This is a genomic window from Hymenobacter roseosalivarius DSM 11622, from assembly GCF_900176135.1.
Classification (GTDB): domain Bacteria; phylum Bacteroidota; class Bacteroidia; order Cytophagales; family Hymenobacteraceae; genus Hymenobacter; species Hymenobacter roseosalivarius.
This window is the reverse complement of sequence record NZ_FWWW01000091.1, coordinates 1-230,686: the sequence shown is the minus strand read 5'-3', so window position 1 is coordinate 230,686 and position 230,686 is coordinate 1. Positions and strand designations below refer to the sequence as shown.

General features: G+C 58.4%; 192 protein-coding genes, 1 tRNA gene and 3 pseudogenes. 106 read left to right on the top strand and 90 right to left on the bottom strand.

What is annotated here, in order from left to right; translation table 11 throughout:
- Positions 1-100 precede the first annotated feature (100 nt).
- The 3 genes from B9A24_RS17275 to B9A24_RS17260 all read left to right on the top strand — a co-directional run bounded on the left by B9A24_RS17275 (position 101) and on the right by B9A24_RS17260 (position 4,605).
- Positions 101-430, top strand: a complete 330-nt coding sequence (locus B9A24_RS17275; protein WP_084447262.1) for a hypothetical protein — start codon at positions 101-103, stop codon at positions 428-430.
- A 19-nt stretch (positions 431-449) separates the two neighbouring features.
- Positions 450-3,086 (top strand): S9 family peptidase, encoded by a 2,637-nt coding sequence (locus B9A24_RS17265; RefSeq protein WP_234997425.1) that lies wholly within the window; start codon positions 450-452, stop codon positions 3,084-3,086.
- 172 nt (positions 3,087-3,258) lie between these two features.
- The gene (locus tag B9A24_RS17260) at positions 3,259-4,605 is read left to right on the top strand and encodes a POT family MFS transporter (protein WP_084447261.1); all 1,347 of its coding nucleotides are present in this window, start codon (positions 3,259-3,261) and stop codon (positions 4,603-4,605) included.
- A gap of 200 nt (positions 4,606-4,805) precedes the next feature.
- Here B9A24_RS17260 and B9A24_RS17255 read toward each other — a convergent pair whose 3' ends face one another.
- Positions 4,806-5,729 carry a carbon-nitrogen hydrolase family protein gene (locus tag B9A24_RS17255; protein ID WP_084447260.1) on the bottom strand — a complete coding sequence of 308 codons (924 nt, stop codon included), beginning with the start codon at positions 5,727-5,729 and terminating at the stop codon, positions 4,806-4,808.
- 122 nt (positions 5,730-5,851) lie between these two features.
- On the opposite strand from B9A24_RS17255, the gene B9A24_RS17250 reads away from it, so the two are divergent.
- From B9A24_RS17250 to B9A24_RS17215, 8 genes are all read left to right on the top strand, one after another.
- Positions 5,852-8,026, top strand: coding sequence for a protein-disulfide reductase DsbD family protein (locus tag B9A24_RS17250; protein WP_084447259.1), 2,175 nt, complete (start codon positions 5,852-5,854; stop codon positions 8,024-8,026).
- 154 nt (positions 8,027-8,180) lie between these two features.
- Positions 8,181-8,603 carry an LbetaH domain-containing protein gene (locus tag B9A24_RS17245; RefSeq protein ID WP_143435004.1) on the top strand — a complete coding sequence of 141 codons (423 nt, stop codon included), beginning with the start codon at positions 8,181-8,183 and terminating at the stop codon, positions 8,601-8,603.
- Positions 8,604-8,816 carry an LbetaH domain-containing protein gene (locus B9A24_RS17240; protein WP_084447257.1) on the top strand — a complete coding sequence of 71 codons (213 nt, stop codon included), beginning with the start codon at positions 8,604-8,606 and terminating at the stop codon, positions 8,814-8,816.
- A 35-nt stretch (positions 8,817-8,851) separates the two neighbouring features.
- Positions 8,852-9,556 carry an LbetaH domain-containing protein gene (locus B9A24_RS17235; RefSeq protein ID WP_234997423.1) on the top strand — a complete coding sequence of 235 codons (705 nt, stop codon included), beginning with the start codon at positions 8,852-8,854 and terminating at the stop codon, positions 9,554-9,556.
- A gap of 125 nt (positions 9,557-9,681) precedes the next feature.
- Positions 9,682-9,882 (top strand): hypothetical protein, encoded by a 201-nt coding sequence (locus tag B9A24_RS21750; RefSeq protein WP_143435002.1) that lies wholly within the window; start codon positions 9,682-9,684, stop codon positions 9,880-9,882.
- Positions 9,876-9,998: a transposase gene (locus B9A24_RS23275; RefSeq protein WP_084447254.1), complete on the top strand. Its 123-nt coding sequence runs from the start codon at positions 9,876-9,878 to the stop codon at positions 9,996-9,998. Before B9A24_RS21750 ends, B9A24_RS23275 begins: the two co-directional genes overlap by 7 nt.
- Complete coding sequence (locus B9A24_RS17220) at positions 9,977-10,582, top strand: transposase (RefSeq protein ID WP_084447253.1); 606 nt, start codon at positions 9,977-9,979, stop codon at positions 10,580-10,582. The genes B9A24_RS23275 and B9A24_RS17220 overlap by 22 nt, the downstream gene beginning before the upstream one ends.
- Positions 10,583-10,621: 39 nt before the next feature.
- Positions 10,622-14,764, top strand: a complete 4,143-nt coding sequence (locus tag B9A24_RS17215) for a DUF559 domain-containing protein (RefSeq protein ID WP_084447252.1) — start codon at positions 10,622-10,624, stop codon at positions 14,762-14,764.
- Positions 14,765-14,794: 30 nt separating this feature from the next.
- Here B9A24_RS17215 and B9A24_RS17210 read toward each other — a convergent pair whose 3' ends face one another.
- Positions 14,795-15,034, bottom strand: coding sequence for a GDCCVxC domain-containing (seleno)protein (locus B9A24_RS17210; RefSeq protein WP_084447251.1), 240 nt, complete (start codon positions 15,032-15,034; stop codon positions 14,795-14,797).
- Between the two features lie 562 nt (positions 15,035-15,596).
- Here B9A24_RS17210 and B9A24_RS17205 point away from each other — a divergent pair.
- The 8 genes from B9A24_RS17205 to B9A24_RS17170 all read left to right on the top strand — a co-directional run bounded on the left by B9A24_RS17205 (position 15,597) and on the right by B9A24_RS17170 (position 32,019).
- Positions 15,597-16,391, top strand: a complete 795-nt coding sequence (locus tag B9A24_RS17205) for a class I SAM-dependent methyltransferase (protein WP_084447250.1) — start codon at positions 15,597-15,599, stop codon at positions 16,389-16,391.
- Between the two features lie 379 nt (positions 16,392-16,770).
- On the top strand, positions 16,771-17,121 hold the full coding sequence (locus B9A24_RS17200) for a hypothetical protein (RefSeq protein WP_084447249.1): 351 nt from the start codon (positions 16,771-16,773) through the stop codon (positions 17,119-17,121).
- A gap of 20 nt (positions 17,122-17,141) precedes the next feature.
- A complete protein-coding gene (locus B9A24_RS17195; protein ID WP_084447248.1) occupies positions 17,142-18,545 on the top strand; it encodes a Nal1-like putative serine protease in 1,404 nt (467 codons plus the stop codon).
- Positions 18,546-18,557: 12 nt separating this feature from the next.
- Positions 18,558-21,989: a DUF6603 domain-containing protein gene (locus B9A24_RS17190; protein WP_084447247.1), complete on the top strand. Its 3,432-nt coding sequence runs from the start codon at positions 18,558-18,560 to the stop codon at positions 21,987-21,989.
- Positions 21,990-21,994: 5 nt separating this feature from the next.
- Positions 21,995-23,875 carry a hypothetical protein gene (locus B9A24_RS17185; RefSeq protein ID WP_084447246.1) on the top strand — a complete coding sequence of 627 codons (1,881 nt, stop codon included), beginning with the start codon at positions 21,995-21,997 and terminating at the stop codon, positions 23,873-23,875.
- A gap of 14 nt (positions 23,876-23,889) precedes the next feature.
- On the top strand, positions 23,890-25,125 hold the full coding sequence (locus tag B9A24_RS17180; protein WP_143435001.1) for a hypothetical protein: 1,236 nt from the start codon (positions 23,890-23,892) through the stop codon (positions 25,123-25,125).
- A gap of 89 nt (positions 25,126-25,214) precedes the next feature.
- On the top strand, positions 25,215-30,152 hold the full coding sequence (locus B9A24_RS17175) for a hypothetical protein (protein WP_084447244.1): 4,938 nt from the start codon (positions 25,215-25,217) through the stop codon (positions 30,150-30,152).
- Positions 30,139-32,019, top strand: a complete 1,881-nt coding sequence (locus B9A24_RS17170) for a hypothetical protein (protein WP_084447243.1) — start codon at positions 30,139-30,141, stop codon at positions 32,017-32,019. Before B9A24_RS17175 ends, B9A24_RS17170 begins: the two co-directional genes overlap by 14 nt.
- Before the next feature lie 242 nt (positions 32,020-32,261).
- Here B9A24_RS17170 and B9A24_RS17165 read toward each other — a convergent pair whose 3' ends face one another.
- Entirely contained in the window at positions 32,262-32,783 is a 522-nt protein-coding gene (locus B9A24_RS17165; protein WP_084447242.1) for a vitamin K epoxide reductase family protein, read from the bottom strand.
- Positions 32,784-33,036: 253 nt separating this feature from the next.
- Between B9A24_RS17165 and B9A24_RS17160 the strand changes: the two genes are divergently transcribed.
- The 5 genes from B9A24_RS17160 (at position 33,037) to B9A24_RS17145 (ending at position 36,515) form a co-directional block, all read left to right on the top strand.
- The gene (locus B9A24_RS17160) at positions 33,037-33,510 is read left to right on the top strand and encodes a (2Fe-2S)-binding protein (protein ID WP_084447241.1); all 474 of its coding nucleotides are present in this window, start codon (positions 33,037-33,039) and stop codon (positions 33,508-33,510) included.
- Positions 33,511-34,170, top strand: coding sequence for a molybdopterin cofactor-binding domain-containing protein (locus B9A24_RS22410; protein ID WP_084447240.1), 660 nt, complete (start codon positions 33,511-33,513; stop codon positions 34,168-34,170).
- Complete coding sequence (locus B9A24_RS22405) at positions 34,094-35,515, top strand: molybdopterin cofactor-binding domain-containing protein (protein WP_200813952.1); 1,422 nt, start codon at positions 34,094-34,096, stop codon at positions 35,513-35,515. The genes B9A24_RS22410 and B9A24_RS22405 overlap by 77 nt, the downstream gene beginning before the upstream one ends.
- 15 nt (positions 35,516-35,530) lie before the next feature.
- The gene (locus tag B9A24_RS22400; protein ID WP_200813951.1) at positions 35,531-35,791 is read left to right on the top strand and encodes a xanthine dehydrogenase family protein molybdopterin-binding subunit; all 261 of its coding nucleotides are present in this window, start codon (positions 35,531-35,533) and stop codon (positions 35,789-35,791) included.
- Between the two features lie 421 nt (positions 35,792-36,212).
- A complete protein-coding gene (locus B9A24_RS17145) occupies positions 36,213-36,515 on the top strand; it encodes a hypothetical protein (protein WP_143435000.1) in 303 nt (100 codons plus the stop codon).
- Here B9A24_RS17145 and B9A24_RS17140 read toward each other — a convergent pair.
- Positions 36,504-37,427 (bottom strand): alpha/beta hydrolase, encoded by a 924-nt coding sequence (locus B9A24_RS17140; RefSeq protein ID WP_084447238.1) that lies wholly within the window; start codon positions 37,425-37,427, stop codon positions 36,504-36,506. The two genes, B9A24_RS17145 and B9A24_RS17140, sit on opposite strands and share 12 nt — an antisense overlap.
- A gap of 436 nt (positions 37,428-37,863) precedes the next feature.
- Here B9A24_RS17140 and B9A24_RS17135 point away from each other — a divergent pair, with 436 nt between their 5' ends.
- A complete protein-coding gene (locus B9A24_RS17135) occupies positions 37,864-38,745 on the top strand; it encodes a DNA/RNA non-specific endonuclease (RefSeq protein WP_084447237.1) in 882 nt (293 codons plus the stop codon).
- Positions 38,746-38,962: 217 nt separating this feature from the next.
- Here B9A24_RS17135 and B9A24_RS17130 read toward each other — a convergent pair whose 3' ends face one another.
- From B9A24_RS17130 to B9A24_RS17100, 7 genes and pseudogenes are all read right to left on the bottom strand, one after another.
- Positions 38,963-42,256 carry an efflux RND transporter permease subunit gene (locus B9A24_RS17130; RefSeq protein WP_084447236.1) on the bottom strand — a complete coding sequence of 1,098 codons (3,294 nt, stop codon included), beginning with the start codon at positions 42,254-42,256 and terminating at the stop codon, positions 38,963-38,965.
- A 222-nt stretch (positions 42,257-42,478) separates the two neighbouring features.
- The gene (locus B9A24_RS17125) at positions 42,479-43,618 is read right to left on the bottom strand and encodes an efflux RND transporter periplasmic adaptor subunit (protein ID WP_084447235.1); all 1,140 of its coding nucleotides are present in this window, start codon (positions 43,616-43,618) and stop codon (positions 42,479-42,481) included.
- Between the two features lie 193 nt (positions 43,619-43,811).
- Positions 43,812-44,414, bottom strand: a pseudogene (locus tag B9A24_RS22775) (TolC family protein).
- Positions 44,415-44,502: 88 nt separating this feature from the next.
- Positions 44,503-44,766 carry a TolC family protein gene (locus B9A24_RS22985; protein WP_084447233.1) on the bottom strand — a complete coding sequence of 88 codons (264 nt, stop codon included), beginning with the start codon at positions 44,764-44,766 and terminating at the stop codon, positions 44,503-44,505.
- On the bottom strand, positions 44,714-45,202 hold the full coding sequence (locus tag B9A24_RS17110; RefSeq protein ID WP_084447232.1) for a TolC family protein: 489 nt from the start codon (positions 45,200-45,202) through the stop codon (positions 44,714-44,716). Before B9A24_RS17110 ends, B9A24_RS22985 begins: the two co-directional genes overlap by 53 nt.
- Before the next feature lie 74 nt (positions 45,203-45,276).
- Entirely contained in the window at positions 45,277-45,882 is a 606-nt protein-coding gene (locus B9A24_RS17105; protein ID WP_084447231.1) for a TetR/AcrR family transcriptional regulator, read from the bottom strand.
- A gap of 313 nt (positions 45,883-46,195) precedes the next feature.
- Complete coding sequence (locus B9A24_RS17100) at positions 46,196-46,633, bottom strand: hypothetical protein (RefSeq protein ID WP_143434997.1); 438 nt, start codon at positions 46,631-46,633, stop codon at positions 46,196-46,198.
- Between the two features lie 190 nt (positions 46,634-46,823).
- Between B9A24_RS17100 and B9A24_RS17095 the strand changes: the two genes are divergently transcribed.
- The 9 genes from B9A24_RS17095 (at position 46,824) to B9A24_RS17055 (ending at position 57,276) form a co-directional block, all read left to right on the top strand.
- Positions 46,824-49,922 carry a PD-(D/E)XK nuclease family protein gene (locus tag B9A24_RS17095; protein ID WP_084447229.1) on the top strand — a complete coding sequence of 1,033 codons (3,099 nt, stop codon included), beginning with the start codon at positions 46,824-46,826 and terminating at the stop codon, positions 49,920-49,922.
- Between the two features lie 199 nt (positions 49,923-50,121).
- Positions 50,122-50,556, top strand: a complete 435-nt coding sequence (locus B9A24_RS17090; RefSeq protein WP_084447228.1) for a nucleoside deaminase — start codon at positions 50,122-50,124, stop codon at positions 50,554-50,556.
- Between the two features lie 135 nt (positions 50,557-50,691).
- The gene (locus B9A24_RS17085; RefSeq protein ID WP_084447227.1) at positions 50,692-50,997 is read left to right on the top strand and encodes a hypothetical protein; all 306 of its coding nucleotides are present in this window, start codon (positions 50,692-50,694) and stop codon (positions 50,995-50,997) included.
- 1 nt (position 50,998) lies between these two features.
- Complete coding sequence (locus tag B9A24_RS17080) at positions 50,999-51,367, top strand: hypothetical protein (protein WP_084447226.1); 369 nt, start codon at positions 50,999-51,001, stop codon at positions 51,365-51,367.
- Between the two features lie 58 nt (positions 51,368-51,425).
- Positions 51,426-52,391, top strand: coding sequence for a mechanosensitive ion channel family protein (locus B9A24_RS17075; protein ID WP_084447225.1), 966 nt, complete (start codon positions 51,426-51,428; stop codon positions 52,389-52,391).
- Positions 52,392-52,512: 121 nt separating this feature from the next.
- Positions 52,513-53,337 (top strand): mechanosensitive ion channel family protein, encoded by an 825-nt coding sequence (locus B9A24_RS17070; protein WP_084447224.1) that lies wholly within the window; start codon positions 52,513-52,515, stop codon positions 53,335-53,337.
- Between the two features lie 99 nt (positions 53,338-53,436).
- Complete coding sequence (locus B9A24_RS17065; protein WP_143434996.1) at positions 53,437-55,215, top strand: chloride channel protein; 1,779 nt, start codon at positions 53,437-53,439, stop codon at positions 55,213-55,215.
- Between the two features lie 84 nt (positions 55,216-55,299).
- Positions 55,300-56,616 (top strand): DUF2254 domain-containing protein, encoded by a 1,317-nt coding sequence (locus B9A24_RS17060; protein ID WP_084447222.1) that lies wholly within the window; start codon positions 55,300-55,302, stop codon positions 56,614-56,616.
- A gap of 123 nt (positions 56,617-56,739) precedes the next feature.
- On the top strand, positions 56,740-57,276 hold the full coding sequence (locus tag B9A24_RS17055) for a DUF421 domain-containing protein (RefSeq protein ID WP_084447221.1): 537 nt from the start codon (positions 56,740-56,742) through the stop codon (positions 57,274-57,276).
- A 118-nt stretch (positions 57,277-57,394) separates the two neighbouring features.
- On the opposite strand, the gene B9A24_RS17050 is transcribed toward B9A24_RS17055, so the two are convergent.
- Together B9A24_RS17050 and B9A24_RS17045 are read right to left on the bottom strand one after the other, a co-directional pair.
- The gene (locus B9A24_RS17050) at positions 57,395-58,336 is read right to left on the bottom strand and encodes a mechanosensitive ion channel family protein (RefSeq protein WP_084447220.1); all 942 of its coding nucleotides are present in this window, start codon (positions 58,334-58,336) and stop codon (positions 57,395-57,397) included.
- 58 nt (positions 58,337-58,394) lie between these two features.
- Complete coding sequence (locus B9A24_RS17045) at positions 58,395-59,582, bottom strand: cation:proton antiporter domain-containing protein (RefSeq protein WP_084447219.1); 1,188 nt, start codon at positions 59,580-59,582, stop codon at positions 58,395-58,397.
- Between the two features lie 213 nt (positions 59,583-59,795).
- Between B9A24_RS17045 and B9A24_RS17040 the strand changes: the two genes are divergently transcribed.
- Positions 59,796-61,028 (top strand): BaiN/RdsA family NAD(P)/FAD-dependent oxidoreductase, encoded by a 1,233-nt coding sequence (locus B9A24_RS17040; protein WP_084447218.1) that lies wholly within the window; start codon positions 59,796-59,798, stop codon positions 61,026-61,028.
- A gap of 56 nt (positions 61,029-61,084) precedes the next feature.
- On the opposite strand, the gene B9A24_RS17035 is transcribed toward B9A24_RS17040, so the two are convergent.
- From B9A24_RS17035 to B9A24_RS17020, 5 genes are all read right to left on the bottom strand, one after another.
- Complete coding sequence (locus tag B9A24_RS17035; protein ID WP_084447217.1) at positions 61,085-61,750, bottom strand: DUF2461 domain-containing protein; 666 nt, start codon at positions 61,748-61,750, stop codon at positions 61,085-61,087.
- A 249-nt stretch (positions 61,751-61,999) separates the two neighbouring features.
- Positions 62,000-62,503, bottom strand: a complete 504-nt coding sequence (locus tag B9A24_RS17030) for an SDR family NAD(P)-dependent oxidoreductase (protein WP_262490604.1) — start codon at positions 62,501-62,503, stop codon at positions 62,000-62,002.
- 7 nt (positions 62,504-62,510) lie between these two features.
- Positions 62,511-62,744: an SDR family NAD(P)-dependent oxidoreductase gene (locus tag B9A24_RS22980; RefSeq protein WP_143434994.1), complete on the bottom strand. Its 234-nt coding sequence runs from the start codon at positions 62,742-62,744 to the stop codon at positions 62,511-62,513.
- A gap of 93 nt (positions 62,745-62,837) precedes the next feature.
- Positions 62,838-63,833 (bottom strand): helix-turn-helix transcriptional regulator, encoded by a 996-nt coding sequence (locus tag B9A24_RS17025; RefSeq protein WP_084447215.1) that lies wholly within the window; start codon positions 63,831-63,833, stop codon positions 62,838-62,840.
- 32 nt (positions 63,834-63,865) lie between these two features.
- Positions 63,866-64,117: a hypothetical protein gene (locus B9A24_RS17020; RefSeq protein WP_084447214.1), complete on the bottom strand. Its 252-nt coding sequence runs from the start codon at positions 64,115-64,117 to the stop codon at positions 63,866-63,868.
- A 226-nt stretch (positions 64,118-64,343) separates the two neighbouring features.
- On the opposite strand from B9A24_RS17020, the gene B9A24_RS17015 reads away from it, so the two are divergent.
- A complete protein-coding gene (locus tag B9A24_RS17015; RefSeq protein WP_084447213.1) occupies positions 64,344-65,789 on the top strand; it encodes a diadenylate cyclase in 1,446 nt (481 codons plus the stop codon).
- An 84-nt stretch (positions 65,790-65,873) separates the two neighbouring features.
- Here B9A24_RS17015 and B9A24_RS17010 read toward each other — a convergent pair whose 3' ends face one another.
- The gene (locus B9A24_RS17010) at positions 65,874-66,863 is read right to left on the bottom strand and encodes an aldo/keto reductase (RefSeq protein ID WP_084447212.1); all 990 of its coding nucleotides are present in this window, start codon (positions 66,861-66,863) and stop codon (positions 65,874-65,876) included.
- 154 nt (positions 66,864-67,017) lie between these two features.
- Here B9A24_RS17010 and B9A24_RS17005 point away from each other — a divergent pair, with 154 nt between their 5' ends.
- Entirely contained in the window at positions 67,018-67,515 is a 498-nt protein-coding gene (locus B9A24_RS17005; RefSeq protein WP_084447320.1) for a DUF4112 domain-containing protein, read from the top strand.
- Positions 67,516-67,632: 117 nt separating this feature from the next.
- Here B9A24_RS17005 and B9A24_RS17000 read toward each other — a convergent pair whose 3' ends face one another.
- The 8 genes from B9A24_RS17000 to B9A24_RS16965 form a co-directional block, all read right to left on the bottom strand.
- Complete coding sequence (locus B9A24_RS17000; protein WP_234997421.1) at positions 67,633-69,717, bottom strand: kojibiose hydrolase; 2,085 nt, start codon at positions 69,715-69,717, stop codon at positions 67,633-67,635.
- A gap of 146 nt (positions 69,718-69,863) precedes the next feature.
- A complete protein-coding gene (locus B9A24_RS16995; protein ID WP_084447211.1) occupies positions 69,864-70,316 on the bottom strand; it encodes an alpha-amylase family glycosyl hydrolase in 453 nt (150 codons plus the stop codon).
- 130 nt (positions 70,317-70,446) lie between these two features.
- A complete protein-coding gene (locus tag B9A24_RS16990) occupies positions 70,447-72,012 on the bottom strand; it encodes a RagB/SusD family nutrient uptake outer membrane protein (protein ID WP_084447210.1) in 1,566 nt (521 codons plus the stop codon).
- Between the two features lie 18 nt (positions 72,013-72,030).
- A complete protein-coding gene (locus B9A24_RS16985) occupies positions 72,031-75,081 on the bottom strand; it encodes a SusC/RagA family TonB-linked outer membrane protein (protein ID WP_084447209.1) in 3,051 nt (1,016 codons plus the stop codon).
- Positions 75,082-75,567: 486 nt separating this feature from the next.
- Complete coding sequence (locus B9A24_RS16980) at positions 75,568-77,109, bottom strand: glycoside hydrolase family 32 protein (RefSeq protein ID WP_084447208.1); 1,542 nt, start codon at positions 77,107-77,109, stop codon at positions 75,568-75,570.
- Positions 77,110-77,154: 45 nt separating this feature from the next.
- Positions 77,155-78,042 (bottom strand): carbohydrate kinase family protein, encoded by an 888-nt coding sequence (locus B9A24_RS16975; protein WP_234997419.1) that lies wholly within the window; start codon positions 78,040-78,042, stop codon positions 77,155-77,157.
- A 181-nt stretch (positions 78,043-78,223) separates the two neighbouring features.
- A complete protein-coding gene (locus tag B9A24_RS16970) occupies positions 78,224-79,546 on the bottom strand; it encodes a sugar porter family MFS transporter (protein ID WP_084447206.1) in 1,323 nt (440 codons plus the stop codon).
- 200 nt (positions 79,547-79,746) lie between these two features.
- A complete protein-coding gene (locus B9A24_RS16965) occupies positions 79,747-82,512 on the bottom strand; it encodes a hybrid sensor histidine kinase/response regulator transcription factor (RefSeq protein WP_143434993.1) in 2,766 nt (921 codons plus the stop codon).
- 490 nt (positions 82,513-83,002) lie between these two features.
- On the opposite strand from B9A24_RS16965, the gene B9A24_RS16960 reads away from it, so the two are divergent.
- The 4 genes from B9A24_RS16960 to B9A24_RS16945 all read left to right on the top strand — a co-directional run bounded on the left by B9A24_RS16960 (position 83,003) and on the right by B9A24_RS16945 (position 85,665).
- Positions 83,003-83,440, top strand: a complete 438-nt coding sequence (locus B9A24_RS16960) for a hypothetical protein (RefSeq protein ID WP_084447204.1) — start codon at positions 83,003-83,005, stop codon at positions 83,438-83,440.
- On the top strand, positions 83,437-84,132 hold the full coding sequence (locus B9A24_RS16955) for an SCO family protein (protein WP_234997417.1): 696 nt from the start codon (positions 83,437-83,439) through the stop codon (positions 84,130-84,132). The genes B9A24_RS16960 and B9A24_RS16955 overlap by 4 nt, the downstream gene beginning before the upstream one ends.
- Positions 84,129-84,554: a c-type cytochrome gene (locus B9A24_RS16950; RefSeq protein WP_084447202.1), complete on the top strand. Its 426-nt coding sequence runs from the start codon at positions 84,129-84,131 to the stop codon at positions 84,552-84,554. The genes B9A24_RS16955 and B9A24_RS16950 overlap by 4 nt, the downstream gene beginning before the upstream one ends.
- Positions 84,555-84,732: 178 nt before the next feature.
- Positions 84,733-85,665 (top strand): enhanced serine sensitivity protein SseB C-terminal domain-containing protein, encoded by a 933-nt coding sequence (locus B9A24_RS16945; RefSeq protein WP_084447201.1) that lies wholly within the window; start codon positions 84,733-84,735, stop codon positions 85,663-85,665.
- Between the two features lie 10 nt (positions 85,666-85,675).
- Here the strand turns inward: B9A24_RS16945 and B9A24_RS16940 are convergent, their stop codons facing one another.
- A complete protein-coding gene (locus tag B9A24_RS16940; RefSeq protein WP_234997416.1) occupies positions 85,676-86,185 on the bottom strand; it encodes a DUF2062 domain-containing protein in 510 nt (169 codons plus the stop codon).
- A 105-nt stretch (positions 86,186-86,290) separates the two neighbouring features.
- Between B9A24_RS16940 and B9A24_RS16935 the strand changes: the two genes are divergently transcribed.
- On the top strand, positions 86,291-87,250 hold the full coding sequence (locus B9A24_RS16935; protein WP_084447199.1) for a YihY/virulence factor BrkB family protein: 960 nt from the start codon (positions 86,291-86,293) through the stop codon (positions 87,248-87,250).
- A gap of 359 nt (positions 87,251-87,609) precedes the next feature.
- On the opposite strand, the gene B9A24_RS16930 is transcribed toward B9A24_RS16935, so the two are convergent.
- The 3 genes from B9A24_RS16930 to B9A24_RS16920 all read right to left on the bottom strand — a co-directional run bounded on the left by B9A24_RS16930 (position 87,610) and on the right by B9A24_RS16920 (position 89,696).
- Complete coding sequence (locus B9A24_RS16930; protein ID WP_084447198.1) at positions 87,610-87,882, bottom strand: thioredoxin family protein; 273 nt, start codon at positions 87,880-87,882, stop codon at positions 87,610-87,612.
- A gap of 56 nt (positions 87,883-87,938) precedes the next feature.
- Positions 87,939-88,337: a metal-sensing transcriptional repressor gene (locus B9A24_RS16925; RefSeq protein WP_084447197.1), complete on the bottom strand. Its 399-nt coding sequence runs from the start codon at positions 88,335-88,337 to the stop codon at positions 87,939-87,941.
- Positions 88,338-88,448: 111 nt separating this feature from the next.
- A complete protein-coding gene (locus B9A24_RS16920) occupies positions 88,449-89,696 on the bottom strand; it encodes an MFS transporter (RefSeq protein WP_234997414.1) in 1,248 nt (415 codons plus the stop codon).
- Between the two features lie 189 nt (positions 89,697-89,885).
- Between B9A24_RS16920 and B9A24_RS16915 the strand changes: the two genes are divergently transcribed.
- The 9 genes and pseudogenes from B9A24_RS16915 (at position 89,886) to B9A24_RS16875 (ending at position 98,339) form a co-directional block, all read left to right on the top strand.
- Positions 89,886-91,268 (top strand): DEAD/DEAH box helicase, encoded by a 1,383-nt coding sequence (locus tag B9A24_RS16915; RefSeq protein WP_084447196.1) that lies wholly within the window; start codon positions 89,886-89,888, stop codon positions 91,266-91,268.
- Positions 91,269-91,352: 84 nt separating this feature from the next.
- Positions 91,353-91,682: a low molecular weight protein tyrosine phosphatase family protein gene (locus tag B9A24_RS16910; protein ID WP_084447195.1), complete on the top strand. Its 330-nt coding sequence runs from the start codon at positions 91,353-91,355 to the stop codon at positions 91,680-91,682.
- A 51-nt stretch (positions 91,683-91,733) separates the two neighbouring features.
- On the top strand, positions 91,734-92,369 hold the full coding sequence (locus tag B9A24_RS16905) for an NUDIX hydrolase (RefSeq protein ID WP_084447317.1): 636 nt from the start codon (positions 91,734-91,736) through the stop codon (positions 92,367-92,369).
- Positions 92,370-92,516: 147 nt separating this feature from the next.
- Positions 92,517-93,458 (top strand): M90 family metallopeptidase, encoded by a 942-nt coding sequence (locus B9A24_RS16900; protein ID WP_084447194.1) that lies wholly within the window; start codon positions 92,517-92,519, stop codon positions 93,456-93,458.
- Positions 93,459-93,554: 96 nt separating this feature from the next.
- Positions 93,555-93,791, top strand: coding sequence for a type II toxin-antitoxin system VapB family antitoxin (gene vapB / locus B9A24_RS16895; RefSeq protein ID WP_084447193.1), 237 nt, complete (start codon positions 93,555-93,557; stop codon positions 93,789-93,791).
- A complete protein-coding gene (locus tag B9A24_RS16890) occupies positions 93,791-94,186 on the top strand; it encodes a type II toxin-antitoxin system VapC family toxin (protein WP_084447192.1) in 396 nt (131 codons plus the stop codon). The genes vapB and B9A24_RS16890 overlap by 1 nt, the downstream gene beginning before the upstream one ends.
- Positions 94,187-94,196: 10 nt before the next feature.
- Complete coding sequence (locus B9A24_RS16885) at positions 94,197-96,041, top strand: M2 family metallopeptidase (RefSeq protein WP_084447191.1); 1,845 nt, start codon at positions 94,197-94,199, stop codon at positions 96,039-96,041.
- A gap of 319 nt (positions 96,042-96,360) precedes the next feature.
- Positions 96,361-97,128: pseudogene (locus B9A24_RS16880) on the top strand (bacteriorhodopsin).
- A gap of 218 nt (positions 97,129-97,346) precedes the next feature.
- Positions 97,347-98,339, top strand: coding sequence for a Brp/Blh family beta-carotene 15,15'-dioxygenase (locus B9A24_RS16875; RefSeq protein WP_159452087.1), 993 nt, complete (start codon positions 97,347-97,349; stop codon positions 98,337-98,339).
- 99 nt (positions 98,340-98,438) lie between these two features.
- On the opposite strand, the gene B9A24_RS16870 is transcribed toward B9A24_RS16875, so the two are convergent.
- Both B9A24_RS16870 and B9A24_RS16865 read right to left on the bottom strand, forming a co-directional pair.
- Positions 98,439-99,140, bottom strand: coding sequence for a GAF domain-containing protein (locus B9A24_RS16870; RefSeq protein ID WP_084447189.1), 702 nt, complete (start codon positions 99,138-99,140; stop codon positions 98,439-98,441).
- 109 nt (positions 99,141-99,249) lie between these two features.
- Positions 99,250-100,038 (bottom strand): pirin family protein, encoded by a 789-nt coding sequence (locus tag B9A24_RS16865; RefSeq protein ID WP_234997412.1) that lies wholly within the window; start codon positions 100,036-100,038, stop codon positions 99,250-99,252.
- Positions 100,039-100,139: 101 nt separating this feature from the next.
- Here B9A24_RS16865 and B9A24_RS16860 point away from each other — a divergent pair, with 101 nt between their 5' ends.
- The gene (locus B9A24_RS16860) at positions 100,140-100,643 is read left to right on the top strand and encodes a peptide deformylase (protein ID WP_084447188.1); all 504 of its coding nucleotides are present in this window, start codon (positions 100,140-100,142) and stop codon (positions 100,641-100,643) included.
- 118 nt (positions 100,644-100,761) lie between these two features.
- On the opposite strand, the gene B9A24_RS16855 is transcribed toward B9A24_RS16860, so the two are convergent.
- Complete coding sequence (locus tag B9A24_RS16855) at positions 100,762-101,565, bottom strand: LexA family transcriptional regulator (RefSeq protein WP_084447187.1); 804 nt, start codon at positions 101,563-101,565, stop codon at positions 100,762-100,764.
- Positions 101,566-101,786: 221 nt separating this feature from the next.
- Positions 101,787-104,030, bottom strand: coding sequence for a DNA helicase RecQ (recQ, locus tag B9A24_RS16850; RefSeq protein ID WP_084447186.1), 2,244 nt, complete (start codon positions 104,028-104,030; stop codon positions 101,787-101,789).
- Between the two features lie 272 nt (positions 104,031-104,302).
- On the opposite strand from recQ, the gene B9A24_RS16845 reads away from it, so the two are divergent.
- Positions 104,303-105,328, top strand: coding sequence for a hypothetical protein (locus B9A24_RS16845; RefSeq protein ID WP_084447185.1), 1,026 nt, complete (start codon positions 104,303-104,305; stop codon positions 105,326-105,328).
- Positions 105,329-105,386: 58 nt separating this feature from the next.
- On the opposite strand, the gene B9A24_RS16840 is transcribed toward B9A24_RS16845, so the two are convergent.
- Entirely contained in the window at positions 105,387-107,249 is a 1,863-nt protein-coding gene (locus B9A24_RS16840; protein ID WP_084447315.1) for an alpha-amylase family glycosyl hydrolase, read from the bottom strand.
- 321 nt (positions 107,250-107,570) lie between these two features.
- On the bottom strand, positions 107,571-108,764 hold the full coding sequence (locus B9A24_RS16835) for a THUMP domain-containing class I SAM-dependent RNA methyltransferase (RefSeq protein ID WP_234997410.1): 1,194 nt from the start codon (positions 108,762-108,764) through the stop codon (positions 107,571-107,573).
- A gap of 155 nt (positions 108,765-108,919) precedes the next feature.
- Between B9A24_RS16835 and B9A24_RS16830 the strand changes: the two genes are divergently transcribed.
- Positions 108,920-110,326, top strand: coding sequence for a sugar MFS transporter (locus tag B9A24_RS16830; protein WP_084447183.1), 1,407 nt, complete (start codon positions 108,920-108,922; stop codon positions 110,324-110,326).
- Positions 110,327-110,415: 89 nt separating this feature from the next.
- The gene (murB, locus tag B9A24_RS16825) at positions 110,416-111,450 is read left to right on the top strand and encodes a UDP-N-acetylmuramate dehydrogenase (RefSeq protein ID WP_084447182.1); all 1,035 of its coding nucleotides are present in this window, start codon (positions 110,416-110,418) and stop codon (positions 111,448-111,450) included.
- A gap of 148 nt (positions 111,451-111,598) precedes the next feature.
- On the opposite strand, the gene B9A24_RS16820 is transcribed toward murB, so the two are convergent.
- The 3 genes from B9A24_RS16820 to B9A24_RS16810 all read right to left on the bottom strand — a co-directional run bounded on the left by B9A24_RS16820 (position 111,599) and on the right by B9A24_RS16810 (position 115,975).
- Entirely contained in the window at positions 111,599-114,013 is a 2,415-nt protein-coding gene (locus tag B9A24_RS16820) for an endonuclease MutS2 (RefSeq protein ID WP_084447181.1), read from the bottom strand.
- Positions 114,014-114,238: 225 nt separating this feature from the next.
- On the bottom strand, positions 114,239-114,856 hold the full coding sequence (locus B9A24_RS16815) for a DUF4136 domain-containing protein (RefSeq protein ID WP_084447180.1): 618 nt from the start codon (positions 114,854-114,856) through the stop codon (positions 114,239-114,241).
- Positions 114,857-115,174: 318 nt separating this feature from the next.
- A complete protein-coding gene (locus tag B9A24_RS16810) occupies positions 115,175-115,975 on the bottom strand; it encodes a DUF547 domain-containing protein (RefSeq protein WP_084447179.1) in 801 nt (266 codons plus the stop codon).
- 354 nt (positions 115,976-116,329) lie between these two features.
- Here B9A24_RS16810 and B9A24_RS16805 point away from each other — a divergent pair, with 354 nt between their 5' ends.
- Positions 116,330-119,278, top strand: a complete 2,949-nt coding sequence (locus tag B9A24_RS16805; RefSeq protein ID WP_084447178.1) for a TonB-dependent receptor — start codon at positions 116,330-116,332, stop codon at positions 119,276-119,278.
- A gap of 117 nt (positions 119,279-119,395) precedes the next feature.
- On the opposite strand, the gene B9A24_RS16800 is transcribed toward B9A24_RS16805, so the two are convergent.
- Complete coding sequence (locus B9A24_RS16800; protein WP_084447177.1) at positions 119,396-120,574, bottom strand: GNAT family N-acetyltransferase; 1,179 nt, start codon at positions 120,572-120,574, stop codon at positions 119,396-119,398.
- A gap of 208 nt (positions 120,575-120,782) precedes the next feature.
- On the opposite strand from B9A24_RS16800, the gene B9A24_RS16795 reads away from it, so the two are divergent.
- Positions 120,783-121,898, top strand: coding sequence for a porin (locus B9A24_RS16795; RefSeq protein WP_084447176.1), 1,116 nt, complete (start codon positions 120,783-120,785; stop codon positions 121,896-121,898).
- Between the two features lie 211 nt (positions 121,899-122,109).
- A complete protein-coding gene (locus tag B9A24_RS16790; protein WP_084447175.1) occupies positions 122,110-122,685 on the top strand; it encodes a fasciclin domain-containing protein in 576 nt (191 codons plus the stop codon).
- A 114-nt stretch (positions 122,686-122,799) separates the two neighbouring features.
- Here the strand turns inward: B9A24_RS16790 and B9A24_RS16785 are convergent, their stop codons facing one another.
- The 7 genes from B9A24_RS16785 to B9A24_RS16755 all read right to left on the bottom strand — a co-directional run bounded on the left by B9A24_RS16785 (position 122,800) and on the right by B9A24_RS16755 (position 130,619).
- Positions 122,800-124,524, bottom strand: a complete 1,725-nt coding sequence (locus B9A24_RS16785; protein ID WP_084447174.1) for an ATP-binding protein — start codon at positions 124,522-124,524, stop codon at positions 122,800-122,802.
- Positions 124,517-124,858 carry a circadian clock KaiB family protein gene (locus tag B9A24_RS16780; protein WP_084447173.1) on the bottom strand — a complete coding sequence of 114 codons (342 nt, stop codon included), beginning with the start codon at positions 124,856-124,858 and terminating at the stop codon, positions 124,517-124,519. The genes B9A24_RS16785 and B9A24_RS16780 overlap by 8 nt, the downstream gene beginning before the upstream one ends.
- Position 124,859: 1 nt before the next feature.
- Positions 124,860-125,192 (bottom strand): circadian clock KaiB family protein, encoded by a 333-nt coding sequence (locus B9A24_RS16775; RefSeq protein WP_234997405.1) that lies wholly within the window; start codon positions 125,190-125,192, stop codon positions 124,860-124,862.
- Between the two features lie 15 nt (positions 125,193-125,207).
- Positions 125,208-126,908, bottom strand: coding sequence for a circadian clock protein KaiC (gene kaiC, locus B9A24_RS16770; RefSeq protein ID WP_234997403.1), 1,701 nt, complete (start codon positions 126,906-126,908; stop codon positions 125,208-125,210).
- A 530-nt stretch (positions 126,909-127,438) separates the two neighbouring features.
- A tRNA-Thr gene (locus B9A24_RS16765) sits at positions 127,439-127,511 on the bottom strand.
- Between the two features lie 43 nt (positions 127,512-127,554).
- Positions 127,555-130,008: a DUF349 domain-containing protein gene (locus B9A24_RS16760; RefSeq protein ID WP_084447170.1), complete on the bottom strand. Its 2,454-nt coding sequence runs from the start codon at positions 130,006-130,008 to the stop codon at positions 127,555-127,557.
- A 53-nt stretch (positions 130,009-130,061) separates the two neighbouring features.
- Positions 130,062-130,619, bottom strand: a complete 558-nt coding sequence (locus B9A24_RS16755) for a YqgE/AlgH family protein (RefSeq protein ID WP_084447169.1) — start codon at positions 130,617-130,619, stop codon at positions 130,062-130,064.
- 280 nt (positions 130,620-130,899) lie between these two features.
- Between B9A24_RS16755 and B9A24_RS16750 the strand changes: the two genes are divergently transcribed.
- The 4 genes from B9A24_RS16750 (at position 130,900) to B9A24_RS16735 (ending at position 135,456) form a co-directional block, all read left to right on the top strand.
- Positions 130,900-132,783 carry a DUF6311 domain-containing protein gene (locus B9A24_RS16750; protein ID WP_084447168.1) on the top strand — a complete coding sequence of 628 codons (1,884 nt, stop codon included), beginning with the start codon at positions 130,900-130,902 and terminating at the stop codon, positions 132,781-132,783.
- A gap of 21 nt (positions 132,784-132,804) precedes the next feature.
- A complete protein-coding gene (gene pdxH / locus B9A24_RS16745) occupies positions 132,805-133,455 on the top strand; it encodes a pyridoxamine 5'-phosphate oxidase (protein WP_084447167.1) in 651 nt (216 codons plus the stop codon).
- Between the two features lie 112 nt (positions 133,456-133,567).
- Positions 133,568-134,878, top strand: coding sequence for a DUF1015 domain-containing protein (locus B9A24_RS16740; RefSeq protein ID WP_084447314.1), 1,311 nt, complete (start codon positions 133,568-133,570; stop codon positions 134,876-134,878).
- Entirely contained in the window at positions 134,869-135,456 is a 588-nt protein-coding gene (locus B9A24_RS16735) for a Maf family nucleotide pyrophosphatase (RefSeq protein ID WP_084447166.1), read from the top strand. Before B9A24_RS16740 ends, B9A24_RS16735 begins: the two co-directional genes overlap by 10 nt.
- A gap of 19 nt (positions 135,457-135,475) precedes the next feature.
- Here the strand turns inward: B9A24_RS16735 and B9A24_RS16730 are convergent, their stop codons facing one another.
- The 7 genes from B9A24_RS16730 to sdaAB form a co-directional block, all read right to left on the bottom strand.
- On the bottom strand, positions 135,476-136,108 hold the full coding sequence (locus tag B9A24_RS16730) for a flavin reductase family protein (RefSeq protein ID WP_084447165.1): 633 nt from the start codon (positions 136,106-136,108) through the stop codon (positions 135,476-135,478).
- 395 nt (positions 136,109-136,503) lie between these two features.
- Positions 136,504-136,932: an EamA family transporter gene (locus B9A24_RS16725; protein WP_084447164.1), complete on the bottom strand. Its 429-nt coding sequence runs from the start codon at positions 136,930-136,932 to the stop codon at positions 136,504-136,506.
- Positions 136,933-136,942: 10 nt separating this feature from the next.
- Positions 136,943-137,338, bottom strand: coding sequence for a DUF4259 domain-containing protein (locus B9A24_RS16720; protein WP_084447163.1), 396 nt, complete (start codon positions 137,336-137,338; stop codon positions 136,943-136,945).
- Between the two features lie 232 nt (positions 137,339-137,570).
- On the bottom strand, positions 137,571-138,560 hold the full coding sequence (locus B9A24_RS16715; protein WP_234997400.1) for an NAD(P)H-dependent glycerol-3-phosphate dehydrogenase: 990 nt from the start codon (positions 138,558-138,560) through the stop codon (positions 137,571-137,573).
- 191 nt (positions 138,561-138,751) lie between these two features.
- On the bottom strand, positions 138,752-140,164 hold the full coding sequence (locus tag B9A24_RS16710) for an efflux RND transporter periplasmic adaptor subunit (RefSeq protein WP_084447161.1): 1,413 nt from the start codon (positions 140,162-140,164) through the stop codon (positions 138,752-138,754).
- 242 nt (positions 140,165-140,406) lie between these two features.
- Positions 140,407-141,948, bottom strand: a complete 1,542-nt coding sequence (locus B9A24_RS16705; RefSeq protein ID WP_084447160.1) for a TolC family protein — start codon at positions 141,946-141,948, stop codon at positions 140,407-140,409.
- Positions 141,949-142,154: 206 nt separating this feature from the next.
- Positions 142,155-142,835 (bottom strand): L-serine ammonia-lyase, iron-sulfur-dependent subunit beta, encoded by a 681-nt coding sequence (sdaAB, locus tag B9A24_RS16700; protein WP_084447159.1) that lies wholly within the window; start codon positions 142,833-142,835, stop codon positions 142,155-142,157.
- Positions 142,836-143,024: 189 nt separating this feature from the next.
- Here sdaAB and B9A24_RS16695 point away from each other — a divergent pair, with 189 nt between their 5' ends.
- A complete protein-coding gene (locus tag B9A24_RS16695; protein WP_084447158.1) occupies positions 143,025-144,005 on the top strand; it encodes a tryptophan 2,3-dioxygenase family protein in 981 nt (326 codons plus the stop codon).
- 30 nt (positions 144,006-144,035) lie between these two features.
- Positions 144,036-144,476 carry a hypothetical protein gene (locus tag B9A24_RS21730; protein ID WP_143434992.1) on the top strand — a complete coding sequence of 147 codons (441 nt, stop codon included), beginning with the start codon at positions 144,036-144,038 and terminating at the stop codon, positions 144,474-144,476.
- A gap of 165 nt (positions 144,477-144,641) precedes the next feature.
- Here B9A24_RS21730 and B9A24_RS16690 read toward each other — a convergent pair whose 3' ends face one another.
- A complete protein-coding gene (locus B9A24_RS16690) occupies positions 144,642-145,199 on the bottom strand; it encodes a DUF2911 domain-containing protein (protein ID WP_084447157.1) in 558 nt (185 codons plus the stop codon).
- A 290-nt stretch (positions 145,200-145,489) separates the two neighbouring features.
- Here B9A24_RS16690 and mgrA point away from each other — a divergent pair, with 290 nt between their 5' ends.
- The 8 genes from mgrA to B9A24_RS16650 all read left to right on the top strand — a co-directional run bounded on the left by mgrA (position 145,490) and on the right by B9A24_RS16650 (position 154,760).
- The gene (mgrA, locus tag B9A24_RS16685; protein WP_084447156.1) at positions 145,490-146,482 is read left to right on the top strand and encodes an L-glyceraldehyde 3-phosphate reductase; all 993 of its coding nucleotides are present in this window, start codon (positions 145,490-145,492) and stop codon (positions 146,480-146,482) included.
- A 192-nt stretch (positions 146,483-146,674) separates the two neighbouring features.
- Positions 146,675-147,745 (top strand): NADH:flavin oxidoreductase/NADH oxidase, encoded by a 1,071-nt coding sequence (locus tag B9A24_RS16680; protein WP_084447155.1) that lies wholly within the window; start codon positions 146,675-146,677, stop codon positions 147,743-147,745.
- A 116-nt stretch (positions 147,746-147,861) separates the two neighbouring features.
- Entirely contained in the window at positions 147,862-149,433 is a 1,572-nt protein-coding gene (locus B9A24_RS16675) for an NAD(P)/FAD-dependent oxidoreductase (RefSeq protein WP_084447154.1), read from the top strand.
- Between the two features lie 79 nt (positions 149,434-149,512).
- Positions 149,513-149,872, top strand: coding sequence for a CoA-binding protein (locus B9A24_RS16670; RefSeq protein ID WP_084447153.1), 360 nt, complete (start codon positions 149,513-149,515; stop codon positions 149,870-149,872).
- Positions 149,873-150,268: 396 nt separating this feature from the next.
- Complete coding sequence (locus B9A24_RS16665; RefSeq protein WP_084447152.1) at positions 150,269-150,847, top strand: RNA polymerase sigma factor; 579 nt, start codon at positions 150,269-150,271, stop codon at positions 150,845-150,847.
- Complete coding sequence (locus B9A24_RS16660; protein WP_084447151.1) at positions 150,828-151,664, top strand: hypothetical protein; 837 nt, start codon at positions 150,828-150,830, stop codon at positions 151,662-151,664. Before B9A24_RS16665 ends, B9A24_RS16660 begins: the two co-directional genes overlap by 20 nt.
- On the top strand, positions 151,648-152,811 hold the full coding sequence (locus B9A24_RS16655; RefSeq protein WP_143434991.1) for an outer membrane beta-barrel protein: 1,164 nt from the start codon (positions 151,648-151,650) through the stop codon (positions 152,809-152,811). The genes B9A24_RS16660 and B9A24_RS16655 overlap by 17 nt, the downstream gene beginning before the upstream one ends.
- A 326-nt stretch (positions 152,812-153,137) precedes the next feature.
- Positions 153,138-154,760: a DUF4394 domain-containing protein gene (locus tag B9A24_RS16650; protein WP_084447149.1), complete on the top strand. Its 1,623-nt coding sequence runs from the start codon at positions 153,138-153,140 to the stop codon at positions 154,758-154,760.
- Between the two features lie 115 nt (positions 154,761-154,875).
- Here B9A24_RS16650 and B9A24_RS16645 read toward each other — a convergent pair whose 3' ends face one another.
- The gene (locus B9A24_RS16645; RefSeq protein ID WP_084447148.1) at positions 154,876-156,303 is read right to left on the bottom strand and encodes a Gfo/Idh/MocA family protein; all 1,428 of its coding nucleotides are present in this window, start codon (positions 156,301-156,303) and stop codon (positions 154,876-154,878) included.
- Between the two features lie 779 nt (positions 156,304-157,082).
- Here B9A24_RS16645 and B9A24_RS23370 point away from each other — a divergent pair.
- From B9A24_RS23370 to B9A24_RS16630, 4 genes are all read left to right on the top strand, one after another.
- Complete coding sequence (locus B9A24_RS23370; protein ID WP_234997398.1) at positions 157,083-157,418, top strand: hypothetical protein; 336 nt, start codon at positions 157,083-157,085, stop codon at positions 157,416-157,418.
- A 2-nt stretch (positions 157,419-157,420) separates the two neighbouring features.
- Positions 157,421-157,564, top strand: a complete 144-nt coding sequence (locus tag B9A24_RS22120) for a hypothetical protein (protein ID WP_159452085.1) — start codon at positions 157,421-157,423, stop codon at positions 157,562-157,564.
- 60 nt (positions 157,565-157,624) lie between these two features.
- Positions 157,625-158,488 carry a universal stress protein gene (locus B9A24_RS16635; protein WP_159452084.1) on the top strand — a complete coding sequence of 288 codons (864 nt, stop codon included), beginning with the start codon at positions 157,625-157,627 and terminating at the stop codon, positions 158,486-158,488.
- 569 nt (positions 158,489-159,057) lie between these two features.
- Positions 159,058-160,725 (top strand): DUF4394 domain-containing protein, encoded by a 1,668-nt coding sequence (locus B9A24_RS16630; protein WP_084447145.1) that lies wholly within the window; start codon positions 159,058-159,060, stop codon positions 160,723-160,725.
- A 123-nt stretch (positions 160,726-160,848) separates the two neighbouring features.
- On the opposite strand, the gene B9A24_RS16625 is transcribed toward B9A24_RS16630, so the two are convergent.
- The 5 genes from B9A24_RS16625 to B9A24_RS16605 all read right to left on the bottom strand — a co-directional run bounded on the left by B9A24_RS16625 (position 160,849) and on the right by B9A24_RS16605 (position 165,751).
- Positions 160,849-161,592, bottom strand: a complete 744-nt coding sequence (locus B9A24_RS16625) for an RNA methyltransferase (protein ID WP_084447144.1) — start codon at positions 161,590-161,592, stop codon at positions 160,849-160,851.
- Between the two features lie 253 nt (positions 161,593-161,845).
- Complete coding sequence (locus tag B9A24_RS16620; RefSeq protein WP_084447143.1) at positions 161,846-162,985, bottom strand: alpha/beta hydrolase; 1,140 nt, start codon at positions 162,983-162,985, stop codon at positions 161,846-161,848.
- 233 nt (positions 162,986-163,218) lie between these two features.
- A complete protein-coding gene (locus tag B9A24_RS16615; RefSeq protein ID WP_143434990.1) occupies positions 163,219-164,322 on the bottom strand; it encodes an alpha/beta hydrolase in 1,104 nt (367 codons plus the stop codon).
- A 340-nt stretch (positions 164,323-164,662) separates the two neighbouring features.
- Positions 164,663-165,061 (bottom strand): BLUF domain-containing protein, encoded by a 399-nt coding sequence (locus B9A24_RS16610; protein ID WP_084447141.1) that lies wholly within the window; start codon positions 165,059-165,061, stop codon positions 164,663-164,665.
- Between the two features lie 267 nt (positions 165,062-165,328).
- Positions 165,329-165,751: a GldM family protein gene (locus B9A24_RS16605; RefSeq protein WP_084447140.1), complete on the bottom strand. Its 423-nt coding sequence runs from the start codon at positions 165,749-165,751 to the stop codon at positions 165,329-165,331.
- 324 nt (positions 165,752-166,075) lie between these two features.
- Between B9A24_RS16605 and B9A24_RS16600 the strand changes: the two genes are divergently transcribed.
- Positions 166,076-166,567, top strand: a complete 492-nt coding sequence (locus B9A24_RS16600; protein ID WP_084447139.1) for a hypothetical protein — start codon at positions 166,076-166,078, stop codon at positions 166,565-166,567.
- 71 nt (positions 166,568-166,638) lie between these two features.
- On the opposite strand, the gene B9A24_RS16595 is transcribed toward B9A24_RS16600, so the two are convergent.
- Together B9A24_RS16595 and B9A24_RS16590 are read right to left on the bottom strand one after the other, a co-directional pair.
- Positions 166,639-167,148 carry a gluconokinase gene (locus B9A24_RS16595; protein ID WP_084447138.1) on the bottom strand — a complete coding sequence of 170 codons (510 nt, stop codon included), beginning with the start codon at positions 167,146-167,148 and terminating at the stop codon, positions 166,639-166,641.
- A 51-nt stretch (positions 167,149-167,199) separates the two neighbouring features.
- Entirely contained in the window at positions 167,200-168,231 is a 1,032-nt protein-coding gene (locus B9A24_RS16590; RefSeq protein WP_159452083.1) for a creatininase family protein, read from the bottom strand.
- Positions 168,232-168,625: 394 nt separating this feature from the next.
- Here B9A24_RS16590 and tamL point away from each other — a divergent pair, with 394 nt between their 5' ends.
- Both tamL and B9A24_RS16580 read left to right on the top strand, forming a co-directional pair.
- Positions 168,626-171,112: a translocation and assembly module lipoprotein TamL gene (tamL, locus tag B9A24_RS16585; protein WP_159452082.1), complete on the top strand. Its 2,487-nt coding sequence runs from the start codon at positions 168,626-168,628 to the stop codon at positions 171,110-171,112.
- 336 nt (positions 171,113-171,448) lie between these two features.
- Positions 171,449-174,721, top strand: coding sequence for a T9SS type A sorting domain-containing protein (locus tag B9A24_RS16580; RefSeq protein WP_084447135.1), 3,273 nt, complete (start codon positions 171,449-171,451; stop codon positions 174,719-174,721).
- 53 nt (positions 174,722-174,774) lie between these two features.
- Here B9A24_RS16580 and B9A24_RS16575 read toward each other — a convergent pair whose 3' ends face one another.
- Positions 174,775-175,419 (bottom strand): MOSC domain-containing protein, encoded by a 645-nt coding sequence (locus B9A24_RS16575; protein WP_084447134.1) that lies wholly within the window; start codon positions 175,417-175,419, stop codon positions 174,775-174,777.
- 120 nt (positions 175,420-175,539) lie between these two features.
- Positions 175,540-177,687, bottom strand: a complete 2,148-nt coding sequence (locus B9A24_RS16570; RefSeq protein WP_084447133.1) for an alpha-ketoacid dehydrogenase subunit alpha/beta — start codon at positions 177,685-177,687, stop codon at positions 175,540-175,542.
- 136 nt (positions 177,688-177,823) lie between these two features.
- Between B9A24_RS16570 and hemF the strand changes: the two genes are divergently transcribed.
- On the top strand, positions 177,824-178,765 hold the full coding sequence (gene hemF / locus B9A24_RS16565; RefSeq protein ID WP_394334643.1) for an oxygen-dependent coproporphyrinogen oxidase: 942 nt from the start codon (positions 177,824-177,826) through the stop codon (positions 178,763-178,765).
- Between the two features lie 25 nt (positions 178,766-178,790).
- Positions 178,791-179,372 (top strand): phosphatase PAP2 family protein, encoded by a 582-nt coding sequence (locus tag B9A24_RS16560; RefSeq protein WP_084447131.1) that lies wholly within the window; start codon positions 178,791-178,793, stop codon positions 179,370-179,372.
- 50 nt (positions 179,373-179,422) lie between these two features.
- Here the strand turns inward: B9A24_RS16560 and B9A24_RS16555 are convergent, their stop codons facing one another.
- Complete coding sequence (locus B9A24_RS16555) at positions 179,423-179,890, bottom strand: hypothetical protein (protein ID WP_084447130.1); 468 nt, start codon at positions 179,888-179,890, stop codon at positions 179,423-179,425.
- A 527-nt stretch (positions 179,891-180,417) separates the two neighbouring features.
- The gene (locus B9A24_RS16550; protein WP_084447129.1) at positions 180,418-181,008 is read right to left on the bottom strand and encodes a riboflavin synthase; all 591 of its coding nucleotides are present in this window, start codon (positions 181,006-181,008) and stop codon (positions 180,418-180,420) included.
- A gap of 246 nt (positions 181,009-181,254) precedes the next feature.
- On the opposite strand from B9A24_RS16550, the gene B9A24_RS16545 reads away from it, so the two are divergent.
- From B9A24_RS16545 to B9A24_RS16525, 5 genes are all read left to right on the top strand, one after another.
- On the top strand, positions 181,255-181,872 hold the full coding sequence (locus B9A24_RS16545; protein ID WP_084447128.1) for a sigma-70 family RNA polymerase sigma factor: 618 nt from the start codon (positions 181,255-181,257) through the stop codon (positions 181,870-181,872).
- Between the two features lie 350 nt (positions 181,873-182,222).
- Complete coding sequence (locus B9A24_RS16540; RefSeq protein WP_084447127.1) at positions 182,223-183,413, top strand: FecR family protein; 1,191 nt, start codon at positions 182,223-182,225, stop codon at positions 183,411-183,413.
- Entirely contained in the window at positions 183,410-186,487 is a 3,078-nt protein-coding gene (locus tag B9A24_RS16535) for a TonB-dependent receptor (protein WP_084447126.1), read from the top strand. The genes B9A24_RS16540 and B9A24_RS16535 overlap by 4 nt, the downstream gene beginning before the upstream one ends.
- Before the next feature lie 152 nt (positions 186,488-186,639).
- A complete protein-coding gene (locus tag B9A24_RS16530; RefSeq protein WP_084447125.1) occupies positions 186,640-187,548 on the top strand; it encodes an AEC family transporter in 909 nt (302 codons plus the stop codon).
- A 154-nt stretch (positions 187,549-187,702) separates the two neighbouring features.
- Positions 187,703-189,004, top strand: coding sequence for a cation:dicarboxylate symporter family transporter (locus tag B9A24_RS16525; protein ID WP_084447124.1), 1,302 nt, complete (start codon positions 187,703-187,705; stop codon positions 189,002-189,004).
- A gap of 185 nt (positions 189,005-189,189) precedes the next feature.
- On the opposite strand, the gene B9A24_RS16520 is transcribed toward B9A24_RS16525, so the two are convergent.
- Positions 189,190-190,737 carry a sugar transferase gene (locus tag B9A24_RS16520; protein WP_234997394.1) on the bottom strand — a complete coding sequence of 516 codons (1,548 nt, stop codon included), beginning with the start codon at positions 190,735-190,737 and terminating at the stop codon, positions 189,190-189,192.
- Between the two features lie 61 nt (positions 190,738-190,798).
- Between B9A24_RS16520 and B9A24_RS16515 the strand changes: the two genes are divergently transcribed.
- The 4 genes from B9A24_RS16515 (at position 190,799) to B9A24_RS16500 (ending at position 194,066) form a co-directional block, all read left to right on the top strand.
- Positions 190,799-191,452 (top strand): protein-L-isoaspartate(D-aspartate) O-methyltransferase, encoded by a 654-nt coding sequence (locus B9A24_RS16515; RefSeq protein ID WP_084447123.1) that lies wholly within the window; start codon positions 190,799-190,801, stop codon positions 191,450-191,452.
- An 83-nt stretch (positions 191,453-191,535) separates the two neighbouring features.
- A complete protein-coding gene (locus B9A24_RS16510; protein WP_084447122.1) occupies positions 191,536-192,591 on the top strand; it encodes a TlpA disulfide reductase family protein in 1,056 nt (351 codons plus the stop codon).
- Positions 192,592-192,674: 83 nt separating this feature from the next.
- Positions 192,675-193,193, top strand: a complete 519-nt coding sequence (locus tag B9A24_RS16505; RefSeq protein ID WP_084447121.1) for an acyl-CoA thioesterase — start codon at positions 192,675-192,677, stop codon at positions 193,191-193,193.
- A 105-nt stretch (positions 193,194-193,298) separates the two neighbouring features.
- The gene (locus tag B9A24_RS16500; RefSeq protein WP_084447120.1) at positions 193,299-194,066 is read left to right on the top strand and encodes a hypothetical protein; all 768 of its coding nucleotides are present in this window, start codon (positions 193,299-193,301) and stop codon (positions 194,064-194,066) included.
- Positions 194,067-194,266: 200 nt separating this feature from the next.
- On the opposite strand, the gene B9A24_RS16495 is transcribed toward B9A24_RS16500, so the two are convergent.
- The 6 genes from B9A24_RS16495 to alaS form a co-directional block, all read right to left on the bottom strand.
- On the bottom strand, positions 194,267-195,424 hold the full coding sequence (locus tag B9A24_RS16495; protein WP_084447119.1) for a TlpA disulfide reductase family protein: 1,158 nt from the start codon (positions 195,422-195,424) through the stop codon (positions 194,267-194,269).
- 162 nt (positions 195,425-195,586) lie between these two features.
- Positions 195,587-197,044, bottom strand: coding sequence for an Asp-tRNA(Asn)/Glu-tRNA(Gln) amidotransferase subunit GatB (gene gatB / locus B9A24_RS16490; protein ID WP_084447118.1), 1,458 nt, complete (start codon positions 197,042-197,044; stop codon positions 195,587-195,589).
- Positions 197,045-197,120: 76 nt separating this feature from the next.
- Positions 197,121-197,384: a Txe/YoeB family addiction module toxin gene (locus tag B9A24_RS16485; protein ID WP_084447117.1), complete on the bottom strand. Its 264-nt coding sequence runs from the start codon at positions 197,382-197,384 to the stop codon at positions 197,121-197,123.
- A complete protein-coding gene (locus B9A24_RS16480; RefSeq protein ID WP_084447116.1) occupies positions 197,381-197,608 on the bottom strand; it encodes a hypothetical protein in 228 nt (75 codons plus the stop codon). Before B9A24_RS16480 ends, B9A24_RS16485 begins: the two co-directional genes overlap by 4 nt.
- A gap of 27 nt (positions 197,609-197,635) precedes the next feature.
- The gene (locus B9A24_RS21720) at positions 197,636-198,040 is read right to left on the bottom strand and encodes a hypothetical protein (RefSeq protein WP_143434989.1); all 405 of its coding nucleotides are present in this window, start codon (positions 198,038-198,040) and stop codon (positions 197,636-197,638) included.
- A gap of 6 nt (positions 198,041-198,046) precedes the next feature.
- The gene (gene alaS / locus B9A24_RS16475) at positions 198,047-200,764 is read right to left on the bottom strand and encodes an alanine--tRNA ligase (RefSeq protein ID WP_084447115.1); all 2,718 of its coding nucleotides are present in this window, start codon (positions 200,762-200,764) and stop codon (positions 198,047-198,049) included.
- Positions 200,765-201,011: 247 nt separating this feature from the next.
- Between alaS and B9A24_RS16470 the strand changes: the two genes are divergently transcribed.
- The 3 genes from B9A24_RS16470 to B9A24_RS16460 all read left to right on the top strand — a co-directional run bounded on the left by B9A24_RS16470 (position 201,012) and on the right by B9A24_RS16460 (position 203,602).
- Positions 201,012-201,368, top strand: a complete 357-nt coding sequence (locus B9A24_RS16470; RefSeq protein ID WP_084447114.1) for a MerR family transcriptional regulator — start codon at positions 201,012-201,014, stop codon at positions 201,366-201,368.
- A gap of 211 nt (positions 201,369-201,579) precedes the next feature.
- Positions 201,580-202,701, top strand: coding sequence for a DNA-processing protein DprA (gene dprA, locus B9A24_RS16465; protein WP_084447113.1), 1,122 nt, complete (start codon positions 201,580-201,582; stop codon positions 202,699-202,701).
- A gap of 28 nt (positions 202,702-202,729) precedes the next feature.
- On the top strand, positions 202,730-203,602 hold the full coding sequence (locus tag B9A24_RS16460; protein ID WP_084447112.1) for an aminotransferase class IV: 873 nt from the start codon (positions 202,730-202,732) through the stop codon (positions 203,600-203,602).
- On the opposite strand, the gene B9A24_RS16455 is transcribed toward B9A24_RS16460, so the two are convergent.
- The 7 genes from B9A24_RS16455 to B9A24_RS16425 form a co-directional block, all read right to left on the bottom strand.
- Positions 203,587-203,808 (bottom strand): hypothetical protein, encoded by a 222-nt coding sequence (locus B9A24_RS16455; protein ID WP_084447111.1) that lies wholly within the window; start codon positions 203,806-203,808, stop codon positions 203,587-203,589. The genes B9A24_RS16460 and B9A24_RS16455 overlap by 16 nt on opposite strands.
- 158 nt (positions 203,809-203,966) lie before the next feature.
- The gene (locus B9A24_RS16450; protein ID WP_084447110.1) at positions 203,967-204,551 is read right to left on the bottom strand and encodes an energy transducer TonB; all 585 of its coding nucleotides are present in this window, start codon (positions 204,549-204,551) and stop codon (positions 203,967-203,969) included.
- A gap of 245 nt (positions 204,552-204,796) precedes the next feature.
- Positions 204,797-205,591 (bottom strand): thymidylate synthase, encoded by a 795-nt coding sequence (locus B9A24_RS16445; protein ID WP_084447109.1) that lies wholly within the window; start codon positions 205,589-205,591, stop codon positions 204,797-204,799.
- A 116-nt stretch (positions 205,592-205,707) separates the two neighbouring features.
- Positions 205,708-206,199, bottom strand: a complete 492-nt coding sequence (locus B9A24_RS16440; RefSeq protein WP_084447108.1) for an SRPBCC family protein — start codon at positions 206,197-206,199, stop codon at positions 205,708-205,710.
- 57 nt (positions 206,200-206,256) lie between these two features.
- Complete coding sequence (locus B9A24_RS16435; RefSeq protein WP_084447107.1) at positions 206,257-206,553, bottom strand: TIGR03643 family protein; 297 nt, start codon at positions 206,551-206,553, stop codon at positions 206,257-206,259.
- 387 nt (positions 206,554-206,940) lie between these two features.
- On the bottom strand, positions 206,941-207,291 hold the full coding sequence (locus B9A24_RS16430) for a hypothetical protein (protein ID WP_159452080.1): 351 nt from the start codon (positions 207,289-207,291) through the stop codon (positions 206,941-206,943).
- 167 nt (positions 207,292-207,458) lie between these two features.
- A complete protein-coding gene (locus B9A24_RS16425; RefSeq protein ID WP_084447105.1) occupies positions 207,459-207,680 on the bottom strand; it encodes a hypothetical protein in 222 nt (73 codons plus the stop codon).
- 152 nt (positions 207,681-207,832) lie between these two features.
- On the opposite strand from B9A24_RS16425, the gene B9A24_RS16420 reads away from it, so the two are divergent.
- The 5 genes from B9A24_RS16420 to B9A24_RS16400 all read left to right on the top strand — a co-directional run bounded on the left by B9A24_RS16420 (position 207,833) and on the right by B9A24_RS16400 (position 214,334).
- Positions 207,833-210,136, top strand: coding sequence for an efflux RND transporter permease subunit (locus B9A24_RS16420; RefSeq protein ID WP_084447104.1), 2,304 nt, complete (start codon positions 207,833-207,835; stop codon positions 210,134-210,136).
- Between the two features lie 100 nt (positions 210,137-210,236).
- On the top strand, positions 210,237-210,818 hold the full coding sequence (locus B9A24_RS16415) for a hypothetical protein (protein ID WP_084447103.1): 582 nt from the start codon (positions 210,237-210,239) through the stop codon (positions 210,816-210,818).
- 25 nt (positions 210,819-210,843) lie between these two features.
- On the top strand, positions 210,844-211,419 hold the full coding sequence (locus tag B9A24_RS16410; RefSeq protein WP_084447102.1) for a hypothetical protein: 576 nt from the start codon (positions 210,844-210,846) through the stop codon (positions 211,417-211,419).
- Between the two features lie 85 nt (positions 211,420-211,504).
- Positions 211,505-211,855 carry a hypothetical protein gene (locus tag B9A24_RS16405; protein ID WP_084447101.1) on the top strand — a complete coding sequence of 117 codons (351 nt, stop codon included), beginning with the start codon at positions 211,505-211,507 and terminating at the stop codon, positions 211,853-211,855.
- A 70-nt stretch (positions 211,856-211,925) separates the two neighbouring features.
- On the top strand, positions 211,926-214,334 hold the full coding sequence (locus B9A24_RS16400) for a glycoside hydrolase family 2 TIM barrel-domain containing protein (protein WP_084447100.1): 2,409 nt from the start codon (positions 211,926-211,928) through the stop codon (positions 214,332-214,334).
- Positions 214,335-214,445: 111 nt separating this feature from the next.
- Here B9A24_RS16400 and B9A24_RS16395 read toward each other — a convergent pair whose 3' ends face one another.
- Positions 214,446-215,285 carry an HNH endonuclease gene (locus B9A24_RS16395; RefSeq protein ID WP_084447099.1) on the bottom strand — a complete coding sequence of 280 codons (840 nt, stop codon included), beginning with the start codon at positions 215,283-215,285 and terminating at the stop codon, positions 214,446-214,448.
- A 279-nt stretch (positions 215,286-215,564) separates the two neighbouring features.
- Here B9A24_RS16395 and B9A24_RS16390 point away from each other — a divergent pair, with 279 nt between their 5' ends.
- Together B9A24_RS16390 and B9A24_RS16385 are read left to right on the top strand one after the other, a co-directional pair.
- Complete coding sequence (locus B9A24_RS16390) at positions 215,565-217,547, top strand: AAA domain-containing protein (RefSeq protein ID WP_084447098.1); 1,983 nt, start codon at positions 215,565-215,567, stop codon at positions 217,545-217,547.
- Between the two features lie 216 nt (positions 217,548-217,763).
- Positions 217,764-218,279, top strand: coding sequence for an FKBP-type peptidyl-prolyl cis-trans isomerase (locus B9A24_RS16385; protein ID WP_084447097.1), 516 nt, complete (start codon positions 217,764-217,766; stop codon positions 218,277-218,279).
- Positions 218,280-218,384: 105 nt separating this feature from the next.
- Here B9A24_RS16385 and B9A24_RS16380 read toward each other — a convergent pair whose 3' ends face one another.
- Both B9A24_RS16380 and B9A24_RS16375 read right to left on the bottom strand, forming a co-directional pair.
- Entirely contained in the window at positions 218,385-218,849 is a 465-nt protein-coding gene (locus B9A24_RS16380; protein ID WP_084447096.1) for a DUF4348 domain-containing protein, read from the bottom strand.
- Positions 218,850-219,077: 228 nt separating this feature from the next.
- Positions 219,078-219,695 carry an acyl carrier protein phosphodiesterase gene (locus B9A24_RS16375; RefSeq protein WP_084447095.1) on the bottom strand — a complete coding sequence of 206 codons (618 nt, stop codon included), beginning with the start codon at positions 219,693-219,695 and terminating at the stop codon, positions 219,078-219,080.
- On the opposite strand from B9A24_RS16375, the gene B9A24_RS16370 reads away from it, so the two are divergent.
- From B9A24_RS16370 to B9A24_RS16355, 4 genes are all read left to right on the top strand, one after another.
- Entirely contained in the window at positions 219,678-220,316 is a 639-nt protein-coding gene (locus tag B9A24_RS16370) for a pyridoxamine 5'-phosphate oxidase family protein (RefSeq protein WP_234997391.1), read from the top strand. The two genes, B9A24_RS16375 and B9A24_RS16370, sit on opposite strands and share 18 nt — an antisense overlap.
- Positions 220,317-220,700: 384 nt before the next feature.
- Positions 220,701-221,417, top strand: a complete 717-nt coding sequence (locus B9A24_RS16365) for a spheroidene monooxygenase (RefSeq protein ID WP_234997389.1) — start codon at positions 220,701-220,703, stop codon at positions 221,415-221,417.
- A gap of 170 nt (positions 221,418-221,587) precedes the next feature.
- Positions 221,588-222,793: a porin gene (locus B9A24_RS16360; protein WP_200813950.1), complete on the top strand. Its 1,206-nt coding sequence runs from the start codon at positions 221,588-221,590 to the stop codon at positions 222,791-222,793.
- A 305-nt stretch (positions 222,794-223,098) separates the two neighbouring features.
- Positions 223,099-226,047, top strand: coding sequence for a leucine--tRNA ligase (locus B9A24_RS16355; RefSeq protein ID WP_084447093.1), 2,949 nt, complete (start codon positions 223,099-223,101; stop codon positions 226,045-226,047).
- Between the two features lie 250 nt (positions 226,048-226,297).
- On the opposite strand, the gene B9A24_RS16350 is transcribed toward B9A24_RS16355, so the two are convergent.
- Complete coding sequence (locus B9A24_RS16350; RefSeq protein ID WP_084447092.1) at positions 226,298-226,717, bottom strand: MmcQ/YjbR family DNA-binding protein; 420 nt, start codon at positions 226,715-226,717, stop codon at positions 226,298-226,300.
- 7 nt (positions 226,718-226,724) lie between these two features.
- Positions 226,725-226,898 carry a DUF6728 family protein gene (locus B9A24_RS22395; protein ID WP_200813949.1) on the bottom strand — a complete coding sequence of 58 codons (174 nt, stop codon included), beginning with the start codon at positions 226,896-226,898 and terminating at the stop codon, positions 226,725-226,727.
- A gap of 451 nt (positions 226,899-227,349) precedes the next feature.
- Here B9A24_RS22395 and B9A24_RS16345 point away from each other — a divergent pair, with 451 nt between their 5' ends.
- Positions 227,350-228,702, top strand: coding sequence for a phosphatase PAP2 family protein (locus B9A24_RS16345; protein ID WP_143434988.1), 1,353 nt, complete (start codon positions 227,350-227,352; stop codon positions 228,700-228,702).
- A 205-nt stretch (positions 228,703-228,907) separates the two neighbouring features.
- Positions 228,908-229,366, top strand: coding sequence for a nuclear transport factor 2 family protein (locus B9A24_RS16340; RefSeq protein WP_084447090.1), 459 nt, complete (start codon positions 228,908-228,910; stop codon positions 229,364-229,366).
- 6 nt (positions 229,367-229,372) lie between these two features.
- On the opposite strand, the gene B9A24_RS16335 is transcribed toward B9A24_RS16340, so the two are convergent.
- From B9A24_RS16335 to B9A24_RS22115, 3 genes and pseudogenes are all read right to left on the bottom strand, one after another.
- Positions 229,373-229,693, bottom strand: a complete 321-nt coding sequence (locus tag B9A24_RS16335) for a DUF6984 family protein (protein ID WP_084447089.1) — start codon at positions 229,691-229,693, stop codon at positions 229,373-229,375.
- A gap of 33 nt (positions 229,694-229,726) precedes the next feature.
- Positions 229,727-230,410: an HAD family hydrolase gene (locus B9A24_RS16330; protein ID WP_084447088.1), complete on the bottom strand. Its 684-nt coding sequence runs from the start codon at positions 230,408-230,410 to the stop codon at positions 229,727-229,729.
- Positions 230,411-230,473: 63 nt separating this feature from the next.
- Positions 230,474-230,686: pseudogene (locus tag B9A24_RS22115) on the bottom strand (epimerase); the annotation flags it as partial.

Below are 230,686 nucleotides of genomic sequence, written 5' to 3'. Positions count from 1 at the left end.
GGTTTTCTTTTGCCCGGTGCCTAATCGGCGAAGTCTTTATACCTATACTATCCAATAATTAGCCGTTATTGTACAAATCTTTGTTTGTAAATTATTCCTGATGAAAAAATCATTACTGCACATCTTGGCAGCTGGCATCTTGGTCGCCGCCTGTTCTCCAGCTACGGCCCTTGCCCAAAAGGCCAAAACGGTGGCCAATCCCGCCGCCGCCGTGGCCCAACCCGCGGGCGCGGTCCCGCTGGCGGCCTTGTTCATTACCTATTCGGAGGAGCAAGCCCGGCTATTTCCGCTGGAAGGCATCTACCTGGGTGACAACCGCTACAACAATCAGTTGCCCAACGACCAGACCCGCGCTTTCCGCCAGCAGCAGCGGCAGTCGTATGGGCAGTACCTGGCGACGCTGCACAAAGTTGACCGGACCAAGCTTTAGGCCGAGGACTGGGTGAGCTATGACATCTAACGAGCAGGCCGCCACCGCCGAAATTGAGCGCTACATGGCTATGCCCGGCCAAGCGCTGAGCTACAAAATCGGCCAGCTCAAGCTGCGTGAACTGCGCGCCAAATACGAAAAGCAGTTGGGCGAGAAGTTCGATTTGTGCTCCTTTCACGATGAGTTGCTGGCCGGCGGCGCCATGCCGCTGGCCGTGCTAGAGCGCAAGATGGATGTCTGGGCAGCGCAGCAGAAATCAAGCCTCGCTACCTTTAGCGTCCAAACTACGCCAACTCTTAGCCTGTTTCCTTCCTTGCTTATGCATAAGTACGTACCGGCCCTTTTCACGGCCGCAACCTTTTTTGTTACCACTGCGGCTTCGGCCCAGCAGCCCGCCCTCACCGACCAGGACTATGCCCGGGCCGAGCGGTTTATGGGCTACAACACCCAGGCGCTGGTAGACGGCATGGCCGACCGGCCGCACTGGCAAGCCAACGATCGGTTTTGGTACCGCGTGATGACGGCCCAGGGCAGCGAATTTGTGCTGGTGGACCCAGCCCGCAAGACCCGCAAACCGGCCTTCGACCACGCCATGCTAGCCGCCGCACTCTCCACGGCTAGCGGCAAAACCTACGACGCGAACCGGCTGCCGTTTCGCACCCTCACCTTTTCGCCCGATGAAAAGAGCATTTCTTTCGCGGCGGGGGGCAAAAGCTGGAAATACGACGTGGCCAGCGGGCAAGTGAGCCCCGATGCCGACCCCGCGGCGAAGCCCAACCCCAACGCCGAAAATGAAATAGAGTCGCCCAACGGCCAGCTGGCCGCCTACATCCAGGACTACAACCTGTGGGTACGCGACACGAAAACCAACCAGAAAACCCAGCTCACCACCGACGGCGTCAAGGACTATGGCTACGCCACCGACAACGCCGGCTGGACCCACAGCGACAAACCGGTGCTGCGCTGGTCGCCCGACTCGCGCAAGATTGCCACCTTCCGGCAGGACCAGCGCAACGTGAGCGACATGTACCTGGTGACCACCAACATCGGCAAGCCCACCCTGAAAGCGTGGAAGTACCCGCTGCCCGGCGATAAGGACATTGCCACCATCGAGCGGGTAATTGTGGAAGTGAACAGCCCGAAAGTGGTGCGCTTCCAGATGGCGCCCGACCCGCACCGCGGCTCGCTCTCTGACGACATTTCCAGCAGCGGCACCTTCGACGACGTGGACTGGAGCCCCGATGGCAGCCAGCTGGCCTTCGTCTCGACTTCGCGCGACCATAAGCAGGCGAAAATGCGCGTGGCCGACGCCGCGACCGGCGTCGTGCGCGACGTATTCGAGGAAACCGTGGCCACGCAGTACGAGTCGGGCCAGGGCGCTATCAACTGGCGCTACCTGCCCAAAACCAAGGAGGTAGTCTGGTACTCGGAGCGCGACAACTGGGGCCACCTTTACCTCTACGATGCCGCCACCGGCAAGGTGAAGCAGCAGATTACCAAGGGCAACTTTGTGGTGACCCAGCTCCTGAAAGTGGACGAAAAGAAGCGCCAGCTCTACTTTCTGGCCGATGGGCGTGAGCCGGGCAACCCGTATTTTACTCACCTCTACCGCATTGGGCTGGACGGCAAGCACCTGACGCTACTCACGCCCGAGGCCGGCAACCACCAGGTCACGCTCTCGCCCTCGGGGGGCTATTTTATCGACACCTACTCGCAGCCCGACCGCCCTGGCGCCACGCTGCTGCGCGCCGCCGATGGCAAGCTGGTGACGGCCTTGGAAAAGACCGACATTTCCCGCCTCACCGCCACTGGGTGGAAGGCGCCCACGCCCATCACGGTGAAAGCCCAGGATGGCCAGATTGACCTCTACGGGCTGATGTTTACGCCTACGACGCTGGACCCGGCCAAGAAGTACCCGATTATCAACTACATCTACCCCGGCCCCCAGGGCGGCGGCGTGGGCAGCTGGTCGTTCTCGGCGGCCCGGTCCGACCACCAGGCGCTGGCCGAGCTGGGCTTCGTGGTGGTGGTGATTGAGGGTAGCTGCAACCCGCTGCGCTCCAAAAGCTACCACGACGCCTGCTACGGCAACATGGCCGAAAACACGCTTTCGGACCAGGTGGCCGGCATGCGCCAGCTGGCGCAGAAGTACCCCTACATCGACCTGAACCGGGCCGGCATCTGGGGCCACTCGGGCGGCGGCTATGCTACGGCAGCGGCCATGTTCCGCTACCCTGATTTCTTTAAGGTGGGCATCTCCGAATCCGGCAACCACGAAAACCGCAACTACGAGGACGACTGGGCCGAGCGCTACATCGGCCTGCTCAAAACCAACCCCGACGGCACCACCAACTACGACAACCAGGCCAACGCCACCTTCGCCAAAAATCTGAAAGGCAAGCTGATGCTGGCCCACGGCCTGATGGACGACAACGTGCCGCCCGCCAACACCCTGCTCGTAGTAGAGGCCCTCACCAAAGCCAATAAGAGCTACGACCTGGTGGTGTTTCCGAATGCCGCCCACGGCTACGGCGCTTACTCGCCCTACATGACGCGCCGCCGCTGGGACTACTTTGTGCAGCACCTGGCCGGCGCCCAGCCCCCACACGACTATGAAATGAAGCCTAAGCCCGACCCGCGCAACGCCGTGCTATAAGGGATCGGACGGGGCTTAGTAAAGGAGAAAGAGCGTCCTGCTGCGTGCCGCCCAAGCTTCTCTACTGAGTAACTAATGAGATTTAGTATTGTGGTAGAAAAGCTTCGGTGGCACGCAGTAGGACGCAGTGGTTATTATCTGAATAACGTTTTTTTCTTCGTTCTTCGCCGCTATGCCCACACCTGCCGCCCCTGCCGAAATTGTCCGCTTCCCGAAGGCGGTGCCATTCATCATCGGCAACGAGGTGGCCGAGCGGTTCAGCTACTATGGCATGCGGGCCATTCTGCCCACGTTTCTGGTGGCGCAGTTCTTCAACCCCGGCCACGATACGGCCCTCACCGCCGTGGCCGAAGCCCGGGCCAACGACTTCGTGCATTCGTTTGCGGCGTTGGGCTACGCGCTGCCGGTGGTGGGTGCGTTGCTGGCCGACTGGGTGGTAGGCAAGTACCGCGTGATTCTTTACCTTTCCCTGCTCTATTGCGTGGGCCACGCCCTACTGGCTGCTTTCGTCGACGATTTGGACGGCTTTCGCCTGGGGCTGCTGGTGGTGGCGGTGGGCATGGGCGGCATCAAATCGAGCGTGACGGCCAACCTCGGCGACCAGTTCGACCGCCACAACGCTCACCTGCTGCCCAAGGCCTACGGCTGGTTTCAGTTGGCCATCGACGTGGGCGCGGCATTGTCCACGGCGTTCATTCCGGAACTCTACGCCCGCTACGGGCCCGCCGTAGCCTTTGGCGTGCCCGGCCTGCTAATGGGCGTGGCCACGCTCACCTTCTGGCTGGGCCGCCGGCGCTACGTGCGGGTACCGCCCACGGGGCTGTTGCAGGGCCTGCGCCAAACCTTTGGGCCGGGCGAAGGCCGGGCGGCGCTGCGGCGCGTGGGCGTGGTGTTCATCTTTATCCCCGTGGTGTGGGCCCTCTACGACCAAAGCGTGTCGGAATGGGTGCTACAGGCTGCCCACCTCGACCGGGAGCTGTGGCCGGGCTTCACGCCCCTGCCCGAACAGATTCAGATTCTGGGCATTGTGTTCGGCATTGGGCTGAACCCCTTGCTTACGTACCGGGTGTACCCCGCCCTGGAGCGAATGGGGGTGCGCGCCACGCCGCTGCGGCGCATGGGCGCGGGCATGGTCATCGTGGCGCTGGCCCTGGCCATTGTGGCTGGCATTCAGCACAGCCTCGATAGCGGCGGCCACCCCTCGGTGTGGTGGCAGGTGCTGGCCTACTTTGTGGTGGCGGGCGGCACGCTCATGGTAGCCGTCACGGGCCTGGAATACGCCTACACGCACTCGCCGCAGGTCATCAAAAGCCTCACTACGGCGCTGTGGCTGCTCACCATAGCGGGCGGCAATTTCTTCCTGAGTATAATGAATTCCAGCATTGCTGAGGGGGGCTTTTTCGCCCGGTTTCAGGGCGCAAACTACTACTGGTTTTTTGTGGGCCTGATGGCCATAAACGTCACGCTGTTTGCGCTGGTGGCCGCGCGGCTGCGGGAGAAAATCTACGTCGGTGCCTGAGTAGCGGCAGCGAGAACCGGAAGCGGATTCGCCAGCCGGTTGAATTTTTCACGCCCCTGAAAAGCAACCGACTGGTAAGCCTCGGCAAGTAACTTAGCTACGCCGCTAATTCTTGCTCTACTATCTACAAGTGCTAACAGACAATCGTACTTCAGCCTGTTGTAAAACAAGGCAACTAAGCGGCCGTACTCGTTGCAGATTTACTGCCTCCGGCCGGGGCCAAACACGTCTGGGCGGGCGTAGTGCCCCGTGACATCCAGGGTCATCTGCTCTTCGGTGATGCGGGCTAGGTCGATTTCGGCCGTCAGAATAACTTCCTCGTCGAAGATGGGGCCGGCCAGCACGGTACCATCGGGGCCGATGATGACGCTGCCCCCACGCAGCAGCATCGCATCGGGCTTGCCGGCGGCTAGCTCAGGCATGGGTTCCAGCTCCGGGGGCAGGTCGCGCACGTGCATAATGGCCCCGCAGGCCACCACGAAGCAGCGGCCCTCGAAGGCGTAGTGCCGGCTGGCCACCAGGTTCATTTCCTTGACCTGGGGCCAAGCCGCTATGTGCACATCCTCGCCCGACTCGTGCAGGCGCTGGCGGGCCGGCGGCATCCAGTGCTCCCAGCAGATCAGCCCGCCCACGCGCCCCACGGCGGTGGCTACGGCCTGTACGCTCTGCCCGTCGCCCTGGCCCCAGATCAGGCGCTCGGTGTAGGTGGGCATGAGCTTGCGGTGGACGTGGGCCAGGCGGCCGTCGGCGTCGAAGGTGAGCATGGTGTTGTAGAGCGTACCCCGGCCGGGACCAGCGGCCACGCGCTCGTGCACGCTCATATTGAGTACTACGCCGTGGGCGCGGGCGGCGGCGCTGAGGGCGTCCGTGACGGGCCCCGGCACCACCACGCTGTTTTCTACCAGGCGGCGGTACACCTGCTTGACCGCCGGCGCATCCCACAGGTTCACGTCGCGGCACACGTCGAGCCAGGCGGGGTAGCCGGGCAGCCAGGTTTCGGGAAACACCACGAGGCGGGCGCCGCGGGCGGCGGCTTCGGCAATCAGCCCTTCGGCCTTGGCCAGCGAAGCAAACACATCGAGGTAGACGGGAGCGGCCTGCACGGCCGCGACGGTAAAGCGCATATAATCAGAGAATAGCGGGCACAGGCGGAGCAAGATACAGCGAGGGTGGCTAAAACCAGGCAAACCTTGTAAGAAACCGGAGCCGGCCGCGTCTACCACCCCGAACCCAGCTTCCTACGCTCATGGCCCGTCTCTCCTCCCCTCTTCTGCTCCTGTTGCTCAGCGCCCTTAGCTTTCTGGCGGGCCCGCTCGCCGCGCAGGTGCTCACGCCCACCAAGCTCACCGCTTCGCTCAGCCAGCCCAGCGCCGCGGTCGGCACCGAGCTGGACCTGATCGTACAGGCCCGGATTCAACCCGGCTGGCACCTCTACGCCACCGATTTTAACCCGAATGTAGGGCCAGCGGTTTTCACGCTCACCTTCACCAAGAGCCCGGCCTACGTGCTGGTGGGGCCGCCCAAATCAGTTAAATCCAAGCACGCGCACGACGAAACGTTTGATGGGGAAGTGGCTTACTTTACCCAGACGGGCCAGATCCGCCAGCGCATTCGGGTATTGAAGCCGGGCCCGCTAATCATTAACGCCGAGGCCGAATATCAGAGCTGCTCCGATGCCGACGGCCGCTGCGTACCCGGCGATGCCTCCCTGAGCTTCGGCCCCTTCACGGTGACGGCCAAAGCAGCCGCGGCCCCCGCCGCTTTGCCTGCCAAACCCAAAGCGGCTCGCCCCACCTCGTCGCTGTGGCGGCCGGTGGTGCTGCCGTCGCCCGTAGCCCCTAATTTTGCCCCCGAGCAGCCACCCGTTGCCGCCCCGATTACGCTGGTGGCGGGCCCGAGGGCAGCGGCACCGGTAGCCAGTGTGGCGGCCGCAACTATTTTGCCCCCCAGCCCAGGGCTCTGGCAATTTGGGCTGCTGGCATTCTTTTCGGGCTTGGCGGCCCTGCTCACGCCCTGCGTGTTTCCGATGGTGCCCATGACGGTGTCGTTTTTTACCAGCGGACAGGACAGCCGGCGGCGTAGTATCGTCAAAGCCTTGGTGTATGGGTTGTCCATTATTCTGATTTACACCATTATTGGGGTCATCGTGGCGCGGGTGCTAGGCGAGGACGGGCCCAATTTTCTGGCCACGCACTGGGTGCCCAACCTGCTGTTCTTCGTGGTGTTCGTGGTCTTTGGACTGTCGTTTCTGGGTTTGTTTGACATCACCCTGCCCCACCAGCTCGTGAACCGCGCCGACCGGCAGGCCGACAAAGGCGGCTGGGTGGGCGTGTTCTTCATGGCTTTCACCCTGGTGCTGGTGTCGTTTTCCTGCACCGGGCCCATCGTGGCTACTATCCTGAGCTTATCGGTGCGGGGCGAAACCCTGTTACCGGTGATTGGTATGCTGGGCTTTTCGCTGGCGTTTGCCTTGCCGTTTACCCTGTTTGCCATTTTCCCTTCCTGGCTTAAAAGCCTACCCCGCTCGGGTGGGTGGCTGAATACGGTGAAGGTGACGCTGGGCTTAGTGGAGCTGATGCTGGCCCTGAAGTTCCTGAGCACCGTGGACCTGACCTACCATTGGGGCTTGCTCGACCGCGACGTATACCTGACCATCTGGATTGCGCTGTCCATCATGCTAGGGCTGTATTTGTTGGGCAAAATCAAGCTCTCTCATGATTGCGACCTCACCCACCTGAGTGTGGGGCGCGTGCTCATGGCTACGCTCACGTTTGGCTTCACGGTATACCTGGTGCCGGGCTTATTTGGGGCGCCGCTGCCCCTGCTGGCGGGCTATTTACCTCCTCAAACGGAGCAGCTCTTTTCCCTAAAGGCCCCCCAGCGTCCCGCTCCAGCCACAGCCGCCACCCAGCTGCCCACCGAAACGCCCCGTTTTGCGGATCTGCTGCACCTACCCCACGGCCTCAGCGGCTACTTCGATCTGGAGCAGGCCCGGCGCGTGGCCCGGCAGCAGCACAAACCCATCTTCATTGACTTCACCGGCCACGGCTGCGTAAACTGCCGCAAGATGGAAGCTACCGTCTGGAGCAACCCGCAGGTGCTGCAAAAGCTGCGCAATGACTACGTGGTCGTGGCGCTGTACGTGGACGACAAAACCACCCTGCCCGAAGCGGAGTGGTACACCTCTAAGCGGGACAACAAGCCCAAAACCACCTTGGGCAAGCAGAACGCCGACTTGCAGCTCACCCGCTACGGCGTGAATGCCCAACCCTACTATGTCCTCCTCGACCCCGAAGACTCGTCGTATCAGCCGCTGGTAGCCTCGGTAGCTTATGAGCCCGACGCGGCCCGCTTCGCTGAGTTCCTGACGGCGGGCGTGCAGCGCTACCAGGCGGCCGCCGCACCGCTGGCCGTGCGGTAGCAGCACTAGTTCCCCGCAGCTGTTTGCACGGTTGGCCGGGGCGCTGGAAAAATACTTGGTGTCGGCTGTAAGGGGAAGCAAGAACGAGCGTCTAGCTGACTTGGGTAATGCGCAGTGCCCTGGTTCTCATCTCTTTCCACCTTACACCAAACCCATGAGCTTCTCTACTCCACGGCCTGTGGCCGCCACTCCTACAATAAGCGGCGGTAGGCGCCGCTTTGCGACCGTATTGCTTGCTACCGTTGGCCTACTTAGTCTGAACTCCTGCGCTGAGGAAGGCGGTGGTATTGGCTTTGAGCCAAATGAGGGCGGTGCGCATCCTACCCAACGCAATCGGCCCGTGCTGCCCGCCACGGCCCCGGCCGAATCAGCCAGCTTTATTGACCCTACTGCCACCATCACCGGCGACGAAGCCATTCTCATTGGGCCCCACGTGTACATTGGCCCCTTTGCCCGCCTGCTCGCCAGCGGCGGCAAGGGCGAACGGGGAGAGGTTAGGATTGAGGAAGGAACCAACCTCCAGGACAATGTCACGGTGATGGCCGAGGCTCCGCGCGACGCGGCAAGCCAGCGTTAAGTGGAGGCGCTGGGAATTGAGGGGGTAGAAATCGGCAAGCGCGTCATCTTAGCCCACGGCTCCATGGTGAAGGGCCCCGCCCGCATCGGCCTAGAAGGCACCACCATTCCCTCCTACCCCGACTCCGACCATGAGGTATTCCTGAGCTTCGGCAGCGAAGTCGATGGGGCTATTCTGGAAAAAATACCGGCCTCTCCGCCCTCTCGCGGGTAGGGCCCGGCGTGCGTTTGCGCAGCGGCTACATGACCATGCCCGGCAAGAACATCACCACCCAAGCCGAAGCCGATGACCTAAGCCTGGGCAAAGTGCGCAGGATTACGGAGGCCGATGTCGCTTTCAATGAGGCGGTTATTGAAGTCAACGAGGCTTTTGCCCGTGAGTACACCCGCCTGTTTCGCGACAATCCTTCTAACGTGCGGGGCATCAGCCTCGACCCCGGCAACACGTCCTTCAACCCCGACCGCGACCTGCCCGAGCTAGCCGGTGTGCCCACCCGCCTGCCGGGCTTCCCCAACCGTATTATCGGAAAAGTGCGCCTGACGAATACCGCGGCTCAGCTGCGGCGGGTGCAGGGCCAGGAAATTTCCTTGCGCGCCGATGAGGGCGAGCCGTTTACCATCGGCACCATCACCAGCATGGGCAACAATGTTATTTTTCATGCGCTGGAAGAAACGCCCGTCGTAGCCGGCAACAACATCCGTTACGACGAGCGGGTGATTGTGCACGGCGGCGGCCGTCGGCCCTTGGAGGGTGGCGGCGACAACGAGCCCACCATTTTGGAAGACAACGTGTGGCTGAGAAGTCAGGCCGTGGTGTTTCGCTCCAAAATTGGGCGGGGCGCTGTCATAGGCCGCAAAAGCGCCATTATGAACACCGACGTGGCGCCGGGCACTACGATTCCGGATAAGGTAATCTATGTCAATAATGCCCTTTTCGGACCCGTGGAGTGGTAAGCAGTTACGTATTTCCCATCAAAAACACCTGGCGTCCTGATGGGCGCCAGGTGTTGGGCGTTTTGTGTTTGTTGGCGTTGGCTGGATGCCAGCAAGCGTCGTCAACACGGCTTGAGACGCCCGCCTTGCTACCCGTTTCCGGCTTAGTTACCACCCTGCACGATGAGGTAAAACCCATGCCTGGGGGGCAAATTTCCTGGTCTACCCATTGGCAGCTTTGCTGGAATACTTACCCCGGCGCCCAGGCCTACGAGCTGCAAGTAATGACGGACGAAGGCACCTCGCCCCGGCTGCGTCGCCTGCCCGGCCGCTGGTGGACATGGTGAATGCCATTTTGTACGTGCTTAAAAATGGGTGCGTGTGGCGGGATTTGCCGGGTAATTTACCGCCCTGGGGCACGGTCTACTGGTATTTTGCCAAATGGGAAGCCGATGGCACCTGACAGCGGGTCAGTACTTGTTTGAACGTGAGCAGCCGGGAACAGGCCGAAAAAAAGCCTGGCCCAGCGTCGTCATCCTCGACACGCAAAGCGTGAAGAACGCGGCCACGGCCACCGGGACGACCGTGGGCTTCGACGCGGGCAAGCTGGTCAAGGGGCGCAAACGCCGGGTCCTAACCGATACGCTGGGCCACGTGCTGGCCAGCCGCGTATTGCCGGCTGATACGGTCGACGGGCCGGCGGCCATTGCCTTCTGGGACGAAGTGGCGGCTGTGCGGGAGCTGTTGGGGCAAGTACAAGTCATTTTCGTCGACAACTCGTTTAACGACGTCTTTCGCGAGCACCTGGCCCAGCACTACGGCATCCGGGTCGAGAAACCGACCCATGTGCTGGTGGAAAAAACGAACTGTTGCATCCATGCCTGGCGCTGGATTGTCGAGCGCACCTTTGCCTGGCTCAGCGCTAACCGTAGATTATCAAAGGAATACGACCGAGGCTTGCACCACGCCAACGCGTGGATTGCCCTAGCAAACATCCGAAGAGTGCTTAAATTCTGCTACCTCAAACAGCTTCTTACTATCGCTTAAACCTTACTTTCGCAAAACTGCCCTCTGATCCTCCCCCAAATGCCCGCCACCTTCCGCATCTATTCCTCGTCTGCCGGCTCCGGCAAAACCTATCAGCTGACCAAGGAATACCTGAAGCTGGCGCTGGGGTCCGATGATCCGGCGTACTTCAAGAGCATTCTGGCTATTACGTTTACTAACGACGCGGCCGGGGAGATGAAAGAGCGCATTATTGGGGCGTTGCGGCGGTTTGCCTACCCCACAGCAGAGAATCAGGAAGATGCGCTGCTGCGCGACATTGCGGCGGAGCTGGCAGCCGAGGGGCAGTTTTCGCGCCTCGCCGGTACGCCCCAGGAGCAAGAACAGGAGCTGCGGCGGCGGGCGGCGGCCACGTTTCGACTGGTGCTGTACCACTACGCTGATTTTGCTGTCAGCACCATCGACTCGTTTGTGCAGCGCATTGTGCAGGCCTTCACGCGGGAGCTGGGCCTGCCCGCCACCTTTGAGGTGGAGCTGGACGGCGACGCGGTGCTGCAAAGCGCCGTGGCCCTGCTCCTCGACAAAGTAAACCGTGACCCCAACGCGGCCCTGCTCTCCCGCTCCCTGGCCGACTACGCACTGAGCAAGGCCGAGGAAGGCCGCAGCTGGAACACCCTGCCCGACGAGCTGGTACAGTTTGGCCGCTTCCTGCTCTCCGAGCCCGTGCACGAGGCCGTGGAGCAGCTCCAGAAGATGTCGCTCCAGGATTACCGCCGCCTCCACGAGAACCTGCGTCAGCGCAAGGAAGCCATTGAGCAGCAAGTGCAAGCCGTGGCAACCCGAGCCCTCGTCACCCTCGACGCGGCCGGCGTAACCGACGCCGACTTATACCAGGGCAAGAATGGCGTCATCGGCTACTTCACGAAATGGGACGAGCGCCTGCAGCCCGATAAGGAGGCCAACAGCTACGTGCGCGCCACCCTGGAGCAGGACAAATGGTACAGCGGCAAAGTAAAAACCGCCGCCGACAAGCAGCGCGTCGACGCCGTAAAGTCGGACCTGACGGATGCCTTCGTGGAGCTGGAAACCCTGCGCGCCACCCTCCTGCCCGACTATATTTTGGTGAGCGGCATGATGCCCTACCTGTTTCACGTGTCGCTGCTGAGCGAGCTAAGCAAGGCCGTGGATCAGCTCAGCCGCGAGCGAGGCGTGGTGCTCATAGCCGAATTCAACCGCCGCATTGCCAGCATCGTGCTGCGCGAGCCGGTGCCGTTTCTCTACGAGCGCCTGGGCGAGCGGTACCTGCATCTGCTGATTGATGAGTTTCAGGACACATCGGTGCTGCAGTGGAACAACCTACTGCCGCTGGTCGAGAATGCGGTGTCGGGGGGCAATCTGAGTCTGGCCGTGGGCGACGCCAAGCAGGCCATCTACCGCTGGCGGGGCGGCGAGATGGAGCAGATTCTGCGCCTGCACAAGAAAGAGACGGAGTATCTGTACGGCCGCGTGGCTGATGACGAGCTGCGCGGGTTATTGGAGGATCGGTATTTTACGCTGGATCAGGCGTTGGAGCCACAGAATCTGAACGTGAATTATCGGTCGGAGGCGGGGATTATTGAGTTTAATAACTCGTTTTTTGAGTTTGTGAGTAAGGGGCATGCGGGGCTGCCGCTAGTGGGGGGCATTTATGATGCGGAGTTTGGGCAGGTGGCTCCCCAACGATTGCCCCACCCCCCCTGCCCCCCTCTCCCGCGGAGAGGGGGGAGACTGACGACTGCAACGGGTTCTTCTCATGGTTCGGCTGGGGTTACTTCTGACGATGTTCAGGATCGGGATGACATTGATGCTGTAATTGATGCTGGTGCTGGTACTGGTACTGGTGCTGAAACTACTATTGGTACTACCCGCAACAGTGGTGAAGGGGCGGTTGGTGAGTATGTGCTGACTGCTGACTTCAAGAACTGGGAAAAGACGGCGGCTTTTTCTAGAGAGATGCGGTCTAATCCGACGGAGGCCGAAAACGTGCTTTGGCAGGCGTTGCGTAATCAAAAGCTAGGCGAGAAGTTTCGGCGGCAGCACGTTATCAACTCCTTCATCGTAGATTTTGTGTGTATTGCCAAAATGCTGGTAGTAGAAGTGGATGGCGACGTTCACACCGAAGTAACTCAGGCTGAGTATGATACAGGCCGCACCTACGAGTTAAATCAATTAGGCTATCGAGTCCTTCGATTCCCTAACGAGGAAGTTATAAATGACTTACCGACGGTTCTAAGCCTTATTCAGGAAGCTTTAGCCGGTCTGCTGCCGCACGTGGTTGCCAATGCAATCACAATGACAAGTAATAGTGTGTTTGAGCCAGCGCAAGCCAAGGATTCAACTCAGCAGCAGTCGTCAGGCTCCCCCCTCTCCGCAGGAGAGGGGGGCCGGGGGGGTGAGGCTTCGTTGGGCCACGTCGAGCTGCTCTTCACCGAAGACGCTGCCCCCGCCCGCCGCTACTCGCCCGCCACCGGCACCTACTCTGACGAACCCCTACCCGGCCTGCCCCTCACACACCTGCTCGATTACGAGGAAAGCACCCTCTACCTCACCCTACAGCTCGTAGAGCAAGCCCTGGCCGATGGGTTTCGCCTTCAGGATATTGCCGTGCTCTGCCGCCGCCGCGACAGCAGCCGACGGGTGGCCAAGTTTCTGAAGGAGCGCGGGTACGCCATTATCTCGGCCGATTCGCTTTCCCTGGAATTCGCGGAAGTGGTGAATCTGCTGGTGGCCGTGTTTCGGGTGCTGAACCAGCCGGCCGATACGCTGGCGCGGGCGGAAGCTTTGCTGCTGGTGGATAAAGTTGTGCGGCATTTGCCCCCCACACCGGCCCGCGCCCGCCATATCGCCGAGCTGGCCAACGATGAGAAAGCCCTCCCCTTCTTCGACGAGCTGCGCGCCCTGGGCTACGACGTGCGGGAGCGCGAAACCGGCAATCTGGGCCTGTATGAGCTCACCGAGCGCCTCATTGGTATGTTCGGGCTGCTGGGCCGCAACGCCGAAAGCGAGTACTTGTTCCGTTTTCTCGACCTGACTCTGGAATTTAGTCTGCGCTTCGGCAACAACCTGAATAACTTCCTGGCTTACTGGCAGCAGAAAAAAAGCGCGTTGAGCATCAACGCCCCCGCCGGCCGCGACGCCATCACTATCACCACCGTTCACAAAGCCAAGGGCTTAGCCTATGGCGTGGTCATCGTGCCCTTCGCCGACTGGAGCCTGACGCCCCACCGCAACACCCTACTTTGGGGCCGATTGAGCGAGGAGGAAAAGCCGGTGCCGGAAATGCCCCCCATAGCGGTTGTCAGCCAAACGCAAGCCCTGACGCGCACGCCGCTGGCTCAGCAGTACACCGAGGAGCTGGAAAAGACCTTTCTCGAAGGCCTTAATATGTTGTACGTGGCCTTTACCCGCCCGCGCCATCGCCTCTACGCAATTTCTCGCCGACCTAAAGCCACTAAAAGCAGCCCTTCCGCCCACGCCGCCGCGCCGGAAATGCCCCCCACCGACCAGGCAAAGACCGTGGCCGAACTGCTGCACCGCTACCTGCTCAGCACCACCCGCTGGAACGACGAGCAGATGGCCTACGTCCTCGCCGATGCCGAAAACACCGTCCCCGCAACCAAAACCCAAAAATTACAAACCAAAAACTATCCCCTCACCAACCTCACCAGCACGCCCTGGGAAGAACGCCTGCGCCTGCGTCGCCATGCCAACACGGTCTTTGATTTTGACGACCAGCAGGTGCAGCGCGAGTGGAGCCGCAAGCTCCATTACGCCCTGCGCCGTACCATTCTGGCTTCTGACGTGGAGCGCGTGGCTGCTCACCTCGTGGCCGAAGGCCTGGTGAGCACTAAGGAGCGCGACACCCTGCTGGAGTTGCTCCACCGTACCGTGCAGAACCCACAGCTCGCCCACTACTTCAGCCGCGAAGTATCGGCCGAGACGGAGCGCGAGATTCTGGTCGGGGGCGTGCCGCGCCAGGACTACAAGCCCGACCGCATCGTGTTTGAGCCGATAGTTGGCCCGGCACCCGGCCGTGTCACATTGCTTGATTTTCGCATTCCCCCACCCGAACCCCAACACCGCCGCCTGCTCCAGCAGTATGGGGGGCTTTTTCGGCAATTAGGCTACTCTGATATTCAGCATGTTCTTTATTACTTCGACACAGAAGAGGCGACTGTATTTTAAACAGCAGCTTCTCAAACTGCTCAATACCCTTTAGCAGCACGCCTGACCTGACTGAATAGGTGGGCACGGTATTGTGCCATAGCTGCAATACACGCAACAATCCCCGGCCTTGGGCTTGAGCACGGTGTGGCAGCCTTCACACTCGTAAAACCACTGGCAGGCATCAGTGGGCATAACCTCTACTTTCTGATGCGCGCAGGCTGGGCAGGTAATCTGGGAGTGCAATTTCACCGACTTTTCGTTGGGCAGGTTACGGGTCGTGCAGGTCATATTGTATCGTTTGTTAAGATAAAAGTTGATGCCCGTCGAGAGCAGTAAGCCACCCATACCAGTGTTGAGCCCCGTAGCCCAGCCTTCTGAATCATCGATTTAGTAAGCATAGAAAATAAATCCGGCGCTAAGCAGACTGATGAGTAACGAAAACCCATTACGGGTTCGTCGATAGGAAATAGCAGTGCCCGCCAGCGCCAGCAAGACTAAAACCTGAAACACGCTACATGGTCCAGCCGCCAAACAACTCAAAAGACCCGTATCCTAGCGCCGTCAGGCCCAGCCCGAAAAGCAGGACCCCGACGGTGCCTATGCGGTCCAGATGCTTTGGACTCATGTAATGCAGGGATTTAGGTAAAGTTACGCAAAGTTCTAATCTCCTTTCAAGCCACCTTCTCCCCAGAAGGCAGGAAGTCTGTCAGGGTCTCGCGGTACAGCGCGAGCCCGCCCGCGAAGGCGTAGCCCGGCGCTTCCAGAACGGATTTGGGGAATCGTGTTCTTTGCCTATTTCCTATCTTGCGGGCCTTTTACCGCCAGCTCAATCAGGAAACCTGCGTCACCAATGGATTTAACCGAAGCACAATTAACCGACTACCAGGTAACTGGCCGCCACCCCTGGGAGCTGGCCCGCATCGAGGTCGTTGTGCAGTTATTAAAAGAACATATTCCCACTATTACGACCCAGAAAATAACGATTCTGGACGTCGGCTGCGGCGACACTTATCTAATTGAACAGCTATCTAAAAAGCTTCCCCTCACCAGCTTTGTAGCCGTCGATACGGCCTTTACCGAGGAAATGCTGGAAGAATATAGTGCCCGTTTTACCAAAGCCAATATTCCAATTCGCGTGTTTCAGTCGCTCGATAGTGCCGCCGCGAGCCTGCCCGCCCCGGCCGATGTAGTGCTGCTGCTGGACGTAATCGAGCACATCAGCGACGATGTATCCTTTCTGCGCTACCTGCAGTCGAGCCCCTGTATTACCGCCGATACCCGGTTTTTCATCACCGTACCCGCTTTTCAGTCGCTGTTCTGCGCGCACGATGTGTTCCTGAAACACTACCGCCGCTATACCAACGACAGCCTGCAACAAGCCGTCACGAAGTCGAACCTGCGCGTGGTGGAGAAAGGCTATTTCTTTTCGTCCCTGTTGTTGCCGCGCTTTATTCAGGTGCTCCTGGAAAAGAAAACCAAGCCCGACTCGGCCAAAGGCATCGGTGCTTGGGAGGAAAACCCCGTGAAAGACAACCTGATAAAAGGCGTGTTATTACTGGATTTTAAAATCACGTATCTGATCAAGAAGCTCGGAATCACAATTCCTGGTCTCTCCAACTTTATCGTTTGTAAAAAAGCCGAGTAAAGCTGGTTATATTTCTCCCTAGAAAAGCCCCCCAATCCGTTGGGGGGCTTTTTTGATTTAGTGGTACGTATACATGTTAAGCTACCTGGATTGAATGTGACCTCCTGGGATAAAAGTGTTGCAACCCCTGACTTACCCAAAATACAGCCGCGGGGCTTAAGCCAGGTTTAAAGGATAAAACAAATAATTTTTTAAAGTTTGAATATATAATAATATATTTTGATTAATATCTGCTACCCAATTTACTAGCAAGACCCCAGCCGCCCTCTTATCCTAGCAGGGAGTAATTCTGACTATCGGCTTCCGTGCCCCGCACGGGTGTATTCTGCTTCGCTTCCTCCGGCCTGATTCTATGCGACCTGTTGTGTTCCATAGTGTTTTGCTCGCGTTTATCTGTCTCTCGTGCACCAAGTCTAAAAACGCGGGTGCCGGCGTTTGTGACACCTGGCCCACTGCCGCCAACGCCGCCCAATCAACCCGAGCCCTCGACCGGACGGTAGACTCCTTCGCCCGTTCCCTCGACCCACAGCTCCCGCTCCCCGCCAACGCCCGCGCTATTGCCGAATGGCTGGAAAAGCAGCCCTGCATCGAGCAGGTAGGTATTGCCACGGATGTCGTCACGACCGAACCGCCCGGCCTGGACCTGACCGTACGCCACCGCAATGGCTCCAAACGCACCTTTAGTATGCTGTTTGGAAAAGATTACGTGAAGCTGAGTAACAGTTGTTAAGTCGTCAAACTCCTCTCTTTATGACACGCGACGAGATGATTGCCCGGACGGAGCAGCTAAAAAAACTGCATAAGCGGGCCGAAAAAATACTACTGAAATTCCCCGGCGTGGTAGGTGTCGGGATGGGGTTGAAGGAGACGAACAATACGCTCACCGACGAGGCTTCCTTCCGCGTGTATGTGACGCGCAAGAAGTCAACCGCAGATTTGCCCCCCGACCAACAGATTCCGCCGGAAGTGCTGGGCATCAAGACCGACGTCATTGAGATGGACGAAACCACCCCCTACGTGGATGAGGCGGAATACCGCCCGCTGAAAGGCGGCGTTCAGGCGGGCAACGGGTCGGGGGCGTTGGGCACCCTAGGCTGCGTGGCCAAGCGCACCTCCGACAATGCTACTGTGGTGCTGAGCAACCACCACGTCATGTTTGCCCAGGGCAAAGGCGTGGGGGACAAGCTGGGCCAGCCCGACTTTTCCGAGTCGTGCTGCTGTACCTGCGGGGAAGTCGGCACCATTGAGGCCGGCCAGGTCGGCGGCTTAGTAGATGCCGCTATTGCCACCGTGAACAGTAGTATTGGCTCAGTTCAAGAAATCAACCAGATTGGGGTCATTGCCGGCACGGCCGCCGCCATAATTGGCGAAACCGTGCGCAAAGTGGGCCGCACCACGGGCCTGACTACGGGCACCGTTACGGATATCAACTCGCCCGCCAACTCAACGGCCGGCAGTAGCTTCACCAATCAGGTGCGGATAACACCCGTGGCCGGGGTGGATAAGTTTTCCAACAACGGCGATTCGGGCTCCGTCATCGTGAATGCCAGCAACCAGGTAGTGGCCCTGCTGTGGGGCGGCAATACCGGCAATGGCGTGGCCAACAACATCGGGGATGTACTGGCGGCGATGGGCATCACTATTCCCGCCGGGGTCGCCGACATCGATTTTGTTCGGGATACGGCCGCGCCCGCTCCTCTTCCCACCGAGCGCGAAATCCTGCTGCGGCGGGTGCAGCGCACACTCCGCCAAACCGAACGCGGGCGGGCCGTGCTGAACGTGGTGCTGGAGTTTCGGTTTGAGGTAATGCAGCTTCTGCAAAAGCAGCGGGCGGTGGGCGTAGCGTGGCAGCGACACCAGGGACCAACCTTTCTGGCGGCTCTGTTTCGAAGCCTGAAAGAGCCGGCGTACTGCATTCCGCGCCAAATCGAGGGCGTATCCGTGCAGCGCCTGCTGATGAGCATGGCCGCTACGCTGGAAGAGCACGGCAGCGCCCGCCTGCGCACGGCCATCAGTCGCCACGCCCTGGCCGTACTGGAAGCCGCCGATCAGCACGATACGGTGGACGAGATTCTGCGACACCTGACGGGTCGCAGCCGCCCACTGCCAGCCCAGGGCCAGGAAATTTGCCCCCCGGTCGCCGTTCATTCCTAACGCCTTACTGCTATGCCCGTTCCTGCCCCCGCTAATGGAACCCTGGAGCGTATTGCCATCTCGCTGGCCCGTCTGCTGGCTCCGCTGGAGGAGCGAATGGAAGCCGGCGAAGCCCGGCTGCTGTTAGCAGAGCTAGGTCTGCAGTTTCCCCCGGCCCTCGAAGCGGCTCCCGGCTTCATAAATGCGCTGCAAACCTCGGCTACCAATCTGCGCGAGCTACTGCCGCTGGTAGGCGAGCTTGTTGCCGCTATCGGGGCCGAAAACATTGGCACCACCATTAGCAAGGGCACGGAGCTGTTTGGCAAAATCAAGGGCGCAATAGGCGGGTTCGCTGATTTAGCGAATCAAGTGCGGGCCTTCGGGCCGTTTGCCGGCGTGTCGGCCGCCGACCTGAGTACCTTCGCCAATGAGCTACCGACGCGCCTGCTCGACTACATTATCATCCGCAATCTGGAAGGCATCAAGGGCGCGGCCGAAGCCCTTGACTTTATCGGGGCCCTGGAGCGCACCCCACGCAACGTCGGCTCCTTGGACCCAGCCCGGCCGCCGTTCACGGAGCGCAAGCTTCGCGTCGATCAGCTGCTCAACTTCCTGAAAGGTCCGGGGGCGCACCTGAACGCGCTTTACCAATGGGGTGACCCCGGCTTCAACGGAGTGGCGCTGCTGACCAAGACTCAGAAAATGCTGGCCTCGGCGGGCATCCCTGCCGTCTTCGATCAGGGGGTCAATCCGCCCGTGCTGGATTTGGCTGTTTTTGAGGTTTCGCCCAAGCTTGATGAGAACCCCAAAGGCATTCTCATCAAGCTAAGTGATGAGATAAAAGTAGATAAAGCGCGCCCCTTCGTCCAGGACGACTTTAAGGTAGAAGTCTCGTTTAATGGGGAGCTGAAAGCCGCTACCACGTTAGTTGTTCAGCCAAACGGCAATCTGAAATTTAAGCCCCCCGGCGCCGCGCTGGCCGGTCGGACGGAAGTAAAGCTCACGGCGGGGCTGGATGATACACCCTATGTCATTCTGGGTGCGCCCGGCGGTTCGCGCCTCACGGTACAGCAATTGGTGGCCAAAACCGGGGTCGACTTTGTGGTCAACGGGGCTAACTCGGAGGGCATGTTTGGGCTGGAAGCCGAGGTCAAAAACGGCAAAGTGGTTATCGACCTCGGCGGCGCCGATGGGTTTCTGAGCAACCTGCTGGGCGGTGCCGGCCGCTTTGAATCGGATTTTGGACTGACCGTGGGCTTTAATACCCGCAATGGCCTGTATTTCCGCGGCAGCACTTCCCTCCAAATCCTGTTGCCCCTGCACATTCAGCTGGGCCCCGTGGAGCTGCAGGCCCTCATTCTGACTGTCGGGCTGGATGGGAACCGGGTGCCGGTGGGCATTGGGGCCAACATTAAAGCGGAACTGGGGCCCATTAAGGCGGTAGTGGAGGAAATGGGCGTCAATGCCTTTCTGAAATTCAAGCCCAACCGCGACGGCAACGTCGGTTTGCTGGATTTCAGCCTCGGATTTCGCCCCCCCAAAGGCGTGGGCCTGTCGCTCGACGCGGGCGGCTTCAAAGGCGGCGGCTTCCTGGGCATCGACGCGGAGCGGGGCCGCTACGTGGGCGCGCTCGAACTCACCTTCCAGGGTTTCCTGACCCTGAAAGCCATTGGCATCATCGCCACCAAAAACCCCGACGGCTCCAAAGGCTTTTCTCTGCTGATCATCATTACGGCGGAGTTTGCGCCCCTGCAGCTCTCCTTTGGCTTCACGCTCAACGGCGTAGGCGGTTTGCTGGCCCTCAATCGGACCATGCAGCTGGAAGCCATGCGCGAGGGCGTACGCACGAATGCCATCAAAAGCGTGCTGTTCCCAGTGGACATCGTGGCCAACATCAACCGCATCGTCAGCGACCTGGAGCGCTTCTTCCCTATTCAGCAGGGCCGGTTTGCCTTCGGTCCCATGTTCATCATCGGCTGGGGCACGCCTACGCTCATCAGTATTGAGCTGGGATTGGTGATTGAAGTGCCCAACCCCATCCGGATTGCCATTCTGGGGGTGCTTAAAACCTTGCTGCCCCGCGAAGAACTGCCCCTGTTGCGCCTCCAGGTCAACTTTCTGGGAATCCTCGACTTCGACAAAGGCTTACTCAGCTTCGACGCCACGCTTTATGACTCGCGGCTGCTGACCTTCACGCTCACCGGCGATATGGCCGCGCGCCTCAACTGGGGGGCAAATCCGGGCTTCATTCTGTCGGTTGGCGGTTTCCACCCGGCCTTTCAGCCCCCCGCCGATCTGGCCACCATGCGCCGGATTACCATTAATCTGCTGGCCGAAGACAACCCCCGCCTTCGGCTGGAAAGCTACTTCGCCGTCACATCCAACACGGTGCAGGTGGGCTCGCGGGTAGAGCTGTACGCGGCAGCCTGGAAGTTCAACGTCTACGGCTTCCTGGCCTATGATGCGCTGCTGCAGTTCAGCCCCTTCAAGTTCATGATCGACTTTGAGGCGATGCTGGCGGTTCGATTGGGCCAGGAGGAGCTGTTCGCCGTGCATCTGGAAGCGCATCTGTCGGGGCCGGCCCCGTGGCACGTTTCCGGCAGCGCCTCGTTCCGCGTGCTGTTCGTGAAAGTAAAAGCGAACTTCGACGTGGAGTGGGGCGACCGGCCTAACGATCCGCTCCCCACGGTGGAGGTGCTCAGAGAGCTGGAAACGGCTTTCAAAGCGCGGCAAAGCTGGCAGGCCATTCTGCCCGACAACCGCAGTCTGCTGGTGTCGCTGCGCGACCTCAGCGCCGACACGGCCGATATACTGCTGCACCCGGCAGGCTTCCTGCGCATTGCCCAGCGCAATACCCCCCTCGGCCTGGACATTCAGAAATACGGCACCAAACGCCCCAGCGACGGGCAGCGGTTCACGATTCAGTCGGTGACGGCGGGCACTGCCCCGCTTAGCACGCCCTTTAGCACCACGCCCTTCACCGACTATTTTGCCGCGGCCCAGTACCTGGACATGACCAACAGCGAAAAGCTGGCCCGGCCCTCGTTCGAGAAAATGCAGGGCGGGGTGGAAGTGCGACAAAGCGGGCTGGATCTGCGCACCCACAAAACGGCCATCAAGACCGTTCGCTACGAGCAGATCGTGTTCGACTCCAAGTTCCGGCGCGAGCGCAAGCTCCGCATGGCCGGCGTAAAAGCGGGCCTGTTTACGCACCTGCTGGCCGGCAACGCGGCCTCCCGGTCGGCTTTGTCGCAGGCCTCGAAGCTGGACTTTGGCATTCCTAAAAAAACCGCCACGGTGACGGATGACGCCTTCCGCATCGTCAACGTCGATTCCTTGCAGGCGCACGGTAGCACTTCGTTTTTCGCCACCCAGGCCGAAGCCGCACAGCACCTGAAAGCACTGGTGGGCACTGACCCCGCCCTAACCAGTCAGTTGCAGATTTTGTCGAGCCTTGAACTGTAGCCCCCATGAGCCACTATACTTTTTTACCCTGGCTGCGGCAGGGACTCGCCAACCAGATCCTTGAGGGTGACAACAATACGACCGTAAAGCAGCGCTCGAGCATCACCGTAACCGTGCGCGTCGCCTCCGATACGGGTGCCACGCTTGACGTACCCCAGCTTATCAAACTCGTGGGGCCGGGCGACGTGGTGGGCATCGACCCGCGGGCCGTGGTACGCACGGAGCCCCAGCGCTGGACGGCCAACTTTGAGCCGAACTATCTGCCCCTCATTGAGTTCTACGACGAGGATTTTCCCTGGCGCTACACCCCCGTCAGCAGCAGCCCCACCACCACCCGCATCCGGCCCTGGATTACGCTGGTGGCGCTGGAAGAAAAAGAAGGCAGCAATGCAGGGGAGTATGAGGAAATCAGCACCAGCAAGCCCCTGCCCAGCTTTAAGCTGAAGGGCAACCCCACGGCGCTTTTTCCCAGCGCCAGTGAGCTTTGGGCCTGGGCCCACGTACACGCCAACGAAGCCCTGGGTGGAACCAATCCGCTGGTTGGGACTAATATTGGGCCGGCCATGAACCAGCTGGATGCCCTCATCCGGCTCAACCCCGACCGGGCGTATTCGCGGCTGTTGTGCGGGCGCAAGCTCAAGCCCAACACGAGCTACCAGGCGTTTGTAGTGCCGAGCTTCGAGCCGGGCCGACTGTCGGGGCTGGGGCTCGAACAACCCGAGCCGGTATTTGCCACCATGTCGGCCTGGGCTGATTACGCGGGCCGGCCGGGGGGCGATTTGTACCCTTACTACTTCCGCTGGAACTTCAAAACCGGCGACGACGTGGATTTTGAGAAGCTGGTGCGCCTGATCCGGCCCGAAGCGCTGGACCCGCGCGTGGGCGTGCGCCCCATGGACATCAGCCGGCCCCAGGGCAGCATCGATCCGGCCCTCATCCCCGCCGAGCGGCAAACCATGCTGCTGGAAGGGGCGCTGATTTCCCCCGCTGCCGTGCGCTCCCCCTTTTTCACGGCCCCCGACGCTGACCTTCGCAAGCAGCTGGTACAGCTGCTGAATCTGCCCGAAAAAAGCCGCAAAGCCGCCCCCACCGACGACCCGATTATTACGCCGCCCATCTACGGGCAGTGGCACTTTCTGACCCCGGAATTAAAGAATGAGACTAACGTCAACTTCGTGCACGAGCTCAACCTGGACCCACGCTGGCGGGCAGCGGCGGGCCTGGGCACCCGCGTGATCCGCGACAATCAGGAGAAGTACATGGAAGCGGCCTGGCAGCAGATTGAGGGCGTGCTGGAAGCCAACCGGCAGCTGAACCGGCTGGCCTTCTCGACTGAGGCTCTGCTCAACGTATTCGGCAAACACCTTAAACCGCTGGACCCCTCCGTGGGCCTGCTGCTGGCCAAAACCCTGCACCAGAAAGTGCTGGTCAGCAACCCTGGCAGCAGCCCGCTTACGGCGAAGGCAATCATTGAAAAAAGCCCCCTGGACCGTGGCACGGTGAGTAATGCCTTCAAAAAGGTGGTGCGCCCGCGGGGGCAGGTAGCCCTAAACTCGCGCCCCGTTACGGCGGGAGTGTTGCAGCTAGGCGTGGTGGTGCGGGGCGTAAACACCCAGAAGCTGCTGCCCTTCCCGGTTAAGGATGCCGCGCCGAAATTCCTATTCAGCATCGAGAAAGCCGCCACCGCGCTCATTGCCCAGCCCGCCAGTCCCGAAGCCAACGCCCTGCTTCGGGCCGACCAGCTCACGGTGCTTAACGTGCAGAATATCAGGTCGGTGAAGGATTTCGTGATTAACTCCAAAGCCGACGTGCGCTTCATCAAAGCCGATGCGCGCCCAATTCCCGGCCGGGGGCAAATTCGGGGGGCGGCGTGGGCGGTGGGATAGCGCGCGGCCTCCGCTTGCGGCTGCCGCCCACCCGCTTCTTTCCCCAGCAAACCGACGACGATCTGGCGTTTCGGTCGGCCCTGCAGAAGCAGAACCTGCTGTTTGAAGCCTCCGCTCTCGTGTCGCCGGTGGTGGTGGCGCAGTCGGTGAATATCCCAACCATCTACGGCCAGGTTTTGCAGAAAATCGACCCGGTGGTGACCATGAAAAACCGGGCGGCGGCCACCATTAAGCTGGCCGATTACTACCTGGGCCAGTGGGCTAAGTTCGTGCGGCCCGTCATGGCTTACCCTGAACTGACGGACCCCATGTACGCGCCCCTGCGTGACATTTCGGGCGAGTACATGGTGCCAAATCTGAAGATGATTCAGAACAACGTGATTTCGCTGCTCAACGTGAATGGCAAGTTCATCGAGTCGTACATGACGGGGCTGAACCACGAGTTTGCCCGCGAGCTGCTGTGGCGCGAGTACCCTACCGACCAGCGCGGCAGCTACTTCCGCCAGTTCTGGGACGTGCGGGAGGTGATGGGCGCCAACCCCACCAAGGCCAAAATCGAGCAGTTCAAGAACATCCCCGAGCTGCACCGCTGGGCCCTGAACCGCGACCTGGGCGACCACAACAACCGCCCCACCGTGAAGGACAACGTGGTGTTAGTGGTGCGGGGCGAGCTGCTCAAACGCTACCCCAACACGGTCATCTACGCGCAACGCGCCGATTGGCCCGTGGAAAATGGGCAGATTGATACTACCAAGGTCCGGAATCTGGCGGACGAGGATGGTAGCATGGCGGGGCAGGCCAACATTCAGCACCCCTTGTTCAAGGCGCAGATTCTGCCCGACATCTACTTTATCGGCTTCAACCTGACGGTGAAAGAGGTGAAAGGCGACCCCGGCAACAGCTTGGCCGAAAACCCCGGCTGGTTTTTCATTCTGCGCGAGCGGCCCGGCGAGCCCCGCTTCGGCTTCGATATCGGTGACGCTCCCCAAAACCCGCTCTACACCTGGAACGAGCTAAACTGGAAAAATCTTGGCACCGCCGACGGCGGGCAGCTGACCATCAACCGCAATTTCACGCTGGGCAACACCAATCCGCTCACGGGTGATGCCGGCCTTGACAATAAAGCCCGCCACGACGAAGACGTAAAGTATAGCTGGAGCACAACGACCAACGCGGCTGACATTGCCTACATCACTTATCAGGACAAAGTGATGATTGCGATACATGGTAGTGAGATGTTAAACTTTTAGGGAACAGCCGGGGGGCAAATTCGGGGCTGCATCTGGCTGCCCGCCACCACTTTATGCTTGTTATTCCTTGTTCTTGACTCCCTTTTCTTATGGCTACCTTTTCTGAACAGCAGGCACTCGTTGCGAAGGCCCGGCAGGAACACCAGACGGCGCAGGACGAAGCCCTGCACACCCGCGAGCAACTCGTGCGGCTCCAAAGGCAGCAGGGAGCTCTGGCCATGAGCCCCACCGCCAACGCCGCCGCGCTGGCGTCCGTGGGGCAGCAAATCACCGACCTGAATAGTACGCTGGAGCAGCAGACCGACCAGCTCAAGGAAAAGCTTAAGGTGGCCGGCACCGTGCGGGAGCAGCTGCTGGCGAACCTCACGCCCGCTCGCCTGACCGCCAACCTCAGCGCGGAAGTGCCGGTGATGCTCTTGCCGCTTCGCCTGGAAGCCAAATTCGTCAGGGCCGAGTTATGGGTACGAGCCTACCCCGACGATTTGCAGGTGGTGACGCACGAGAGCCAGCTGACCGAAAATGAAGTGCGCATCGCCCAATTATTCTGGACCGCGGTAAGTCAGGCTGCGGGCGATGATACGCTGATACGGGCGGCCTGGGGCCAGCTGGTGCAGGGGGCTTTATCGTGGCAGCGCGCCGCGTGGATAGTGCGCGAATATCGGCCCGTAAATGCCCCCCAGAGCCCTTCTTTAAGCTTACCCGAGGTGCCGGACTTTCCGCCCTACGACGCCCGCACCGAAAGCTGGTCGCAGCCGGCGCGGGCAAGCCTGATGCCCGACCGGCTGGCCTTCATTGGCATCAACGGCACCACGCGCACGGATGTCTTAAGCAATACCATTCCGTACCCGTTGCCCGTCGGCCCCGATCCGGTGAAAACCCTGCAGGGCGAAGGCATCCGGCGCGACGGCGCGGAGCTGATTATAGATGAAGGCATGGCCTGGATGACCGACTTCGGCGAGGCCATCAAGGTGGGAATGGGCGTGAAGATGACCGCCCCCGCGGGCTTCGATAAGCTGCTGGTGCTGGGCCTGCGCTTCAGCGACAATGAGCAGGTAGCGCGCCAAACGTTTGAGGAGCTGCTGGAAGGCCATTATTACACCACCGAAGGCTTCAGCCTCGTACCAAACGGCACCGCCACCAACAACACCGACGGCACCGACTCGGGCCTGACCCAGTTCGCGTTCTCCCCTTCTGAAAGCTTCGATCTGCTTTTCGGGCCGGCCCAGTTTAAGGACAGCCCCGCCCCCACCGGGCAAACGGATGGGTTTCTGCTGAAGCAACGACTGGGGCTGCAATCCAGCCTGCTAAACCGTACCGCCAACGCCGACGAGCTGGACCAGCGCGACGCCAGGGCCATGCACCAGGCGCTCTGGCACGGCACGCTGGGGTATTTTCTGGAGGAGATGATGCAGCCCGGCACTGATGCCGAAGTAGTCCAGAAACCCCTGCAACCGCCCTTCGACGCGAATACCGTAGCTGAGGTGCGCGACTTTTTCCTCACCAGCGTCAGCGGGCGGGGGCCCTTGCCCGCCTTCCGCATCGGCAACCAGCCCTACGGTATTCTGCCCACCTCAGCCTACACCAAATGGACCCCCAATCGAGGCTTCGAAACCCGACTCAATAACGTCTTACAGATTACGTACGAACACTTTAAGCGCCGGCTACTCCCGCTGACTTCCGCTACGCAGAAAACCGGCGAGCCCGACAAGGACCTGCTGGAAGTACTGGGCTTACAGGCCAGCTCGGTTTCGTTTTTTCAGCGGTATGCGCTGGCTCAGCGGCAGTACGAGGATCTGGTGAAAATGAGCTCCACCAAGCGCTACACCAAGCACGTAGGCCAGACCACCTCCTTCGCCGTCGACCGGGACGTGCACACCATGCTGGCGCCGTGGGTAGCGAACGGGCAGGTGTACGACCTCATGTTTTTCGAGAAGTACTTTAAGCTGTTCGGGGGAGTGGTGGAGCGTGATAAAGTGCCACTGTCGGAAAGCAACGCCGTTTTGCCCTTCCTGCCCGATGGCCGGAACTACCTTAAATGGCTGCTGGAAGCCAAGCCCGACGAGGTTGAAAAGGAAGCGTTCGGGGCCGGCATCACCAAGCCCAATGCCCTGCTGTACCTGCTGCTGCGCCACGCGCTCCGGCAAGCCTACAACGACAGCGGATCGGGCATTTTGAAGGCCAAAGGACTGATTGCGGAGAAGCTACGGGACTCGGCTTACTACAGCATGAGCGAGAAAACGGTCCGCAACAGCAAGCTGCTGGATCTGTACAGCGCCCCCGCCGCCGTCACCGGCTCCGAGCGAAAAACCCTGGCGCAGTTCGTCTTTGAGCAAGCGAAGCGTCGGTCTCCCGAGGCGCTTTCGGTGAGCGATGTGCTGGAGGCGCTGGGGCAGCTGGCCGACCGGCCCAGTGCCAAGCTCGAACGGGCATTTGCGGAGCACATTGACCTGTGCAGCTACCGCCTCGATGCTTGGATGACGGGCCTGGCCAGCCAGCGTATGACGCAGAATCAGAATCGGCGGCAGCAGCAGGGCCAGCAGCCGGGCTTCTACGCCGGGGCCTACGGCTGGCTCGAAAACGTGCGGCCGGTGCCGAATACCAAAACGCCCAAAAATCAGAATACCATGCCGCCCGAGCTGCGGGTGCAGGGGGCAATTATCGTGGAAGACAGCACCAACGGCGGCCATGTGCACGCGCCTTCCCTGACGCACGCCGTGGCGGCGGCCGTATTACGCAACGGCTACCTGACCCACACCACCCGCGCCGATGCCGATACCATGGCCGTCAACCTCTCGTCGGAGCGGGTGCGCACGGCGCTGGGTTTGATTGAGGGCGTGAACAACGGGCAGTACATCGGGGCACTGTTGGGCTACCAGTTTGAGCGCGAGCTGCACGAGGCCGCCGATAAGCAAAACCTTGAGCTCGACCGCTTCATCTTTGAATTCCGCCGCCGGTTTCCGCTCGTGGATGACCGCCTGACGGCTAACACTGGCCAGAGTTCAGAGGCCCAGGCCGCCCGCAACGTCGTGGACGGCACCCGCCTGACCACCGACTACCGCACCGCGCCCGACAAAGCAGCCTTCGTGCGCAACATCCTGACCAGCACCGCCCCCGCGCCCGCCACTGCGCTGGTCAATAAGGCCGTGCCGGCAATCGTGCAGGCCATTGATAATCTACTGGATAGCTACGACGCCGTGGGGGATTTGGTCTTGAGTGAGAGCGTGTACCAGGTAGTGCAGGGCAACTATGATCGGGCCGCCGGGGCCATGAAATCATTGCAGGAAGGCAAGCACATCCCGATGCCGGAAATCCTCAACATTCCCCGCGGAGGCTTCTCGCTGGCGCACAAGGCGGTCATTCTGCTCAAACCCACGGACCCGGATGGTGATGCTACGCCCCGCGCAATGGCCGCGCCCGCCGTTAATGCCTGGCTGGGGGGCTTTTTGCCCGACCTGGCAACGGTAAAAGTGGTAGCAGCTATTACAAGAGACGGCAGCCCTCCGGATAAGCAGAGCGTGAGCATGGCCGAACTCAGGCTCACGCCCATTGACCTGCTGTATATCGCATCCGACACCGCCCACAATGACCTGACGGAGCTAAATGAGCGCGTAGCCTTTTTTCTGCGTCAGTCACTGAAGAAAGATGTAGCCGTGGAAGTGCGCTACACCGAAAAGGGCGCGGATTGGGACCCGGCCGATGTATCGCTATTTGGGCTGCTACCCCATCTGAAGGCACTGAGCACGCTGCTTACGGCCTCGCGCCCCGCCGGCGCCATGGATCTGACCGCCACCCAGCCGCGACCAGGCAAACCGTCCATAAGCGGCCAACGCTACGATCTGCCAGCTCTCTCTACTCAGATCAAAAACCTTCAGCTAACGTTTAAAAACGACCAGGATGATCTGGAAAGCGCTTTGAAAGCGGCCAGCCAGGTGCCGGCAGTCGATGATCCGGCGTATAATCTGGTCACCGATAACCAGACGCTGGACGACCTGCGGCTTAGCCTGTGGAGCTTGTCGTTCTGGGGATTGTCGCGCACGATGCCGCACTCCGTACGGGCCGTAGAAGTCGTGGCCACCGAGGAAGACCGGGCCAGCCGCGATGCTCTCCGTCAGCCCTTGCTTGAGCAGGCCGGCGCGGTGCTGACCCAAATGACGGCGCAGCTAAAGGAGTCCGATAAACAGCTGACTCTGGCCTCGGCGTTGACCAAGGAAGAAGATATCCTCCCGATTCTGCAAAAAGCTGGTCAAGCTCTACTGGGGGCGGCGTTTCGGTTCCTGCCTACTTTCGAGCCCCACAATGCGGCCGAGCTAGCCAGCGCCCACACCGACAGCGGCAGCAGTCAGCTTTTCCAGGACGAGCCCCACGCTTTCCCCACCGACGAATGGCTGTATGGCATCGCGCGGGTTCGGCCGGCCATGCAAACCGTCGAAACCTTGCGGCTGCTTACCCAGGAGGCTTTTTCGGTGCAGGCAATGCAGCTGCCCTACATCGAAGAGGACCGTTGGCTGGGCCTGCGCATCCCCGAAATCTATCGTACGCTGCCCCCGCCCGACCAACCGCGCATCTTCACGCTGGAGCAGAACAAGCTGCTGCTGAGTCTGCACCTCGACGCGGCCTTCGCGGGCGGTGCCGTGTTTGAGGACGGCCAGCCTCTATGCGGCCTGCTGGTGGACGAGTGGACCGAAGAAATTCCGCTGCCAACGGTCACGACCGGTATTACGGCCCATTTAAACCGGCCCAACTCGGAGCCGCCCCAAGCGCTGCTGCTGGCCGTGTCGCCAATTCCGCAGGGCAGCTGGACCTGGGAAAACCTGATTGAGTGCGTCACCGAAACCTTTGAGATGGCTAAGGTGCGGGCCGTGGAGCCGGCCCATATCGACACCTCGCCCTTTGCCCAGGTGCTGCCCGCCGTGCTGCTGGCCGTCACCACTGATCAGAGCTCTCTCTCGACTAATCTGGCGGATAACCTGTTCGCTTTTGAAAATATCGTCAAACTCGCAACCACTAAGTACAATGCCATTATTTGACCTCACTTCCGTCAACCTGAGCGTGGCGCTGAAAGCCGAGCTGCTGTTTCCGGCCCTCACCTGCTGGAACCGCCTCGAAGGCAGCCCGCGCGCCCAGGACCTGAGCAGGAGTCTGCGCGCCGAGGTGCGCGATCCGCTCTGGATGCTTACCCGGCAGTGGCAGTTGGGCGAGTTTCGATTCGACAACGCGGGCTCGCCGTGCCTGGCCAAAGTGCAGGTGCAAACTACGCCCATTCAGGCCGTGAAAGGCCGGACGGGGCTGGCCCAACCCTACCACCCGACTATTCCCCTTGAAACCCTGGTGGAGCGCCGGCCGATGCAGCTCACGTATCCGGTGCGCCTGCAAATCGGGCAGTACTGGCTGAAGCTGCTGCGCAAGCGGGCCGCCGATGGCCTCGTGGGCGCCGATCATGGCCCCAAATACCTGAAAGCGTACGCGTTTAAGAAACCCAAGGAAGCCCTCACCCCCGCCGATGTGGCGGGCCTCAGCGAGGCCGAAGGCCGGGCGTTTCTGAGCACTTATGCTCACCAGGAGGTAGCGCAGTGGGCGGAAGCCGTGGAGGGAAAGCAACTGGATGGCGGCTTGCTTTGGGCTTCACTGCTGGGCACCGGCGACCCGTTTGAGCTGATCACGGTGGCGGCGGGCGACAAGGCCGAAATTGCTAAAGCGGGCGACGAGCTGCGGGCGTGGTTTGGGCGGCAGTACAATCAGCCGCTGGATGCTGACGACGATAACTGGTCGCCGGAGCAGCTGGAATATCAGTTTAAGTGCAGCCTGAAACAGCCTGACAACACATCGACAACTCTCATTGCCGATAACTACGGGCAGGGCACGCTCAGCTGGTATTCGTTTGATATCGACCCTGACAATGAGAAGATAACGCCCGACGCCCCGGATGAAACCGAGGTCAAAACGGAGACGCTCTCCTTCATGCCCACGCCGGTGCAGTTTAGCGGTATGCCCCAGGCCCGGTGGTGGACATTTGAAGACGGCGTGGTGAATTTTGCCAACATCAACACCCAGACCACCGACCTGGTGACGCTGCTGATGACCGGCTTCGCCCTGATGTCGTCCAACGACTGGTTCGTGATTCCCTACAAGCTGCCGGTGGGCAGTATGGCGCAGATCAAGGGCATGGTGGTGACGGATGTGTTCGGGGAGCGGCTATTCATCAACCCGGCCGGCCGTGGTTTGGATGATGCGTGGCAGCAGTGGCGCATGTTTAATCTGAGCACCCGCGGCCGGCGAGGCGAGGCGGCCAGCACGGCGCTATTCGTGCCGCCGGTGGTGAGCAAGTCGCTGGAAAGCAAGCCCATCGAGAAAATCACTTTCCTGAAAGATGAGATGGCTAACCTCGCCTGGGGCATCGAGTCGGTGTTGGAAACCCTGACCGGCACCGCCCGCAACGGCTACGAACTGGCTTCAGAAGAACAGAAACTGCTGGAACGCCTGTACGGCCTCGATACGCCCGCGCCCCTGGACCCCGACAAATTGGCCGAGCTACGCTACCTGCTGCAAACGAGCACGCCCGCCAACTGGATTCCATTCATTCCGGTCCAAACGGGCCAGTCGCGGCGGCAGATTCAGTTTCAGCGGGCCCGGCTCCTGCGCATTCTGGAGGGCGCCGACTTCATTGGCACGGCCCTGGAAACCCTGCGACCCAGTAGTGAAACCCTGGCCGTAGGCATTGCCGAGGGCAAGCCTTACCTGATTTTTGAGGAGGAAATCCCGCGGGCCGGCAAGATCGTGCAGACCACCTACCAGCGTTGCCGCGACGATGCTGGCCGCGTTGCCATCTGGAAAGGGCGGCAGTTCACTACCGGCCGCGGCGAGGGCAGCTCGGGCCTGGCCTTCGATACGGTCTGATTGGGTTGTATTTTAATTTAAGGCTGAAAAAGCCCCCCAGGCTGCTCTTTCTGATAAGGGTTTCTGAAACCGGCAGAAGTCAAGTGTCCGGAAAACATGAGGCTCCTCTGACAGACATTTTCTGTCAGGGGAGCCTCTGCCATTCGGCTGTGTACTGCTGCGTTGGCAACCTAAGCGGTTTCTCCTTCCCAACGGCAAGACGCAACATAGTGCGCCTCTACTCACTGCCCCTAAAAACTGCTCTAAGCAGCTTGGACCTTACCATTGCCGCCGATGTTTTTCACGGCCCTGATAACCTCCGGCACGGCCAAGGCCACCGAGGCGACGGAAGCCACCGTGGCTACCTGGCAGTAAAAGCACAGGGCCTTATTCTCGGCCCATTCTTCCTGCCCCAGCTTCACGGCGGTAAGCGTGTCGGCCAGCGTTTTGACGCCCATAGCAATAGGCAAGGCGGGCACCTGCGTTGCCCGGTTTTTGCCCCCCGCGCCCGCCAGCCATGCCGTGATGCCGTAGCTCACCAGCATAATGAGGGCGTCGGGCGTATCGAAGCGCTTGTAGGCGTAGTCGGAGGCGTCGACTTTGGCCGAGTTAAAAAGTCCCCCGGAGGGCGGATCGGGCAGAGTTTTGATAATACCGGTTTGATACAGACCGACAATCTGGCCGGCGGCGGCCCCCAGCATGGAGAGGCCGACAATCCAGCGGCGGCGGTTCAGGTCGGGGGTGTCGGCGTTGCGGAGTTCGTCGCTTAATTGGGTAGGATTCATAGCGTTGAGGTTAGACTAAAACAGTGGTAGGCTTTGGCGTACGCGCGCCTTGGGGCTTAAGTTGGGAGTAAGATTTTGGGCCAATGATGGCGCAGCAGCCTCGGCTGACTTACTATAATTCCTGTCTGGGGGGCTTTTTTCAGCGGAATAAGGCCAGGACATATAGTTAGTGATGAAGATTAATGGCAATGATTGAGCTTTTGGATATATCCTTTTGCCGCTGGTCGAAATATTTTCAGGAAACGTCTTGACCATGGAAGCCGAATTCACTCTCCAAGTCAATGGCCAGGCGCGCACCGTGCGCGTCGATCCGGCCACGCCCCTGCTTTATGCACTGCGCGACGACCTGGGCCTGAACGGGCCGAAGTTTGGCTGCGGCTTGCAGCAATGCGGCTCCTGCATGGTCCTACTCGACACTATTGCCTGGCGCAGCTGCCAGCTGCCGGTGGCCAACGTGCAAAACGCGGCCATTACCACTCTGGAAGGCCTCACCCGCCCCGATGGCAGCCTCCACCCTGTGCAGCAGGCCTTTGTGGAAGAGCAGGCGGCCCAGTGCGGCTACTGCCTGAATGGCATGGTGATGTCGGCGGTGGTGCTACTGACCGTGCACCCCAAGCCCGACGACCAAACCATTCGCAATGCTTTATACCGGGTGCTGTGCCGCTACGGCGTGCACTCGCGGGCATTGGCGGCTATCAAAAAGGCGGCTGATACGATGAAATCCTAGTTGAGCAGCCTTTATCCATTTGTAAATATAACACCCAACTTCACCTCCCAGCCCTCGTCTTCCCGCCGCGATTTCCTGAAAAGTTCCGGCGGCCTGACCATTGCCTTTTGGCTGGGCAGCGGGGTTGATTTGCTGGCGGGCGAAACGCTAGCAGCAGATGAGCTGCCGGAAAGTCTGGCCAAAAACCCGCGCATCAATGCCTGGCTGGAAGTGCTGGCCGACGGCCGTGTACGGGTGCTCACGGGCAAAACCGAAATTGGGCAGGGCATTCGAACGGCCGTAGCTCAACTGGCGGTCGAGGAGCTGGACCTGCCCATGGAGCGCGTGGAAGTGGTGCTGGCCGAAACCGGCCGCACCCCCGATGAGCGCTACACCTCCGGCAGTGCCTCCATCGAAAGCAGCGGCATGAGCATTCGCTACGCCGCCGCCGCCGCCCGGCAGCAACTGCTGGCTCTGGCCGCCCGGCAGCTCAGCGTACTACGCCAGCCAGCTCCGCCTCACCGATGGCGTAGTACGCACCACCGACGGAAAGCGTCAGCTTACATTTGCCCAATTGTTAAAATAACAACAATTGCAGGGCGAGGTGAAATTGCCGATTCAGCTCAAAGCCAAAAGTCAGTACCGACACGTAGGCAAACCAGTACTCCGCGACGACATTGAGCGCATGGTGCGGGCCGAGACGGTATACGTGCAGGATTTACGGTTTCCGGGCATGGTGCACGCCCGCGTACTGCGCCCACCTTCCTACGGGGGGCAATTAGCGAAACTAGACACGGCCGAAATGCAGCGCCGGCTACCGAGCCTGCTCAAAACCGTGATTGACGGCAGCTTCGTGGGTTTTATTGCCGAAAAAGAGTACCAGGCCAAGCTGGCCCAGGACTTCGGCATTCAGCACGCCCAATGGACCAACGGCCCCGCGCTCCCCGCCAAACAGCCGCTGCCGGAGCTGCTCCCTACATTGCCGGCCATTACCAAGCGTGCCGTGAACAAGGGCGACATGAGCAGCTTCGACGCGGCAACGGCCGGCACCGCTCCTACTGCCGCCTCTCTGAGCGCCCGCTACTTCAAGCCTTACCTTATGCACGGCTCCGTGGGCCCGAGCTGCGCAATTGCCCTTATGGATAAAGAAGGGTATTTACATATTTGGACACACAGCCAAGGCGTATATCCACTGCGGGCTATATTAGTTGAGTTGCTAAAAATGCCCCCCGAGCGTATCCATGTGAAGGCGGTGCCGGGCTCGGGCTGCTACGGCCACAACGGCGCCGACGATGTAGCCGTAGCAGCCCTATTAGCCCGCGCCTACCCCGGCCGGCACGTGCGCCTGCAATGGTCCCGGGATGATGAGCACGCCTGGGAGCCCTACGGCAGCGCCATGCTCCTACAACTCGATGCCCGTTTGGATAAAGAAGGCCACATTACACACTGGCAAACCAACATCTGGTCGGATACGCACAGCACGCGGCCGGGGGGCAAACCGGAGTCGTTGCTGGCCGCCCGCCAACTAGCGCAGCCTGCGTTGCCGACACCCTCGACGGAAGTGAGCAGCGCTATTTACCGCAACGGTGAGCCGCTGTATGCTATTCCCAACCAACGCCTCGATGCGCATTACGTGCAGGGGCCGCTGCGCGTGTCGGCGCTGCGGGGGCTGGGGGCTTTTGGAAATGTGTTTGCGCTTGAGTCCTTTATGGATGAGCTGGCTTTGCAGGCCAGGCAGGATCCGTGGGAGTTCCGGCTGCGCCACCTCACCGATGAGCGCGCCAAAGCCGTGATTCAGCGGACGCGGGATATGATTAAAAACGAGAAATTAGCCCCCGGCGAAGGTTTCGGCCTTGGCTTCGCCCAATACAAAAACCAGGCAGCCTACTGCGCGGTGGTGGCTAAAGTGCACGTAGCCGAGGAAATGGGCACCATCCGCGCCCTGCACCTCTGGGCCGCCATCGACGCGGGCGAAACCATCAACCCCGACGGCCTGAAAAACCAAACCGAGGGCGGGCTGATCTAGGCTTCGAGCTGGACCTTGAAAGAGGAAGTACTTTTCAACGAGCAGCACGTCACGAGCCGGCAGTGGGAAACCTACCCCATCTTCCGCTTCGACGAAGTGCCCACCGTAATCGTCGCCATCATTGATCGGCCCAACGAAAATCCGCTTGGTGCCGGTGAGGCTGCGCAAGGCCCCACCTCGGCGGCCCTGGCAAATGCCGTGTTTCAGGCCTGCGGCAAGCGCATTCGGTCGCTGCCTATCCGGCCCGAAAAGCTGGTGCAGATGAAGGAGATGTAAGCAATTCGAATTGGAAATAACTACAGCGCAGCACAGGATTTATGACACCGGGAATTCCCCGGAAAGTATCTCAGCAGTGACAGGAAACAGGAGGAAATCCGTCATCAGGCTTGGGGCAGTTAACGATTCAAAACTGCTTTAACCTTGGGATGAGAAACTATTTTGTAAAGCCCTATTAGTACTGCTACCAAATTTAAAGTCAGGCTAGCTAGTATTAGTATATCGGCGTAGGGGTAGTGCAGTATTTTCCATAAGGCACCTAATACACCTAGACCTAAACCTGCTATGAGTAGTAGAAGAGTATGTTTTAGTTTCATGCAAGCTAATCTACGCCATTCTCCGAAAGTGCTCATCGGCACGCGCTTTCCCGTAGCATTTAGTTCGTGAGGTTATTACATATCATTGCCTGATCAATACCCTTATGACACCGCAGCTTTTACTTGTCGTAGCGGAGAGCTACCACCTGACGGGCTTAGGATTATTGGCAATCGCCCGTCGGTCAGAGCCGTTGCTGCGCCAGTTTGCTCTGCATACCAAGCTGGAAGTACGGCTCGTATTCCCAAATGGCCACCAGCAACTAGTGCCCGCCAGCGTGGAGGAAATATCGCGGCCCGCGGACTCTGCAAGCCCAGATGCGGTGCTATTACTGGAATCGGAGGTGGTAACGGATTTGCCCCCCGGCACCGAAATTTGGTGGTCGGGCAAGGCGGATTTATTTTTTTAGCCAACCATTAGCCCCCAGCCAGTTTTGCAGACTCGCGCTCCAGTCTTCCTGGGTGGTTTTGTTGTGCAGGCCGAAGCCGTGGCCACCGCGCGGGTACAAGTGCATTTCGGCGGGCACCTGGTGCCGCAGCAAGGCCTCGTAGAAAACAATGCTGTTCTGCACGGGCACCGTCGTGTCGTCCTGGGCGTGCACCAGAAACGTGGGGGGCGTTTGGGCCGTCACCTGGGTTTCGTTGGAGTAGAGCCGAATCTGGGCGGCGGTGGGCTGCTCGCCTAGCAGGTTATTGCGTGAGCCGGCGTGTTTCAGGCTGTCGGTGAAGCTGATAACCGGGTACAGCAACACCAGAAAATCGGGGCGCACGGACGTGGTTTGGTCGGTGGGCTGACCCACGGGTTGGGCGAAGTGGGTGCCGGCCGTAGCCGCTAGGTGGCCGCCCGCCGAAAAGCCCATTAGTCCGACCCGATTAGGGTTTATGTTAAACTTGCTGGCCTGCTGGCGCACCAGCCGCAGGGCCTGCTGGGCATCGAGCAAGGGCGCGACGGATTTATCGGGCTGGCTCTGGTCGTTGGGCAGACGATACTTGAGCACGAAAGCCGCGACGCCCATCTCATTCAGCCGCTTGGCCACGTCGTAGCCCTCGTGGTCGATGGATAGGCGCGTATAGCCACCACCCGGACAGATAACCACGGCCGTGCCATTGGCCTGGTCGCTGGGGGGCAAAAATACCGTGAGCGTGGGCTGCACGACGTTGGAAATGCGCACGCCGCCGTTGGGCAAGGTCACGCTGGTTTCCCGCACGCTGCTGGGTTTGGAGTTCGGAATGGTGCCGGTATACAGCGGCAATGTCTGGACCTGGGCGAGAACGGCTTGCGCAGCCAGGCACAACAAAACGATAGAAAGCAGTTTGCTCATGGGTAGCAGATGATAAAGCATAGGTAGGGGTTGTTTCGGAGAGCAGCAAGAAAACAACAGGTGGCAGCGGCTCGCCGCGTCCCAATCCATCAATGAAACGGCGTTTAAGCTGGGCTTCGAGTATCCGCAGTACTTCGCCCGTTTGTTCAAAAGCAAGGCTGCCATTACACCGGTCGCATTTCGGTTTGCGGCCCAATAAGGCCCGTGTTCATGGGTACGAACATACCAGTTGCCCATAACGTAGGGTTATTTCTGTGAGCTGCTTTTATCCATTTTCGCTGCTGTCCGCCGTCAGCTGATTATCTGCAAACCGCACGGGCAGGGGATTCGGCCCATTTAGCAACAATTAGATAACAAGCGTAAGCTCTCTTTTGAGCTGTTCGCAGCCGACTTTTGCACCATCATTTACCATCTTCCACCCTCTACCCCTAAACGCATGAAGCTTTCCTTTACCCGCATCAGCAGCTTCGCGCTGCTCATGGTCCTGGCTGTATCCTGTTCGAAAGACGAGCTGATTGCCCCGGCCACTCCCACCGCCGCCCCCGTAAGTCACGACGCCACCCGCGACAGCCACTTAGCCATGGGCAACCCCAGCGGGGCCGTAGCCGACTCGTACTACTACTGGAACTACTTGATGCAGAAGTCGCAGTATGCCATGTCGTACCACCGCGACCGGGGCACGCCGAACTGGGTGAGCTGGCACCTGAGCAGCGCCTGGCTGGGCAGCACCCCGCGCCAGGACGATTTTCGCGCCGACGCCACCTTGCCCACCGGCTGGTACCGGGTGGGGTCCACCAGCTACAGCGGCTCGGGCTTCGACCGCGGCCACGTTTGCCCCAGCGCCGACCGCACTGGCTCCGTCACCGATAACTCGGCTACCTTCCTCATGAGCAACATGATGCCCCAGGCCCCGACCAACAACCAGCAAACCTGGGCCAACTTGGAGAACTACTGCCGTACGCTGGTGGGCCAGGGCTACGAGCTCTACGTCATTGCGGGCAGCTACGGCAAAGGGGGCACCGGCTCCAACGGTTACGCCACTACTATCGACGCGGGCCGCGTTACCGTGCCCGCCCGCACCTGGAAAGTGGTCGTGATATTACCCGAGGGCTCATCTGACGCCAGCCGCGTGAGCACCAGCACCCGGATCATCGCCGTGGATATGCCCAACTCCAATTCCATCAGCACCAGCTGGGGCAGCTACCGCACCACGGTCGACGCAATCGAGTCGGCCACTGGCTACAACATCCTCTCGGCCGTATCCGGCACCGTACAAAGCACCATCGAAGCCAAGGTAGACGCCGGCCCCACCAGCTAAGCCAGCTTGCAAATAAGTGGCCTGCGCCCAGGCCAGCCAGCAGAAAGGCCGGCTCCCGTACGTGGGGGCCGGCCTTTCTGCTGGCTGCTGGGCCAAAATGAGTTGGTAGAACAGAATAAGTATTACTACTCTCACCAAACCCGCGAGATGCTTCGACAAGCGGACGCCAGATAGAGCATGACGCCCCCTATTTGGCTAAACTTCAAGCCCGTAGCCTTTACGTGCCAAGCTCGGGGGGCGTTTCTTTCTTGCGTTTGCGCTCCTCGCTGGCGTGGCCGTTGCTGCTGGGGCCGGCCGGACCCGTGGGAGGCGTATTAGGCTCTTTGGAGCCATGCTGCTCGTGGCCGTGGGCGGCAGGGTCGTAGCTGGCTTCCAGCTCGGCCAGCTTGGTTTTGCCGTAGGCAAATTTGGTAATCAGCACGTAGAGCACCGGCACGATGAAGATGGCCAGGAACGTAGCCGCCAGCATCCCGCCCGTTACCGTCCAGCCGATGGTTTGGCGCGACACGGCCCCCGCACCCGACGCAAACGCCAGCGGCAGCACGCCCAGAATAAAGGCCAGCGACGTCATGATAATGGGCCGCAGGCGCAGCTTCACCGCGTCGATGGTGGCCTCAATGAGGTTCATGCCGATATCGACGCGCTCCTTGGCAAACTCCACGATCAGAATGGCATTTTTGGCCGCCAGGCCAATGAGTGTAATCAGGCCGATCTGGGCGTAGACGTTGTTGGTGAGCTTGGGCAGGAAAATCAACGCCATCATAGCCCCAAACGCGCCCAGCGGCACCGACAGCAGCACTGAGAACGGCACCGACCAGCTTTCGTAGAGCGCGGCCAGCAGCAGGAACACGAACAGAATCGAGAGGCCGAAGATGATGATCGTGCTGTTGCCGGAGCTTATTTCCTCCCGGCTCAGGCCCGAGAAGTCGTAGCCGTAGCCGGCGGGCAGCACATCGGCGGCCACTTCTTCAAGGGCCTGAATGGCCTGGCCCGAGCTGTAGCCGGGAGCCGCGTCGCCGTTTATCTCCGCCGAGCGGAACAGGTTGTAGTGGGAAATCAGGGGGGCATTTTCCACTACTTTGGTCGTGATGATGGAGCGCAGCGGCACGTTCTGACCCTGCTGATTCATTACATAATAGCCCCCCAGGTTCTCAATATCCTTGCGGTAAAAGGTATCAGCCTGGGCCACCACGCGGAAGTTGCGGCCGTACTTGGTGAAGTCGTTGATGTAGGCCGAGCCCATATAGGTCGACATGGTGGTGAACACCGAGGACAGCGACACCCCCAGCTTCTTGGCTTTCTCCCGGTCCACGGTTACCTGGTAGCCAGGTGTTTTGGCCGTAAAGAAGGTAAACGCCCGCCCGATTTCCGGCCGCTGGTTGGCCGCGGCCACAAACTTATTGACCGTGGCCTCAAAGGCTTTGATATCGGTGGAGCCTTCGCGCTGTTCCAGCTGGAAGCTAAAGCCGCCCGTGTTACCCAGACCCGGAATAGCCGGCGGCGGCACTACCACGATATTGGCCCCCTTAATGACTGAAAACTCCTTTTGCAGCCCCGCGATAACGGCCGCCAGCTGCATCGATTCATCCTTGCGCTCATCCCAGGGCTTGAGCTGAATAAAGAAGGTGCCGCTGCTGGGCTTGAAGGAGAAGTTCAGGGCATTCAAGCCCCCCACGGCGGTATACGTGCGCAGGGCCGGCGCTTTGCGGCGCATAATATCCGACATCTGATTGAGCACCTGCTTGGTGCGGGCGCTGGAAGCACCCTGGGGCAATTCCACCGACACAAACAGGCGACCTTCGTCCTCGGTCGGGATAAAGCCCGTTGGCTTGGCATTGAACAAGCCCACCGTGCCCGCGTAAATGCAGGCCAGCAGAATCATGACAAAGGGCGCGAACCGGAGCGCTTTGCGCACCCCCAAAGAGTACGACTCGGTGGTACGGCCAAACCACATATTGAACTTGTAGAATAGCTTGTTCAGGCCTTTGGAGTCGGCGTTCTGCTCGGTGGGGCGCATGAGCAGGGCGCACAAGGCCGGTGTGAGCGTGAGGGCCACGGAAGCCGACAGCACCACCGAAATGGCGATGGTAATGGCAAACTGCTGGTACAATTTGCCCACGATGCCCGGAATAAAGCCCACCGGCACGAACACCGCCGCCAGAATCAGGGCAATGGCGATAACCGGAGCCGTAATGTCCTTCATGGCCTTTATGGTCGCTTCGCGGGCCGGAATCTTCTCGTTGTCGATGTAGTGCTGCACGGCTTCCACCACCACGATGGCGTCATCGACCACGATACCAATAGCCAGCACGAAACCAAAGAGCGTCAGCGTATTAATGGTGAAGCCCAGGGGAATGAAGAAGATAAACGTGCCGATAATCGCCACCGGAATGGCCAGAATAGGGATGAGGGTGGCGCGCCAGCTTTGCAGGAACAGAAACACGACGAGCGTCACCAACAGCAGGGCTTCACCCAGGGTATTCAGCACTTCCCGGATAGATACGCGCACCACCGTCACCGACTCGAAAGCCGCCTTGTAGGTTACGTCGGGCGGAAATTTCTCCTGCAAGGCATCCATAGTGGCATAGATGCCGTCGGCCGTTTGGAGGGCGTTGCCGCCGGGCGTTTGATTGACGAGCAGCAGCGTGGTCGGGATGCCGTTGGTGGTGTTGTAGCGGGAGTAATCGAACTGGCCGAGCTGCACCCGAGCCACATCTTTGAGCTGGACCACGGAGCCATCTTCGGGGTTAGTGCGCACTACTATTTCCTCGAATTCCTCGACCTGATTCAGGCGGCCATTTACGAAAATAGTGTACTGGAAGGCCTGGGTGCTGAACTGCGGGGCCGTACCCACCGAGCCGGCGGCCACCTGCACGTTCTGCTCGCGCAGGGCGCTGGTCACGTCCGTTACGCTCAGGCCGAGCTGGGCCATCTTGTCGGGCTGCAGCCAGACGCGCATGCTAAAGTCCTGACCCAGCGCGGTGACGTCGCCCACACCGGGCACGCGCAGCAGGGCGTCACGCACGTACACGTTGGTGTAGTTGTCGAGGAAGGCGGTGCTGTGGCTGCGCTTGGGCGAGTAGATGGCCAGCACCATCAGGGTGGTGGGGTTACGCTTTTTCACCGTCAGGCCCAGGCGCTTTACCTCGTCGGGCAAGGTGGGCTGGGCGACGCTGACGCGGTTTTGCACGTCCAGCGTGGCAATGTCGATGTTGGTCCCAATGTCGAAGGTGACGTTGGTACTCATGCGGCCGTCGTTGGTGGCGTTGCTTTGCATGTAGGCCATGCCCGGCGTCCCGTTGATCTGGGTTTCGATGGGCGTGACCACGGTTTGCTCCACCGTCTGGGCGTCGGCCCCCGTGAAGCTGCCCGCCACCTGCACCACGGGCGGCGAAATATTGGGGTACTGGCTGACGGGCAGGTTTAGGACAGAAATGCCCCCCAGCAGCACAATCACTACCGAAATGACGATGGCCGTAACCGGTCGCCGAATAAAAACGTCAGATATCATACGCTAGAAATTATAACACCAAGCTCCAGCTGCGCTGTCCTTCGGTTGGTGAATCGTTGCGGTCGTTGTGCCTTTCGTTTAAACAGGCGGTCATGCAGAGGCGGAGCCGAAGCATCTCGCGTGTTTAGCAGGCTTACTAACCTCACGACCGCACGCGAGATGCTTCGCTGTGCTCTGCATGACCGCCTTCAAAGCAACACGACCGGCTGTTTAAGCACTTTATTACTTGGCGGCTACGGGCACGGCGGATTCATCGATTTTCACCACCGCGCCCTCACGCAGATTCTGCACGCCTTCGGTCACGATAACCTCGTCGGCTTTCAAACCCTGGCGTACCACTACTTTATCCTTTACCCGCGTGCCGGTCAGCACTTTGCGCTGGTTCACCTTGCTGCTGTCGCCGACCACATACACGAAAAACTCGCCCATCTGCTCCGTCACAGCTTTATAAGGAATGACGAGCTGGCGGCCGGTATCCTCGTTCAACACCCGCACGGTGGCGTTCATGCCAGCGCGCAGCGTGCGTTCGGCGTTCGGGAATTGCAGGCGCACCATGATGGTGCCGGTCTGGGGGTCCACGGCCCTATCGATGGTGTTGATTTTGCCCGGCGCGGGGTACGTCTCCTCCCCTGCCAATACCAGCGTGAACAGGGAGTCAGAATTGCCCCCCGCCGCGCGCTCAAACCTGGAAAAGCGCGGAATCAGCTGCTCGTTCACGGGAAAATCGACGGCAATGGGGCTATCAGAAGAAATGGTGTTTAGCAAGGTCGTGCCGGGCGTCACGAGGGAGCCGAGCTTTACCTGGGCCAGGCCGATGGTACCGGCAAATGGCGCGACGAGCACCGAGCGGCGCAAGTCGGTGGCGGCATTGGCGAGGTTGGCCTGGGCGTTGGCTATCTGGGCCTGGGCGTTGGCGACGTCGGTGGCGGCATAGTCGACGCGCTGGCGGGCAATGGCGTCCTGCTCGGCCAGGCGGTTGTAGCGCTCGGCATCCTTGGCGGCTTTCTGGTAGTTGGCCTGGGTGATGCGCAGCTGGGCCTGGGCCGACTGGTACGCCGCCGCATAGCGGCTTTGGTCAATCTCGTAGAGCCGCTGGCCCTTGGTTACCCGCTGGCCATCCCGCACGTAGCTTTTGGTCAGGTAGCCACTCACTTCGGCCCGCAGCTCCACCTCGTTCAGCGGCACCACCGTGCCAGGGTAGGTGTCGATGCCCACTACGCTTTCTTCAGTCACTTTATGCACCGATACGGGCACGGCCACCGGAGCCGCGCTCTGCGCGGCCTCCTCTTTCTTTGCGCCGCAGGCCGTGGCCGCGACGGAGCCGATAACAAAGGGTAGCAGCCGGACTAGATTCCACTTCATGGGGTAGATGTTTGTAAAGTAATAAGGCATTTTAAACGCCCTGGGGGGCATTTTTAATTGAGTTCTCCGCCACTGTAGAGACGCGTATTCGCGTCTCCTCGTTGAACGACCGGCGCCGCGTCTTTCGAATAGTTAGCCTAAACAATGACTGCGACGATTGAGACGCGAATACGCGTCTCTACAGTGGTTTATATTAGTTTAAAGCAATGGTACCCAGCGCCCGCTCCACGTCCAGCTTGCTGGCCAGCACCGCGAAAAGCGAATTGTAATAGTTAAGCTGCGACGTCCGCAAATCGGTTTCGGCCACAATTACTTCCAGATAGGTCTTGATGCCTTCATCGTATTGCAGCTTCACGATGCCGTATATTTCCTGGGCGTCGCGGGCGTTTTCCTGCTGGGTAGCCAGGTCGTTGAGGGCACTTTTGTAGGTTGCCAGCGCCTGCTCATACTCCGAGTTGATCTAGTTTTTGGTATCGAATAAGTCCAGGTCGAGGCGCTCATCCCGCAGCTCCTCGATTTTCAGATTCTGCGTGCGGCGCGTGCCCGTAAAAATGGGCAGGGCCAGCTGCAAACCCGCCTGAGAGTTAGGAAACGCGCGGTCGTACAGGGCCGCGAAGTCGTTGTTCTGGTACACGCGGTTGTAATTGACAAAGCCCGAGAGCGAGGGCAGAAAGCCCAGGCGGTAATAGTCAATGTTCAGGCGCTGGAGCTTCTTCTGGGTCAGGAGCTGCTGCACCTCAATGCGGTTTTCGAAAGCCAGCTGCTGGGTGGTATCCAGGCGGGTTTGCTGAATCATCTGGGCCGTGTCGTAGGCCAGGGCCAGGCTGTTTTCGGGCGCGTAGCCCATGAGCTGCTTGAGGGTGGCATATTTGCCCTTCAACGACTCAGCCAGCCGTGGTTTTGCGCTGGGCGCGGGCATTCTTCACCGAAATAGACGCCCGCTTGTAGTCAATCTTGTCGGCGATGCCCACCTCGTACTGCGCGAAGGCATCTTTGAGCTGTTTTTCCTGGCGCACGATGGCCTCATCCAGAATGCGCAGCTGCTCCTGGGTCAGCAGAATATCGTAGAAGGCCTTGCTCACGTTGGTCACCACGTCAATCTTGAAGGCAGTGGTGTTCTGGCTGTTGTTCAGGCGCACGAAGCGCATAGAGCGGGCCGCCAATAGCACGTCTGTTGCTATACAATAGCTGGGTGCCCTGCAAGCCAATGGTGGAAGTATTATTCAGGCCAATACGCACCAGCTGCTGCCCGGCCGTGGGGTCCTGAAAGTTGGGAAGCACGGTGGTAGGCAGAATCAGGTTGCGGGTATAGGAGCCCACGCCCTGCACCTGGGGCAGCCAATCCGATAAGCCAAGGCGGGTTTGCCGCTCGCCAATGGCTTCATCGATAAAGGATTGGCGCACCAGCGGCTGATTGCGCAGGGCAAACTGTACGCACTCCTGCAAGGTGGCATTGGCCGACAACGTCGGCGGCGCGCCCGCCTTGCCCGACTGCGCCCACCCAAGCCACGGGCCACCCACTAGCGCTAAGCTTACCAGAAATACACGGCTCAGAAACTGCTGGGGGGCAAAAAAATGCTTCATCACGTAATCAATTCAAACTAAAAAAGCAGCCGGCGCACCCATGTTTCACCACTTGACGCGCTGGGGGGCATTTTTCAAAAAGTGAACAGGTAGCTCATCAGCATATCAATGACGATGTCCTTATGCCGACGCGTAAATTCCTCGTGGGCTGCCTGATCGAACGCGGCTATTTCCATGGTAATAGGTCGCGACAAGTGTAGAAACTGGATGTTGGCCATAAGTAGCTGCAACACATGCAAGGGCGGCACCGGCCGGATCTGGCCTTCGTCGATGGCCTGCTGCATCTGACGCAGAAAGAAAAACACCGGCCGGTCCTTGCTCGGGGGCGTCAGCAGATCGGGGTGGCGGCGCAGCTCAGAGAGCAGAAAAAGCGGCAAGTCGGGGTTGGCGGCAAACAAGCTGAAGTGAGCCTCCACCAGCAGCGGAAGCTTATCGCGCAGGTCTATAGGCTGGGCCATAATGGCGTAAATCTGCTGGAAGAACTCCCGGTGCACATCCTCAAAAATCAGCCGAAACAGCTTCTCTTTACTGCGGAAGTAATAGTTGGTCAGGGCCTGATTGATGCCGGCTACCTCCGCTATATCGCGGGTAGTAGTACCATCAAAGCCCTTCTCCATAAACACCTTGCGCGCCGCTTCTTTGATTTTTTGTTCCGTGCACTGCGGGTTTTCGTCGGCCATAAACAAGTTAGGTCAATACGCATTGGTCACTACCTCTGCCCCAGGCGCACCTGCTTTAGCTTGGTATAGCGGCGTGAGGAGTATAAACTCCTTATTTGTAAAGATGTTTTAATCAAGTGATTAATTTTTTTGCTGTGAGATGTAACCCAAGCACTTATAAGGCTCTATACGATTATCCGCTTACTGGTGACCTTTGATAAGGCGTGGAGCCTACCATCAGGCACACAATCAAATGAATGCAAGAAGGCCCGGCAAGTGGCCGGGCCTTCTGAGTTACTTGGTAAGCGTGGAGCTGCGCGGCTAGGGTCTTTCTCTATTCCTTCACCCACACGCCGAGCTTTTTCTTTTGAGCGTACAGCTCGGCCAGCCGGACCTGCAGCATAAACTCTTCGTATTCCTTTTTGCTAACGTGGGTCTTGACTCCGGCTTTGGGTTTTTGCATGGTACCGCCCGGAAAGCACCCGTTTTGAATCAAATAAAGGTTGAGGTTGTCGTCTTTGTCGACCAGCCAGCAGTACGTCATGCTGGAGTTAGACGACCCCAGCATGGTAGATTCGATGGTGGAAACGGGTATTACCCGCGCCGTGGGGTGTTGCTTTATCCAACTGGCAATCAGCGTGTCGGTGGTCTTGGCGCGGCGGCTTTTGTAAAAACCGGTGCCCAGCAGGCAGTAGGCAAGGGTGCTGTCTTTCTTGGGGGCACCAAAAATGGATTTAAATTTAAACTCCACCACCGGGCGCGTACGACCCATTTGCGCAAAGCTGGCCGAGCTTATGAACAATAGAATACCAAGAAGTAAAAATCGCTTCATATGCAAGAACAAGCTGTAATAATTGCACTTAATCAGCACACCCGCACAATTCATGCCTTTATAAAAAACGGTGTAGGCACCTGCCTGATTTAATAGTTGACTGCTTATAGTTTATAAATTTTCCAACAAAATGCCCCCCAGCACTTCTGCTCCCGTCACCCCCGCTTCCCTGGCTCCTGCTGCCACTAGCAATGCCCCCATGCCTTTTCTGACCCAGGCAGCCCGCGACTTAGTGACGCGCTATCCGGGCTCAGAGCTGTCGGATGTGGTGGTGGTGGTGCCCACGCGGCGGGCGGTAGTGTACCTCAAAAATGAGCTGGCCCTGGCCACCGAAGTAGGTACGGCGCTGTGGAGCCCGCGCATCGCGGCCATGGAAGACTACATGGTAGAGCTGGCGGGCGTGCAGGTGGAGGAGCCCATTGCCTTGCAGCTCCTGCTGTTCGACATTCTGCGTGATATTGACAAGAAGCTGGATTTCGACCAGTTCGTAGGCTGGTCGGGGCTGCTGCTGCAGGATTTTTCCAACCTCGACCAGAATCTGGCTGAGCCATCCAAGGTCTTCGATTACCTCACCGAGGCCAAAGCCCTAGAGCGCTGGGCGCTGGAGCAGATGCCCGCGCCTTCCACCACTACAGTCGCCTACTTCCGCTTCTGGGACGACCTGGAAAAAGTGTACTGGCGCCTACGTAAGCGTATGGAGCAGCAAGGCGTGGCCTACCCCGGCCTGGCCTACCGCCTGGCCGTGGAGCATGTGCAGGACATGCTGAATAATGGCCAAAAAGCCCCCCAGCACGTCTTTTTGGGTTTGGGTTCATTATCCAAAGCCGAAGAAAAGCTTATTCGCCTGCTGCTCAAGCAAGGCCGGGCCGAAGTGCGCTTCGATGGCGACGCATTTTATTTGGAGCAGGACTCGCCCAACCGTGCCGGCCAGCACCTGCGCCGCTACCGCCAGCAGTGGGATTTGCCCCCCGAGAGCTTCACCAGCACCACTGGCGCCCTCCCCGACTTGCTGCGTACGCTGCCCCGCGAAATTCAGTTTGTGGGCGTGGCCAACGCCAGCATGCAGGGCAAAGTAGCCGGCCAACTGCTGGCCGCCTCCCGCCTCCGGAACCCGCGGGCCAAAGTGGCCATCGTGCTGCCCGACGAGACGCTGCTGCTGCCCGTGCTGCATGGCTTGCCCCCCGAGGCGGTGCCCGAGTACAACGTGACGATGGGTTTGAGCTTCCAGAGCACGCCGCTGTTTAACCTGGTCGATCTGCTGTTCGAGGTACACCTGACCGGCATCCGGGAGGGCTCGGCCGAGACGGGCTACGGCGTGCCGCGCTACCATCATCTGGCCGTCACCAAGCTCCTGCAGCACCCGTTTCTGCGCCGCTACCAGCAGTGGCTCGACAAGCAGGAAAATGCCCCCCAGTACCACGGCCTGCTCGAAAACGTCTGCAACCAGATCATCAAGCGCAACGCGGTGCTGCTGCCGGCCAGCGAGCTGTTGCAGCTGGGCCGGCAGCACCCGCTCATCGAGGCGCTGTTTGCCACCTGGGACACCTGCGACGACATCATCACGGCCTGCTACACACTCATTGATTTGCTCAAAAAAGCGTACCAGGACCAGCATTCGGCTGTTGAAGCGGAGTATCTGTACCTGTTTTTTACCCTTGTCAAGCGCCTGGATTCGGTCTTCGATTGCCGGGAGCAGCGGCTGTCGGTGCGCTCATTCCGGCGGTTTCTGTACGAGCAGATGGCCCGCACCCGCCTGCCCTTCAGCGGCGAGCCGATTGCGGATGTGCAGGTCATGGGTTTGCTCGAAACCCGCGCCCTCGACTTCGACCACGTCATCATTCTGAGCTGCAACGAGAACGTGCTGCCCGCCCCCAAGCGCAGCAATTCCCTCTTTCCCTACGACGTGCTGCGTGAGTTCAACCTGCCCACCTATGCCGACCACGAAGCCGCCACCGCCCACCAGTTCTGGCGTCTGCTCCAGCGCGCCCGCCAGGTAGATCTGCTGCATGTGCTGCCAGGGGCTGAAGGCACCCGCACGGGCGAGCGCAGCCGCTTTTTGCTCCAGATTGAGAATGATTTAGCCCCCCAGAACCCGGGCCTGGTGCTGCGGGATGTGGTGGCGACGGTAGGCAACGATTTACCTCACCCCCCAGCCCCCACTCCTCCGGGAGAGGGGGAGCCTCACGTCGACGTTCTGACTGGCTCTTTGGAAAATCGTCAGGCTCCCCCTCTCCCGGAGGAGTGGGGGCCGGGGGGTGAGGCCACCGTCGGTGACCTCCTGCTCGAAAAAGACTCCGAAATGCTCACCGCCCTGCGCGGGGTGCTCATTCGCGGCCTCTCGCCTTCCGCTTTAAATCAATTCCTGAATTGCTCCCTGCAGTTCTATTTCGCGCGGTTGGCCAAGTTTCAGGAGGCGGAGGAAGTGGAGGAAAAGCTGGGGGCCGATGGCTTCGGGACGGTAGTACACGCGGTGCTGGAAAACCTGCTGCGGCCTTTCGCTAAGGAAAAACGCCCCCTGACGGCCGCCGACCTGCCTGCCCTGCTCCAGCAGGTGCCCGCCGAGGTAGCCTCCGCCATGCGCCAGGAAGAAGACGACCGCCACGCCCGCCCCGACGAAGGCCTGAACCATGTCCTGGGTCAGGTGGCGGCCCAGCTCGTGCGCCGCTACCTGGAAGGCCTGCCCGGGCAGGCTGGGGCTCTGCCGCTGCACGTCAATGGCTTAGAGGAGATCCTGCAAGCCACCGTTCCGGTTACCTTGCCCGGCGGCGACACGCTGACCCTGCGCCTCTCCGGCATTGCCGATCGGCTGGATGAGCTGCCCGACGGCCGCCTGCGCGTGGTAGACTATAAAACCGGCCTGGTGCAGGCCCACGAGCTGCGCCTGCAAAAGCGCGGCGAGGACGCCGCCGCCGCCACCCAGCGCCTGCTCACCGACGCCACGCCCGCCGCCGACAAAGTGCGCCAGCTCTGGCTCTACCGCTTCATGCTGGAGCGCACGGGCCGCCCCGCCGCCGATGCCGCCATTATCTCCCTGCGCAACCTCAGCGCCGGCCCCATGACGGCCGAAATGGGCTTCCTGACCGCAGACGGCACCTCCTTCCTCGACAAAGGCCAGGAATTATTGACCAACTTCGTACACCGCATCCTGGACCCGGCCGAGCCGATCCGCAAAACCGATGATTTGACGCGGTGCCAGTATTGCCCGTACCGGGGAATCTGTGCCAGATAAGCGAAGGGGTAAAGGAGCATCTGGCTGGTAGTCGCAGCGCGACGGTATGTAGATAGCTCGTAAGTTCTTTTTACCTTACCCAGAGCCGCGGGGCGGCGGCATACCCGGTCCAACGATTTATGCCGCCGCCCCGCGGCTACCCGGCCAAGTGCTCATTGTTAAATGTTAATTGATAACTGCTCATTCACTCATTGAAATTATGGACGAATTCATGCAAGCCGCCATCGACGAGGCGCGCCAAGGCCGCCAGGAAGGCGGTATTCCAATTGGCGCGGTGCTGGTGCGCGGGGGGCAAATCGTGGCTCGCGGGCGCAACAAGCGGGTGCAGGAAGACAACCCCATCAAGCACGGCGAGATGGACTGCCTCTACAATGCCGGCCGCCAGCGCACTTACCGCGATACGGTGCTCTACACCACCCTCATGCCCTGCTATATGTGCGCGGGCACCATCGTGCAGTTCAAAATTCCGAAAGTGGTAGTGGGTGAGTCGCGCACCTTCGGCGAATCCAGGGAGTTTCTGGAGGCCCACGGCGTAGCGGTCGAAATCGTGGACTCGGAAGAGTGCGTGACGATGATGCGGGAGTTTATTGCGGCCGAGCCCACGCTCTGGAATGAGGACATTATGGAGTTGTAAGCGAAAGCCACACAGCCGCAAACAGGTTAAAAACCGGTTAAAAACACCCAGAAAGGGCCTGGTGCCACCAGAATGGCACTAGGGCCTTTTTGCATTTTATGTAACCCCACCGCCCGTCTCGCGCGTATCCTACGGATGGCTGACACTCCTTTACTTGCTTCCAAAAAATGTCCGAACTGCCAGCAATGGTCGAAGTGGCAGCATAGCCCCGACGACCGCTGCGAGCACTGCGGCGAGCTGCTCGACCCGCGCGCCCGGCAAAGTGCCCTGGAGCGCGCGGAGTTGGAAAACCAGAAAACATCCTCCCTTATTCTGCTCGAAATCAAGCCCGAGGACAAAGGCGTAATCCGCTTTTTCAAAACCATCGTCCGGGGTGGGCAGCTGGCTTTCGCAGCCATCTTGTCCTTCATTGTGTGGGTGGTCACCGTAGCCGCCGGTTGAGATGAAACGCTGGCCCGAATTCCGACATCCGCTGTTCCTCGTTGCCGTATTTCTGTACGTAGGCTACCTCGCAAACCGCTACCTGGTGCATTGGCCCATGCCTACGCTGCTCACCTCCTACCTGGGCGACCTGGCGGCTATGCCCGTGATGCTCAGCCTGGCGCTGGCTGCCCAACGCCGCTTCGTGGTCCGCTCCCGCGCCTTCGTGCTCCCCGATACGTGGCTGATTGCGGCCTGGCTCTACGTATCGCTGTGGTTTGAAGGCATTTTGCCCTACTTCTCGGCCAGGGCCGTAGCCGACCCGTTCGATGTGGTAGCCTATGCTGTGGGCACCGGGCTCTTTCGGTATTGGCTCAACCGGCCGGTCTGAAGCGGCGGGCGGAACATTGGGGAGGCGCGGCGCGTATTTTTTGATTTGCCCCCCGCCTATGTTCGACGAGCTCAACTCGGTCCTGCGCACCTACTGGGCGCAGTTTTTATTCGTACTGCCGCGGCTGCTGGTGGGCGTCGTGCTGCTGCTCATCGTGTGGGTGGTGGCGGGGCGGCTGCGGCTGTTTCTGAACCGCAAGCTGGCCGGCCACTCTGACGACCCGCTGCTTACCTCCTTCCTGACCCAGATTGCCCGCTGGTTTATCGTGCTGGGCGGCCTGCTGCTCTCCCTCCAGATCATCGGGTTTTCGGGGGTGGTGGGCGGCCTGCTGGGAGCGGCGGGCCTATCGGCGTTTCTGGTGGGCTTCGCTTTTAAGGACATCGCCGAGAACTTCCTGGCCGGCGTGATTCTGGCCTTCAACCGCCCTTTTCGCCTCTCCGATACCATCGAGATCCAGGGCGTGATGGGTCGCGTACAGGAGCTGAACATTCGCAGCACCCTGCTCAAGACCTTCGACGGCAAGGACGTCTACATTCCCAACGCAACCATCCTGAAAGAGAAGGTTACCAACTACACCCGCGACGGGTTTATCCGCCAGGACTTTCTGGTGGGCATCGATTTCGACGACGATGTGGCGCGCGCCAGCCGCCTGATCCTGGAGCAGCTGAATCAGGAGGAGGAAGTGCTCAAAAATGCCCCCCACGAGCCCTTCGTCGTGATTGACGAGCTGGCCACCAGCACCGTCAATCTGAAAGTGCTGTTCTGGACCAGCAGCGACGATTACCGGCGCGGGGTGCTGGAATTACGCAGCCGCGTGATGGACCGCACCAAGACCTCGCTGGCCAAAAAAGGCTTCTCGCTGCCGCCCGACATCATTGAGGTGCGCCTGCCCAGCTTCCAGCCGGCCCTGCCCATCGAGCTTATCCGGGGCGACGGGCAGCCGGCCGCGCCGTCGGCCCCCGACGGCCAGCGGCCGGCGCGGCCGGCCCCGGAGCCCCCTCTCCAGGCGGGTACGGCGCCATAAGTCACCGGGGGCATTTTTTTGACCCGGCGGCGGGCCGGTCCTGTACAGCAGCTGATCTGCTTTTCTCTTAAAATGCCCCCCGGTGCCGGGCCGGGGGGCAACTTTTGTTTACTTCTCCCCTATGCTCGACGAACTGAATCAGGTGCTGCTCGATTACTGGCACCAGTTTTTGCACCTGTTACCCAAGCTTCTTATTGCCCTGGTGGTGGTGGCCATCGGGCTGACCGTGGCCAATCATGTGAGTGCCCTGCTGGGCCGCAAGCTCAGACAACGCTCGCACGATGCCCTGCTGGCCGATTTTCTGACCAACTTTACCCGCTGGGCCCTGCTGCTGGCCGGCCTGCTGCTGGCCATGCAGGTGCTGGGCCTGTCGGGGGTGGCGAGTGGCATGCTGGGCGCGGCAGGTCTATCAGCTTTCATCGTGGGCTTTGCCCTCAAGGATATTGCCGAAAACTTTTTGGCTGGCGTGGTGCTGGCCTTCAACCGCCCCTTCCGCATTCATGATACCGTGCAGGTGCGCGATCTGATGGGCGAAGTAGAAGCACTGAACCTGCGCACTACCCTCATCAGAACTTTTGATGGCAAGCACATCTTTCTGCCCAATGCTCTGGTGCTGCGCGAGCCCCTGACCAACTACACCCGCGACGGCTTCATTCGTCAGGACTTCCTGATAAGCGTTGATCTGGGCACCGAACTGACTTCGGATCGGATAGAAGAGTTGCTGCTCAACTACGTGCGCGGCCATAGGGGTGTTGAAACCCGCGACCCGCATACGCCTTATAGTATCGTCGAAAAAATGAGCAGCACTTCCGTCGATCTGCGTATTTTCATCTGGGCTTATTCCGAAGACTACCGGCGGGGCACTCTGGAGCTGAAGAGCGCCTTGCTGAAGGGCAGCAAAGCGATGCTGCAGGCGGAGGGATTCGTTGTTTCGGGGGTTAATTAAGGCGTAATAAGTCTGTGCGTGCTTATTGCTACGTATTGCTTATAACTTGTATAAGTGGCCGGTTTCTTGCGGATTGGGCTCTGCTTTTAGTTGATTTTCATGCCGAAAAGTCCATTTCACCGTCTGTTAAGCCCCTTGTTGCTGTGGCGACTGCGCCACGTCAACGACCGGGTATACCTGATTATGGTGAGCGTGCTGGTGGGACTGCTGGCGGGTTTGGCGGCGGTGGCGCTGAAGAGTTCCGTGCACACGGCCCAGAACCTGCTGTATACCTGGGTACCCGAAGAAAACCGGGTATTTGCCCTGTTTCTATATCCGATGCTGGGCATTGGGCTCACGGTACTCTTTACGCGCTATGCGCTGGGTGGTACGCTTAGTCGCGGCATCGGCCCCATTCTCTATAACATTGCCCGCCAGGGCAGTGTGGTACCGCGCAGCAAGCTGTATTCGCAGGCTATAACCTCCTTTCTCACGGTCACGTTTGGCGGCTCGGCAGGTCTGGAGGCACCTATTTCGGTCACGGGTTCGGCCCTGGGCTCTAATATCGGGCGCATTCTGCGGGTCGGTCGGCGCGAGCGGCGGCTACTGGTGGGGTGCGGCGCGGCGGCTGGGGTGGCAGCCATCTTCAACAGCCCCATTGCAGGTGTGCTGTTCGCGGTAGAAGTAATCCTGTCGGAACTGTCAGCCCCATTTTTTATTCCGCTCCTCATTTCCTCGGCCACGGCCACGGTGGTTTCCAAGGCCCTGTACGCGGGTCAGCCCTTCGTGCTGATTACCACTACCTGGCCGGTGGAGGCCGTGCCGTCTTACCTGATGCTCGGCTTGTTTACCGCGCTGCTGTCGGTGTACATGATTCGCATTTATTTTGCCTCCGATAAATACTTTGAGCGGTTTCCGGGCACTTTTCGCAAGGTGGTCTTTGGCGGCTTCACGCTGGGCATCATGGTATTTTTGTTTCCGCCGCTCTACGGCGAAGGCTACAACATCGTAGAGCTGCTGCTCAATGGCCGGCCGGAGGGCTTGGTGGAAGGCTCTATTTTCGCCGTTTACCGCGATGAGAACGTGTGGCTGCTGCTGCTGGTAGTAGCCAGCAGCATGCTGCTGAAGGTACTGGCTACCTGCGTCACCATCGGCTCGGGCGGCAATGGCGGCATGTTCGGCTCGTCGCTGTTTACGGGGGCGCTGGGGGGCTTTTTGCTGGCGCGGGTGATCAATATGATCGGCTGGTACCCCGTGTCGGAGGTGCATTTCGTGGTGCTGGGTATGGCGGGCACGCTGGCCGGCGTGGTCCATGCGCCCCTCACGGCCATCTTCCTGATTGCGGAGATTACGGGCGGCTACGCCCTGTTCGTGCCCCTGATGGTGGTTACTTCCAGCTCGTATTTGATTACCAAGTATTTCGAGCCCTACTCGGTGTATACCCGCAAGCTGGTGCAGCGCGGCGTTCACATGCACGCCGACCGCGACCGGGGCCTGCTCTCCCAGCTCGAGCCGCTGTCGCTGGTGCAGAACGACTTCGTGCCCGTCCACCCCGAAACAACTCTGGGCGAGCTGGTGGATATTTTTCGCCATGCCACGCGCAACTTGTTTCCGGTGGTCGATGCCGATAACAAACTCGTGGGGGTCGTTTCGCTGGATACGGTGCGCGACGCCCTCTTCGACGATGAGCACTATACTACTACCTACGTCAGCGACCTGATGGTGCCCCCCGTAGCCGTAGTGCACCCGGAGGACAGCCTGCTGGATACGCTCAGCGAGATGGAACACCACGACGTCTGGGCGCTGCCCATGGTTCGCAACGGCCTCTACCTGGGTTTCCTGCTCAAATCCACTATTCTGGCCAATTATCGGCGGCAGCTGCTCAAGGAAATTGAGTAGAGCCCTCGGCCTACTACCCCCTCGCAGGAACAACGCGCCTGGTTGCTTAAACCCTAGCGCATACTCGGCAGTACCTATGAAGGTATGAATCGACTTCGCGCACTCTGGCTGAATCTGAATGCCAGCCTATGGTTTGTCCCGACCCTTATGGTGGCCGGGGCTGTTCTGTTGGCCTTTACCCTGATCTTCGTTGATCTGCGCATAGCGCACGACTGGTTAAAAGATTACCCGCTAGTATTCGGGGCAGGCTCCGATGGTGCCCGCGGCATGCTCACGGCCATTGCGGGCTCCATGATTACGGTGGCGGGCCTGATCTTTTCCCTCACGCTGAGCACGTTGGCCCAGATATCCAGCCAGTACACCCCGCGGGTGCTGCGCAACTTTATGCGCGACCGGGCCAATCAGATGGTACTCGGGTTTTTCGTCAGCATTTTCGTCTACTGCCTTATCGTGCTGCGAACCATCCGGGGCGGCGACGAGGGCAGCTTCATTCCGTCGTTGGCGGTGCTAATGGGCCTGGTGCTGGCTTTGGTCAGTATTGGGGTGCTGATATTTTTTATCCATCACATTGCCTCCTCCATCCAGGCGTCGAACATCGTGCGCAACGCCACCGAGGAAACAGAAGCGGCCATCCAACGCCTGTTTCCTAACGAGCTTGGCCAGGAAGCCAACCCCAGCGAGGCGCAGGAGCTGTTGGAGAAAGCCGGTCAGCTAACGTGGCTGGCCATACCTTCCCATACCAATGGCTACCTGCAGAGTATTGATGAAGAGGGTCTGCTAAAGCTGGCGCGCGACCTGGACGGTGTGGTGCGCATGGAACACGGCATTGGCGGGTTTGTGGCGCGCGGGGCGGCACTGGTATCAGTAGCGAGCTATGGCAATGAAAGGGTGTTGGTTGATGATAAGCTCAAGGATCGGGTGAACGAGCAATTCGGGCTGGGCAGCCAGCGGACCATTGAGCAGGATGCCGGTTTTGGGCTGCGGCAAATCGTGGATATAGCGCTCAAGGCCCTATCGCCGGGCGTTAATGATACCACCACCGCCATTATCAGCGTCGATTACCTCGGCGCCCTACTCGCGCAGCTGGCCGACCGGCGCCTGGCACATCCCCTGCGGGCCGACGACGACCGCGTCCGCGTAATAGCGGTACGCCCCTCGTTCGAGCAGTTCCTGAGCACCGCTTTCGACCAGATCCGGATCTGCGCCGACGGCAACGCGGCCGTGTATCTGCGCATGCTCACGGCCCTGGCCACCATTGAGCAGCGCATCCAAGATCCCAAGCGTAGCCAAGCCCTGCGCCAGCAGAGAGAATTAATCGGTGAAGCAGCCGAGCAGACCCTCCACACCGAATACGAGCGGGCCCAAGTGCGCTTACGTATAGCCAAGCACAAGACCAGTTAGCGGCAACTTACTTTCTAAGCAAGAGGAAAAAGCACCCCGAATGCTAAGTACCTCTACTTGCTGGTGCTTAGTACCGTACACCTATATATACCTGCTATTCCACCTTACCTACCCCCCTATGCTATGGAGCAATTTTTCTTTTCTTCTTGGACGAGTATTATCCGCACCCTGGTAATTGGCTTAGGGGCCTATTCTGGCCTGATTCTGCTGTTGCGCCTATCGGGCAAGCGCACGCTGACTAAGATGAATGCCTTCGACCTGATTGTGACCGTTGCGCTTGGCTCGACGTTGGCCACTGTGCTACTCAATAAAAGCGTCCCCCTGGCAGATGGAATGACTGCATTTGCCTTGCTGATTTTTCTTCAATACCTAATTACGTGGCTCTCCGTTCGATCCAAGACGATAAGTAACCTAGTGAAGTCTGAGCCGACATTGCTGGTGTACCAGGGGGCATTTTTGTCGGCGGCTCTCAAAGCTGAACGCGTTACGGAGGCAGAAATTCTGGCCGGCCTACGCGAGCAAGGAGTAGCGAGCATGACTGATGCTGCGGCAGTAATTTTAGAAACCGGGGGCGACCTGAGCATTCTCAAAAACACCACCCACGGCCCACAATCAACACTACAGGACGTGCCCATGAGTCGGGCGAAAAAAGTAAGCTGAGGGCGCTCTTATTCAGTCATCTAATAAAGCTGTTTAGTACTTCGCTTTACGGTCATGTAGAGCATTCCGCGCATGACCGTAAAGCGAAGTACTAAACAGCTTCTATACCACGAAAGGGCTATTGTTCGCTGGACTCAGAAATAGCGGCGCGGGCGGCCGGCACATCGCCCTTGCCGGCGGGCCAGCCTTCGCGCTGGGTGCGGCGGTCGCCATCGGTCACCTCGGTCTGATCGTGGAATAGAATCTGCTGGGTCGGGAATGGCATATCGATGCCGTTGGCCGTAAGCTTGTTCTTGATGCTTTCCAGCACTTTATCGCGGGCATCCAGCACGTCGGCGCGGCGCGGCGGATTCACCCACCACCGCACCCGAATGTTGACGGTGCTATCAGCCAGATCCATGACCAGCGCGTCGGGGGCCGGGTCCTGCACGATGCCTTCGGTTTCGTGTACGGCTTCCAGCATCAGCTGCCGGGCCCGCGCGATATCGTCGCCGTAGCCAATACCCACATCGTATTGCAGGCGGAGCATCTCGTAAGCGGTATTGACGATGACAGCGTTCGTAAACAGCTCAGCATTAGGAATAACCACGCGACGTCCATCGTAGGTTCTGATGGTAGTGGCGCGGGTCTGAATGGATTCTACCGTGCCCTCAAACTCCTTATACTTGATCTGATCGTCAATCTTGAAAGGCTCGGTGAGCAGCAGCAGGATACCGGCCAAAAAGTTCTGGAAGATGTCTTTAAAAGCAAAGCCAATAGCAATACCGCTCACGCCCAATGCACTGATCAGACTAGCCGGCGTAAAGCCTGGCAGAATAATCGTAATGGCCACCAGCACGCCCAGAATAAGCATCACCACGTAGGCCAGCCGGCTCAGCAGCAACGACAAGCTATGGCTCTTGCCCTTGCCTTGGGTAACACGCCCTACCAGCGAGCGGGCCCCGCGGGCCAGCAATACAAACAACACTAAGACGACAACTCCAATCGCAATATTGGGCAAAACGGCCATCAGGTCGCGACCAATCTGGTTGAGCTTCTGCCACGCAATAGAGAAATCCATAAGCCTGAGAGTAGAGTATGGTACAACCGTTTAGATTATAGTCTGAGGCGTATCGGCTTTAATACTCCCCCAGCTCCGGCTCCTTGCGGGCCATTAGCAAACCGACCATCATCAGGAGTCCCGTCAGGAGGATTACGACAAACAGGATATTTTCGCTGACTTGCCCAATAAGATGGGCCTTGGGTATGCTATAAAACAACAGCACCGAGATCAGGCCTTTGGGGGCAATAAACAGCTCTGGGATGAGGTCTGACTTGGCGATGTAGCGCAGATAAAAAAAGCGGATAACCGTGAGTACTGCTACAATCAGGAGCCCTTGCCACAGCAGCGTTATGCTGATGAGATTGGTGAGTGTGATGGAATAGCCAAACAGCAGAAAAAAGAACGTGCGGATAAGAAAGGCCGACTCTGCCGTAATGCTTTTGAACTGATGCAGCTCCTCGGTGAGGCGCTCGGGGTGCAGGAAGCGGCGTAGCGGACCCCGCAGGAACAGCTCGGCGTTGTTGACGGCCAAGCCAAAAGCCAGCACCAGCAGCAGAGACGACAAATGCAGCTTTTTGGCCAGGCTGTAAATCAGAACCAGGAAGGCGAAAATCAGGAAGAACTTGATGTGCAGCCGAATACGATCCAGCATAAACGCCAGCACCGCCGTGCTCAGTACGGCCACGATGGACACGGCCACCACGTCGCGCAGAAACGTGAAGATGGATATGCCCTGAGCAAAATTATCCTGCAAGGCAAAGTTGAAGAGCATGATGCCCAGAATATCAGAAAAGGTGCTTTCGTACACGATAAACTCCTGCTTTTCCCCAACCAGGCTGGACACGCTCGGAATAGCAATGGCCGAACTGACAACGGCCAGCGGCACGGCATTCACCAGGCAGCTCTGAAACGAGGCACCCAGGTACAGCTGCAACAACTCGGCGATAGTAAGGGCCTGCACCACCAGAATCAGGGCCGCCGCGGCGAAGGAGCGTTGAATCAGGGGAGCCTTATCCCGGCTAAGCTTCAAATCCAGCGCTCCTTCTAACACAATGAGTATTAGTCCAATAATGCCGAATATCTCCAGTATTACTTGGGGAATCAATACCCCAATGTCGCCGTAGTCGGCGGCCTGTTTCAGGGCGATGCCGGTAAAGAGCAGCATCAGCACCGACGGAACTTTGGTGGCCCGCGCGACCAGGTCAAACAGGTACGAGAGAACGACGGCCAGGCTCAGGCCAATCAGGATAGTATATGGACCCATGCGGTGGAAATGTGTGGACTGAACTCCTCCCTATACGTCGCCGCCGGGAATTGAATGAGACCGAAAGCTAGCAAGTTAGTGCGTTTGGAGTCTTGGCAGAAGCTATAAAGCCGGATTGGCCCCCATACGTCACTGACAGTTATCAGGATCAGGACAAGCTCCGGCGCGGGGCGAGGCCGTATCTTGCCGACTATCAGCACTTGCTCTGCTTCTATGTCTACTCATCCCAGCATCGCCATTATTGGGGGCGGCCCGGCGGGCTTGCTGGCCGCTCATCACCTGGCCCAGGCCGGCCACCGCGTGACATTGTACGATGCTCAGGCCACCGTGGGCCGCAAGTTTCTGGTGGCCGGGCACGGGGGCTTCAACCTTACGCACAGCGAGCCGCTGCCCACCTTCGGGAAGCGCTACGGCGCTCATCACGAGGCATTTGCTACCTACCTCGCTCATTTTGGGCCCGAACAGCTGCGCACCTGGGCCGCCGATCTGGGCGTGGAAACGTTTGTAGGCAGCAGCGGCCGCATTTTCCCGACGGCCGACTACAAGCCCGCCCAATTGCTACGAGCGTGGCTGGCGCGACTGGCAGAGTTAGGTGTGGTTATCAAAAGCCGGCACCGCTGGCTGGGCTTCATGTCCGACTCGCCCACCGGCCTGCGCCTGCGCGATGAGCAGACCAGCGAAGAATACACGATTTGCCCCCCGGCCGTAGTGCTGGCCCTGGGCGGAGCCAGCTGGGCCAAGACCGGCTCCGATGGCCACTGGACAGCGGCCCTCGCCGCCATCGGGGTGCGCTGTACGCCGTTTGCACCCGCCAACTGCGGGGCCGAAATAGTCTGGGGGGCTTTTTTCCGGGAAAAGGTGGGCCGCGCTCCGCTCAAAAACATTGCCCTGACCTGCGCGGGTCAGACCGTGCGCGGCGAGCTACTGCTCACCGACTACGGCGTGGAAGGCACGCCAGTGTACGCCCTCACGCCGGCCCTACGCGTGGCCTTGGATCAGCAGACGCCGGCCACGCTCTGGCTCAATCTCAAGCCTGACTTAACGCCTAATCAACTCGTGCAAAAATTAAGCAAACCGCGCGGCAGCAAGTCCTGGGGGGCTTTTTTGCAGCAGGTCCTGCACCTGGGACCACCCGTACCTACTCTGCTGCGCGAGCTGGCGCCTCCCGAAGCCATTACCGGCTCAGCCGAAAGCCTGGCCCATTTGCTCCAGCACCTGCCCATGCCTGTAATAGGCCTCCGCCCGCTGGATGAGGCCATCAGCACGGCGGGCGGCGTAGCGTGGGAAGAGCTCGATGAAGACCTGATGCTGCGGCGGCGGCCCAGCACCTTCGTGGCCGGCGAAATGCTGGACTGGGAAGCGCCCACTGGTGGCTATTTGCTACAGGGCTGCTTCAGCACCGGTGCCTGGGTGGCACGGGCAATTTCAGGTTTTATACAGCTGTAGCCTCGCCTACTGCTTGCCTCTACCCGGCCGCCGCACTGATCAGAGCTACAAGCTACTTAACTCAGGGCCTTATTCAGAAATGCGACCAGGGGTTGCAGGCTGGCAAAAGCGTCCCCTATCCGCTGCGCCAAATCAGGGCGACGCATGTCCGCGTCGGGCAGCGGCTGGCTGGCGGTGAAGCTCTTCAGCTTCAGGTACTGGAGGGCCGGATTTGTGACTTCGTAGCCTTTGGGCGGACGCTGCAAGACGTTTTCCCGGCTTAACTCCCTGAATTGCCGCGCGAAAGCTGGTTGGCTCAGTAAGGCCTCGAAAGCGTGCAGGTTGTAATCTATTTCCTGCCTGATACGCGCCAGCACATCCGGAGCGGGCATGTACATACCGCCCGCTACCAGCGAGGCACCCGGCTCAACGTGCAAGTAATAGCCAGCCGTGGGCGCCCCTTTGCCCCCCACGTTAAACCACGCCGCGAAATTGGTTTTATAGGGCGACTTATCCGCCGAAAAACGCACATCCCGGTTGATGCGAAACAGGCATTTGCGCGGGTCCAGCCCCGCCCGGCCGATGGCAGGATCAGCGGTGGCCAAGCCTGCGAGTACCTGCCCTACCAGCTGCTGAAAATCAGCCTTGGCTGCTTCGTAGGCGGGGCGGTTAGCGGCAAACCAGGCCGCGTTATTATTCGCTTTTAACTGGGAGAGAAAGGTCAGGGTGTGGCCTTGGAGCATAGGGCGTGGAATCGGTTTTAAAGGTTTAGAACTGACGCAGTTGCTGTCAAAAAATGTTTTTATAGCCGCTGGGGGGCATTTTCAAGCTCCTGAAGCTGCTCCTACCCCCCTTTATAAATGCTTGATTATCATTGAATTTATAGTCTATTCACCTAGGCTGCTCAAAGCTCGGTTGCCTTTTGCTTGGCCCCAATGCCCTATCCGTGCTTACACTTACTACCGCTACGTCTCGTTGAACGGAAGCGCAAGCTAGAGCTTAACGAGGCTGTTCAGCTTAGTAAAAATAAAATCCGGTGCCAGGCGGCTCATGCACAGCAGCACCTTCACCATGCCCACCGCTACTACCGGCTGGTCGCGGCACCAGGCCTGCCAAAATGCCTCGGCCACGGCCTCGGGCGACACCGTGCGGGCAGTTTCGCCGCGAGCGGCTCGGGCTCCTTGATCCAGCTCGGTATCTACCGCCGGTGGCAGCACGTCGAACACCCGGACGGAAGTACCCCGCAGCTGGTGGCGCAGGCAGCGCGTGTAGGCATGTAAGGCCGCTTTGGTGGCGCTGTACACAGGTATGGCCGCCACCGGCACGATTCCCAGCCCCGAACCCACATTGACCACCGCCGCCGCGGGCCGGGACTGCAACACCGGCAGCAGCACGGCCGTGAGGTTGGTGCTGATTTCGGCGTCGCCGCCCGTCAGCGCTTCCTCTCCCGCCCGCAGGTCGATGCGGCGCTGAATTCCGGCGTTGTTGATCAGCACGTTCAAATTAGGATGCTCCCGCAACGCCCACGCCACCAACGCCGCGCGCCCGGCCGGATACGGCGATGTCGGCCACGAACGTATGCAGCCGCGGCTCCAGGGCCTGCGCCGCGGCCAACGCGTCGGGCCGTCGCCCGCAGATGAGTACGGTGTTGCCGGCTTCGGCAAAACGCCGGGCCAGGGCAAGGCCGATACCAGTAGCGCCGCCAGTGATGAGTACCGTGTGAGAGTGAGTGTCCATGAGCGCAGGGGGAAGTGTAGGAAGAAGACAAGTGATTGAGCCAGCAAAACAACAGCCCTCAAGCTGAATAAAATAGCTCTTTTCGACCTAAAATCAGTCCCATCCGACGGGCAGCTCTCGAGCGTATTTCTTCGGTGTAGTGCCCGTAGTACGGCGGAAAAGGCGGGCGAAATGGCTCAGGTTGGTGAAGCCCAGTCTTTCGCCCACGTCGGCCACTGACAGGGCCGGATTGCGCAGCAGGCGTCGGGCCTCCGCCAGCCGGGCCTGCTGATAATAATCGTAGATACTTCGCCCGAACACCTGCCGAAACAGCCTTTTGAGTCGGGTTTCGCTCAGGCCCGCCGCGGTGGCCAGCGCCGCCACCGAGGGCGCGCAGGCTAGGTCGGCTAGCAACTGAGCCCGGACCTGCATCAGCCGCTTGGCATCGGCCGGGTGCATGGCGGCCAACGCTTGATTGGGGCGCACCGCCAGTTGGCCCAGAAACAAATACAGCAGCTCCTGCGCCTTAAACTGGTAGTAGAGCGCCTGCAAGGTGGGCGCGGCGGGCGGCTGCCGCAATTGCCGCACTACCGTCTGAATATCCGGCCGCGCATCTTCGTACACAAAAAACGACTTACTGCCCGCCTGCATCTCCGTCAGCAGCGGATGCTCGGTGCCGGCCCCCAGCAGCTCCCGCAGCACGGCCAGGCGCAGCGTGAGGATACCCACAAAAATTTCGATTCCCACCGGAAACACGAACACGCCGCCCATATCGTCGGTCGAGAGCGTGATGCCCGCCGCTGGCCGCCCCGAATGGCTGGCGTTGTCGCCGCCGAATTGTTGGTCGATGGGCAGCTCATTTAGGCAGAAAATAATGCACATCAAATCTGTACGCGGCACGGCTGGCACCCGCCGCAGCGTTAGGGGGGCACACAGGGTATAGTGGTGCGTAATCAACTCAAAGCCAGGTTGTAATACATGCGCCTGCAAATCTCCTTGCCTCAGGGTGGGCGGCAGCTTTAAGGTATTACTCACTGGTGTCACGCCTGCCACGGCCGCGAACTCGCGCAGAAGATTAACTGCCCCGGTCGGCGTAAAAAGCAGCTCCATGGGCGTTTCAGCGGCGAATAGTCAGCGCGGCTTTATTGTTTTGCTACCGTATTTTTCTCGGCCGCGGCCAGAATGGCTTTGGCTTCATCCAGCAGGCATTCGCCGGGGTTGAGCTGCTTGCGGCAGATAAGCGCGAAGAGCAGAAAAAAAGAAACTATGGGTAACACCCAGCCCAGGACAAACCACAGCCAGAACGAGCGGCCGTAACTGTGGGCGCAATATCCGGTGGTAAGGGGCAGGAACGACATAGCGCACAAAAAGCCCAGCAGTAAATCAACAAACATGGCGGTGGCAGCTATGGGGTGAGTGGTATCGTGAAGATACTTGGTTTGCGAGAGTTTCCCAATCCTTAACAATCCTCATTCTAATGTCTATAACTATGTTGGCAGTGGGATGTTGCCTTAATCTGGCTGGAATGTTGCCGTCTTATTCCACCACCCTGGGGGGCTTTTTCGCGTACGTCGTACTGTTTTCCGGCCCTTCCCTTCTTCTGACCGCCCAACTTACCCTATGTGGGAGCACCAAAGTCTGTTTCGCGTCTCGGCCCAGCTGTTTGCCGAAGGCGTTTTTAATCTGCTGGATAGAAATTTAAAGCCCGAAGTTTTTTTACTTGGTCTAGCTTCGGCCAAAGAACCCGACGAGCCGCAGGCCGTCGTAATCGAGCCCACCAACCACCGCTACCCCAGCTCGGAGTTTACGGAAGTGAAGGTGCGCGCCGCCACGCTGGAGTCGGCCGAGGGTCCCCGCGAAGTCGTGTATCACCTGCATCCTACCGACCAAGACCGCTTCGAGAAGCAGCGCTGGTACGAATTGCTCCGCCAGGCCACTGAGCTAACCCTGGCCGAAATGCCCCCCGAGCCCATGCCGCGGGTTTCCTTTTGCTCGCTGCCCGTCAGCTTTAATGGATATATGGTGTTGGTGGTACTGCAGCTCTCCTCCGAAGCCTACCACGGCTACTACGCCCTGCCCGACAAGATCGTGGCCCGCGCCAACTCCCTGCTGGCCGCGGCGGTACAGGAGTTTTTGCAGGATTGTGCCCGCGCGCTGCGCGAATCGGATTCCGACGATGCCCACCCCGTCCTCGACCGCGATTATAACGAGATGCTGCGCGCGGCCGGCCGGCGCTTCATGCTGCGCGCCGCCGCTGGCACCTACGGCCTCTATGATGCCTGCAACGGCGTGGCCGCGCTGCGACACGAGGGCGACGAGGGTATCGGCCTGATGATTGTCGCGCGCCGGCACCACCCCGCTGTAGTTCCCGTTCTGACCCTGGAAACGCCTATTACCCTACGTGACCATCGTTCTATTCGGAAACTGCTGGAGCTGAGCGAAGACAACACGGCCCTGATAACGGACGCCACGCATGTTTTTGGCTTGGGCTATCTGGTAGAGGAAACGCACCCGAACTACGAGCCGCTGTTTATGGTGCACTTCACCAAACACTATAGCTGGGAGCTAACGCACGCCGACCACATTATGATGAAGGTAGTGTCGAACGCACCCCGCCTACCCCAGGGCCGCGTCGATGCCGCCAATTTCGCCCATGCCGCGCGCCAGCAGTGGCCCGACCTCCGCGACACCGGCACCGCGTATCTCTGGCAACTCACCCAGGAAGCCAGCACCCAGTCGAACGGCACCATTCTGGTAATTTCCGCGGGTGCCGCTCAGGAGGCCCAACGCCTCACCCGCCAGTGTTTCCGGGTAGCACCCCGCCTGATGACGCCCGCCATCATGCGCCTGGTCACGAATATTGACGGGGCCGTACTCGTGGACCAAAACGGAATCTGCCACGCCATCGGGGTTATCCTCGACGGCTTGGCAACGGCCAAAGGCGACTCCTCCCGCGGCTCACGCTATAACTCGGCCCTACGCTACGTAGAAAGCAGCCAGTACCCGGTGCTGGCCGTGGTAGTCAGCGAAGACGGCTTAATTGACTTGCTGCCGCCGGTGAGCTAACGCTAGGTTAGTGAAGTGGTAAAATGGTGAAAGAGAGACAAATTCGCTCCACTTCACCCTTCACCATTTCACCACTTCACCACTTCACCCATTCACGCTGCCCATCATGGCTTCCGGGTAGCGCAGCCCGGCGATGGCGCTGCGGGGGGCAATTTCCTCGATTTGCGCCAGCTCGGCGGCCGATAGCTGCACGTCGAGCGCGCCCAGGTTCTCCTCCAGATATTCGATGCGCTTGGTGCCAGGAATGGGTACAATATCATCGTCCTGAGCCAGCACCCAAGCCAGGGCCAGCTGGCCGGGCGTGCAGTTTTTCTGGGTGGCCATTTCCTTGATGCGGGCTACCACATCGAGGTTACGCTGAAAGTTTTCGCCCTGAAAGCGGGGCGTGTGGCGGCGGTAGTCGTCCTCGGCCAGGTCCTCAAAGCGCTGAATCTGGCCGGTCAGGAAGCCCCGGCCCAAAGGGCTGTAGGCGACCAAGCTGATGCCCAGCTCGCGGCAGGCGGCGAGCACGCCGTCTTCGGGGTCACGGCTCCAGAGCGAGTACTCGCTCTGGAGGGCCGCGATGGGATGCACGGCGCTGGCCCGGCGCAGCGTGTCGGCCGAGGCTTCAGAGAGGCCCAGGTGGCGCACCTTGCCTTCGCGCACCAGTTCGGCCATGGCCCCCACGGTTTCCTCAATGGGCGTGTTGGGGTCGACGCGGTGCTGATAATACAGGTCGATGTGCTCGGTGCCCAGGCGGCGTAGGCTGCCCTCGCAGGACGCCCGCACGTACTCGGGCCGGCCGTTTATACCGCGCTTGGCGGGGTCGTTGGGGTCGCGCACAATGCCGAACTTGGTGGCAATAAATGCCTGGTCGCGCCGGTCGCGCAGGGCGCTGCCCACCAGCTCCTCATTGATATAAGGGCCATACATATCGGCCGTATCGAAGAAGGTGACGCCCAGGTCCAGGGCGTGGTGCAGGGTGCGGGTGCTCTGCGCGTCGTCGCGCTGGCCGTAGAAATCGGACATTCCCATGCAGCCCAGTCCCAGGGCCGAGACCGACGGGCCGGAGCGGCCCAGTGCGCGCGTTTGCATATCGTTGTTTTTAGGTACAGGAAAGAACTGACTGCCTGATTAACGGGGAGTGGGCCGGCTAAGGTTGAATTTTAAGGCCGAAAAATCATGTTGGCTGGTTATCGGGCCGCAATTCCCGTTTAAAGCAAAAACCCCTCCTGCCATGTCCCTCAAAATGCCCCCCACCTCTGCCGCCACTCCCCCCGAAGCCGACCAGCGCCTGCGCTGGGTAGAGAGCGTGGCCCGCCTCATGGACAGCCAGTTTACGCTGCCCGGTACCCGCTTCCGCTTCGGCCTCGACCCCATCCTGGGCCTGATTCCGGTGGTGGGTGACCTGACAAGCATGGCCATATCGGGGGCCCTGCTGCTGACCATGATGCGCCACGGGGCCAGTGGCAGCCTGGTGGTGCGCATGGCCCTCAACATCCTGCTCGATACCATCGTGGGGGCCATTCCGGTGCTGGGCAACATCTTCGACTTCGCCTATAAAGCCAACGACCGCAACGTGCGCCTGCTGCGCCGCCACTATGCCGAAGGCAAATACCAGGGTAGCGGCAAGGGGCTGCTGGCCGTGGTGCTCGTGGGGATGCTGGTGGTCTTTGGGCTGATAGCCTGGGGCCTGTGGGCCGCCACGGCCTGGCTGTGGCACTACGGGGGGCAAAACTGGTGGTAGCCGTTAGCCGTCTGCCGAGGGACTGACCAATACCTTATCAACCCGCAACGACTGTAATAACGAACCGCGCACCACTGGCGGGCTTTTCCAGGCGCTTGAGGCTCCTGTATGCTTGGCTTACCGCCCCACGGAGTACGTTTTGCGCTGCGGGCCCACCCCCGTAATCTTCACCGACTGCCAGCCCGTGGGCAGGGTGGTTTTGCTTTGCATGATGCCCGTGGGCGTAATATTCAGCCCTCCAAAACCCATGAGCACGGCCTGCAAAACACCCCCCGCGCCGGTGGCGAAATAGGGATTAGTACCTCCCTTGGTTTCGGCGATAACCCGGAAGGGCGGCAGCAGATTGGGCTCATAGGCGTCTTTGAACCACAGGCTGGCCTTGCCGGCGTCGCCGAGGCGGGCGTAGAGCAGGGCAAATATGCCCTGGGTCATAGCGGGCGTGCCTTCGTTGGGCACGCGGGTTTCGTAGTAAGTCAGGTCTTTTTTTATCTGGGCGGGGGCTGTGATAACGCCTAGCGGGTAAGCCAGCAGGTTCACATCGCCCTGCTTGATGCCCTCGCCCTTGTAGGTGGCGTGCTCCTGGGTCACGCCGTCGGCCATTTTGAGGATCGGGATGTTCTGGGCCACATGCAGCCAGTCGGGGTTGGCGCGCAGGCCCAACAGCTTGGCGGCGGCGGTGGCGTTGCGCAGGTTTACCTGGGCGGCGGCATTGGTGAAGGCGTCGTTGTCCACGTTTTCGGCCCACTCATCCGACGCCACCACGTTCTTGATGTCGTAGCGGCCGGGGCCGTTGCGCTCCACGCGGCTGGCCCAGAAGTCGGCGGTGGCCGAAAGCATGGGGTAGCCTTTCTCGCGCAGCCAGTCCTTATCCTGGGTCACGCTGTAGTACTGCCAGGCGGCCAGGGCCACGCAGGCGGAAATATGGTGCTCGAACGGCCCGCTCAGGGCCCAGACCGGGGTTTCCTCCACGCCCGTATCGGCGCTTTCCCAGGGGTACATGGCACCCTGGTAGCCGTGGGCGAAGGCATTGCGCCGGGCCGGCTCCAGCCGCCGGAAGCGGTACTCCATCAGGGACTTCGCGATTTCCGGGTGCATCACGGCCAGCACCGGAAACATCCACACGTCGGTATCCCAGAAAACGTGGCCGTTGTAGCCCAGCCCCGACAAGCCCATAGGCGAGGGCGATAAGTCGGTGCCGGCCCGCGAAAAGCTGTACAGGTGGTAGAGCATACTGCGCACGTCCTGCTGGGCCTGCGCATCGCCCGTAATCTGGATGTCGCTCTGCCATAGCTCGTTCCATGCTTTGGTATGAAAAGCCAACAGGCGCTCTTTGCCTTCGAGGCGGGCGAAAATGGTCAGGCGCTCGGCCTCGTTCAGCGGGTCGGCGTGGTGGGCGGAGGTGATGGACGAACCGGTCACGGCGTAGTTATACGTCTGTCCGGCCGGCAGCTTTTTACTGAATTTCATCAGGTGCATGTTGTTGTCCCACATCTCATGGATCACCCGCGGCTCCTGCCCGTGTGCCTCCCCGAACAGGAAGCTGTTAGAGGCGCAAAGCAGCAGCTTGCCCGTAGGGCTTTTAGCCGAGGAAGTCAGCAAACTCAGCGTGACGTGGGGCCGATCAATCTCGTTGTAGTAGTTCTGGGCATCGCGCAGGGCGTCCGGGGTTTCCATCACGCTGGCCGCCGTCAGGGCCAGGTCTTTTTTGGCCGTGATAGTCACGTCCAGCAGCACGGTAAACGGCAGGTGGCGCAGGGCATAGTAGGTGTAGCTGATGGTGGCTTTGTCCTGGTAGTCGAAGGTGCTGGTAAGGGCGGCGCGGCGCATATCCAGCTCCTGGCGGAAGTTGGTCGCATCCTGGGCCGCGAGCCGCCGGCCATCCACTTCCAGGTACATATTCAGCAGGTTGAAGCTGTTGAGGAAATTGCTCACCCGCCCCCGGCCGTACTGGTCGTAGGCCCCGGCCAGCACCACATTTTTGACCTGAAACGGGGCGGGCGAAGACACGATGCCAATCATCCCGTTGGCCACCGCCACGCCGTAGTAGTTACTGGGGTCAATGCTGGCGGCCGTGATGCGCCACGGGTCGGGCTGGGCCAGCGCGGGGGGCAAAAACGTCAGGCAAAGCAACAGCATCGCGCCCCAACAAGCCAGCAGCTGGTGGGGGGCTTTTTTCAGTTTCCGGGGGGCAAATTTCGACATTAGACAGGGGCAGGAGGAATGTAAACTGATTAAGCGAAACCAGGCCTAGCGCAAAGGCAGCACTAGGGCCTGCCAGGGCAGCAGGGCCAGGGTCGCGGCCGGAGTAAAAGTGAGGTAATTGTTAAGCCAGGGCTGCCCGCCCAGCTTCAGGTTGTTGGGAAGCGCCCAGCCGCGCTTCTCCGAGGAGAAGTTAAGCACCACCAGCACTTTTTCCTTATCCAGGGTGCGGTGTAGGCGTAGATGTGCGGATTGGCCTCATCAAGCAGCTCATACTGGCCGTATATCAGCGCCTTATGCTGCCGGCGCACCGCCGTGGCCCGGCGGAAATAGTTGAGCACGGAGTTGGGGTCCTTTTCCTGGGCGGCCGCATTCACCTGCTGATAGTTGGGGTTTATTTTCAGCCAGGACGTGCCGGTCGTGAAGCCCGCGTTAGTAGTGGCATCCCACTGGAAAGGCGTCCGGCAGTTATCACGGGCCGTGCGCTTGGCCGTAATTAGAAAGGCTTTCAGGTCGCCGCCCTTATTTTTTACCTGCTGATAGCCGTTCAGGGTAGCCACGTCGCGGTAGTCCTCAATGCGGTCAAAGCGGATGTTGGTCATGCCCAGCTTGTCGCGATGATTTTCATAAGGACTACTGAGGTGCTATGCCGCACACAAACCGGCCGCTGGCCGCTGCCGTTCAGCAGCACCCAACGGCCGGTTTTGTACGCTACTGGCTATTCGTTAGTGATTAATAGCCCGGATTCTGGGTGATGTTGCGGTTTACATCCACCTGGGTCTGCGGCACGGGATAGATCAGGTATTTCGGGTCGCTCTGGGGCTTGTCTTTGCGAGCCTGCAGGAACTTGCCGAACCGGATCATGTCCTGCCGCCGCCACGACTCGCCGTACAGCTCCCGGCCCCGCTCATCGAGCATTACGTCGAGGGTGAGGGAGGTCAGGGCGCTGGCGCCGCGCGAGGGATGGGTCCGCAGCGAGTTGACGATGGCCAGCGGCGTGGCTCCGAAAGCTCCGGCGCTGGTGGGCGTGCCGCCCCGCAGGATGGCTTCGGCCTTCATCAGCAGCACGTCGGCCAGCCGGAAGCTCACATGGTCGTTTTCGGCTCCGTTGCCCCCTCGGGCCTCGCTTAAATAGTCGACGGGGTATTTCAAGGGGCGGATGCCCTTGGCTTCGAGGTCGGGACCAGTTTCAAACAAGTTGATATCCCTGGTAAAAGCCAGCGGCGCCCCGCCCCGCGTCATGAGCGGCGCGTCAGTAGCCAGATTGTACTGCTGACCAATAAGGAAACCCACGTTGATGCGCCGGCCAGGGTTCGCGGGCCCGCCACTTACGTCGTAGGCCACGCCCCGGCGCTTATCATTCGCCTCAAACAGGTCGTAGAGCGTAGCCGGAGCGGCCGGGCCATTGTAGCCGTCCACAGGCCGCATATTATAGTGCGACACGAACTTCCAGTGGTCGCGCGTGGCGCCGCTGTTGCCGAAGGTGTTTTCCTGGGTGAAGATGTTCTCCCGGCCAATGGCGCCGTTGTTGGGCGCGAAGTTGTCGAAGAAGTTGGGCGTAAACGAGTACTTGCCGCTGCTGATTAATTCGTCGGCCAGCCGGATTACCTGATTCATATCCGCCGCAGCGAAGGTTGGGGACTGGCGGTTGGCATACACGCCTTTGTTCAGGTAGCACTTCATCAGCAGTACCCGGGCGGCATCCTTGTTGGCGCGGCTGACGGGGGCATCGGGCAGAGCGCTTTGAATAGCGGCAATCTCACTCACGATGAAGTCAAGCGCCTCGGTTCCCTTGCGGATCCGAGCAAATTCGCTCAATTTTTCGCCTGGCTCCCGATAGAGCACCTGGTCGTAGATGTCCAGCACCAAGTACATGGCCCAGGCCCGCAAAAACCGGGCTTCGGCCCCCTGCTGCGCGGTAGGGGAGAAGCGCAGTAGGTCGGTGGAAGCGTAGATAATGCCGTTGAGCTGGGTGTAGGTTTCGCGCACCTGCTCATTATTAGCGTTCCATGTATGGTTGTAGAGCTGCCGCCACTTGCCATTGTCATCCCAGTCGGGCCCGCGGGTAGGCATGATACGGGAGTCGGTAGATACTTCCTGTAGGGCAAATACGTTTGCTACGCCCTGAATAGGCGCGCGCTGCGAATTATACACGCCCTGGAGCAAGGCGGCTGGGTCACCGCTCGGAATCTGGTCCTGCGTGAGCTGGCCTTCCAGGGTTTCGTTCAGCTCACAGCTACTGACCACCTGCAGCAAAGCCAGAAAGGCGGCCGCACAGGTAATTTTTGGGTATCTCATGGTGGGGAAAATTAGGAATTACAGAGTGAAGTTGACGCCGAACGTAAAGGTACGGGCACTAGGGTAAGGCAGGTAGTCAATACCGACGGAGGGCACTTGGTTGGCTCCCCGCTTTATGGTGTTTATTTCCGGGTCAAACCCGTCGTAGTCGGTAATCACGAACAGGTTCTGGCCCGTGGCGTATACCCGGGCTCCTTTTACGAAGCTACCCAGGTTGCCAATGGTGTAGGAGAGCGTAACGTTGGACATCTTCAAATAGTCCCCCTTTTCCAGATAGCGCGTAGAGGCCGCCGACGGGTTGCCGGTCGCTTCTTTGATCGGGTTTTCAAACGTGGAGACGGCAATGTTCTTGCCTGCCCCTATCTGACCCACGTTGCCTACCGCGTTGAGCGTGTTGTTGTAAATGTACTGGCCGAATACGCCGGTCATGTTCGCGATAAGAGCGAGTTTGCCATAGCGGGCATTGGCGCTCAGGCCCAGCAGCGTGCGGGGGTTGGGGCTGCCTGCATACACTATTGCGCCGAAGTCGTTGGACAGACCCTGCTCATTGAGACCGTTGAATTGAGGCAGGAAAAAGGCATTGATGGGGAGCCCGTTGCGGATGGTCTGCGACAGCGCCCCCGACAGGCCCTGCCCGTTGATGGCCCCGGTCGGAATGGGTGCTCCTACCAGATCCGACACTTCGTTGCGAATGAAAGTGGCATTAGCATTAAAGCCTACTTCCACCTGCTCGTTGCTTACCAGCGTGGTACCCAGGCCCAGCTCCACGCCCTTGTTCACGATTTTGCCGTCGAGGTTTTCCCAGCGAATGGCCGCGTTAGAGGGCCGGGGCTCGCCAGGCGTAGTCGGAAACAACAGGTCGGTAGTGGTTTTGTAGAAGTAGTCGGCCGTGAAGGTGAGGCGGTTGTTGAAGGCCCCGATATCGATACCGGCGTTAACCTGAGCGTCGGACTGCCACTTCAAGTCGGCATTCTCGTCGTTGAGCGGCGACTGAGCCCCGTTGTTGTCGAGGGTGTAGCGGAACTGGGCCGAGCCGGCCGGAAACTCCTGGTTGCCGGTGCGGCCGTAGCCGGCCCGCAGCTTGAGCTGGGTGAGCTTCTCGGCCGGAAAAAAGGCTTCCTGGCTCAGGTCCCAAGCCACGGCGAAGGATGGAAAGTAGCCAACCCGGTTATTGGGGCCGAACTTGCTGCTCTCGTCGCGGCGCAGCGTGCCGGTCAGTACGTAGCGGTCTTTATAATTCAGGGTAGCCCGGCCAAAAACCGATTGCAGCTCCGACGACGGGTCAACGAACGACGACGCCTGGCGAGCCCCGGCGGCCGAATATTGAATGTAGTTGGTATAATCGAGGCCAAAGTTTCCAAAGCCCCCCACGTCGGGGTTACCAAACGCATTCACGTTGGAGCCCTTATTAGCAAAATTCGTGTACTCGTACCCCAGCAATGCGTTCAGGTTCAGGTCAGTAGTCACCGGCCTGTTGAAGGTAAGCGTGTGGACTATTTGCTGCGTGACCAGCTCATTGTCGCTGATGCTGGCAAAGCCCTTGTTGGCCACATCGGGAAAGTTGATGAGGCGCTGGTCGATGGAGGTGCGCCGCTGGCCGGTGTTGTAGTTGACACTAACCAATACCCGATACTCGAGCCAGTCGGTGAACTTATAGTAGGGCGAGGCACTGGCCAGGATAGTGGTTACCCGGGAATTGTCGTTGTAGAAATTCTGGTTGGCCAGGGGGTTCACTACGTCGCCGGCCTGCACGAACAGCGTGCCGTCGGGGTTGCGCAGGGACTGCGTGGGGTTCCATTGTAGGGCCTGCCCGATCAGGCTGCCCCGGAAGCCGGCGTCGGTCGTAATGGGGGCCAGTTGCTCGCGAAACTGGCTGGTGGCGATGTTCACGTCGAGGCCCAGCTTCTTGCTTTCCAGAAATTGCAGGTTCGTGGAAAGGTTAGCGCTGTACTTCTTAAAGCCCGTTTTGCTCACGATACCATCCTGGTCGAGGTAGCCAAGCGAGAGACGGTAGCGGCCGGTTTCGCCCCCGCCGCTCATGGCTACGTTATAGTTCTGCAGGTAGCCGGTACGCAGTATCTCATCCAGCGCGTCCACGTTGCCGCCTTTGTCGTTGGTGGCGGCTACGCCGTAGTAAGTCAGGGCCTCACGGTACTGGCCAGCATCGAGGAACTCGGGCCGGCGCAGCAGGCTCGAGAAGCCGCCGGATACGCCCACGTTAAGCACCGGGGCACCCGTTTTGCCTTTTTTAGTGGTGATGAGCACTACCCCATAGGCGGCCCGGGAGCCGTAGATGGCCGTGGCCGAGGCGTCTTTGAGCACCGTTAAGGTCTCTATGTCGTCGGGGTTGAGGAAGTTGAGCGGGTTGCTGTCGGCTCCACTCCCGATGTCGTTGGAGGCCACCAGACCCGGCCGGGCCGAGCGCCCGTCGAGCGGCACGCCATCCACCACGTACAGGGGCTGGCCACTGCCGGTTACGGCCGAGTTGCCCCGGATACGAATCGTGGCCGGCCCGCCGGGCTGGCCGCTGTTGTTACTTACCTGCACGCCCGATACGCGGCCCTGGATCAGCTGATCCGGCGACGTGAAAGTGCCTTTGTTAAATTCTTTTTCGCCGATGACTGCCACGGCCCCGGTCAGATCCTGTTTCCGCGTCGTACCGTAACCGGTTACTACCACCTCGTTCAGCTTCTGGGTATCTTCCTGCATGGCTACCTGCACCGAGGTTTTGCCCGCAATATCAACCTGCTGGGAGCTGTAGCCAATAGACGAGAAAGAAAGCGTCGTCGTCCCCTCGGGCACGGTCAGCTCAAAAGTGCCGTCGGCGCCGGTGCTGGTGCCCGTTGTCGTTCCCGGAATGATAACCGTTACGCCCGGCAGACCGCTGGACTGAGCGTCGACCACCTTACCGGAAATTGTCCGAGTGGCCTGGGCATAGCTCAGGATTGGGAAAAGAAGGAGAAAGAAACTGAAAGTCAGCACCCGCCGCCAGGCTGGCTGGCTGCTACCGGGCGGAATGGCGGCCGACGGCTCAACCGATTTACACTGTTTGTACCAGTTGTTATCCATGAGTGAAAAAGTGAAATGGTGGGAATCTGACATCATCTAGCCTTGGGCAAGCCCACCGCAAACGTATCCGGATGAAAACCCGCGGCAGTCACTACCTGACTAAATGTAAACGGAACTGGGTAAAGTGAAGATACTAAAATGCACATGACTTACGCGAATGTACAGGACTTATGCGGTTGTGGGCAAGAATCATCCTGCCGGCACCTGGGGGGTTTTTTTAGACCAACGCAGCTCCTGCTGGTTTCCTAGCAACTAATTGACTTTTGAGTTATTAAAACTAAAAGAACCTGAACGCATTACCGCGAAGACACTTAACTAAGTCTGCAAGGCCACGCGCTTAGTGGGCTGGTGGTCTCGGTCGTGTGCGCATAAAAAATCTGGCTTTTGGCGGCTCTCTGTGCTGGACGTTAGGTGAGACAGAAACAACGGCCGGAAGAAATCGATTAGGCGAAAAACAGAAAAAAACAGCACCCTAAAAAGTCATGACTAAGGCACCGTTAGCTGACTCAGATCAGTAAGGCGAAGCGTGGTGAGCTGCGCCGCCCCGCCCTCAGTGGTCAGGGTGATGCGGCCAGTATGCTGACGGGGAAAAACCAGGTCGGTCAGGGTCGTTTCGCCGTTCTGAGCAAACACTTCCACCACCGACTTATCTACCAGCAGCCGCAGGTGCAGCAGCCCATTTTGCAGGGGTACTTTGGCCGTTTCCAGCGTGCTGGCAAACAGCGGATGGAAGCCCACGTTGCCTGACCCGGTGCGGTCCAGAGTCAGCGTCTGCCGGGCCACGTTGTAGCGCAGGGTGGTGCGCTCGGCCTCGCTCTGGAGCACGTTCAGGGTCAGCACCTGGGCCGCACCGGGCTTCAGCGTCAGCTCCAAGTCGTACGATTCGCCGCGGAACGGTACCTCGTAGCCCGTCGGACCGGGCTTCAGGGCCCGGTTCTTCACGTTCAGGGCGTCCTTGCCGAGCTTGCGCAGCTCGGGCACGGGCTGCTGCACCAGCGTCAGGCCGGCGGTGGTACGGCGCAGACTCAGCTCGCGGGGCACGGCGAAATTGCCGCGCCATTCGGTGCCGGTGGGCACGTCGCGGGCGTAGGCCCAGTCGTTGGTCCAGCCCACCAGAATGCGGCGGTTGTCGGGCGCGTCGTTGAACGTGACGCCGGCGAAGAAGTCCTTGCCATAGTCGATATACGTCGGCTCGTCGTAGGGCTGGTCGGGGGTAAATACTTTGCCATCGAACTGGCCCAGAAAGTACTGCTGCCCCCGAAACTGCTCGGTGGGGTTGCCGGCCGAAATCAGCAGCACCCACCGGGTGCCGCCGCCGGGCACGGGCAACTCAAACAAATCGGGGCACTCCCACTCCCGCACCGTGTCGCCGGCCCGGCCCCAGCGGCTCAGAAAGGTCCAGTTTTTCAGGTTTTTCGACTCGTAGAAGTACACCTGCTGGCGGTCGGCCTTCACGGTGGCCATCACCCACTTCTGCTGGGGGGCATACCAGAACACCTTCGGGTCGCGAAACTCCTTGCTACCGATATCGAGCACGGGGTTGCCGGCGTAGCGCTGCCAGGTCAGGCCGTGGTCGAGGCTGGTAGCCAGGTTCTGGTGCTGGCGCAGCACCACGCCGGGCCGCTCCACATGGCCGGTGTAGAAGGCCACCAGCCCATCGGTGGTGCCGGCCGGAAACAGGCCCGAGGTATTATCCTTGTCGGCCACGGCGCTGCCCGAGAAGATCATCGTGTTGCTGCCGTCCGCGTTTTTATACTCGGTTAGGGCCACGGGCTGGGGCGTCCAGCGCAGCAGGTCGGGGCTGGTGGCGTGGCCCCAGCTCAGGTGGCCGGGGTCAGCGCTAAACGGGTTGTATTGGTAGAAGAGCTGGTACTGACCGTTGGTGTAAATCAGGCCATTGGCATCGTTAATCCAGTTTTTGGGGGCCGTGAAGTGATACACCGGTCGATAAGGGTCGGCGGCCGGCGTCTGGGCCGGACCCGGCAAAGTGCTGAGCAGGATAAAGGCGGTGAGAAACGTTGTTTTCATGCAACTGGGGGGCTTTTTCAGGCGGCGGGGGGCAAATAAGGGTAATCAGGTAGTGGAGGCGGTGGTGGCCAGAGCCCGCACCTGAGCTTCGGAAATGGCCGGCGTCGCGCCCTGGAAGGTGGCGACCAGCGAGCCCGCCGCGCAGGCAAAGGCCAGGTAGTCGGCCGGCGACTGCCCGGCCAGCCAGCCCCGGAGCAGGGCCGCCAGAAAAGCGTCGCCGCTGCCGATGGTGTCCTGCACCTGCACCGCGATGCCAGGGCTGCGGTAGAGCTGCTCACCGACCCAGAGCGCGGCCCCGTCGGCCCCTTTCGTTACGCACACGGCCCGCAGCTGAAAGCGCTCGGCCAGCCAGCGCAGGGCCGTTTCCTCGGCCGGACTCACCCCAAACCAGCCCATGATTTCGGCCAGCTCGTGGTGGTTGAGCTTTACCACGTCGGCTTGCCGGAGCAGGTAAGTCACCACGTCGCGCGAGTAGTGCGGGGGCCGCATGTTTACGTCAAACACCTTGAGCGGCGCTCGTTGCAGCAGCCGGTACAGCGTCTCGCGTGAGGGCGCGTGGCGGGCGGCCAGACTACCAAACACAAAAGCATCGGCGGTTTCGACCAGCTCGCTGAGGGCGGCATCGTACTGAATGTAGTCCCAGGAAACGGGCTTCACTATCTGGTAGGTCACCTCCATGCTGTCGCTCACGTTGGCTTTCACCACGCCCGTCAGGTGGGTTTCGCCGCGCTGCACGTAGCGGGTACTAATGCCCTTGGACTCGACGAAGGCCAGCAGCTCGGTGCCCAGGTCATCATGACCTACCCGGCTGATTACCTGCGCGTCCAGGCCAAAATTATGCAGATGCACCGCCACGTTGAGGGGTGCACCACCGGGCTGCTTGCCCGTCGGCAGCACGTCCCACAGCATTTCTCCGAAGCAGGCAATTGGCATGAGGTGAAAGGTGAGGTGATGAAATAGCGAGATAGTGAGTCAAACAGAACGTTATGCTGAGCTTACCAAAGCACCTCTCCTGCTTCGTTGCAGCGAAGCGAAGGCACTCACCAGATCAATTCCTATTGTGGCAGAGATACTTCGGTAAGCTCAGCATGACCTGTTCCACTCCTCTTCAGTTTTAGTGAAAAACAAGGGTTTTCTCGACTTGCTCCAGGCTGCTGCCTTTGGTTTCGGGCATGAAGCGCAGCACGAAAATGAGCTGCAGCACCATCATGGCGCAGAAAAAGGCGAAGGTGTGCCCGCCGCCCAGGTGCTCGGCGAAGTAGGGAAAGGTGAAAGCAATGACTGTAGCCATCACCCAGTGCGTGCTCGAACCCAGAGCCTGGCCCTTGGCCCGCACGGCGTTGGGGAAGATCTCGGAGATGAACACCCAGATGACGGCCCCCTGCGAGAAGGCAAAAAAGGCGATGTACACGAACAGCAGCACCGGCACGGTATAGCCCGTGAACTGCGCCCCATAGAAGGCCCGCGCCACCAGGCCCAGGGTCAGAATAAGGCCCACCGAGCCCACTAGCATGAGAGTGCGCCGCCCAAACCGGTCGATGAGGTTGACGCCCAGCAGCGTGAAGCAGAAGTTGACCAGTCCGATGCCGGCCGACGAGAGCAGGGCCGCGCCCTGGCCCAGCCCCGTCATTTCGAAGATGCGCGGGGCGTAGTAAATGATGGCGTTGATGCCCGATACCTGGTTGAAAAAGGCGAAGGCCACGGCCAGCAGCACCGGCGTGCGGTACTGCCGGGCCCAGAGCGACTCACTTTGCCCCCCGGCCTGCGCCTGCGAGGTGAGAATGGCCGACACGTCGGCCTCTACCGTGGCAAGGCTGATGATGCGCAGCACCTCCCGGCCCTCGTCCAGGCGGCCGTGCAGCAGCAGCCAGCGGGGGCTTTCGGGCACCCGGAACAGAAACAGTAGGAAGGCCACCGACGGCACGGCCTGCACACCCAGCATCAGCCGCCACGAGTGCTCGCCCACGCCGGCCAGCAGGTAGTTGGAAAGGTAAGCGATGAGAATGCCGAAGACGATGTTGAACTGAAACAGCCCCACCAACTTGCCCCGCGAGCGGGCCGGCGAAATCTCGGAGATGTAGAGCGGGGCCGTCACGGAGGAGGCACCCACGCCCAGTCCGCCCAGAAAGCGGAACACCATGAACGGGATCCAGGCCGGGGCCAGGGCCGCTCCTACTGCCGACACCAGGTAGAGCACCGCGATCCAGCGCAGCGTCTGCCGCCGTCCCAGCTTATCCGAAGGGATGCCGCCAAAGACGGCCCCCAGCACCGTGCCGATGAGAGCGATGGAAATCGTGAATCCGTGCTCGAACGCGCTCAGGTTCCAGAGCTGCTGAATGGCTTTTTCGGCCCCCGAAATGACGGCCGTATCAAACCCGAACAGGAAGCCCCCCAGCGCCGTGACAATGGACCAGAAGAGTACTTTGCGTTGAATCATGGAAAGCGTTGTCGGAGTGTGTCTCAAAAGTGAGCTTCTTTTCCAACAAAGGCTTGCTGCTTTCCTTCAAATTCTTCCAGGATTCCTACAATACCTGCTTCATTACCTCAACTTTCTATTAATCAATTATTTAATTTTAAAATACAACTCGTCTGACACTCCCCTACCATCAGTAATCTGACACGACTTGCAGAATTTCATCAGTGCTGGCTGGGCGCGTGCAGGGCTTTGTACTCGGAAGGCGACACCTGGTACTTGCCCTTGAAGAGGGTGGCGAAGTAGGACGGCGAGGAGAAGCCCGTCTGGTAAGCTACCTGGGCAATGGCGCTGCCCTCGTGCAGCAGCAGCTGGCGGGCTTTGGTGAGGCGCAGGTTCTGAATGTAGTCGGTAACGCCGGTGCCGAGCAGCGCTTTCACTTTGCGGTAGAGCTGCATCTGCGACACGCCCAGGCTGCGGGCAATGTCGTCCACGCTGAGGCCGGGCCGGTCCAGGTTGGCCTCAATAATGGCCGTCAGGTCGGCCAGGAATTTCTGGTCCACGCGCTGTGGGGCCACGGTGGCCGTGTCCACGCTCAGCTCCCGGCGGAAATGCTCGCGCTGCTGGTCGCGGTTGCGCAGCAGCGTACGCAGGCTTTCGAGCAGAAAAGTAGGGTTGAAGGGCTTGGTCAGGTAAAGATCGGCTCCGGCCTGGACGCCGGCAATCTGCTGCTCGGGCGCGTCGCGGGCCGTGAGCAGCACCAGCGGAATATGGGAGGTACGCCAGTCGCCCTTGAGGGCGGCGGCCACCTCCAGACCGCTCAGCTCGGGCAGGTTCACATCGCACACTATCACGTCGGGGATGGTGTCGCCGGCCAGGCGCAGGCCGGTCGCGCCGTCGGCGGCCGTGCTCACCTGAAAATGGGGCTGGAGCTTCTGTACCAGGAAGTCGCGCACCTCCTCGTGGTCCTCAATGACGAGCACCGTCGTGTCGGAGCGGATCGGTGCGGCTTCGTCGGGCGGGCCGGTAGGCTCGTCGTCGGGCCGGCTGTCGGCGGCAGGCCGGTACAGGTGGTCTGGCTCTGCGTCGAGGAAAGTGGTGGGTTTAGCCAGCGGCAGGGTCACCTCAAACGTGCTGCCCTGGCCGTGCTGGCTGCGAAACGACAGGGTGCCTTCGTGCAGGCGGGTGAGGCCATCGGCCAGGGCCAGTCCCAGGCCCGAGCCGTTGGCCGAAGGCTGGCTGCCCTGGTAAAACCACCCCAGAATGTGCGGCTGATCGGCTTCGGCAATGCCGCGCCCGTTGTCTTCCACGCTCACCCGCACGGTATTGGCCGCCGGCAGGCGCTGGATGCTTACCGTAATTTGCCCCCCATCGGCGGTGTACTTGAAGGCGTTGGAGAGTAGGTTGGAAAATATTTTATCCAGCACATCCCCGTCAAACCAGAGGCTGATCCCCGGCTCGGCCGGCAAAAACCGAAAGGTGATGCCGCGCCGGTGGGCCGTTTTCTCGAACACGTCCATGAGCTCGCGGACGAAGGCCACCAGGTTGCCTTCGGTAGCGCGCACGGCCATCTTGCCCACGTCGATCTTGCGGAAGTCGAGCAGTTGATTGACCAGCTGCAGCAGGCGCTGGGCGTTGCGGCGCACCAGCTTCAGGTCGTGGTGCTGGGCCGGCGTCAGCTCCGTGGGGCTGCTGAGCAGGTCTTCCACCGGCCCCAGAATGAGGGTAAGCGGTGTGCGCAGCTCGTGGGAGAAGTTGGTAAAGAAGCGCAGCTTGGCCTCCGACGAGCGCCGGGCCTCTTCGGCCAGCTGCTCAATCTGGTTGCGCTGGGCGCTGATCTCCGCGTTCTGCCCCTCCAGCACCCGCCGGATGCGCCGGTTCAGGCGCGAGGAGCGCCACGCCAGCGCCCCCAGCAGCAAGGCCCCCAGCAGGCTGGCCAGCAGCAGGTATACCGTCATTTTCTGGCTGGCGTACCGGCGCATCTGCTCCCGCAGCCGCCGCTGCTGCTGCTGAATATCGCGGCGCTGCGTGGCCAGCTCCTCGGTCTGGGTGCGCATGGTGCCTACGTTGGCCGAGTCAATGACCATGGTATTCAACACGTTTTCCTTCACGTAGGGCTCGTGGCGCAGGATGCGCAGCGCCGTGCGAATGGCTTCCTCACCCCCGGTGGGATAGAGCAGCGTGGCTTTCAGGGCCCCGTCCTCTACCAGTTGCAACCCGTTGCCGGGACCCGACAGGCCATCCACACCAATGATGCGGATGCGCCGGGCCAGGCCCTGCTGCCGCGCCACCTGGTAGGCGGCCTGCGCCATGGGGTCGTTGTGGGCAAAGATCAGGTCCGTGTCGGGGTGGGCGCGCAGCACGGCCGGCAGGCGCCGCAGCACCGAGGCCGGCTGCCAGTCGCCTTCCACCTGGGCCACGAGCTGCACCCCCGGATGGGCCGCCAGGGCCTGCCGGAAACCCAGGTCGCGGTCGGTAGCCGGCGAGGAGCCGGGCGTACCCAGAATCTGCAGCACCCGGCCGCGCCGGCGCAGCAGCTGCGCGGCGTAGTGGCCGGCCGTGCGGCCAACCTCCTGGTTGTTGCCGCCTACATAGGCCGTGTACAGGCGCGAGGTAGTGCGCCGGTCGAGGATAACTACCGGAATACCCTGGTTATACGCGGCCTCGGCCAGAGCCGTAAGCGGGCCCGACTGGTTGGGCGAGATAATCAGCAAATCAACGCGCTGCCGGATAAGCTCCCGCACTTGCCGCTGCTGCAGGTCGCTGTTGTTGTGCGCGTCCAGCATTCGAAACCGGACGTTCGGGTGGAAGCTCAACTCCTTCTCCATGCCCGCCAGCATGGCCCGGCGCCAGGCGTCATCGGTATTGCACTGCGAAAATCCGATCCGGTACACCGGCTCCGGCGCTGACGGCGTGCAGCCAACCATTCCGATCAGCAGGGAGAGCACCAGCCGCCAGCACCACAAAATGTTTACAGGAGGCGTGTACAAGGAGTGGGAGTTGGTTGCGAAAACCACGATTTGACCAGCTGCTCAGGCAGCGGGAAGATAAGCTGGAAATAACCTCATCAGTTACGTTGTATCAACGGCTTTCAGTTTACTCGTAAAGTAAGCAGTAATGCATCAATTGGTTTCCGGGCTGGGAACCGGCGTGCAACCTAGTGTAGGCAAGTTTTTAAGGCCCACGCCAAGCGCCACCGTCAGGGGAACCTGAAAAAGCCCCCCAGGTGCGTCAGACGAGCAGGACTTACGCGGCCAACTCCACATAGCCTGAAATCAGGCAGCCGCGAAAGCTGCTGAAGAAGCTTGAAAAAGCCCCCCAGGTGCTTCCTGCACGGTTTTGCAGCAACCGCAGTAATTCTAAAGAGTTTTTATGACGGTACTTGAGCCAGATTCGGCTTATTCCATGGGAGGTTTGGGCCGCCAGCTTGTTATAGGGGCTGACTGTGCGTCCCAAGCATTCCTGCCGTACTTTTGCCCCGTGAAACCCTCCGCTTCCCTCCTGCTCTGCTACCTGCTGGCCGCTTTTCTTTTACCCGCCTGCCTGTCGCTGCAAAGCGAGGAGCAGCAGGCCGAAGCTGCCGAAAAAGCCGTTATGGCCAAGCATGATGAGCTAATGGCCCAGATGGATCAGCTGTACATGCTGCGCCAGCAGCTCCAGCGCGCCACTCTGCCTGATACTACTGAAGCCGGTCGCCGCCGCCGCTCTCTGCTACGGGCCGACGCGGCCATGATGGGCTGGATGCACCAGTACCGCCGCCCCGCCGACACCGTGGCTCACGAGCAGGTAATGGCCTATTTTGCCACCCAGGAGCACAAAATCGACTCCGTGGGGCGTTTGATGCAGAACAGCATTGATTCAGCTCGCCTGGTACTTGGTACGCAGGCTGGTAATTCGTCTAATTCGTCCAAAAAATGATGTTCTTTCTTTTCACCCGCGCCCGTCGGGGGGCCTTGCTTATTGGCGGCGCACTCCTTGTACTAAGTGCTTGCCAAAGCAAACCGGATACTGCTGCCCTTGATCGTCTGCCTTATATTGGGGAGCGGCAGGTAGTACCGCGCGCCGATGGCGGCCCGGCCGACACGCTGTACGCCACCATTCCGGCCTTCACACTAACCGACCAGGACAGCGCCACCATCACCAACGACACCTTCAAAAACAAGGTGTACGTGGCCGATTTCTTCTTCGCCACCTGCCCGAGTATCTGCCCCAAAATGCAGAGCGAAATGCTGCGCGTGTATGAGAAATTCAAGGACAACCCGCGGGTGCTGTTTCTGTCGCATACCATTGATCCTGAGCACGATTCGGTGGCGGTGCTGCGCGACTACGCCCAGCGCCTGGGCGTACAGGATGCCAGCCGCTGGCACTTCGCCACCGCATCCCACGATACTATTTTCAGCCTGGCCCGCGCCTACTATGTCTCGGCCCAGAAAGACGCGTCGTTAGCCGGCGGGTTTGCCCACAGCGGGGCCTTCACCCTCATTGATTCCCAGCGCCGCATTCGGGGCGTGTACGACGGCATGAACCCCGACGAGGTGGCGCGTCTGATCGAGGATTTGCCCGTGCTGCTGAAAGAAGAAGCCGAAACTACCGCTCAGGCCGCTCTATGAGGTGGCGCGCGGCGGACTGGCTGCGGCTGGGGGGCTTTTTGGCGGCCGGAACACTAGCCGCAGGCTGCTTTACGGAGCGCCAGAATGCCGGTGCCAAGCTCTATGCCCAGCATTGCGCCCACTGCCACGGCGACGAAGGCCAGGGACTGCGCCGCCTCATCCCACCCCTGGCCGGTGCCGACTACGTGGCCCAAAACCGTAGCGGTCTGGCCTGTTTGGTGCGCCGGGGGGTAAATGGGCCGATGGTAGTCAATGGCATTGCGTTCAATCAGGTGATGCCCGGCCACGAAGACCTCACCGACTCGGAAATCACTAACCTGCTGAACTTCGTGCAGTCGTCGTGGGGAAATAAAGGCGAGCCGTACACGATTCGGGAGGTATCGGAGCGGCTCCAGGGCTGCGCCGGCAGCGACGGGCAATAGCTCAGGTATGGGTAGAAACGCGTGTTCGCGTCGCCATCGTTATTCAAAAGCGCTATAAGCTTCTGATTTATAGCTTAAATAAGCCACAGTCTATTCTTTCATTCGGCGGCTGGAGGCACTTTTTCGCGTTTTTCCTCGGCAATCCTCCTTAGCTTGCCACCTCAAGTCACTTCGTATTATGGGTCTGTTCGACTTTCTGAAAGCCAAGAAACAAGCTACTGAAACCCCGGCTCCGCCAGCCGCTACCCCTGTGAGCGGCACCCCGGCTACCGGGCCGCGCTACAAGGGGGCCAATTTTACCTCACCCGTAGTGCCGACGCCCCCTGCGCCAACTCTACCGCCCCCCCCACCCCCGATGCCCGCCTTCGAGCCCCTGAATCGCCTCGAAGAAATGCTGCTTCTGGCCGCCGCCGACCCCGATGCCCGCCCCGATTTCTACCGCGCTTTGCTGCAGGAAGATGTATTGGTGCTGACCCAGCCCCAGGAAGGGCAGCCAGCCGGTGAGATACCCGTAACCCAGAACATGGAAGTACAGCTACAGGTGCTGCACGACGGCAAGATTCCGGTTTTTACGGCCCCGGAGCGCATTTTCGATAGCAACGTAGTAAAGGAGGAAGTGCCTTACCTGCGTTTGTCGGGCTTCGATTTGTTTCAGATGGTGCAAGGTGCTGACTGCGCCCTGAATCCGTTTTCCAGCTTGGGCAAACTATTCATGGCTAATGAAGTAGCCGAATTATTATCGGGTCACCTGTTTGAAGCTCCCGCCCACCAGATACCACCAGATACCCAAATACTACTGGGCCAGCCCGCTGAGTTCCCGACGGCGCTCGTGGAGTCGCTGAGCACGTACGCGGCCGGCCAGCCCCTGATTCGGGCTATCTACCTGGCGCAGATGCAGCTGCCTGATAGCGCCGAGCCGGCTCGGCTGCTTTTAGGCTTTGAGGTGGAAGGCGAAGACACCGCTTTTCTGCAGGAAGTAGGGGCTGTTATCCAGCACCACCTCGACGCCAGTCATCAGTTCGTTGATATCGTGCTCATTAACCCCGATTCGGAGGAGCCGTTGAGCCACTATTTCTATCAGAACGAGCCCATCTATAAGCGTAGCGAGTAGTACGAAATGGCTACTTTGCCTGCCGGCGCGCCATGCGGTCAAATACCGGCCGCAATCCATAAAACAGGCCGGGCACCAATACCAGGGAGCCCAGCAGCCACAGCAAAAAGCCCCCCAGGGTAGCGCGCCAGAGTAATTGGGCCGCTTCCATCCAGTCGGTGCTGAGTAAGTATTGCAACTGCGTCAGGGTTAGCTCAGTATCCGTGCCATCGCCTACTACGCGGGCTCCGAGCTGAAGCAGCGGAATGAGCAGCAGCAGCTGCAATGGGCTCATCAGGTGGCTGATGAGCAGCAGGGCGGCCACGTTCAGGCGCAGCCGCACGGCCGCGAAGGTGCTGAACAGCGTAGTGACTCCCAGGACTGGAATTAGCCCAAACGCCACTCCCAGCGCCACCGTGAGGGCCAGCTGCGTGGGTGAAAGACCCTGTCGCAGCACACCCAGCAGCGGATTGAGCACCCGGCGGCGCATCCAGCCGACAGGGCGCGGCGCAGCAGACGGACGGACGGGCAGACCAGACAAAACAGCAGGAGGTTTAAACAAAGGGAAAAGCAGAATGACGCGGCGGCGCGCTATCTTCGCCATTCGCACCGAACGGCCCCGCGCCCGAGATAGTACGCGAGGCGCATGGCAAAAGTACGCGAGCCGGGTCAGCCCCGGCGCAAAGTCTGGACCGATTTTTTTGTTCTGCTCCGGCGCGCGGCCCAGGAGCTGGCGGCCAACGACCCGTTGCGCCTGGGCGCGGCCACGGCTTTTTTCACCACGTTTGCCCTGCCGCCCATCCTTATTATCCTCATTCAAGTGCTGGGGGCCATTTATTCGGCTTCCACGGTGCGCGGGCTGCTGCTGCATAAATTATCAGAGCTGCTGGGCCTCCCGGCGGCGGGGCTGGTAGAGCAAATTCTGCAAAACGTGGGCAATATTGAGCGCAGCCACCTGATGACGTGGCTCGGTTCGGCCTTTTTGGTTTTTATAGCCACTACTCTATTTGTGGTTATTCAGCACTCCCTCAACCAGCTCTGGAAAGTGCGGCCCCAACGTAATGAGGGTAAATTTCACAAGGTGCTGCACGAGCGGGTCCGTTCTTTGGGCGTGTTACTGGCCACAGCCCTGCTTACGCTGCTGGCCTTTCTGACTGATGCCGTGCTGGCTTTCTTAGCCGACTACACCCGCGACTTCGACGCCACATTTGGCTATTACTTGTTTCAGGGCCTGAGCCTGCTGACGTCCCTGCTGATTCTGTCTACTTGGTTTGCCGTCACGTTCCGCAACCTGAGCAGCGCCTACGTTCCTTGGCGGGCGGTGCTGCGGGGGGCAATTTTAACAGCTGTCTTCATTGACATTGGTGAGTTGATCTTAGGCTATCTGCTGGTGCCCCGCAATTTAGGCCCCATTTATGGGCCGGCTTCCAGCATTGTGCTGGTGCTGCTGTTCGTATTTTACTCGGCCATGATTTTCTACTTCGGGGCCTGTTTCACGAAAGTGTACGCCCACTACGTCGGCATGGATATTAAACCCAAAAAATCGGCTGTGCGCTACCGGCTGGTCGATGTCAGCGAAGAAGGCGTGAAGGATATAAGAGGGTAAAAAAGCCTGGGCCGGAACAGCAACCTTACGTTGCTATCCGGCCCAAGCCTGACTTTACTCCTGCCCCGAGCTATTTCCTGGCGCAACAGGCCGGTACGCCGGCCAGGGTGCAGGCGGCAGTGCCCTTGTCCGAGCAGTCTTTTACCAACGGGCACTCCGGTGTGCCCTTGAGGGGGCAATCCGCCGTTTTAGCGGGGCTTGTGAAGCCAAATAGCGCCCCACCAGCTGATAGCAGGACCGCTGTACTGAGCAACAACACTTTTTGTTTCATGCGATAAAGAGCTAAGGGTGAGCCTACTGGATACGGCAGCCAGGCAGATAAGGAAACGCAGGCCGTGCCCCACGGAACGCGGGAACAGCTACGCGGCCTGCCCGATGCCGGCCTGCTTCAGGGTTTCTCTGGTAATGCCCTCGCTTTGGCAGCAGGCTAACAGGACGCCGTTGACGGCCACGGCCGGTAAGGCTTGTACCCCGTACTCGCGCGCTTTTCGCAGCGCTTCGCTACCGGCTACGGCATCGGCCAGGTTGTGCGTGCTTACCTCGCAGCTGTTGCAGGCGACGGTCTGGACCAATTCCACGACGGGTTCGCAAAAGGGGCAGCCGGCCGTGAATATTTCTACTGTACGCTTCATGTTCTTGATAGTAAAGAGTGAGATACTGAGACAAAGGTGCTGCGCTACCCAGGGTATCAGTCAAGCTTATTTTTTTCTTTTTCTTCGGCTTCCACCCTCGCATTATGCTGCTCCAGCCGCCCGCCAATTTCGCGCAGCTCGCGCATTTTCTGCGTTAGCTCGTTTTCGGTGAGGGTGGGGAACTGCCGCCGCAACTGCTCGATGCGCTCGGCGTCCTGGCAGTCGCCGGGGCAGGCTCCTACCACGTCCACGATTTGCAGGGCCAGACCTTTGCGAAATACCTCATCCAGCAGCAGGTGCTCCGCGCTACTCAGGCCGCTGCCAACGGCCTTAAACTGCCTTAGCACCTGTTCCGGCTCGGCATCGGCATCCAGCATTCTGACGAGGCCGTGGAGCTGGCCCGCCAGCATATTCAGACGGCTTTTTAGGTCGCGGGTAAGGTCTTTGGGGAGCATAAGCCTGATTTTTAGGCAAGAACAACGACTGGGAGGGTATCCGTCAAGCCCACCCACGACTTTTATTCTGAGCCGGGCGGTATCCGGGCCAGCACAGCTTTCTTCCTAGTGCTACTCAGCTACATGCCAGGGTAATTTCGCCCGACCATAAAACCGATTCAGCAGGAAAGCCGCCGCCACGAACAGCAGCCCCGTAGCACACACGCCCGGCCACTGCCAATGCGCCCACGCCAGCCCCCCCACCAGCGACCCCAGCGACCCACCGATGAAGGAACTGGTCATATACACCGTATTCAGGCGGCTGCGGGCTTCGGGAAGTAAGGAGAAGATGCGCGACTGGTTGGAAATGTGGGTTACCTGCTGCCCAACATCTAGCAGAATGATGCCCAGTACCAGGCCCGCCAGATACACGCCGCTCACGCCCAGCAGCAAATAAGCCCCCAGGGCCAGCAGAATACCCATGCTCAGGGCGTAGTCAGAGCCTCGCTTATCAGCCAGCTTGCCCGCCAGCGGGGCTGCCAGTGCCCCACATGCCCCGACCACCCCGAAGAAGCCCACCACGTCACTTTTGTAAAAATAGGGTGCGCCTTCCAGGAAAAACACCAGCGTCGTCCAGAACACGGTGAGTCCGCCAAACATGCACGCGCCTACCAGCGAGGAACGGCGCAGGGTAGGTAACTCTTGGGTAAGGGTCAGCAGAGACTTCATCAGACTGCCGTAAGTACCCCGAAAAGAGGGTTGGTTGCGCGGCAGTCGCAGCGCCAGTACGGCCACCAGGCCCAGCATCATCAGCGAGCCGCCGCCAAACATGGTGCGCCAGCCAAAATGCGCCCCCACGTAGCCGCTGAGAGTGCGCGAGAGCAGAATCCCGATCAACAAGCCGCTCATCACTTTGCCCACCACCTTGCCCCGCTCAGCGTCGGTGGCCAGCGAAGCAGCCATGGGCACCAGCAGCTGAGGCACGGCCGAAAAGATGCCGATCAGGAGGCTGGCCGCCACCAGCACCGCGAACGAAGGCGCGAGTGCCGCCCCGCCCAGACAGGCGGCCGCGCACAGCAGCAGCAACAGAATCAGCCCTTTGCGCTCCACTTTGTCGCCGAGCGGCACGGCAAACAGCAGGCCCAGCGTGTAGCCCACCTGCGTGATGGTCGCCACCAGGCTCACGCGGCTATCCGACACCTGAAAGGTGCGGCCAATCTCAACCAGCAGCGGTTGATTGTAGTAGATATTGGCTACCACCAGGCCGCAGGTAATGGCCATCAGCCACACCAATCCACTGGTGAGCGGGGCTTGTGTTTGGGGCAGTACTGAGGTGGGGTGTTGGGTTCTATTCTGAGTAATCACAACTTCGTTCTTCACGCTACGCGGGTGAATCCAGGGCCGCCGGGACTGTTAAGCTGACATTTAGAGCGGCTGGGGGGCTTTTTTGTTGGCAGGTGATGCATCTGCCGGAGCAAAGGTACGGAGCGCAGGTACGGGGCGCCGCCCAAAGGGTTGCGGCTACTGCCCGCGGGCTGCCTACCTTTGTGGTATCCTTTTGTGCTTTCTATGACTTCTTTTTCTGACCTCGGCCTCGCGCCGCCGCTGCTCCAGGCCCTCGAAGAGCTGAATTTTACCGCTCCCACGCCCGTGCAGGCCGAAGTTATTCCGATGGCGCTGGCCGGGCAGGACGTAGCCGGGCAGGCCCCTACCGGCTCGGGCAAAACCGCCGCCTACGGCCTGTCCGTGCTCCAGCACATCGACGTGACCCAGGACACCATGCAAATCCTGGTGCTGGTGCCCGCCCGCGAGCTGGCCCTGCAAGTGCGCGACGCCCTCAAAAAACTCGGCAAATATCTGCCAAATCTGCGCGTAACGGCCTTTTACGGCGGCCACGCCATGCGCGAGGAAACCCAGTCGCTGAAGCAAACACCCCACGTAGTAGTGGCCACGCCGGGCCGCCTGCTCGACCACCTAGAGCGGCGCACGATTATTCCCAATCAGCTCAAAACCCTGATTCTAGATGAAGCTGATAAGCTGCTGGAGCTGGGTTTTCAGGATGAGCTGGTCGAAATCATTAAGCGCCTGCCCCGCCGCCGCCAGACCATGCTGTTTTCGGCCACGATGTCGGATAAAGTCCTGAACCTGATTCGGGCCAACCTTACCCGGCCACGGGTGGTAAACGCCGGCCAGGATACGGATGAACTGCCCGAAAACCTGACCTTGCTGGGCCAGGTAGGACCCATTGAGAAAAAGCCCGCCGCCCTGCTCCACCTGCTGCATCAGCCCGAAACCGGCCGCGCCCTCATTTTCTGCAACACCCGCGACCGGTGCGAGGAGCTGGCCCGCTTTCTGGTGGGCCGGGGCGTGGCCGCCGAAATATTGCACGGTAAAATGCCCCAGCCCGAGCGCGACAAAGCTCTGATGAAGCTGCGCAACGGCTCGGCCCAGGCCCTTGTCGCTACCGACGTAGCCGCCCGCGGACTCGACGTAACCGCCCTCGACACTGTTATCCAGTACGACGCCCCCGACAAAGCCGACTCTTTCCAGCACCGCGCCGGCCGCACAGCCCGCGCCGGCGCCGTGGGTACGGCCCATATTCTGGCCACGCCCCACGAGCAAAACCATGTGCAGAAGTGGCCCGTGGCGGAAAGCATCAAGTGGAAGACTATGCACGCGCCGGCTCTGCCCCCCGCCGCGCCCAAAGCTCCCCGCCCCGAAAACGTGACCCTACACGTATCCGCTGGCCGCAAGGACAAGGTGAGTGCCCACGATTTGGTTGGTACGTTTGTGGCCCACGGCGGCCTGGAGCGCGAGTCTGTTGGCCATATTGAGGTATTTGACCACTACAGCTACGTAGCTGTGCCGCGCCAGCACGCTCAGGATGTAGTTCAGCGGGTAACCGGCGCAAAGATTAAAGGCCGCAAGATTCGGGTGTCGGTGGTGATGTAGGCCTAAGCTCCGGCTTGGGGAATCGTTGTGTGTAGCGTGAAGCTTCCCAACGTTTCTTCAAGCGGAAATCTAGGGTTGCGTAGTATGAAGATCCTCTTTATCTGTAGCCAGAACCGCTGGCGCGGTCTCACCGCTGAGCGCCTGCCCGGCCGTAACGCGCACCCTAGCGCCCGGCTCGGTGCCGGCACCGAGCCGGGCGCTAGGGTGCGCGTTACGGCCGGGCATCTGGGCTGGGCTGATATCATTTTCGTGATGGAGCGCCGCCACACCGACCGCCTGCGGGCCAAATTTGCCCCCCAGCTGGCCGGCAAGCCCGTCATCTGTTTGCGCATCCCCGACAATTATCAATTTCAAGACCCAATGCTTCAAGAGTTGCTTAGGGAGCGACTGCAGCCTTTCTTGCCGGAGCTTTAGAACCCATAGCTAGGTCTAAAGGCGATTCGGAAGTAGATGAACCACCTTAATATGACCGCTACCGACTGGCTTGCTGTTGCCCAGCGCTTGCAGGCATTGGCCCAGGTAGGCCTAGCCTATGCGCCCAATGCCTTCGACGCAGATCGCTACCAGGAAGTGCACGCGCTCAGCCTTCAGCTGATGGCCAGCCTGACCGACGAACCCGTGGCGAAGCTGAATACCTTGTTTGCCAACGAAGCCGGCTATGCTACTCCTAAAGTAGATGTGCGGGCGGTGCTGTTTCGCGGCACCGAGGAAATCCTGATGGTGCAGGAAAAGATAGACCAAAACCGCTGGACGTTGCCCGGCGGCTGGGCCGATGTGGGCTACACGCCCTTCGAGGTGGCCATGAAGGAAGCCTGGGAAGAAACAGGACTGGAAACCCAGGCGGTGCGCCTGCTGGCCCTGCTCGACAAGAAGCGGCACCCGCACCCGCCGCAGCCTTGGTACGTATATAAAGCATTCGTGCTGTGCGAGATAACAGGTGGCAGTCTGCAAGCCGATACGCCCGAAACGGCGGGTGTGCGCTGGGTTCAGCGCGCGGAATTGCGCCATCTGCCCTTATCCACCGACCGGGTAACGCTATCCCAGCTGGAGCAAATGCTGGACTTTGCTCAGAATCCTGACCTGCCAACCCTGTGCGACTAAGAATCAGGTAGGTGCTGAGGCTCATTATGTTGTACCCCTGCGGATTTTTGTGGAAATCTGGTTCTAAGCAGGTAGAAAAAAGCCCCCCAGCTTAGCTATTATAGCTGCTCCTGCGTACATGAGGCCTGTTTCTTTGCTTAAAACCTCATGAGCTACGCTATATTTCTGGCCATTATCGGCGGCCTTATCTTTCTTTTCTACCGCTATATTACCCGCGATTCGCGCGTGCGAAGCGCGGCGCTGGCCGAAGAATTCTCCGTTGAGTGGCGACGCATTCTGATGGAGCGTGTGGCCTTCTACCTTTCTCTTACCAAAAATGAGAAGCAGCGCTTTGAGAAAGCCGTACAGGTTTTTCTGGCCCAAATCCTTATCACCGGCGTCCAGACCGAAGTAGACGACACCACGCGGGTGCTGGTGGCGGCCTCGGCCATCATTCCCGTTTTTGGCTTTCCGGAATGGGAATACGGCAACCTGAGTGAGGTACTTATTGTGCCTGATGCCTGGCGCGAGCCCCGCGACCCGAACACGGAAACCGCGCCCATGCAGGGCCAGCTGTTGGGCAGCGTGCGCAACTTCCAAACCTCTCATTACATGCATCTTTCTAAGGCCTCTTTGGAGCAGGGCTTTAAGGATTCGCTGGACAAGCAAAACGTGGGCATCCACGAGTTTGCCCACCTGCTCGACCAGGCCGACGGGGTCATCGACGGCGTACCCTCCCTGGCTTTGTCCTCCGAGCTGCTTCAGCCCTGGGCCGAGGTAATGCAGCGTGAAATCGAAGCCATCCGCGATGGGAAGTCCGACATCAACTCCTACGCCGGCACCAACGAAGCCGAGTTCTTCGCGGTCGTGACGGAGTACTTCTTCGAGAAGCCCAAGAAGCTCCAGGAAAACCACCCCGAGTTATATCAATTGCTCACCCGCGCCCTGCGCCAGAACCCCAAGAAGCGCTTTCTGTGTCTGGCCACCGACCCGCGCGAATGGCTCAAGACGCTGCGCGGGCGGCGCAAGTTTGGCCGCAACGACCCGTGCCCGTGCGGCAGCGGCAAGAAGTACAAGGAGTGTCATTTACTGCGGGAACAGGCGGCGTAACATAGCTGGAAGGAGGAAAAAAAGCCCCCTGAAACTCCGTAGCCAGTTGCTGAGTTAGCAAAGAACCAACCCCCGAATCTGTATCTTGCTTTCGTAATGACACACGCGCAGCATATTCTTCAGACTTTGGAAACCCTGCCTGCCGACTTGCAGCAGGAAGTGGCCTATTTCGTGGATTTCCTGGCCCAGCGCCAGCGGAAGGCCACCGCCCCGCCAGCCACCGCAGAGCAAATAGCCGCGGCCCGCAAAGCCGGCTTTGGTAGATTCAAAGGGCAGTTTACGGTTCCCGATGACTTCGATGAACCCTTGGAAGATTTTAAGGACTATATCTGATGCGCGAGTTTCTCCTCGATACGCACACACTGCTATGGTGGCAGACCGGCAGCCCCCGACTATCCTATCACCTGAATGATTTGATCATTAATCTAAACTACCGCTGCTGGGTAAGCGCCGCGAGCTGGTGGGAAGTAGCCATTAAAATCAGCATTGGCAGGCTGCCGGAAGCAGTTCCCCTTCAAGCTCTGATTCAGGATGCCCGGCAAGCGGGCCTTCAGCATTTGCCCATCGAGCCGCGCCACATTCTGCGCCTAAGTCAGTTGCCGTTTCCCGCCAACGGCCACCGCGACCCGTTCGACCGCCTGCTTATTGCCCAGGCCCTCACCGACGACTTAACGCTGCCGAGCAGCGACGGGAAGTTTGACGCGTATTCTATTCGGCGGGATTTTTAGCTTTGTGTTAATGAAAAAAACTCTTCTCCCCCTCCTCACGGTCGCCGCGCTGGCGGCCTGCGCGCCCACCGCCAAAACGCCCCCCAGCGCCACTAGTGCCGCCGAAACGCCGGCCATCCCACCCAAACCCGACTACCGCGCGCAGGCTCAGGAGTTTTTGCAAGGCTATTCCACTGAATATCAGCGCCTGTATACGCAGTCGCAAGAGGCGGAGTGGCGCTCGAATACCCACATCGTGGCCGGCGACACGACCAACGCCGCTGCTACGGCCCGCGCCAATCAGGCCATGGCCGCCTTCACCGGCAGCACCGAAAACATTGCTCGCCTGCGGGGGCTATTGGAGCACCAAGCGGAGCTAAGCGAATTGCAGATCAAGCAGTTGAAAGCCGCGCTTTACAATGCCGCTAACTCGCCCCAGACCATTGCCGACGTCGTCACGCGCCGCATCAAGGCCGAAACCGCCCAAGTGGAAAAGCTCTACGGCTTCGACTACAAGTACCAGGGCAAGTCGGTGACGACCAACGACATTGACGAGGTACTGCGCAAGGAGAAAAACCCGGCCAGGCGCCAGGCCGCCTGGGAAGCGAGCAAAGCTATTGGGCCGACGCTGAAAGAAGGATTACTCAATCTGCGCGACCTGCGCAACGAAACCGTGAAGGCGCTCGGCTACCCCGATTATTTCACCTATCAGGCCTCCGATTACGGCCTTACCCGCGAGGAAATGATGCAGCTCGTGCGCCAGCTCAACGAGGAGCTGCGCCCGCTCTACCGCGAGCTGCACACCTACGCCCGCTACGAATTGGCCAAAAAATACGGCCAGAAGCAGGTGCCCGACTACCTGCCCGCCCACTGGCTGCCCAACCGCTGGGGCCAGGACTGGAGCGCCATGGTGGACGTGAAAGGCATTAACCTAGACGCGGTATTGGCCAAAAAAGGCGCGGAGTGGCAGGTAAAGCAGGCCGAGCGCTTCTACCAGAGTTTGGGCTTCAGTGCTTTACCTCCCAGCTTCTACGAAAAGAGCAGCCTGTACCCCCTGCCCGCCGGGGTTAATTACAAGAAGAACAACCATGCCTCGGCCTGGCACATCGACCTGGAAAACGACGTGCGCAGCCTGATGAGCGTGGAGCCCAACACGGAGTGGTACGAAACCACTCACCACGAGCTGGGCCACATCTACTATTTCCTGACCTATACCAACCCCGAGGTGCCGGTACTGCTGCGCGCCGGGGCCAACCGCGCCTACCACGAGGCCATGGGCAGCCTGATGGGCCTGGCGGCCACCCAGAAGCCGTTTCTGGTGGGCCTGAACCTGATACCCGCCACCGCTAAAACCGACCAGACCCAAACCCTGCTCAAGGAAGCGCTCAACTACGTGACCTTCCTGCCGTTCGCCTCGGGGGTGATGAGTGAATGGGAAAACAGCTTCTACGCCGAGAATTTGCCCCCCGACCAGCTCAACGCGAAGTGGTGGGAGCTGGTGAAGAAGTATCAGGGGATTACACCGCCCACCACCCGCGGCGAAAACTTCCTCGACCCGGCTACCAAAACCCACATCAACGACGACCCGGCCCAGTACTACGACTATGCGCTTTCCTACGTCATCCTGTTCCAGCTCCACGACCACATTGCCCGGAAGATACTGAAGCAGGACCCGCACGCCACCAACTACTACGGCAGCAAGGAAGTAGGCACTTTCCTGGCCGACATCATGCGCCCCGGTGCCAGCAAAGACTGGCGCACGGTGCTGAAAGAGAAGACCGGCGAAGACCTTTCGGCCCGCGCCATGGTCGATTATTTCCAGCCGCTGATGGCGTATCTGAAAGCACAGAACAAAGGGCGCAAGTACACGATGTAGCATAGCGCAGGCACTCTTGCCGTGCTGGTTTCAGCTGCCCTTCTGCGTAGCTGCCCGAAAAGTCATTAGCAAAAAGCCCCCCAGAGCAGTTCTGGGGGGCTTTTTTTGTTAAAGCATACTATCGTTTCGTTGTCCGATCCTATATAGTATCTGCTGCTAGCCGCCTTGTTGCCCAGCTGCGATACAAGCTCCTCAGTGACACTTTTTACTTCCTAGAGGGTCAACTAGTTAGACGCAAATATTTACTTACCTACCATGCAAACAATTGTTAAATATATATGCATCTTGTTTAACCTTTTAACTTAAAAACCTCAACAAAATGCAGACAACTTCATTGTTCGGGCTGGTAGATATTCGGGTTGATGACCCGATTGCCTTTACTTTCTTCATGGGCTACATGGCCATGCTGGCCGCCTCCGTGTTTTTCTTCGCGGAGCGCGGGAGTGTAGAAGGTAAATGGAAACTTTCGCTATTGGTGTCCGGGCTGATTACGGGCATTGCGGCCATCCACTATTACTACATGCGGGATTATTACCTGGCAACGGGTAAAACGCCCACGGCTCTGCGCTACATCGACTGGACGCTTACGGTGCCCTTGATGTGCGTGGAGTTTTACTTGCTGACCAAGGCGGCGGGGGCCCGCATCAGCTTGCTGTGGAAGCTCATTGCGGCCTCTGTCTTTATGCTGGTAACGGGGTACATCGGCGAGGCCTTCGCGGACGGCACCACGGGGCATTCTGTGTTGTGGGGGTCCTTGTCAACGCTGGGATATGTGTACATCCTGTATACTGCCTGGTTCGGGGAAGTAGCCCAGCTGGCTAGCAAAACCGGCGACGCGATTGTTATCAAAGGCATCCGGGCGCTGGCCTAGTTTGTTTTGGTGGGATGGGCCATCTACCCTATCGGCTACATGTGCATGCAGGGAGGCTGGCTGAACACGGGCTTGGGTTGGCAGGCATCCAGTGTTGACTTGTTTTATAATATCGCCGATGCCATCAACAAAATCGGATTTGGCCTGGTGGTGTATGGCATTGCCGCGTCGGGCAAGAGCGCGGCAGCCGTGCGTGAGCTGGCTCCCACTGCTTAGTTGCTGCCTTCTGCGCTGGCGGCAGCTGGGTTTGGCAATAGCGCCTGCTATGCTGAAAAACCAGTGCTCCAGCTAGTTATCCTTGCATGTTAAAACCTCATTTCCACTTCCAACAAGGCTTTGCGGAGGGTGGAAATGAGGTTTTAGCAAGTAGGAGTTGTTCACTTTCTGGCACCCACGACAGAAATACGTATATGAAAAGCTCAGCACGAAAAAGTATGTCACTGCCTGATTCTGTCGCTTTGCCTTTGGGAAGCAGCGCTGTGCCGCGTCGGGCTTCCTACCTGATTGTACTGGCGGCGGTAGCTGCCTGGCTGCTGGTGCCCAGCCTGGCAACCTGGCTGCTGACGCCCCTGCTGCTGGTTGGGGCCCTGCTGTTGGGCGTCGCCCACGGCGCCTGCGACCAATTTGTAGTGCCGGTCACCCATCCGGCCCTGACGCAAAGTCGGTTGCGCTACTGGGTGGCTTTTTTAGTTGGCTATCTGGGACTGGCCGCGCTGGTAGGCCTGCTATGGTGGTGGCAGCCGGCGGTGACCGTGGCCGTTTTCTTTGGTCTGACGGCTTGGCACTGGGGCTCCGCCGACGCCCCAGCCCTGGCCACCCACCGCCGCCACTGGATCATGCACAGCCTCATGCGGGGCGGCTTACTATTCGCGGTGCCGCTGCACTACTGGGCAGACGAAACCCGCGCCATTATTAACGGCCTGCTCGGCCTTGGGGGCGCGGCCCCCGTCAGCCCGGCCGCTATTGCCCAAACCGCACTCGTATTGGGCATCGTTGTGGCGGGCGGACACCTGCTGCTCTGGGCCAGCTACCTGCGCCAGGGCCACCGCACCACGGCCCGCACTGATATGCTGGAAGCAGGACTGCTCATCACCTTGCTCGTAGTGCTTCCTCCCTTATTGTCAGCGGGGGTGTACTTCGTGTTTTGGCACAGCCTGCAGCACGTACTGCGGATGAACCAGCTCATGGGCCGTCCTTTGCTCAGTCGCCAGCTGCTACTGGGGGCTGAAATAGGCTTTTTTCTTAGGCGCTCAGCGCCCTTATTAGCCCTCAGCCTGGCTGGACTAGCGGTGCTCTATGGGATAGCCTGGTCGCAGGCAGCTACCGGGTCCGTCTTCATAAGCCTGGCGCTACTCGTGGCTTCGGTCGTGACCCTGCCGCACGCGCTGCTCGTAACCCTGGGCATGGACGCCGTACGCTGGCGCTGAAGTATCCGGCCACCGGGAGTCAGGCTTGGTGGGCCAGCAAACCCAAGTTGCGGAGCGCCACTAGGATTAGCTCCCCTCTTGCTCTGAGGAGGGGATAGCCTACTTCAGGCGTCGCGCCAGCACGCTGTCTACTCCTGTCAGCCGGCGCAGCACTAGGCCCAGCACCTCATCATCATCGAGGTTGAGGCCTTGGTTGCGGGTGGTGAGGTAGCGGGTGAGAGTAGCGTTGTCGTCGAGGGTGGTCGCCAGCTCCTGTTGGGCCTCTTCCCACTCGTCGGGGCGGTGGGTGCTCAGGTAGCGGAAGCGCAGCTCGATGGTCCGGCTCACCAGCCCGGCCAGTCGGGTCAGCACGTCGGCCTCGGCCGAGGAGAGGGTGCGTACCTCCCGGTCGATTACGGCCATCGTGCCAATGCGCGCGCCGTCGGGCATCTGCAGCACGGCGGCGGCGTAAAAGTTCAGCCCCAGGGCCAGGGCCACGTCGGGCTTGATCAGCGCGCAGCTTTCCGGCTTGTAGTCCGACGTGACCACCTGCCGGTCGGCCAGGATAGCGGCCGAGCACATACTCTCGGTGCGCGGCAGGCTGACTATTTCCCCCCCGCCGGTGACGGCCTTAAACCACACCCGGTCTTCATCCACCAACGAAATCATGGAGATGGGGGTGCCAAAGAGCTGCGCCGTCCAGGAAACGTAGTCGTCGAAAATGCGCTCGGGCGTGGTATTGACGATCTGATACAGATGCAGGGTGCGCAGCCGCGTCGCCTCATTTTCCGGAATAAGGGAGCCTGGGAAGGAATTACTCATTCTTTAAAAAACCAAACTGGCTTAGTGTGCCTGTTGGGCCGGCAAGATACGGCGGCGCCGGCGGGAAAACGGTCGGCAGCCCAGCTGGAAGCCACCAGGGCGGCTCGCCTCAGTAGTTGACTTCGCTGGCCGGCAAGTCAATCAGGATGAACTGCGCATCCTTCTCGGCCCGGATCTCCACTACGTGCTCGTCGGCCAACCGGGCCTGGTCGCTGGGGCCAATTTCGGAGCCGTTGACGTAGATAGTGCCCTCACGCACGTAGATAAAGGTGTTGCGGATGGGAAATGTTTTGAAGGTGATGGTTTTCTCGGCGCTCAGGTTGGCCCAATAAACCGTCGAGTTGGAGTTCATGTACACCACGTCTTCCAGCACCTTCTGCCCCGATACCAACGGAATTAGCTCGTTCTTGCTGTCCAGAAAATCAATATCCTTTTGTTCGTAGCTGGGAGCGAGGCCTTTCTGATTCGCCAAAAACCAGAGCTGATAAATCCGTAACTCCTCGTCAGTTTCGTTGCGCTCGCCGTGGGCCAGGCCGGTGCCGGCCGTCATGCGCTGCACCTCGCCTTTTTTGATGGTCGTGCGGTTGCCCATCGTGTCTTCGTGGGTCACCTCGCCGCTGAGCACCAGGGTCACGATTTCCATCTCCGAGTGCGGGTGCTGCGGGAAGCCCGAGCGGGGCGCGATGGTGTCGTCGTTGAACACGCGCAGGGGGCCGAACTGCATATTATCCTTGTCGTGGTAGTCGGCGAAGGAAAACAGGAAGTAGCTGCTGAGCCACTGCACGGGTTCGGCGTGGTGGCGCTCGATGGCGGGGATGTATTTAAGCATAAGGGCTACGTTGGGGTTGATGACCAGTAGTCTGGCATACGCGCGGCAGCTCAGGTAAGTTAACTCCACGGCTTCGGGAAGCTGCCGGGGGGCTTTTTCAAAAAATAAAAGCCCCCCGGAGCAGGTAAAAAACCCAGCAGAAAAAGGCAGTTTATTCCTTTCTTAGGGTCATGAAAACCATAGCCGATATTGTCCTGCTGGGTGACCCACGACTGTATGAGCAGTGCGCCCCCGTGCTCGAACAGGAGTTGCCCCTGGTGGCCGGCTGGGTGGCCGATCTGCACACGGTGATGGAAGACATTCGGACCACTTACCACTTTGGGCGGGGCATTGCCGCGCCGCAGATCGGGGTAATGAAGCGCCTTGTATATCTGCACCTCGATGGGCAGCCCCGCGTGCTACTCAACCCTGAATTAATAGAGTTGAGTGAGGCTTCGTTCGAGCTGTGGGACGATTGCATGAGCTTTCCCAACCTGCTGGTACGCGTGCAACGCCACCAGCAAGTGACGATACGCTACCGCGATGAGCATTGGCAGCCCCACTCCTGGACGGTACGGGATGGCATCTCGGAGCTGCTCCAGCACGAATGCGACCACCTCGACGGCATCCTATGCACCATGCGAGCTATCGACACGCAGTCATTTCGCTGGCGCCCCACTCCTGCTCCGACTTAGGGAACCGGAACCAGCATCTAACTGATCAGTACCACCTTTCATAAAAGAAGAGGCACGAACCGATCTGATTTATGCCTCTTCTTTTATCTGATATGTAAGTACCAAGCGCGTAATCGCGCTACGCCTTCTTCATAGTCATCATCTGCTGTTGCAGGTCCAGTACGATGCTGGCCAGGCGGTTAAGCGAGAGGTCGGCGATGGGGAATGTGCTGCTGATATACGCTTTAGCTTCCCAGATTTCGAGCACGTCTTCCACGTCAATCTCGTAGGGTGAATATACGGGGTTGTCGGAGTGCAGAGCCAGCATCGCGCCCTGCTTGAGGCGGTTGAAGACGCGCTTGAACACGATACCTTCCTTCGTACTCACTACCACGCAGGGCGTGCCGTCCTTGATGTTCATCCAGTCGTCCACGTAGCGGCCCACGATGACGGTGCCGCTGGCAATGGGCAGCATCGAGTCGCCGGCAATCTCGAAGGCGCGGTAGGTGCCGCCCGAGCCCAGCATGGGCAGGCGAAACTTGGGCAGCTCCTCGATAAACTCGGCATCGGCGTAGCCATTCAGGTAGCCGGCGCTGGCCTTAAGCGGCACCAGCTCGATATTCTCGTTCTGGTCGCGGTCGACGGTGAGGGCCAATACGCGCAGACGGTCGGCGGGACGGGGCGGCTCGGGCGTTTGCAGAGCTGGGTCGAGCTGGCGCAGGGCGGCTTTGGCCACGCTCTTCTTACTGAAGTCGGTGGTTACCAGCGCATCCAGGGTGATGCCGAACAGGCGGGCCATATTGACCAGCGTGGTGAGCTTGGGCTCGGCTCGGCCTTCTTCGTAGGCTCCTACCAAGGAGCGTTTTATGGTTAGCTTCTCGGCCATTTGCGCCTGGGTGAGGCCCAGCTCACGGCGCCAGAATTTTAAGTTCGTGTTAATCATAGCGGGAAATGAGGCGGAAAAGGCTTCGACATCAAAACATTACCGGCTCGTGAAATTAGCAACATCCTCGCAGCTTTACTAATTCAATTAGCTATAATTTTTTTATTGATAAGAGGTTTCCGCAGAGGCCCGCAGCGGGTTACGCAGAGGTTCGCAGTGTTCTATAGTCAGCACTCTGCGAACCTCTGCGTAACCCGCTGCGGGAACTCGACGCTTGAAAATCACCCTTCCCGCAGCCGCTTTTGATAATGCACCGCCAGCCGCAGCTTAAAATAATCATGCTTCTCGCGCAGGTGATCGAATAAATCGCGGAGCAAAGGCTCGCCGCCGAGCTGGTCGCGGGCAGTCTGAATTTCGGCGAATTCATCCATAGTCAGAAACTCCTCCAGCCGGATCTGGTAGCCCTTGGCATACAGCGTTTCGATGTGGGCGCGCACCGTGCCGGTGCTCAGGCTGCGGCGCTCCGCAATGGCCTCCACGCTCAGGCCCACGCGGTGCAGCTGAAACGTCGTTTCGTGGGTGTCGCCTACCTCGCGCTTGCGCGGCGCTTGCGCGGGGGGCATTTCCAGACCCTCACCCATATCGGAATCAGGGTAGACGGTATTACTCGCGTCGGGCGCTCCCCCACCCCTGTGTTCCAGAATTTCCTTGATAAACGCCTCGCCGTAGGTCTCGAATTTCTTCATGCCCACGCCCGAAATAGCCAGCATGGCCACCCGCGAAACGGGCTTCTCCGCGGCCATTTCCTCCAGCGTAGCGTCGGAAAACACGACGTACGGCGGTACGTTCTGCTCGTCGGCGATGCGCTTGCGCAGCTGCCGCAGACGCTCAAAGAGGGCCGCCGTAGCGTCGGTGGGCGTTGTGGCGGCCTGGGCGGCCTTGCGGCTGGCGCGGGTGGTTTTTTCGGCCTTCTCGGCGGGCTTGAATTGCTTGAGCGGGAGCTGGCGCTGACCTTGCAGCACTTCCTTGCCCAGCTCCGTGATTTTCAGCGCGTAGCCTTCCTCGTAGGCAATGTAGAGCAGGCCGTCGTTGAGCATCTGGTGCACGTAGCTGTACCAGTCCAGGTAAGGCAGATCGGCGCCGGCGCCGTAGGTTTTTATCTGGTCGTAGCCGCCGCTGAGCACGGCCTGGTTGCGCATACCGCGCAGCACGTCGATGAGCAGGCCGATGCTGGCCCGCTCCCGCATCCTGACCACCGCCGACAAGGCTTTTTGGGCAATGAGCGTACCGTCGAAGGTGGTGGGTGGGTTGCGGCAGATGTCGCAGTTGCCGCAGTCGGTGGCCAGGGTTTCGCCGAAGTAGTTGAGCAGGATTTTGCGGCGGCAGCTGGCGGCTTCCGCAAACTGCTGCATCCTTTCCAGCTTGGTCAGGTTGAGCTGGGTGAGGTTGGGGTTGTCCTTGGTGAGCATCTCCCGCAGACTCATCACGTCGGCGAAGCTGTAGAACAGCAGGGCCGTGGCGTCGGTACCATCACGCCCGGCGCGGCCTATTTCCTGGTAGTAGCCCTCAATGTTTTTGGGCAGATTATAGTGAATCACCCAGCGCACGTTGCTCTTATCGATGCCCATGCCGAAGGCGATGGTGGCGATAATCACCTGCAAATCGTCCTTCAAAAAGCCTTCCTGCACGGCCGAGCGCTGGTTGGGCGTCATGCCGGCATGGTAGTGGCCGGCGCGGTAGCCCTTGGCTACCAGCTTCTGCGAGAGGGTTTCGCACTGCTTGCGCGAGAGGCAGTAGATGATACCCGGCTGGTCGGGGTGGCGGTCCAGAAACTCCAGAATGCCCCCCACGCGGTCCTGGCCGGGCCGCACGATGAGGTTGAGATTGGGCCTGTCGAAGCTGGCCGTGAACACCTGGGGCTCACTCAGGCGTAGCTGCTGCTGAATGTCGCGCTGGGTGAGGCGGTCGGCGGTGGCGGTGAGCGCAATAATGGGCACCTGCGGAAACTGCTCGCGCAAGAGCCGCAGCTGGGTGTACTCGGGCCGGAAGTCGTGGCCCCAGGAGGAGATGCAGTGGGCTTCATCAATGGCAAACATGCTGATTTTCAGCCGCTGCAAAAATTGCAGGAAGCCCGGCGAGAGCAACTTCTCGGGGCTCACGTAGAGCAGCTTGAGGTGGCCGCTCATACAGGCCGCCCCGATGTTGTTCTGCTCGCTCTGGCCGATGCTGCTGTTGATGCCCGCCGCCGCGATGCCGTTGGCCTTGAGCGCCTCCACCTGATCTTTCATCAACGCAATCAGCGGCGAGACGACCACGCACACGCCCTCGCTGATGACGGCCGGCACCTGGAAGCACACCGACTTGCCGCCGCCCGTAGGCATGAGCACCACCGTGTCGCGCCCGCTCAGAATGGAAGAGATAATCTCCTCCTGCATAGGGCGAAACGAATCGTAGCCGTAATATTGCTTTAAGACTTGCCGAGCAGATTCTAACGTCGGCGTATACGCTGGGGGGGCAAATAACATTTGGTAAAAATACGAATGCGCGGGCAGTAGCGCCTGGTAGCGCGAACTTTTAGTTCGCGTATCGTCGCCCGATTGGCTGGGGAGCTTTTTCTGACAGCTTGTCTAGCTAAACAACGAGGCGCGAAGCGGAAGCGTGCCGAGCTGGTGCGCGATACGCCGTCGACCGCAACGAAACGCGAACTACAACTAACTACAAGTTCGCGCTATATAACAACGGCTCGCGCCACAACCCACGGCCGGTCTCTGCGTTCTGACCCAACACGTTCTGCTCTATGACCCGCCGCCCCTTCCTCTTCGATCCCGCCAAAAACAGCTTATTCTACCTGGCGCTGCTCGTGGTGCTGATTGCGTTGGGGCTGAATCTGTACCAGGCCCTGAACGGCCATTACTCTATTATTGGCAGTGTGGCCTCCTTTCTGGGCTTGTTTGTGGCGTTCCAAAGCTGGCGGGCGGCCGATGAAGCCGCCCGTAAAACCGACGAGGCTTTGGGAAAAATGCAGCAGATTGCTAATGAGACCCAGCAGCTGGCACATTCCAACTACGCCGTGGACCAGCAAATCCGGCGGGCTGTGGACACCATTTCCGACGCTACCCGCGAGCTGCATAAAGGTCTGCAACCCATTCTGGAGCAGGTACGCGAGTTTCTGGACCGCGCCGCCGGCAGCGAGTTTGTGGCCATCATGACTGACTCGGCCGCCATCGGCAAGCCGTACGAGTATTTCCGCCACCCGCCCCTCAATCCGCGCGAGCTGCACCTGCTCACCTCCCGCATCCACGAGTTGCTGCTGGCCCGCGCCCAGGATGCCCGCGAGTTCTACCTGGCTACCCTCGGCACGGAGGAGCAGGTGGTCGCATTTCCGCCAACGGGCACCAAAAACCCCTTATTCAGCCAGTACGTGCAGCCCTTCTGGCAGCATTTCAACCCTGATACGCCCCTCACCGAGGCCGACTGGGACACGCAGCGGCAGGCGCACCAGCATACGCTGACCCAGGTGCAGGCGGCTTTCGACGCTGCCCCGCGAAACCAGGAGCAGAAAGCCGCCGGCCTCGGGCCTCACCTGCGGCTGCCCGTGCTGCCGCTGCAAGTACTGATTCAGATAGATCTGGAAGGGCCAGAGCCTTTTCGGGCCTTGGTTATTTTTCTGGGCCAATACAACCTGAACAAGCTCACCGACGCGCGGGCCATGCTCACGGCCGACCCTGAACTGGTGCGCGCTTTCGTGAGCATGTTCGAGTCCATCACCGGTCTGGATCAGCACGCGGGCTACCGGCAGCTACGGCAGCAGTGGCCGCTCTAAAACGCCCCCCAGGCTAGCCTGGGGGGCGTTTTAGAGCGGCAAAAGCGACACCTGGCGGTTAGCGCATCAACTCCAAAACCACGGCCGTTTTTGCCGGCACCTGCACGGTCGCTACACTGTCCAGAGTCTCATTCGTGAGAACATTACGGGCCTTCGTAAAGCCACTCATGCGCTCGGAAAAGCGGGCCGTATGCATGGCGATGGGTTTGTCGGTAGCATTGGTAGCGACCATCACCGTGCCCTTGTCATCATAGCGAAAGTACACGTACATGCCATCCTGGGGCAGATATTGCATAAGCTTGCCGGAGTGCAGCATGGGGTGGTCGCGACGGTAGGTGGCCAGGGTACGCACAAATTGGAAGGCTTCGTTTTCCTGGGCCGTGCGGCCGGCGGCCGTAAACTTATCCTGCTTGTCGCCGGGCCAGCCACCGGGGAAATCGCGGCGTACTTCGGCGTCGGTGGGGTTTTTGAGATTCTTCATCAGAATCTCGGTACCATAGTACATCGACGGGATGCCGCGGGTGGTCAGCAGCCAGGTCAGGCCCATCTTATATTTGTCGTAATCCTCACCCATCACCGACAAAAACCGGTCGTGGTCGTGGTTGTCGAGGAAGGTCACCAGTTTGGCAGGATCCTGATAGACTGCGTCTTGGGCTAGCGCTTCGTACATGCGCTGGGGGCTGCCGTCGTGTTTTAGCCCGTCCACCATCGCGCCTTCCAGCACGAAATCCAGCCCGCCTGGCTGATTAGATTTGAAGGGAAAATCAATCTTATTGCGCACGTAGTAGGCCTGGTCCACTACGTTATTCACTGATGACTCCCCGAAGATGTGAATCTGCGGGTACTCCGTGAGCAAAGCTTGGTTGCAGCGATTCATAAATGGCTGGTCATTATACATATACGTGTCGATGCGCCAGGCATCCACTCCGAAGTTCTCCACGGTCCAGATGGCGTGCTGAATCAGGAAATTGGCTACGTAGGGGTTTTCCTGGTTCAGGTCGGGCAGGAAGGGTACAAACCAGCCATCGAGCGTCACCTTGCGGTCGAGCTGGGACGCGTGCGGGTCGGTGATGGGCTGCTGGCGGTAGGAGGTGTTGGTGTAGGTCGGCCACTGGTGGAGCCAGCTTTTCATCGGCAGATCCTGAATAAACCAGTGCGTGTTGCCAATATGGTTGTACACTGCGTCCTGCACTACCTTCAGGCCGGCCGCGTGCGCCTTGCCCACGAAGGCTTTATAGGCAGAATTGCCCCCCAGGCGACGGTCCACGTTATAATGATCCGTGAAGCCGTAGCCGTGATAAGACGCCCGCATAGTACCGCCCTCATTGGTCAGGGGCTGGTTATTTTCGATAACGGGCGTAAACCACACAGCCGTGATTCCCAGATCTTTAAGATACGGCAGCCGCTGCGCGGCCCCCGCCAGGTCGCCGCCGTGGCGTAAGAACCCATTGCTCCGGTCGTGATTAGGGTCGCGCATATCGGCGAACTTGTCGTTGCTCGGGTCGCCGTTAGCGAAGCGGTCGGGCATAGCCAGGTAGATGAAATCGGCCTGGGTGACGCCCTGCCCCTTGGGCGAATTGTCGCGGGCCTTCAGCTCCCAGGCCTGGGTGACGGTCTGGGGTCCTTTTTTACCAATAATCTGCACCGTGCCGGGCTTGGTAGAGGCCGCAATGGTCAGGTCCAGAAAGGCGTAGTTAGGGTTTTCAACGGTGTTGGTTTTCACCAGCTTCACGCCGGGGTGATTGATGGTGTACGTTAGCGTGCCGGCATTGGGGCCATACACCAGCAGCTGCAGCTTCGGCTCTTTCATACCCACCCACCAGTTGGTAGGGTTTACCCGTTGGATGGCCGGCGTTTGCGCTGTTGCCCACAGCGGTACCAGTAGCACCAGCAAGAGCAGGTTTGAATAGAGTTTTTTCATGTGGGAGGCGGGATTGTAGATAGGATTGATTGAGATGGGATGAAACGGAACCACAAACAACGTTAAGAAAAACACTAGAACGTCATGCAGAGCAGAGCGAAGCATCTCGCGTGGGGTTATTACCAAAGTATCTGTCAGGCTCCATCTAGCGTCTGCTTGTCGAAGCATCCCTCCCGCTTCGTTGCGTTAGTACCCAGTAGAGGTGCTTCGATTTCGCTCAGCATGACCGCCTTTTTCTATTGCAACGTCGGCACGCGAGATGCTTCGCGTTGCTCTGCATGACGTTCTGCTAAAAACGTTATGATTATATATCGCTTACTCCTACTCCGGGCGCGCCGCCCGGCGCGAGCCCTGGTAGAGCTCGTACTTAAGCAGGCGGCAGTCGATAGGCCCGTTGAAGAGCGGAATGCGGCGGGAGGCTTTTAGGCCCACGCGCTTGGCCGCGTCCAGGTTGCCGGTAAAAATATAGGCGTCGTAGCCCTGAAAGTTAGTTTTGAGGGTGTCGCCGATGGTTTTGTAGAGCGTTTCCATCTGTGCCTCCTCCCCAATTCGCTCGCCGTAGGGCGGATTCATAATGACCAGGCCGGTGTCGCCTTTGGGTGCTTGGGCCTCCCGCACGTCGCGTACGGCCAGCCGAATGTAGTCTTCCAGGCCAGCGGCTTCCACGTTCTGACGGGCCAATTCCAGAAACTCGGGCGAAATATCCGAGCCGCCGATGTAGGCCTGGGGCTCCTCAATCTGGGCGTTGCGGGCGTCGAGCCGCACCGATTCCCAGAGGGCAAGGTCGAAGTCGGGCCAGTTTTCAAAGCCGAATTTGCCCTGGTGATACAGGCCGGGCGCGATGCGCTGGGCAATAAGTGCCGCCTCGGTAAGCAGCGTACCTGAGCCGCACATCGGGTCCACCAGGGTCTTCTTGCCATCCCAGCCCGTGAGCAGCAACAGGCCCGCTGCCAGCACCTCATTGAGCGGGGCCGCGTTGGTTTGCTGCCTGTAGCCGCGCCGGTGCAGCGACTCGCCCGAGGCATCGAGCGACAGAGTCACTTCGTTGTCCAGCATGTGCAGATGCAGGCGAATATCGGGCTTGTTCACGTCCACGCTGGGCCGCACGCCCGTTCGGTCGCGAAACTGGTCCACGATGGCGTCTTTGGTCAGCTGGGCCACGAACAGCGAGTGCTCAAACGTGGATTTGTTCACCACGGCCGTAATGGCGAAGGTTTGATCGGGCTGGATGTAGCGACTCCAGTCTACGCGGCCTACTTCGCGGTAGAGGGCTTTTTCGTCGGGGGCATAGAAGGCGGCGAAGGGCTTGAGAATGCGCATGGCGGTGCGGCACCACAGGTTCGCTTCGTAGAGCAATTGCTTATTACCAATAAACTCGATGGCCCGGCTGTGGACCTGCTCAATTTTGGCCCCCAGCTGCTCCAGCTCCTGCGTCAGCACGTCTTCGAGGCCAAACTGCGTGGTAGCCGTCATGAAAAAAGGGTCGTCGCGGCGGTTGTCGGCCATAGGGGGCATTTTTTAGGAGGTGGGGAGCAAAGGTCGGGAAAAGCGCCGGCAGAACGAAGCTCCCCTCCTCAGTTGAGGAGGGGAGCTTCGTTCTGCCACCTTCTTCGCTGCTTCGCCCACTATTTCTATCTTTAAGGCCCACATCTTTCCTCTTCCCGCCCGCAATGGCTGCTCCTACGTCTACCTCCTCTCCCGCCGCCACCAGCTCGGCCGCTCCCGCCCGCGGCTACGTCGTGCCCATGATGGCCATGACGGCCCTGTTTTTTCTGTTCGGGGCCGTCACCAACTTCAACGACGTGCTCATGCCGTATCTGAAGGACGTGTGCCAGCTAACGGACTTGCAGGCGTCCTTGGTGCAGTCGGCGTTTTTCGGGGCTTACTTCCTGATGTCGTTGCCGGCCGGCTTTGTGCTGAAGCGCCTGGGGTACAAAAACGGTATTGTGCTGGGTTTGCTGGTGATGGCCTGCGGGGCCCTGCTGTTTGTGCCGGCGGCTAATTCCCGCACATTTGCTTTGTTTCTGACGGCCCTGGGGCTGTTGGGTGCCGGTATTACGCTGCTGCAAGTAGCAGCCAACCCGTACGTGTCGGTGCTGGGGCCAGCGCGCAACGCGGCGGCGCGGGTGAGCATCGTGGGCGTGGCCAACAACTTCGGTGGGGCCTTGTCGCCGCTGGTCGGCGGCCTGATCTTGTTCGGCGGCTCGGTAGCACTGAAGGCCCAGCTGGCGGCGCTGCCAATGGCGCAGCGGCTCGACCAAGAAGCCCAACTAGTAAAAGGCCCATACATGGGCCTGGCGGCTTTTCTGGTGGTATTGGCCGGCGTGTTTTTCCTGCTAAAATTACCCGAGCTTGAAAGCCTGCCCGCTGAGGAAGCGGCTCCGAATGCCGATGGCCAAGTCACCACCCGCACCAGCGCGCTCAGCTTTCCCCATCTCACGCTGGGCGTGGTGGCCATCTTCGTGTACGTGGGCGTTGAAGTTGGCCTGGGTTCTTTTCTGATTCGCTACGGCGAGGCCCAGGGGATTCAGCAGCTTAGCGACTTCACCCAAAGCCTAGTGCAGGGCCTGAATGTAGCCACCAACTACGCCTTGGTCTTCTTCGGCCAGGAGCCCGCTCCTATTGACACCTCGGGGGGCTTTACCAAAGCCGTGGGCGCGGTATTGGTGTCATCTTATTGGTTTGGCTCCCTGGTGGGACGCCTGGTGGGTATTCCGCTGCTGCTGCGCTTCCCCAACCGTGGCCTGCTGATAGGAGTGTGCGCGGCCGGCGTTGCCCTGGTGCTGGCGTCCATCCTGACCACCGGCGAAGCCGCTCTGTGGCTGATCGTGCTCTGCGGACTGTGCAACTCCATCATGTGGCCGGTTATTTTCCCATTGGCAATCAAGGGATTGGGCCAATTCACCAAGCAGGGCTCCTCCTACCTCATCATGGCCATCGTCGGCGGGGCCATCATCCCGCCCCTCATGGGCTGGCTGGCTACCCACGGCGGCGGCCTGCGCGTAGCCTTCGTAGTGCCCGCGCTCTGCTACGCGTATCTGCTGTACTATGCCGTAAGCGGCTACCGGGTGCGGTAGACAATTGGGGGTAGCATTTGGCTGCTGGGGGGCTTTTTTTGCAGCCGTAGCGTTACTTTTACTGCAGAATCACCTTCTGTGCTTTCCCTATGTCCTCGGTCTCCCTTCTCGAACACGACGTTTCTCTCCACCCCTACAATACCTTCGGCATCGACGTCAAGGCTCGCCTGTTCGCTCGCTTCCGTAGCGTCGAGGAGCTACGCGCTTTACTGGCCTTGCCCGAAGTGCAGCAAGCGGAAAAGCTCATTCTCGGCGGGGGCAGCAACCTGCTTTTCACCCAGGATTTCGACGGTGTGGTGCTCAAGAATGAAATTCAGGGTCTGGAAGTCATTGCCCAGGATGAAGACGCCGATACGGCTCTGGTGCGCGCCGGGGCCGGCGAATCGTGGCACGGCATGGTGCAGTACACGCTGGGGCAAAACCTGAGCGGCATCGAGAACCTATCGCTGATACCGGGCACGGTGGGTGCGGCACCCTTGCAGAACATTGGCGCCTACGGAGCCGAATTGCAGGACACCTTCGACCACCTCGAAGCGCTGGAAACCAGCACGGGCCGCCTGCGCACCTTCACCCGCGAAGAGTGCGGCTTCGGCTACCGCGAAAGCGTGTTCAAAGGCCCACTCAAAAACCAGTTTATCGTGACCAGCGTGGTGCTGCGCCTCCAGCGCAAGCACGCGCTCAACATCAGCTATGGGGCCCTGCGCACCACTCTGGCCGACATGGGCATCGAAGCCGACCCCACGCCCCAGGACGTAAGCGAGGCCGTCATCCGCATCCGCCGCAGCAAGCTCCCCGACCCCGCCCAGATCGGCAACGCGGGCAGCTTTTTCAAAAACCCCGAACTCTCCCAGTTTAAGTTCGACGAGCTGAAAACCCAGTTTCCCGACCTGCCCGGCTACCCCATGCCCGGCGGCGTAAAAGTACCCGCCGCCTGGCTCATCGAGCAGTGCGGCTGGAAAGGCCGGCGCTTTGGTTCCCACGGCGTGCACGAGAATCAAGCCTTGGTGCTGGTAAACCACGGCGGCGCGCAGGGGGCAAATATCCGGGATCTGGCCCACGAGATTATTGCCTCCGTGCGGGAGAAGTTCGGCGTGGAGCTGCACCCGGAGGTGAATATTATGTAAGGTCGTTTTGCTGCATAAAAGGGCCCCCAAATACATCTGGGGGCCCTTTTATGCGTACCGTCTATTTCACTTGAACGTCATGCAGAGGCGGAGCCGAAGCATGACCGCCTAGTTTTAGTTTAAAATGACTTTATAACCATAACTCAGGCTACTTCAGCACCGCCACCGTCGCCCCATCCCCGCCGCGTTCCGCATGCTCATCAGCCACGCTGGCCACGGAGCGCACAGAGCGCAGGTAGTCGCGGGTGATCTGGCGGAGGATGCCGTTGCCGCGGCCGTGCACGAACTTGATTTCGGGAATGCCCAGCATCACCGCGTCGTCGACGAAGGCCATTACTTTTTGCAGGGCGTCTTCGGCTCGCTCGCCGCGCAGGTCCAGGTTGGGACTGAAGTTGGCCATGCGGCCGGTCATGTTCAGGCCGGAGCTTTGGGGGGCATTTCTTTCGGCTTTTTTCTCCCGCTCCTTTATTTCAGCCCGGCCCAGCTTTTCGAGCTGATCGATTTTGACAATGGTTTTCATGCCGCCGAAGGACACTTCGGCCGTCTTGCCTTTCAGGCTCATGATTTCGCCGTAGCCATCCTGGCCGATGAGGGCCACTTTGTCACCGGGCCGCAGGGTGGCCGCGTCGGCGGTTTCGCGGGTGGGGCGGGCTTTGGGCGGCTCGATTTGCAGCTCTTTTTTTACGTAGTCGTCCAGCTTCTGGCGGGCCTGCTTGGTTTGCTCCTTGTCGGCCTGAGCGGTGCGGATTTCCTGGATGGTGGCCTCAATCTGCTGGTTCGTATCCTTGAGCAGCAGCTTGGCTTTGGCTTTGGCATCGCGCAGCACGTCGAGGCGGGTGTCCTCCAGGTGGCGCTTGAGGTCCTGGTATTCCTGGGCGGCTTTTTTTAAGCGCCGCTCCTGCTTTTCGGCTTCGGCGGTGCGCTGCTCCAAGTCGGCTTTTTCCTTCTCCAGGCCTTCCAACAGGCGGTCGTAGCGGATTTTATCCTTGCCCACGAGTTGGGTAGCGCGCTCCACAAGCTGGGCCGGCAAGCCAATCTTGCGGGCAATTTCAATGGCAAACGAAGAACCCGGCTTACCAATTTCCAACCGATACAGCGGCTGCAAGCGCTGCGGGTCGTAGCGCATGGCCCCGTTCACGATGCCGGGCGTCCGCTCGGCGAAGTTTTTCAGGTTGGTGTAGTGGGTCGTAATCACGCCGTAGCTGCGGGCCTGGTTGAGCTGGTCGAGCACGGCCTCGGCGATGGCTCCGCCCAGGGCCGGCTCGGTGCCGGTACCAAACTCGTCGATGAGTACCAAGCTGCGCTTGCCGGCGAATAGCAGAAACTGCTTCATGCTCAGCAGGTGCGAGGAGTAGGTACTCAAGTCATTTTCCAGGCTTTGCTCGTCGCCGATATCCAGAAAAATATCCTCGAATACGCCCGCCTCCGAGCCATCGCCAGCCGGGATGAGCAGGCCGCATTGCAGCATATACTGCACCAGTCCCACCGTCTTCATGGCCACGGATTTGCCCCCCGCGTTCGGCCCCGAAATCAGCAGGATGCGCTGCTCGGGGTGCAGGTCGATGCTCAGGGGCACCACCTCGCGCCGGGTTTCTTTGGGCTGCTCCCGAAACGTGAGATACAGCAGCGGATGGCGCACTTTCTGCCACTTAATCAGCGGACGCGGGTTCAGTGTGGGCAGAGATGCCTCCAGACGACTCGCCAGCAAAGCTTTGGCCCGAACAAAATCCAACAAGCCCAAGTATTGGTACGCTTTACGCAAGTCCGGGATGTGGGGCCGCAGCTGGTCAGTGAGCTGGGTCAGGATGCGGATGAGCTCGCGCTGGTAGGCGTTTTCGAGGTCCTTGATGTCGTTATTCAGCTCAAAAACCGCCTCCGGTTCAATGAACACCGTCTGGCCCGAAGCCGACTCGTCATGAATCAGACCTTTGACCCGGCGCTTGTGCTCGGCAATAACGGGCAGCACCAAACGCCCCCCACGAATGGTGGGCTCGGCATCACCGGGAATCCAGCCTTCGGTTTTGGCGTGGCGCAGGATGCCGGCAATCTGCTTGCGCAGCTGGCCCTGACGGGCAATCAGCTCCTGCTTTAAGTGCATGAGCAGCGGCGAGGCGTTGTCGCGCACCTGGCCTTCGTCGTCCACCACTTTGTCCAGGGCCAGCAGCAGGTTGCGGTCTACCTGCACCCCGATGCCCAGCAAACGCAGGGTCGGATACAGTGATTCCTCGGCCTGAGTGAAGAAAGTAAGCGCCTGACGGATGGTGCGTAAGCTCATCTTCAGGGCAAAAAAAGCCGTTACCTCCAGGTAGGAGCCCGGTATGCTGGCGCGCACCAGATGAGGGTGCACGTCGTGGTAGTGTTGGCTGGGGAAGTCGGCGCCCGACTGGAGCAGGACGCGGAACTCGTCGGTTTGGAGCAGCAGCTTCTGGAGCTGATCGTGCTTGGTCTGAAACTGCATCTTGGCGACAAAATGCCGGCCTAAAGCACTCAGACACAAGGAGTCCAACATCTCACGCAGCTGCGTGAAGCCTATTTTATGTTCGAAATTGGAAGGTAATAGCAAAGAAAAAGCAGCAGTTGCCGTCTGTAAAGTAAGAGTAGGTTGCGAAGATAGATAAACAGCAGTGGCCCCAAGAAAGATTCGTGCACGGCAGTATAGTTAGAAAGGTATAAGGTGTGGATCTTTACTGCTCAGCTTGTCTTCTATACAATCCGAATAAAAGCACAAATTAAAAAAGGGCAAAACATATGTTTTGCCCTTTTTTAATTTGTGGAATACTATCAAGAATTATAATTTATCAGCTCGATGGTTATATTGCTCGAAAATCTGACCAACGGCAACATATACTTTGTCTTTGTTTTTATTAAAAAGATTACCATCGGTGAGGCCCGAAGCATAACCCTGCCACACGCCAACTCCTTTTTCCCGATCAACCATCTGAACCAAAATACTGCCCTTATCTAGGCTGATTTTACGCTGATCGTTGTTGGTATACGTCTCGGTCGAAGCCCAGTAAGCATCGCCTAGATTGGTGTTGCTTACAATTTCAACCGGCTCATCGAACGTCCGGAAATTGACTACCAGATCGCCGCCCGTAGGTTGGTACGTGTAGCCACGGCTGACCATCTCATGCTCTACAGCGTCGCGTAGCATTACCTTAAATAACAGATCATTAAGAAAATAGCTACTGTTTTGCGGGTCGCTTACTTGGCTTGCCCAAGAGTACGTTTTGTACTTGCTGAAGTCGGGACTATCGGTGGAGGTAGTGACGTATGTGCTCGCCCCGGCAGTCGGGTTGGGGCCACCGCGCTGGTCGGCGCCCACAGTGACGGCGGGCTGCCGGGTGCAGCCCGTAGCGAACAGCGCGAAAAACAGGAGCAGTAGAATCGGATGTAACGTTTTCATAGGTAAAAAGCTTAGATTTAAAAATACGGCAAATTGTTTTTTATATATTTAGTTGTACGTTACTGTTCTGCCAATGTTTATTATTTATATTAAATCATGTCAATTAAGTATTTTATCAAAAAATAATTTTATTCATTATTTCAAGCTCAATATGCGTTAATCACGCCTTAAAAATAAAGCTCATTATATTATTTCCACATTGCTTTCTGGCCACTATTTATTTTTTTCCTGCCACCCAGCTCAACCGTACGAAAAAGCCCCCCGGAACGTATTCCGGGGGGCTTTTTCGATGGGCAATCGGGCCTGAGGGCAGCGGAGCTACTTTCCCTGCTCGTTCAGCGCCCAGTCGTAGGTCATATAGCTCAGCGTAGCGTCGGGATTGATTTTTTGGGTGGCGTAGCGGTTGATGGTTTTTTGAATGGAGTTGCCATCCTTCGCGAAGTCCTTGGGGTAGTAGCTGAAAATACTCGACACTTCGGGCTTATCGGCCGGGGTGAGCTTGTTCTTGGCCGGGTTGTTCACAAACTCCGTGGCCTGCTCGTCGAGCTGCTGGTTGAGGCGGGCGGCTACGTAGGCCTCATTGCGCAGCTTGGGGCACGACATGGCCGCGCACACCAGCGCGAAGTGAATGCGCGGCTCCTCGAATCGCTTGCGGATGATGCGCTGCTCGATGTCGTTGAGCGTGTGCTTGTCGTTGCCGAGGCGGATGAAGGGCTGGTCCCAGACGGTATTAACCAGGGTTTTGTCGCCGCCCAAGTCCTTAATGCTCTTGAGCGGATAGGCCCGCAGGACGCGCTGAATGGTGAAGGCATTGTAGGCGTTCAGCCAATAGGCCAGACGCTCCTGGTCGCTCCACTGGTCGCTGGGCAGGTTGTCGCTGAGCGTGGTCAGATACGTGTTCAGAGCCGCGCTATCGGCCTGAAAAGCGGCGTAGTTCACCATGCCCTGCTCGTTTACGTGCTTTTGCAGCAGCGCATCCCAGGGCGCATGGCTCACGGGCCGGCTGTCTTTGGAGGTCGGGTTGAGGGGGGTGAAGTAGCGCACGTAGGCGCAGCCGCTTTGGCAGGCCGCGGTAAACAGCAGCAGGCCGAAAATGGCCAGTCGGGACAGGGGGCTCATACAGGGAGGAAGAACAAACAAGGAATGAAGGATAAGGAAAGGCGCTCGGCCAGGGTCAACCTACGCGAAATGCCCCCCAGGTGGGTTGGCAGGCGCAAAGTAAACGATAGTAAATGAGGCCGCCGCCGCCCAGGCAGCTTTATATTATTTAGCCAGAATGCCGGCAAACCAAGTCCGGCTTGCGCTGTTTGATCTCCGCGAAGTGGGTCAGCCTCAACTGATCAGGGGCAAATAATGGTTCAGCTTTCGGAAAATACAGTATAACTTTCCGGCCGCCTCGCAATCCAGTTGCGTTCCGGCCGCGTATTTCAGCCCAGCTTTTGCCCCCCAGGGGCGCTTTCCCCCTCCTATTTTATGTTTCTAACCTCTACCCTTTACCAGCGTTTGCTGCCGGGCGTGGCTCTTGTGTGCCTCGCCGTAGCGCCCACGCTGGCCCAGGACACGGCCAGCCGCGTCAGCGGCCAGATCCGCGACGCCAGCGGCCAGCCTTTGTCCGGCGCGACTATCGTGCTGGTACCCTCAGGCCGCACCACCACCACCGATGCCCAGGGCCAGTTTGAGCTATCGGGCATCCCGGCCGGCACCTACACGCTCACGGCCAGCTATCTGGGCTACCGCGCCGCCACCCAAACCCTGGCCCTGGACGGTACGCAGGCCGCGGTGGTCAACGCCAACCTGGCCACCGACGCGCTGAACCTGAACGGCGTGGTGGTGACGGGCACCTTCAACCCGCAGACCAAGCTGGAAAGCTCGGTAGCCGTAACCACGCTCAGCAACCGGCAGATCCAGAACCGCGTCTCGCGCGGCACCGCCGACCTGCTGATGGCCGTGCCGGGCTTTCGGGTAAACTCCGACGGTGGCGAGGCCGCCAACAGCGTGTCGCCCAGGGGCCTGCCTTCCAACGCGGAAGCCGGCTTCGGCTTTTTACAGCTGATGGAAGACGGCCTGCCCCTGCTCGAAGCGGGCTCCCTGACCTTTGCTAAAACTGATATTCACTTCCGCGTCGATGAAACCATCGACCGGCTGGAAGTGGTGCGGGGCGGCTCGGCGGGCATTTTTGCCAACAACGCCCCCGGCGGCATCGTCAACTTTCTGAGCAAAACGGGCAGCGGCCCCAAGATTGGCGGCATCGTGCGCCTCACCGGCGGCGACCAGGGCTTCTACTCCGACCGCAAGGGTCTGGCTCAGCTCGGCGGTCTGCAACGGATTGACGCCAACGTGGGCGGCCCCATCGCGGGCACGCCCTTCAAGTTCAATATCGGCGGCTTCTACCGCTACGACGTGGGTGTGAAGCACGCGGGCTTCCCAGCCAACGTGGGCGGCGGCGTGAAGGCCAACGTGACCTACACCCTGAAAAACGGCTACGTGCGCCTCTACGGCAAATACCTGAATGACCGGGTGGCCTACTACACCAGCGTGCCGTACCAGAATCTGAACGACCCGCAGCGCATCCCCGGCGGGCCCGACCTGCGGCGCGGCACCATGTACTCGGAGTTTCAGCGCCGCACCAGCATCCCGAACCCGTTCAGCAACGGCGAAGGCCGCCTGGAGCGCGATCTGGCCAACGGCCAGCACACCCGCTACAAGTCCATCAGCTCGGAGGTGTTCTTTGATCTGGGCAACGGCTTCACGCTCACCGACAACGCCCGCCTGCTCGACGCCAATCTGAGCACCGACGGCGTGTACGACATTCAGCCGCCCGTACCCGGCACCTCGTTCGCGGCCCAGTACCGCGGCCTGGCTCCGTTCGGGGTGCAGGTGAACTCGCCGCGCTTCTCCTACGCCGACGACCCCACGAATACCCCCGTGGATATTGCCTCGCTCAACGGCAACGGCCTGGTGAACATCGCCGGTATTTTCCCCGATGATAAGCCGGCCACCAACGTCATCAACAACCTGCGCCTGCAGAAAACCGCCGGCCAGCACCAGCTCACGGCCGGCTTCTACGCCAGCCGCTACACCATCAAGGAGCGCCTGAGCTACAACCTGGTGGTGCAGGAAGTGGCTGATCGGCCGCGTTTGCTTAATTTGAGCTTTCCCACGGCCGGGCCGCTGTTTGGCGGGCAGCCCATCGAGGTAACCAACAACGGCTTCCTGTTCTACAGCTTCGGCGACGGGATTCTGTTCAACTCGACCAATACGACCCAGGTGCTGAGCTACTACGCCGGCGACGAGTGGAAAATCACGGATAAGCTGCGCCTCGATGGCGGCCTGCGCCTGGAAACCACCCACGCCGAGGGCCGCTCCCCCAAAACGGCCATCCTGAACAACCCGGATGTCAGGTTTACCCGCTTCGTAGGGGCACCCTCGACCGCTAACCGCTTCGGCGGCTCCAACGGCGGCCTCGACGGCCAGTACCGCACCTTCTACGACAACCGGTTTTTGCAGAATACCGACGAGCTGCGCACCTGGAGCTTCCGCTTCCACACGGTCAACTACTCGTTGGGGGGCAATTATAAGTTCTCCGATAAGCTGGCCACGTTTGCCCGCTTCAGCAACTCGGGCGTAGCCCCCTCCAACGACCAGTTTGCCTACGGCGTCGATACCAACGACCCCACTGGCAACAGCACCCTGCGCGGCGGCGTGCAGCGCGTTATTCAGGCCGAAATGGGCGTGCGCGTGGCCACGAACAAGGTAAGCCTGGCCGTGGTGCCGTTCTACAGCGAGAATAACAACATTCCCTTCACTATCCAGCTGTCCAACCCCGACGGTGGTTTCTCGCTGACCCAGGACCGGGGCAAGGTCGATAACCTGGGCGTGGAGCTGGAAGGTACTTACTCGCCCGCAGCCGGCCTGACCCTGCGCGGCATCGGCACGGTGCAGCGCCCCCGCTTCGTCGACTTCCGCTTCACCGACAACAAAGGCACTAGCGCCAACCCCAACGATGACGAGGTAATCAGCTTTGAAGGCAACCGCTTGGAAGACACGCCCGACCTGCTGCTGGAAGGCGGCGCCGACTACAGCTTCAAAGGCTTCGACGTGTTTGCCAACTACCGCTGGTTCGGGGAGCGCTACGCCAACAAGCGCAACACCATTCAGCTGCCCTCCTACGGCGTACTGTTTGCCGGCCTGGGCTACAACTTCGGCGGCACGCTCGAAGGCGTACAGCTGCGGGTGCAGGCCTCTAACCTGCTCAACAAGCTCGGCTTCGGCGACGCGGCCGCCCGCAACGGCGAGAACCTGTCGCAGGAAACGCTGGACACGATAGATGCCAACGGCCGCACCCGCGCCCAGAACAGCTACAACCTGGTGCGCCCCATCCTGCCCCGCAACATCACGGCCAGCGTTGGCTATGTGTTTTAAGTGGTGAGGTGGTGAGATACGCCCATGGAAGCCTTTGCCCCCTACTCAGTCAAAAAAGCCCCCCAGAGTATTCTGGGGGGCTTTTTTGCTTTGAAACAACTTCACCATTTCACCACCTCACTTAATAATCGGGGCGCGCTTGAACTCCTTTTCGCGGTCGAACAGGTAGCGGAACGTGGCGTGGGTGCGCCAGATCTTGCCGCCGATCTGCTCGGCTACGGCCATCATGCGCGGGTTAAAGTCGCCGATCCAGTTCATCACAAAATCCTCGTACTGCACTTTGCTGCGGTCCTGCACCACTTTGGAAACCGCGAGCACCATGGCCGCCTCCACGCCCCGGCGCTGGTGGGCGGGCGCGATACCGAAGGCAATGCCGGTGAGCGTACGCACGGAGCCACGCCAGCGGTGGTAGGCAAATTTGAGCTTGCCCAGCCAGTTCAGGTTGCCGTTTACGTGCCGGAACAGCTCATTCAGCTCTGGCAATGCAATGAAAAAGCCAACCGGCTCGCCTTCGTAATAGGCAAACCAGCAGCCTTTTTCGTCAATCACGGGGCGCAGCTTCTTCATAATGCTGCGCGACTGCTCGGGCCGCATTTCCTTCACGCCGTCGTGCTTCACCCAGGCTTGGTTATAAACTACCCGAAAGTCCTCGGCATACTTTTCCAGCTGCTTCAGGCGCAGGTGCTCGAAGGTGTACTTCGGGTTCTGAAACATGCGCTGGGCCTTTTCCTGGTACTCCGGCGAGAGGGGGTCAATTACTTTACGGAAGTAAGTAAACTGATTGAAATACCGCTCAAAGCCGTAGGTTTCCAGCAGGCGGCGGTAGTAGGGCGGGTTGTAGTTCTGCCCGTAGAGCGGGGCACCGAAGTTGTCGATGAGCAGGCCCCACCACTGGTCCCGGTCGCCGAAGTTGATGGGGCCATCCATGGCCTCCATACCGCGCTCCGCCAGCCAGGCGCGGCAGGCATCGAGCAAGGTGTTGGCGGCCGCTTGGTCGTCGATGCACTCAAAAAAGCCCATGCCGCCCGTGGGCTGCTCAAAGGTGCGGGCCGTGCGCGTATTAATAAAAGCCGCCACCCGCCCAATGGTCTGGCCCTGACCATCCTGCAACAGCCAGCGCGTAAGCTCACCAGCGCGGAAATACTTGTTCTTTTTGGTATCAAATACCTGGTCAATATCCTTGTCGAGGGGGCGGATGTAGGTGGAGTCGGCGCGATACAAACGCACCGGAAACTCCCGGAATTCGCGGGCGTGCTCGGGCGTCGAAACTTCTATGAGGAATTGCGGAGCGGTCAAGGAGTCAGAAATTGAGGTGGGCAGCTACATAAGCATAGCACGAAGGTGTCAAATTTAGCTCCTCCAGGCAACATTGTCTCCGTTGAGCTGCCATTCGACTATGGGTTACCTGCAAACTCAGGCGTAAAGAGCCATTCATTCGTAGAAGCGTTTATTGCCAACGTTCAACTTAAACCCGTCCCGGCTTATCCCGCGCCTGCCCTTTTCTATGAAGTTCTGGTTTCCGCTATTTAGTTTACTGAGTCTGCTGCCCAACGGCCTGGCACTGGCCCAAACGTCGTCGGCCGCGTCTGACTCCAGCGTAGCTTCACCGCCTCATCCGCTCTCCTTCTATGGGTTTATGGACGCTTATTACGGCTACGACTTTCCCCGGCCACCTACCCCCGACCGCCCGACCTTTCTCTACTCCCACGACCGCCAGAATGAATTTGCGGTAAATAACGCTTTACTGGGCATGCGCTACCAGAGCGCCCGCGTACGAGGAGCGCTTGGCCTGCACGCGGGCACGTACGTAGCGGCCAACTACGCCGCCGAAGACCCTGTGCTCAGGCCTGTCTACGAAGCCTACGCCGGATTTCGGCCTTTCGCCCGCGCCTGGCTTGATGCCGGCATTTTCACCTCCCACATCGGCTTCGAATCGGCGTTGAGCAAGGACAACTGGACGCTCACTCGCTCGCTCATGGCCGAAAACTCGCCCTACTACGAAGCTGGCGTGCGCTTCACCTACGAATTTGCCCCCCAGCTTACCGTCACCGGCCTGGTGCTCAACGGTTGGCAGAACATCCGCGAAAACAACCGCGGCAAGGCATTAGGCACCCAGGTGCAGTGGCAAATTAGCGACAAAATTCAACTCAATTCCAGCACCTTTTTCGGCAACGAGCAGCCCACCGATTCTCTGCGCCGCTACCGTTTTTTCCATGATTTTTACCTGCGCTACTCGCCTACGTCCCGGCTAAGCCTGGCCGCCATTTTCGACGTAGGCAAACAACAAAAAGCCCCCCGGACCACCGGCTACGACACCTGGCACACGGCGGCCTTACTGGCGCGCTACCAACTCAATAAAGCCTGGGCCGTGGCCGCACGCGCCGAATACTATGCTGCCGCGCACGGGGTTATTATTACTTCTATCGCTCCCGCGCCCACCGCTCCTGACGGTTTGGTGGCCGGGGGCTCGCTTAATCTGGATTATGCGCCCGGCAGTCAGGTGCTGGTTCGGCTGGAAGCCCGCGCGCTACACGCCTCTGACCCCACTTTTCCGCGCTCCGCTGGCCGCCTGATCAGGGGGTATGCGAATCTCACTTCCTCCGTCGCTGTTTCCTTTTAGCCGGGTATTTGGCAGTGTACAAAGTCCTTGAGTGCTCAGTGCATCTGCGATTGAACAAGCCATTTTAGACAGCAGAAACAAGCTCAACTAATGTGAATTGGCAGAGAGTAGATAGACAAAAGAAAATATTTCTGCGGGGGTAAATCCAGTTGGTACAGTCGAGGCGTAAATGCTGTCAACTTCAACGACCCCCTTCAATTCATCCTAAAACATGAAACGTAAAACGCTTTCTATCGCCCTTGTGTGCCTACTAGGTGCCGCCACTGTACAATCGGCTCAGGCTCAAACACAGATGACGATGGCCAATGTAATGGTAGGTGGCCAGGCTATGCTGCCCAGCAAAAACATTGTAGCCAACGCCGTTAATTCTGCCGACCACACCACGCTCGTAGCAGCCGTAAAAGCGGCTGGCCTGGTGGAGACACTCCAGGGCAAAGGTCCTTTCACCGTATTTGCTCCCGTGAATGACGCCTTCGAAAATCTGCCCGCTGGCACCGTAGAAACGCTGCTGAAGCCTGAGAACAAGGCGCAGCTGAGCAAAGTACTTACTTACCACGTAGTAGCCGGCAGCATGACCGCCGACAAAATCATGGCCGCCATTAAGGCGGGCAAAGGCACTGCTTCGCTCAAAACGGTAAGCGGCGGCACGTTGAAGGCTATGATGAATGGTCCTAAGAATGTCGTGCTGATGGACGAGTCGGGCAATACCTCTACCATCTCCACCTACGACGTGATGCAAAGCAACGGCGTCATTCACGTTATCGACAAAGTGATGCTGCCTAAGTAAGCTTCGGCGACACTTTACTGCTTTACAGCAAACAACAAGGGCCTTTCCGTATGAGGAGAGGCCCTTGTTGTTTGCTAAATATTTCCGGATGCCGTTCTACTACTGGCGTGCGACCTACCGTTTGAAGTACACCGTGAAGACAGAGCCGACGCCTATCTCACTCTCCACCTCAATTTTGCCCCCCACGTTCTCCACCATCTTCTTGACCATGTACAGCCCGATGCCGCTGCCATCGACATGGTCGTGCAGGCGCTGAAACATCCCGAACAGCCGCTTTTCATTAATAATCAGGTCCAAGCCCAGGCCGTTGTCCTGCACCGTGAGCACCGCGTAGTCATTCTCTTCGTAGCACCGCAGCCACACATGCGGCGCACGCTCCGGCGAACGGTACTTGAAGGCATTGCTAAGCAGGTTATAGATGACGCTACGCAGGTTTTTTTGGGCAAATGACACCGCCGGGCAAGCCACCACGTCTACCTCCAAAATGCCCCCCGACTCGCGTAGCAGCGGTGCTAAATCCAGCCGCACGTCCTCAATAACTGGCCCCAGCTTCACCACTGCCAGGGGCTGAATCTGCTCTTTTTGTAACTTGGTTACTTCCGTCAGGTGTTCGATGGTGCGCTTAAACCGCTCCACGGAGTCCTGCATCATGGCCATGATGGGCTGTACCTGGTCTTCCTGCTGCCCCTGAAGGCTGGGGGGCATTTCTGACAGCAAGGCCTGCAACAACCCCTCAATGTTGCTGATGGGCGATTTTAAGTCGTGCGAGGCGGTATAGATAAAATTGTCCAGATCTACGTTGGCGCGCGTCAGCTGCTCGTTGTTTTCGTGGAGCTGGCGCTGGGCCTGATCGATGCGCTCCAGGGCCAGCCTGTGCTCGTGAATGTCGGTGTAGGTACCAATCCACTGCATAATTGCCCCCTGCTCGTTGTAGGAAGGTAGCGCCCGGCCCAGCATCCAGCGATACGTATCGGTCCTGTCGCGGAAGCGGTACTCCATCTCAAATGTTTCTCCGGTGCGCAGGCTCTGCTGCCAGCGTGTGCGGGCCGGGCCCGCGTCGTCGGGGTGCATACGCGCCTGAAACTCATCGTCCGAACCCGGACTACTGGGCCGGCCGATGTAATCAAACCAGCGGCGGTTGAGGTAGGTGTTTTCGCCCCGCGCGTTAGCCGTCCAGGCAATTTGCGGAATGCCCTCCAGTATTCGATTGGCTTCGGCGGCAGCCTGTTCTATTAGCAGGCGGGCGGCTTCCTGCCGCTTCAGCTCTTCGTTTTTGCGGTCAATTACCGCGTTCTGCTCGGCTACCCGCGCCTGAATGGCCTTGATTTCCCGTTGGGCTGACAGACTGGTGATAATAACGGCCAGGGCGGGCGCATCATTGAATTCCAGCACGTTCATCGACAGCGAAAACGGCAGCAGCGTCCCCGCCCTGGTTCGCAGCAGCACTTCTCCTTTGCTTTTACCGGCCCAGCCGTTTACCAATAAAGCCCCCCAGTACTCCTTAAAGTCAGATGGAATAAAGTCAGCAAAGGAGCCGCCGATCAGCGCCTCCAGCGCGCCTTCGAGCAGCGTAGCCAGGCTGGCGTTGCCATACAAAATAATGCCGTCCTGACTGAGCAGCAGCGCGCCTTCGCTCATCTGTTCGATCAGGGTGCGATACACCTGATCGGCACCTTGCAGCGTGAAGATGCGCGGCCCATCGGTTCCCTGCACCTCCAGCGCATCCACCGACCCCGAGCGAATAGCGGAAATGAGGTCTTCCGCTTCCTGCAGCTGATACCGCAGCTCCTCGTTTTCACGGATCAGGTCGGTGGAAGTAAGGGGCGGACTTTCAGCCATTGTTGCTTTCACTGTTGCTGTCGGGTAGTAAGGGCAGCCCCAGCGCGGCCAGCACCCGTTCCCGGTTTGAGAGGTCGCCCACCAGTCGGCGCACCAGGCCGGGGCGTTTTTTTACCAGGGTGGGCACTCCGATAAGCTGTTCCTGCTGGGCCAGGGCAGGCTGCTGGTAAATATCCACGATAATCAGCTCGTAGCAGCCTTTTAAGTACAGCTCACAAATTTCCTTGATATTCCGTACGGCCCGCGAGGAATTAGGCGTCGCGCCGGTAATATACAAATGAAGCACGTACTCCGCCTCCGCCGGTGTTCGATCCAACCTTTCCTCTGCCTCCATTCTAGTGAGTTGCGATGCCTACAACTGCCCGAATATCCAAGCCCACCAAGACGCGCTCCTCATTGGATAAGTCGCCGATGATCTTGCGGATGGGCACGGGCACTTTTCGTACCAGTGTCGGAATAGCCAGAATCTGGTCGCCCTCGGCTAGCTGAGGGTTTATTAGCAAGTCAATGACTTCCAGCTTATAGCGCCCTTGCAGGTGCTGCACACAATACTTTTTCAAATTGGCCAGCGCGGCCACTGACTTAGGGGTCTGGCCGGCTATGTACAGACGCAGTTCCCAACAGTTCTTATCCATGCCTTCTGTTGTACTAGCTGGGGAAGTTTCCATTACCGGATACGGGGCTTACTGATTATGTTGTTGGTTGTCAGCCTTGCGCGCTAGCATTTCGCTGACGCCTGACGTTTGTCCTTGCGAAAAAATCTGCTGACGGGTTTGCTCCTCATTATTTATCCGCCGTAGCTCCTCCTCCACCGACTCAAACTCCGTGCGCAGATTGGCAATGGTAGCTTCCAGTACCCGACGGCGGCGCTCCAGCTCCCGGTCCTTCCGCTCCAGCTCTTGCTGCACGGCCAGGGCCTGCGCCTGAGCCTGTAGCTGCTGGGTGAGGCGGCCAGCTCCGGTCACGATGCCCGCCGGACCTATCACCACATCCAGTAGTTGAATGCCCTGATCGGTGATAATAAATTCCCGCACCTGATTGGAGTGAGACATGCCCCGCGACTTGAGAATGCTCAGTCCGCGGTTGCGCTCACCGATTCCCTCCAGGTCCCGCACGCTGATCCAGGTATCTACCAACGACGACACCGCTTCTTCCGTCGCGTCCAGCTTACTGGTACGGCCGCCGCTGATCAGAGACGTGAATAAGGCAGTAATGTCATTTACCTTCAGAAAATCAATCAGCCGGGTAAGCATGCTGCTCACCTCGTTCATATTGCCCACGTTGATCAGGTTACTGATCGGGTCAATTACGACGGCATCCGGTTTCATCTCCCTGACCAGCTTATGAATAATGACCAAATGCCTTTCCAGGCCATTCATGGTAGGTCGGGAGGCTTCGATGTGCAATAAGCCTTGCGTTAGCCAGGGCTCCAGATCGATTCCAACGGAGCGTATATTGCGCACCAATTGCTGCGGCGATTCTTCGAAGGCAAAATACAGGCAGCGTTTATTCTGTTTACAAACCTCATGGGCGAACCCCGCGGCGAGCGTTGTTTTGGCCGTGCCCGCCGTACCCGTAAACAGAATACTGCTGCCGTGGTAAAAGCCCCGCCGGCCAAACATCTCGTCCAGGGCCGGAATCCCGGAAGACACGATCTGATCGGATACCTCGTGCTCCAGCTTGAGCGAGGTAACGGGCAGCACCGAAATGCCGTCTTCGCTGATCAAATAAGGGTATTCATTGGTGCCGTGGGTGCTGCCACGGTACTTCACCACCCGCAGGCGCCGGGTCGTAATCTGGTCGATAACGCGGTTGTCCAGCAGAATCACGCAGTCCGACACGTACTCTTCCAGCCCTTGCCGGGTGAGGGTACCATCGCCCCGCTCGGCCGTGATGATGGTGGTCACGCCCTTCTCTTTCAGCCAGCGAAACAGGCGGCGGATTTCCGAGCGCAGCACGGCTTCATTCGGAAAACCTCCGAACAAGGCCTCTATCGTATCCAGCACGACGCGCTTGGCCCCAATCGAGTCGATGGCGTACCCCAGCCGGATAAACAGGCCCTCCAGATCGTATTCGCCGGTTTCTTCAATCTCCGAGCGGTCTACGTGTACATGGTCAACCCGCAGCAGCTTCTGGGCTTGCAGGGCCGGCAGGTCGAAGCCCAGAGAAGCCACGTTGGCCGTGAGCTCTTCGGCGGTTTCCTCGAAAGCCATTAGCACGCCGGGCTCGCCATACTCCAGCGCGCCCCTTACCAGAAACTCGATACCCATCAGGGTTTTACCACACCCGGCACTACCGCATATCAAAGTGGGGCGCCCCTCGGGTAGGCCGCCTTCGGTAATCTCGTCCAGTCCTTCAATTCCCGTTCGGACTTTAGGTAACATAGACAAAACAGTAGGGGAAGAAATCTTATTTTCTCGCATGAAATCGACGGTTTACCTCAAGTAAGTGACGCATTCAAAGGCTGCTCTCCACAGCGCTTCGAGTAGTAGCCGCACGCCCTGGGGGACAAAAGCAATAGGCCAGTTGGCTGATACGCGGTAAAAGGAATTTGGATAGTCGAGTTAGCGCGGTGAGCTATGTAGGATTTCCTATTACTTGCTAAATCGATAATGGTTGACCTTCGCGCTACGAAATGAGGTATTTCCTCTCGTCAAAGATCATCTTAACTCAATGTGCCGTCTACGCCGCGCGAATGATTGTCTGATGGAGACGAATCAGCGCGGCTACTGCCTTCGTAGCAAGTTAAACCCGCGCCGCCACATTCGTTCTGGCCGCATCGGCCAAACTGCATAGGCGGGCACCACCAAGCCACCGCATCGGCCGGAAGCCACTGGCTCTTAGCACTGGCTGCCGTATTTCTTTACTAAAAAACCCCTCCTACATGCTGTAGAAGGGGTTTTTTGGTACCGTGAGCCTCCTGCCGGGATCGAACCAGCGACCTACTGATTACAAGTCAGTTGCTCTACCAGCTGAGCTAAGGAGGCGAAATGGTGGCGCAAAACTAGTGTCTCACGTCCATTTTGCCAACTATGAGCGCACAATTTTTAATTGTTTCTTCAACGCATCGATGCGGACTTTGGCTTCGTCGATGCGGCCCTGGTACTCCTCGCGGAGCTGGTTAGCATTTTTGGAACGCGCAAAGAACTCAAGGTTAGTCTGTAACGTGGCAATGTCGTTTTCCAACTCGTTGATGTCGCGCCGCAGGCCCTGCTCCTTTTTGTAGAGTGCCTGCTGGGCGTCGGGGCCGGACTTGAGGCGTTCGACCTGCAGCTGAAACAGCAGCTCGCCGCGGTCGGCGTAGGCAAGGTTAGGCACCATATCGAGGTATTTGCCCATCAGGGTCTGAAATTTCTCCTCCGCCCGTGGGCCTCCGGCGGCCCCCGAAGCCCGCCACTCGGTTATCTGCTGGCGGAAACCTTCCAGCGTGCCCGGATTGTCGGCGGAGAGAGCCGCTACAGCATCGGCTACGCGGTCGAGGTGGGCGGCTTGCTCCTGCGATACCAGCTGCGCTTTGACTTCCCGCTGCTTGACTTCCTGGTTTTTACGGTCGAAGAAAGCATCGCAAGCGGTGCGGAAGCGGTTCCAGACCTTATCCGACTGCTTTTCGGGCACGCGGCCAATCAGCTTCCACTCCTTTTGCAGGCGGATCACGATTTCGCGCCCTTCTTCCCAATTAGAATTCTCCAGCGCCGCCTCGGCCTGGTCGCATAGGTCCAGCTTGCGCTTCAGGTTCTGGCCTTTCTCTTCGTCGAGGGCCTTGAAAAACTGGTTTTTGCGCTGAAAAAAGCCCTTATATGCCCCCCAGAACTGCTTATTGAGCTGGTCAGCTTTGTCGCGGGGTACGAGGCCGGCGGCATCCCATTCTTCCTTCAACTTTTGCAGCTCATCGGTTTTGCCGCGCCACTCATTCACGCGCTCCGTCTGGAAGTCGCCGAAAGACCTGATTTGCTCTAGCAAAGCCGTTTTGCGGGTCAGGTTGGCATTTTCTTCCGTCGAGCGCGTATCCAGGAAGTTCTTCTTACGGTCGTGCACCTGCTCCGAAGCTTGCAAAAAGCGCTGCCAGATGGCGTCGCGCTGCTCATTGGGCACTGGGCCAATGTGCTTCCACTCCTCGTGGAGCTGACGCAGCTCCTGCAAGGCCTTATTAATGCTGGGCTGCTCACTGAGAGCTTCGGCCCGGCGCAGCAGCGCCTCCTTCGCCTCCAGGTTGCGGCGGCGGTCCAGCTCCTTCATCTCGAAGAACAGGCCGCGGTTATTATAGTAAATATCCAGCAGGGCGTGGTAGCTATTCCACAGCTCTTGGGCATCCTTCTGGGGAACCGGACCCGTGGACTTCCAGTCGTTCTGCAGCGTTTTGATGCGCGCTGAGCTGTCCTTTGTTTCCGCCGACTCCACCAGCAGCCGCAGCTGGGCGAGCAACTCCTGCTTGTGCGTGAAGTTCTTGGCGCGCTGCTCATCCTCGGCGCGGGCATCGCGGGCGCGGCTTTCGCGGAATTCCTGCATGGCCTTCACTAGCTCGGCGTGGCCGGCCGGACCGTGGTTGGTTGCTTCCGCATCAGGTGCCGCCGCCGCTCCCGTCCGCTGACGATCAGCGGCAACAGCGGTTTCGTGCTGCCGGTATAAATCAGTGATCTGCTTGCGGTTGCGCTGAGCATCGGGGCGGCGCACCATATTTAGCAGGAATGACGCCTGCGCCGCTAAATCGAGCTGGCCGAAATCGGGGCCGTGGGTTTCGGCTACCAGTTCCTCTTCGTCCTCGCCTTCGTGCGCGGCGGCGGCTTCGGCGGCTACCGCCGCTGAAGCAGTGGCTGAGGTCGGCAACGAGGCTACTACGTCGGGGGCATTTTCCAAGTCTTCAGCGGAGTGAAGCGCGATAGTAGGCGCAGCGGGGACCATCGGCTCATCCGTAGCTGTATCAGTCGGTTGGCCCGTCAGGGCTTCCGGCTCGGGGGTGACAGAGTCCTGCTGGGGGGCATTTGGGGTGGATGATACCGCCTCGGCAGCCTCATCTACCGGGCCGGCTGGCATAGCCTCCGGCTCGGGCGTAACGGAGGCCGGAGCCGCGGCATTCGTCGCCGTTTCCACTCCCGGATTCTGCTGACCATAGTGGGCTTCGGCCCGAGCCAGGGGCTCAGATATTGTTTCCCGTGCGGGGGCTTCGGCGGCCGTAGACGCCTGGTCGGGCGCTACCACAGCAGCCGGCGACTCAGCCGTACCGGCACCCTGGGGGGCATTTTCGAGGGGTGGGGTACCTTGCGCGGGGCGCTCCGTAATTTCGTCGGTGGTAGTGGAGGGCGCAGCCGCCGTGGTTTCGGCGGGCACGTTAGCGGCTGGGGCGGGCGCTTCGGTGGGCGGCAGTGGCTGAGCCGCCGGGTCTTCTTTGGCACGAATCTCGGCCAGGCGGCGCTCCAGAATGTTCATCGGCGACTCCGATGCTTCGTCGGAGTGTAGGGGGTCGGTGGTGTGGTTGTCAGGTAGCATAGTACAAGGAAAAAAGGCCGGTGCCGAAAAAATATGGGCGCGGCAGTGGGGGGCTAATTCAGGCGTGGGTCGGTGGGATAGTTAGATAAAACCCGATACCGACCACCCTTTTCGCGCAGAATAGACTGCCAGAAGGCATCAGTAGCCAAAGTAAAGACTTTCTCGGCAGCATTGGGGTGCACGATCCAAACATTTTCGCGCACTTCCTCCGCCAGTTGGGCAGCGGTCCAGCCCGAATAGCCCGCATACAGGCGCACCTCCTCCTCCCCGATTTCGCCACTGAGCAGTAACCCCAGCAGCACGTCGAAGTCGCCGCCCCAGTACACTTGCTGGCCCAGCGGAATAGCTCCCGGCACATCGGGGCGGCGGTGCAGGTAATGGAGCGTATCGGGCTGCACGGGACCTCCCAGCCCCAGCGGCAGCTGGGCGGCGGGCAGCACATCGCCGCCGGGCAGCTCCAGCACATCACCTAAGAGCAGATTGGTGGCCCGGTTGAGTACCAGGCCAAAGGTGCCTTCCTCATTGGTATGACGGCACAGCAAGACTACGCTGCGCTCAAAATTGGGGTCGCCCAGGAAGGGCTGCGATATTAATAGGCTTCCAGCTTTCATAGGTCAAGCATTTTTTAGCACACGTTAATTTAATCGGCCTAACCTTATGGACCACTACACTCAACCTTGCGCAGCCATTCGGTGGCCGGAACCAATCATGGGAGCTACGTTAATCTTACGTCGGGAGAATAGGCTTAGGTTCCCGAGGCTAACGCGGCTGCGCAAGGCAACCCACGCCAGTGGGGGCACTAGAACGGTGCGTTAGCAGATAAATGGTGAAAGAGCCCCAATTATTTTCTGAATAATTTGCGCCCCTTATTAAGTATGTATCTCCCCGCTAATGCCCCCCCAATCTGCTTCGCCCCTTGCGCGCGCCCACTCATTTGATCCCTGGTTCGTAGGCAGCGTTTTTATTCAAATAGTGCTGTTGTTGGTAGTATTTCGCAAGCTCGTTTTTAATCCCGGTGATTACCTGATTGTTACGCACTACGACGGAATAAAAAGCTATTTTTCCATCGCCTCCTTTCTGCGTCAGCCGCTAAGTAGTGGCATGCTGGTAATGGGTCATAACTACCCATTCGGCGAGTACATGTACTACACCGACTGTACGCCCGTGCTGACCCAAAGCCTGCATGTGCTCGTGCGGGCAATTCCGGCGCTGGAGCCCTACGGTCTGTATCTATATGACTTATTCATTCTGGGGGGCTTGGCGCTCAGCACGTTGCTGCTCTACCGCATCCTGCGCCCGTTGGGGTTACCGGTTCGGCTGGTGCTACTGCTGAGCGTGACGCTGCCCTGGCTGGGACCACAAACGCTACGCCTGCGCGTGGGCCACACCAGTTTGTCGTACACCCCGGCCATTCTATTCACTATCTGGGTGTTGCAGCGGCTATACTACGCCTGGATGCAGGACCGGCCGGTGCGAAAGTGGTTTGCCTTGTTGCTGGGGGGCCTTATTGTGACCTCCTATTTTCATTTTTACTACCTGGGCATTCTGGGAGTCCTGGGCGGATTTTTCTTTTTGTTTTGGGTAGTGGAGAATGCCCTGGCCGGCAAGCCCTGGTTTCGGCTGGCACTGTATGGCGGCCTTACCCTGGGCGCGGCGCTGCTTATTACGGCCGGCTCGTTGATGGTGCTGGACGGCCGTTACTATGAGCGGCCCTTATCCAGCAATGGATATGACTTTATTAACTGGAAATTCCAATTCGGAGCTTTTTTCCGGGGTTATTCCTTCAACCAGCTGCGGTTTCCGCTGGAGCGCACGGCCGATATTCCGTATGAGTCGGCGGCTTACCTCGGCGGCTTTGTGCTGTATGGGCTGCTGGTTACGCTGGGGCTGGCTGCGCTGCGGCGCCTGCCTGCGGTGCAGCTTACGGCGGATAATCATGGCCGGTTTCTGCGGCTATTGTTGCTGGCCAGCATCCCGATGGCCTTTATCGCGCTGGGCGAAACCTATGAGTTGGACAATGGTGCTTACGTATTCAATAACTACCTGAACCCCTTTTTCTGGCTGCATAAGCTCACCGACCGGGTTACGCAGTTTCGGGCGCTGGGGCGGTTTATCTGGCCTTTCTGGTGGGCCTTCGTGCTGGGCTTCAGCTATTATGTAGCGCGCTGGTGGCGGCAGCCCGTTCTGCGCTGGGTGCTGGTGGCCCTCTCCCTGCTGCTGGTGCTCGATGCCCGCGATGCCATGCGCTTCTACCGCACTAATACGCAGTTTCCTAATTTTCTCACGGCCGACGCGCCCACGCTGCCCATGCAGCAGCTTACCGGCTGGCTCAACCTCAAAAACTACCAGGCTATTCTGCCCCTTCCCTACTTTCACTCCGGCTCGGAGGAGGAAGGCTATCGGTTCACCATTGACCCCGACGAGGTGCAAAGCAATAACACCTACCAGCTTTCCATGGTTACAGGGTTGCCTTTAATGTCGAATAAGACCGCCCGCCTTCCCGCCTATCAGGCCCAGATGCTGTATTCAGTAGTCAGCCCCGGCGGACCTGACCCGGACGTGCTGGCCCGCATGGATAGCCGTCCGGTACTCGTATTTCTGGACAGCGCTTACTACAATGGTCAGAACAACTTTTACCGGGAAACGCTGGCCACCAAGCCCGAAAAGCTGGCCATCTTCGAACGCAGTGACGATTTTATCCGCGAGCAAAATTTACAGCTGTTGCATCGCCAGGGTACGTGGTCACTTTATGCCTGGTATCCCAAGGGCCGTTAATGCATTTTAAAACCCTAACCAATGACTGACCAGCAACTGGCCGACCTGCGCAAGACCTACGCCCAGCGCACCCTCACCGAAGCCGACGTGCAGCCCGACGCCGTACGCCAGTTCCGCGCCTGGCTCGATGAGGCCCTGGCCGCCCACCTCGACGAGCCCACGGCCATGACCCTGGCCACCGTGGGCACCGACGGCCAGCCCACCACGCGCGTGGTGCTGCTCAAGGGCCTGCCCGACGACGCGGGCTTTCTGTTTTACACCAACTATGACAGCCGCAAGGGCCACGAACTGGCCGACCATCCGCAGGCGGCGCTCAACTTTTTCTGGCCCGGCCTGGAGCGCCAGGTGCGCGTGGAAGGGCGCGTGGAAAAAGCCCCCCAGACGCTCTCAGACCAGTATTTTCAGAGCCGGCCCCGGGCTAGTCAGGTGGGAGCCTGGGCCTCGCCGCAAAGTCAGGTAATCGGGAGCCGGGAGGAGCTGGAACAGCGGGAGCAGGAAATAGAGCAGCGCTTCGCCAATGAAAACCCGTTGCCGCGCCCGCCGCATTGGGGGGGCTACCTTCTGCACCCGCAGCGCATAGAGTTCTGGCAGGGCCGCCCCAGCCGCCTCCACGACCGCATCGTGTACGAGCGAGTGGGCAATGAGTGGCAGCGCAGCCGCTTGGCGCCTTAATCAGTTGACAATTAACATTTAACAGTCTGTCCTTTCCTACACAACGGAGAGTTCGGGCAGTTGAAAAGTGTTAATTGTTAACTAATAATTGTTAAATGATAATTGGTTTTCCGTGGCTGAAATTCAACCCGTGCGCGGCTGGCGCTACAACCCGCAGCTAAGCGAGCACATTGACGAGTATGTGTCGCCCCTGTTTGATGTGGTCTCGACGAAGCAGCGCGAGGCGCTGTATCGCAACCCGCTGAACAGCATTCATTTGTCGGTGCCGCTGGGCGTGGATGCCGTGGGTGAGGCGAAGCTGCGCCTGGCCGACTGGCAGGCCCAGGGCGTGCTGCGCCAGGATGAGCTGCCGGGTATTTATGCCTACTACCAATACTTCCGGCTGCCCGGCAGCAGTCAGGAATACTGCCGCAAGGGCTTCATGTGCCACATCCGGGCCTATGATTGGAGTGATGAGGTAGTGCTGCGCCACGAAAACACCCTGCCCGCGTCCGTGAATGACCGCGCCGAGTTGCTGGCCCGCACCGAGTTTCAGACCAGCGCCACCCACGGCCTCTTCCGCGACGCGGATTTTGAGCTGGAGCGCTACCTCGACGAGGCCATGCTCGACCCGCTCTACCAGACCGAGGAAGATTACCAGGGTGCCCGCGACGTGCTGGCCGTGATTCAGGACGCGGCCGTGATTCGGCGGTTTCAGGAAGTGCTGGCCGCCCGGCAGGTGATTCTGGCCGATGGCCACCACCGCTACGAAGGCTCGCTGGCCTACCGGCAAGCCCGGCTGGCCGCCAACCCGCGGGCCACAGGCCGGGAGCCGTGGAATTATCACCTGATGTACCTCACCAACTCCGCCGCCAACGACCTGCGCATTCTGCCCACCCACCGCCTGCTGCTGGATATGCCCCCCGGCCTGAGCGACGCGGAGCTGCTGACGCGCCTGGAAGCGTATTTTACTATTCTGCCCAAAGACGATGCATATGATCTGCCCGAAATCATTGCCGGCAAGCCGTGGGCGTTTGGTTTATATCTGGGGGGCAATTCCTACAAGATCCGGCTGCGGCCGGAGGTGCATTCGCAGCTCGATTGGGATACTACCCCGGAGGTGAAAGCCCTGGACCTGACCGTATTGCACTACTTCGTGCTGGAGCGCGTGCTGGGCATCGCGGGGCCGGACGCCCAGCGCTCCTGGCCGGGCGTGGCCTACGTGCGCAGCTTCACCGAGTGCCTCACCCGCGTCGACCGCGGCGAGGCCCGCGCCGCCTTCATCACCAACGAGGTGACTATGGCCGAGGTAGAGCGCGTGTGCCACAGCGGGGCCGTGATGCCCCCTAAATCCACTTTCTTCTACCCCAAAACCATCGGTGGCTTCCTGTTTACTTCCATTCACGAAGCAGAGGCCGCGCACCCGTTTCAGGTATGTCCGTAGTCACCAAACTCGTGCTGGCGTCCAACTCCCCCCGCCGCCGCCAGCTGCTCACCGACCTGGGCCTGAAGTATGAAATTCGCCTGCGCGAAGTAGAAGAAACTTACCCTGCTCACCTGCGCCGCGCCGAAGTAGCCGAGTATTTGGCCGCCCACAAAGCCGCCGCCTACGCCCCCGATTTAGCTCCCCACGAGGTGGTACTCACCGCCGACACCATCGTGTGCCTGGAGGATGACGTGCTGAACAAGCCCGCCGACGCGGCAGAGGCCACCCGGATGCTCACCCGCCTGCAAGGCCGCGCCCACGACGTGTTCACTGGTGTTTGCCTGCTCCGCGGCGACGGGCACCGCACCGTCTTCTCCGACCAGACCCGCGTTCATTTCCGTGCCCTCTCCCCCGCCGAAATCGAGTTTTACGTGCGCAATTTCAGTCCCCTGGACAAAGCTGGCGCTTACGGCGCCCAGGACTGGGTGGGCATGGTAGGCGTGACCCGCCTGGAAGGCTCCTACTTCAACGTGATGGGCCTGCCCGTGCATCGGGTGTGGGAGGAACTGGCGAAATTGAGGTTAGTAGCCGTGTAATTCTACTGAATAGCCGCGCCTACTTTGACTGCGGTCCCTCGCCTACCCGCGCGTAGGCGTAGGCTCCGATTTGCTGGGCCGTATGGTACGTATCCAGACCGGAAATACACACGCCGCCGCCGGCGTTGAGGTTGAGGGAGCCATCGGCGGCCAGCACGTCGGCGGGCAGGTAGATTGCCTCAATTTTTCCCACCAGCAGGGTCGTGCCAGTAGCCTTCACGGGGATTTCCTCCACCAGCCGCAGACCTATCTTTATCCGGCTTTCGCGGACGTAGGGCGCAGGAAATCCATCGAGAAATTCGGCCCCCAGCCCACAGGCTTCAAACTCAGACTCATCCTCCGGAAAAGGCGCCGACGTGTAGTGGGCGGCGGCCGTAAAGCTCTCGTGAACGTGGTTAATCGTGTAGCAGCCACTGGCGCTGATGTTGTCGTAGGTGTGGCGCGCCACGCTGGTCGGGCGCGTGAAAATGCCCACGTACGGCGGATTGGAGCCCAGATGCACCACCGAGCTGTAGATGGCCAGGTTGGTGCGGCCCGCGGCATCGGCCGAGCCGATGAGGTTGGCGGGCTTGTAGCCGGTAATGGAGTTGATCAGATTGAGCCGGAAAATCTTTTCCATGGCCTCAATATCCGGGGCTTGTATGCGCTTCATGGGGTAAAAGTTGAGCAGGGTAAACGTCCGCGGTTTGGCCGCCTGATGTAATGGTTGATGACCTCAAAAAAAGCGGGCGGCTTTACAACCGCTGAAAGCCGCATTCAGCTTTATTACTATTCAAATTGTCTAAAAAGTCAGTCATGCTGGGGGCGGGAATAATCTTTATTACTCCGTCTGTCATCCCTGATCTGGCGTACCGAAGGCAGGACCTTTTCATTGTAGAACGGCAAGCATATCAACAATTCGTTCTTTGGTGAGAAGGTCCTGCCTTCGGTACGCCAGATCAGGGATGACAACGACTTTGAACAAGTGCTGAGCAACGTACGCTGTCGAGATGCTTCGACAGGCGGACGCCAGATAGAGCATGACGTTCTGGGTTTTCAGCTGTATTCTTAATGCCCCCTGGCCAGCAGGGCTACGCCGGCCACAATCAGCCCCACGCCCAGCACCTGCCCCGGCGTAATCTGCTCGCGGAGCACCAGCCAGCCCAACACGGCGGCCACGGCCACCGAGCCCCCCACGATAATGGGCGTACCTACCGAGGCCGGTGCTCCTTTGGTAAATACATAAAACGTCAGGATTTCGGCCACACCCACGCTCAGGCCGGCCAGGCAAGAGTACAGTACCCCGGTTTGGGAAACGCTTACTACCTGCCGCGTCGACTTGATATACAGCAGCAACATGCCCCCCACGGCGGCCGCCACCAGTTGCAGCAGCACCGCGCCGGCTACCTGGTGAATGCTGCCCGAAGCCAGCTTAATGAAGAAGTTGTAGAACCCCAGACAAAAGGCCGTGATGACAGCCAGCAACAGCCAGTTCATGATACTGGCCTTAGGTCAGGCGGTGTAATAAGTCCTGCTGGGTGTGCTGCCAGTCGGCGGCGGCTTCATTCTTAGACCACAGCTGCTGTAGCTCCGAGTTGTTGGTAACGGCCTGTACTGCCTGCTGAGCCAGCTCGCGCAAATCGGCGCTTTCGCTGGCGTCCAGCTTCACAATCACGGGAATCAGATCGGCGGGGAAATCGCGGGAGGGCTTGCCCAGAATGGCCGCCACGATTTCGGCCGCGGCCAGTGCTTCGCTGGCCGCTTCAGCTTCGATGGTCTCTTCCTCCTCAGCCACCGCTACTAGGGCTTCTAATAAGGTGACTTCACTATGATTATCGCGAAAGTCGGCGGCGAAGTCGGCCGCCGCGTCGTTGTCGAAGTTGTAGTAGCCCCAGGTTCCCATATGCGTTACTGTTTGGTTAGTTTATCGGTTGAAAGCTTTACTTCCTAAACAACAGAATGGTTATTCCAGGCAGCTTCATCCCAGCTATCAAGGAATCACCTGATAGCCGCAGCGCGGCGACAGAAATGCCCGAACATTCTGTTGCCGCGCTGCGGCTTCACTCGCCCAGATGAGCTAAATTCTACAAACCTGTCGCCGCGCTGCGGCTATGCTACTATCTGGTTCGCTTCGCCTACTTAAACTTCTCCTTCAGAATCTCCAGCTCCACGGCCGGCGAAATCTTCTCATACAGCACATGGTAGGCCGCATTGGTAATGGGCATACTCACCTTCAGCTTTTTATTCAGTTCGTAAATACTCTTGACGGCGTAGTAGCCCTCGGCTACCATGTTCATCTCCATCTGCGCCGACTTCACGGAGTAGCCGCGGCCCACCATGTTGCCGAAGGTGCGGTTACGGGAGAACTGAGAGTACGCTGTTACGAGCAAGTCGCCGAGGTAGGCGCTGGCGCTGAGGTCGCGCTGGTTGGGGCTGAGCGCGTAGAGAAAGCGGCGGATTTCCTGCACGGCATTACTGACCAGCACCGCCTGAAAATTGTCGCCGTAGCCCAGGCCGTGGGCAATGCCGCAGGTCAAAGCGATGATGTTTTTCATGACGGCGCAATACTCGATGCCATCGAGGTCGACGGCGGGATGCGCTTTCACGTATCGGTTGCGCAGCAGCTGGCAGAAGTCCTCGGCCAGCACCAGATCGGGCGAGCCGATAGTGAGGTAGCTTTGCTTTTCCAGGGCCACTTCCTCGGCGTGGCAGGGGCCAGCCACTACGCCCAGTTGCTCTCCACCAAGCCGGAAACGCTCGGCCACATAGTCGGTCACGAGCACGTTTTTGCCCGGTATCATACCTTTAATGGCCGAGATAACGCGCTTGTCGCGCAGGGCGTCGCGGTCGAGCTTGTCGAGGGCAGCCTGCACGAAGGCGGCGGGCACGGCCAGCACCAGCCAGTCGGCGTCGGCCACGACGTCCTTCAGGTCGGCGGTGGGAGACACGCGACTCAGGTCGAAGGCCACCGACGAGAGGTAGCGCGGGTTGTGGCGGGTGCGCAGCAGGTGCTGCACGTCGTCTTTCGAGCGGAGCCACCAGCCCACCTGGGCCCCGTTTTCAGAAAGTATTTTTGTTAAAGCCGTGGCCCAGGAGCCGCCGCCAATCATGGCTATTTTTTCCACCAAACAAACTTGTAGGAAGGCCGCCGAGCGCCTTCACCTGTTGAACGCCCCACCCGGCTTCGGGCCGCAACGCAGTAGCCTGGGGGGCAAAATCTTCTCGCAAGGCCGAGTTTAGCCAAAAAAAATGAGAGGCCGGGGCAAAAAAGCCCCCCGGCCTCTCATTCGCTCGTATTACGGCCCCTTCAAGACGCTTATTTAGCATCCGCTACTTCCTCTTTCAGGGCCGCCTTGTTGATGCTTTTGGCATCCTTCACCACGACTACCGCCCCGTCTTTCAGCTTCTTATGCACCGTGGCGTAAGGCCCGCTGGCTACCTCGTCGCCGGCTTTCAGGCCGCTGAGGATTTCAATATTGGTAATGTCGCTGATGCCGGTTTTGACGGGCACCATCACGGCCTTGCCGTCGCGAATTACGAATACCACTTCCTGCGCATCAGCTGGCTTGGCCGGAGTATTTTCTTCCGCTTGCCCCCCCCCGCCACGACCTACGCGCATAGTAGGCCCTTTAGCTTTTTTGGGGCTGGCAGCAACGGCGGTGCTGTCGGTTTTGGTGGTCACGGCGTTGAGCGGTACGCTGAGCACATTGTTTTTACGATCCGTAATAATATCGACCGAGGCCGTCATGCCGGGCCGGAACGGCACGATGGTGCGGCCTCCCACCTTGCGCACCAGGTGCTGGTACGACTCGGGCAACAGGCGGATGCGGACCTCAAACTCAGTTACGGCTTCAGCCGTGAGGGCGTCTTTGGCCGTGTTGGCCACGCTGGTCACGAGGCCCCGGAATTTCTGGTCCTTGTTGGCGTACGAGTCCACGTCCACGTTCACCGAGTCGCCCAGGTTCACGTCGATAATCTGGTTTTCATTCACGTTCACCCGCACCTCCATAGAGTTGAGGTCGGCGATACGCATGATTTCGGTGCCGGCCATCTGCGAGGTTCCTACCACCCGCTCGCCGCGCTCCACGTTCAGCTTGCTTACGGTGCCGCTTACCGGGGCGTAAATCGTGGTTTTGTCGAGGTTGCGGCGGGCTTCATCCAAAGAAGCCTGGGCGCTGGCCACACCCGACTGCGCCCCGCGAATGCCCTGGCGGGCGCTGTTTATTTCTTCCTGACTGGCGTCGTAGGCGGCTTTGCTGGCTTCGTAGTCGGCCTGAGAAATTACTTTCTGCTTATAAAGCGACGCATTCCGACGATAAGCCAGCTCGGTTTGCTTGGCGTTAGCGATTAGCTGCTGCAAACGCGCCTGCGTCTGGCCCACGTTGGCGCGCTGGGTGTTTACCGTCGCCGACTGCATGTTTACCATGGCCTGGTAGTTATCGGGCCGAATACGCAGCAGCAGCTGGCCCTTTTTCACGGAGTCGCCCTCGGCCACGTACAGCTCCGTGATTTCGCCGGACACGTCGGGCGAAATTTTCACTTCCGTTTCCGGCTGCACTTTGCCGGAGGCGCTTACCTGTTCTACGATAGTCGCTGGTCCGGCTTTGGCCGTCATGACTTCCGTACCCGCCGGCTGGCCGATGATGCCCTGCTTTTTGAGCACCAGATACCCGGCTATCATCAACACCAGTACCCCCAGCAGAATGTATAGTAAGCGGTTGTTTTTCATGTTTGAAAAGAGATCCAGCGAAGGAGAAATGAGAGGTAAGCGGAAGCAAAAGTAAAGAAGAAGCGGACACCTGCTGATACAGTACATGCAACCCCAAGCTCCCGTCTGGGAAATCGTTGCCGTCGTTGTTATGGATCAGCGAAAAAGCCCCCCGGCGCGAGTAGCTTAACGAGACGCGAGCTAAAAGCTAGTTCCGCCTGCCAGCGACGGCAACGATCCCCAGGCAGGAGCCTGGGGGCACCCTACAAAGTCAGCGGGTTGCCCTGGTAGAATTCCAACACCTTGCGGCGGAAGATAAATTCGTACTTCGCCTGGATCATGCTCGATTCGGCCCCGTTGAGGTTGTTTTTGGCAATATTGAACTCCGTGCCGTTGAGCAAACCGTTATTAAAACGAATTTCGGCATTGCGGTAGGCCGTGGTCAGGGCCTGCACCTGGCGGCTGGCGGAGGCAAACCGGCGCTGAGCGGCTAGGGCATCGGCGTAGGCCTGCTGGATGGTTTGCTGGAGCTGAAGGCGAGTTTGGGCAGCCTGCAATTCGGCCTGCTTCACCGCAATCTGGGAGCGCTGTACGTTGGTGCGGGCCTGCAGGCCATTCAGAATAGGGATTTGCAGCGTAAACTGTAGCGCCCGGCCCAGATTATCTTTTACCTGGTCGCCAAAGGACGAAGCCAACACATCGAAGTTAGGCTGCCGGGGCGTCAGCACGGCAAAGTTCGTAGGCTGCACTTGCCCGGTCGCGGGGTTAAACTGAAATACCGGAAGCGGGAGGCCCGCCGTGGAGTCTCCCGTAAGTACCCGCGACAGCCGCGCCGACGAGAAACCGGAGAATATGCTGGCACCAAAGAATAAGCGGGGGTAATAAGCCCCCCGCGCCAGATCGACGCCCCGGATGGAGCTTTGTACGCGCAGGTCGGCCGCTTTCACCTGGGGCAGAAAGCCTTGCGCGGTCTGATACACGTTAACCGGATCGAGAGAAAGTTGCTGCTGCTCATCAGGATCAGGCAGCTCGGGCGTCTCAATTTGTAAAGCTGCCGCCCCATTGGGGTCCAGGTTAAGCAGGATAGCCAATTGCAGGCGCGAAATGTCGCGCTGGTTTTGCGCCGTCACCAGGTTCAGCTCGTCGGAAGCAAGCTGGGCCTGGGTGTCGAGCAGGTTGCTTTCGGCTACGCTGCCGGCCGCCAGCAGCTTTTTGGTGCGCTCCACCTGCTGCTGCGTGGTATTTGCGCGCAGCTCATTGGTGCGCACCAGCTCCTGATTCAGTACCAGCTGCAGGAAAGCGGCCGCCACGTTCAGCGACAAGTCATTGCGGGCCTGTTCAATATCAGCCAAGCTAGCCTGATAGTCCAGCAAATTACGCTTCACGGTATTGCGCAGCTGAAACCCGGAAAACACAGTGATTTGCGAGTTGCCCGAGAAGTTGTTGGAGCGCGTCGTCTGATTTTGAAACTCAAAGGTCAGCGGGTTGACGCTGGTACCGTAGTTCCAGGCCTGATTGCCGCTGAGGTTGGCCGAAGGCAACATAGCTGCCCGGCTCTGCCGTAAGGTGGCCTCATTGAGCTGGGCCGCAAGGTCGCTCTGGCGCACCGTCAGGTTGTTCTGGATGGCGTAGTCTACGGTGCGCTGCAGGGTCCAGGGGCCGCTGGGCACGGGGGCGGCCATGGTGCCGGCGGGCGGCTGCGCGGGCCTCGCTGTTTGGGCCAGGACCGGCGCGGCCAACAGTAACCAGGAGCCCACGCCTATGGCAGCCACACGGCAGAAAAGCGGAGTACGGGTTGGTTTCATGGTTTCTAAGCTTAAAAAACGGACTAGGTTTGAACACGGACTCCCGAGAGCATCAACCAAGACATGGGTTCTCAGACGAACACCCTCAAAGATAGCTAAAGGTACTATGCAACGCAAGGTACCGAACTACTTTTGTACAGGAATCAGGAGGAAGTTATAGCAAAGAGGCGGTATCGCAGCCAAGACATAGCGGACATAACCTATTGTTAATCAATCGTTGGGATATAGATAATCTGATGCACCCAGCTCAGCTGGCGCAGGTAGTCGAGCGTAATCGGCTTGATGCCCGAGTCCATCTCAATGAACTGCCGGGCTACGTCGTTGCGGCCTTTGCGCGAAACGAACATGGTGGCGATGTTGCAGTCGTCGTGGGCAATAACGGAGGCGATGAAGGCAATGGAGCCCTGGCGGTCGTCGGCGTCCACGATGAGGGTATGCAGAGAGGCGGAAAAGTCGGCCGGAAAGCCATCCACCTCTACTATGCGAATCACGCCTCCGCCCCTGCTTTGGCCTATTACTTCCGTAGCGTGGCCGGTGCGCTCATCGCGCAATTGCACCTTAATCGTATTGGGGTGCATGGTAGAGGCGTTGCCCACACTCTGAAACGTGTATTGCAAGCCAGCCTCTTTGGCGTGGTCGAAGGCGTCGCGGATGCGCTTGTCGTCGGTGGCATAGCCCAGCAAACCGGCCACGATGGCGCGGTCGGAACCGTGGCCTTCGTAGGTGCGGGCGAAGGAATTGTAGAACGTGATGGTGGCATGGGTGGGCAACGACCCCAGAATGCGAATCGCGGCGCTTGCGATGCGTACCACTCCGGCCGTGTGTGAGCTGCTGGGCCCAATCATCACCGGCCCAATCATATCAAAAATGCTGCTTTTCTCGGCCATAATAGCGGTAAAAGTAGATGTTTAGGGCGGGAAAGCAACGGTTTATTCGTCCGGTAGCAGCAGAGCTGACTGGGGGGCATTTTGAGCCTTACGGGTATAGATACCGGCCAGGGCTCGGGGGTTGCTTGGGTGGGCTGCTTTCCTTAGTTTTTCGTTCTTTGTAGCGCTTACCCAGCCTCTCTCCCTCCTATGGAAACGCCCCCCAATCCGTCCGAATTTGCCCCCCAGGTGCTGGAACAGTTGCGCCGCCTGCAAGCCAAATACGCCGCCGACGGCCAGGACCTGGCCGCCTATCTCGAAGGCCTCTACTACACCGACTACGTCAACTATTGGGACTACATTGAACTCGACACGTTGCTGAGTCTACAGCGCCCGCTCACCCAGATTCCGGACGAGCGTATTTTCATCATGTACCACCAGATCACAGAGTTGTATTTTAAGCTCTGCCTCTGCGAGTACGAGCAGATGGGTGAGCTACAAGCGCCCACCGTGGGCGAGCTGGTGCTACGCCTGGGCCGCATCAACCGCTACTTCGAGAACCTGATCGACTCGTTCGATGTGATGGTAGATGGCATGGACAAGCAGCAGTTTCTACAGTTCCGCATGGCCCTGATGCCGGCTTCGGGCTTCCAGAGCGTGCAGTACCGCATGATTGAGCTGGCCTCCACTTCCCTTGATAACCTCGTAGATAAAGAAAAGCGTCGCCTGCTGGGCGAAGCCGCCGCCCACGACGAACTGCTGGGCTGCATTTACTGGAAAGCCGGCGCTACCATCGAAGAATCGAGCGCCAAAGCCCTGACCCTGACTCAGTTTGAGGAAAAGTACACCCAAACCCTGCACCAGCACGCCGCCCACTACCGCACCCGCAACGTGTGGACCGTGCTGGAGCGCCTGCCCGCCGAAGATCAGCGCCACCCGCGCATGGTGCGCGCCCTGCGCCAGCTCGACGCGAACGTGAACGTGAACTGGCCCCTGATGCACTACAAATCGGCGGTGCGCTACCTGGAGCGCGACCCCACGGCCATTGCCGCTACGGGTGGCACCAACTGGAAGAAATATTTGCCCCCCAAGTTCCAGCGCCGCATCTTTTATCCGCAGCTGTGGACGGAGCAGGAGTTGGAGGAATGGGGCAAGGCTTGGGTAGAGGAAGTGTTAGGGGAAGCTCAATAAAACTTTCGATAATAATTTATGCACTTTCTTATGAGTGCATTTTATAAGCTTTTGATTTGTGTTCTTTCTTTATACTATTTAATGGGATGCACTGAAGATGAAAACAAGAAAAAACCAATCACATTCTTTTACACAGGATTTTTACTACCCAAGTACAATATTGAAAGTATTACAGTTGATAAAATTATGCGTCATAATGCTAAAGATTCATTAATATCATCCTTACACTTCAATAATTTTAGCAGTAATCACACTATTACAATGTATACAAACGCTTTTTATGCTCCTCAAGATGGTGGGACGATACTTTATGAGTTAGATAGCCTAGGTGTTATATATGGTAAAAGCACCACTTGGCGACAACATCGTCGACTTCATAGCAACAATGACAGCATTGACGAAATAATAAATACAGCATTAGAACACATAATTTTACATTCTCAGTTAGACTGCTATCAGTGCCAACATTAATCCATGCTTATTTAACAGTTTTAATTTTTTAATACTGAATTGATAAAGATGAAATCACACAGCAAAAACCAGGGATATTTTTAAATTATAAATACACCAAACACATCGGCCGCCGCTCCTGCTTCCTGAGCAAGAACGGCGGCTGATGTGTTTATTCAGAAAATCCTACAGTTGCGCCTTTGCGCCGCTGCCTACTTTAAAAGCAACCTGCGAGTTTTCCCATGTCATCATGATGGTGCCGGCTTTATCGGCTTTAATGGTGAACTGCTCCACGGGTTGCGCGGGCTTGGTGGGCTTCACTTTTACGCGCAGGGCGTCCTGCTTTTCGTCGTACTTGTAGGCACCCCACTGCTCGGCGGTTTTGTTGAAGATAATCGTCCATTCCTGCTCGCCGGGGATGGTGAACAGGGCGTATTTGCCGGCCGGCAGCGCCTGGCCATTGATGGTGACGGCTTGGGAGGCTTCAAAAGTGGTGGCCTCGTTGGCCCCCGTGCGCCACACCTTACCATAGGGCTCCAGCGCGCCAAAAATCTTGCGACCCTTCATAGAGGGGCGGCTGTAGTCGACGGTAATCTTGGCGGCACCTACCGTGGTGGAAACGGTGGCCGGCGGGCTGGGACGCTTGGATTTGTCTTCGGGCATTTTGGCCTGGGCGAAAGCGCCGCCACTCAGCAGGATGGCGCACACGAAGAGCAGCAGGAATTTGGCAAGGGAGATTTTCATGGGGAAGTTAGTTGAAGTGAGAGATGCGCTTACAATACCAGTTGGGCCGGCTTTGTTTTACCAGCGCCGCCAAGCGCCGGGTCAGCTACATACCTTCTTGCAAGCCCGATGCTACGGACGCATTCGGCGGCCGGAAGTTGTCGGGACGAGCAAAAATTTCGGCAAAAAGCGACCAGACCGTAGCAGGTAGCGCCGACTTCCCGTATCATTGGCGGCGCTGGGGGGCATTTTTGGGTTGCCCAAGTCAGCGTACGCCCCTCTGCCTTTCCTTTGCTACTTTCCGCCTTTCCATGACCTACCTCGCCAACGCTGACCGCTATTCATCCACCATGCACTACCGCCGCTGCGGGCGCAGCGGGCTCAAGCTGCCCGCCGTGTCGCTGGGCTTGTGGCAGAACTTTGGCGACGTAGACGTGCTGGAAAACTTCCGCGCTACCCTGCGCCTGGCCTTCGACCACGGCCTAACCCACTTCGACCTGGCCAACAACTACGGTCCGCCTCCCGGCACCGCAGAAACCAACTTTGGCCGCATTCTGAAAGAGGATTTTCGCAGTTACCGCGACGAGCTGATCATCTCCACTAAAGCGGGCTACACCATGTGGGACGGCCCCTACGGCGACTGGGGCTCCAAGAAATACCTGGTTTCCAGCCTCGACCAGAGCTTAAGGCGCATGAAGCTGGACTACGTGGACATCTTCTACCACCACCGCCCCGATCCCGACACGCCCCTGGAGGAAACCATGGCCGCCCTCGACCTGATCGTGCGCCAGGGAAAGGCCTTATACGTGGGTATTTCCAACTACCAGCCCACTGAGGCGGCCCAAGCCATTAAGATTCTGCGCGAACTGGGCACGCCCTGCCTGATTCATCAGCCCAAGTACTCCATGTTTGAGCGCTGGGTAGAAGACGGCCTGCTGGACTTACTCGAAACCGAAGGCGTGGGCTGCATTCCGTTTTCGCCCCTGGCCCAAGGTCTGCTGACGGATAAGTACCTGCACGGCATTCCGGCCGGCTCGCGGGCGGCGCGGGGCGGCCCGTCGCTGAAAGAAGAGCAAATCACGCCCGAGCGTATCGACCAGATCGGTCGTCTGCACCAGCTGGCGCAGGAGCGCGGCCAAAGCCTGGCGCAGATGGCCCTGGCCTGGATTCTGAAGGATGAGCGCGTCACGTCCGTACTCATCGGGGCCAGCCGGCCCGCGCAGCTGCTGGATTCGTTGCAGTGCCTGCAAAGCCCCGCGTTCAGCGCCGAGCAGCTGGGCACGATTGAGGAAATCCTGGGTTGAAAAAGCCCCCCAGCCGCAAGGTTGCTAAAAACGTTCGGCCCGTACTTCCTGCTCTTCCCGTTTACAAATTAACCAGGGTAATACCTTGGGCGGGTGGTACTACGACTTTAAAGTCGTAGTACCACCCGCCCAAGGTATTACCCTGGTTCTGGGGGGCATTTTTCAGTCTTTCCTCCAACAGTTTTTGATTTTATGGCTGCTACCCTATTTACCCCGCTGCGCCTGCGGGGTATGGAGCTTAAAAACCGCATCGTGGTGTCGCCCATGTGTCAGTATTCATCGGAAGATGGGTTTGCCACCGACTGGCACCTGGTACATCTGGGCAGCCGGGCCGTGGGCGGCGCCGACCTGATCCTGTTTGAAGCAACCGCCGTTTCGCCCGAGGGCCGCATCACCCCCGATGATCTGGGCCTTTGGAAAGACGAGCACATCGCGGGCTTGCAGCGCATCACTTCCTTTATCACGGCCCAGGGCGCGGTGCCGGGGGTGCAGCTGGCCCACGCCGGGCGCAAAGCCAGCGTCAGCAGCCCCTGGAAAGGGGGCGAGCCGGTGGCCGCGGCCGCGGGCGGCTGGCAGCCCGTAGCACCCAGCGCCCTCCCCTTCCGCCCCACCGACCCCAAGCCGCTGGCCTTGGATACGGCCGGCCTGCGGGAAGTAAGGGATGATTTTCGGGCGGCTACCAAGCGGGCACTGATGGCGGGCTTCAAAGTAATTGAGATTCACGCGGCCCACGGCTACCTGTTGCACGAGTTTTTTTCGCCCCTGAGCAACCAGCGCACCGACGCCTACGGCGGCTCCTTCGAGAACCGCATCCGGCTGCTGCTGGAGGTAACGGCCGCCGTCCGCAAAAGCTGGCCGGATGAGTACCCGGTTTTCGTCCGCATTTCGGCCACCGATTGGGTGGATGGTGGCTGGACAATCGACGATTCGGTGGCTCTGACCCGCGAGCTGAAAAACCATGGAGTGGATTTGATTGATGCCTCGACCGGTGGCAATGTTTCCGATGCCAAGATTCCAGCGGGGCCTGGCTACCAGGTAGAATTTGCCGAGCGCATTCGTCAGGAAACCGGCATGCCTACGGGTTCCGTGGGCATTATTACTACTGCCGAGCAGGCCGAGGAGATTCTGGCCAGTGAGCAAGCAGATCTGGTGCTGCTGGCCCGCGAGTTTCTGCGCGACCCCTATTTCCCGCTCCACGCGGCCCAGACGCTCGATGCAGATTTGGCCTGGCCAGTGCAGTACGAGCGCGCGAAGCGGCAGTAAATAGCGGTACAGTAGCGCGGAGTGACACTCCGCGCTACTGTACCCGGCAGAGATTGGTGCTTATCTTTGCCCCCAAGGTTTCACTTTCGGTTTAAAGGCTAACTCCCTTTCACCCCATGCTCGACAAGAAAGAAATAGAAGTGCTGCTTCCGCCCGAAGTAGCTTACGATGAGTTTGCCCGTTACCGCGCTCTGTTGGCCGCGGCCGGCATCCACCCCGGCGCGGCCGATTTCGTGCATCTGCGCAAGCGCTCCATCGATGCCCGCGGCCGCCAGCCTCTTGTCCGCTTACGCGCTGATGTGTGGTTTCAGCCCCCGCCCGCCGAACTTTTTGGCCCCTGGTTTCAGTATTCTGATGTAAGTCAGGCCCGGCGCACGGTGCTTATCGTGGGGGCCGGACCGGCCGGTTTATTCGCGGCTCTGCGAGCTATTGAGCTGGGTATCCGGCCCATCGTGCTGGAACGGGGCAAGGACGTGCGCACCCGCCGCCGCGATTTGGCCGCTTTGAACAAGGACCACGTAGTCAATCCCGATTCCAACTACTGCTTCGGCGAGGGCGGCGCGGGCACGTACTCCGATGGCAAGCTCTACACCCGCGCCACCAAGCGCGGCGACGTCGGCCGCATCCTGAAGCTGCTGGTGCAGCATGGCGCTACCCCCGATATTCTGGTCGACGCCCACCCCCACATCGGCACCAATAAGCTCCCGCAAGTAGTAGCCGCCCTGCGCGACTCTGTCCGGGCCGCCGGCGGTGAGGTGCGCTTCGAGACGCGGGTGGAGGATTTAATCCTGGAGAAAAACCACCTGCGCGGGGTAGTTACGGCTACGGGCGAGGCGGTGGAGGCCGACGCGGTTATTCTGGCCACCGGCCACTCGGCCCGCGACATTTATGAATTGCTGCACCGGCGCGGGGTGCGCGTGGAGGCCAAGCCCTTCGCCCTCGGCGTGCGCGTGGAGCATCCGCAGGCCCTCATCGACCAGGCCCAGTACCGCCTCCAGGACCGCGGGCCGCTGCCAGCAGCCTCGTATTCATTGGTTCATCAAACCCAGTGGCGCGGGCAGCAGCGGGGTGTTTTCTCGTTTTGCATGTGTCCGGGGGGCTTTATTGTGCCCGCCGCCACGGCTCCTGGCGAGGTGGTCGTGAATGGCATGTCGCCGAGCCGCCGCGACTCGCGCTTCGCCAATTCGGGCATTGTGGTAGCGGTCGAGCTGGAAGAAATGGACCTGAAGCGACACGGAGCGCTAGCCGGTTTGCGCCTGCAACAAGAAATTGAGCAGCGCGCCTGTGCGCTGGGGGGCAATTCGCAGGCCGCCCCGGCCCAGCGCCTGGGCGATTTTTTGAAAGACAAGCTTTCTCATGAATTGCTGGAAACTTCTTACCAACCGGGCCTGGTATCGGTGCCGATGAGCCAGGTGTTAGGCGCGGGCCTCACCGACCGGCTGCGCCAGGGCTTCAAGGCATTTGGGCAAAAAATCCCCGGCTATGCCACCAACGCCGCCCAGATCGTAGGGGTGGAAAGCCGCACCTCCGCCCCCGTGCGCATCCCCCGCGACCCAGCTACCCTGCAGCACCCGGAAATTACGGGCTTGTTTCCCTGCGGGGAAGGCGCAGGCTTCGCGGGTGGCATCGTATCGGCCGCTATGGATGGGGAACGGTGCGCGGAAGCGGTGGCTTCCGTCAGTAAATGAGCGAATGACTGCTTGGTGTTGTTTTTCGTTTAATACTTACTCATTCGCCCATTTGCTCATTCACTCATTGCCTACCTATATGAAAAAGACTCTCGTACTAGGCGCCAGCGACAACCCCGCGCGCTACGCCTATAAAGCTGTTCACTCCTTGAAGCGCCACGGCCACGAAGTAGTACCCGTCGGGCTACGCACAGGCCAGGTAGCTGGCATCGACATCCACACCGACCGCCCCACCGAGCCCGAAGTTGACACGGTAACCCTTTATGTAGGGCCCCAGAATCAGCCTGCCTGGTACGATTACATCCTGGATTTAAAGCCCAGGCGCATCATCTTTAACCCCGGTACTGAGAACCCCGAGCTGGAGCGCATGGCGCAGGAGCGCGGTATTCAGACGGAAGAAGCCTGCACGCTAGTGATGCTGTCTATTGGCAATTACTAGCGTAAAAAACTCTAACGGAGGCCTCACTCCCCGGCCCCCTCTCCTAGGGGAGAGGGGGGGCAGTCGCTCAGCCTGCGCGGCCACGTCGGCTTGCGCCTCCGTAACCGCTATCGCATTATATTCGGATAACCCTCCATAAAACAGAAAAAGCCAACGATTGATCGTCGTTGGCTTTTCTATTCCATAATATTACAATTCTAGACCAAAACAGTAGCGGTTACGGAGGCGCAAGCCGACGTGGCCGCACAGGCCGAGCGACTGCCCCCCCCCTCTCCCCTAGGAGAGGGGGGCCGGGGGGTGAGGCAAATTTTTACCCCCAGAGGCAACCACTCCCGCAAAGGTTGCATCTACCCCTCCAAACGCCCTGCTATTGTCCTTTTCTACTCTTTCTTTCCTGTGACTGACGCCGACCTCATTGCTGCTTGCCGCCAGGGCAACAGCCGCGCCCAGAAGCTGCTCTACGAGCGGTTCGCGGGCCTGATGCTGTCCGTGTGTTCGCGCTACCTGCGCCACCGTGAAGACGCGGAAGAAGTGATGCTGATGGGGTTTGTGAAAGTGTTCAGAGCCCTGGATCAATACCGCCACGAGGGCAGTTTTGAGGGGTGGATTCGGAAGATTATGGTGAACGAATCCCTGGGCCAGCTGCGCCGCAAGGAGCCGCTCCACCTGGCCATCGATGATTACCCAGTAGATGTAGCCGTCACGGCCGCCGACGCGGAAAGTGACCTGGCCGCGGCCGATTTGATGCATATGCTTACCCAATTGCCCGCCGGTTATCGTACCGTATTTAACCTTTACGCCGTAGAGGGCTATTCTCACCCCGAAATTGCCGAGCTGCTGGGCATTACGGAGGGCACCAGTAAATCGCAGCTGAGTAAGGCTCGGGCCATGCTTCAGCGTCGCTTAGGCGGGGCTAGCAGTGCTTCAGCCTCCACCTCCTCACCTAAAGAATATTATGCAATCGGAAGATATTGATAAGCTGTTTCGGGAGAAGCTGGAGCGCCACGCCCCCCCCCCACCCGACTATCTCTGGGCCCAGCTCGAAGCCGAGCTGCAGCCCGCCCGTAAGCGCCCCGTTATGTGGCTTTACGCTTCCGCAGCCGTGATTACGCTGTTGCTGCTGGCAGGCGGCGCGTGGCTGTGGCGGGGGGCAAATCTGGACCCAGTAGTGGGTACAGTGGCGAAAGTTGCTACCCGGCCCGCTGCCAAAACGACCCCAGCGGTTTCTTCGAAAAATTCATCTTCTCAGGCAACCCTTCCCGCTGCGTTGCCATCTACCCAACCAGAAGCCATCGTAGCAACGGCTCCTACGAAGCAGCCTAGTTCGGATGCGCAACCGACCCGGCCGCTTCGCTCCAAGTCAGCCGCCGCTCGCCAGTTGGCCCGCGCCACACCCGCTCCTCGCTCATCAACACCTAAAAATCTCACTACCAAACCCACGCAGAACACCATGGTAGCCGCCCTCATTCCCACCAAAGCGCAACCGGAGCGCCCCGTGGCCGAGGAAACGCAGCCAAAAGCCCCCCAGCAGGTCCCAACTGTAGCCACTACCTCCGCTACCCCATCCGTTCCCACGGGTCCGATAGAAGTGGAAGTGCGCCATTCGTCGGCGACAGCTGCCCTGGCTGCCACCCAGGAGGCTCCTCGCCGGGGCCGCTTAGGCGGGCAGGTGATGCGCCAGGTGAGCAATGCTTTGCGCGGCGAGCCAGTAACCTTACCCCGCTTACCCGAGGACGTGACCGTAACGGTTCGGCCTCCGGGCGCCAACCACGCCCTTGTCATCCAACTCTAATTTCTCCACCATCATGAACCGCTTCTACACCCTGCTGGCAGTAGTGCTGCTGGCCCTGGCCGCGCCTTGCCGCACCCTGGCCGCCGCCCCTGCCCCCGACGACACCATCGTGGTGAAACTGCCTAATCAGGCCACCATGACGCTGTTCGTTAAGAACAAAGCCCAATTGCGCGAGCTTCGTGCTTATAAGCTCGACTCGCTCATGATCTTGCTGGATACTTACATTACTCAGGCCGAAGCTGCTGGCAAAACCGCCAAAACAGAATCGGTAACGATGGAGTTTTACCCCGCCAAAGATCAGCCCGGCAAGCAGGTTCCCGAACAGATACGGGTAACGGTGCGCACCGAAAAGGGCAATAAAGGCGACACCGAACGAGTGGATGTGGTGTTGGGTCGCGCCTTTGGCGTATCGGTAGTGGAGAATGGCGATGATGACCACGTTTCCATCAAAGTGGGCACCTCAGCCGTTGACGACTCTACGCGAAATGCCCAGCGCAAAGCCAAACAAGAAGAGCGCGCCGCCCGCCCCGGCCATAGCGACTTTGGCATCGACATCGGTTTGAATGCCCTAGTGAATCGCATGGCAACTACTGCCGAAGACTTTGATCTGCGGCCGTTTGGCTCCCGCTATATCAGCTTCAACTGGCACTATCTGTACCGCTTAGGCTCGCAGGGCAGCCCGGTGCGCCTGCTCACTGGCCCCGAGCTGTCCTTCAACAACTATATGTTCGATAACAACCGCCGCCTGCTCACCACGCCTACCAGCACCGTTATCGGGAATGAGCCCAGCTTAAATCTCGAAAAAAGCAAGCTAGCCACTACCACCATTAATTTGCCCCTCATGCTGGTGCTCAATCTCAAGAACCGGAAGGGCAATGACGACGGCTTTACGTTGGGTGCGGGGGGCTTTGCCGGCTACCGCCTCGGCAGCCACACCAAGATAAAATATGACAACGACGGCCGCAACCGCAAAGACAAAGACCGCGGCAGCTTCAACCTCGAAGATTTCAATTATGGCCTGCAAGGTGTCGTAGGCATCGGCGGCCTGGATTTGTTCGTCAAATACAACCTCAACGAGCTGTTCAAGGACGGTCGCGGTCCCCAGGCCCAGACCCTCAGCTTCGGCGTATCGTTTGGTGGCATATAAGTTTAGCTTTCATTAGAATTGACGCACAAAAAAGCCCCCCAGGCGTACTTGGGAGGCTTTTTTGTGCGCGTTGCATTTTGAGTAACTGCTAACTCATGTACGGTTTTTATCCTTGACCGATGGTTACAGTACGCTTTAATCTAGCATTCAATCATAGCTCGTTAGATTGAGTTTCTCGAAGCGTAAAGTCTGGGTCATCAGCTCACTACAAGTCATTTCCGCTCTATTCTGCCTTATTCTTACTATAGGTCAAACTATGTGTTTATACTAAGCGTAAGGGAAATTATTGTGCTAACTTTTCATCTAATTCTTCTATCCTGAAAAGCATGAAAATACCCTTATCCCTCACCAAATGGGGCGCGGCTGTGCTCCTTTTGTCGTCTTTGACCAGCTGCGAGGACATCCTGGAGCAGTATTTCCCCAAGCCCACCCCAACCCCCCCTACCATCCCCACCTTTCCACCCTTAGGTCAGGACATCGCCTTCTATGCCCTATCGGGCGGGACCCGGCTGGATGCTTACTCCACGGCTAACCCCGGCACACGCTCGGCTTCTGTCGGCATCACTGGCTTAGGCAGTGGCGAGACGCTCTTAGCCATTGATTTCCGTCCTGCCACCGGCCAGCTCTACGGGATCAGCAGTGCCAGCCGACTGTACATTATTAATCAGAACACGGGCGCAGCGCGCGCCCTAGGCACCAGCGCCTTCACCCCAGCCCTGGGGGGCAATCTGGTGGGCTTTGATTTCAACCCCACCGTGGATCTGATTCGCCTGGTAACCTCGACGGGCCAGAACCTGCGCCTCAACCCCGAGACGGGGACGGTGGCCAATACCGATGGCGGTATCAATGGAGCGGTGGGCGCGACTTTAACCGGTGTCGCGTACACTAATAATACGGCCGGGGCTTCGACGACGGCCTTGTATGCCATCAATACGCAGAACCAGCAGCTCTACTTAGTCAATCCGCCCAATGACGGCACCGTCGTACCCGTGGGCAACTTGAATTTGCCGGTGAGCGGGAATGGGGGCTTTGATATCGATGCCCGGACCGGCACGGCACTGGGCCTGTATACGGTCAATGGCAACCCCACTCTTTTCACCGTCGACTTGACCACCGGCGCGGCCCGGCCTTTAGCTCAGTATAGTGCCAGTGCCGCCTATTCGGGGATTGCCATTCCAACTCAACCGGTGGCTTATGCCGCCAGTGGTAGTAACATCATCTTCATTTTTAATCCAGAGACGCTCTCTAGCGTCCCTCCAGTTGAAAAAGGAGTAAGAGGATTTACTCGTCCGGGGGAGCAGATTGTGGGCCTCGATTTCCGGCCCGCCAATGGCCAGCTCTACGCGCTGGTTAGAAACGGGAATGTCGGGGTAGGCTCAGATGGCCAAGTCATTCCTAGTCATCAGATCTATACTATCAACACCGCTACTGGCGTCGCCACGCTCGTAGGCCGCGTGAGCGTCCCATCCAATCGGTTGAGCGGGGAGCGCAGCGGGTTTGACTTCGACCCCGTTACCGACCGTATGCGCATTATTACTGGTTCCCAGGAAAATTTGTGGGTGAGTGCTGACGCCAGTACAACTACGGTGGAAACCCGAATTGACTTTGGCCTAGGGACGGGAACTGCTATCGCGTATGACAATAATTTTGCGGGCGCTCCCACGACGAGACTATACGCGCTAGGTGAGATTACTCTATTCGAGGTGAATCCACCCAGCGCCGGCAGGTTGACGGCTGTAGGAAACTTTAACCTTGGCCAGGAGGTAACATCTGAGGCTTTCGATATTGGCGGCACCAGCAGTACGGGCTACGCGTTGCTGATTCCTCGGGTCCCCGGCCCCGCAAGTCCCAAGCTGTATAGAATCAATTTGACTACCGGGGCAGCCACTCTTATCCGCGATCTGCCAGGGTCAGCGTTTCGTGGACTAGCTATTGGGTTAGGCTTTTAACATTCATCCTATTAAACTTCGTCAACAAAACAGCCCCGGCTCATGAGCTGGGGCTGTTTTGTTGTTCAACTATGCTGGTTATAAAATCTTCAACACTCCGTACCGAACGACGGGCTCAGGCATTTTCCTTCGGCTCCGGTCCCCGAAACACATCCGTACCTGACACGGGGGGCAATTTTACCGGCCGGCCTTCGCGGGCCGACTGGTAGATGGCCTCCATAATGCGCTGGTCCTGCAAGCCTTCCTCGCCGGGCGTGTGGGGCTGTTTGTCTTCCAGCACGCAGGTGGAAAAGTGGTCCATTTCGGCCGCAAACTGATTTTTGGGGCTGATGGTAATATGGTTCTGCATCTTAGCAGGGCCTTCCGCGTGGGAGGTTTGCAGCTGCTGGCCGGTGTAGGCGTAGGCATTGTTGAGGTGCATCCAGCCCCGCTCACTGTTCACGCGATAGAAGCGCGAGTCGTGGGTGTTGTAGTGGGTGATGCAGTCCACCAAAATGCCCCCCGGAAAGCGCATCTGCCACGACATTGCCTCTTCCACTTCCTTAAACAACGGGTTGCCGGGCGTGCTGTAAGAGTAAGCGAAAACTTCGGTTGGCTCGGTACCGAGCAGGAAGCGGGAGGTGTTCAGGCAGTACAAGCCAATATCGGGCAGGGCACCGCCGCCGGCCAGGGCTTTCTTGTGGCGCCAATGGTCGGGGTTGGCGGAGCTTTGACTATTCTGGGCCTGAATGTACTTGGTCTTGCCCCACTTGTTTTCCCGCACCATATCGCGCACCAGACGGTTGTAGGGCTCATATTGAATGCGGTAGGCTATCATCAGCTTGCGGTTGGCTTTTTTGCAGGCCGCAATCATGGCCTCGCACTCGGCGGCGGAGTTGGCCATGGGCTTTTCGCAGAGAATGTGCTTGCCCGCCTGCGCGCCCCGAATGGTGTACTCGGCGTGCATGGAGTTGGGCAGCACGATGTAGATTACCTCCACCTCGGGGTTGTCTTTGAGCTTATCATACTCCTCGTAGCTGTAGCAGCTTTCCGGCTTAATGCCGTATTGCTGGGCCACCTTCTTTAGCTTCTCGGGCGAGCCGCTGACCAGAGCCACGGGTCTGGATTTTTTGCACTCGCCAAAAGCGGGCAGCAGCTCTTCCAGCGTAAGGTGACCCAGACCCACCAGCGCATAGCCCACCCGCTGGTCGGGGGGCAAAGGCGTCGGCGTGGGTCCCGATTTGGGGTCTACATCCGACTTCCAGGCTTCCAGCTCAATGGGCTTATCTACGGCTGTCGGCACTTTCGCCGCCGGCGACACTGCTTCCGATGAGGGCACTTGCTGCCCACCGGAGGCCGTATACACGGTGGAAGCGGTGACCTCTGAGGCCGGTGTACCGGTAATAGGCGTAGTCGCTTTCGTCGCCTCGCCCGACTTATCCTGGCAGCTGGCGAAGGTGCTGGCGGCCAGGCCCCGCCCGGCCAGGGTCAGAAATACTTTGCGGGATACTTCCTGGCTGGCTTGACGCAGCACCGTGTTTAGTAAGCTGTTAGTAAGTAACATAGTGTACTGGTTGTGAAAATGGAATGGTAAAGTAGAACGTGATACAAAGTATAAATAAGCCCTACGGACGTTTGGGCATAAATAACCAGTGCCTGCCCTACTATTCGTTTTTTCACCGTCTGGCGACGCCCAAATCAGCCAGAATCTGCCAATCACTACTACCTGCCATTTAATCATTTAGAGGTGCACCAGCGGCCAAGCAGGAACGCAGGCCAGGCGATGCGGAACAAGCCAAAGCAGTGGGTTTACAGTCAGTGTTTGTTATGCCAGAGGCGCCTGACATAAATCATTTATTCGATTGACAGTCATCCTATTAATGTCATTAAATTATGACGATATTTACTACATACTCTGTCACTTACTACGAAGCTGTTTAGGAAGTACACCTGACCGTCATGCAGACGAAGGAAGCATCTCGCCCGCTTCGTTGCAATGATAACCCTACGGCAGCGGGCGAGATGCTTCGCTCCGCTCTGCATGACGTGCTAACTGATGCCGACGACCTCCTAAACAGCTTCTACTTATAAAATCCTTCGGCGCGGCTGATCAAAGTCGCTAACAAATAAGGTTGAAGCCCATCGTTACTCAGAAGGCTTTCTGATAGGTGGGTTGCCTGCTCAGTTGCTTCCCTAAGGCCAGTTGGAGAAGTAAACCGGGAGAAGCTGGCCACCCTGGCTGCTTGTATTTCCTCAAGCCTTGCCAGCTGCTTTCGAGGCTTTTTTGGTCAGTAAGCAAGCCCCTGCTGTCGCTTCCTTTTTTCACTTAACGGCTTATCAATCATGCGTCAGAATTTAAGTTCTTACGACCGGGTGATTCGCATTCTCCTGGCAACCTTTCTCACTGGCTTTCTGGTGCGCCAGGGCTTCAGTGCGCCAGGGCTTCAGCACGCCCGTGCTTCTGGTCTGGCTGCTCATTCCGCTCGCGCTTCTGCTGACGGGCATTGCCGGCTATTGCCCTTTTTATGCCCTGCTCGGCATTGCCACGCATCACCAATCGCGGAGCTGACTTTGCCCGCGGTCATCCGGCGCACCATTCAGGATACTAGCCTGATACTTTCCCAGCCCAAAACCCGTGTACTTAAGGGATATTATCCGTCCATGGTGGGGGCATTTTAGAGGTGCCCGCCCGGCACGAAGCCGACATGCTGGGGGTAGTAGCGCGGCGCCACAGTCTGGCAGGCACTATGTTTCACTGGAGCATCACGGCGCAGATTATCCAGGAAAGCCCGATTCCGCTGCTGCTTTTGCCCGCCGAATACTAAAGCGAATTATAAGCTGCGCTCCTGGTTTCTACTCCTCCTTATTGTAGCTATATGCCTGTTATGAGCCCATCTATCGTTGTATTGGCTACCCCAACGGCTACGTCGGAACAGGCGGCGCAGTATGCCGCCGTGCTGGGTGAGCCGCTGCAGGCACGCCTTATTCTGCTGCATCACTACCGCGAGGTGGCTTCGGCCCCCGAGCTGGTGACTATGACCGCAACGAATACCTACCGCAGTCAGGCAGAAATGGCCGCTGCTCTGCAACATCTGACACGGCAGCTACCGGCTTCAACGCAGGTTATGGCCTCTACCCAGGCGGAAGTAGAGATGATAGCGGAGGCCGTGGACCGCTACCACCCGCTCCTACTGGTGACGGGCATGAGCACCGATAATAGCCTGCTGGACCAGCTGTGGCATAATCAGGCGCTGCCCGTGCTGCGCGACACGCACTGGCCTTTGCTGGTAGTGCCGGAAGCCGCCCCCGTGCCCCACGCTCCGCGCCGCATAGCTCTGGCAGTCGATGCTAATTCGTTTGTGCTTAACGCTGCCAGCCAGGCCCTGGCGCCGCTGTTTGCTTCCTGGCAAGCCACGTATACCGTGATTCACGCCGAAACTTCGCATGAGAAGCAGGCATTTCCGGGCCAGCGAGCCCTGGCGAATGTGCGCATAAGCCAGCTGCTTCCGCCTGCTACGGCCCTGGAGCTCTACGAGGAAGTAAGCACGCCGCCCGTCGATGGCATACTGCAGGCCGTGAAGGATATTCAGGCCGATTTGCTGGTGCTCGTCGTTCGGCCACATAGCTTTCTGGGGCAGCTGTTTCACCGCAGCGTGACGGCCCAGGTGCTGCAGCAGAGCCAGATACCAGTACTACTGCTCCCCGCGCACGGCCCCGATTTTCCGAGCTGGATGGCACGCCTAACCTGAAATCATCGATTTACTGCTCATCTGCCTCGTTGCTGCTCACCTACTACCTGCCCCTGCTCCCGTAACCTACTGGGTATCCAATCTTTGGACGGACCCCATGCCAGGACTAATTATAGCCCCGGCTATCTTGGTACCACTGTCAGGACAACTACTGGGATGGCTGCTGTACCGGGGGCAACGGGTAGTCAAAGTTCAACCGCCAGCGGTAGTGCAGTAGCGGCTGCCGCGAAGCAGCACAATCAACTTAGTGAGCCATGCCGACGGGAGACCAGCGGGCCGTTAAATACTAGCTACCCGGCACACGGGGGGCTTTTTTTCATTTCTGCATCACTCTCCTAATACCAGCTATCGTTTGGTGCATTTAGCCGCATAGCTACCTAAGCGATTTGTAGTTTAAACGAGGAGGCTGGCTGAATTCATGCTAAGTATGGGCTCCTTCAGCGTTTAAACCTCAAGCATTCTGTTGAGTGAAAAATTATAAGAATACCGGTATCAAAACCGAAGAGTATTGCGTAACTTAACCATCTTAGTTCAATTAATTCTTTCTTCTATCCTATCATCTTGCTTCTATGCTAAAACCCTCTTCCCTCACCAAATGGGGCGCGGCTGTGCTCCTTTTGTCGTCTTTGACCAGCTGCGAAGACCTGCTGGAGCAGTACTTCCCCACCAAGCCCAACCCCTCCGCTCCCTTCAATCTAGGCCTGGACATTCCCTTTTATGCTTTGTCTGGGGGAAATAAGCTGGATGCCTACTCCACCAAGGACCCGGCCACGCGTACGGCCTCGGTGACTATCACCGGCTTGCAGAGTGGGGAACGCATCTTAGCCATTGACTTTCGCCCGGCCACGGGTCAGCTCTACGGGGTGAGCAGCGCCAGCCGACTCTACGTCATTAATCAGAATACGGGCGTGGCGCACGCTATTGGCGCGGGCGCCTTTACGCCGGCTGTTTCCGGCAACCTGGTGGGCTTCGACTTCAACCCGACGGTGGATCGGATTCGGCTGGTGACTTCTATGGGGCAGAATCTACGTCTGAACCCGGAAACCGGCACCGTGGCCGCGACCGATGGCGCTATAAATGGAGCTGCGGGTGCCACCATTACGGCTGCCGCCTACACCAACAACGTGGCTGGTGCCGAGACCACGGTGCTCTACAACCTGGACCCGGCCACCGACAAGCTTTACCGGCAGGATCCTCCTAACAACGGCACCTTGGTTGCCGTGGGCGACCTCAAGCTCGACATCAGCGGTGATGGCGGCTTCGATATTGACGGCAAGACAGGCACGGCCTTGGGCCTGTTTGAGGTAGGAGGAAAAACAAGTTTGTTCACGGTGAATGTGCAGACGGGCGCCACACAGCTACTCAGCCAATATGATGCGATCTTAGGCTACTCCGGTATTGCCATTCCTACCCAGCCCGTGGCCTATGCAATTAACAGCGTGGGCAACCTGGGCAACCCCGACGTTCCCACCCAATTTTTGGTAATTTTTGATCCGACCAACCCTGCCGCCTTAGTGCGCCGGGCCATCACGGGAATGCCCGCCGACCAAGAGGTATTGGGCCTGGATTTTCGGCCCGCCAATGGACAGCTCTACATGTTAGCCCGCCCCCGAACGTCAATCGTAGACCCCATAGCGAATAGTCGGCTCTATACACTCAATGCCGCATCGGGCGCGGCCGCCCTCGTGGGTACGGTGAACGTCGTATTGACAAATTTTGTTTTTGGCTTTGATTTCAATCCCGTTGCCGACCGCATCCGAATTGTTGGCAATCAAGGCGAGAATGTGCGGATAAACCCGAATGACGCCGTTGCCACGGTGGACGGCCGCATTAATCCTGGCCCCCCCAGCCTGAGCGCAGCCGCTTATAGCAACAATTTCGCGGGGGCGACAACGACTAATTTGTATGTTCTAGGAACGACATTCGTGCGAACTTTCCCCAACCGCGACCTCGTTAAACTATACCTACAAAATCCACCCAATGCGGGCACAGTCGTTGAAATTGGCGACTCAGGGATTGAAGGAGTAGCACAGCACTTTGATATTGGCGGCACCAGCAATATGGGTTATGCGTATCTTCGGGAGAGTGGAGTCGGAAATAAGGTATACAATATCGACCTGACGACGGGCATAGTCAGGCCTTACAACAATTTCCTGTTCAATTCCCTTACCAATCAATTTCCTGGCACCGGCGGTGGGTTTATCATAACTGGCTTTACCGTTGGGTTGGGTTTCTAAAGCCTTTGGGTTCTTGGTTATAACTTCAGCAAAAGGCCTTGACTTATGAGTCAGGGCCTTTTTTGTTTACTCAAAAAACGTACTATTCAACAACTTGTGTAGCCATCAGTCAAAGTGTCTCAACTATAACCCCCGATGAAAGTTATCCAGCAGAATAGCCGCTGATATAGCCACGTTCAAGCTCTCCGCGCCGCCTGCCCCCGGAATATACAGCCGCTGCGTGAGGCGCGCCAGCACCTCCGGCCGCGGGCCGTGCGACTCGCTGCCCATAATAAGTACGCCGGCGGGGCGCAAGGTGAGGCGGTGCACATTGTCGCCTTTGAGGTGGGCGCCGTAGCGGGGCACGCTGGGGGGCAAATCGTCGAGCCACTGGGGCAGCTCGCGCTGCCAGACGGGTACGCGGGCGAAGGAGCCCATGGTGGCGGCCACCGTTTTGGGCGCCCACGGGTCGGCGCAGGTATCGGAGCAGACGACGCCTTGCAGGCCGTACCAGTCGGCCAGGCGAATAAGCGTGCCCATATTGCCGGGGTCGCGCACCTGGTCCAGGGCAAGTAGTAAGCTGGTGGTGGGGGGCAAAAGTGGCGGCTCGGCAGGTAAGTGCGCAATGGCCAGCGCCGTAGTATTGGTAGCCAGGGTACCGAGGCGGGTCAGCTCCTCTTCCGATACCAGCTCGAAAGGCACCGAGGCGAGGAGTGGCGGTATTTTGGCGGCATACTCCGCCGTCATAAACACGCGCTCCGTTATCAGATCAGAGGTCAGCAGCTCCAGCACGCTTTTACCGCCTTCTACCAGAAACAGCTCTAGCCGCTTGCGGTACTTCTTTTGTTTGAGCTGTTCTACGCGGGTTTTTAACGCTTTGCTGACCATAGGAAACGGTGCTGATGCCGGTTGTTTTGTCGGGGCCTTGCTCTGTCGCTCATTCCGCGCCACAAAGCTAACGAAGGCACTCTGACCTTTTAGCCCAATCCAGCGGCCGAAGTTAGCAAGGGCAAGTTGAGTGATTACCGCACCATTGAAAAACGCACCACTGAAAAAGCAATGCGCTGGCCCTGTTACATATACCAAAAAAAGCCCCCCACTCATTGGAGCGGGGGGCTTTTTTTAAATAGAAGCGAATACTTTACTTCAGTGCACCCTTCAGGTCGGCAACGGCAACGCCCTGCGCCTGCTTGGCTTCGGGCACGACGGCCGCCATCCCGAAAAATTCGTGGGTGGTACCTTCGTAGAGCTTATAATTAACTTTCACGCCAGCCGCCGTGAGCTTATCGGCCAGCATTTTGCCTTCGCTCATCAGTGGGTCGTACTCGGCGGCGATAATGGTGGTGGGCGGCAAGCCTTTCAGATTCGCGGCCACCAGGTTGATGCGCGGGTCCTTGCCATCGGCGGGGCTGCGCAGGTAGTTATTAAAAAACCAGACCATGCCGCCCTTATTCAGGGGCAGAGTCTCGGAGTTCTTCTGGTAAGAAGGCGTATTCGTATCGTAGCCCGCAATCGGGTACACCAGCAGCTGATGCTTGGGCATTGCCACGCCTTTGTCGCGGGCCTGCATACTCACGGCGGCCGCCAGACCACCGCCGGCGCTTTCGCCCGCCACCGCTACTCTCTTTGGGTCGCCTTTGATGCTGGCCGCATTTTTCAGCGCCCACTGATAGGCGGCAAATGCGTCGTCGTGGGCCGTAGGAAACTTATGCTCCGGCCCCTTGCGATACTCCACCGACACCACGACGGCCCCGGTTTGCTCCGCCAATGCCTGAGCAGAAGCATGATACGTGTCGATGGTGGCAATCACCCAGCCGCCGCCGTGGTAATACACAATCACCGGATAGGGAGCTGTGCCGGCTTTGGGGGTATATATGCGCGCTTTTGGGCCGGGCATCAGAGTTCGGCTGGCCGTGTCTACCTGCATGGGCGGAGGCGTGATGTTGCTCTCCTGCATCTGCTTCATGGCCGCATCGGCGGGACTTGGCTGCTTACGGGCCTGCACGGCAGTCAGTTCCGGTAGCGGCTTATTCTTGAAGCTCATAAACTCCTCAATAACGGCCTGCATCTCGGGCTTCAAATTTGGGCCCCACGCTGGTTTGGGGCCGGAGGGCTTCACTTCACCGGCGGCACTGGTGGTGGTGCTATCGGCCGTCATGGCCTGCGTATCCGCTTCAGTGGCTTTAGACTTGGAATCACAGCTGCTCAGTAGCAGGCAACTCGCCAGGGCGGGAGTCACCAGCCCGGCAAGGGCAGATGAGCGAAAGAAAGAATAATTCATACGAGGGGGTGTAAGGTGTAAATTGTACGGATTGGTGATTCCCTTACGGAACTTTAAGCCAGGGAGTTTGAAAGCACGGCGAATAAGCTCCTATGGGGGCCTGCACTTTTTGTCTAATTCGTGTTGATTTTCTATCCTATCTATATATTTACCCCCACCGTGGGCAGGCAAAAACATAAAAGGTGCTGATCCAGGACCAGCACCTTTTACTCTATTATAATTGTATTTTCTGCTTACCGGAAGGCGGCTCGCAGTTGAGCGGCCGCAAAATTCTGTGCCTCTTCGGCTTTGGGCACCACGGCGTAGGTACCAAAGAATTCGTGGGTCGTACCTTGGTAGAGCTGATAATTCACGGCTACCCCAGCTCCCAGCAACCGGTCACGCAGTTGCTGCCCTTCCGTCTGCAACGGATCAATCTGGGCCCCAATAATAGTCACGCCCGGTAAGCCGCGCAGGTCGGCGACATCCACCAGCGAAATCAGGCGGTCGTCGCCATCGGCCGGCGTGCGGAAGTAGTTGCGCACGAAGTACTCAATGTTGGGCCGGTTCAGCGGCACTGCGTTAGCGTACTGGTTGTAAGAAGGCGTAGTTAGGTCGTTGTTAGCCACCGGATACACCGACAGGATGTGCGTGGGCTGGGCGATGCCCCGCTCGCGGGCCAGAATAGCCGTAGTCACGGCCATATTGCCGCCGGCGCTTTCACCTGCTACCGCCACCTTCGCCGGGTTGCCCCCGATGCTGGCTGCGTTGTCGCGCACCCATTTGTAGGCCGCATACGAATCTTCGTGGGCGGCCGGAAACTTATTCTCCGGCGACAGCCGATAATCGACCGATACAACAATAGCCTGTGCTTTCTCCGAAATGGCCTTAGCCGATGGCTCATACACGTCGAGGCTGCCAATTACCCAGCCACCGCCATGATAATACACGACCACGGGCAACGGTCCGGAAGCATTCTTGGGTGTATAAATCCGCACCAGAATACCATCGGGGGCCGACAGCGGCGTAATACCACTCGGCAACACGCGCTGGCTGACATTGACCTGGGCGGCCCGGGGGGGAATGTTGTTTTTCTTGAGCAAGTCCTGGACAGCATCCGTAATGGAGGGTGCCATGCGCGCCTGCCGGGGCGAGAGCGTGGGCAGAGGCGGCGTACCGTAGCTCTGGAACTGCTCAATGACAGCCAGCATCTGCGGATCGATGTCGGGGGCAAAGGCAGGAGCCGGGCCTTTCGGCTGAATGAGCACGCGCGGATTAGGGAAAAGGGTGCCGCCGTCGTCTTCGCAGGAAGTGAGTGAAGCAGCGGCTACGCAGCACGCCGCGAGCAGGTAGCGCATACGGGTTGTTCTCCCCCGTAGAAGAGATAAGGTAAGCTTGTTCATAGGATGGTGGGTAAAAGAGTGGATGCGAGAAGCGCAGCCTTCCCAGAACAAGGCACCGCGCCAGCGCGGTGCCGGCCCCTTTCGGGCGGGATTTTGCTACCCTTCAGGGTACGTCGCTTCTCCCGATGGCTGCCACAGGCAAAGCCAAAAAACCGTACTTGCCCACCGCAAATACGTATTTATTACCCACTACAGATACGTATTTATGACCTGTACGTCTGATCCTCTGCGCCAAACATTGGTCGGCAACTATTTACTAAGTAGCATCTTAAAAGCGCGCTGACCCGAGCAGCGCTTACAGCCGCTGGCTTTCAATCACGAACGTCTCCAGACGAGCCTTTAAGGGCCGCGCATCTGCCCCTTCGGGCAGGTGCCTGACTAACTCCGCGAACTGGGCCTCCGCCAACCGATGGGCCGCCATACCCCACTGCGGATACGTCCGGCGCGGACGAGCTACGCGCGTAACCACCGTCACGTCATGGTGCCGTGCATCGCGTTGAATGCGGCCAAACAGGCGCTCTACCTCTTCCTGCTCACCTTCCAGCACCTGGGCAAAATGACCCTCGCCATAAAACAGGATACCGGTGATGTCGTGGGCAGCGTTGTAGGCTCGGGCGTGGGCCACCAGGGCACGCAGCTCCGGGTAGCTCATTGGCTTCAGGGCCCGACTAACGTAACATAGTTGGTAAAGCATAATTGCCCCCCAGCCCACCAGGATTTGCCGTTATCGCGGACGGAGCGCGCTGAGGAGGAAAAGATACGAAAGCGGTGCCACTTTGTCTTGAGTGACAGCTCGGCGATGCGTTGGCCTGCCGACAAACCTTAGCAGGTTTTTTGGAGCAAATCACTCAATATCTCCGGCGTGATGGCCGGCGCAGCTTTCTGGTCCTGGGTCGTGGGGAGTGCGGCCGTTGGGTCTGCCAGGTATTATCGCGTCTGTAGCCGGTAAAAGGACGCCTGGTTATTTGCCTAACACCCAGTTAAAGGCTATGTATTGACCAGCAACCCGCTTATAAGGCTTCGGTTGACCACCGGCGGTTGTAGCCACCGCATCGTGCACCTCAATATAGAGGCGGTCGCCGGGTTGCGATAATTTTGCAAAGCTGGTCAGATCAACCTCGGACCCTTGTATTGTCCTCGCGGGCAGCAGAGGTCGGCGGCCGCGTATCAAGGTCATCTCAGCTTTTATAATTTGGTAGCTCACTGGTGTCGCGCAGGCTGGATCGTTGGTGAGTGCTAGCGTCATGGTGGGCACCATTGCACTACCAGTCGTCTTTATTTCCTGCTTATTATGAAAAGCCTTCAGCTTGGGGGCCGGGCACGCGGTCTGGGCGCGAGCCCACCCAGCCGACAACAAGGCGACGAGCAGCAGCAGCTTTTTCATGGAGCAGGAGTAGTAAGGGGGTGGAAAAGGAATAAGAAAAGTGCCAGCACTCGGACGAGAAAAGCCCCCCAGGCGGAAAGCTGAGCCCACTGGCTCGCAGGATAACGCGCTTTGTGCAGGCGTAGTATTCTGCCCAGGCTATGTTTGTTACTTATTAATCCAGGCTTTGAAGCAGATTCGTGGAAGACCAGCCGTTTTCCGTCGGGTTCAGGCCACTTGCTGGCACCTGATTTGCCCCTGGGGGGCAAATCAGCACATACTCAGCTCATGGTATAGCTGGACTTTCCGTCTGTAGTTCTACGCTCCTTATCTCGTTAACCGTTCATGAACAAGCCCTCCTTTTTTGCTTTATCCCTGGCCCTTGCCGGGGCCCTCGTTAGCTGCGGCGACGAAAACGCTGATCCTCAACCCGCGAGTCAGACGGCCAGTGGGCGGCTCATGGCCAAAACCTGGATGGTGACTGCTGCCACGGAAAAAGAAGGCAGCAAGCCGGCCAGGGACATTTATACCAGCCAGGATGCCTGCCTGAAAGACAACCTGTTTAAGTTTCAGGCCAGCAACGCCTTCGTGCTGGACGAGGGCAAAACCAAGTGCGACAACGCCAGTCCCCAATCTCTAACGGGCAAGTGGGCACTCTCTAATAACGACCAGACGCTGTTGGGTACGGTTACCGTCTCCCCCGCCCCAGGCTTTACCTTCGACATTGACCTGACCGGCACGATTGAGGAACTGACCGCGGCCCAGCTCATTCTCGTGGACGCGGAAACAGATAATGGGGTAACTACCGTGACCCGCACGACCTTCACGGCCCAATAAGCCTTCATTCTGCCAACGCCAGAAAGCCGCTTCCTGCCCGAAGCGGCTTTTCTTGGGCCAGCCAAACTACGTCAGCTGGCAGAATTATCCTCTTTCCCTTCCTCGAGATGCGCCATGATTTGCCGCACCAGCGTTTCGGGCGTTGCCTCAATACGCAGGTGCAGTCCGTAGGCCGGCGATTCATAGTCGGCCAGTTGTGAGTTGAGCAATTGCTCCTTCATGTAGTGGCCTGAGCGCGCCCGCAACCGGGCCACCAGCAATTCCTTATCCCCTTCCAGCACCACCCAGGTAAGGGAGTGCGCTACGGCCGCTCGCAGTACGGCGCGGTACTTCTCTTTCAGCGCCGAGCAGGCCAGCACGGCACCGCCCGCCGCTTCCCAGGCGCTGAGGCCCGCCGCCAGGGCCGCCAGCCAGTCGTGGCGGTCTTCATCGGTCAGCGGGGTACCGTAGCGCATCTTCTCCACGTTCGCCGCCGAATGAAAATCGTCGGCGTCATGGAAAGGCAGGCTCAGGGCGCGGGCCAATTCGCGCCCAACGGTGGTTTTGCCGCTGCCCGAAACGCCTATGACGATACAAATCATACTGGTGGCAAGTAAGGGGTCAGAAAACGGTGCTTTTATCCACAAAAGCCTTTAACGGAGCAGATCCTGTTTAGCCAGCCAGTCAGCTTGCTGTTGCTGGCGGCGGCGTTCTTCGCGTAAAGAGAGGCTATCCAGCCACGAATTAACAACATCATGCGCCATAGCGTCACCGAAGTGGGCGAGCGTGTCTGGATTTATCTTCTTGGTGAGGATATCGAGCACCAACCGAGTGTATACTGCCGCGTTCTGGCGCCATGCCGTGCGGCCATAGGCGCGGGAAGCCAGCCGCGGGGAGCCAAAGTAGCCGGGCCAGCTAGGCTGTTGGGCATGCCGGACGAGAGTCTCCATATGGGTCCCGGTAATAGGTGGAGCCTGGGCGTATCGGGGGTCAACCAGGGTGGGTACCAGATAAAGCATGCTGCTCGTTTCCGCCAGGCCGGCGTGCACGCTGAGGCCATCTTCAGCTTGCTGCTGGGCCGTTTTGGGCGCTTCAAACCAAGTGCTCATAACTGTTTGCAGGCCCATCAGGTTCAGCATTTGCCCCCCATACGTGTCCTCAAAAAAAGCCGCCGCCTGATCCAGCGCCCGCTGATGCATAGGGGCGCCATGACCATGCACCACCACGATGTGCCGAAAGCCTTGCTCACCCAGCTCCGTGCCCAGGTCCATGAATACGGCACGCAGCGTTTCGAACCGAACGGAGTAGGTACCCGCCACCGCGTAGTTGCCGCCGATGTCATTGGCGCCACTGTTGCCCAACGGAATCACCGGAAACACAACCACCTGCCACGGCAGTTGGGTAGCAATAGCCTGGGCGAGCGTATCCGTTAATTTTTGATTCCAGTACCCATCGCTGAAGATTGGCAGGTAGGGTCCATGCGCTTCCAGGATGCCACCGGGAATCAGCACCACGGTTTTCGCTTTGTCGAGCCCCTTTATTTGACGGCTAGTCAGCTCCCGGAGGTGCAAAATCCTCTGTTCACTCGAAGCCGCCGCTGGTGGGGGGCTTTTCTGGTTGTTGGTATGGCAAGCGAGGGTGGCTAGGGCTAGCACTGTCAGCACGAGGAAGTGAGGCTTAGCCATGAAGCTAATATACTCAATACAAGGCACTAGTGCTTGCATGATGGTGCGGGAGCAAGTTGGGTCCTAATACCCAAGTCATGACTATATAGCTTACTTCTGCTTAAGTCCAGGGGTAAGCAGGTTTAGCCGCTACCGCGTAATTTTACGTTACTCGTCTAGCTTTATAGCCAGCCCTCTACAATCAGAATGGGTTAAATTGATTCGTTCTACTTTTACTAGCTTTCCGCCCGAAAATAGTAATCTACCCGGTTGAGCTTACCTATTTCGGCGTAGTCCGGCAAAAAGGTGGAATTTAGCCGCGCCGGCGCGCTTTTCCTTTCCTCACCAAGAATGGCACCGGGCCGGAACCGACACTTTTTCAGGTGCCATGCGTGCACGTACTTCGCTACCGCTTTTGAAACCATATTCGCCGTTTCCGGACCCGTTGGGGGGCTTTTTTAAGGAGAAAAGTCGCGTTGGCTGGCTGGTATTTCTGCTCATCGGGCTGCTGGGTAACTGCACGCCCACGCGCCTGTTGCCGCCCGGCCGTAATCTACTGCGCACCAACAAGCTCACGGGCGTAGAGCAGGCCGACGCCTTGAGCCTGGAGGCCCTGTATCAGCAGCAGCCTAACTCCCGCTTTCCGTTGCCGAAGCTAGCCATCTACCAGCTGGGCAACACTTTCTACAACCGCGACAAAGTGCAGAAGCGCCTCGAAGATGAGCGCCTCAACTACCGCAAGCGCATCCAGGCCGCCCGCCCCGACTCGGTGAAGGTGGGCAAGCTGCTCGTCAAGCGCGACCAGCACCTGCGCCGCCACCAGCTGGCCCTGGACAAAGGCAACGCCATTATGCGCCTGGGCGAAGCGCCCGTAGTGTACGACTCCACCCTGACCCAGCAAACGGTGGAGCAGCTCGACATTTATCTGAGGTCGCAGGGCTTTTTCCGCAGCCGCGTGACGGCCACCGATACCGTGCGCAAGCGCATGGTGACCGTGACCTATCACATTACCGAAAATACGCCCTTCACCTATGCGCAGCTCGAGTATGCCATTCCCGATTCGGGCGTGGCGCGCGTGGTGCGAGCCAACCAGAAAGCCTCGCTGCTACAGGTAGGCCAGCGCTACAATGAAGCCCTGATCGGGCAGGAACGGGCGCGCCTGGAAACCCTGCTCAAAAATGCCGGCTACTATGATTTTCGTCAGCAGTACATCACTCTCGAAGCCGATACCAGCTTTGCCCCCAACACGGTGCGGCTGCGCACCCTTATTGCCAGCCCGGCACCGGGCACCGAGCACCGCGTGTATTCCATTCGGCACGTAAATTTTCTGACGGATGCCGGCGTGATACGCTTTGGGGTGAAGCGCGACACCATCGTGCGCGACTCCGTGTATTACCTGGCTTTTCGCCACCGCTTCAGCACCCGCGTGCTCGACCGCAAACTGACCATACGCCCCGATCAGCGCTATAGTCTGGCGAATACCCAGCTTACCCAGCGCCAACTGGCTGACCTGGATGTCTTTCGCTTCAACAACGTCAACTACGTCAAGGTAGACCCCACCATTGGCACCGATACTACCTACCAGCTCGACGCGGTCGTGAATGCCTCGCCGCACAAGCGCTTCCAAGAGTTGTCCGAGTTAGGCGCTACCTACGTGGCCGAGCAGGTAGGACCCTTCGTCAATGCCCGTCTGAAGGTTAGGAATGTATTCGGGGGTGCCGAGGTGCTGGAGTTTGGCGTGCGGGCTGGTTTTGAGGGTCAATACAACCGCGTAACCGGCTCCAATATTCCCCAGACCGTGCTCACCACCCAGCTGGGGGGCAATATTAACCTGGTTATTCCGCAGTTTATTCTGCCCTGGCGCTCGGGCCGTATTTTGTCGCGCTACAATCCCCGCACCCGGCTCAATCTTACATATACCTACGTGCAGCGCCCAGAATACACGCGCACCAACCTAGAAGGCACTTTCGACTACATCTGGCAGCGTTCCTTATATCATCAGTGGGTACTTACGCCCATCGATGTAAGCATCATTAATACCACTGCCGTTTCCGACTCGTTTCAGGTGCGCCTCAATCGGCTGGCCAACGACGGCTCGCCGTTGTTTCGCAGCTTCACGCAGCTGTACGTACCGAGCATCAATGCCACGTCGCTCTTCAATTCCAACGACTTCAATCAAACCCGCGACGCGCGCTTTCTGCGCCTGTTCGCGGAGGTAGGCGGCCTGACGCGCAGGCTGTACCAAGACCGCATCAGCCTGAACGTGTACGACTTCGCCAAGTTTACCGCCGACTACCGCCGTTACCATAAGCTGGGACCCAAAACTTTCTTCGTATACCGCTTCAACGGCGGCATTGCCCGCGCCCTCACCCGCACCGACGTACCGGACTCGGTGGGCAACGTGTCGGGCGAGCTGATTATCCCCTACGATAAGTATTTGTTTGCCGGGGGCAGCTCCAGCGTCCGGGCCTGGAAGCCGCGCCGCCTGGGACCCGGCGTCTATACTACCACCCGCGTTGATGATGGCCAGGTGGTGCGCGACTACAACCTGGAGCAGCCCGGCGAGCTGCTGCTGGAGGCCAACGTGGAGTACCGTTTCCCAATATATAGCTTCATTAATGGGGCCGTTTTCACGGATGCCGGCAACGTCTGGACACTGCAAAGCGACCCTCGTCCGGGCGCTCAATTCAAGTCCGATCAGTTTTGGAAACAGTTTGCCGTGGGCTCCGGCGTAGGCATCCGGCTCGACTTTTCCTTCCTAATTCTACGCCTCGACATCGCTACTAAAGTGTATGATCCCACGGCGCCCAATGGGGAAAAATGGGCTATCCAAAACTTCAAATTCTTGGGCAAAAGCGAGGACCAGACTGCCTTCAACTTAGGTATTGGGTATCCGTTCTAGGATTTAACCAAGCATTATTTATTAAAAGGTTTCATTAGTTAAGTTATAAAAACAAAACAAACTACTTTTACATATCAATATGCTTTTACCAATATTTAGCGCGTAAAATGCCTATATAAGCGTTTTATGGCCATAATTTTGCTATCCGAGACCTCACACGATTATCTGTGAGACGTAGGTTTATTTCTACTTTAGAAGCAGCCTAACACCGCTTCTACTCTTCCTGTTAATTGTGTTTCTCCTGCCTGGGTCTGGGCGCGGGGCAGCGCAGGCTTCCTCGTCCGGGCCGCGCTGGGTAGGCTCTGGTCTGCTTCTCCTAACGCCTGGTTCTGTTGTATGAGAATATTCTTACGCGCTATTGCTCTGGTCTTAGCACTTGCCCCCTCTCTGTTGCTAGCTGAAGGCTCGCGTCAGCTTACGCCAAACCAAGCTGTTAATCCTGCTACTACCCTACCGTACCCGCTCACCGACCCGCGAAACGATCGGGCGGGCTTCCTGACCCACGATGTAAACGCCGCCACCGGGGGGCTAAATTTGTCTTTGGGCTTTTTAAAACCGCTAGCCTGGGGCACCAGCGACGTTTCTTTTCTGGAAGATTATCGCCTGCATATTCGGCTCAAGGCTGGCGAAACCCTCAACTACGGGGTGCACCGCGTAGCGCGGATCGGGGGCGGCACGCACGCCAACCTGCTGCTTACCCTCCGCTATGGAGCTGGCGCGGGCACTATTGTCAGCCAAAGCAAGCTGCTGCGTGATTTGGCCAGCCCAAGTCAGGCGAGCTTGCTGGCCAATCAGGCAGGCGTAATTGCTACTACCGCTCAGCACCAGATCGGGCCTTCCGTAGCTGCCGGCGACGGCGGCTATGAGCCCCTGACCTACACGAATACTACCGGTGCCACCCGCGATTTTTACGTTGAGTTCACTCAGGAAGGCGAGTTTACAAACAAAGGCACCCAAGCGGGCTTCAATGATTTAGGTGCCCGCAACCCCAATTTCATGAGCGCCGTGCGCTCTGAGTATGACTTCTGGGACTTCACCGTGCGCGACGCGGCCGGGCAGGTAAAGCCAGGGCGGCTGTTCAGCAAGCTGTGGTCGTTCACAACTACTACGTCGGGCGGCACAGGCTATGAAAACCGGCTTTCGGCCAACTTTGCCCTTTTTCCTTTGATAGAGAGCCCTCAGCACCAGGGCCAGTACTACGTGAAGCAGATCGAGCTGGCCGGGATTCGGCCGCTCGTGTTTTACTTTGTTTCGAACGCTAATGGCTCACGGGCCAGCGCGGCCACCGGCGCTACTTTCGTGGAGCGCCGCCGCAGCCAGGCCGGCAATACAGGCTACCCCGAATATCCAAACTTCGTAAACAACCCCGACAAAGAATTGTGGCCCAGCGCCCCGGCGCCCCGCTTTACTACTTCTCAGCGCGGTTTCTGCGAAGGTGGCCTGGGGAAGGTAGCTTTCACCACCGTTTCCGACGAGACGGGCACCGTCGCTATTCTGATTGACCTGAATAGCAACGGCGTACAGGACGGCGACGACGTCCTGTTGGAGCAGTCGGTGGTGCCGGGAGCTAACACGCTGGTATGGAATGGCCTGGACCGCGCGGGTAAGGTAGTAGTGGCTGGCTTGCCCATTAAGCTCTCTTTCACGAGTCAGGGAGCTCCCGTAAACTTCCCGGTATATGATGTGGAAGGCAATTCCAGTGGGCTGCGGGTGCAGAATATCCGGCCGTCGGTGGGGGGCAATACCTACTATGACCGCCTCTACTGGGACGACTCGCGGCTCACGGCGGCCAAACCGCAGTTTTTCCCCGAAACCCGCCCCGCGCCCGACATGGCCAGCGTGCGCACCGATGGCGTTATTTCCAGCACCGCCGCTTACCAGGGCGTACACCGCTGGGGCGACGACAGCAACGAGGCTGGCAACGATTACACGATCAATACCTGGACCTACGGCTTTATTTCGGCCCCCAGCGAGACGATGTATACCTACGCCTACAGCTGCGACTTTGACCAGGATGGCGTAGATGATCTGGCCGATATTGACGACGACAACGACGGCATTCCTGACTTACTGGAAAGCTTTGGTATCGACCCTGATGTGCTGGTAAATGGCACGCCACGCTATTTGGCTGGCACCTTCGTGGTGCCCGGCGTGGGGGGCTTTCGCGATGTGAACGGGGATGGTATCAATGACCTCTTTGATCGGGATCTGGACGGCACCCCCAACCATCAGGATGCTGACTCGGACGGCGACGGCATCACAGATGCGCTGGAAGCTAATAACTACGTCATGCCCACCCAGTATCAGTCGGGCTCGGGTCGCATTGGCGGCGCGGTTGATGTGTTGGGAATGCCGTTGGCCGCTCAACTCAGCGCGGGTAGCCGCCAGACCATTTTTGCTAACGCAGACTCTGATGCCGACGGCGTGCCGAATATGCTGGACATGGACTCCGACAACGATGGTATTTTGGACAATCGCGAAGCCCAAACCACGGCTGCCTACCGCGCCCCTTCGGGCCTGGACTTCGACCACGATGGCCTGGATAATGCCTACGATTCAGCCCCCGGCACTGATCCAGCCACGGGACTGGTAGCCGCGGCCGGCACGGAGTTGAGTGCAGCTAACCTGGCAAATACTGACCGCGACACCTTGGCTGACGTGCTCGACTTAAACTCTGACAATGATGCCTTTCCTGACTGGCAGGAAGGTTTTGATGATAATAAGAACAACAGCAGCCTTGATGATCTGATAGCTCGGGCGGCTAAGTTCGTCACAGTCAACCCAGGCAAAGCATCGTATTATGCGGCCGCTGGCAACCCCGTTCCGGCTTGGCTGGAAGATGCGGATGGCGATGAAATACCAAACTTCCTCGATCCGGGCAACGCGCACTACCACGACGATAATAGCAATGGCTTGGTTGATATTTTTGACCCTGCTTATGGTGGGACACCCTCGACCGCTCCCCGCCGCGACCCAGCCCAGGCTGATGCCGATTTCCGCTTTGTGCCCCAGCCAGTAAAGATAACGTTGCCAGAAAAGGGTCCGCTGCCGGCCGCTCCGCTACCCGTAGTACTCATCGACTTTCAAGCTCACGCCGCCGGACGCGACGCGCTGCTTTCCTGGGCCACGGCTCAGGAGCAAACCAATGCTCGCTTTGACATTGAGCGCTCCCTCGACGGACAGGTGTTTGAAGTGATAGGGCAGCGTTTAGGAAGCGGCTCAACTACCCAGCGTCAGGCCTATGATTTCCGCGACAAAAACATCGGGGCCACGCCTGGCACGGTATACTATCGTCTGCGCCAGGTAGATACGAACGAAAAAGCAACGCTCAGTGAGGTAAGGCCCGTTACTTTTATCACCCAACCCGCCGCGCTGCTGACGCTTTACCCCAACCCCGCTACCGATTACACAATTCTCGATTTGTCGGGGCTAGCACAGGTAACATATACTATAGAAATACATGGGGCCGACGGACGAATGCTCGCCCGATTTGAGGCGGCTGGTGGAGCTCCTTTACGCTTGGCAACAGCCGTTTATCCTATGGGCACTTACATGATTCGGGTAGCGAATAGCAATTTCCATCAGCTGCTGAAGCTGGTTAAGAATTAGCTTTCAGAATTAACAAAAAGCCCCCCCCAGAGATGCTCTGGGGGGCTTTTTAGCTAATTTCCTGCGGCTATTAGTTGGCTTAGTCTTTCCCGCCAACTAGGCGACAGATGCGGCAGCTCCAAAATTTCCCGAATTTTGTGCGGGTTTTTCGGTCCCGGCGCGTTGCTATCTATCATGTCCTGAATAGTGACGGCGGAGGCGGAGGGCTGTACCAAGGTGATGGCATCGCCCACTTGGAGTATGCCCTCCTGCTGCACCCGAAAATAAATACCGCTTCGGCGGGACTGCTCAAAGCGCCGCACGATGCTTTCATCCTGCAAGCGAATGCCCAGCTTAAAGCAGGGCTGCCGGGGCTGAATAGCCATCAGAACGGCCGTACCTATCTGGTAGCAGTCGCCCACCCGCACCTGGTTTTCCAGTAGCCCAATAGTTGTCAGATTCTCACCGAAGGCTCCGATAACTAACCTGGAGGGCGGCAGAAAGTCTTGCCAAAAAGCGTAGTGCTCGTGCGGATAGGCATACACCGCCTTGTTTGGGCCGCCATGCACCCGCAAATCGGCTTGCCCATCGCCGGCTAGGTGTTCCGCGTGCACATACACTGGTTCGGCAACGGGCTGCTTGAAAATGCTGGTGCGCACGAGCTTGTCTTGCCAGCTGATTTCTTGGGGAAGCCCCGTGTTGACTGACAGAAGACGCATGACGCTAAAAACTTAAAAAGTACCTATACCAACTGTTGCTCCGCGCCCTTTTCCGAAGACTCAGCACCCAGAGCTAACTAGGACCAAAAAATGAAGCCGCTCGTCAGAACACATGGTACTTTAATATTCCAGCAGTTCCTGCAAAGCCGCTGCTACCTTAGTCGGATTGGGCAGCATCTGCCGCTCCAGGTCCACGTTCAACGCAATAGCGGGCAGATTAGCAGCACCTAACGTGAATACGGGCGCATCGAGTTGCTGGAAGCAAGTGCGCTGAATGCGACCCGCCAACGACTCGGCGAAGGAGTTCATTAAGGGTTCCTCGGTGAGTACCAACACTTTGCTGTGGCGCACTACGGCGGCCTGCACGGCGTCGAAATCCAATGGATTCAGGGTACGCAGGTCTAACACCTCCACCTGACCGGGAAACTGCCGACTGGCCGTTTTGGCCCAATGCACACCCATGCCATACGTAACTACCACGCAGGTATTGCCCCGACGCAGCTGCTCAGCGGCGGCGGCCTGGGCAATGGCGGCTTTACCTAACGGCAGCACGTAGCCCGCCGCCGGCTCAATGGTTTTGGCATCTTCCGTGCCGGGCACTTTGCTCCAATACAGCCCTTTATGCTCCAGCAGCACTACCGGATTAGGATCGAGGAAGGCAGCGCGCAGTAAGCCTTTCATGTCGGCAGCATTGCTCGGGTACACCACTTTAATACCGCGAATAGTAAGCAAGGTGCTTTCAATAGAGCCCGAATGATAAGGCCCGCCCCCGCCGTACGCGCCAATGGGTACCCGGATCAGCGCCTGCACCGGAAACTGCCCATTCGACAGATAACAGGACTTCGACAACTCTTCCACCAGCTGATTGAGAGCCGGCCAGATGTAGTCGGCAAACTGAATTTCGACAATGGCCTTCGCACCCACGGCGCTCATGCCGGCCGTGCTGCCCACAATGTAGGCTTCCTGAATCGGCGTATTGAATACGCGCGCATCGCCGTACTTCTTGGCCAGCAGCGCCGCTTCGCGAAAAACGCCCCCCAGCTCGCCGCCCACGTCCTGCCCATAGAATAAGGCCTCGGGAAATTCGCGCAAAATATCATCAACGGCGTGCAGTGCGGCATCCACCATCAGCACTTTGTCGGCACCGGCGGGCGTACGTTCCCCAGCTTCCTCGGTCACGGCCTGGGGGGCAAATTCGTGGTCGGCGAAGGTGGCGGGGTCGGGCGAGGGCGCGAGGAGGGCGCGCTCATAATCGGCGCGCACGAGGGCGGCGGCTTCGGTGGCCGCTTGCTCCAGCTCTCGTTTAGTGAAGCTGCGCAGCAACAGCTGCTGGTGCAGGCGGGGCAACGGGTCCTGCGGTGTGTGCTGGGCCAGGTTGTCACCCCGGTACCACTCGCGGCGCACGCCGCTGGTGTGGTGGCCGAGCAGCGGACACTTAGCGTGCACTAACACCGGGCCACGGGTGCGGCGCACGTAAGCAAACGCCTCACTCATAACGGAATACGAAGCCGAAAAATCAGCCCCATCTACGCGCAGGCGGTGCAGTCCTTTAAAGCCAGATGCAAATTCGTAGGCGTCCATGGCCCGCATCTCCCGCCCGGTTGCCGAAATTCCCCAGTCATTATCCTGCACCAGATAAATAATGGGCAGCTGGTGCAAAACAGCCATTTGCAGGGCCTCCGACACCTCGCCCTCCGTCATGGCCCCATCCCCGATGGAGCACAAGACAACCGGCGCGGCATCAGTAGTTGACGAGGAATAATCGGCCGCCGAACCTTGCACCCTTTGGCCTTCTAAATACTTGATTCCGTGAGCCATACCCGTGGCCGGAATGGCCTGCATGCCGGTAGCGGAGCTTTGGTGGGGAATGGTGGGAAAGCCCGCCCGGCTCAACGATGGATGGCAATAATACGTGCGTCCCCCACTGAACGGGTCGTCCCGCTTGGCCATCAGCTGAAGCATAAGCTCGTAGGGCGTAATGCCTATGCCCAGCAGCATGGCATCGTCGCGGTAGTAGGGCGCGGCGTAGTCGGTGGGCAGCAGGTGGAAGGCAGCGGCCAGCTGAATGGCCTCGTGGCCCCGCGCCGTGGCATGCACGTATTTAGCCGTTACGGCCTTATTTTCCTCGTAAAGACGCGCCATTTCATCGGCCGTGCGCATGAGGCGGTAGGCGCGCAACAGCGTTTCGCGGGTGGGATTAGGCGCGGTAAAATTGGGCGGGTGGGAGGCAAATTCGGTGTCGGGCGCGGGGGCGGTCGAGTGCAGCATGAACGGCGGGAAAGTGGGAAGGCGAAATTACGGCATCGGGGGCAGAGTTGGTGAGGCGGCGGGTTTTCTGCGTAATTTTGGTCTACGAACCCGCTCCGAATTATCCGCTATGAGTTCAATACTGAACAGCCAACCTTTGGCAAAAACTCCAGCCGCTGCCCTGGCCGGTCCGCTTCGCGCCGCTGTCGAAGACTGGATGCGGGCCTTCCAAACGCGTCTGTGTGCCCAGCTGGAAGCGGCCGACGGTGGTGCGGCTTTCCACACCGACGCGTGGGAGCGGCCCGGCGGCGGCGGCGGCGTATCACGGGTACTGGAAAATGGGGCCATTCTGGAAAAAGGCGGCGTGGGTTTTTCGGCGGTGCACGGCGAAATGAGCGCCCAGGCGGCCAAGGTGCTGCTCATGCCCGACCCGCACTTTTTCGCCACGGGCGTGTCCGTAGTCATGCATCCACGCAGTCCCAGGGTGCCCATTATCCACATGAACGTGCGCTATTTTGAGGCCGGCAACGGCGAGGCTTGGTTTGGCGGCGGCATCGATCTGACGCCGATTTACGTGGATGAAGCCCAGGCCCGCTGGTTTCACCAAACCCTGAAAACCGCCTGTGACCGGCACGACACCACGTATTACCCGCGCTTTCGGGAAACGGCCGACGACTACTTTTATTTGCCCCACCGGCAGGAAACCCGCGGCGTGGGGGGCATTTTCTTCGACCGTCTGACCGTGGGGCAGCATGGCTCGGCCGACAAGCTTTTTGCCTTTGTACAAGAAATAGGTGACATTTTCGGCCCCACCTATACCGAGCTAATGCGCCAGAATGCCTCTCTGCCTTACGGTCCGCGCGAGGAAAACTGGCAGATGCTGCGCCGGTCGCGCTACGCGGAGTTTAACCTGGCCTTCGACCGTGGCACACGATTTGGGCTGGAAACCGGCGGGCGCACCGAGAGCATTCTGATGAGCCTACCGCCCCGCTGCGAGTGGCATTACGATCAGCAGCCCGAGCCTCATTCGCCCGAAGCGGCAACGCTGGCCTGGCTGCGCAAAGGCGTATTCTGGGCCGAAATGCCCCCCAAGTCCTGACCCCGCCCGTTTACTCACCCGCTCATTGATCGAACGACTTCAAGCCCTAGACCGCTGGCTGCTGATAGCTGCCAATAACAGCCACTCGCCCGGTATGGACGCGTGGATGATCTTTTTCACCGACCGCTTCGTGTGGTTTCCGGCCTACTTCGTGATAGCCCTTGCGCTGGGCTACTTATACAAGCGGCGCGCCCGGCTGCTGCTGCCCCTGTTAGGCCTGAGCGTGCTACTCTCTGATGCCATTTCCAGCCGCGTATTCAAACCCTATTTCGCCCGTCTGCGCCCCTGCCACGACCCCAACTTATCGGAGACGCTGAACCTGGTGCATGGCTGCGGGGGGCAATTTGGGTTTATATCTTCACACGCGGCCAACGCCTTTTCGCTGGCCGTCTTTCTGATTCTGGTGCTGCCGCCCCGCTTTTGGCTGGTCAAGATTTTGTTGATCGTCTGGGCCGTAACTGTTTCGTACACCCGCATGTATCTGGGCGTACATTATCCTTCCGATGTGCTGGCCGGCACGCTGCTGGGCAGCCTCGCCGCCTGGGCATGCGCCAAGTTGTATCAGCTTGGGGTAAAGCGCTGGTGGCACAGTGAGCCAGCCGTCTGAGGTAGCGCCTACTAGGAAGCCGGTAAAGGCCAGCTAGCAGCACCAAACAACTAGGTTAGCTGGCGGCGAAAATGCACGATATGGGCATCGAAGGTGCCGGGATAATCGAAGAAAGCCACGGAGGCTACTTCTACCAAGTCCGGCAACTGCTTCAACACCAACCTGTTATTCAGACTAAACTCATCCTGATACCAGTCGAGCTGGATGTCCTGGCTTTTATGATTGGTTTTTTCCAGCCAGTGCGGAGTTTGGGCATAAGTCAACATTTCTTTAAATAGCTGGCAGCCCACAACCACCATAACGCTGGAAAGCTGACGCGTGGGCTCATTTAGAAGAATGAGCGCCCTAAAGTATTCATGCTGAATGCGCAGCGTAGGATTTCCAGCGGGAGTTATTTCCCGATTAACCTTTTTAGGCAGATTTATCAGATTCATAAGTAGCTGCTGCTCCGTAAATTGGACTTTCAGAATACCAGTGACAAATTCTACGAACAACTGCTCGGCCAGGGGAAGCTTCATGGTAATGCGAATTAGCGACACAGCGCAGGAATTCCACTGCTGTTTGGCGCGGTTCTACTCTTCCTATTTTAAAAGTAATAGCTCAGCAAGCCGTAGCGTAGGGCCTCTCTGCTGTATAGCTATTATTTTCCGTACTCTCTGTCCTCCCCGCCTGGTTGTCGGCCCATGCGCGTGCCTCATAGCGCGAAAATTGTCGCTGAGTGTCGCTAAGAATTGGCAATACGGTTACCGCTCACCTCTGACGGGAGGTGCTAACCCAGAGTAGTCACACCTGCGCTCAGGGCGGGGTCAACCGAAAAACAAGGGCACGGGAGCTTTGCATGGGCTCAGGCAAAGGGATTACTTTATTTCCACGATAGGCTGTCTGCTCTACTGCACAAACAGCTGGCGGCCTGTTATCTGTCTCTACGGTTCAGTTTACGGTACGGTTGCTGCCCGCATGATCTTCGAGTAACTGTATCAACCCAAAAAAGCCCCCCAACCTAAAGAATTCCGGACTGGGGGGCTTTCTTGCGTTGATAAGCTCGCTACTTACCCAGTAGCTTGGCTACGTACTTCCCGACGATATCAAACTCCAGATTTACCAGGTCGCCGGGGTGCAGGTCCTGGAAGGTGGTGTGCTCGTAGGTGTAGGGAATGATGGCCACGCTAAAGCCGTCGTCGGTGCTATCAAAGCAGGTGAGGCTGGTGCCGTTGATGCTAATGGAGCCTTTCTCCACCGTCACGCGGCCGGGGCCGGGCTCGTGGCGAAAGCGGTACACCCACGAGCCGTTCTGGTCAGTTACGCTCTCGCAGGTAGCCGTCAGGTCAACGTGGCCCTGCACAATGTGGCCATCGAAGCGGCCACTGGCCGCCAGGCACCGCTCCAGGTTTACGCGGCGGCCGGGCTGCCAATTGCCCAGGTTGGTTTTTCGCAGAGTCTCATCAATAGCCGTTACGGTGTGGGTGCCGGCTGCCGCGTCCACGGCTACTACCGTCAGGCAGACGCCGTCGTGGGCTACGCTTTGGTCAATTTGTAATTCATGGGCAAAGGCTGTGACCACCGTGAAGTGACGATTGGTGCCTTGCGATTGCACATCGGTGATCGTGCCGAGCGATTCTATTATTCCAGTAAACACGGGGTGCTGCGCTGATTTTTGAGGTACGAATGTACGGCTACCGTAGAAATCGGCAGGGAGTAGGACTCCTAACAACCTGAGGCGAGGAAATGATTTCCAGGTTGTTGCCGAATAGAACCAACCACCCCAACGGGCACCGACCGACAAGCTCCACCGTTCAGCCTGCGAGGCTCGTATACAAATGTACTTTAATTGATAATTTATTATAAATTGTAGAGGCCATTGTAAGCTGGTTTTCATGTATTTATGAGAGTGCTTTCTTCCGCTGCCTCCAACAGCCCGCGGTTTTATTCGGCCTGGGACGATGATGCGCTGGTGTCAGCCTTGGAGTCCGGCGACGAAAACGCCTTCGCCCACATATATGAGCGCTATTGGCAGCGGCTCTACGAGCTGACGCACCGCAAACTCGGCTCCGGAGCCGATGCTGAGGAGGTCGTACAGGACGTATTTGTTGGCCTGTGGCATAAACGATCCGTTGCTCACATTCACAAGCTGGATGTCTACCTGTTTACGGCCGCTAAATACAAGATCATCGACCGCATCCGGTCCCGAATAGCTCATGAGGGCTACGTAGCCTCCGCGGCTCCGCGCTCCGCCCTGGCAGACTGCACAACGGAAGAAATGATGGGCGCGGCCGACCTGTCAGCGGCCCTGGCGGCCAGTGTGGGGAGCTTACCCGCCAATACCCAGGCCGTGTTCCGCCTGAGTCGGGAGCAGTACCAATCAGTGCCGGAGATAGCGGTGCGGCTGAACCTAGCACCCAAAACCGTGGAGTACCATCTCACCCGCGCGCTGCGTTTCTTGCGAACCCGCCTGAAGGATTTTTTAGTATTCCTGCTGCTGTTTTCTCAACTACCTTTTTAGTATAAAAGCAGTTTCGGAAGTCGTTAAAATCACATTAGAATGTCATGCTTCATCTGGCGTCCGCTCGCCGAAGCATCTCTCCCTCTTCGTTAGACGACCCATACGAAGCGGAAGGGATGCTTCGGCGAGCGGACGCCAGATGAAGCATGACCCGAAGTCGACTTTCTGAACAGCTTCATAAACAGTTAAAAAACAACCAGTAGAGTACATATACGCTCCATTCGCCCCCGTTGCGAGCCGAGCATTTTTTATGCCCCCGCCTATTCCTACTAAAAATAGTTCAGGCTTAGGCAAGGGATGAGCACACGAAGTCCGACCTGATAAGGTAGCCCTACTTATTACCATTGAGTATGAAGTCAGAAAACCAAGAGGCTGTATTGCAGCGCTATCTGCGCGGAGAAAGCCCCCCAGACGAGGCAAAGCGGGTGGAGCAGTGGTATGAAGCCCTGGCTGCTTCTCAAACCGAGTTGAGCCTCGCCGATAATGCCCGCTTGAAAGCCAAACTGTGGAATCGGATTGAGACCGTGATTCAGGCCCCAACCTCAGCCCACGAAGTATTTCCGATGTGGCGATTAAACCCGCTTCGTTGGGCCGTGGCCGCGCTGCTGGTGCTGGGTTTAGGCTTCGGCGTGCTGCTACTCCAGCCCCAACGGGCACCGGTGACGGCTGCCCGGCTGGCCGTTCCTCACACGACGCCATCCCTGAGCGCCAACCAATGGATTACGCATACGAATGTTACTTCCCAGGTCGTCCGCCTCGCGCTGGCCGACGGCAGCACCGTGCGCTTGCAGCCACGCAGCACCCTGCGCTATCCTCAACAATTTACCAATGCGAAGCGGGAGGTATTCCTGCAGGGCGAGGCTTTTTTTGAGATTGCGCGCAATCCCGTTAAGCCCTTTCTGGTGGTAACCGACAAGGTCGTAACCACCGTGCTCGGCACCAGCTTCACGGTGCGCGCTTACCCCGAGCAACCCCAGGCACTCGTGATGGTGCGTACCGGCCGGGTGCGGGTAAGTCCGCGCCCATCCGGGGCAGGCAGCGCGGCCGGCCGGATGGCAGCGCCGCTGGAGCTGATGCCTAATCAGCAGGTGGCGTATTCGCCGCAGGTGCTGGAAATGCGCAAGGAGCTGGTTGAGCGGCCGGCCCTGCTTATCCCCCGCCCGTTCGCCTTCGACGACCGGCCGGTAACGGAAGTAATCCAAGCCCTGGAGCATGCCTACGGCGTGCCTATCGTCTACGACGAGGAGGTGCTGATGGGCTGCACCGTGCGCCTGCTCTTCAAAGATGAGCCGATGTTTGAAAAGCTCGATCTGCTGTGCAAAGCGCTGGGCGCTACCTATGAGCGAGCCGGCACTAAAGTCATTTTTCACAGCAAAGGCTGTGGCAACAAACTCCACCCAGCGAATACGTCCTCGGTCGAAGAATTAGTTAAAAAAGCCCCCCGGCACCATCTGAGCCCTGATTCCGGGCTCCGCAGGCTGCTCCATTCATCTCTCAATTCTTACCCTTCAAATCCCACCAAACCCATTCCCACCTCATGAAATCACTTCTACCTCTCACTCACCTTTGCCGGCAGCTGGTGCTGGCGCTGGTGCCGTTCCTCGGGCTGGCCGCGCCAGCAGCGGCGGCCGACCGGACCGAACAGAGCGTACTGGAACAGCATGTAACGCTGCAAGTGCAAGAGCAGCCGGTGCTCACGGCCCTAGCTAGTCTCGAAAATCAGGTGCACACGCGCTTTTTGTACAGCCCACAGCTTATTGGCGCCAACCGCAAGGTGACGGTGCAGGCAGTGGATACGCCGCTCAGTGGCGTATTGCAATCCTTATTCGGACCGCTCCAGATTACCTATGAAGTAGTAAACAGCGGCATTCTGCTTGCGCCCTTGCCTTTGCCCAAAACGGCGGTGGATGCCACCATTACCGGCCGCGTGACCAGCGAAGGCGGGGAGGCTATTCCGGGCGCTACGGTACTGGAGCTAGGCACGAACAATGGCATCAGCACCGACGGCGACGGGCGCTTTTCCATCACCGTCAAGCCGGGCGCTACGTTGGTAGTCTCGGCCATTGGCTTCAAAAGCCAGCAGATAGCCGTGGGCGACCGGACCACGCTGGACGTGCGCCTGCAATCCAGCACTACTGAGCTGGGTCAGGTAACGGTAGTGGGCTCGCGCGGCCTGCCCCGCACCGACGTGGAACGTCCGGCCCCCGTGGACGTACTCAATGCCAAGGAGCTGCAAGCCACCGGCCAGGTTGATCTCGGCCAGCAGGTGCAGTTTAATTCTCCCTCTTTCAACTCCGCCAAAACCGGTGTAAACGGCGTGGCCAATTACGCCGACCCAGCCACCCTGCGCGGCCTCTCCCCCGACCAGGTGCTGGTGCTCGTGGACGGCAAGCGTCGCCACCAGTTTTCGGCCCTCAACCTGAACGTGACCGTGGGTAGCGGCACCGTGGTAACTGACCTGAACGCCGTGCCGTCGCTGGCTATCGAGCGCATTGAAGTGCTGCGCGACGGGGCGGCGGCCCAGTACGGCTCCGACGCTATTGCCGGGGTTATCAACTTGGGCCTAAATAAAAGCACGGGTGTTGCCACCATCAGAACCCAGTTTGGCGTCACGCAGGAAGGCGACGGGACGCAGTACCTGGCGGGGGCCAATTATGGCGTTAAGCTGGGCAAAACCAATCCCGGCTACCTCAATCTGACGCTGCAATACCAGCGTCAGAACCAGACCGACCGCTCGGATAACTACGTGGGGGGCATTTATACGGCCTTCCCGGCCCTGACCGCCGCCAACCCGACGCCCACGCCCACCCAGATTGCCAACGAGAACCGCATGCGGGCCGAGCGGGGCGTGTATCCGCCCGTTGGGGAGCCCTTCAAGGTAGGCGTGTACGGCAGCAACCAGGCCGACATCTACCAGGGTTTCTATAACCTGGGCGTGCCGGTGGGCAGCGCCGGCTGGTCGGTGTACAGCTTCGGCGGGTACTCGCGCAAGGATATTCTGGCCTACGGCTTCTTTCGTAATGCCCAGCCCAACAACGTCAACTACAGCCCCATTCACCCCGACGGCTACCTGCCCGAGCTGCCCGGTCGCAGCGACGACTACTCGGCCGTCGTGGGCCTGAACCGCAAGCTGGCCGGCGGCTGGAACCTGGATTTCAGCACGGGCTACGGCCACAACTACCTCGACCTGTTTGCCAACAAAACAGCTAACCCTTCACTGGGCAACGCCTCGCCCACCGATTTCTACGTGGGCCGCAGCGCCTTTGGGCAGAGCACGAGCGAGGTGAACGTGTCGCGCAACTACGTGGGCCTGTTTGGTACCAAGTCCTTCAACCTGGCCTTGGGCAGCCAGTTCCGGGTTGACCGCTTTGAGCTGGAAAAAGGCAGCCCCGCCTCCTACGAGGTGGGTCCGTTCGCGCTGGCCGCGCCGGCCACGCCTACTTCGCCCGCCCGCACTGCCAAGGCCCCCGGCTCCAGCGGCCGGCCCGGCATCGCCCCCGACGACGAAACCAACACCACCCGCAGCAACATTGGCGTGTACGTAGACGTGGAAAGCGACATCACCGAGCGCCTGCTGGTAACCTCGGCCCTGCGCTACGAGAACTACTCCGACTTCGGCTCCAACATCTCGGGTAAGCTGGCCTCGCGGATGAAGCTGACGGAAGGCATTGCCCTGCGCGGCTCCATCAACCGCGGCTTCCGCGCACCCTCTTTGCAGCAGACGTTCAACAGCGTATCGACCTCCACGGTGCAGGCCGGGGCCATCGTGCAAACCAAGCAGCTGCGCAACAACGACCCCCGCCTCGTGCCGCTGGGCGTAGCCGACCCCAAGGCCGAAACTTCCTGGAACTACAGCCTCGGCGTAGCCGCCCGGCTCACGGAAGATCTGCTCTTCACCGTCGATGCCTACCAGATTGACATTCAGGACCGCATCATCAATAGTGAGCGCCTAGTGAAAAGTGACATTCGGGCCCTGCAAACGCCGGACTTTGCCAACATCAGCGAAATCCGCTTTTTCACCAACGCCATCGATACCCGTACCCGCGGCATCGACCTGGTGACGACTTACAAGTACGATATCAGTGACCGCAGCCGCCTGAGCACCAGCTTGGCCCTGACCTTCAACGCCACCAACATCGTGCGCACCAGCAATACGCCGGCAGAGCTGCAGGCCGGCACCACCAACCGCATTCTGCTCATCGACACAGTCAGCATCGGGCTGATTGAGCAGGCCCAGCCGCGTCAGAAAGTGCTGTTCTCGGTCACCTACCAGGTGGGCAAGTTTAGCCTCACGCCCCGCGCCTCCTACTTCGGGCCAGTAACGGCCTACGAAAAGCCCGCCAATCGCGTGGTAAGCGGAGCCACGGTATACGTACCCCACATCAGCCAGAAATTTGAGGGCAAAACCCTGTTCGACCTGGCGCTGGTGTACACGCCGGTCAAGGCGGTTTCCGTATCCGTGGGTGCCAACAACCTCACCAACGTTTACCCCGACCGGGTGGATGCCGCCCGCTTCGGCAGCTACTCCAATGGCGAAATCCCCTACTCCCGCAACGTAGCCCAGTTCGGCTTCAATGGGGCATATTACTACACCAACGTGACGCTGACCTTTTAGAAAGGGAAGCAATAAAGTCTGTCATCCTGAGGAACGAAGGACCTTATCACAAGTGAGCGACCAGCGAAATGACGACTTGTGCTAATGTAATAAGGTCCTTCGTTCCTCAGGATGACAATTGTTTCTTACCGCTCGCCTCTCACCTTTAAAAAATGACTAACCTCACCTTACTGCTGCTGTGTCTGGGCGCCGGGGCGGCGCTGCGGCGGTGGGGGCTGGTGCCGGTGGGGGCGGCTGGCGTGCTCAACCAGCTGCTGGTGATGGTGTTCATGCCGGCGCTTACCTTTCTGCATCTGGCCGTGGCCCGGCTCGACAGTCATTTTCTGCTGCCGGTACTGGCCCCGTGGCTGATTTTTGGGGCTGGCTATCTGTTCTTTGAGGCCGTGGGCCGGCGAATGAAGCTGTCGCGGGCCACCATCGGGGCCCTGATTCTGACGGGAGGCATCAGCAGCACCTCGTTTGTCGGCTTCCCGATTTTTGAGTTGCTGTACGGGCGCGAAGGGCTGGAGCTGGGCATTATGATGAGCCAGGCCGGCTCGTTTCTGGTGGGCGTCACGCTGGGCGTAGCGGTAGCCTCCTGGTACGGAGCCGCCGAGCCCTCGTGGGGGGCAATGTTCCGCAACGTGCTGCGGTTCCCGCCCTTTCTGGCCTTCGTGCTGGCGATGGTAGCCAACGCGGCCGGGTACCAGCACCCGGAGCTAGTGCGCGGGGTGCTGGAAAAAATAAGCGGCCCCTTTCCGGTTATCGCGCTGCTCTCGGTGGGCTTGCAGATGAATCTGAGAGTGCCGCCGGCGCAGGCCCGCCCGCTGGTGTTGGGCTTATCGTATAAGCTGCTTGTGGCCCCGCTGCTCATCTATGGCCTCTACCAGGCCGCCGCCCATCAGCACGGCCGCGTGGTGGATCTTTGCATACTGGGAGCCGCTATTGGCCCCATGAATACGGCGGCGGTCGTGGCGGAGCGCTACGGCCTCGACCCGCCCCTGGCCGCTCAAATGGTGGGCCTGGGAATTCCGCTTTCTTTGCCGTTGCTGGCACTGCTGGGCTGGTGGTTTACCAAGTAGAGAAGCATAATTGCGTCTTGTCGTTGAATCGAAGATCAGCGCAGCTAACGACTGGCTTTATGGCGTTTAGCCAAAACGCAACTATGCGTCTCTACACCAAGCCGAAAGCTGCTCCAGCTATGTCTCACCTCTCACCTCTCCTCAGGTTGATTTCATGAAAAAAATCGTCACCAACCTTACCTTCTGGGTGCTGACCGCCATCATAGCCGGGGCATTGCTGGGGCACTTCGCGCCCGCCACGGCCGTGAAGATGGACGTACTCGGCAAGGCCTTTATCAGTGTTGTCAAGCTCTTTATCAACCCCATTATCTTCCTGACTATCACCCTGGGTATCAGCAGCATGGGCGATTTGAAGAAGGTGGGCCGGATTGGCGGCAAGGCGCTGCTTTACTTTGAAGTCGTTACCACGCTCGCCCTGGTTATCGGCATTGGCGTGGCCTACGTCATTCAGCCGGGGGCGGGCGTGGTGCCCCAAAATGCCGACGGCGCGAGCATCAATCAATACACCCAGAAAGCCGGTGAGTTTTCCTGGCTTCAGTTCCTGGCCGACAACCTGACCCTGCAAGTCCTGCTCGTATCCATCGTGGGGGGCATTTTTCTGAGCCGCTACGCCCGGCGCCAGCCCGTCATCGACCAGCTTACCTGGGCCTCGCGCTACGTGTTTCTGGGCCTGCACTGGGTGATGCGCTTCGCGCCTATCGGAGCCTTTGGCGGCATGGCTTTCACCATCGGCAAGTACGGCGTCGCGACGCTGATTCCGTTGGGCAAGCTCATGGTGACGGTGTATATCACCATGGCCCTGTTCGTTTTTCTGGTGTTGGGGACCATTTTGCGCTACTGCGGCCTTAAGCTTTGGGCCTTTTTGGGTTATATCAAAGAGGAACTGTTGATTGTGCTGGGTACTTCCTCCTCGGAAGCAGGCTTGCCGGGCCTGATGGAGAAGCTGGAGCGCATGGGCTGCGCCAAACCAGTGGTAGGGTTGGTTGTGCCAGCCGGCTACTCCTTTAACCTCGATGGCACCACCATTTACCTTTCCCTGGCCACGCTGTTTTTGGCTCAGGTGTACAACGTGACGCTGACCGGGGGGCAAATTCTGACGGTAATCGGTATTCTGATGGTAACCAGCAAAGGCGCGGCGGGCGTCACGGGCTCGGGATTTGTGGTGCTGGCCAGCACGCTTACGGCCATCAAAGTTATTCCGGTGGAAGGTCTGGCCCTGCTGCTGGGCGTCGACCGCTTTATGTCGGAGGCGCGCTCCATCACTAACTTCATCGGCAACGGAGTAGCCACCATCTTCCTGGCCCACAACGAAGGCGCCCTCGACCACGCCCAGGCCGAGCGCATGCTGGGCGGTCATACCACCGTCGCGACAGTGGATGAAGCTATTGAGCAGTACGATCCGTCTTTGCCCAATTTGCCGGTAGAGCCCGCTACACCGCGGAAAGAAGTCCTGTAGCAGTCAGCCGGAACGAGGTAGAGACGCGTATTCGCGTCTCAATCGTTGAACGATCGGCACCGCGCCGTTCTGCCCAAACAACGACCACAACGATTGAGACGCGAATGCGCGTCTCTACCTCGTTCCAGCTAGCGCAAACGGCCTTTCACTGGTAAGACCAAGGTATAAACCAGAGCTATACACTATTATTTCCCCCGGCCCTCGATAATGATTTTGAGCGTGTAGAGGAGCACCCGAAAGTCCATGGCCAGGCTCATATTCTCGATGTAGAGAATATCAAATTTAAGGCGTTCGACCATTTGCGGAACGGTTTCGGCGTAGCCGTACTTCACCTGGCCCAGCGAGGTCAGGCCGGGACGGACGCGGTGCAGATGGCGGTAATGGGGGGCAATTTTGGTAATCTGGTTGATAAAAAACTGACGCTCCGGGCGCGGTCCCACGATGCTCATATCGCCCTTAATCACGTTCCAGAACTGGGGCAGCTCGTCGAGGCGCACCTTGCGCATAAAGCGGCCCCAGGGCGTAATGCGCGGGTCGCGGTCGGAACTGAGGGCGGGGCCGCAATCTTCAGCGTCCACATACATGGAGCGAAACTTATATATCCGAAACGGCACCCCGTGGTGCCCGATGCGCTCCTGCGCATAAAAGACGGGCCCCGGCGAGGATAGCTTAACCATAACGGCCGTAATGGCATACCCCGGCCAGGCCAGCAGCAAAAACAAGCCTGAGCCGACTACATCGATCAGTCGCTTCAAAATCTGTTGCCACAGCGGCAGCAAATCCTGCTTTATCTCGATAAGGGGAGTGCCAAACAGGTGATTTACCTTCACCGAGCCCAGCAGCATCTGGTAGAGGTCGGGCAGCACGCTCACGCGGGCGGTCGTGCCTTCCAGCAGCGCCAGCAGCTCCTGAATCATGCGGTGCTCGCTGGGCTCGATGGCAATGACCACCTGCTCGATGTGCAGGGCCCGGATGAGAGCCGGCAGGCGCTGGTAGCTGCCGCGGCGGGGCAGGGCGGCGGCCAGGGCCTCATCTATGGTGTCGCCCACGGGCGTAAATCCGACGAGTTTGAGGCCCAGATGGCGACTGGTACGCGCCAGCTCGTGGTAGGTATCGTGGGCCAGGGCGTTGGAGCCGACCAGCAGAGTATTAAATGAGATTACCCCACCGCGCACCAGCTTCTGCACGCTGCTCACGGCCCAGGTACGCAGCACCGCCGTGATAAAGAAATGCAGCAGGAAGTACGCCGAAATTGTCTTATAATAGAGCTGGTAGCTGCTTACGCCTTCGTCATCGAGCAGGAAAGTGAAGAAAATAACAATCGCCCCAATCACTGATACCCGCGCCAGCCCGATGATTTCAGCCAGGCGGGATTTACGAAAAATGTCGCGGTACTCCCCAATCAGGGCATAGAGGACAAGCCAGAAGGAGGCAATAACGAGGGCCGAGCCGGTGAGCGAGAATAGTACGCTTTCAGTGAAAACGTAGCCCGCATTGATTTCGCTGAGCAGGTATTTGCGCAGCAGAAAAAAACATATCCATGCCAGGAGGGCCGCACCGAAGTCGGCGCCTATCAGCTTCAGCTTTTGGATGGTACGAATCAAGGGCGGACAAGCAAGCCGGACCTCGCGGGCCGGCAACAATAGGTGGTGGGGTGGCAATGGCGACGAAAGCGTAATTTCGCCGTCAGAGCTGCGTTGGGGGGCAATTTTGCTTTCTCTCGGAGTAGTCAAAGGTAGAGCATTAAAGCGGAATTTTCCGGCCTCCTGCCCCTACCTATCCCGTATTCATCTCATGGACGCTAACAGCTACCGGCACCGCGGCCTACGCCGTGCCCTCGTGGAAGAGCTTCGCCGCAAGGGCATTTGCGACGACCGGGTGCTCGCGGCCTTGGGCACCGTGCCGCGTCACCTTTTTTTCGCGCCGGCTTTTCAGACCCACGCCTATCAGGACAAGGCCTTCCCGATTGGCGAAGGCCAGACCATCTCGCAGCCCTACACGGTAGCTTACCAAACCGAGCTGCTCCGCTTAGCACCCCACGACAAGGTACTGGAAATAGGCACCGGCTCGGGCTATCAGTGCTGCGTGCTGCTCCAGCTCACGCCCCACGTCTACAGCATTGAGTACAATCCGGTATTATTTGAAGGTACCCGTAAGCGCCTGACCGCTTTGCATCAGCACGCTCATCTGGTCTGCGGAGACGGTTCGCTGGGCCTACCCGAGCAAGCGCCCTTCGACAAGATTCTGGTGACGGCTGGCTCGCCTACTATTCCGCGGCCGTTGCTGCGGCAGCTGCGCGTGGGCGGCGCGCTGGTTATTCCGGTGGGTGATGCGCAGGCGCAGCGCATGATGCGCGTGGTGAGGGAAAGCGAGGATGAGTTTTCGCGGGAGATATTCGAGGAGTTTCGGTTTGTGCCGCTGCTGGGCCGGGCCGGCTGGGGTGGGTAAGCTGGCCGAATAAAAGAACGTTATAGTATACCATATTTAACCACCTATATTTATTCTTAAATCTTTTCTATGGCCATTCTATTATGCTTAAATACGGTATTCTTTTCGCACTGTTTGGTGTAGCCATCGCGCCCTCTTTTGCTCATAAGCCCCGCCCCTGCCAGGTTACGGGCAATATTAAAGGGCTTGGTAACAAGGCCATAGTATTCTCTTATGAACGTGATGGCAAGTCGCATCAGGATACGGTGCGCGCCATTAATGATCGTTTCAGCTACGTAGCGCACCCCAGCGACGACGGCACTTTCACTCTATATATCGCTGGTCCGCGCTTTACACAATTCTGGCATGAGCCAGGCAAGCTAACAGCCACGGGCTCAATAAATAAGCCAGCCCAGCTGACAATAGTAGGCACTCCTGAGAATGCTTTGCTTACACAATACAATCAACAGATTGGTTGGAAATTTAATCAGCGAATGGTCGCTCATCCTGATTCCATGCTTGCTTTGCGGCAGTTGGCGCAGCGACCTACTCTTAATTTTATAAAAGCTCACCCGCAGAGCCGCACCAGCGCCAACCTGCTGTACTTGCAAGCCATTTACGACGACAAACCTACCGCTGAATACGAACAACTGCTGCGCGGCTTATCGGCGAGTGTGCAGGCTAGCCCGCAGGGTCAGAAAGTGGCGCGCCGCTTATTAATACTGAAAAATCAGCCCATCGTAGGTCGGCCGGTGCCGGGCTTTACCATGCCCGATACTGCCGGGGTAGCCGTATCGCTTGACCGCTTTAAGGGCCAGTACGTGCTGCTCGATTTCTGGGGACACTGGTGCGGCCCCTGCATCAGGGCAATGCCTCACCTTAAAGCCTTACAGTCTCAGTATGCTCGTGAACTGGCGGTAGTTGGCATTGGAATGGAAGCGGCCGACGATAAGAAATTGTGGATGGCAGCCATTCGGAAGCATCAGGCCAACTGGACCCAGCTTTCGGAGCTAAAAGGAGATAAAGGCGTGATTGAGCAATATAACATCACAGGGTTTCCTACTTATTTACTGCTGGATAAGCAAGGTATCGTGCTGGAAAGAGGCAGAGACTTAGGGCCTATTGAGGAAAAATTGAAAGCTCTTTTGGCAAAGCCTTAGCACCCGTTTTGCGGCTAAATGGTGGGCATACCCGCTCCGGGCACCTATCTTCGCGGCTTCATACGCCTATTATCACTACCCCAATGCGTAAACAGAAGCCCGTCAAAGACTCGTTCGTGAATATGACCGAGCTGGTGCTGCCCAACGATACCAATACGCTCAACAACCTGATGGGCGGCCGCATGATGCACCTGATGGACATTGCCGCCGCTATTTCGGCCCAGAAACACTCCAACCGCATCGTCGTGACGGCTTCCGTGGACAATGTATCGTTCAGCTCTGGCATTCGCCTCGGCAACGTGGTGACCTTGCAGGCCCAGGTGACGCGCTCGTTCAGCTCGTCGATGGAAGTACACATCAACGTGTGGGCCGAGGACATCCCGACGGGCACCAAAATCAAATCTAACGAAGCCTTCTTCACCTTCGTGGCCGTGGATCAATCGGGCCGCCCGATTGACGTGCCGGAAGCCGTGGCCGAAACGGAAGAGGAAATTAAACTATACGATGGGGCGCTGCGGCGGCGGCAATTGCGCCTGGTACTCGGTGGCCGCATGAAGCCCGAAGAGGCCACCGAGCTAAAGGCGATTTTTGAGTTGGAGTAAGACGCGTTGCTTAATGAAGAATGAATAGTGAGCAATGGACAGTGAGCAATGTGCTTCGTTCTTTGCCATCTCACCACTCACCACTCACCACTTCACCACTCACCCATGCACGAGGCATCGCTGGCTTTTTTTCAGAACTTCTATACCAACGTATCCCTGTACGTGGTGGCGGAGGCGGCTGAAAATGCCCCCCAGCTACCCGCAGTAGCTACTGCGGCACCTGCTGCCGCTGAGCCTGTTGCGGCTATGGTAGCGCCCGTTTTTGCCCCCCAGCTTCCTTCGCCGCCCGCAGTACCGGCACCGCCTGTATCTGCTCCACCTGTGGCGGTGAAGCCGGTTGCGCCCGCGAAGCTGCCTTCCTTAGCCGGGCTGAATTTGCCCCCCACGCCTGCTGTTGCGGCTCCGGCAAGCCCTGCTCCTGCTCCGCCTGTCCCACCCGTGCCGGACCAGCCGCAGCGTACGGCCCCGCCACTTACCGAAACGCCTTATTCCACCTTGGGCAGCAATGCCAACGGCCTTGTTATCATCGTGCGCATGGACCCGGAGCGGTTTCGGCGGCTGCCCAAAAACGTGTTTCTGAACAACCTGCTCAAGGCTATCCGCCTGATTGTGGAAGATGTGGTGCTGATAAACGTGGAATCAAATTTACCCGTGGCCCTGAGCACGTTGCGTCAGAAGCTGGCCGCCAAGCAGATCATTGGCTTCGGCAAAAACCTGCTCGATGTGGCCGTGTACAAGACGCAGCTTTATGAGCCTGTGCTGCTGGTAAATGATGTGGCCTACCTGCCCGCCGCCGAAATCGAGTTATTAGAGGAAGATACCAGCCGCAAAAAGCTCCTCTGGCAAGCTATGCAGCGTATGTTTTTGAGTTAGAACGCGGTTTGATCATTCATAATAAATACAGGCGGTCATGCTGAGCAGCGCGAAGCATCTCGCGTGCTGATGTCTGATTGGTAATCCTGTTAAACCCGCGAGATGCTTCGACAAACTCAGCATGACCGCCTTTTCCAGAAGACATAAAAAGCCCCCCAGAAATCCTCTGGGGGACTTTTTATCTATGACAGTTCAGAACCTTAATTAGCAGCCAGCACTGACTTCAGCTTTTCTTCCAGCTCCGCGCCGCGTAGGTTTTTGGCGATGATGCGGCCCTGCGGATCCAGCAGCAGCGTTTGAGGAATTGATTTCACGCCATAGGTTTGGCCGGCAGCGCTTTCCCAGCCTTTCAGATCCGAAACGTGCGTCCAGGTAAGGCCGTCTTTGGCAATGGCTTTCTCCCACTTGGTTTTATCTTGGTCGAAGGAGACGCCGTAAATCTCGAAGCCTTTGCTTTTGTACTTATTGTACATACGTACCACGTTGGGGTTTTCCTGCCGGCATGGGCCGCACCACGAAGCCCAGAAGTCAATCAGCACGTACTTGCCGCGCAGGCTGCTCAGCGCCACGGGCGCACCAGTGGGCGAGGCCAGCTTGATATCGGGGGCTACCACGCCTACGGCCGTGGGGCGCAGCACGTCCAGCCGCGTCACCAACGACTGCGTGTAGCGCGAGTCAGGCAGGGTCTTCTTGAACTGCGCCGCCATGGAATCAGCGAACGGAAACTGCTCATCCGGATTCAGCACGCTCCCCACCACGAAAGCCGACACCACCGAGTTCGGATTTTGCCGCACTAAGTTCTTGATACCAGCAATATTGCGGGCCTGCACCGTGGTGAAACGCTCTCTAATGGCCCGCATCGTATCCTCGCGGCCCGCTTGCGCCGCCTGATTGTAACGCTCGCCCAGGCTTTCCACCGTTTTTTTGGTTTTGTCCAGCTCGCGCATCAGACGCTGAAGCAGCTCCGAATCGGGCGAGCCTTTTACCGTGTAGCTGGTGCTTAGTTGGGTAGCATCCCCGCTTACCTGCACCTGGCTGCCATTGTTGAGAGCCAGCAGCACCTGGTTGGCATCGTCCGTTTTAAGCTGATACAGGCCGGCTTCAGGCACGCTGCCTTTCATAGTGAAAGCGCCTTTCTCATCAACGGTGGCCGTATCGCGGGAAATAAACTGCGTTTCGCCCAGCTCAGCGAGGTACACTTTGGTGCCCGCCGGAGCATTCGTTAGCTGCCCACTCACTTGGTAGCTCTCCCCATTACCGCCGTTAGCGGTATCAGAGGTTGGGGCCGTGGCCCGATTACAAGCGTTAGCCATGCCCAGCACGGCAGTTATTAGCAGAATACTCTTCATTTTCTTCATTCTCTCCGTTAAAAATCCTGATCAGACCAGGGAATATTCACTCTAAACCGATTTAAACGGCTGAGGTTCCTCGCGTAACCCCGAGTTTCCGCTAAGCTGACACTTAAAAGCTAGAACGAGGTAGAGACACATAGTTGTGTCTCCTCTCCTTAAACTCACACGCTAGGCGTCAAGCTTCTGGCGCAGCAGCTGATTGGCAACTTTTGGGTCAGCCTTGCCGCCGGTCAGCTTCATCAACTCGCCCATAAACATGCCGGTCAGGGCTTTCTTGCCGGCGCGGTACTCGGCTACTTTGCCGGGGTTGGCCGCCAATACCTGCTCGACCATCGCCAGCAAGCCCGCCTCGTCCGATTCCTGCAGTAGGTTCTGCTCTTGGGCGGCCTGGGCGGCACTTTTGTCGGGGTTTTCCAGCAAATATGAAAAAAGCTGCTTGGAGGCGACCGAGTGGCTGATCTTATTCTCGTCGATAAGCTGAATAATATCGGCCAGGTGCTGCGTGGTCAGTGGAAACTCGGCCAAGGGCAAAGCACGCTCATTCATGTACGATTTCACCGGACCCATCACCCAGTTGGCGGCGGCTTTGGCGTTGGTCGTCAAGCGGGTCAGCTCATCGAAGTACAAGGCTACTTCCTTCTGATCGGTGAGCACCGAGGCGTCGTAGTCTGACAAACCCAGTTCGCCGGTGAAGCGGGCGTAGAGCTGCTGGGGCAGGGCCGGTAACTCGGCCTGCACGCGGTGCAGCCAGGCATCGTCAACGACCACGGGGGGCAAATCCGGCTCGGGGAAGTAGCGGTAGTCGTTCATCGTCTCCTTGCTCCGCTGCCCGCTGGTCGTGCCCGTGGCCGCGTCGAAGCCGCGCGTTTCGCTGTCGATGGTTTCGCCGGCTTCCAGGATGGCAATCTGCCGCTCGATCTCGTGCTCGATGGCCCGCTGCACGTTGCGAAAGGAGTTCATGTTCTTCACCTCTACCTTGGTACCGAACTTATCGGCCCCGTGCAGCATCACCGAAATATTGGCGTCGCAGCGCAGGGAGCCTTCCTCCATGTTGCCGTCGCAAATGCCCAGGTACACCACCAGCTTCTTGATTTCGGCCAGATAAGCGTAGGCTTCCTCCGCGTTGCGAATGTCCGGCTCCGACACAATCTCAATCAGCGGCACGCCGGCGCGGTTCAGATCCACCAGCGTTTCCACCTCACCCGCCAGGTGCATGCTCTTGCCCGCGTCTTCCTCCATGTGAATGCGCGTCACCCCGATTTCCCGCGTGGTGCCATCACTCAGCCGAATCGGGACGTGGCCTTGGGTGCAGATGGGGGTTTTATCCTGGGTAATCTGGTAGCCCTTGGGCAGGTCGGGATAGAAGTAGTTTTTGCGGGCAAACAGGTTGTCGCGGGTAATCTGGCAGTTGGTAGCCAGGCCCATTTTCATGGCAAACTCCACGGCCGAGTAATTCACCCGCGGCAGCGTGCCGGGGTGGCCCAGCGTGATAACCGACAGGTTATGATTGGGCAGCGCGCCGTACTCATTCTCGTCCGACGAGTACATTTTGCTGTGCGTGAGCAGCTGCGCGTGCACTTCCAGGCCGATAACAGGCTGGTATTTCGATTTTATTGCTTCGTCCATGAATCGCAGATTTACGCTGATTTTACAGCTGATTGCGCTGATTTATAATGCGAAGGTAGGACACGCTGACTACCTTTTATTTCTCGTAGTGGTAGCGGCAGGAAGCTACGAACACATTAGTTGAGTCGACCCTGTATACTAAACGGTGCTCCTGGGTGATGCGCCGCGACCACAGCCCTGCCAACTCACCTTTCAGCGGCTCGGGCTTGCCGGTTCCCGCGAAAGGCATTCGCTGACACTCACGTAGCAATTGATTGAGCTTGCGCAGAATTTTTTGGTCGGTCTCCTGCCAGTATTGGTAATGCTCAAAGGAATTCGCTGAGAAAACTACGTTTCTCACTCCACCGGAATAGCTACCTGTACCGTTTGTCCCCGCTGTAGCTGTGCGAGTGACTCGCGCAAGTGCTCAGCGTTGGCTGGCGAAGCTAACAGGTATTCGGTGGTGTCCATCTGAGCAGCTTTCGAAGCAGGCTTAGAACGCGGATTTTTCACGAACGGCAGGCTGCGTAGCAATTCCAGAATGAACTCGGCGCGATTGTCGGGTACTTCGAATGTGATTCGCATATAGCAATCAAGTTAAAGCGTCGAAATTCAGTAGCTCTTTTTCTTAAATAATCGCTGGAATTTAGGCGGATGGTCGTCTATACAGCCTATTGTAATATCCAATTCGTCTATGAGTCGATCATAAACCCCTTCCAGTTTTGACCATCTGCTCCTCAACCCAAGTAACGTTCTTTTTGTAAACGGATAATAGCGCGGAAAAAATCTCAACTCAAACATAATTGCGCATTGTCGATCTACATACAATGAGCCATCAGCGGATGGTGGTTCGACTAATTCCTTTATCAACCGATGAAAAACTTCAAACTCCCTTGTTTTCGCCTCACGTCCTCGAACAGACAGAAATTGAATGATTGTCCAAACAAAAGCTACTGCTGCACCGACTGCACTTAAAGCTGGGCCATACCTGGTAAGTATTACTAATACTTCTTCCATAGTATTCTAGAGAGGGTAATCAGGCATAAGGTCTATCTTAAGGTCTCTATTATTAGCTATAAGCTCCTCCGCCTTCCCAATAGCCGCGCCAAGACCAGCCACGTTCTTCCCGCCAGCCGTAGCGAAGAACGGCTGACCGCCACCGCCGCCCTGAATTTCCTTGGCCAGCTCGCGCACCAGCGTGGAAGCATTTAATTTGCCCCCCGCAGCTAATTCATCGGCCAGCATTACCGCCAATTGAGGCTTTCCGTCTATTTCAGCGCCTAGTACCAATACGAGATTGGGCACAGCTTGACGCAGGTTGAAAGCTAATGTTTTCAATCCGTCTGCCGAGTTGGCCTGTACCTGAGCGGCGAGGAAGTTCACGCCGTTCAACGACTTTACTTGGGCCGCAAGCTGGTCCTTTTGCTGATTGATGCTTTGCAAGGCAAACTGCTCAATCTGCTTGCGCAGGCCAGCAATTTCTTCCGTTTGCTTTTCGATGCTGGTCAGCAAATGTTGTGGGTTGCCCAGTGCCTCGCGCACCTGCTGAAGCAAATCTAGCTGCTGGTTCACGTAAGCTTCGGCAGCCTCGGCCGTTACGGCTTCGATGCGGCGCACGCCGGCTCCTACCGCCGACTCAGAAGTGATTTTGAAGAAGCCGATGTCGCCGGTGGTGCGCACGTGGGTACCGCCGCAGAGTTCCACGGAGAAGTCCCGGTCGAAGGTGATGACGCGCACGAAGTCGCCGTATTTCTCCCCGAATAAGGCCGTGGCGCCCAGCTCTTTCGCCTCGGCAATAGGCACGTTGCGGCGCTCATCCAGCGGGATTTGCTGGCGGATGCGCTCATTTACCAGCGTTTCCACCTGGCGCAGCTGGTCGTCGGTTACTTTGGTGAAGTGGCTGAAGTCGAAGCGCAGGAGCTTTTCGTTTACTAACGAGCCTTTTTGGGCGACGTGGGGGCCTACTACCTCGCGCAGAGCGGCTTGCAGCAAGTGCGTAGCCGTATGATTGCGGCGGATTTGGTCGCGGCGGGCGTGGTCGATGCGGCCGATGAACTCGGCGCTCAGGTCTTCGGGCAAATCCAGCATAGTGTGCACGATCAGGTCATTTTCCTTTTTCGTGTCAATCACCCGCACCTTCGACAAGTCCGACTCCAGATACCCCGTGTCGCCAATTTGCCCCCCAGACTCCGCATAGAACGGCGTTTGGTCGAGTACGACCTGATACTCGGTTTTGCCTTTGCGGTCGGTGCGGCGGTAGCGCAGAATGCGGGCCGGCGCTTCCTCCAAGTCGTAGCCCACAAATGCGGGCTGCTCCTCCGATTCGGTTACGATGGTCCAGTCACTCTGCTCGGCCTCCTGAGCGTTGCGCGAGCGGCTTTTCTGGGCTTCCAGTTCTTTCTTGAAGCCTTCCTCATCCACGGTCAGGCTCTTTTCGCGGGCAATGAGAGCGGTAAGGTCCAGGGGGAAGCCGAAGGTATCCGACAGCTCAAAAGCCGTGGCACCGTCGATGCGGTTGCCGTTGGCTTTAGCAGTTGCTTCCAAGGCATCCAGGCGGCGCAGACCGTTTTCCAGAGTCTTCAAAAAGGCAATTTCTTCCTCCTCAATCACGCGCTGCACAAATTGCTGCTGCTGCTTTAGCTCGGGGAAAATATTACGCATCTGGTCAGCCAGCACGGGCACCAACTTGTATAGGAAGGGCTGCTTCTGATTCAGCGACGAGAAAGCATAGCGCACGGCGCGGCGCAGAATGCGGCGAATCACGTAGCCGGCCTTCACATTGCTGGGCAACTGGCCGTCGGCAATGGTGAAGCTGATGGTGCGGATATGGTCGGCGATTACGCGGATGGCAATGTCCGTTTTTTCATTCTCCGTGGCGGGCTGGTCGTTCACGGTGGCCGGGGCCGTGCCGTGGTATTCCAGGCCTACCTCCTTGGCAATGAACTGAATCAGGGGCTGGAAAACGTCGGTGTCGTAGTTCGATTTTACGCCCGACACGGCCATCATAAGGCGCTCGAAGCCCATGCCCGTATCGACGTGCTGAGCCGGCAGCTTCACCAGCGACTTATCGGCCAGGCGCTGGAATTCCATGAACACGTTGTTCCAGATTTCGACTACCTGCGGATGGTCGTTATTCACCAGCTCCCGCCCCGATTTTTGGGCTACTTCGGCCTCGTCGCGCAGGTCGATGTGAATTTCAGTGCAGGGGCCGCAGGGGCCGGTATCGCCCATTTCCCAAAAGTTATCCTTCTTGTTGCCGGGCATAATGCGCTCCTCGGCCACGTACTGCCGCCACAGTTCCTGGGTCTCGGTATCGGCGCCGAGGCCGTCGCCTTTATCGCCTTCAAAATAGGTAACGTAGAGGCGGTCTTTGGGCAGCTTATACACGTCGGTGAGCAGCTCCCAGGCCCAGGCAACGGCGTCTTTCTTGAAATAATCGCCAAACGACCAGTTGCCGAGCATCTCGAACATGGTGTGGTGGTAGGTATCGTAGCCTACCTCTTCCAGGTCGTTGTGCTTGCCCGACACGCGCAGGCATTTCTGCGTATCAGCGATGCGTTTGAAGGGCGCGGGCTTGTTGCCGAGGAAATAATCCTTGAACGGGGCCATGCCCGAGTTGATGAACAGCAGCGTCGGGTCGTCCTTCACCACAATGGGCGCCGAGGGTACGATGTGGTGGCCTTTGGAAGCGAAGAAATCGAGGAATTGCTGACGGACGGAGCTGGCGGTTGGCAGTGACATGGCGGTAGGGGCGCGTGGCACGCGCCCGTCGTTGAACGATGGAATAGCACCACCAGAAAGTTGGCGGCTGGCTGAATTTTGGCTACTTTTCGCCTTTCAGACGAGATTAGCTTTCGACAAAGTTAGCCGACTTGGGTTGTAAACCGAAACGTAGGGGCGCGTCGCAACGCACCCGTTGTAGTTTGCCGTAGCCGGCCCTTTATTGCTTTTTCGCCAGGCGCGTTGCGACGCGCCCCTACTTCGCCCCATGCCCTACAAAGAACGCGACATCGAAAAGCAGTACTTCACCATCGGCGAGGTGGCCGCGCAATTCAACGTCGCGCCCTCGCTGATTCGCTTCTGGGAAACGGAGTTTGAAGAATTGCGCCCCCGCAAGAGCAAAAAGGGCAACCGCCTCTACACACCCCAGGACATCGACATCTTCCGCACCATCTACCATCTGGTGAAGGAGCGCGGCTACACCATCCCCGGCGCGCGGGATTTGATGAAGCAAAAAGGCCCCCAGCTCAAGGAAAAAATCGACGTGATTCAGAGCTTGGAGAAGATTCGCAAGTTTATGGTGACGATGAAGAAGGAGCTGGACGCTATCAGCAAAGCACAGTAATTGGCTATATGATTTATTAAAGGTAGTCATGCTGAGCGCCGCGGAGCGGAGTCGAAGCATCTCTCCCGCTTCGCTGAGTTTACTACTCATAGAGATGCTTCGCCGTGCTCAGCATGACGTTCTAATTATTACCAAATCACTCTGTTCTGCATTGTTATTGATTGGGCAGATTCCCTATCCTCTCCTCGCTCCTATCTCCGATTATCACTTCATGTCCGCCGACGATACGCTATTCTACGAAGTCGCCCTCACCCTTTTTCCCGGAATTGGTCCTCAGCTCACCCGCCAGCTAATGAGCTATGGCGGCTCGGCCAAAAACGTCCTGCATTTGCCCCCCGGCAAGCTGCGCAAGATTCCGGGCGTCGGCAACACGACGGTGGCTACGCTCACGGGCTCGGAGCGGGGTAAAGCACTTAACCTGGCCGAAACCACCCTGCGTCGGGCCGAGAAGGATGGCGTACAGCTGTTATTTTATACCAGCAAGCGCTACCCCAGTCGCCTCAAAACCATTCCCGACGCGCCGGCCCTGCTCTACTATCAAGGCACCGCCGACCTCAACCATCCCAAAACGGTAGCTCTGGTCGGCACCCGCAAGGCCACCGACTATGGTCGGGAGCAAACCGAGCGCATCGTGCAGGGCATGGTAACCCATAATGCGTTAGTGGTCAGCGGACTGGCGTATGGCATTGATATCACGGCCCACCGCGCCGCTTTGCAGGAAGGGCTGGAGACCATCGGCGTCATGGCCACGGGCCTGGATATTATTTACCCCGCCGCCCACCGCAAAACGGCCGAGAAAATGCTCACCCAGGGCGGCCTGCTCACCGAGTTTCCCTTCGGTACCCAGCCCGACCGCTACAATTTCCCGGCCCGCAACCGCATTATCGCCGGCCTCTCCGATGGCACCGTGGTCGTGGAAGCGGCCCGCAAGGGTGGCGCGCTCATCACGGCCGAAATTGCGCTGAGCTACAACCGCGACGTGCTGGCCGTACCCGGCAACCTGGGCACCGACACGTCGGAAGGCTGTAATCATCTGATCAAAAGCAACAAAGCAGCCATGTATGCCGAGCCCCGTGACCTGGAGGAACTGCTGAATTGGGATGAGGCCCTGCACCAAACCGGCAAAAAACGTTCCCCAGCCACCTACGACGCGGATGATTTTTCGGCGGAAGAGTTTAAGCTCATTCAGGTGCTGGCGTTGCAGGAAGAGCTGCTGGATAACCTTAGTTGGAAAGCGCAGCTGCCCGTCAATCAGGCGGCCAGCCTGCTGTTGGGACTGGAGTTTCGGGGCGTTGTGAAAGCCCTGCCCGGCAAGCGGTTCTCGTTGCTGTAATAATTATCGCCCAAAGTGGTAGTACCACATGGCTCCGCGCTTACTTTTCATCCATTCGCCTGGTTTGTCTTACCTCATCTTCAACGGCCAGCTTCGCGAGGAAGCCGCCTTCGCGCTGCCCCTGCCCAATCGGGGCCTGTTTTACAACGACGGCTTTTTTGAAACGCTGATCTGGACCGATGGCGGGGTGCGCCTGCTCGCCTATCACCTGAACCGGGTGCAGGCGGCGGCGGCGGCGCTTCAGCTGACTCTACCGATCGAATTATCTACCCTGGAAGGTCTGGGGGGCATTTTTAAGCAAGTGGTGGCCACTCAGGGCCTGAAAGCGGCCCGCCTGCGCCTGCAGCTGTGGCGGGCGGGCGCGGGGCTCTACACGCCCGCCACCGTCGCCGCCGACTACCTGATTACGGCCGTGGCCTACGAGCCGACCGCACCCACTGGTGCACGAGCCGATTTCAGCCAGCAAGTGCACACCCACCTCTCACCGCTGAGCTTTTGCAAAGGCCCCCATGCGCTGACGTACGTGCTTGCAGCCCGCGAACGGGCGGCCCGTGGTCTCGATGAGATTATTCTGCTAGATAGTGCCGGTCACGTAGCCGAAGCAGGAGCAGCCGCTATTTTCTGGTTTAAGAACGGCTGTCTTTACACGCCGACTCTTAGCACGGGTTGCGTGGCCGGCGTGCGCCGCACTCATTTGCTGCGCACGGCTCAACTACAGGGCTTACCTACCGAAGAAGGGCTTTATTTGGCTGAAGAGCTACTGACAGCCGAGGCAGTATTTACCGCCAACGTGGCTTCGCTGCGATCCATCCGGCAAATAGGCGAAACGACCTTTGCTGCTGAACCTTACCCTTTGTACACGAAGCTACAGCTGTGGGAAGCAGATTATCGAGTTAGCTGAGGGGTATTGTGCCGCTTGAGTTGACGCCAGCTAGCCTCAAACTCCAGCAAATCGGCCTCCGTTACTTCATTCAGGCCCAGTACCTCAGCCCGTGGCCCCTGTCCGGCGGCCAAGGCATAGAGTGCTACCCATGCGCGATGCCGACGCGTCAGTACACTTTGCTCGGTTTCGGCAGCGTAAAATGAAAAATAGTCGCGGGTAATCACGCGGGCAGTTACGAAAGACTTAGTATGCTTGGATTGCCAATTTCTATAATTTGCCTTTATATAAAAAATTATATTAAATAAATATTATTACCCTCCAAAAACTTTATATTAGGGCTTTTTTTGTTATAAATACAATAAATTAAGCTAGACAGAAAGCCTTATTGAATAGAGAAGTTCGCGCTCAAATCCTCTTCTGAGGTCTGCGGACCAGGCTCAAAACGCAGCATTCGGAATACCCGCTGGGCCTCGTCGGCGAGGGCCTGGAGGGCAGGCGCGGGCACTGGTCCATCGCGATATGGGTTGGATACCGGTGTCAGGGCGACTACCGACGTCCGACTAACCCGACCATTCGGTGCCACTTGCAGCCTGATAACCACCTTTGCCTCGGCCCGAGCCTGCACGGCCGGCGCTGGGTAGCGACTATTTTGGGAGAAGAATACCATTGAAATACTGTCTTCAAGCAATGATTGCCCCTGGCGCATGCGGCTGCCCAAGCCGCGCTTGAGCAGCTTAGACTGGGCTACGCGAGGCTGCTCAGTGGTATCAGGAGCCGCAGCCGGTTGGGGCTTAGCTGCTCGTACTTTCTTTTGTAAGGGCTCAATAGTGGCGGGCGGCTGGGCGGTCCAGCGGTTGTAGCTGCCCTGGGCCAGGGCAGCGGGCACCGGCACCATCAGGGCCAGCCATAAGCCCCCCATGAGCAGCAGAAATCCTTTGTGCTTCAAGCTCGCGGCGCTACGCTTCATCGTACTTACTACTTCTAAAGTTGACGGATGCCGGGGGGCAGATTTGACTGGCTTGATAGGCTACGTGTGTCCAAGCAAATAAATTCCTCGTTGCCGAATGTTATTCGACATTCATATAAGAACCTCCTGCTGAGCAGCGCGACGCCTCTCGCGTGCTGACCGGCAGGGATACCATTGCGACGCGGGCACGCGAGAGGCGTCGCGCTGCTCAGCAGGACTGCCTTACGCGATGAGCAGCTAACCGCCTATACGGCTACGGGTGCCTTAATGGCTGGGTGCGGCTCGTAATTTTCGAGGGTAAAGTCCTCATACTGAAAGCCGAATAGTTCGGTCACGGCCGGGTTCAGGCGCAGCTGGGGCAGCGGGCGCGGCAGCCGCGTGAGCTGCAGGCGGGCCTGCTCCAGGTGGTTGGAGTATAAGTGTGTGTCGCCACCGGTCCAGATGAACTCGCCGGGCTGCAGGCCGGTTACCTGGGCCATCATCAGCGTGAGCAGGGCGTAGGAGGCAATATTGAAGGGCACGCCCAAAAACACGTCGGCGGAGCGCTGGTAAAGCTGGCAGGAAAGCTTGCCGTCGGCCACGTAAAACTGAAACAGGGCGTGGCAGGGCGTTAAGCGCATCAGGGGCAGGTCGGCCACGTTCCAGGCCGATACCACCATGCGCCGCGAGTCGGGCTGCTCACGCAGCAGGCGCACCATTTCGGCTATTTGGTCGATGCTTTGGCCGTCGGGCGCGGACCAGCTGCGCCACTGCTTGCCGTAGATGGGCCCCAGGTTGCCGTTGGCGTCGGCCCACTCCCGCCAGATGCTCACGCCCACTTCTTCCAGCGACGTATTGCTGGTGTCGCCGCGCAGAAACCACAGCAGCTCGTGGATAATGCTTTTGAGGTGGACTTTTTTGGTGGTAACCAGCGGAAAGCCCTGGGCCAGATCGAAGCGCATCTGGTAGCCGAATACCGAGAGCGTGCCGGTGCCGGTGCGGTCGGTTTTGGGGGTGCCGTGGTCGAGGATATGACGAACGAGGTCGAGGTACTGCTGCATGAGAAGAATAGCGCCCGCCGAAGCTGGCTTGAAAGAGGTGCGGAGAGGTCGAGTTGTCAAAAATAGAAAAAGCCGCCCGGTTTGGGGCGGCTTTTCTGTTTTTGACTTTCCTTGGTTCAAGATACTGAAGTTGGAACAGACAGAACTTCTCGCCAAGCTCCGCTCTCAGCATATTGCTTCACCACATTGCATCGTTCCCGCAAAAACTTTCGCAGATATCGTTTCAGTATCAGCGCATCGACCAATTTCCCCAAGTGCCCCAAGGGTGACTCGAACTCAAACACGTCACGCATAATAGTCACTGCGCCGCTGGGTTGGAAGTAATGCTCATGACGCATCGACTTAAATGCTCCTTTTTGCATGACGTCGCAAAAATAAATAGGCGCTTTAAATTCGGTGATTTTGCTGCTTAACGTCTGCCAAATACCGAAGTGGCGCGCTCGAAACGTAACACTATCCCCTAGTTGTAGGATGCCAGTTCGCACTCCCGCCACGATTTCTTCTTGCGTTTGGCGAGTGGAGATAGTGTGCAGATCAACGCTTAGGGCTAACTGAAAACAGATTTGCTGGGGAGCGTTGATCGTCGTGACAATCTCGATTTTGGGCATTATTGCGTAGTGCGGCGTGTACGATACTCAGACACCTTTAAGATAAATCGCATCAAGCTACCGCTTGCTGATCTTATTCAGCGAAATAGCGCGCTGCTGATTGCTCTTGAAGCCATCCATTCCATCGGCCCGCAACGCCAGATGCTTGGTGCTACGGCCAGCCATACGCTTGCGCCACATCCTGAACGAGGACGCCTTCATCATCTTCCGCATGAGGGCAATAACGTCTTTCTCCGCGAGGCCAAACTGTGCTTCGATGGCCTCGAAAGGCGTGCGGTCTTCCCAGCCCATTTCTATGATGCGGTCAACATCGGCGGCTGAGAGGTTTTGGTATCCGGTTTCTTCGTCTTTCATATAATATTCGAGAAATAATGGTCAAGGAAACAAGGAGTGGATATAGATTTTACATTCATCTCTGCCCATCTACTATGCAGGTTCAGCTACCTTTTAAGGGCTTGTTTCCAAGCCAGTAATCCCATTGCTAACAAACAACAGATAATACTAGTAGTTGGATATACTTTCAACATAAAACATAGATCATAGCCAGTAATACTCGATATGCAGTCACCCATACTATCCGTTTCGTACTTAAGACTGACCATAACATCTAAAGCTGCCAGACCACAATACACGGTAGCAATAAACAGTAGTTATAGCTAAAGCTTTAATATATTTTAAACTTTGATTACTCTTAAATCCATCCATATTATTAGCCCTAACCAAAGCTCATTTTCATGAGCCCTATCTCCGACTTAAACTTTTAACTATTGCCATAGATTTTCTATCGGTTTGCAAAAAATTCTTGCTACACACTGAAGTGGTGAATGCCTTATCATGTACATAAATAAAAACGACATAGGATAACCCAAGGCCGAAATAATAACTACACATTGAATTAGCGGCAATTATTCGAATCATTTCGCCTTCTTTCATCTGGCCTTTAAGCACTTTATTAACCAATAAACTAGGGCTATAACCATATGTGAAAGGCGGACGAACAGGGTTGCTGTATAAGTCGAAATGAAGTGTATCAGCCAAAGAAACTACCTGAACCTTTATTACATAATCTGCCTTTTTAAAATTTTCTTCCATAGTAGTGGGTATACAGCTACACGCGCTACCAGTACGGGCACAGAACAGCAATGGTAGTAACAGATAAAATACTCGCATATCAGAATGATTAAATAGCAAAAAGGGCGCAATTCTCATTGTAAGAACTGCGCCCTTTTTGTTGTAAAGGCATCAATGTAATTGGCTTTTTACAGCGACTTCGCAACTGGCGCGGCGGCCGGCGCGGGCGCGGCTTTCACCGCGGCGGTTTTGGTGTCTTTCTTCATACAGCAGGCGGCGCTGCCTTTCTCGGGCATGGAGCAGGTTTTGGCGGCGGTGCTTTTCTTGGACTTCTTCTCGTCTTTGCCCTCGTGGGCAGTGGCGGTACCAACGAAAGCAAACAAGGCGAGGGCCAGCAGGGCGTTTTTCATAAAGGGGAAGAAGCAAAAAGTGAGGAAACAAAACCTGGCGGGGCACGGTTGGCTTGGCTACGCCTTCTTACTGATTCACGCCGCTTCTAAAGTACGAACAGCGACCCAAAGCACCAAGTGAGCCGATGCTCAGTATATCCTATCTAGCCCGAATGCCCCTTCGCAAACTTAGTTACCTCACGCTGTTGGTGTTGGCCCTGGTGTCGGCCCTGAGCGTGTATTACGTGGCTCAGCTGCGCTTCAACTATAACTTCAACGACTTCTACCCCGCCGGCGACCCCGACCTGGATTACTACGAGCAGTACTCCAAGCGCTTTGGCAACGATAATGACTACGTGCTCATTGGCCTGGAAGCGCCGGCCGGCGGCACCGTGTTCAACGCGCCATTTCTGGCCCGCGTCGATTCGTTTACGCGCTTTGTCCAGCGCCAGCGCTATGTGGAGCAAGTCACCTCGCCCACTACTCTTACTAACCCTATTGTGGAAGGTCTGGGTGTGTTCAACATTCCGTATCTGCACCTCGATGAACCCGCGCGCCTGCCCGCCGACTCAGCTATCATCTATCAGACGCCGGGCTTGGTGGGCAACCTTTTCGCGACCAACGGACGCGCCGTTACGGTCATACTGCAGACCGCGCCCGACCTGAAAAAGCCCCCCGGCGACTCGCTGATGACCAGCCTGACAACTAAGCTCACCCAGCTGGGATTTGCCCCGAGCGACTACCACATAGCCGGTAAGCTGGTGGCCCAATCCGTGTTCGTGGACCGGTTGCAGCGGGAGATGATTCTATTTATGAGCTTGTCGGTGCTGCTGGTCACGGGGCTGCTGTGGTTTACGTTTCGGACCTGGTGGGGCGTGGTATTGCCGCTGGTAGTGGTGCTGGGGGCCATTTTGTGGGGGCTGGGGCTGATGTCGGCCTGCGGGGTGAGCATTGACCTGATGACGGCTCTGCTGCCGGTGATTATGTTCACGGTGGGCATGTCCGATACCATTCACTTCATCACGCGCTACGTGACAGAGCTGGGCTACGGTGCTACCAAAAACGACGCCCTGCGCACTACTATCCGTGAATCGGGCTTCGGCTCTGGCCTATCGGCGCTAACGACCAGCATCGGTTTTTTTACGCTGATGACCAGCTCCATTCGGCCCATTCACAACTTCGGGCTATTCACGGGCATTTCGGTGCTGCTGGCTTTTGTACTGACTTTCACCCTGTTGCCCGCTCTGCTCCTACTCTTGCGCAAGCCCCAGTTGCGCGTGCCCCGCCAGCACGGCCATGATTGGGACGGTGTGCTGGGCCGCTTATTTCGCTGGGTACTCGTGCGGCGGCGGCTGGTATTTGGGCTTGGGGGGCTACTAATTGCCGGCTCCATCGCCTTAGCCATGCAGGTGCGCATCAACTCGGCGCTGCTCGACGACTTGTCGGAGGGCGACCCGGTGCGCCAGGACTTCGGTTTTTTTGAGCGGCACTTCGCCGGTGTTCGGCCTTTCGAGCTGGATTTGAAGCCCGCCAATGGCGGCACCATCTACGATCTGGCCGTGCTACGCCAGATTGAGCGCGTCGAAACGTATCTGCGCCAGGAGGTTGGCCTAAACTTCGTGGCCTCACCAGTCACGATTATAAAATCGGTGCGCAAGGCGCTGAACGGCGGCGACGTAGCCGAGTATCGCTTGCCCGAATCGGAAGCAGAGCTGCGCCGTATTGTGGCTAAAGTCAGGCTGTTTCGCAAGAAGCAGGAGTTTCGCTCCCTGGTGCAGCCCGACGCCCGCGAAGGCCGCCTTACGGGCCGCATGCCGGACGTAGGCAGCATTCGCGCCGACGCGGCCAATGCCAGGCTGCGCACGTTTCTAACGCAGAATATCGACGCCAGCATTCTCCAAACCCGCCTCACCGGCTCGGCCAACCTCATCGATAAAAACAACCAGAACCTGACCCGCGACATGATCGTGGGCATGAGCATCGACGTGGTCATGGTCACGCTCATCGTGCTGGCGTTGTTCCGCAGCCTGCGCATGACGGCCGTGGTGCTGGTACCCAATCTGGTGCCCATCATTGTGGTGGCGGGCGTGATGGGCCTGGCCGGGGTGAGCATGAAGGTGAGCACCAGCATCATCTTCACCATCGCCTTCGGCATTGCCGTGGATGATACCATTCACTTTATCAGCAAGTTAAAGCTGACATTACTGAAGGAACCCACCTTGTTCCTGGCCGTGCGGCGCACGTACCTGATGGCGGGCAAAGCCGTTATTGTCACCTCCTTAATACTCGTGGGGGGCTTTTCGACGCTGTTATTTTCCTCCTTCGATGGCACGTTTTACGTGGGTCTGCTCATTGGCCTCACACTGCTGTTCGGGGTAATTGCCGAGCTGACCCTGCTGCCCCTACTAATTCTTTACTTCTACAAGCACAAGCCCCGCGAAATACGGCAGCCAGTGGCGGCGCTGGGGGCTAATTAGCGGCTTACTATATAAGCCGCTGTCTGCACAAACTACACGCGGCACTTCACCGTTATAGTGCCATATGAGGTTGAAGAGGTATTTATTTTTCTTACTACTGTTGCTGGTCGGTGGCGGCAATGGAGCGCTGGCCCAGCAAACCACCGCGGCTAATGGCCCGCTGCTGCGCGAAATTCGGGAGCGGGAGCAATTGATGCAGGCCTATGAGCAAACCAGTGCTCAGCGCAATGGGCTATTTGGAAAAAAAGCGTCCAAAAAAGATCTTAACCAGGTGAATGCGGCGTTGCGGCGCATCATCCGCAAAGACACCGAAATTCTGCAGGCCGTCAGGCAGCGCACCCTGCCCAATATTGCTCAGGTTGAGGCCGCTCGCGTCAAGGCAGAAACGAAGGCCGTCGAGGCTACCAATGGCAAATACGCCGCCCTGGAAAACCAGATTGAGGAGTTGCAGATCAGGGAGATGGAGCGCGAAAAGCTGGAAGTAGAACGCGAAACCCGTCTGCTGATAGCTCAGGCCGCCGCCGCCGAGGCTGAGCAGGTTCGCACTAAGCACGAAATGATAGCTGTGGGCTTAGCACTGCTCTGCGCGGGACTGCTCGGCTACATTCTGTGGCAGCGCCGCCGCCAGGGTCAGCGCCGGCCCGTTGCCTTCCAGCACCGCAGCCGGCCGCTGGTTGAGTAACAGGAAGCTGTTGTTACTTTGCTGCATGAAACAACGCTTGCTTTCTGGATTTTTCCTGCTGATTACCTTCTTCGCCGCGGCTCAAACTCCTGAATCTGTTCCGGTTACGGAGCCCAGCCCAGTTGCCCGCCTGATTCAGGAGCGGGAGCTGCTGGTGCGCCAGTACGAGGCGGCCAACGCCCGCCGCAACAGCCTGTTCGGCAATCAGCCTTCCAAAAAAGACCTGCAAGAAGTAGTAGATGCTCTGAAAGGCATTATCCGCAAGGACACGGAAATCGTGCAGGCCGTAAAAAACGACGCCCTGCGCCGCACGGCCACCGTTGTGGCCGAAAAGCAGCAGGCCCAGCAGCAGATTACCGTTGCCCAGACCGACCAGAGCAGCACCCAGCAACGCTTCTACGACCTGGAAAACCAGATCCAGAACCTGGAGATGCGCGACAAGCAGCGCGAGAAAAAGCTCCTCGATGCTCAGGCCGCCGCCAAGGAAGCTGAGGCGGACCGCACCAGCCGCGAGATGCTGGCCGTAGGGTTGGCCCTGCTGAGCGCCGGTCTTTTGTTTTACATTTTCCGCCTGCGCCAGCGCATTCCCGCCCGGCGGTAAATTTGCCCCCCAGAACGAGATTGAAACGCGTACTCGCGTCTCAATCTCGTTTTATTTAATTAAAAAAGCCCCCCAGTGGCTCCATATGCTACTTCCGGCCGCGCAATATCTTACCTATGCTGAAGCCGTGGACCTGTATAATCAGCTGCGCGACGCCGACATTGCCACTTTGGTCAAAACCTGCGGTCCGCCCTCGCTGCCCTTTGGCGACGGGCTGTATTACCAGTTATTGATTGAGGAAGATGAAGTCCCGGCGGCCCAGGAAATCGTGGCGGCGTTTGAGCTTCGCCGCGTCGGTCTGGCAGTACAGCGGTGCCCACGCTGCGGCTCCCTGAATAACGCGCCTGTACTGCGGCCGGCCTGGTGGAAACGGCTGTTTTACGCGGGCACAACCCTATACGAGTGCCAGAGCTGCGGGGCCGAGTTTTCGGGCTAAAGCCGTATATGCCTTGCTTAGGGAAAAATATACGAGTATTGCCCGAAGGCCAGTCCGTTTTTACTGCTTTATGAAACGCATTCCGATCCTGTTTTTCCTGCTGCTCACTATGATCATGCAAGCGCAGAACCGCCCCGCCAAAACCACCCTCTTTGATGCCGGCTGGCGCTTCCAGCGCGGCGGGGCCCAGGGGGCCGAAAAGCCGGAATTCGACGATGCCCGATGGCAGCCCGTCGACCTGCCCCACGACTGGAGCATCGAAGATCTGCCCGGCACCGCTTCCCCGTTCAGCCCCGAGGCCGTCAGTCAGGTCAGCGGCGGCTTCACCACCGGCGGCACCGGCTGGTATCGGAAAACGTTCATTTTGCCCCCCAGCCAAAAGGGCCAACGTATTCAGCTGCAATTTGATGGCGTGTACATGAACGCCGAGGTCTGGCTGAATGGGCAGTCGTTGGGCACGCATCCCTACGGCTACACCAGCTTCTGGTACGACGTGACCGACAAGGTGCAGTTTGGAGCAGATAACGTGCTGGCCGTGCAGGTCAGAAACGAAGGCGCAAACAGCCGCTGGTACTCGGGCTCGGGCATTTACCGGCACGTATGGCTCACGGTCCAGGCCCCCGTACACGTCGGGCAGTGGGGCACTTACCTCACCACACCCGACATCACGGCCGCGGCGGCCCAGGTGAAAGCCCAGACTCAGGTGGCCAACGACAGCAAGCAAGCGGCCCAGATCACGCTCGTTACCCGCCTGCGCAACCCTGCCGGCCAGGAAGTGGCCCGCACCGAAGCGAAGCAAACCATAGCGGCGGGCACCACCGCCACGGTAGCTCAAACGCTGACGGTGAAGTCGCCGGAACGCTGGTCGGTGGATAAACCGACACTGTACACGGCCCTGACGGAAATCTACCAGGGCCAGCAGGTCACGGATCAAGTGGAAACGCCGTTTGGGATTCGCTCGATTTCGTTTGATGCTCAGAACGGTTTCCGCCTCAATGGCCAGACCGTAAAGCTGAAAGGCGGCTGTATTCACCACGATAATGGTCCGTTGGGGGCGAAAGCCTACGACCGGGCCGAGGAGCGCAAGATGGAGCTGCTCAAGGCCAGCGGCTACAACGCCATCCGCTGCTCCCACAATCCGCCCTCCCCTGCCCTGCTCGCCGCCTGCGACCGGCTAGGCATGCTCGTCATCGATGAGGCCTTTGATATGTGGCGCTACGGCAAAAACCCCTACGACTATCACCTCTACTTCGACCAGTGGTGGCAGCAGGACGTGGCCAGCATGGTGCGCCGCGACCGTAACCACCCCAGCATCATCTTGTGGAGCCTGGGCAATGAAATCCCGGAGCGCGGCAGCCCCGAAGGCGTAAAAACCGCCCGCCAGCTGGCCGACCACATCCGCTCGCTCGATGCTACCCGGCCCATCACGGCCGGCGTCAATGGTCTGGCCCCCGACAAAGACCCCTACTTCGCCGTGCTCGACGTGGCCGGCTACAACTACGCCGCCGCCGGCGACCATCACAAGCAGGCCATCTATGCCGACGACCATGCCCGCCTGCCCCAGCGCCTGATGTACGGCTCGGAATCGTATCCGCTGGAAGCTTTCGGCAGCTGGATGGACGTGGTGGACCACCCCTACGTACTCGGCGACTTCGTCTGGACCGCCGTCGACTACATCGGCGAGGCCAGCATCGGCTGGCTGGGCTACTGGCAAAGCCAGGGCTTCTATCCCTGGAACCTCGCCTTTTGCGGCGACATCGACATCTGCGGCTGGAAACGCCCCCAGTCTTACTACCGCGACGCGCTCTGGAAAGAGAACCAGGTTTCCCTCTTCGTAAAGCCCCCCACACCTTCTTTCCCTCTGAACCCTAACAAGGAAGAATGGAGCAAGTGGGAATGGCACGACGTGCTGGCCGACTGGACCTGGCCGGGCCAGGAAAATCAGCCCCTGACCGTGGAAGTGTATTCATCCTGCGAGCAGGTGGAGCTGCTGCTCAACGGCAAAAGCCTCGGTGTAAAGCCCACCACCCGCGCCACCCGCTTCACGGCTACCTGGAGCGTGCCCTACCAGCCCGGCGAGCTAAAGGCCATCGGCCGCACCGGCGACAAAGTCGTCAGCACCGCCACCCTGCAATCAGCCGCCCAGCCTGTCCGGCTTACGCTCACCCCCGACCGGCCCACTATCCAGGCCAACGGTCAGGATTTGAGCTACATCGCCGTAGAGCTGGTCGACAGCAAAGGCGTGCGCCATCCCAAAGCTGAAAATGCGCTGAAGTTTGAATTGTCTGGTCCTGGCACCATCATCGGCGTGGGCAACGCCAATCCGCGCAGCCTCGAGAGCTACCAGCGACCCCAGCGCAATGCCTGGCAAGGCCGGGCGTTGGTGATTATTAAATCGGGCGAGCAGGCGGGGAAAATTACGCTACGGGCAAGCGCGGAGGGGTTGCCGGCGGCGGAAGTGACGGTTGTAGCGGAGTAGTTATCTTATTTCTGTTGCAGACGTCATACTGAGCTTGCCGAAGCATCACGCGTGATGAAAGTTGATCACCCAAGGACTACTGGAAGGGTTCGGGGGAGGAACGGCGGTATTCTAATCAAGAGACAAATTATAATGTTGTCCGTTCAAGGTGAAAGCAATGCTTTTTGTGTCCCGATGTGTAATCTTACAAGCTCCCAAGTCAAATTCTTTGTGATGGTTGGGGCAGAGAATAATGATGTTTTCAAGTGTTTCTTTTCCGCCCATATACTTTGGAGTTATATGAGCAGCTTCAATATAGTAACTATCATCTTGTTTTAGAATGCCTGTTCCGCACATTTGACATTTAGCTCCACGCAATAATTTAATTAAAGCAACGGCTCTATTTTCTCTTTTATATAAGGATAGAGTAATTGTTATTATCTCGGTTTCATCACCATTCATTCTTCTAATTTCATCTTTTATACTTTTATTAATTAAATTTTTATTTACTAAATTTTTTAATATTTTTTCTTGTTCAATTTGATCTTCTGCTAATCCCTTGTACTTGTCACCATCGGAGAGAAACTCTTCATACGCGAGCCTCATTGCTATTTGTTTAACAGGTTTTCTACCTGTTAATTTATTCCCTGTTTCCCTATATATGATATGTTTCATAAGTGCCATTAAAGCTCTGTCTCGTGCACTCAAACCGTAGTCAAGAGTAATATTTTGCAAATAGTAGCGCATCGTATATTCGTTTAAAGCTCTTGTAAATTCTAATCCTGATAACAAGTCTTGAAGAACTCTTATCAGAATTTTTGCGGTCCCAAAATTAACTTTATGTTCTGAACTCAATTCTTTTGCCCCTTGTGCTATGGTTTTTGTCTTCGGATTTTCATAAACATATTTTGCTATCAAGTAGGCTTTATGAGTCTGATCTTCTGTCAGTTTCTGTTGAGGCGTTTTCGTCATTTGGTTTAGCGTCTTAGTTTTTGTTTGATAGAATTCTTATAGAAATATAAGAAAAATGAATGACGGTTCGTCGTCCGGGCTGTGTGTACGTCATTTAACGATGGCAAGCCAAGTAATGCTTACCTACTGCGTTTTGACCAGCCAAACAGCTTAAATCAAACAGTCCTTTAACGCTAGACATAACCTGTCGGCCGCCACTCTCCAAAGTCTTCCCCCTTCCTTTCAGCCACCATTTCCCCGTTTCCGTTGTTACCAACGATTTTATAAACGCCTACCCTTTTGTCTGAACAACCTACCCTCACTGATCCTTACGCGCTGGAAAAAGAGCTGCGCAAGGTGCAGGCCCTGCTGAAGCTAGAGCAGCAGGAAGACCTGGAGCAGTTTAAAATCAAGAGTGCCAAAACCACCATCGCTGAGCGCCAGCACCGCGGCCTGACGTGGTATCCGGTCACGATAACCAAGGAAGAAATCGGCTTTGGCGGCAAGCTGGTGCTGGAGTTGGAGCGCCCGGCCAGCCAGAGCAGTCTGCACCTGTTTCAGGTGGGCCGCAACGCCGCGCTGTTCGGCAACATCCCCAACCGTGCCGGCTCCGACCGACCCACGCTCAACGGCGTGATTACGGCCGTGCGCCGCAACAAAATCCTGCTCGCCACCAATAAGGAAGACCTACCCGATTGGGTGGACGAAGGTAAGCTGGGCGTGGACCTGACCTTTGATGAGGTGAGCTACCGCGAAATGGACTACGCCCTGGGCAAAGTCATGGGCGCGTACGAAAACCGCCTGGCCGAGCTGCGCGACGTGCTGCTGGGGGGCAAATTGGCCCGCTTCCGGCCCGAGGCGGAGGCAACGCTGTACTATCCGAGTCCGCTGAACGAGTCGCAGCTGGCGGCGGTGCGCCATGTGCTGGCTGCCCAGGATGTGGCCATCATTCACGGTCCACCCGGCACGGGCAAAACCACCACGCTGGTACAGGCCATCATCGAAACCATCCGGCGCGAGCGGCGGGTGCTGGTGTGCGCGCCCTCCAATACAGCCGTGGATTTGCTCACCGAAAAGCTGGCCGAGCGCGGCGTAAACGTCATTCGCATGGGCAACCCCTCGCGGGTGTCCGATTTGCTGCTGGAGCATACGCTCGACGCGCAGATTATGGGCCACAAGAGCTACTCCGAGCTGAAATCGATGCGCCAGACGGCTGAGCAGTATCGCGACATGGCCGGCAAATTCAAGCGCCATTTCGGGTGGGAGGAGCGCGAGCAGCGCCGCTTGCTAAAAGAGCAGGCGCACCAACTGTTGCAGGAGTCGGACCAGTTGGAGCGCTACATCACGGAGGATTTGTTGGATAAAGTACAGGTAATCACCTGTACGCTGGTGGGCGCGGGCAACCGGGCCATTCGCCACCTCACCTACGAAACCGTCTTTATCGACGAAGCGGCCCAGGCCCTGGAGCCCGGCTGCTGGATTCCGATTACCCGCGCTAACCGCGTGGTGCTGGCCGGCGACCATTGCCAATTGCCCCCCACGGTGAAAAGCGAGCAGGCCGCCCGCGACGGTTTGCGCGAAACCTTGTTTGAGAAGTGCATTCAGCGCCAGCCCGACGTGGCCCGGATGCTGGAAGTGCAGTACCGGATGCACGAGCAGATTATGGCCTTCAGCTCGGCCCAGTTCTACGACAACAAGCTGGTGGCGCACGCCACCGTCCGCCACGCCGACCTGCCCGACTACGACCTCCGTTTCGCCCCCGACCTGGCCGTGGAGTTTCTGGACACCGCTGGCTTTGGCTTCCAGGAAGTGAGCCTGGCCGAAAGCCGCTCCGTGGCTAACCCCGAGGAAGCCGACTTGCTCCTGCGCCGCCTGACCGAGCTGCTGGCTGCCTACGTGCCCGAAGACCACCTGGAAGACCTACTCACCGTGGGCGTAATTGCCCCCTACCGCTCCCAGATTAACTATTTAAAGGACCGGGTAGAAGAAACCCCTGAGCTGGCCGAAATGACCACCCACCGCCTACTCACCGTGGGCACCGTCGACGCCTTCCAGGGCCAGGAGCGCGACATTATCTGCGTATCGATGACGCGCTCCAACGCCGCCGGAGAGATTGGCTTCCTCTCCGATATCCGCCGCATGAACGTCGGCATGACCCGCGCCCGCCGCAAGCTCCTCATCGTCGGCGACTCCAGTACGCTAGGTCGACACCCGTTCTACAAGGACTTTCTAGATTATGTGGAGCGTATCGGGGCGTATCGCACGGCCTGGGAGATGCAGTAGTCAGTAGCGCGAAGCTTCCGCTGCGCGCATTGTTGCGGAGGTTGAACGACGCGGGTTGGGGGGCATTTCTACCCACTAAACAATGATGCGCGCAGCGGAAGCTTCGCGCTATAGTACAGCCAGCACCGGACAACCCTTGACCCGAAAACCGCGCTAAAATCCGTACTTGCGAGTTCAACTCTATTATTCCCCACTAAAACACCCCGCCTCTTTCCTATGGCCTCTATCAGCGAAAACAAAGTCGTTACCATCACCTACGACCTGAGCGTGACGGACGAAAACAACGAAAAAGTATTGGTCGAATCTGCCGAGGCGGATAGCCCCATGGTGTTTCTGTTTGGCCACAGCGGCCTGCCCGAAGAGTTTGAAAATCAGCTAGCTGACAAGCAAGCCGGCGACGCGTTCACTTTCTCCCTCACCCCCGACCAGGCCTACGGCGACTACGACCAACAAGCCGTCGTGGCCATTCCAAAGCAGGTGTTCGAAATCGACGGCCAGATAGATGAGGAAATGCTTCAGGAAGGCAACTTCCTGCCCATGTCCGACAACGAAGGCCACCAGATGCAGGGCAAAGTCGTGTCCATCGGCGACACGGAAGTGCAAATGGACTTCAACCACCCCCTGGCCGGCATGGTTATGCACTTCGACGGCCAGGTCGCCGCCGTCCGCGACGCTACGCAGGAAGAGCTAGCCCACGGCCATGTGCACGGTGAGGGTGGGCATCAGCATTAATAAATACGTTTTGGCTTGAATAAGAAACGGGGCTTTGAGGCCCCGTTTTTTGTTTGTTTAGTTCTGAAAACATTATTCTTTTAAAGGTTTTTCTGACCTTAATAATCACAGATTAATATCTTCGTAATAAACCAAAAACCATTTACCTGCTTTGGGCTTGAAAGTGTATTTTGAACCAAAAGAAGCATTCTTCTGTGCCACCTCATCAATAGCAATAGTATCTAACCGCATTTTTTGCACCTCAAAATTCATAGTATCAATCTTGCCTGGAATTCCTTTATACATTCTCCATTCATCTTTTTGCCAATAATATATTTTATTAGTCACATCCATTTCATCAGTATTTATGCCGGGCAAAGGAAAGTTTATCCTTTGTACTTGAAACACGCTATCATTTGTAAATCTCTTATAAAATTCATCAAAGGGCTCTAATGCAACAACACCTTCAGTGCGCCTAGCTACCTCGATAATTTGCTTCTCAGAATAATTATCTTGACACCCTCCTAATACCAATAGGGCAGTTATAATAACTAATAATATATTATCGAAAAAATTATTTATACTATTCATTTTAAAGAGACTTTATTTTTAATAAAATAGACTAATCCGTCGTGAATTCAGCACTACATTACTTGTGCTTAATCATGAATGAAGGTTGTACCTCCATTGCCGCAAAGCGACAAGTTGGAGCCAAATTATTGCAAGACTCATCACAACGATTTTGTTCTGGCGAGGGAGGCGCAGCCTCCCGACATGATTGACACGAGCTACAAGCTCGCGCTAGTTCTAAAACTACCTCTACACTTCTGTACTGATAAAAAGTTGAGAAGCCCCCCGCAGCTCCGGCCAGAACTCCCGAAAATCCGCCTCATACGTCGGCAGCTCCGCCAGAAACGCGGCGGCTCCCGTGGCTAGAATTTCGGCGCTGGGTACGCGGCGGCTGAGACCCAGCAGGGCCCGTTCCAGGCCTTGGGGGCGGGCGTAACCGGTGAGCCAATCGTCGCGGCGCATGTAGTGGAGCAGGTGGCGGAGGCGCTCGGGCAGCTCGTGGCGGCGGGCGTGGAGCAGGGCGTAGTGGCGCTGGGCGAAGGCGGGCAACGACTCGGTGGGGATCTGGTGGTAGTGGGCGAAGTCGCGGGCCAGCAGGTGGTCGAAGCCCATATCGGAGACCACGCCGGCCCACTTGCCCAGGCCGGCCGTGCGCAGGCGGGCGGTGGTGCGGCGCACCAGCGGGTGGGCATCAGTAAATGAGTCGATGAAGCGGTGCAGGCGGATGCCACGCTGCACGGCGGGCGGGTAGGCCAACACCCCGGCCTGCCCTCGCACGGCTTCAGCCGCGAAGTTGCCCACCACGATATCGGAGTAATCGGGGGCGGCGGGCGAGCCGGATAGCAGCAGGTGGGCCAGAAAATTCATGGGGGGCAAAAGTACGCGGCGGCGGGCGAAAAGCTGGGCAGTGCTGAACCTTCGGTCGTACCGGCCGTATTTCTAGGCACTGATCTTAACACCACCAAAACCCTAGAAATCATGGCCGAGCAAGTAGCCGTAAGTAACGACGTTAGCAAGCTGATTGAGCGTATTAAAGACATTAGAATCGCGATGATGACCACGGCCGAAACCAACGGCATGCTGCACAGTCGCCCGATGTACACACAGCAGCCCGATGAGGATGGCACGCTGTGGTTTTTCACCGAGCGCGACTCCGCCAAAATCGATGAGGTGCAGCAAGATCGGCACATCAACCTGGGCTACTCCCAGCCCGACGATAACCTGTACGTGTCCGTTTCCGGCACCGCCAGCGTAGTAAATGATCGACAGAAAATCAAGGACTTATGGAGCGAAGGCTTACGCGCCTGGTTCCCAAAAGGCTCCGATGATCCGAATATTTCATTGCTCAAAGTGGATATTGAGCGCGGCGAGTATTGGGACCAGCCCAGCAACGTGCTGGTTCGCGCTTTCGGCTACGTGAAGGCTGTAACCACCGGCGAGCGGTACCAGCCCACCGGCGACGAGCATACGAAAGTGAATCCCCAATAGTGCTTTTCTGAGCTATAAACGAAGGGTCGGAAGCAATTCCGGCCCTTTTTTGTTGCTTACTAGTTTTACAATTACGCTTTTATCAGAATGTCATGCAGAGCGGCGCGAAGCATCTCGCGTACGGTCGTTGCTCCGGTCATTGCCAAAAGCCGTCTGTCATCCTGAATCTGGCGTCCGCTTGCGAAGGACCTTTACACGTCTGAACAAGGCGTTGCTAGTCTAGTTATTCATCGGTGAGAAGGTCCTTCGCAAGCGGACGCCAGATTCAGGATGACAAATAGTAGGGCAACATCAGCACGCGAGATGCTTCGGCTCCGCCTCTACATGACCGCCTAATATTATTGTAGCACTCCATCTTCACTTTCGATTCTGAACACTGCTTCCTTGGCCTCCACCCCACTCACTACCATTTCCTTATTCGGCCTCGCGCCCGGCCAGGCGCGCTGGGGGCTGGCCCAGATGGGTACTTCGCAGGTGCCATTGCGCCGGGTGGCGGGGCTGCGGTTTTTCAAGCTGCTGGGCAGCGGGGCCGATAACGGGTTTGGCCTGCGGCCGAATCTGCATCTGTACGGGATGATGGCGGTGTGGGAATCGGCGGCGGCAGCTGAGGCTTTTTTTACGGCGCATCCGCTCTGGGCGGACTACCAGCGCCGCAGCCACGAGATCTGGACGGCGCGCCTGGCTCCTATCAAAGCCCACGGGCTGTGGGATGGGATCAATCCGTTTGATTATTCAACAGAAATGTCCCCCAGCGACGGGCCGGTGGCAGTGCTTACCCGCGCCTCGATTCGCTGGTGGAAAACGCCGCGCTTCTGGCGCTACGTGGCCCCTACCAGTGCCGCCATTGCCAATGCCTCAGGGGTGCTGGCAGCCGTGGGGCTGGGCGAGCTGCCGGTGGTGCGGCAGGCCACGTTCAGCATCTGGGAATCGGCGCGGGCCATGCAGCAGTACGCGTATCGGGACGAGAAGCACAAGGAGGTTATCCGGCTGACGCGACAGGAGAAATGGTATGGGGAAGAGCTGTTCGCGCGGTTTCGGGTGCTGAGCAGTGAAGGCACCTGGGGGGGCAAAAATCCGCTGGCTTCTGCGGGCTCATTTTAGAAGAACGCATACTTAAAAGACCATCATGCTGACGACAGGAAGCATCTCGCTCGCTTCGTTGCAGTAGTAATCCAACATCAGCACGCGAGATGCTTCGTACCTCAGCATGACGGGCTTTTATATAAATTTCTTGTAACCGACTGTGGTTGCTTCACTTACTTTGCGGGCTTATGATGAGACGTTTAGTACTGGCCGCGAGCCTGAGTGGAATTTTAGTGCTGGGTCTTGAACAGAAAGCGCGGGCACAGGTCGAGATTGACGAGCGGCCCATGCGCTTCAATGGCATGGAGTTCCGCTCGGCCGATTCCCTGTTTTACATCAACTTCCGCTTTCGGATGCAAAACAGGGCGGGCTTCATTTCCCGCTCGGGCACCGACCTGCGCGTGCGCGAGTACGACGCGCGGGTGCGCCGCCTGCGCCTGCGGGCCGACGGCTACGTGCTGCGGGAAAAGCTCGGGTACAGCCTGCAATTGTCCTTTTCCCGCGGCGACCAGGATTTTGAGGCTTCCGGCGTGGCCAACATCGTACGCGACGCGGTGATTTTCTACAACATCACGCCCAATTTTTACGTGGCTTTTGGGTTGAATAAACTGCCCGGCAATCGGCAGCGGGTTACCTCGTCGGGGCAGCTGCAGTTCGCGGAGCGTTCCATCGTGAATTCGGCCTTGACCATTGACCGCGACTTTGGCATTAAGCTGTATTATACCCACCCCCTCGGCCCCGTGGCGCTGTACTCGCTGAAAGGAGCCATTACGACCGGCGAGGGCCGCAGCCCCAATGGCACCGGGCCGAGCCTGGCGTATACCGGCCGGGCCGAGCTGCTGCCACTGGGCGCTTTCCAGGATGGCGGCGACTACTCCGAAGGCGACCTGGCCCGTGAGCCGACGCCCAAAGTATCGGTGGCGGCGGGCTACAGCTTCAACCGGAACACCACGCGCAGCGGCGGGCAGCTCGGCCTCGGGTTGTATAGCCCCGTCGATCTGGGAACCTTCATTGCCGATGCCATGGTAAAATACCGCGGCTGGGCGTATCTGGGCGAATACCTGGAGCGCCACAGCCCCGATCCGTTTACCTTTGGCCCCGCCGACGAGTTGCGCTACGCCTTCGTGGGCCGGGGCTTTAATCAACAGCTCTCCTACTATTTCCCCTCGCGCTGGGAGCCGGCGCTGCGCTACTCCTGGCTGCGGCCCGACCAGGTACTCAGCGAGCATTTTAACCAGCAGGAAGTACTGGAAGTTGGCCTGACCAGATACCTACGCAAGCACCGCGTGAAAGCCCAGGTAAGTGCCAGCTACCAGCCCGCGCGCGGCAACTGGGACCTCGATGCGTCTGGCAACCGCTGGGGTGGGGTGTTTCAGTTTGAGCTGGGGATTTAATCAGATGTCTTTAATAAACACGTAACATCGGTTTCTGGTGCGTGTATGGCCGTGCTCCCCGGTGGACCCCACCCCCGGCCCCTCCCCTCCGGGAGAGGGGAGCCAGACGGGTTAAAACCAAGACGTTCTTTTATTCGGCTCCCCTCTCCCGGAGGGGAGGGGCCGGGGGTGGGGTCCCGGGGAGGGCGATAAAGCCCCCCAGAGCCGACGAAGCGTACCTCGTGTCCAACCCTGGCTACTTTATACAAAAGCCGCGCGGCTTTTTGCGTAATTTCGCCAGTTCAGAACAGCCTAAACTCCTGCTAATGCCCGCGTATCGTCCCGAGGAAATTGAAAAGAAGTGGCAAGCCCACTGGAAAACGCATAAAACTTTCGAGGTCAGCAACAGCTCCGACAAGCCCAAGTACTACGTGCTGGATATGTTCCCGTACCCCAGCGGCGCGGGCCTGCACGTAGGGCACCCGCTGGGCTACATTGCCTCCGATATTGTGTCGCGCTTCAAGCGGTTGCAGGGCTTCAACGTGCTGCATCCCATGGGCTTCGACTCATTTGGTTTGCCCGCCGAGCAGTACGCTATCCAGACCGGCCAGCACCCCGAAAAAACGACCCGCGAGAACATTCAGCGCTATATTGAGCAGCTTTCCTCGCTGGGCTTCAGCTACGACTGGAGCCGCGAAATCCGTACTTCCGACGCCAGATACTACAAGTGGACGCAGTGGATTTTCCTGAAGCTATTCAACTCCTGGTATAACCTGGAAACCAACCGCGCCGAGAGCATCCGCACTTTGCAGGATATTTTTGGCGAGAAAGGCAGCGCTGGCGTGCGCGCTGCCGGCGACACCGACGAGCGCCACGACTTCACGGCCGGTCAGTGGCAGATGATGACCGAGAAGCAGCGCATCGACGCGGTTCACCCCTATCGTCTGGCGTATCAATCGGATACGTACGTGAACTGGTGCGCGGTGCTGGGCACCGTGTTGAGCAATGATGAGGTGAAAGATGGCCTCTCGGAGCGCGGCGGCTACCCCGTGGAGCGCCGCCTCATGCCCCAGTGGAACCTGCGCATCACCGCCTACGCCGACCGCCTGCTCCAAGGCCTCGACACCATCGACTGGCCCGAGCCGGTGAAGGAAATGCAGCGCAACTGGATTGGCCGCTCGGTGGGCGCGGAAGTCACGTTTCCGCTCCAAAATGCCCCCCAGCAGGGTATTAAGGTATACACCACCCGCGTCGACACCATTTATGGTGCCACCTTCATGGTGTTGGCGCCCGAGCACGAGCTGGCCGCCCAGCTCACCACGCCCGAGCAGAAAGAAGCGGTGGACGCCTACGTGCTGGCCAGCAAGCGCCGCTCGGAGCGCGACCGGATGGCCGACACCAAAACCGTATCGGGCGTGTTTACCGGCAGCTACGCCCTCAATCCGGTCAGTGGCGAGCCCGTTCCCGTGTGGCTGGCCGACTACGTGCTGGCCGGCTACGGCACCGGCGCCGTAATGGCCGTGCCCAGCGGCGACCAGCGCGACTACCTCTTCGCCAAGCACTTCGACCTGCCCATCGTGGCCGTCACCGATGCCCAGCAGAACCTCGATCAGCAGGCCGACCCCACCAAGGAAGGCCACTACATCAATTCTGAGCTTATCAATGGCCTCGCCTACAAAGAAGCCACCGACAAGCTCATTGCCTGGCTCGAAGAGCATAATCTGGGCAAAGGTAAGGTAAACTTCCGCCTGCGCGACGCCATTTTTGGCCGTCAGCGCTACTGGGGCGAGCCCCTCCCGATCTACTACAAAGAAGGTCTGGCCTACGGCGTAGCTGAAGCCGACTTGCCCATTGTGCTACCCGAAATTGACGAGTACAAGCCCACCGAAACCGGCGAGCCGCCCCTGGGTCGTGCCCAGGACTGGAAGTACCGCGGGAAGTTCGACTTTGAGCTAAGCACCATGCCCGGTTGGGCCGGCTCCAGCTGGTACTACCTGCGCTACATGGACCCGCACAACGACGAGCGGTTTGTGGGCGAGGAAGCCGAGCAGTACTGGCAAACCGTGGACCTCTACATGGGCGGGGCTGAGCACGCCACCGGCCACTTACTGTACTCACGCTTCTGGTATCTGTTCCTGAAGGATCTGGGCCTCGTCAGCGGCAACGAGCCTTTCCAGAAGCTGATCAATCAGGGGATGATTTTGGGGCGCTCGAACTTCGTGTATTATTTGAATTTGGCTTGGGGAACTGTATCAGATGAGGGAGTTTCTGATTTACAGATACCGAGCATTTTCATTTCAAAAGACATATCTGAGCGTATGTCAAGTGGTACGTTCTCGCTTAGGGATAAAGAGATAGTTAATGATACTATTGACCTTATTTTTGAAAAGCTAAAGAGTCAATACACAGACAGAACTATTTATCGACCAGAAACGGAATTTCATACTATTCCTATCCATGTCGATGTGACGCTCGTTGAGAACGACGTTATCAATGTCGAAAGACTAAAAGCATGGCGACCTGACTTTGCTAATGCCACGTTTATATGTGAGCCTGATGGTTCTTTCGTATGCAATTGGGAAGTCGAGAAGATGTCGAAGTCGAAGCACAACGTAGTCAACCCTGACGACCTGATAAGCCGTTACGGCGCTGACGCTTTGCGCCTCTACGAGATGTTCTTGGGGCCGCTGGAGCAGTTCAAGCCCTGGAATACCAGCGGCATGAGCGGCGTGAGCAGCTTCCTCAAGAAGCTCTGGCGTCTCTTCCATCCCGAAGATGGTAAGCTGGCCGTCACCGACGAGGCCGCGACGCCCGCCGAGCTGAAAGCCCTGCACAAAGCCATCAAAAAGGCGCAGGAAGACATTGAGCGGTTCTCGTTCAATACCTCCGTGAGCACCTTCATGATTGCCGTAAACGAGTTGACGGCCCTGAATTGCCACAAGCGCGCCATTCTGGAGCCGCTTACCGTCATCATTTCTCCCTACGCGCCTCACCTGGCTGAGGAGCTGTGGGCGGAGCTTGGCCACGAGCCCGGCAGCATTACCAACGCGCAGTTCCCAGTGTTCGAGGAGAAGTACCTCGAAGAAGCCAGCATCGACTACCCTATTTCCTTCAACGGCAAAATGCGCGGCAAAATGACCTTCGCCGCCGCCGCCGTGGCAGCCGATATTGAGAAGGAAGTGCTGGCCTCCGAGATTTTCGAGAAGTTTAGCGAAGGCAAAGCGGCGAAAAAGGTAATCGTCGTGCCGGGGCGGATGGTGAATGTGGTGGTGTAAGCCTGACGTTTGCCTCACCCCCCGGCCCCGGTTCGCTTAAAGCGCGAAGTCCCAGGGGAGAGGGGGGACCAAATGCTCAGCCTGCGCGGCTACGTCGGCTGCCGCCTCCGCTACCGCTACCGCACGTTAAATACAATTTGATTCCCCAAGCAAAAAAGCCAACGACCATAGTCGTTGGCTTTTTGCTTTTCAGTTTCTCTTCAGTTCTTCACGAGAGCGGTAGCAGTACCTGAGGCGCAAGCCGAAGGTGCTACGTAGGCCGGTCGTCAGGCTCCCCCTCTCCCCTAGGACTTCGCGCTTTAAGCGAACCGGGGTCGAGGGGTGAGGCACGGGGGGTAAGGCGACCTTTCGGCAGCGATGCTCGCACTAGCTCGTACGAATGGTCGGTCCACTCGCGAAGCTGAGAGGCAGAAACACCGCTGCCAATGACAACGGTGTTCCAATGTTTTTTATTCATGTGGTACCCCGGAAGTACGTAGTCAAACTCCTCGCGGAGTTGAATGGCGCGCTCAGGATCACACTTCAGATTAACGCTGCTGTAGCGGCTGATGCTAGTGAGGGCGAAGATTTTGCCCCCTACCTTGAACACCAGCGTGTCCTCATCGAAGGGAGTTTCCTCGGTCACGCCGGGCTTTAGCAAGCAGTAATCGCGAAACTCCTCGATGTTCATTTTAAGACTAGAGCACGTAGCGGAACAGCATCACCAGCAAGCCCACCAGGAACATGGCCATAGAGAGCTTATTGATAAAATGCATGCTGCGCAAATTGAAATTGGTGTGCCGGTTCGGGTCGTTCTTGCGGAAGAAGTAACCGAGGGCAGGACCGAAATTAAACAGGTTGCGAGCTTTCATTACAGTTGCTTTTGATACGCTATAATAACACCTGACAGGCAAGAATGATTTGCTGCAAGTTAAAATAAATACATAAACTGGTCATCTCTGATAGAGTAGAAAAACCTGCTTTACAGCCTCTAAAAACGCTTTTTAGAGCTATAAGGCCCATTAAAACGAATTTTTTTGTTTATAATTTATCAAATAATAATTTGACTTATATCAATATTTTATTAAATTATATGAGTACTTATGATCTACTCCTGATATAAGGGTAAGCCCTAAGAAGAGCCTTTCGAACTTCCAGTACAGCGCCAATAGCTTACAGCTATTGCTATGTTCAAAAAAGCCATAGAAGCTGTTCCCTCTCCTATCTCACCTGGAGGGCAGGATGTCCATGCGATGGGCAGTCCGCGCCTGAGCCTCTTGCCATTTCCCTACCTGTATTCTTTCACCAAACCAATCATTCGCCATGAAGCTACCATCTGTGAACAGCCGCCGAAAAGTGGTTCATCTGTTCGTGCTTTTAATTTCCGCTATGCTCTTCTACAGCTGCGATGAGCTATACGAGGAATTGGTTCGCAAGCCGTCAAAGCCTGCCCAGGAGGAAAGTGCCACCGTAGTGTACGACTGGTATAAGTTGGCAGGAAGAATTGAACTGCGTAGAACCCCACAACCGGTTATTATTTTAAACAACCGAAATTTCGGGTACATAGGCGTAGGCCTTTACGAAGCCGTACGTCCTGGCATAAAAGGAGCAGTGAGCTTATCTACAAAGCTTTATCAGATGCCCGCCATGCCGGCACCGGAACTGGCACGCGAGTATCTGTGGGGTGCTAGTGCCAATGCGGCCCTGGCAAGTATGTGTAAGCAGTTATTAGTTGGCCTGACCGACGCTGATAAAGCCCGTATTGATTCGTTGGAAAATGCCTATAACAACCGATTCAGATTAAGTGCCTCCGATGCAGTTATCACCCGTTCGCAAGCCTATGGGCGTGCCATTGCTGCTAGTATATACAACTGGTCAACAACCGATAATTTTAACCTGGGCAGTCAGGGATATATGCTACCTGCATTTCCAAGCTCCTGGGTACTTACCCCACCTGCTTTTGCCGCCCCTGTAGGATCTTTTTTACAGAATTCAAGGCCTTTTCTGGCATCAAACTTAACGGCCACAGCGCCCCCATTACCAATTGCTTATTCAGAAGATCCAGCCTCTCAATTCTATCAAGAGGCAAAAGCAGTTTATGATATTGGAAAAGCCTTGACTCCGGAGCAAAGAGCAACGGCTAACTGGTGGGCTGATGCGGGTGGAGTAGGCGTGGGAGTTCCAGCACCTTATCATAATATTTCTCTTATAACCGGGCTTTTGGAAAGTAATAATGCCAAGCTGGGACGGGCGGTGGAAGTGTATGCCAAAACCGGGATTGCAATGAAGGACGGTCCTATCAATACATTTAGAGCGAAATATCAATATAATCTACTGCGGCCGGTTACGTATATCCAACGGCATATTGATCCAACCTGGCAATCATATTTGCCCTCACCTCCTTACCCTGAGTATCCTTCCGGACTTATCGGGCATCTCGGTCCCGTTACGCAGGTATTAATAAGAGAATTCGGCGACATTCCGGTAACCGACAATGCGTATGCCTGGAGAGGTTTAGCTCCCCGGCAGTACGCTTCTATTTCGGCATTGAGAGAAGAGGCCTCTTTTTCCAGGGTCTATGCAGGCATACACTACCCCTTTACGCAGATCATTTCTGTGGAAATGGGCAAAGAGCTTGGGAATAATATCGCCAACCTTGACCTAACACCTAATTAGTAATGTGCAGACGATGAATTGAGCGTTAGGCTAGTCAGATAAAAGGGGGTGTTCTTTCTCAAAAGAGCACCCCCTTTTTTGAATGGATAAATAATCGCGCTAGGGGGCTTTTTTCGGGGAGTAAATACTACGGGGCAGCTTTACTTTAACCAGCAGCGTCCTTGCTGTTGTATTACATTAAACAACTTTTCCCTACCCCGCTCTCATGAAAAACCTTCTCCTCGCTACCCTGCTTCTGGGGGGCAATTTTGCTGCCTTTGCCCAAACCAGCACCGCCGAAACCGCCGCCGTGAAGCAAACCATCACCACCTTTTTCGACGGTATGCGGCGCGGCGACAGCACAATGGTACGGAGCACTTTGGCGCCGGGCGCTGTGTTTCAGGTCATTGCCAACCGCGAAGGAAAAATCCAGGTGCAGACAGAGAAAGTGGCTGGTTTTCTGAAAAGCGTAGGCACGCCTCACAAGGAAGTGTACGATGAGCGCATCACCTTCGAGCAAGTGCTCATAGACGCCAACCTGGCCAGCGTCTGGACGCCGTACCAGTTTTATATCGGCTCCACCTTCAGCCACTGCGGCTACAATTCGTTTCAGCTGGTGAAGCTGGCCGAGGGCTGGAAAATAGTGCACATCATCGACACGCGCCGCAAGGAGAAGTGTAAGTAGATACAGTCAGAAAGCAGGTATGCGCTTCAAGGGCGAAAAGTCAACTTTCCAGCTGTCAAGCTCATATATACCACCTTCAGTATCAAGATAAAGAGTTGCTAATACAGGTGCGGCATCCTCATCGTGATATAAAAGCTCGGCTACTACTTTTCCCAGCCGCCGGTTCGGTTTGCTGCTTACAAAGCGCAGGTTGCCCGTGCCACCATCGTCCATCTCTTCTACTTCGGCTGTGGGCAGCAAGGCCAGGATGCTTTCCACCTGATGCTTGCCTCGCAGCATGTAAATCAGCAAACCCAGCTCTGGCAGGGTCAACAGACGTTTCTCCATTGTCTCGGAGTTACTACGAAGACCTACATCAACTTACTGGTTTTCGACTTTACTTACGGGCGTTGAAAGTCCCAAAATCAACTCAGCACTAAGCTGTCGCAGATCCGACACAACCTGATCGGCGTGGCTTAGATCCTGGCCGCCGGAATGGGGGCTACTGAAGCCGATGCAGTACATACCAGCCGCTTTGGCCGCTGTCACGCCGTTGGCCGAATCTTCAATTACCAGGCACTCCTGTGGCGGCTTACCGGCCAGCTTGGCGGCGTGCAGAAACAGCGCAGGATTGGGCTTCGACTGGGGGAAATCTTCTCCGCTAACGATGTTGTCGAAGTAAGGATACAGCTCGAAGCGCTTGAACACGCGGTGAATTGTTTCTTTGGAAGCCGACGAAGCCAACTGTAGCGGCACTCCCGCGCGGTGTAGGTCCTCGACCAGCTCACGGGCGCCGGGCAGCAGCTCCATATCGGTAGAATCGTCGAAAGACTTACCGAAAAATTTCCGCTTGCGGCTCATCAGCGTTTCAACATCCTGCGTCAGCCCAAATTCTGCCTTGAACTGCTGGTACATATTGCGGGTGGAGGAGCCCAGAAAGGTGGCGTATTTCTCAGCCGTTAGCGTGATGCCCAGCTCGGCGAAGTGCCGAAAAAAGGCGTCGCGGTGGAGCGGCTCGGTGTCAACCAGCACGCCGTCCATATCGAAAATGACGGTTTTGATCATGTAGAAGGCAGATGTCAGAAGAATATAGTATGCCTTCTACGGGTATTTGCCCCCACAGCCAGACTACGTCCGTACCTGCTGCTTTGCCAGCGCTACGATATCAGGCACTTCCAGCACGGGTTTAGAGTACCCGACCCGGACCGCGTTGAGCATGGCTAAACCCAGTTCCCGCAACGTGGAAACGTACTTAGGAAATAGCGGCCGCAACACCGGGTAGAGCCAGGTTATGTAAGCGTAAGAGGGCAACGTATTTTTCAGTCCTTTAGTAGGGTACAT

Bases quoted from the DNA above. Each gene is read 5' to 3' on its own strand.
- B9A24_RS16690 (WP_084447157.1), bottom strand. From the start codon at position 145,199: ATGAAAATCTCCCTTGCCAAATTCCTGCTGCTCTTCGTGTGCGCCATC.
- B9A24_RS17145 (WP_143435000.1), top strand. From the start codon at position 36,213: ATGACACCGCAGCTTTTACTTGTCGTAGCGGAGAGCTACCACCTGACG.
- B9A24_RS16375 (WP_084447095.1), bottom strand. From the start codon at position 219,695: ATGAATTTTCTGGCCCACCTGCTGCTATCCGGCTCGCCCGCCGCCCCC.
- B9A24_RS16670 (WP_084447153.1), top strand. From the start codon at position 149,513: ATGAAAAAGACTCTCGTACTAGGCGCCAGCGACAACCCCGCGCGCTAC.
- B9A24_RS16835 (WP_234997410.1), bottom strand. From the start codon at position 108,764: ATGCCCCCTATGGCCGACAACCGCCGCGACGACCCTTTTTTCATGACG.
- B9A24_RS17125 (WP_084447235.1), bottom strand. From the start codon at position 43,618: ATGAAGTGGAATCTAGTCCGGCTGCTACCCTTTGTTATCGGCTCCGTC.
- B9A24_RS16710 (WP_084447161.1), bottom strand. From the start codon at position 140,164: ATGAAAAACAACCGCTTACTATACATTCTGCTGGGGGTACTGGTGTTG.
- B9A24_RS16625 (WP_084447144.1), bottom strand. From the start codon at position 161,592: ATGGTCAGCAAAGCGTTAAAAACCCGCGTAGAACAGCTCAAACAAAAG.
- B9A24_RS17025 (WP_084447215.1), bottom strand. From the start codon at position 63,833: ATGGAGCTGCTTTTTACGCCGACCGGGGCAGTTAATCTTCTGCGCGAG.
- B9A24_RS23275 (WP_084447254.1), top strand. From the start codon at position 9,876: ATGGTGAATGCCATTTTGTACGTGCTTAAAAATGGGTGCGTGTGGCGG.
- B9A24_RS23370 (WP_234997398.1), top strand. From the start codon at position 157,083: ATGCGTCAGAATTTAAGTTCTTACGACCGGGTGATTCGCATTCTCCTG.
- B9A24_RS16720 (WP_084447163.1), bottom strand. From the start codon at position 137,338: ATGGGAACCTGGGGCTACTACAACTTCGACAACGACGCGGCGGCCGAC.
- B9A24_RS16705 (WP_084447160.1), bottom strand. From the start codon at position 141,948: ATGAAACCAACCCGTACTCCGCTTTTCTGCCGTGTGGCTGCCATAGGC.
- B9A24_RS16410 (WP_084447102.1), top strand. From the start codon at position 210,844: ATGAAACAACGCTTGCTTTCTGGATTTTTCCTGCTGATTACCTTCTTC.
- B9A24_RS16620 (WP_084447143.1), bottom strand. From the start codon at position 162,985: ATGAATTATTCTTTCTTTCGCTCATCTGCCCTTGCCGGGCTGGTGACT.
- B9A24_RS16660 (WP_084447151.1), top strand. From the start codon at position 150,828: ATGCAATCGGAAGATATTGATAAGCTGTTTCGGGAGAAGCTGGAGCGC.
- B9A24_RS16875 (WP_159452087.1), top strand. From the start codon at position 97,347: ATGTCACTGCCTGATTCTGTCGCTTTGCCTTTGGGAAGCAGCGCTGTG.
- B9A24_RS16845 (WP_084447185.1), top strand. From the start codon at position 104,303: ATGACCCGCCGCCCCTTCCTCTTCGATCCCGCCAAAAACAGCTTATTC.
- B9A24_RS16535 (WP_084447126.1), top strand. From the start codon at position 183,410: ATGAAATCACTTCTACCTCTCACTCACCTTTGCCGGCAGCTGGTGCTG.
- B9A24_RS16540 (WP_084447127.1), top strand. From the start codon at position 182,223: ATGAAGTCAGAAAACCAAGAGGCTGTATTGCAGCGCTATCTGCGCGGA.
- B9A24_RS17080 (WP_084447226.1), top strand. From the start codon at position 50,999: ATGAAACGCTGGCCCGAATTCCGACATCCGCTGTTCCTCGTTGCCGTA.
- B9A24_RS16635 (WP_159452084.1), top strand. From the start codon at position 157,625: ATGAGCCCATCTATCGTTGTATTGGCTACCCCAACGGCTACGTCGGAA.
- B9A24_RS16380 (WP_084447096.1), bottom strand. From the start codon at position 218,849: ATGAATAGTATAAATAATTTTTTCGATAATATATTATTAGTTATTATA.
- sdaAB (WP_084447159.1), bottom strand. From the start codon at position 142,835: ATGGCCGAGAAAAGCAGCATTTTTGATATGATTGGGCCGGTGATGATT.
- B9A24_RS16885 (WP_084447191.1), top strand. From the start codon at position 94,197: ATGAAAAAAACTCTTCTCCCCCTCCTCACGGTCGCCGCGCTGGCGGCC.
- B9A24_RS17060 (WP_084447222.1), top strand. From the start codon at position 55,300: ATGAATCGACTTCGCGCACTCTGGCTGAATCTGAATGCCAGCCTATGG.
- B9A24_RS16790 (WP_084447175.1), top strand. From the start codon at position 122,110: ATGAAACGTAAAACGCTTTCTATCGCCCTTGTGTGCCTACTAGGTGCC.
- B9A24_RS16725 (WP_084447164.1), bottom strand. From the start codon at position 136,932: ATGAACTGGCTGTTGCTGGCTGTCATCACGGCCTTTTGTCTGGGGTTC.
- B9A24_RS17000 (WP_234997421.1), bottom strand. From the start codon at position 69,717: ATGTCGAAATTTGCCCCCCGGAAACTGAAAAAAGCCCCCCACCAGCTG.
- B9A24_RS17010 (WP_084447212.1), bottom strand. From the start codon at position 66,863: ATGCAAACGCGCGCACTGGGCCGCTCCGGCCCGTCGGTCTCGGCCCTG.
- B9A24_RS16830 (WP_084447183.1), top strand. From the start codon at position 108,920: ATGGCTGCTCCTACGTCTACCTCCTCTCCCGCCGCCACCAGCTCGGCC.
- B9A24_RS17020 (WP_084447214.1), bottom strand. From the start codon at position 64,117: ATGTTTGTTGATTTACTGCTGGGCTTTTTGTGCGCTATGTCGTTCCTG.
- B9A24_RS17190 (WP_084447247.1), top strand. From the start codon at position 18,558: ATGCCCGTTCCTGCCCCCGCTAATGGAACCCTGGAGCGTATTGCCATC.
- vapB (WP_084447193.1), top strand. From the start codon at position 93,555: ATGACACACGCGCAGCATATTCTTCAGACTTTGGAAACCCTGCCTGCC.
- B9A24_RS21720 (WP_143434989.1), bottom strand. From the start codon at position 198,040: ATGGAAGAAGTATTAGTAATACTTACCAGGTATGGCCCAGCTTTAAGT.
- B9A24_RS16950 (WP_084447202.1), top strand. From the start codon at position 84,129: ATGAGGTGGCGCGCGGCGGACTGGCTGCGGCTGGGGGGCTTTTTGGCG.
- B9A24_RS16675 (WP_084447154.1), top strand. From the start codon at position 147,862: ATGCTCGACAAGAAAGAAATAGAAGTGCTGCTTCCGCCCGAAGTAGCT.
- B9A24_RS17175 (WP_084447244.1), top strand. From the start codon at position 25,215: ATGGCTACCTTTTCTGAACAGCAGGCACTCGTTGCGAAGGCCCGGCAG.
- B9A24_RS16930 (WP_084447198.1), bottom strand. From the start codon at position 87,882: ATGAAGCGTACAGTAGAAATATTCACGGCCGGCTGCCCCTTTTGCGAA.
- B9A24_RS16405 (WP_084447101.1), top strand. From the start codon at position 211,505: ATGCTACTTCCGGCCGCGCAATATCTTACCTATGCTGAAGCCGTGGAC.
- B9A24_RS16420 (WP_084447104.1), top strand. From the start codon at position 207,833: ATGCCCCTTCGCAAACTTAGTTACCTCACGCTGTTGGTGTTGGCCCTG.
- B9A24_RS17005 (WP_084447320.1), top strand. From the start codon at position 67,018: ATGCCCCCCACCTCTGCCGCCACTCCCCCCGAAGCCGACCAGCGCCTG.
- B9A24_RS17055 (WP_084447221.1), top strand. From the start codon at position 56,740: ATGGAGCAATTTTTCTTTTCTTCTTGGACGAGTATTATCCGCACCCTG.
- B9A24_RS16600 (WP_084447139.1), top strand. From the start codon at position 166,076: ATGAACAAGCCCTCCTTTTTTGCTTTATCCCTGGCCCTTGCCGGGGCC.
- B9A24_RS16575 (WP_084447134.1), bottom strand. From the start codon at position 175,419: ATGCGTCTTCTGTCAGTCAACACGGGGCTTCCCCAAGAAATCAGCTGG.
- B9A24_RS16730 (WP_084447165.1), bottom strand. From the start codon at position 136,108: ATGAAGCGCATACAAGCCCCGGATATTGAGGCCATGGAAAAGATTTTC.
- B9A24_RS17110 (WP_084447232.1), bottom strand. From the start codon at position 45,202: ATGAAGCATTTTTTTGCCCCCCAGCAGTTTCTGAGCCGTGTATTTCTG.
- recQ (WP_084447186.1), bottom strand. From the start codon at position 104,030: ATGTTATTTGCCCCCCCAGCGTATACGCCGACGTTAGAATCTGCTCGG.
- B9A24_RS16780 (WP_084447173.1), bottom strand. From the start codon at position 124,858: ATGGAGGCAGAGGAAAGGTTGGATCGAACACCGGCGGAGGCGGAGTAC.
- B9A24_RS17250 (WP_084447259.1), top strand. From the start codon at position 5,852: ATGGCCCGTCTCTCCTCCCCTCTTCTGCTCCTGTTGCTCAGCGCCCTT.
- B9A24_RS16505 (WP_084447121.1), top strand. From the start codon at position 192,675: ATGCGTAAACAGAAGCCCGTCAAAGACTCGTTCGTGAATATGACCGAG.
- B9A24_RS16785 (WP_084447174.1), bottom strand. From the start codon at position 124,524: ATGGCTGAAAGTCCGCCCCTTACTTCCACCGACCTGATCCGTGAAAAC.
- gatB (WP_084447118.1), bottom strand. From the start codon at position 197,044: ATGGACGAAGCAATAAAATCGAAATACCAGCCTGTTATCGGCCTGGAA.
- B9A24_RS17015 (WP_084447213.1), top strand. From the start codon at position 64,344: ATGTGGGAGCACCAAAGTCTGTTTCGCGTCTCGGCCCAGCTGTTTGCC.
- B9A24_RS21730 (WP_143434992.1), top strand. From the start codon at position 144,036: ATGAGTGCATTTTATAAGCTTTTGATTTGTGTTCTTTCTTTATACTAT.
- B9A24_RS17085 (WP_084447227.1), top strand. From the start codon at position 50,692: ATGGCTGACACTCCTTTACTTGCTTCCAAAAAATGTCCGAACTGCCAG.
- B9A24_RS16900 (WP_084447194.1), top strand. From the start codon at position 92,517: ATGAGCTACGCTATATTTCTGGCCATTATCGGCGGCCTTATCTTTCTT.
- alaS (WP_084447115.1), bottom strand. From the start codon at position 200,764: ATGTCACTGCCAACCGCCAGCTCCGTCCGTCAGCAATTCCTCGATTTC.
- B9A24_RS17100 (WP_143434997.1), bottom strand. From the start codon at position 46,633: ATGGGTCGTACGCGCCCGGTGGTGGAGTTTAAATTTAAATCCATTTTT.
- B9A24_RS16760 (WP_084447170.1), bottom strand. From the start codon at position 130,008: ATGCTACCTGACAACCACACCACCGACCCCCTACACTCCGACGAAGCA.
- B9A24_RS16915 (WP_084447196.1), top strand. From the start codon at position 89,886: ATGACTTCTTTTTCTGACCTCGGCCTCGCGCCGCCGCTGCTCCAGGCC.
- B9A24_RS16400 (WP_084447100.1), top strand. From the start codon at position 211,926: ATGAAACGCATTCCGATCCTGTTTTTCCTGCTGCTCACTATGATCATG.
- mgrA (WP_084447156.1), top strand. From the start codon at position 145,490: ATGACCTACCTCGCCAACGCTGACCGCTATTCATCCACCATGCACTAC.
- B9A24_RS16610 (WP_084447141.1), bottom strand. From the start codon at position 165,061: ATGCTTTACCAACTATGTTACGTTAGTCGGGCCCTGAAGCCAATGAGC.
- B9A24_RS16870 (WP_084447189.1), bottom strand. From the start codon at position 99,140: ATGAGTAATTCCTTCCCAGGCTCCCTTATTCCGGAAAATGAGGCGACG.
- murB (WP_084447182.1), top strand. From the start codon at position 110,416: ATGTCCTCGGTCTCCCTTCTCGAACACGACGTTTCTCTCCACCCCTAC.
- B9A24_RS16905 (WP_084447317.1), top strand. From the start codon at position 91,734: ATGACCGCTACCGACTGGCTTGCTGTTGCCCAGCGCTTGCAGGCATTG.
- B9A24_RS16755 (WP_084447169.1), bottom strand. From the start codon at position 130,619: ATGAAAGCTGGAAGCCTATTAATATCGCAGCCCTTCCTGGGCGACCCC.
- B9A24_RS16495 (WP_084447119.1), bottom strand. From the start codon at position 195,424: ATGAAGAAAATGAAGAGTATTCTGCTAATAACTGCCGTGCTGGGCATG.
- B9A24_RS16925 (WP_084447197.1), bottom strand. From the start codon at position 88,337: ATGCTCCCCAAAGACCTTACCCGCGACCTAAAAAGCCGTCTGAATATG.
- B9A24_RS16735 (WP_084447166.1), top strand. From the start codon at position 134,869: ATGTCCGTAGTCACCAAACTCGTGCTGGCGTCCAACTCCCCCCGCCGC.
- B9A24_RS16840 (WP_084447315.1), bottom strand. From the start codon at position 107,249: ATGAAAAAACTCTATTCAAACCTGCTCTTGCTGGTGCTACTGGTACCG.
- B9A24_RS17245 (WP_143435004.1), top strand. From the start codon at position 8,181: ATGAGCTTCTCTACTCCACGGCCTGTGGCCGCCACTCCTACAATAAGC.
- B9A24_RS16855 (WP_084447187.1), bottom strand. From the start codon at position 101,565: ATGATTAACACGAACTTAAAATTCTGGCGCCGTGAGCTGGGCCTCACC.
- B9A24_RS16345 (WP_143434988.1), top strand. From the start codon at position 227,350: ATGAAGCTACCATCTGTGAACAGCCGCCGAAAAGTGGTTCATCTGTTC.
- B9A24_RS16460 (WP_084447112.1), top strand. From the start codon at position 202,730: ATGGCTCCGCGCTTACTTTTCATCCATTCGCCTGGTTTGTCTTACCTC.
- B9A24_RS16480 (WP_084447116.1), bottom strand. From the start codon at position 197,608: ATGCGAATCACATTCGAAGTACCCGACAATCGCGCCGAGTTCATTCTG.
- B9A24_RS16805 (WP_084447178.1), top strand. From the start codon at position 116,330: ATGTTTCTAACCTCTACCCTTTACCAGCGTTTGCTGCCGGGCGTGGCT.
- B9A24_RS16530 (WP_084447125.1), top strand. From the start codon at position 186,640: ATGACTAACCTCACCTTACTGCTGCTGTGTCTGGGCGCCGGGGCGGCG.
- B9A24_RS16645 (WP_084447148.1), bottom strand. From the start codon at position 156,303: ATGTTACTTACTAACAGCTTACTAAACACGGTGCTGCGTCAAGCCAGC.
- B9A24_RS17260 (WP_084447261.1), top strand. From the start codon at position 3,259: ATGCCCACACCTGCCGCCCCTGCCGAAATTGTCCGCTTCCCGAAGGCG.
- B9A24_RS16995 (WP_084447211.1), bottom strand. From the start codon at position 70,316: ATGACCAACATCCGCTTTGACCGCATTGAGGACTACCGCGACGTGGCT.
- B9A24_RS17165 (WP_084447242.1), bottom strand. From the start codon at position 32,783: ATGAATCCTACCCAATTAAGCGACGAACTCCGCAACGCCGACACCCCC.
- B9A24_RS17215 (WP_084447252.1), top strand. From the start codon at position 10,622: ATGCCCGCCACCTTCCGCATCTATTCCTCGTCTGCCGGCTCCGGCAAA.
- B9A24_RS17160 (WP_084447241.1), top strand. From the start codon at position 33,037: ATGGAAGCCGAATTCACTCTCCAAGTCAATGGCCAGGCGCGCACCGTG.
- B9A24_RS17205 (WP_084447250.1), top strand. From the start codon at position 15,597: ATGGATTTAACCGAAGCACAATTAACCGACTACCAGGTAACTGGCCGC.
- B9A24_RS17105 (WP_084447231.1), bottom strand. From the start codon at position 45,882: ATGGCCGACGAAAACCCGCAGTGCACGGAACAAAAAATCAAAGAAGCG.
- B9A24_RS16695 (WP_084447158.1), top strand. From the start codon at position 143,025: ATGGAAACGCCCCCCAATCCGTCCGAATTTGCCCCCCAGGTGCTGGAA.
- B9A24_RS16470 (WP_084447114.1), top strand. From the start codon at position 201,012: ATGCCCTACAAAGAACGCGACATCGAAAAGCAGTACTTCACCATCGGC.
- B9A24_RS16810 (WP_084447179.1), bottom strand. From the start codon at position 115,975: ATGAGCCCCCTGTCCCGACTGGCCATTTTCGGCCTGCTGCTGTTTACC.
- B9A24_RS16500 (WP_084447120.1), top strand. From the start codon at position 193,299: ATGCACGAGGCATCGCTGGCTTTTTTTCAGAACTTCTATACCAACGTA.
- B9A24_RS17275 (WP_084447262.1), top strand. From the start codon at position 101: ATGAAAAAATCATTACTGCACATCTTGGCAGCTGGCATCTTGGTCGCC.
- B9A24_RS16980 (WP_084447208.1), bottom strand. From the start codon at position 77,109: ATGAAAACAACGTTTCTCACCGCCTTTATCCTGCTCAGCACTTTGCCG.
- B9A24_RS16350 (WP_084447092.1), bottom strand. From the start codon at position 226,717: ATGAACATCGAGGAGTTTCGCGATTACTGCTTGCTAAAGCCCGGCGTG.
- B9A24_RS16445 (WP_084447109.1), bottom strand. From the start codon at position 205,591: ATGCAGCAGTACCTCGACCTCGTTCGTCATATCCTCGACCACGGCACC.
- B9A24_RS17140 (WP_084447238.1), bottom strand. From the start codon at position 37,427: ATGAGCAAACTGCTTTCTATCGTTTTGTTGTGCCTGGCTGCGCAAGCC.
- B9A24_RS16510 (WP_084447122.1), top strand. From the start codon at position 191,536: ATGCTTAAATACGGTATTCTTTTCGCACTGTTTGGTGTAGCCATCGCG.
- B9A24_RS17040 (WP_084447218.1), top strand. From the start codon at position 59,796: ATGTCTACTCATCCCAGCATCGCCATTATTGGGGGCGGCCCGGCGGGC.
- B9A24_RS17045 (WP_084447219.1), bottom strand. From the start codon at position 59,582: ATGGGTCCATATACTATCCTGATTGGCCTGAGCCTGGCCGTCGTTCTC.
- B9A24_RS16395 (WP_084447099.1), bottom strand. From the start codon at position 215,285: ATGACGAAAACGCCTCAACAGAAACTGACAGAAGATCAGACTCATAAA.
- dprA (WP_084447113.1), top strand. From the start codon at position 201,580: ATGTCCGCCGACGATACGCTATTCTACGAAGTCGCCCTCACCCTTTTT.
- B9A24_RS16595 (WP_084447138.1), bottom strand. From the start codon at position 167,148: ATGATTTGTATCGTCATAGGCGTTTCGGGCAGCGGCAAAACCACCGTT.
- B9A24_RS16615 (WP_143434990.1), bottom strand. From the start codon at position 164,322: ATGCGCTACCTGCTCGCGGCGTGCTGCGTAGCCGCTGCTTCACTCACT.
- B9A24_RS17135 (WP_084447237.1), top strand. From the start codon at position 37,864: ATGAAGCTTTCCTTTACCCGCATCAGCAGCTTCGCGCTGCTCATGGTC.
- B9A24_RS16570 (WP_084447133.1), bottom strand. From the start codon at position 177,687: ATGCTGCACTCGACCGCCCCCGCGCCCGACACCGAATTTGCCTCCCAC.
- B9A24_RS17130 (WP_084447236.1), bottom strand. From the start codon at position 42,256: ATGATATCTGACGTTTTTATTCGGCGACCGGTTACGGCCATCGTCATT.
- B9A24_RS16330 (WP_084447088.1), bottom strand. From the start codon at position 230,410: ATGATCAAAACCGTCATTTTCGATATGGACGGCGTGCTGGTTGACACC.
- B9A24_RS17090 (WP_084447228.1), top strand. From the start codon at position 50,122: ATGGACGAATTCATGCAAGCCGCCATCGACGAGGCGCGCCAAGGCCGC.
- B9A24_RS16935 (WP_084447199.1), top strand. From the start codon at position 86,291: ATGGCAAAAGTACGCGAGCCGGGTCAGCCCCGGCGCAAAGTCTGGACC.
- B9A24_RS17210 (WP_084447251.1), bottom strand. From the start codon at position 15,034: ATGACCTGCACGACCCGTAACCTGCCCAACGAAAAGTCGGTGAAATTG.
- B9A24_RS16425 (WP_084447105.1), bottom strand. From the start codon at position 207,680: ATGAAAAACGCCCTGCTGGCCCTCGCCTTGTTTGCTTTCGTTGGTACC.
- B9A24_RS17235 (WP_234997423.1), top strand. From the start codon at position 8,852: ATGCCCGGCAAGAACATCACCACCCAAGCCGAAGCCGATGACCTAAGC.
- B9A24_RS16890 (WP_084447192.1), top strand. From the start codon at position 93,791: ATGCGCGAGTTTCTCCTCGATACGCACACACTGCTATGGTGGCAGACC.
- B9A24_RS16385 (WP_084447097.1), top strand. From the start codon at position 217,764: ATGGCCTCTATCAGCGAAAACAAAGTCGTTACCATCACCTACGACCTG.
- B9A24_RS17185 (WP_084447246.1), top strand. From the start codon at position 21,995: ATGAGCCACTATACTTTTTTACCCTGGCTGCGGCAGGGACTCGCCAAC.
- B9A24_RS17195 (WP_084447248.1), top strand. From the start codon at position 17,142: ATGACACGCGACGAGATGATTGCCCGGACGGAGCAGCTAAAAAAACTG.
- B9A24_RS17265 (WP_234997425.1), top strand. From the start codon at position 450: ATGACATCTAACGAGCAGGCCGCCACCGCCGAAATTGAGCGCTACATG.
- B9A24_RS16525 (WP_084447124.1), top strand. From the start codon at position 187,703: ATGAAAAAAATCGTCACCAACCTTACCTTCTGGGTGCTGACCGCCATC.
- B9A24_RS16355 (WP_084447093.1), top strand. From the start codon at position 223,099: ATGCCCGCGTATCGTCCCGAGGAAATTGAAAAGAAGTGGCAAGCCCAC.
- B9A24_RS17075 (WP_084447225.1), top strand. From the start codon at position 51,426: ATGTTCGACGAGCTCAACTCGGTCCTGCGCACCTACTGGGCGCAGTTT.
- B9A24_RS16590 (WP_159452083.1), bottom strand. From the start codon at position 168,231: ATGGCTAAGCCTCACTTCCTCGTGCTGACAGTGCTAGCCCTAGCCACC.
- kaiC (WP_234997403.1), bottom strand. From the start codon at position 126,908: ATGTTACCTAAAGTCCGAACGGGAATTGAAGGACTGGACGAGATTACC.
- B9A24_RS22985 (WP_084447233.1), bottom strand. From the start codon at position 44,766: ATGCGCTTCGTGCGCCTGAACAACAGCCAGAACACCACTGCCTTCAAG.
- B9A24_RS17255 (WP_084447260.1), bottom strand. From the start codon at position 5,729: ATGCGCTTTACCGTCGCGGCCGTGCAGGCCGCTCCCGTCTACCTCGAT.
- B9A24_RS16750 (WP_084447168.1), top strand. From the start codon at position 130,900: ATGCCCCCCCAATCTGCTTCGCCCCTTGCGCGCGCCCACTCATTTGAT.
- B9A24_RS16555 (WP_084447130.1), bottom strand. From the start codon at position 179,890: ATGAAGCTTCCCCTGGCCGAGCAGTTGTTCGTAGAATTTGTCACTGGT.
- B9A24_RS16970 (WP_084447206.1), bottom strand. From the start codon at position 79,546: ATGATTCAACGCAAAGTACTCTTCTGGTCCATTGTCACGGCGCTGGGG.
- B9A24_RS16975 (WP_234997419.1), bottom strand. From the start codon at position 78,042: ATGCCAATTGCCTGCTTCGGAGAAATGCTGTGGGACGTGCTGCCGACG.
- B9A24_RS16860 (WP_084447188.1), top strand. From the start codon at position 100,140: ATGAAAACCATAGCCGATATTGTCCTGCTGGGTGACCCACGACTGTAT.
- B9A24_RS16450 (WP_084447110.1), bottom strand. From the start codon at position 204,551: ATGAAGCGTAGCGCCGCGAGCTTGAAGCACAAAGGATTTCTGCTGCTC.
- B9A24_RS16605 (WP_084447140.1), bottom strand. From the start codon at position 165,751: ATGAAAAAGCTGCTGCTGCTCGTCGCCTTGTTGTCGGCTGGGTGGGCT.
- B9A24_RS16985 (WP_084447209.1), bottom strand. From the start codon at position 75,081: ATGGATAACAACTGGTACAAACAGTGTAAATCGGTTGAGCCGTCGGCC.
- B9A24_RS16430 (WP_159452080.1), bottom strand. From the start codon at position 207,291: ATGGAAGAAAATTTTAAAAAGGCAGATTATGTAATAAAGGTTCAGGTA.
- B9A24_RS16435 (WP_084447107.1), bottom strand. From the start codon at position 206,553: ATGAAAGACGAAGAAACCGGATACCAAAACCTCTCAGCCGCCGATGTT.
- B9A24_RS16360 (WP_200813950.1), top strand. From the start codon at position 221,588: ATGATGAGACGTTTAGTACTGGCCGCGAGCCTGAGTGGAATTTTAGTG.
- B9A24_RS16545 (WP_084447128.1), top strand. From the start codon at position 181,255: ATGAGAGTGCTTTCTTCCGCTGCCTCCAACAGCCCGCGGTTTTATTCG.
- B9A24_RS16580 (WP_084447135.1), top strand. From the start codon at position 171,449: ATGAGAATATTCTTACGCGCTATTGCTCTGGTCTTAGCACTTGCCCCC.
- B9A24_RS16775 (WP_234997405.1), bottom strand. From the start codon at position 125,192: ATGGAAACTTCCCCAGCTAGTACAACAGAAGGCATGGATAAGAACTGT.
- B9A24_RS17220 (WP_084447253.1), top strand. From the start codon at position 9,977: ATGGGAAGCCGATGGCACCTGACAGCGGGTCAGTACTTGTTTGAACGT.
- B9A24_RS16680 (WP_084447155.1), top strand. From the start codon at position 146,675: ATGGCTGCTACCCTATTTACCCCGCTGCGCCTGCGGGGTATGGAGCTT.
- B9A24_RS17095 (WP_084447229.1), top strand. From the start codon at position 46,824: ATGCCCCCCAGCACTTCTGCTCCCGTCACCCCCGCTTCCCTGGCTCCT.
- B9A24_RS17065 (WP_143434996.1), top strand. From the start codon at position 53,437: ATGCCGAAAAGTCCATTTCACCGTCTGTTAAGCCCCTTGTTGCTGTGG.
- B9A24_RS16990 (WP_084447210.1), bottom strand. From the start codon at position 72,012: ATGAGATACCCAAAAATTACCTGTGCGGCCGCCTTTCTGGCTTTGCTG.
- B9A24_RS17035 (WP_084447217.1), bottom strand. From the start codon at position 61,750: ATGCTCCAAGGCCACACCCTGACCTTTCTCTCCCAGTTAAAAGCGAAT.
- B9A24_RS16955 (WP_234997417.1), top strand. From the start codon at position 83,437: ATGATGTTCTTTCTTTTCACCCGCGCCCGTCGGGGGGCCTTGCTTATT.
- B9A24_RS16335 (WP_084447089.1), bottom strand. From the start codon at position 229,693: ATGGAGAAACGTCTGTTGACCCTGCCAGAGCTGGGTTTGCTGATTTAC.
- B9A24_RS16630 (WP_084447145.1), top strand. From the start codon at position 159,058: ATGCTAAAACCCTCTTCCCTCACCAAATGGGGCGCGGCTGTGCTCCTT.
- B9A24_RS17170 (WP_084447243.1), top strand. From the start codon at position 30,139: ATGCCATTATTTGACCTCACTTCCGTCAACCTGAGCGTGGCGCTGAAA.
- B9A24_RS16650 (WP_084447149.1), top strand. From the start codon at position 153,138: ATGAAAATACCCTTATCCCTCACCAAATGGGGCGCGGCTGTGCTCCTT.
- B9A24_RS22395 (WP_200813949.1), bottom strand. From the start codon at position 226,898: ATGAAAGCTCGCAACCTGTTTAATTTCGGTCCTGCCCTCGGTTACTTC.
- B9A24_RS17070 (WP_084447224.1), top strand. From the start codon at position 52,513: ATGCTCGACGAACTGAATCAGGTGCTGCTCGATTACTGGCACCAGTTT.
- pdxH (WP_084447167.1), top strand. From the start codon at position 132,805: ATGACTGACCAGCAACTGGCCGACCTGCGCAAGACCTACGCCCAGCGC.
- B9A24_RS22980 (WP_143434994.1), bottom strand. From the start codon at position 62,744: ATGGACACTCACTCTCACACGGTACTCATCACTGGCGGCGCTACTGGT.
- B9A24_RS16815 (WP_084447180.1), bottom strand. From the start codon at position 114,856: ATGAAAACGTTACATCCGATTCTACTGCTCCTGTTTTTCGCGCTGTTC.
- B9A24_RS16340 (WP_084447090.1), top strand. From the start codon at position 228,908: ATGAAAAACCTTCTCCTCGCTACCCTGCTTCTGGGGGGCAATTTTGCT.
- B9A24_RS17050 (WP_084447220.1), bottom strand. From the start codon at position 58,336: ATGGATTTCTCTATTGCGTGGCAGAAGCTCAACCAGATTGGTCGCGAC.
- B9A24_RS16910 (WP_084447195.1), top strand. From the start codon at position 91,353: ATGAAGATCCTCTTTATCTGTAGCCAGAACCGCTGGCGCGGTCTCACC.
- B9A24_RS16945 (WP_084447201.1), top strand. From the start codon at position 84,733: ATGGGTCTGTTCGACTTTCTGAAAGCCAAGAAACAAGCTACTGAAACC.
- B9A24_RS16440 (WP_084447108.1), bottom strand. From the start codon at position 206,199: ATGCCCAAAATCGAGATTGTCACGACGATCAACGCTCCCCAGCAAATC.
- B9A24_RS16795 (WP_084447176.1), top strand. From the start codon at position 120,783: ATGAAGTTCTGGTTTCCGCTATTTAGTTTACTGAGTCTGCTGCCCAAC.
- B9A24_RS16515 (WP_084447123.1), top strand. From the start codon at position 190,799: ATGGACGCTAACAGCTACCGGCACCGCGGCCTACGCCGTGCCCTCGTG.